Raw genomic sequence first — 227,612 nt, 5'->3', positions numbered from 1 at the left:
GCATGAAGCTGCGCTTCCAGCAGAACGGTATCGAGGTCGCATCCGCCACCCAGACCATCTTGATGCACATCGCGCCACCGGCGGATATTGCCGCCAGTCTGACGCCGCGGCGGGCGGCTGGATAAGCAGTCCCCAAGATTTCCGGCTTGCCTCTATTGATGCGGCGGCGTTCAGTCTGCATCCAGGCGCGCGAACATGGCCGCTTTTCATGAGGCCGAGACGGTGAAATGGTAGCCTCTCGTTGAGACGGCCGACATCAAGCCGGAGTAGCGCCGTTAACCCTTTTTTCGCGCGCAACTGCCAGGCGTTCGCCAAAAGCTCGCTGCGGTGCGAGATCACAGTCCATGGCCGAGTCTTCTCCGTCCTTGATCTGGATGGAGCGCTGGCCGACAATGTCCGCGGTTCAAATAGAAGCTCCTTGGGGGAATTCGTGAATAGACCTGCCCGGGTCGTTGCCCAATCGACGTCGTCCACTTCGCAGCACGGCATGACGCTGCTGCGCGATCCCTTGCTCAACAAGGGGACTGCCTTCACGGAAGCGGAGCGCGAGACGCTCGGCCTGCGCGGCCTCCTGCCGCCTTGCGTGCTGACGATGGAGACGCAGGCTCAGCGCGTGCTCACCAATCTGCGCACGCTGCCGACGGATCTGGAAAAATACGTCGCCCTGAACGCGCTGCATGACCGCAACGAGGCGCTGTTCTTCCGCGTCGTCGTCGACAATATCGACGAAATCCAGCCGATCATCTACACGCCGACGGTCGGGCTCGCCTGCCAGAAATACGGCCTGATCTTCCAGCGGCCGCGCGGCATGTTCATCTCCTCGCGCGATCGCGGCCAGATCGCGGAGATCCTGAAGAACTGGCCCTATCCGGCCAAGCTGATCGTCGTCACCGACGGCGAGCGCATCCTCGGTCTCGGCGATCTCGGTGCCAACGGCATGGGTATTCCGGTCGGCAAGCTCTCGCTCTACTCGGCCTGCGCCGGCGTGCATCCCGAGTTGTGCCTGCCCATCGTGCTCGATGTCGGCACGAACAACGAGGAGCTGTTGAACGATCCCTATTATCTCGGCCTGCGCGAGCGGCGGCTGACCGGCGAAGCCTATGACAGCTTCGTCGACGAGTTCATGCAGGCTGCGCGAAAGACTTTCCCGGGCGTGCTGATCCAGTTCGAGGATTTCGCCAATCACTCCGCCTTCAAGCTGCTGCACAAGTACCGGGATGAAGCCTGCGTCTTCAACGACGATATCCAGGGCACCGCGGCGGTGGCGCTCGCAGGCCTGTTCTCAGGCTTGCGTATCTCCGGCGGCAAGCTCAGGGATCAGCGGATCCTGTTCCTGGGCGCGGGCGAGGCGGCAACCGGCATCGCTGATCTCGTGGTGTCCGCCATGATGGCCGAGGGTGCCACCGAGGCCGAGGCGCTCCGCCGCAACTGGCTGGTGGATTCCCGCGGTCTCGTCGTCAGCGGCCGCGAAGGCCTCTCCGGCCACAAGCTCCGCTATGCGCATACCGACCAGGAGCCGATCGCCGACTTCCTCACCGCGATCAAGACGCTGAAGCCGACGGCGATCATCGGCGTTGCCGCGGTTGGCGGCGCCTTCACACCCGACGTGCTCAGGACAATGGCCGAGCTCAACGAGCGGCCGATCGTGTTCGCATTGTCCAACCCGACGTCGAAGGCCGAGTGCTCGGCGGAGGATGCCTATCGCTACACCGAGGGCCGCGCGCTGTTCGCCTGCGGCAGCCCGTACGACCCGGTGAAGCTCAACGGCCGCAGCTTCGTGCCGCGCCAGGGCAACAATTCATACATCTTCCCCGGCGTCGGCCTCGGCGTCATTGCCAGCGGCTCGCGCCTGGTCACCGACGAGATGTTCATGGCGGCGGCCCATACGCTTGCCGATTGTGTCGGCGAGGAGGATCTTGCGCAAGGCAGTCTCTATCCGGCGCTGCCGCGCATCCGCGAGGTCTCGGTTCGCATCGCTGCGGCCGTTGCCGACGTCGCCTATCAACGCGGACTCGCGGACGGACCTGCGCCGAATGACGTGAAGGCTTTGGTCCAATCGCAGATGTACGAGCCGAAATACTGAGGCCCTAAAGCGCGATGCGATCAGGATCGCTGGAACGCAATCCGGTCAGGCGCTTGCCATCCTCTGATGAAAGCGCCTGATTTCGCTGCCTCGCGCGCTTGCCCGGCGGCTGGCTGTTCCGATTCAGAGCACGCACTGTGGTCGAATCGTCACAGCCGGACGCGAAACGGCCGCGGCCCCAGAGCCGCTTTTGTTCCGACAAGGTTCTGCCCTCATTGCCGACCGAAAATCCGGCCGTTCGGAGGGCGTACCATGTCTCGCATTGCACGTGCCGAAACTGCCCGGATTTCCTTCGCAACCTCGTGCCGGCTGCTGCTCGCGGTCGTCGCCGCAGCATCGCTCGCGGCCTGCGCGCAAGCGCCGGTCGGCCGCCAGAAGGCCGATCTCGCCGCTACCGGCCGGCATGCCGCGGTGGAGCGGCCGCACAGGGTGGCGGCGCTGCATCCACGCCCGGTCAGGCGGGAGCGTGCCCCGGACCGTGACGCCAAGCAGACCCCCTCGCACGGCGTCGCCAGCTTCTATTCGGATACGGAAACCGCGAGCGGCGAGAAGTTCGACAAGAACGAGTTGACCGCGGCGCATCCGACCCTGCCGTTCGGCACCAAGCTGCGGGTCACCGATACCTCCTCCGGCCGCTTCGTCACCGTCAGGGTCAACGATCGCGGACCCTATGTTCGCGGGCGCGTGGTCGACATCACCCCTTCTGCGGCCGAGGCGCTCGGCATGGTCGACAAGGGCATCACCAATGTCAGGCTGGAGGTCGTGCAATAGGGCACGACTCGGCAAGACCAATGCAACGCGCTTAACCGGCTGTTAGCTGCTTCTCGAGCACCATGGCTGCCCGCACAATTCGGGGCATATGGGGAGGCAGCGCTTGAACACGATCCAGTATCTCGAAGATCAGGCTGCGCGCGCCGAGCGGCTCGCCAAACGGATCACGGATACGCTGACGATCGAAAAGCTCCTGACTTTCGCCGGCGAGCGCCGCCGCGAGATCGAGGTCATCGCCGGCAAGCATCGCGCCACTCGTTCCCCGCAAACCATGCTTTGAGCGCACTGCGCCACGTCGTTCGGCGCGGAACTTCTCTTTTTCCGGGCGTCATCCTGGCGATGCATCAAGAGGAGGCATCATGGGTTTTGGACGAGGTGCTTTGCTTTGGCTGCTTGGCGTGCCGCTACCGATCGTTCTGCTGCTGGCATTGTTCTGGCACCACTAAGGTGCGCGCCCTCGAAGAGCGCCGCGGAAGCGGCGCTTTTTTATCGCCCGCAATCGGCGCAACGGGCTTTAGCGATGGCTCTCGACGAAGTCACTTAGATAGTCGGGCAGCGTCACGCCATCGATGTCGCAGCGCGCCTTTATCTCGCCAGCGACATCGGCCGAGATGTCCTTCATCCAATGCTCGAGCGTGTTGAACGAAATCACCTTGACGGGATCGTTGAAGCAGCCGGCGACGAGCTCGTCGATCGTGGTTTCGAGATCGCTCCGCTCGATGCGAATTTCGGTCGCCCGGTCGAGGCGATCGATCACCACGAACACAGTCTGGTCTGCGCCATAGGGCACGACATGTGAGGGTAGGCCAGCTTCAAGCATCTGCGGCGCTCACGCCTTGGCTTCCGATCGCTGACAACGGGAAAGACCGGACGAAGGTTCCTGCGCGTGCTTGCAAACTGCCGTCAGAGAAATTCTCTCAACCGCGACAGCTCGGTGACGTGCTCGGGCGAGAGGATCTCCGTCACGAGTGGCGGCTGCGGCACCGTCCGGATCTCATAGAGATGCCGAGTCGTCGCCGGCTTCTCCATGAAGGCCGAGATGCACGCGTCGAGGGTGCCTTCGCTGATCTGGTATGACTCCCGGTCCGGCCGGCGCTGGTTTGCAAGCGACGGCCATTTATGCAGCACCGCATGCGCACCAAAATCGACCTTTGAACCCGCAATCGCACCCCCCATCGCACCCGCCTCACGCAAGAAGCACCCCGGCACGCGGACTTGCGTGCCGGGGCCCACACCTATCGCTGCATCTCAATGTCACAGCGCTGAACGCGGCAGCCGGGAAAAGGTTCCCGCCGTCGTAATCAGCTCGCGGCCGCCGCGATTCTGTGTCCCAGGCTGGCCTGACCGTTGACGTGCTCGTCGCCGCGCCCGAACTCCGGTGGGAGCCCGGCGAAGCGGCGCAAGGCTTGGGCCATCTGCACCCGGCCCGGCACCCCCGTGATCACCACGTCGACCATGGTGAAGGACGAGTGGAAATGGCCGCGGGCCTGAAGCTGATCGACCGGGACGCCGGCTGCGGCCATTGCCTCGGCATAGGCGACGCCCTCGTCGCGCAACGGATCGAACTCGCAGGTGACAACGAAGGCCGGCGGCAGGCCGGCGACCTTGCCGCGCAGCGGCGAGACGCGCGGATCGGTGCGGTCGGCCGGCGAGCAGTAGAGGTCCCAGAACCAGTACATCAGCGAAAGCGTCAGGAAATAGCCGGTCGCATTGTCGTTGTAGGACGGGCGATCGAAGGTGCAGTCCGTGACCGGGCATATCAGGAGCTGGCCCGCGATTTCGGGCCCGCCACGATCGCGCGCGAGCTGGCAGGTGACGGCCGCGATGTTGCCGCCGGCGCTCCAGCCCGCGACCAGCACCGGGCCCGGTTTGCCGCCGAGCTCGGCGGCGTGCTCGGCGATCCAGCGCGTCGCCGCATAGCCGTCTTCCGCCGCGGTCGGGAAGCGATGCTCCGGCGCGTGACGATAGCCGACGCTGACGAACATCATGCCGGTTCGCCGCACCATGTCGCGGCAGAACGGCTCGTCCGACTGCTCGTCGCCGAGCACCCAGCCGCCGCCGTGGAAATAGACCACGACCGGATGCGGCCCGGGCGTTGCCGGCTTGTAGACGCGATAGGGCAGCGGACCGTCGGCGCCGGGCAGGGTGCCGTCGACGATCTCGCCGATCGGCCGTCCTGCCGGGCGGCTCTTGTTGAACTCGTTGACGAAGGCGCGCGCCCCGATCGCGCCCATCGACTCGATCGGCGGCAGGTTGAGCGATGCGAGCAGGTTCAGCACCAGCCGCACGTCCGGCTGCAGGCGTACCACCTCGCCGTCATTGCACTGCGCAGCAACGTTGGGGCCGGTGAGCCTGAAGCCGAGCATGCCGCGGCTGACCACCTCGTCGCAGATGCTGCGATACGGGCCGACGCCGCCGGTATAGGGCATCAGTCCCTGGACCTTGCCGGGCACGTTGGCGCCCGTGTACCAGGTGTTGGCGAGCCGGTGCAGCGTCAGCGTCGAACAGTCTGCCATGTGCCGGCCCCAGCCGGCCTGCGCAGTTTCTGTCGGCTCGATCGTGGTGAAGCCGGCCTCGCGCAGCGCAGCAAGGCGATCCACGACCCAGTCGACATGCTGCTCGATCGACACCGCCATGTTCGACAGCACCGACGGGCTGCCGGGGCCGGTGATCATGAAGAAGTTCGGGAAGCCCGCGACTGTGAGGCCGAGATAAGTCTCCGGTCCCTTCGCCCAGACGTCGGAGAGCGACTTGCCGCCGCGCCCGGTGATCGGGTGCACGGCGCGGATCGCGCCGGTCATCGCGTCGAAACCGGTCGCGAACACGATGACGTCGAGGTCGATGCTGCGCCTGGCCGTCGTGATGCCGCCTGCGGTGATCGCCTTGATCGGCTCCTGGCGCAGATTGACCAGCGTGACGTTCGGCCGGTTGTAGGTGGCGTAGTAGTTGGTGTCGAGACAGGGGCGCTTCGCCCCGAAGGGATGATCGTCCGGCATCAGCGCCGCCGCGGTTTGCGGGTCCTTCACGGCGGCTGCGATCTTCTCGCGGATGAGATCGCAGATCAGCTTGTTGCCTTCGACGTCGACCGCCTGGTCCGCCCAGAGCTGCGTCAGGATATAGACGAGATCGCCCTTGCCCCAGGCTTCCTCGAACCGCGCGCGGCGCTCGGCGTCGGTGAGCTGCCAGCTCACGACCGTCTGCTGAGGATAGGGCACACCGGCCATCGACTGGCGCGCCTGCTCGCGATAGGCGGCGCGATCGCCCTGCAGCAGGCTCATGCGGTCCGACGGCGCCGGGCCGTTATGCGCGGGCAGCGCGAAATTCGGCGTGCGCTGGAACACGGTCAGATGTGCGGCCTGCTCGGCGATCAGCGGGATGGACTGGACCGCCGACGAGCCCGTGCCGATCACGGCGACGCGTTTTCCCGCAAGATTGACGCCGTCATGCGGCCAGCGGCCGGTGAAATAGACCTCGCCCTTGAAGTCCCTGACGCCGTCGATCTCCGGCGGCTTCGGCGCGGAGAGGCAGCCGGTGGCCATGATGTAATGGCGGCAGGAGACCGGTGCGCCATTGTCGGTCGTGAGCTGCCAGCGCTCGGACGCATCGTCCCATCTGGCTTCGGTGACCTTGGTCTTGAAACGGATGTCGCGCCTGAGACCGTAGCGGTCGGCGACGAAGCCGAGATAGCGCAGGATCTCGGGCTGGGTCGCGTATTTCTCCGACCAGGTCCAGGCCGACTCGAGCTCCGGATCGAAGGTGTAGCTGTAGTCGATGGTCTGGATGTCGCAGCGCGCCCCCGGATAACGGTTCCAGTACCAAGTGCCGCCGACATCGCCGGCCTCATCGAGGGCGACCGTGGAGAAGCCGGCCTTGCGCAGGCGATGCAAGAGATAGAGGCCGGCAAATCCGGCGCCGACCACGGCGACATCGACCTGCTGAGCGGTTCCGCGCTCATCGGAGGCACGTGTGGCAACCATTGCGTCAGTCATGGCATTCCTCCCGTATGTTTTGTTTTGCCGGCAGGCTATCGCCGCAGGTTCAGCTTGTCATTAGAGCAAGTTCAATCTCCGGTGGTCGTTTTCGGCGGCAGCGTGTCCGCGCGAATGTTGCCGGCATCACACGCACCGCGATGCACAATGGCCGTGATAGCCCGGGGTAATCAGAGCGCATCCTTCTGTGTATGCTTGCGCTTACAAGCCACGCGTACCGGCCGGGCGTCATGACAGAGTTGAGTGAGCGGACCAAAGCGAACATGGACGTCGTCCTCGAGGAGACATGTCGCCAATTGCCGCATGGCGGCGATCATGACAGCCGCAGGTTCATCGCCGAGCGCCTGATCGAGGCGGCGCAGGCCGGCCACTCCACGCTCGGCGAGCTCGGCATCGTCGCGCGCCGCGCGCTGGCGGAGTTGATGGGCAAAGGCAGCTAGGCGAGGGCGCGAGGCTTGCCTCGCTGACGGCCCTGGACATAACCTGCGCGGGATCCTTCATCGAGATATTCGAAGATGCGGTCTTTGCTTGCCCTCGTTGCGGCTTGCGCAGTCCTGTGGTGCGCACGATCGGCCGTGGCCCAGCCGGTCGGACAGTTTCCATTCGCGTTGACGCGTGAAGGACAGATGCTCGGCGCCGTGGAAGGCGAGGTGGCGTCGTTCAAGGGGCTGGCTTACGCGGCGCCGCCGGTCGGCGCGTTGCGCTGGCGCGCGCCGCAGCCGACGACCGAAAGCTCGGAGATGCGCACGGCCTACGACTATGGTGCGCCGTGCCTTCAACCGTCGCTGCAGAATGCGAGCGAGGATTGCCTGACGCTGAACGTGTTCCGTCCCTTCGGCGTCGACGGCCCATTGCCGGTGATGGTGTTCATCCATGGCGGCGGCTTCGTCTCGGGCACGGCGAACGATCTGCTGTTCGATGGCGCCAGGCTGGCGCAGGCGGGCCTCATCGTGGTCACCGTGAACTATCGCCTCGGCGCGCTCGGCTGGCTCGCTCATCCCGCGCTTTCGGACAGCGGCGGAAATTACGGCCTGATGGACCAGATCGCCGCGCTGCATTGGGTGCACGACAATATCGCGGCCTTCGGCGGCGATCCGAGCAACGTCACCTTGCTTGGCAGCGATGCAGGCGCGACGTCGATCGCGCTCCTGATGCTCTCTGCGCAATCGCGCGACCTCTTCCAGAAAGCCATTCTGCAATCGGTGCCCGCTCGTGCGCGCCTGCGCTCAGTGCAAGAGGCGGAGGCGGTGGGCCGGCAGTTCGCGGCCGCGCTTGGACGGGAGGCAGATTTGCGCGCAGCCGAGCCGCAGCGCGTGCTGGCCGCCGAGCAGCAATTGCTGGAGAAGTCGCCGCGCAGCTTCGCGCCGATGATGGATGGACGTCTGGTGACCGAGGATCTCGCCCCAGGCTTCGCGGCCGGACGTCAAGGCCGCATTCCCCTGATCATCGGCTCGAACGACGACGAGACGGGCTTGGACAATGAGGTCGACATCAAGAAGGAGCTTGCGTCGTCCGGCATTCCCAGCGGCGAGCTGCGCAAGCTCTATCCGGACCTCGCCAGACCCTCGGATCTCGCGGCAAGGTTTTACACCGACAAGGTCTTCTCGGAGCCGGCACGATTGCTGGCTCGCCTCCACGTTGCGAGCGGTGCGCCGGCGTTTCGCTATCGCTTCGCCTATGTGCCGGAGGCCCGGCGTGCGAATCCGGAAGCTGGCCACGGACGGGAGTTGCAGTTCATCTTCGGTGCGGAAGGCGTGCCCGGCGCGGGCATCTTGTCGCGACGTGATCGCGCGGTCGCGAGCCGCATGCGCGCCTACTGGATCAATTTCGCGAGAAGCGGCGATCCCAACGGTCCCGACCTGCCACGCTGGGACGCGGCGGGCGGCGATCGCCTGCTGCTGATCACGAACGACCGGATCGCGAGCGAAGACGATCCGCTGGCGGAGCGTCTCGATCGGCTGGCCGGTGAGGACAGCAAATGAGCTGGATTTACGCCGCGAGCTCGACGCGAGGTGCCGGCGTCAGCCGGTCTTCCTCCAGATAGTCCATCGCGCCGTCCTTCTCGACGGCGTAGAACTGCTGGCCTTCCCTCGACTTGAAGGCGGCGCGGACGACACCGCGGCGGCCCTTGTCACTGTTGACGACGTCCCCCAGCGCAAACTTCCTCATCTCACCACGTCTCACTTGTCTTCAGGCCGACTCCTTCGGCCACACCGGGGATTCTGAGCGGCAAATCGTTAACGACTTGCTAACCATGCTGCTTTGCCTATGCTCACCGCCGATCGTGCGGACAGTTCGCACGCGCCCGTTGTCAACGAGACGACTCCATGACGCGATTTCCGACCCTCTTCCTGTCGCATGGCGGCGGCCCCTGGCCCTTCATGGAGGACCGGCGCGTGCAGTATGCCAAGACCGCCGAGGCGTTCGGCCGTCTGCCGCAGCTTCTCCCCGCGAGACCGAAGGCCGTGCTCGTCATCACCGGACATTGGGAGGCCGATGCCTTCACCGTGTCGACCTCGCCGCATCCTCCGATGGTCTACGACTACTACGGTTTCCCCGAGCATACCTATCACCTGAAATATCCGGCGCCCGGCAAGCCCGAGCTCGCCGCGGAGGTGAAGGCGCTGCTCGCGCGCGCCGGTCTCGATTGCCGGGAGGATTCCAACCAGGGTTTCGATCACGGCACCTTCGTGCCGCTCGGGCTGATGTATCCGAACGCCGACATGCCGATCGTGCTGTTGTCGCTGAAGTCGAGCTACGATGCGGCCGAGCACATCAAGGTGGGACAGGCGATCGCTCCGCTGCGCGACGCCGGCATCCTGATCGTCGGCAGCGGGCTCACCTATCACAACATGCGCGGCTTCAACCGGTCGGAGTCCAAGCCGGTCTCGTACGACTTCGAGGCCTATCTGAACGAGGCGATCAGCAGCCCGGATGCGGCGCGCCGCAACGCGATGCTGGTCGACTGGGAGAATGCACCGAGTGCGCGCCTTGCGCATCCACGCGAGGATCATCTGCTGCCGCTGATGGTGGCGGCTGGTGCTGCCGGCAGCGACGTCGGACGCCGCGTCTTCGTCGACGAGGTCGCGAACGTGGCCATGGCGTCGTATGTGTTTGGGTGACTGCCATTTCCCCTCGCCCCGCTTGCGGGCAGAGGCGAAGATGGCCTCACCCGTATTTCAGCTTCATGAACAGGATGCCGCCGGCGAGCAGCATGGTCACGGCGTTGGCGGCGACCAGGGGGGCATCGCCGGAGAGCAGGCCGTAAACGAGCCAGAGCGCCAGGCCCAGCACCATGACCAGGAACATGCCGAGCGAGATGTCGCGCGCCGAGCGGGTCTTCCAGACCTTGATGAACTGCGGCGCGTAGGCGACGGTGGTGCAGGTGGCGGCGGCAAAGCCGAGCAGCTTGATCGCGAAGGGGTCCATGCCCGGCTCTATAGCATGGATTCGGCCGTGCCTCACGCGCGCGCCGCCAGAAGGCGGCGATAGAGCGCGGCATAGTCGCCGGCGCGATTGCGCCAGGAGACGTCGGTCGCAAGCCCGCTTCGTTGCAGCCGGCGCCAGGTCTGCTTGTCGTGGAAGACGGTGTTGGCCTTGCGCAACGTGCCGGCGAGGGCATCCGCCGTCACGGGGCCGAACTTGAATCCCGTGGCGTCGTGGCCGGACGCGTCGGCCTCGCCGATGTCGACGATGGTGTCCTCGAGGCCGCCGACGCGGGAGACGATCGGCACGGCGCCATAGCGCAGCGCGCAGAGCTGGGTCAGGCCGCACGGCTCGAACCGCGAAGGAACGATGAGGGCGTCCGAGCCTGCCTGGATCAGATGCGCCAGGATCTCGTCATAACCGATCGCGACGCCGATCCGGCCGGGGTTGGCGCGGGCCGCAGCCTGATAGCGATCCTGCAGATCGCGGTCGCCGCTGCCGAGCAGTGCGAGCTGCATGCCCTGGCGCAAAATGGTCGGAATGGCCTCGAGCAGGAGATCGAGCCCCTTCTGCCAGGACAGCCGGCTGATGACGCCGAGCAGCGGCGCCTCGTCGGAGGAATCGAGGTTGAACTGCTGCTGCAGCACCGCCTTGTTCGCGGCCCGTGACGAGAGATCCTCAGCGCCGAAGCGGCAGGCGATGTGCGGATCTTCCTGCGGATTCCACACCGATATGTCGATGCCGTTGAGAATGCCGCTCAGCACGCTGGACCGTTCACGAAGCAGGCCGCCGAGCCCCATGCCGCCTTCGTCGCTCTGGATTTCCTTCGCGTAGGTCGGCGACACCGTGGTGATGCGATCAGCGAACCGCAGGCCCGCCTTCAAGAAGCTGATGCCGCCGAAATATTCCACTTCGTTGGCGTTGAAGGAGTGCCAGGGCAGGCCGATTGATCCGATCAGCTCAGGAGCGAACTTGCCCTGATAGGCCATGTTGTGGATGGTCATCACGGTGCCGGGCCGCGGACGATCGTCGTAGTGCAGATAGGCCGGCGCCAGCCCGGCCTGCCAGTCATGGGCGTGCACGATGTCGGGTACGAACGCCGGAACGAGGCCGTGGCCGATATCGGCGGCGATGCGCGACAGCGCTGCGAAGCGCATACCATTGTCGGGCCAGTCGATGCCCTCAGCGGTGACATAGGGGTTGCCAGGCCGGGCATAGAGATGCGGCACGTCGAGCACGAACAGGTCGAGCCCGTCATGCGAGCCCGCCAGCAGCCGGCCGGGGCCGCCGAAATAATCCGGCCAGCTCCGGAGTTCCTCCGCGCCCGACACCAGGCGCATCACGTCGGGATAGCCCGGCATCAAGGTGCGCATCTCGACGCCATGCGCCTTCAGCGCAGCCGGCAGCGCGCCGGCGACATCCGCAAGGCCACCGGTCTTGACGAGGGGATAGACTTCAGAGGCGACCGCGAGGACGCGAACAGGCGTCATGTATTGAGCCTGTCGATCATCGGCTGGGTGATCAGCGAGATGCCCTGCTCGGTGGTGCGGAAGCGCTTTCCGTCGAGCTCGGGATCCTCGCCGACGACGAGGCCTTCCGGAATCTCGACGCCGCGGTCGATCACGACGTTCCTCAAATGGGCACCGCGACCGACATTCACATAGGGCATGATCACGGCGTTCTCGACATTGGCATAGGAGTTGATGCGCACGCCGGTGAACAGCAGCGAGCGCCGCAGCGAGGCGCCGGAGATGATGCAGCCGCCGGAGACCAGCGAACTCACCGCCTGACCGCGCCGGCTCTCCTCGTCGTGGACGAATTTCGCGGGCGGCGTGATCTCGGCATAAGACCAGATCGGCCAGGCGCGATCGAACAGGTCGAGCTCGGGCACGACGTCGGTGAGGTCGATATTGGCCGCCCAATAGGCATCCACCGTGCCGACGTCGCGCCAATAGGCGCGGGGGTCGTTGCCGGAGCGGACGCAGGAGGTCGAGTACTGGTGCGCCATCGCGCGGCCGTTCTTGACGATGTAGGGAATGATGTCCTTGCCGAAATCGTGGTTCGAGTTCGGATCCTCGGCGTCGCGCTTGAGCTGGTCGAACAGGAATTTCGCGTCGAATACGTAGATGCCCATGCTGGCGAGCGAGACGTCCGGCTTGCCCGGCATCGGCGGCGGATCTTTCGGCTTCTCCAGGAACGCCTGGATCCAGCCGTTCTCGTCGATATGCATGATGCCGAAGCCGGAGGATTCCGTCCGCGGCATTTCGAGACAGCCGACGGTGACGTCGGCACCACTCTCGACGTGCTGACGCAGCATCAGCTCGTAGTCCATCTTATAGATGTGGTCGCCGGCCAGCACCACGATGAAGCGGCAGGCGTGAGTTTCGATGATGTCGATGTTCTGGTACACCGCGTCCGCCGTGCCGACATACCACATGGTCTCGGAGACGCGCTGGCTGGCGGGAAGGATGTCAAAACTCTCGTTGCGTTCGGGGCGGAAGAAGTTCCAGCCCATCTGGAGATGCCGGATCAGGCTGTGCGCCTTGTATTGGGTCGCGACCGCGATGCGGCGGATGCCCGAGTTCACCGCGTTCGACAGCGCGAAATCGATGATGCGGGACTTGCCGCCGAAATAAACCGCGGGCTTGGCGCGCCGGTCGGTCAGCTCCTGGAGCCGGCTGCCGCGCCCGCCAGCCAGGACGAACGCCAGCGCCTGACGGGCAAGCGGCTCGGGTCTCGCGGCACTCATGTCATCCTCCCACAACTCTGGCGCTCGCGAGAAGCCTCCCGGCCGCGCACATTGGAACCGATAGTAATGGCACGAATAGTAAATCGTGAAGGTGGTTGTTGGTTGCGAAAGCACGGGAAGCTTAATGCTTTGCGGGTGTTCGGGCCTCAGGCGCCGTCGCGCCGGTGTCACACGAGGCGAGGTCGCCGAGCTTCGCCGGGCACCGGTTGATCAGAACGGAGGCATGCGTCTTGTGCGGTGCACGCAAATTCCAGGCTTTGACTTGGCGCAAGGATGCCCGATCATGACGCTGCGATCCTTTTCCGAGCGAAAGGTCAGACAGGGAGTAAGACGATGAGGATCTGGAAGACGGCAATTGCCTGCTCGCTGGCCGGCGTGGTCATGGCAGGCCAAATCGGGCAGGCCGCGGCGGGCCCGATGCCGACCAACGTCGCGACGATGAAGGCCGCGGCCGGCGACAACGTCGCGCAGGTGCATTGGCGCGGCGGCGGATGGGGATTTGCTCTTGGTGGTCTCGCAGCCGGCGCGATCATCGGCGGCGCCATCGCCAGCGGCGCGCCTTACGGCTACGGCTATTATGGCGGCCCCTATTACGGCGGCTATGGATATCCGGGCTATGGCTATGGTTATGCTCCCGCGTATTACGGCTATGGCTACAGACCAGTCTATGCCTATCCGCGATACTATCGGCCCTATCGTCCGTATTACGGCTATGGCTATTACCGGCCGTACCGGGTTTATCACCGCCACTATTACCGCAGATATTGGTGAGCACCGCGGCTAGAACGAGAGCCACACGATCAAGCTCATGCATGCTAGATGCATGAGCACGATCGCGGCGAGATGCAATGGGCCGGGCTTGAGGCGAAGCCCGCGCATCCCGCCGCCTCCACCTAGTTCGATCCCGCGGCCGCCGCCGTGAAGCTGCGGTCGACGGCTTGGCTAACGTCGAGCTTCTTCGGCAGGATGCCGTATCGCGTCGAGCGGTCGGAGGCCTCCTGGACCTCCTTCACCACGTTATCGTCGATCACGATCGGGCTGGTGCGCTGCGCGGTGTAGGCCGACAGCAGTACGTCCTCCGGCAGCCTGGTCAGCTCGGCCGTGTTCCTGGCGTATTCGCCGAGGTGATCGAGCGACCATAAACGAGCCTTGTTCAAACGCTGCACGAGATCCTGCACCGCCGCGCGCTTGGTGGCGATGGCGTGGTCGGAGGCGACGATGAAGGTGATGGTCGGCGTCAGGCCCTCGCCGTCGGCGATCACGCGGGCCTTGTCCTTCAGTGTCGCGAACGAGACGTAGGGCTCCCACACCGCCCAGGCGTCGATCGAGCCTGCGACCAGCGCGACCTTGGCGTCGACGGGGCCGAGCGGCGCGAAGGTCGCATCCTCGAGCTTGATCTGCGCCTTCTCCAGCGTCGCGTCGATCAGGAACTGACCCCAGCCGCCGCGTGTGCCGGCGAGGCGCTTGCCCTTGAGGTCGGCGGCCGACCGGATCGACGAATCCTGGCGCACCAGGATGGCCTGCGTCTTCGCGTCCGAGCGCGTGCCCCCGATCGCCTTGATCGGCGCGCCGGCGGCGTAGACCGAGAGGAAGGAGAGGTCGCCGGTGTATCCGACGTCGAGCGCGCCGGCGTTGAGCGCCTCGAGGATCGGCGCGGCTGCAGGGAACTCAGACCACTCGATCTTGTAGGGCAGGTCCTTCGCGTAGCCGGATATCTCGAGCAGCGAGCGGTTGCCGCCCTTCTGGTCGCCGACGCGCAGCACGACCGCGTCCGCGGCGATGGCCGTGGCAGCCGTCGACAATGTGATCGCAACGGCGAACAGCGATACTGCGAGCCGGCGGGTGATGGAATGGTCGTGGGAGTTGATGCTCATATGGCCTGTCTTGCTAGTTGGCTCACGACGCGTGAGCCAGCGATGCTGCGAGACCATCAAGTCTATGAGCGCGCGATGCGCCGTCAATGAAATGGCCAACCGTATTGCGGGTGCTCCAGGCAATGACGTTTCAGAGAAGCGTCGCTTTTGAGAACGTGTGGCGTAAATGGCCGACAATGCGCAAGAATGGAGCAGGAGCGTGATAGTCGCGCCGCACTCCGCTGACCGATGCGCGGGCGAAATCGTTTCATCGCTCCCGCATCCACCGATGGAGAGAATGACTTTCCTTCGCGCAACATTCGAAAATCCATTTCATTGACGATGCGGCAAACGCGCCGCATGATTTGAACATCGCATCAACGCGGCGCGCAAAACGCCGACGGGAAAATCTTCTCTCAACGCAGCTCCGCCCGGAACATGCGCAACGCGAGCCGTTGCGCAGACGGCGGAGTCGTGCCAGCGCAGGAGCCAGGGGCCGATGAAGAATGACGACAAGCGCAGCGGAGCAAGCCTCGACCGCCGTTATCTGCTGCAGGCGGGGCTTGCTGCGGCCTTCGCCGCGCCGCTGGGCGCACTGGGAGCGCAGGCCTTCGTGCCGCGCGGGATCGCGTCGGGCGTCGACTTCTCGGAATTTCCGCTGTGCCGGACGGCATCGGATGCGCCCGCGCTCACCGGCGCGCCGCGCAAGCTGAAGCTGTCGTGGAACGCCGGCGCCGTCTGTCTCGCGCCGGTGCCAGTCGCCATCGAGCACGGCTTCTTCCAGAAGCACAATCTCGACGTCGAACTCGTCAACTATTCCGGATCGACCGACCAGCTGCTCGAGGCGATCGCGACAGGAAAGAGCGATGCCGGCCTCGGCATGGCGCTGCGCTGGCTGAAGCCGCTGGAACAGGGCTTTGACGTCAAGATCGCCGCGGGCACCCATGGCGGCTGCATGCGCGTGCTGTCGCGCACCGATTCCGGCGTCGCCAAGCTCGCCGACCTCAAGGGCAAGATCGTTGCGGTCGGTGATCTCGCAGGCCCCGACAAGAATTTCTTCTCGATCCAACTGGCGAAGCTCGGCATCGATCCGGTGAAGGACGTGGACTGGCGTGCCTATCCCGGCAATCTGCTCAACGTCGCCGTGGAGAAGGGCGAGGTGCAGGCCTTCCTTTCGTCAGATCCGCTCGCCTATCTCTGGCTCAAGGACACTCAGTACAAGGAAGTCGCGTCCAATCTCGACGGCGAATACCGCGAGAAAAGCTGCTGCATCCTCGGCCTGCGCGGCAGCCTGGTGCGCGAGGAGCCGCAGGTCGCCCGCGCCATCACGCAGGCGCTGCTCGATGCGGCGATGTTCACTTCGCAAAATTCGTCCGTCGCGGCGAAGTCGTTCCAGCCTTACGCGCCGAAGGCGGCCACGCTCGCCGATATCGAGGGCATGGTGCGCTACCACACCCACCATCATCATCCCGTCGGCGAGATCTTGAAGCGCGAGCTCAAGGCCTATGCCGACGATCTCAAGAGCGTGCAGGTCTTCAAGCAGAGCACCGACACGGCCAAATTCGCGGAGCGCATCTATGTCGACGTATTCGCTGTCTGACGGGCTTGCCTCCGGCGCGCCGCGGCTTTCGCGCGCGCCGTTGCTCGCACATTGGGTGCGGCAGTCCGGCGTCGGCTTTCTCGCCAGCGTCGTCTGGATCGCCTTCGGCCTCTCCTGCCTGTGGTGGGCGGACGTCGGCGACTGGTCGCGCACGCATTCGCTCGGCATCGTGGCCTTCGTCATTGCTGCCATCGCGCTGTTCGGGACCGTCGGCGCCGACTATCTCGGCGCGGCGGGACGAGCGTTGCACAAGCGGGCGCCATGGCTCGTCGCGCTCGGCGCATTCCTGACGGTTTGGGAGGTCGCGACCGCAAAGTTCGCCTGGCTGCCGCTGCCGTTCTTTCCGCCGCCGCAGGCGATCATCGAGGTCTACACCGACGACTTGCCAAAGCTGCTCGACAGCGTCTTTGCGTCCGTGAAACTTCAACTCGGCGGCTATCTGATCGGCGCGACGGTCGGCTTCCTGACCGGCGTCTCGATCGGCTGGTCGCGGGCGGTCGGCTATTGGGTGCACCCGGTCCTGCGCTTCATCGGTCCGTTGCCGGCGACCGCCTGGCTGCCGATCGCCTTTTTCACCTTCCCCTCGAGCTGGAGCGCATCGACCTTCCTCATTGCGCTGGCGACGGGCTTTCCTGTCACCGTGCTGACCTGGTCGGGCGTCGCGAGCGTCAGTAACGCCTATTACGATGTCGCGCGCACGCTGGGCGCGAAGCCGTCCTTCCTGGTGCTGAAGGTCGCGATCCCCGCCGCATTGCCGCACGTCTTCGTCGGCTTGTTCATGGGGCTCGGCTCGTCCTTCGCCGTGCTCGTCGTCGCCGAGATGATCGGCGTCAAGGCCGGGCTCGGCTGGTACCTGCAGTGGGCGCAGGGCTGGGCGGCCTACGCCAACATGTATGCGGCGTTGATCGTGATGTCGCTGCTCTGCTCCGGCGCGATCACACTGCTGTTTTCGATCCGCGACCGCTTGCTGATCTGGCAGAAGGGGACCGTGAAATGGTAGCCGCAGCTCTGGCCGAAATTGCCACGCATCCGGCCGCCGGCGCCGCGCTCGACATCGAGCAGGTCAGCCATGCCTTCGACATCGACGGGACCGAGCTGCCGGTGTTGAGCGACGTCAGCATCTCGGTCGAGCCCGGCGAGTTCGTCGCCCTGCTCGGCCCCTCCGGCTGCGGCAAGTCGACCTTGCTGCGGCTGGTCGCTGGCCTCGACAAGCCCAAGGCGGGGAGGCTGCGGGAGGACGAAGACCGGATCAGAAGTCCGCATCCCTCGCGCGTGGTCGTGTTCCAGGACCCGACCCTGTTTCCCTGGCGGTCGGTCTGGGACAACGTCGCCCTGGGGCTCGAGGCGCAGGGCGTCCTCAAGAGTCAGCGTCACCGCGTCGATGCCGCGCTCGATCTCGTCGGGCTGTCCTCCTTCCGCAAGGCCTACCCGCACCAGCTCTCCGGCGGCATGGCGCAGCGCGTCGCGCTCGCGCGGGCGCTGGTCAATGATCCCAAGATCCTGATCCTCGACGAGCCGCTGGGAAAGCTCGACTCGCTCACCCGCATCACCATGCAGGCCGAGCTCGTCTCGCTCTGGCAACGCAAGGGCTTTACCACCCTGCTGGTGACGCACGACGCCGAGGAGGCGCTGGTGCTTGCCAACCGGGTCATCGTCTTCAGCGATCGTCCCGCGCGCGTGAAGGCCGACATCCGCGTCGACCGCCCATATCCGCGCCATCGCGGCGATCCGTATCTGGCCGATCTGCGTCGCCAGATCCTTGGTTTGCTGGGGTTGGATGCCACATGGTGACGTTCGCAGCCGAGGACCGCACGGTCCATAGCCAGCCCGACTACGTCGCCCGTGCCGAGACGCTTGCGGCAAGCTTTGCCGCGCGCGCCGCCGAGCACGACCGCACCGGGACCTTTCCGTTCCGGAATTTTGGCGAGCTCTCCGAGGCGGGCCTGTTGTCGCTGACGGTGCCAGCCGTTCATGGCGGGGCAGGTGCGGGCGCGCGTTACGCCGCGCGCGTCATCGGCATCATCGGTAGGGCCGATCCGTCGACCGCGCTGGTGCTGTCGATGCATTACATCAATCATCTCGTCATGGCACGCAGCCCGACCTGGCCGGCGCGGCTGTCGCGCAAGCTTGCGCGCGAGAGCGTGGAAGGCCTCGCGCTGATTAACGCGCTGCGCGTCGAGCCGGAGCTCGGTTCACCGGCGCGCGGCGGCCTGCCAGCGACGATTGTGCGTCGGACCGAGACCGGCTGGAGCCTGACCGGCCACAAGATCTATTCGACGGGATCGCCGATCCTGAAATGGTACCTGGTCTGGGCGCGGACCGACGAAGCCGAGCCGCGCGTCGGTCAGTTCCTGGTGCCGGCAGGCTTGCCGGGCACGCGCATCGTCGAGACCTGGGACCACCACGGCCTTCGCGCCAGCGGCAGCCACGACGTGATTTTCGAGGACGTCGTGATTCCGCGCGATGCCGAGATCGACGTTCGCAAGCCGGCGGATTGGCGCGCGCCCGACATTGCACAGGCGGCGGTCCACGCCGTCTTCGTCGCCGCGAATTATGACGGCGTCGCCCGCGCCGCACGCGACTGGCTGATCACATTCCTGAAACAGCGCGTGCCCGCCAGCCTCGGCGCACCGCTCGCAACACTGCCGCGCGCGCAGGAGATTCTCGGCGCAATCGAGGCGCGGCTCGCGGTCAATGCGCGGCTGATCGACACGTTCGCCCGCGATGTCGACGAGGGCGTCAAGCTTTCCGCCGGCGAGTCCAATGCCGTCAAGCTGACGGTGACCAACAATGCCGTCGCCGCGGTCGAGGACGCGTTATCGCTCACCGGCAATCACGGTCTCAGCCGTACCAATCCGCTGGAGCGGCACTATCGCGACGTCCTGTGCGGTCGCGTGCACACGCCACAGGACGATTCCACGCGCGTCGGCCTCGGCCGCGCCGCACTCGGCCTCTAGGACATCAACAGGGAGACGATCATGTCGATTGAGTTCATCGGCTTCATCAGCAACAACAATTCGTCCGAGTCCATCGTCCGCGAAGGACCGGTCCTCAACCCGACCCACATCGAGACGGTGGCGAAGGCGCACGAGAACGCCGGCTTCGATCGTGCGCTGCTGGCGTTTCATTCGACGACGCCCGACTCGCTCCAGGTAGCCCAGCACGTGCTCAGCACGACCAGCCGCCTCAACGTGCTGATCGCGCAGCGGCCCGGCTTCACCGCGCCGACGCTGCTGGCGCGGCAGTCCGCCGTGCTCGATCAGTTCTCCCGCGGCAGGGTCGCGCTCCACGTCATCACCGGCGGCAACGCTACCGAGCTTCGGCAGGACGGCCAACACGCTCGACGACAAGGACGAGCGCTATGCCCGCACCTCGGAGTTTCTCGATGTCCTCAAGCTGGAGTGGTCCAGCGACAAGTCGTTCAGCTACAAGGGCAAGTACTATCAGGTTGAGAACGCCTTCTCGCAGGTGAAGCCCTATCGTCCGGAGGGCATCCGGATCTATTTCGGCGGCGCTTCGGATGCGGCGATCGACGTCGCCGGCAAGCATGCCGATACCTTTGCGCTGTGGGGCGAATCCTATGCGCAGGTACGCGACATCACCTCCCGCGTCCACAACGCGGCGGTTCGGCATGGGCGGCCAACGCCGCGCTTCAGTCTCTCGGTGCGGCCGATCATCGCCCCGACTGAAAAGCTGGCCTGGGAGAAGGCCGAGGAGATTCTGGCGCGCGCCACCGCACTCCAGGACAAGACCGGCTATCGCAAGCCCGCGGACGGCCATGCCACCGCCGGTGCCCGGCGCCTGCTCGCGCTCGCCGACCAGGGCAGCCGCATCGACAAGCGGCTCTGGACGGAGGTCGCAAAACTCACCGGCGCCAACAGCAACACGACGGCCCTGGTCGGTACCCCCGAGCAGGTCGCCGAAGTCTTCGGCGACTATTACGATCTCGGCATCAGCCATTTCCTGATCCGCGGCTTCGACCCGCTGATCGACGCCATCGAGTATGGCCGTGAGCTGATCCCGCGGACGCGCGAGCTGATCGCGAAGCGTCAGGCCGTTCGCGGTGAGGCTGCGGAATGATCCGTCTCATGCTGGCAGGCGCGCTGCTGCTCGGCTCGTTCGGGCTGACGGCGGCACAAACCACGCTCCGCGTCGGAGATCAGAAGGGTAATGCACAGGCCGTGATGGAAGCGGCCGGCGTGCTCAAGGACGTCCCCTACAAGATCGAGTGGAAGGAGTTTCCAGCGGCAGCTCCACTGCTCGAAGCGCTCAGCGCCGGTGCGATCGAGACCGGGCTCGTCGGTGATGCGCCTTTCACCTTCGCCGCCGCCTCCGGCGCGCCGGTCAAGGCGATCGCCGCGATCCGCCAGACGCGCGAGGGCCTTGCGATCCTCGTACCGGAGAGTTCGCCGATCAAGAGCCTCGCCGATCTGCGCGGCAAGAAGATCGCCACCGGCCGCGGCTCGATTGGCCATCAGCTGATCCTCGCCGCGCTGGAGAAGAACGGCTGGAGTGCGAGCGACGTGCAGATCGCATTCCTGGCGCCCTCGGACGCCAAGATTGCCTACACGCAAGGCTCCGTTGATGCGTGGTCGACCTGGGAGCCCTATGTCAGCCAGGAGGAGGTGCTGTTCAAGTCGCGACGCATCATCACCTCGGAGGGCCTGACGCCGGGGCTGAGTTTCCAGGTGGCGCGGCCAGACGCGATCCGCGACAAGCGCGCGGAGTTGACCGACTTCGTCCGACGTCTCACCGCAGCGCGGGCGTGGTCCCTGAGCAACGTCGATAGCTATGCCGCGACCTGGGGCAGGCTGATGAACATCCCGGCCGCCGTGCCGCAGAACTGGCTGTCGCGCGCAAAGATCCGGATCGCTCCGATCGATGATGGCGTGGTTGCGGACGAGCAGAGCACGATCGACCTCTATTTCCGCTGGGGTCTGATCAAGCAGAAGCTCGATGCAACCGAGATCGTCGATCGCTCCTTCGCGGACGCGATCGCAAAGGCGGGGCTGTAGGAACCTCTCGTGTCCGGACCCGGCGCAGGGTCGAACGCTGCTCCGGTGTCGTTCCGGGGCGCGACCAAGTCGCGAACTCGGAATCCATTATCTACAAGCATCGCGGCTCGAGGGATTCCGGGCTCGCCCTTCGGGCGCCCCGGGATCACGGCGGCGGTCGCGAGAGCTCGTGAGTCTCTCAAGCATTCGTGAAGAGAGAAGAGCATCGTCAAAGCGACCGCCATCCTCGACTGATTCATTCTGCATTCCTCGCTCGCGACAACATCCTCATCGCTATTCGCGGCACCTCCCTTGCGCCGCCCGGCCCACCGCCAAGATCAATCAAACGACCACATCGGGAGACCGGCCATGGGCCTGCAAGAAACAAGAATCGAATCGCTTCCCTTCGTCACTGCCGAACTCAACTATCTCGCACCGACATCAGGCAAGCCGCGCACCTACGCCTTCGACCCGCCGCCGGGCGAGCCCAAGAGCACGTCGCTGCCGGAACCGCATCAGGTGCCGATTTTCGACGCACGGCTGATCGCGCAAGATTTCTCGCTCGATCGTGAGGGCTTTGCGCTGGTGCGTCACCCGACCCGGGTGAAGGATTTCTACAACGACGAAGAGGTGAGGGCGGTCTATTATCCCGCGGTCGAGGCATTCCTGCGAGCCACTTTGAAGGCGGATCGCGTCTTCATCTTCGATCACACCGTGCGCAAGCGTGTCGAAGGTGCGCCGGATATTCGCGACGGCGGCCCGCGCCAGCCGGCCACGCGCGTCCATGTCGACCAGACCGCAATCTCCGGCGCCAACCGTGTACGTGAGCATCTGCCTGACGAGGCCGAGGAGCTGCTGAAAGGACGCGTGCAGGTGATCAATCTCTGGCGTCCGATCCGCGGCCCCTTGCGCGATTCCCCGCTCGCAATGGCCGATGGCACGACGGTCGATCCCGGCGATCTCGTCGCCTCCGACCTGATCTATCCCAACCGACGCGGAGAGATCTATTCGGTGAGATACAATCCGAACCACCGCTGGTTCTATTTCCCGGAGATGACGCCGGACGAGGCGCTGCTGCTGAAGTGCTACGATTCCGCACCCGACGGCCGCACCCGTTTCGGACCGCACACTGCGTTCGTCGATCCGACCACGCCGGCCGATGCGGCGCCCCGCGAAAGCATCGAAGTCCGCACGCTGGTGTTCCACCGGGAGTAACGAAGTGCGATGGCATTGCCGGGCATCGCCACGGCAATGTTCCTGGAACTTTGCGGAACAAGGGACGTTTGCAGGCCGGGCAGGGCAACCCGGGAGGGTGCCGTGCAAGCGCAGACGACGCTACTGGTATCTCTGGCCAGCTTTTTGCTTTTTTCCTTTTCTGTTGCCTACGCTGAAAGCGGGCTTGCTTCGTACTACAGATACGCGAAAGCCGGCAAAGACGGCGAGTTGACCTGCGCCCATCGCACGCGCCCGTTCGGCAGCGTGCTCATGGTGTCCTATAGCGGACGCACGATCCAATGCCGCGTCAACGATCGCGGTCCCTTCATCCGCGGGCGTATCGTCGACCTCTCGGTGCCGGCCGCCCGCGCGCTCGGCATGATGAGCGCGGGCGTGGTGCGCGTCTTGGTGGAATAGGCTTCTGAGCGCGCTATAGTGCCGCCCCAAAGCAAGGGGGCACCATGGCCAGGATCAGGGTGGGAGTCGTCGGCTGCGGCTTCGTATCGGAGCTGCACATGCATGCGTTCCGGCGCGTCTATGGCGTGGACGTCGAGGTCGCGGCGGTTGCGGCGCGTGGCGGCCACGTCATTGAATTTGCCGATCGACACAACATCCCGCGCGTCTATCGCAGCTTCGCCGATCTGATCGCGGACGCCGATCTCGACGTCATCGACATCTGCACCCCGCCCAATCTCCATGCCGGGATGATCGTCGGCGCGATGCAGGCCGGAAAGCATGTGATCTGCGAAAAGCCCTTCGCCGGCTATTTCGGCCGCGAGGGCGACGAGCAGCCCATCGGCAAGCACGTGCCGAAGGCGCTGATGTATGAGCGCGTGCTGGAAGAGATGGATGCGACACGCGCCGCGATCGAGCGGACAGGGAAGCTCTTCATGTATGCCGAGGACTGGATCTACGCGCCGGCAGTGACCAAGACCGCGGAGATCGTCAGGGCGACGAAAGACAAGATCCTGTTCATGAAGGGCGAGGAAAGCCATTCCGGCTCGCACGCCGCCCATGCCGCACAATGGGCGATGACCGGCGGCGGCTCGCTGATCCGCATGGGCTGCCATCCGCTCTCGGCCGTGCTGTATCTCAAGCAGGTCGAAGCGAAGGCGCGCGGCGAGACCATCCGCGTCGCCAGCGTCACCGGCGACGTCGGCAACGTCACCGCCGGCCTCAAGCCCGAAGAGCGCAGCTTCATCAAGGCCAATCCCGTCGACGTCGAGGACTGGGGAACGCTGACGGCGACGTTCTCCGACGGCACCAAGGCCACCGTGTTCTCCGGCGACATGATCATGGGCGGCGTGCGCAATCTGATCGAGACCTATACGAGCGGCGGCTCGCTGTTCGCCAACATCACCCCGAACACCCATCTGATGAGCTACCAGACCAGCGAGGAGAAGCTCGCGGGCGTCTACATCACCGAGAAAGTCGATCGCAAGACCGGCTGGCAATATGTCTGCCTCGAGGAGGAATGGACGCGCGGGTACTTGCAGGAGATCCAGGACTTCATGGAATGCGTTGCGACCGGACGACAGCCGCTGTCGGACCTCGCGCTCGCGTATGAGACGATCAAGGTGAACTACGCCGGCTATTGGGCGGCGGAGGAGGGACGGCGAGTGATGCTGTAGGGGGGCTGCTTCTTACCCTCCCCTGGAGGGGGAGGGTCGATCGCGCGAAGCGCGAGCGGGGTGGGGTGACCTCTCCAATCGGGCAGTGCCCGTGAGGAGAGATCACCCCACCCCGCCTCACATTCGCTGCGCTCCATGTGAGCCGACCCTCCCCCTCCAGGGGAGGGTGGCACCGACCGTGCCGCGCACGCCGCCTCACGTCCCGTAGGTCGAGCCCTTCGGCAGCGGGAACACCGGGTCCTGTGTCCTGATGTTGGTCGGCCACACCACCGAGATGTGCTCGCCCGCGTTCTGCATCACCACCGGTGTCGAGCGTTCGTTCTGGCCGGACAGCGGCGTGCCTGGCGGGAAGAATTTCACGCCATAGCCCTGGATGGTGCCGCCTGCGGGGATGTCGACGTCGAGCGCCGCCTTGCGGATGGCCTCGGGCTCGAAGCTGCCGTACTTCTCCTTGGCGACCGGCAGCACGTTGTTGAGCAGCACCCAGGTCTGGTTGAAGCCCATCGAGCAGTGTGGCGGTACGTCGGTCGCACCGGTCTTGGCCTTGTAGCGCGTGACCATGGCGTTGATCAGATCGCCCATGCCCGGCGCGAGCTTGGCGGGGTCGAGCAGTTGCGCCGGCACCGGGTCGATGTTGCAGAAATTGTCGATGTCGGCCCCGAAGGTGGCGCGCAGCTTGTCGAGCTGGCTGTAGCCGGCGCCGGCCCCAAACAGCATCTTGAAGCGCAGGCCGCTCTCGCGTGCCTGGCGCAGGAACAGGGTGATATCAGGGTTGTAGCCGGCATGCGAGATGACGTCGGCCTTGGCGCGCTTGATCTTCGTGACCAGCACCGACAGGTCCGGCGCCGAGGCAGAATAGCCCTCGCGCAGCACCACCGGGATGCCGGCCTGCTTGGCATAGGCTTCGTCGGCCGCGGCGACGCCGACGCCATAGGGCCCGTCTTCGTGGATCAACGCGACCTTGACCTCCTTCGGGTCCATGCCGAGCTTGGCTTTCGCATGCTCGTTGATGAAGCTTGCAAAGGCCTGCCCGTATTGATCCGAATGGATCTGCGCGCGAAACACGTATTGCAGGTTCTTGTCCTTGAACACGGCGGTCGAGACCGCGGTCGTGATCCAGAGGATCTTCTTCTGCTGTTCGACCTTGGCCGCGAGCGGCACCGCATGCGAGCTCGCATAGACGCCGTTGAGGATGTCGATCTTCTCCTGGCTGATCAGCCGTTCGGCCTCGTTGATCGCAACGTCGGGCTTGCTCTGGGAATCCGCGGCGACCGGAGCAATCTTGGTCTTGCCGCCGATACCGCCTTTCTCGTTGACGAGATCGATCGCGATCTGCGCGCCGATCGACGAGGCGACCGAGCCGCCGGCGGCGAAGGGGCCGGTGAGGTCGTAGATCAGGCCGATGCGTAAATTCTCGGCCTGCGCCTGGGCCCTGGTCCAATCGAGGCTGAGTGCGGCGGCGGCAGCCGCCGTACCCTTCAGCAGCTGCCTGCGTGAAGTCGGCATCCTATCCTCCCTCAAAACCGTCTTATGATTGGTTGTTATTTTTTTGCGAAGTATGGTGAGGGGGACAGCGGAAAGTCAACATCGCGAAAGTCGGGTGCGCCGTAGAACGCAATTGCGAAATAACGGTCAGGCCCGGCGCGATCGTGCGCTACTGCGCCAAGCGCCGCGCCAGATAAGGCGCCGTTTTCCCGCCGGCTGTGGCGACCTGATCCGGTGTCCCCGAGGCGACGATCCGGCCGCCCTCGTCGCCGGCGCCGGGGCCGAGATCGATGATCCAGTCGCTGTGCGCCACGACGTCCATGTCGTGTTCGACAACGATCACGCTGTTGCCGGCATCGACGATCCGATCGAGCTGGGCGATCAGCCGCTCCACATCGCGCGGGTGAAGGCCGGTGGTTGGCTCGTCCAGCACATAGAGCGTGTGGCCGCGTTGCGGGCGCATCAGCTCGGTCGCGAGCTTGATGCGCTGCGCCTCGCCGCCGGACAGTTCAGTCGCGGACTGGCCAAGGCGGATATAGCCGAGGCCGACCTCGCGAACGACGGACAGCGAACGGCTGAGCGCAGCATCGCCCTCGAAGAACGCGAAGGCCTCGTCGACGCGCATCGCCAGCACGTCCGCGATGGATTTACCGTCGATCTTCACCTCGAGCGTCTTGTCGTTGTAGCGCGCGCCCTTGCAGGTCGGGCAGGGCGCGTAGACGCTGGGCAGGAACAACAGCTCGACGCAAACGAATCCTTCGCCCTCGCAGGTCGCGCAGCGGCCCTTGGCGACGTTGAACGAGAAGCGGCCGGCATCGTAGCGTCGGGACTTTGCCTGCGGGGTTGCGGCGAACAGTTTCCGGACATGGTCGAACAGACCGGTATAGGTCGCAAGATTGGATCGCGGCGTGCGGCCGATCGGCTTCTGATCCACCACGACGAGGCGGTTGATCCGGTCGAGGCCGGCAACGATTCTGCCGCCTGACGTCTCGACCGTCGGGGCGAGGCTGTCGTCATCGGCATCAGTGGCAAGCGTATGGCCGAGATGTTCGGCCACGGCCTCGACGAGAAATTGGCTGATCAGGCTCGACTTGCCGGAGCCGGACACGCCGGTGATGCTGGCGATGACACCGAGCGGAATGTCGACGTCGAGGCCGCGCAGATTGTTGCGGGTCACGCCCTTGAGCTTCAGATGTCCCTTCGGCTCGCGGCGGACCGCCGGCAGTTTCTTTCGCGGATGCGCGAGGTAATGCGCGGTTCGCGATTGCTCGATGTCACCGAGCCCTTCGGGCGGCCCGCTGTAGAGAATGAGCCCGCCGCCCTCGCCGGCATCGGGGCCGACATCCACCAGCCAGTCGGCATGCCTGATCACCTCGATCTCGTGCTCGACCACGAAGATCGAGTTACCCGCGTGCTTCAGCCGGTCCAGCGCGCGCAGCAGTGCCTCGGTGTCGGCGGGATGCAAACCTGCGGACGGCTCGTCGAGCACGTAGACGACGCCGAACAGGTTCGAGCGGACCTGCGTCGCAAGACGCAAGCGCTGCAACTCGCCCGGCGACAGTGTCGGGGTGCTGCGCTCGCAGGCGAGATAGCCGAGGCCGAGGTCGAGCAGCACGGCCAGACGTGCCGACAGATCCTCGCAGATGCGCCGGGCGACGACGGCTTTCTCCGACCTGTCCGTCGAGGCTTTTGCGAACGGCTTGATCAGCTCGTGCAACTGCTTGAGCGGCAGATGCGACATCTCGGCGATGTCGAGGCCGGCAAATTTGACCCTGAGCGCCTCGGGCTTGAGTCGCGTGCCGTGGCAGGTCGGGCAGTCCCGGATGATCATGAATTGCGCGACGCGGCGCTTCATCATCGCGCTCTCGGACTTGGCGTAGGTCTGCATCACGTAGCGCTTGGCGCCGGTGAACGTGCCCTGGTAGCTCGGCTCCTCCTTGCGGCGCAGGGCGCGCTTGACCTCGGCGGCGTCGTAGCCGGCATAAACCGGGACGGTCGGCTGCTCCTCGGTGAACAGGATCCAGTCGCGGTCCTTTTTCGGCAGCTCGCGCCAGGGCTTGTCGACGTCGTAGCCGAGCGTCGTCAGGATGTCCCGGAGGTTCTGTCCCTGCCAGGCGCTCGGCCAGGCCGCGACGGCGCGCTCGCGGATCGTCCTGGTGTCGTCGGGCACCATGGATTTCTCGGTGACGTCGAGCATCCGGCCGATGCCGTGGCAGGTCGGGCAGGCGCCCTCGGGCGTGTTGGGCGAGAACGACTCCGCATAGAGCATCGGCAGCCCCCGCGGGTAGTCGCCGGCGCGGGAATAGAGCATCCTGAGAAGGTTCGAGATGGTGGTGACGCTGCCGACCGACGACCGCGTCGTCGGCGCGCCACGCTGCTGCTGCAGTGCCACCGCGGGCGGCAGGCCCTCGATGTCATCGACCTCGGGGATCTGCATCTGGTGGAAGAGGCGCCGGGCGTAAGGCGACACCGATTCCAGATAGCGCCGCTGCGCCTCGGCGTAAATCGTTCCAAAGGCGAGCGAAGATTTCCCGGAGCCCGAGACGCCCGTGAACACGACGAGGGCGTTACGCGGGATCCTGACGTCGACGTTCCTGAGGTTGTGCTCCCGCGCGCCCCGGACCCGGACGAAGCCGTCGTCCTGCGTCAGGCTCCCGGTTAGCTTTGCTCGATCGTCCATCTTGCCTCCACTCCCCCGCACGGGTAACGACAAGATCGCAGGATGGGTCCTTCGATGCCAGCGGCCGCTTCCGTTCTGTACAAAGCGAAGGCCCGCCGCGGTGATCGCGACGGGCCTTGCAAGCGCCCTGGGCAACCAGCCAACCCGCAGAGCTATCGCATTGCCGCTTTGTGCGAGCTGAGTGCACGCCTCGTCCTTCGAGACGACCGCTTCGCGGTCTCCTCAGGATGAGGCTAAACAGCATCGGCGCCCGTTGAAAGTAGCGCAACCCGTTCGGTCCTCATCCTGAGGGCCCGCCAACGGCGGGTGTCTCGAAGGATGGCCACAGGCGAATCTCCCATATGCGATTGCCCTCCGGCGAGCCGCGCCTCAGACGATGAAGTCCCTGGCATTGAGATCGGCGGCATGGATGCCGTCCAGCGTGATCGTGTCGTTGGCCGTCAGCTGGATCACCGCATTGCCGGCGCCCGTCGTCGCTGATCAGGCTCTTCAGATCGGCCCAGCCCGCAAAGCCGTAGGCGTGGACGTCGATCACATCATGCTCCCGCACCATGCTGCCGACGGCCTTGTTGCCCTGATCGAAATCGTTGATCACGTCCTGGCCCGAGCCTGTCCCGAATACGAACAGATCGTTGTTTGGTCCGCCCCAGAGCTGATCATTGCCGCCACCGCCGCTGAGGAGATCGCGGCCGCCCGTGATAGAGCCGGGCGCGGTTGGGGCATAGATGCGTGCATCGCCATACAGCCAATCGCCGCGCTCGCCGCCGAGAAGGATATCGTTTCCGCCTTGCGTATTGCCCGACATGTTCGAGGCATCCCCGGTGAGTGCGATGGACGTCGAGTCGGGATTGCCATCGACGGCCGCGATCAGGATGTCGTCGCCTCCACGGGCGTTGTCGCTCATATAATACGTATCCCCCTCGAGAGAGGCCCCTCCCGAACGGGCTTCGGCGCCGACGGTGTAAATGAGGATGTCGTTGCCGCCACGTGTGTTGCCGCTCATGGCGTAGAGCGCATCCCTCGACATCGTCGCTCCGCCATAGATGCCGGCCTGGGTCACGTGGAGGATATCGTTGCCGCCATGGGCATTGTCGCTCATGATGTAACCGGTGTCGCCGCCGAAGGAGCCAAACGCTCTGTTCCCCATCACTGCGGTGATATCGTCATTGCCTCCCCTTGCATCGCCCGACATCGTGTTTCCGGCGTCTCCCAGCACAGAGACACTCGAATATGTCGTGTACGAGGCATCGACGTAGATCGTGTCATTGCCGCCACGGGAGTGACCGGACATCGTCTGCGCATCGCCGTCGATATACGCATAGGTGCCGTAGCCCTCGATGTCCGCGACGAGGAGGTCGTTTCCTCCGCGCGAACGCCCCTGGAGGTCTGCTTCGTCACCGAGCAAGGTCAAGACACCGTGGCCCGCACGGACCGTGGCTATCATTATATCGTTCCCGCCGTGGGCGTCGGTCGGCAGGCCCGGATCTCCAAAAGCGGTCACAACTTGCAGGTCTCCGACGCTGACGATGATCGTGTCGTTTGGCATGCAGCGCATCGCGCAACTCCCACCTGATGTTCGGTCGCGCTCGGAGAGAGCATCACGCTTCCCCCGCACGCCACGGTCTGCTGCGCGACCTATCTTCGTTGAATTAATGGCGGAGATTTGCCCGAGGTTTGGGGAACTGCGATCAGCGTGTCGTCGTGCTGTCACAGAACGTAAATTCACGCGCCGGCGCTTCACGCCGGCGCGCTCGCTCGTGCACGGTTCCGCTCAGCCCGGGCCAGCGCCTTGCGTCGCCGTGTACACTGCGTAGAGCGATTGGCTGGCGGCCATGAAAAGACGATTTCGTTTCGGGCCGCCGAAGCAGACGTTGCCGCAGACTTCAGGCAGGCGGATGCGGCCGAGCAGCTTGCCCTCCGGCGACCACACGGTCACGCCGCTGTAGCCGACGGCGCGGCCGGCATTGCTGGAGGCCCAGAGGTTGCCATTGACGTCGCAGCGCAGGCCATCCGGTCCGCACTTCACGCCGTCGATCATGCAATCGCTGAACTTCTTGAGATTGGAGAGTTTGTTGTCGCTGCCGACGTCGAACACGAAGATCTCGCCCTTGCCGCCGGGGCCGGTGTCTCCAGGTCCCTTGCCGGTCGAGGCGATGTAGAGCTTCTTGTAGTCGGGCGAGAAGCAGAGCCCGTTCGGGTCGGGCACCTGGTCCTCGGTGACGACGAGATCGATGCGGCCGGAAGGGTCGATGCGATAGCAATTGGTCGGCAGCTCGCGCTTGCCCGGCACGAAGCCGGCCGGCTGGCCGATCCGCGGATTGAGCTTGCCGCCCGCATTGCTCGGGCCGCCCGCGACGTCGGGCTCGCCCTCATAGAGCTGGCCGCCATAGGGCGGATCGGTGAACCAGTAGCTGCCATCGGGATGCGCCGCGATGTCGTTCGGCGAGTTCAGCTTCTTACCCTGATAGGAGTCCGCCAGCACCGTGGCGGTGCCGTCATGCTCGTAGCGCGTCACCCGGCGCGTCAGGTGCTCGCAGGAGAGCTGGCGTCCCTGGAAGTCGAAGGAGTTGCCGTTGGAATTGTTGGAGGGCGAGCGGAACACGCTGACGCGGCCGTCGTCCTCGCTCCAGCGCATCTGCCGGTTGTTGGGAATGTCGCTCCACAGAAGATACCGGCCCTGCGCGCTCCACGCCGGGCCTTCGGCCCATAGCAGTCCGGTGTACAGACGCTTGATCGCGGTGTTGGGCTGCGCGAGATCGTTGAAGGACGGATCGACCGCGATGATGTCGGGGTCCCAGAAATAGGTCGTCGGCGCACCGTGGGGCCCGAAATCGCGCGGCGGGGTCGTGATGGTGGTCGGCGGTGCGGCGGGCCCGGTCTGGGCCAGCGCGGAGCCGGCTCCCATCACGGTCGCAGCGGCGCCGAGCGTAAGTCCCCGGACAAGTGTTCGTCGTGAAAGCGCAGCGTCCTGGTCACGCTGCTCGTGGTCACGAGCCTCCTGGCGTGTCATCGCGTCCTCCCGATCATGTTCACTGGCCGGTTGATCCGGCCGAGCGGCCGAAGGTTAGTCCGGTCCGGTGTCGGTTGCGAGAGGTGGAATCGAAACCACGGCGCGATGGCGGGTCGCAATTTCGTCACCTTCGAGTGCGTTTTGGATGAGAGTTTGACGGGATAAAGCCGGAGCTCATTGTGCAAATTGTCGTCCTGGTCTTCATCCTCGCGATCGCATTTGCGGCCGGCTATTTCGCGCGCGACTACGTCTCCCGCAAAAGGCGTGCGGAGGCACGCCGCTGGCGCGAATACAGCGAACCGGATTGGCTCCATGCGAACGCGCCGGCCAATACCAACGAGCTTGCGAAGGCTGGCACCGCTGCACCCGTGCCGACCGGTGAGCTCGGCCAGATGCTGGACCGTTGGGAGAGCCGGGCCCGAGCCCGCCGCACCGGCGCGGGATAGCCGCCTCGGGCTATGTGGGCCTGCTAGGTCAAATATGCTGACCATCTTTTGGCGTTGCAGTTGCAGCCGTTTTTCGTCTAGAAACGGGCCGTACTGAGCCTTCCGGCAACGAACCGTCAACGGTTTTGGCCGAGGATTTGTGGCTCAAAAGGGTCCGGCAATGTCGATTCGCGGCCAAATCGAGGGGATTTCGGGGGAGGTGGCTCTGGCCGCCGCCACGACCTCGGCCGCGTTGCTGCCCACCCTCCTTATTGGCGGCCTCCTTCTTACTTGCCCCTGAGGGCCGGCTGGGCGCCACGCGCCTGGGCGCTCAGGGGTTGGTCGAGATCACCGGACACCTCAAGCGCCAAGGGACCAAAAAGGTCTGAACGGCGCAAACGCTCAAAAGGAAATTTCGTAATGGCCACCCAGAACAAGTCCGACAAGGACCGCGTCATCATTTTCGACACCACGCTGCGCGACGGCGAGCAGTGCCCTGGTGCCACCATGACCTTCGAGGAGAAGCTCGAGGTTGCCGAGCTGCTGGATGATATGGGCGTCGACGTCATCGAGGCCGGCTTCCCGATCACCTCCGAAGGCGACTTCCAGGCCGTCAGCGAGATCGCCCGCCGCTCCAAGAACGCAGTCATCGCCGGACTGTCCCGCGCGCATCCGGCCGACATCGACCGCTGCGCCGAGGCGGTGAAATTCGCCAAGCGCGGCCGCGTCCACACCGTGATCGCGACCTCGCCGCTGCATATGCGGGTGAAGCTGAACAAGACCCCCGAGCAGGTGATCGAGACCTCGGTCGCCATGGTCGCGCGCGCCCGCAACCAGATCGACGACGTCGAATGGTCGGCGGAAGACGGCACCCGCAGCGAGATGGACTTTTTGTGCCGCATCGTCGAGGCCGTCATCAAGGCCGGCGCCACCACGGTGAACATCCCCGACACCGTCGGCTACACGGTGCCGGAGGAATACACCCACTTCATGAGAACGCTGATCGAGCGCGTGCCGAACTCGGACAAGGCCGTGTTCTCGGTGCACTGCCACAACGACCTCGGCATGGCAGTCGCGAACTCGCTGGCCGGCATCGTCGGCGGCGCGCGCCAGGTCGAGTGCACCATCAACGGCATCGGCGAGCGGGCCGGTAACGCGGCGCTCGAAGAGATCGTGATGGCGATCAACGTCCGCAACGACAAATTCCCCTACTGGAACAGGATCGACACCACGCAGCTGACACGCGCCTCGAAGCTGGTGTCGGCGGCGACCTCATTCCCGGTGCAGTACAACAAGGCGATCGTCGGCCGGAATGCCTTCGCGCACGAGAGCGGCATCCACCAGGACGGCGTGCTGAAGGACGCTTCCACCTACGAGATCATGCGGCCGGAGATGGTCGGCCTGAAGCAGTCCTCGCTGGTGCTCGGCAAGCACTCCGGCCGTCATGCCTTCGTGCATAAGCTGGAGGAGATGGGCTACAAGCTCGGCCCCAACCAGCTGGAAGATGCGTTCACGCGGATGAAGGCGCTGGCCGACCGCAAGAAGGACATCTACGACGAGGACATCGAGGCGCTGGTCGACGAGGAGATGGCGGCGTCCCACGACCGCATCAAGCTGACCTCGCTGACGGTGATCGCCGGCACCCATGGCCCGCAGCGCGCGACCATGAAGCTGGACGTCGACGGCCAGATCAAGATCGAGGAGGCCGAGGGCAACGGTCCCGTCGACGCGGTGTTCAACTGCATCAAGCGCCTGGTGCCGCACGAGGCCAAGCTGGAGTTGTATCAGGTCCACGCCGTCACCGAAGGTACCGATGCGCAGGCCGAAGTCTCGGTGCGGCTGTCGCATGACGGCCGTTCAATGACGGCACGCGCGGCGGACCCGGATACGCTGGTGGCCTCGGCCAAGGCCTATCTCGGCGCGCTCAACAAGATCGTCATGAAGCGCCAGCGCGACACGGTGACGACCGCGGCGGCGAGCTGACGAGCGAAGCCTGTCGTTCCGGGATGGTCCGAAGGACCAGCCCCGGAATTTCGAAATTCCGGATTCGGTCTCGGACCGCTCCGGAATACCGCCGAGGAGATGGCTGCCCTGCTAACGGCCAATAGCCTCTGGCGATGCCGGTCTGTATGAATGCAGCCGGCATGAGGATAGGCCGCTCGGCATGTCGGGCGGCCCAATAACACCAGGGAGAGATTATGCGCACCTTCGCGATCGCCGCGTCCATGGCGGTACTGGCACTTGGCCTGACCGGGCCGGCACTGGCCCAATCGCCAATCATCATCAAGTTCAGCCACGTCGTCGCCACCGACACGCCGAAGGGCAAGGGGGCGGAGAAATTCAAGGAGCTCGCCGAGAAATACACCGGCGGCAAGGTCAAGGTCGAGGTCTACCCGAACTCGACGCTCTACAAGGACAAGGAAGAGCTCGAGGCGCTCCAGCTCGGCAGCGTGCAGATGCTGGCACCGTCCAACTCCAAGTTCGGGCCGCTGGGCATTCGCGAGTTCGAGGTATTCGATCTGCCCTATATCCTGCCTGACCTGAAGACGCTGCGGAAGGTGACGGAAGGCCCGCTCGGCGCAAAGCTGCTCAAGCTGCTGGATGCCAAGGGCATCACCGGCCTTGCCTATTGGGACAACGGCTTCAAGCAGATGAGCGCCAACAAGAAGCTGATCACGCCTGCCGACTATCAGGGCGTGAAGTTCCGCATCCAGTCCTCGCGCGTGCTGCAGGCCCAGTTCAAGGCGCTCAGCTCGCTGCCGCAGGTCATGGCGTTCTCGGAAGTCTACCAGGCACTGCAGACCGGCGTGGTCGACGGTCAGGAGAACACCTGGTCGAACATCTATACCCAGAAGATGCACGAGGTGCAGAAGTACATCACCGAGACCAACCACGGCTACATCGGCTACGTCGTGATCGTGAACAAGAAGTTCTGGGACGATCTGCCGGCCGACATCCGCGACCAGCTTTCCAAGGCGATGAAGGAGGCGACCGCCTTCAGCAACACGCAGTCGCAGAAGGAGAACGACGACGCGCTCGCCGAGATCAAGAAGAGCGGCAAGAGCGAGATCATCAAGCTCACGCCGGAGCAGGACGAGGCGATGCGCAAGGCGATGGAGCCGGTCTACAAGGACGCCGCAAGCCGCGTCGGCCAGTCGCTGATCGACGAGTTCCAGAAGGAAGCGAAGAGCACGACGAACTAATCCTAACGGACGATGAATGATGAACGAAGGCTTCCGTGCGGTCCGCACGGAAGCCTTCTTGTTGCGAATGATTTCCGATCGCGGCTGGAGGTAAAATCGGCCGTTACATCTTCGTAACAACGCGCTCCCTGTCCAAGTTGTAAGTTGCGCGTCAGCCGCGCCGCGCTCATCCTCGGAGCATCCTTCAAGAGGAGGTTCGTATGAGGAAATTCACCATCGCAGCCATCGCCGTGCTCAGCATCGCCGGCTCGGGCGCGGTCTATGCCCAATATCATCGCCCGTGGATGGAGCACGTCCGCCACATGCGCATGAACCCCGAGGACCGCGCCGCCTTCGTCGACGCGCGGATCGCCGCCGTCCATGCCGGGCTGAAGCTCAACGCCGATCAGGAGAAGCTGTGGCCGCCGGTCGAGGCCGCCGTGCGGGAGTTCGCCAAGCTGCGCATCGATCGCGCCAATGCGCGGATGAATGCCGGTCCCGGTGATGCCGACAAGGCCGAGGATCCGATCGCCCGCCTGCGCCAGCGCGCCGAGGACATGGGCGCCAGCTCCGCCGCCCTGAAGAAGATCGCCGATGCCGCCGATCCGCTCTACAAGACCCTGGACGAGGGCCAGAAACGGCGCCTCGCCGTGCTGACCCGCCACCGCGGCCCGTTCGGCGGCGGCGAGGATGGGCCGCGGCACCGCCATTTCATGGACCGCATGGACCGCATGATGGACCGGGGCATGGACCACTTCCACCATGACCGCTTCGACCGTGACGGCGGCCCGGACCGGGACCGCGAGGGCCGGCTCTGAGCGGCTCGGGTTTCCGGCCATTAACCGTGGCGAAGCCGCTGGAATCCAGCGGCTTTTCGCATTTCTGGGCCTGTGGACGAAGCCTTGGAAAACTTGCGCCCAATCGCTTGCCATCCCCGGATCGCTTTGCTAAACGACCGGCCTCGCAAGGCATTAGCCGCCTTTCGGGCGCATAGCTCAGTTGGTAGAGCAGCTGACTCTTAATCAGCGGGTCCCAGGTTCGAGCCCTGGTGCGCCCACCACCTTAAGACATTGGCCCGCAAGGGCTTTTTTAATTCGGCGGCAGAACAAAGCGGGTCTCGTGCGACGCTTTTGATGGTCGTATGTCGCACGCCGTGCGACGAGTCGGATAATTTGGGCGTCATCAGACGCGGGCGATCGTCGAGATTGGCGGCGCGCGCGACCTTAGGCTGGAGACCATGCTCGGCTGAAACACCACCCAACGAGACCGACCGTTCTGCGTTCAAGCCCTTCATGCCTTCCTTCCGCACCTGCAATTCAAGCCTGTCGATGCCGGAATCGGCGCGAGCCGCATTGCGGGCGCGGTAGTGCTTCACGATCGTCTGCGCGCTTCGGCATGAATGTCCAGTAATGTCGCAGATCGTCAGCAAGTCGCAGCCAGCTCGATCGAGAAGCATGACGCAGGTATCACGTAGATCTTGGTCGTGCTTTTGGTCGAGTTCGCCGGCGCCGTTTACAAGCATCAGCGCGGCACAAGGCATCAGGCGCCATGCTATCTCATCTCCATTGCTGTCGCGTGCGGTCTGCGCATCCAGCCATTCCCCTAATGCGCGCTTGCGCTGATCGACCGCTCGAGCGCGCTGCGCCTTGTTCTCCTCGTCGGGAGGAAAAGAGGCGAACAGCCTGTCGACGTATTTGCTCAGTTCGGCGTTCTCAGTCGCTCTGCCCGTACAATTGCCTAGCGCGCGTTATCGCGCGCGAGAAAGCCGAAGATCGCGACGGCCCGGGCGGTCGACACCCAATGGCGATAGGTACTCTCGTCATACGGCTCGCCATTGTCCTCGTTGACCACGAACTCGGGTGGCACCTTATCCAGTTGAAGCCGAAGCTTGAGCTCCTTTACGCGTGCACGCGAGGCATTCAGCCGTGCGCTGAGTTGTGGCGTCTCTTTGATGTCGACAAGTTCTCCGGTCTTGCTCTGTCGGAAAGCGTGCCGGCCCTCGACGTCGCGCTCGTTGCGCATAATTTGACGGTCACAGATGAAGGCTATCGCCGACCGAAGGGTGTTCGATCGCATCGGCTGCGGCCACCTATGCGGAAAATTCGGGCATCGTAACCTGCACGATGCGTCCCTCTGGATGATTGAACTCCATGCCTTCTCGCGGGGTAGGTCCGAGACGCAAGACGCTTTCCTGTCCTCAAGTGAATGCCGCTGAGAGCGTGGCTATCAGAGCGCTAATTTAGGAACGCGCGGTTCGACTGGAGCGCTTCTGATCATGGATGCCGTCCTGCTGTTGCTCGTCACCTTCGGAATAAACTGATAGACACTGAAGCGGATTTACCTGTTTCAATGGCCTCCTCGATGCAGCTCGATCAGTTGGTTACCGAACGAGCTGAAGCGTTTGCTCATGATCGCGCAGGGGCCAACCAACACTCCGTACCTGATCCCGCTCCACTTGCTGAACGCAGTACTGGATGTCGCTCGTGAACTGCCCCGGAATTGCTGAAAGCTCCAACTCCTTTCAGCCCGACCATCACTGTCAGACTCCGATCCTCGGCATGGCAAGCCACACGTGCTGCGGGGTCTCTCCCGCGCAGCTCGATAGAATTGTTTCACAATATTGCTGACGAGCGGTGCCTGTTCATCAGCATGTCAATCGGCTTGCCCGTACTATGCACTCGCACGCCAGACACGACGGCGCTTTTGTTCTAGCGCACGCCGATCATGGAAGCGGATTCGGCATTGAGCTGGATCAGCAAACATCACCGAATGTACAACTAAGGTCTTTCGTCTCGGAAAAGAGGTGCGCTGCCGTGCAGATGCCTAGCTTCAAGAAAGCTGCTCTATTGATATTCATTTTGCTTGTCCCAGCTGCCGCTGGCGGCGTCTGGTATTGGCGGCAGGGCCAGCAGGGCAAGCTGCCCGAGGGGCTTGTGTCGGGGAACGGGCGAATCGAATCCAATCAGGTCGACATCGCCGCGAAGTCGGCCGGACGCGTCCGAGAGGTGCTCGCCCAGGAAGGCGATCTCGTCATGGTGGGCCAAGTGCTCGCCCGCATCGATACCACGGAGTTGCAGGCGCAGCGCGCCAAATATGCCGCCGACGTGGCTTCTGAGGAAGCCTCGATGCTCGAGGCGAAGGCGACCGTTGCTCAGCGGCAGGCGGAGATGACCCTTAAGCAAACAAACCTTCGCAGGGCGCTTACGCTCGTTGGGACCGGGGCGGTCAGCCAGCAGGCCCGCGATGAGGCGCAGAGTGAACGCGATTCTGCGCGCGCTGTCCTTGAAGCTGCGCAGAAGACTGTGACGGCGCGCGAGATGTCGATTACGGCCGCAAAAGCCCTCGTTGATCAGATCGACGCCCAGATCGCTGATGCCATCCTCGTGGCGCCGGTGCGGGGCCGCGTTCTTTATCGCCTCGCCAATCCCGGCGAAGTTGTTTCGGCGGGCGGCAAGGTCCTGACGATCGTCAACCTGTCGGAGATCTACATGGAGATCTATCTCCCCTCGGAGCAGGTCATGCGTATACCGATCGGGTCGCAGGCACGAATTCAGTTCGACGGTGCCGATTTCGCCGTTCCGGCCAAAGTGAGCTTCGTATCTCCAGAGGCTCAGTTCACGCCCAAGCAGGTCGAAACGCGCAGCGAGCGCGACAAGCTGATGTTCCGGGTCAAGCTGCGCATGTCACCGAGCCTCGTCGAACGTCACCTCGACCAGGTGAAAACGGGCACCCGTGGCACCGGCTATGTGCGCCTCGATCCGAACCCGCCCAATTGGCCGGACTTCCTGCAAAAGCGCATCCAGAACGATCCTCTTGATGCGGGGGATTGATGATGGCGGCTTCCGCACCACTGATCGCCGAAGTTTCCGGCGTTACGCATGGCTATGGTAAGACTCGAGCGCTTGACAATGTGTCGCTCGAACTGCCGAGCCGCGGAATGGCGGGTGTCATCGGCCCCGATGGTGCCGGAAAGTCCACGCTTCTCGGCCTGATCGCAGGAGCCCGAAAGCTGCAGACAGGATCGGTCGCGGTCTTGGGCGGCAACATGGCGGAGGCACGGCATCGCCGCTCGGTTTGCACGCGCATAGCCTATATGCCGCAAGGACTCGGCAAGAACCTCTATCAGGAGATCAGCGTCCGCGAGAACATGACCTTCTTCGGAAGTCTCTTCGGTCTATCCGCGTCAGAGTGTGAGACGCGCACGCGGCGCCTGACGGCCGCGACAGGCCTGCTCCCTTTTCTCGATCGGCCTGCCGGAAAGCTGTCGGGCGGCATGAAGCAGAAGCTCGGCCTGTGCTGCGCGCTCATTCACGACCCTGATCTTCTCATTCTCGACGAGCCGACGACCGGGGTCGATCCGCTGTCGCGCCGACAGTTCTGGAATCTCATTCGTGATCTGCGGCGCGAGCGGGCGGCGATGAGTGTCGTGGTCTCCACCGCCTATATGGATGAGGCAAATTATTGCGATAGGCTCATCGTGATGGATCGCGCAAGGGTGCTCGCCTCAGGCACGGCGGATGAGCTGCGTGCGAAGACCGGCGAACAGGACCTCGAAGCTGTCTTCGTCGCCCTGCAGCCGGGACAAAAATCGGCGTCTCAACGCCTCGCCATTCCGCCACGCAAGCCGAGCGCGGAAGCCCCGGTCATCGTCGCGAAGAATTTGACATGCCGTTTCGGCGATTTCACCGCGGTCGATAGCGTCAGCTTCGCCATCGAACGCGGCGAAATCTTCGGCTTCCTCGGCTCGAACGGCAGCGGCAAGACCACGACCATGAAGATGCTGACCGGCTTGCTGGCGCCGAGCGAGGGTGAGGCCGAGGTGTGCGGAAGTCCGGTCGATGCCAACGACCTGTCGATCCGCCGGCGGGTCGGCTTCATGTCGCAATCGTTCTCGCTCTACGGCGAGCTCACCGTGCGGCAGAACCTGCTGCTTCATGCCCGCCTTTTCCATCTGGCCGCAGACCGGATGAACGACCGTATCGCCAAGCTCCTGGTCGATGTCGGTCTAGTCGACCATGCCGACACCGAGGCCAATTCGCTGCCGCTCGGCGTGCGGCAGCGCCTTTCTCTGGCCGTGGCGATCGTGCACGATCCCGAGTTGCTGATCCTGGACGAGCCCACGTCGGGCGTCGATCCGCAGGCCCGCGACGAATTCTGGCGCCTGCTCGGCAATTTGTCGCGAAGCCGCAATGTCACGATCTTCGTCTCCACACATTTCATGACCGAGGCGATGCGCTGCGACCGCATCTCATTGATGCATGCGGGCCGCGTCCTGATCTGCGACACGCCGCAGAACGTCATCGCCACCAAGGGCAGCGCCAATCTCGAAGCGGCGTTCATCGCCTATATCGAGGACGCGGAGGCCTCCTCGCCTGCGCCCACCGCGGCCGAGGCCCCGCCGATGATCCTGCACGATGCGGAGGCTGCGTCGCCCGGCCGCGCGATCTTGATGCCGGTGCGGCGCGCCTTCGCCTATGCCAAGTGCGAGACGCTGTCGCTGATGCGCGATCCGGTGCGGCTTGCCTTCGCATTCCTTGGCTCCTTCATCATGCTGTTGATCTTCGGCTTCGGCGTCTCCAGCGACGTGACCAATCTCACCTACGCCGCGTTTGACCACGACAACACGCCGGAGAGCCGGGCCTATCTCGCCAATTTCTCGAGCTCGCAATACTTCACTGAAAAAACGCCTATCCGCAGCCTCGATGAAATGGAACAGCGCCTGAAGTCAAACGACATTACGTTGGCCGTCGAGATTCCGCCGGGCTTCGGCCGCTTGGTCAAGCGCGGCTCGGATTGGCAGATATCGGCCTGGATCGACGGCGCTAACACCTCGCGCGCCGCCACCATCGAGGGCTATGTCCAGTCGGCGCATAATCTTTTTTCCGAACAGAGAAGTCGCGAATCCAGCGCCGTGGCGAGCACCGACCCGGCCACCAGCATCCTGGTCCGCTACCGTTACAACCCGACGGCTGAGAGCATCTATGCGATCGGCCCGGCCGTGCCGGCAATGCTGCTCATGATGTTCCTCGCCATTCTGATGGCTGTCAGCGTCGCCCGCGAAAAGGAGATCGGCACGATCACCAACTTCTACGCCACGCCCACGACGCGGCTGGAGTTCCTGATCGGCAAGCAACTGCCTTATATCGGCGTCGGCATGATCAACTTCCTCATCATGACCGCGACCGTGCTGTTCCTCTTCAAAGTCCCGCTCAAGGGCGATGGTCTCGCGCTGGCCGCCGGCGCGCTTCTCTATGTGGCGGCGGCCACCGGCTACGGGCTTTTCATCTCGACCTTCACATCGAGCCAGGTCGCGGCGGTGTTCGCCGGAGCGGTGCTGTCGATGCTGCCGACCATGCAGTTCTCTGGCATGATGCAGCCTGTCTCGACACTCGAGGGCAGCGCGCGCCTCATGGGAAATCTCTGGCCGACGAGCTACTACATGCATATGAGCGTCGGTGCGTTCACCAAGGGGCTTGGCTTCGGCGACATGGCGACCGATCTACTGGCGCTGACCCTGTTTTGTCCGGCCTTCCTGGCGCTGTCGGCGCTCCTCCTGCGCAAACAAGAGAAATAACGTGCGGAGCCTTTCCAACATATTCTGGCTCGGCACCAAGGAGCTGCGCACGCTCGCGAAGGACCTGATGATGATCCTCTTCATCATCTATTCGTTCGGCTTCAGCATCTATACGCAGTCGACCGGGGCCGGCGAGACCGTCAACAACGCCTCCGTGGCGATCGTCGACGAGGACAATTCCAGCCTCTCGCGATCGATTGGCGGACTTTTCTATCCTCCCTACTTCCAGAAGGTCAAAACGATCAGCGCTGCCGGTATCGATCGTGACATGGACGAAGGTCTCTATACCTTCGTCGTCGTCATTCCGCCGCGCTTTGAAGCCGATGTACGCAAGGGGCGCGATGTCGAAGTTCAGGTTAACGTCGATGCCACCGCGGTCCAGCAGGCGTCCTTGGGCGCGGCCTACATCCAGAACATGGTGACCAACCAGGTCAAGTACTACCGACAGCAGGCGGAGCAAACCACCGGGCTCTCCTCCGATCTCGTTGTCCGCCGCGCCTTCAATCCGAACGGCACGCAATCCTGGTTCCGAGCCATCGTCGGCCTTGCCGATCAACTCTCGATGTTGATCATCATACTGACCGGCGCGGCGCTGTTGCGCGAGCGGGAGCACGGCACGATCGAGCATCTGCTGGTGATGCCGCTTACGGCCTTCGAGATTGCGCTCGCCAAGGTGTGGTCGAACGGGCTGGTGGTCATCGTCGGCTTCATTTGCTCGCTTTTGTTCGTGATCGAGGGCCTCCTCGACGTTCCCATTGCCGGCTCGCGCGAGCTGCTGCTGCTCGGCACCGTCATCTACGTCTTCGCCACGGCGGCGATCGGCATCTTCCTCGGCACGCTCGCTCGCACCATGGCCCAATTCGCCCTTCTGATGATTATGGCCGTGATGCCGATGATGATGCTCTCGGGCGGCATGTCACCGATCGAGAGCCAGCCGCAATGGGTCCAGTTCGTGACGTGGTTCTTCCCGTCACGCCACTATGTAAATTTCATGCAGGCGATCGTCTATCGGGGCGCAGGTCTTGACATTGTTTGGAGAGAGTTCACGACAGTCTTGGTGATGGGGGTGACGTTTCTCGCTGCAAGCCTAAGCTTGTTCCGACGTTCGATTGCAGTAATGCGTTAGAGCCTAGTCGATTCTCCCGGATCAATTGATACCACTTAATGTGCATCTGACGGTTCCTAGAAGCATCATGAGGTAGCTAGAGGATCACCAGATGGGATGGTTGGTTCGAGTTCCATTGCTGTTAGCCGGTATCGTTGTCGGCTGGTTCGTGCGGCGTGACCAGCTCGGTCACTCGGGATACAATTCATGTCGTTCTGTCAATGACGCTCGCGATCCATATTTTCTCGCTCCACTTTCCAGATATCCTTCCTAGCATCGGCGATTGTCTCAGTGATCGCGATCAATCGGACTCCTGTACCTTTCGGTTCGAACGCGAACGAGATCGAGGGTGTATCCCGACATGAGTGTTCGCGAGAATGTCTGGATCGCGGCCTACCGTGCCCGAGGCGGAAATCCATTCGCATTCTGGCGGCAGGCAACAAGTTTCCCAGAGGCGGGACAATGGGCTGACGCCTGTCTGTCGCGCCTTGGCTTGTCCGAGATCGCGGATGTCTCGGTCAAGGAGCTGTCGTACGGCGATCAGCGTCTGCTCGAACTCTCCGTCACCTTGGCGTGCGCGCCGCAGATCATCCTTCTCGACGAGCCGACCGCCGGATTGTCGCGCAAGGAGACCGAGCGTGTGAAGAGGGTGATCATGTCCCTTAAGGGCGAGTTCAGCATCATCATGATCGAGCACAATGTCGGCATTGTCATGGATCTGTCCGACCGCATCACGGTGATGAATCGTGGTGTCGTGGTCGCCCAGGGAAGCCCGGACGACATTCGAGGAAATAGAGACGTGCAGGAGGCCTACTTTGGCAGCTGAGGGAAGCGCGTTGCTGAGCGTGGACGCCGTCGACGTCCATTACGGCCGGAGTCAGGCATTGTTCGGCGTCAGCTTCGAGGTCGGCCGTCGCGAGGTCGTTGCGATCGTTGGCCGGAACGGTGCAGGAAAAACGACGACGCTGAAATCCATCATGGGCATCAGTCCGGTCAGCAACGGCGCGATATCCTTCAAGGCGCGTCGTATCGATAGACTGAGGCCGCATCAGATCGCGCGAAGTGGGATTGCTTATGTGCCGGAAACGCGGGATCCGTTTTCTTTGCTGACCGTCGAAGAGAACATCATGCTCGGGCATCGTCCCGATTCTCCCTACGATCTTCGTCGTATCGTTGAATGGTTCCCGGATCTGGCAGCATTATTGAGGCGCAGAGGCTCCGAGCTCTCCGGCGGGCAGCAGCAAATGATGGTGATCGGCCGCGGTCTGGCGCTGGGACCCCAACTGCTGCTGCTCGACGAGCCGTCGCAGGGACTGGCGCCCGTCATTGTCAAGAAAGTCGGGGAGATGCTGACTGCCCTGCGTGGAGAGGACTTGTCCATCGTTCTCGTCGAACAGAATCTCGCCTTCGCACTTTCGCTCGCGGATCGCGTCATCGTCATGGAAAACGGCGCCGTCGTCGATCGACTCATCGCGGACGAAAGCCGACAAGATCCGGAGCGGATCGAGCGCTATCTCGGCATCCATTAGGCATCTGCATCACCGCTGTCCGCAGACGCAACCGCGTCAGCCACTTCAGCGCACTGATGCGGCTCCCGGCGCGTCGAACCCTCAATTCGAGCTCGAGGCGACCGCTCCCCCACAACAAGAGGATATCACATGACAGATCATGACGCCGATCTCGGGTACGCGACGGCGGTCGAGCTCCGGAGCGGCTACGCCAGGAGAGAGCTCTCCCCGACCGAGGTCGTGAAAGCCGTGCTCGACCGGATCGATGCGAGAGATCCCGCAATCAACGCGTTCTCCGTGGTGATGCGCGAAGAGGCGCTGGCGTCAGCGAGGCAATCGGAGGCGTTGCTTCGCAGCGGGACGGCGAGACTCCTCGAAGGAATTCCGGTCACGATCAAGGACGCCTTCGACGTCGCCGGTCGCGAGACGTCGACTGGTTCGTACGCCATGAGGGGACCGACTGCGGCAGCCGACAACATCATCGTGGATCGCCTGCGGAGGGCCGGCGCGATCGTGATCGGAAAGACGACCATGTCCGAGTTTGCCTGGTCGGGCATGAGCCGGAACCCCGTGACCGGAGTCACCCACAATCCGTGGCGGCACGGATTGAATGCGGGCGCCTCCTCGGCCGGAGCCGGCGCCGCTGCGGCGGCCGGCTTCGGTCCGCTGCACCTTGCCTCCGACGGAGCCGGGTCCATTCGGATGCCGTCGCACTTTTGCGGCGTTTTCGGATTGAAGCCCACTTTCGGGCGCATACCCTACGTTCCCGTCTCGAACAACGACTACGGCACCCATGCCGGACCGATGACACGAACCGTCGCCGATGCTGCGTTGATGCTCGAGGTCATGGCGGGGCCGCACCATTTGGATCATACCTCGTGCGAGGCTCGACCGGACGCCTATCTCGCCAAGTTGAAGGCGTCGATGAGGGGCAAGCGCATCGCCTTCAGCCTCGATCTCGGGCACGCCCGCGTTGACGAGGAGGTGGCCGCAATCGTCCGCCGTGCCGCGTCGACTTTCGTCGACGTGCTTCAGGCAGACGTGCAGGAGGTGACGCCCGACTGGGGTCCGCTTGGGCCGGATCTCGGGCGCTTTTTTTGGAGCGTCTATATTGGGCGTCACGCAAAGCTGCTGGCCGAATGGGAAGGTCGCATGAGCGCGGATCTCGTGGCATGTATCCGTTCCGGCGCCAATTTCTCCGCTGCTGATTACATCAACATGCGGGAGCGCAAGCTGGCCTATGTAGCCAAGATTTCATCATTCCTCGAAGACTGGGATTATCTCATAACGCCGGCCGCATCGGTCGCGGCATTCCCGGTCGAACGGGTGAGGCCGCCGCATTGGCCGGAGCATGCTTGGGACTGGCTCGCTTGGGCAGAGTTTCTCTACCCTTTCAATATGTCCAGTCACCCGGCGGCGAGCGTCCCCTGTGGGATGACCCCTGCCGGACTGCCAGTCGGCCTGCAGATCGTGAGCCGCCGGTTCAACGATCTGGAGGTCCTGCAGGCCGCCGCGGCGTTCGAGGAAGCCGTACCGATGTGGCGGCAGCGTCCGATTATCGGGCAGTGTTGATGGATGGATTCCATCAGGTCGCCGAAAATGCGCTGCCGTCCGTCTCTTCGCGGGATTGTTCGCTCGTCTCCGTTATAGAGAGCTCGTATTCCCTCAACAGTTGCATTGCCTCGAGTAAACCCGAACTCGCCCGGTTTCCGGCGTGCCGGGTTAAGAGGATGATTGAAGCAAGTAGCGCAGGCTGGGCTGGTGTGGGGAAAGGCGGTAATCCTCCAGTGACTCAAACCCCCGATAACTCCAAGAACTCATCCAAACACGAGCTGCTCTTCGCCGAGAGTTTGCTACCGGGCCATTCCGACAAGGGCAAACCTGTTGGGGGCTAATTGCAGGTTTGAAGACACGTTTGTCGGAATAGCCACTGATTTTACTGGGAAATCATACGCCTCTTAATCAGCGGGTCCGAGGTTCGAGCCCTGGTGCGCCCACCAATAAAATCAAAGAAACTTACAGCCTATTCAGGCGGATCAGAACCGGAACGCTCAGCGGGTCTTCGATCGGTCTTTGACGACGGCGAGCCCGTTTCGTTCGCCGCGATCTTACAAACACCTGACGAAAACATACCAGCGAGCTTCGCCATCGCGCTCTCGGCCAGGCGCACGTCGCGGCCGCGGTAGTGGCAATCAAGGATAGCCTCAACGTCTCTCGGGCTGTGGCCGGTGAACGTGGCCATCTCCGGCACCGTCGCGCCCGAGAGGGCCAGGCGCACCACGGCCGAGCCGCGCAGATCGTGGAAGGTCAGTCTTCGTTGATGCCTACGGCGACCAGGGCGTCGGGCTCTGACAAGCGGCTGGATTGGGACAGCGAAGGGCTGCTTTCCGTCCAAACCCGGCCGGAGCTCGACAAGCCCGAGACTCGTCCTCAATCCCAAAGACGGCTATCGGACGGCTTTGTTGAAGCAATACGTCTGCGCGGGGGGCTCCCCTCGCTCCGTCTGATCCCAACAGAGGATGATCGTACATCCCCAGGGCTTTACGACCACGTTGCGGAAGCCTGTGGGACTGCGCGCAATTGCCGGACTTGATAATGGCCGAGAACTCTATTGCAGCGGGGACCGCGTCTTGGTCGCGGCGTCGTAGACCAGAACTTGCAGCATTGGAAACCTGCCCAGCAGTTCGGCCCCGGCTTCTTGAGCAGCCGCCGCGCTCTCGTAGTGTGTCTTGAAGTGACCATCGACCACAAGCGAGAAGCCGTCGGTCGGCGCCACATCAGCCCTTTGGATGTTTCTCGGCTCAATCTCGCCGGTTTGTGTGATCGTCTTTTTCATGGGTGCCTTCATCGCAATTCTGGGTTAGCGGGTTGGTTGAATGCGCCGGCAGCGCCAGTGCGCATCTGAATTCGTTCAGGGGCTTAACCGGCAACGGGATGGCGCGCTTAATGTTCCGCGATGCGCAGCAGCCGGCCGTGGAATTGCAGTCTTTCGGTCCGACGACCTCAGTCGTCCCTGATGATCTCCGGGTTTGTCGGACAAGACCGCATCGAGACGGGAATTGTCAACCTCGATCTTGCCGTTACAGCGTTTGAAGCCGAGCTTCTGGTCTCGGACATCGAAGGCAGCGGTGAGGCCCTGAATCTCGGAGAACTGCTGCGCAAGGCTTGCCGCCAAAGTTCCAGGGGATGAATGAGCCGGCGAATGAAGGCGCGCTGTTCTATTTGAACGCGCAAAGGTTGTTATCGGATGCCGGAGTAGCCATCTGACGGAGGACACGATCGCATCGCTGTGACAGCGCCTGTCGCGAAGCGCGGCGCTTCTAACCACGCCAAATCCTACCGACGGCACCACCAATGGCAGTCGCTTCGAGATGCGCGTCAAGGGCAAGGACAATCCATGACCGTCGAACATGCCTCCGTGCAGGTTGCGCGCAAACCGTGGGGAGTTGCAGACATCCGCCCATGGAGCCGTATCGACATTTCCGGCGACGCGGTCGGAGAGTTGTGGTTTGATCGCGTCGATAAGGACGCACCAGGCTCCGCCCTTCTGCTCAAGCTCCTGTTTACGAGCCAGCCTCTATCGATCCAGGTCCATCCCGACGATGAATTCGCGCGCGCCATTGATTTGCCGAACGGGAAGACCGAGGCATGGTACATCCTGTCGGCCGCGCCGGGCGCGCGGGTAGCGCTCGGACTCAAGCGGCGCCTCACATCACAGGCCCTGCGTGCAGCGATCAGGGACGGCTCGATAGCCGGTCTCATGCAATGGCGCCCTGTTGCGAAGGGCGATTTCGTCTTCGTCCCCGGCGGCACAATCCATGCCATCGGCGCCGGTATCGTGCTCGCCGAGATTCAGCAACGCAGCGACACGACGTTCCGCCTGTTCGACTTTGGCCGGCACCGCGAGTTGCACGAAGACGATGCGGTGGCCGCTTCCGATGCCGGTCCACTTCGGCCTCAATCCGCCCCGCGGCGTCTCGCCGACGCACGAAGGGTTCTCGTCGCCAGTCCACAATTCGTGCTTGAGCGGATCGATCTCCAGCCAAATTCGCACTGGGCGCTCGAGACCGATCGGGAAACCTGGATCCTCGTGATCGAGGGGAGGGGGCGGATCGGGCGGACGAATGCGACCATGGGTGATGCCATCTTCATTGAGGCCGACAGCGCCGGCATCGAGGTTGGCCCGAACGGAATGGGCGGACTGGTCGCCTACCCGGGACCGAATCCCCTGGTTTCGCTGCTGCAAGACTGCACCGGACGAATGAACAGATCTCCCGCCGCATCCGGTGCCTCGGGCAAGATCATCGAGGCACAGATATGACGTCACTCCACCGTATCGCCCTTATCGGTAACTCGCTGCCTCGCCGCTGCGGAATCGCAACCTTCACGACGGATCTGCAGAGGGCGATATCGGCGTCACACCCCGAGCTGGAGACCTGCATCGTGGCGATGACCGATCGTGGACAGGTCTACGACTATCCTCCGGCGGTCGCTTTCCAGATCAAGGACGACAATATCGAAGACTACATGAGCGCAGCGGATTTCCTGAATGCCGGCCGGTTCGACAGCGTGTCCCTGCAGCACGAATTCGGTATTTTTGGCGGCGAAGCCGGTGCTCATATCCTCGCACTGCTGGAGCGCCTGACGATGCCGGTCGTGACGACGTTCCATACCGTACTGGCCGATCCCACGGTGCAACAACGCGCGGTCATGGAGCGCATTGTCGATGTGTCGTCGAAAGTGGTGGTTATGGCCAACAAGGGCCGCGACCTGCTGCGCAGCGTCTACCTCGTGTCGGACGACAAGATCGAAGTGATTCCCCACGGTATTCCCGATGTCGCCTTTGCCGAGCCCGACGCGGCGAAGGCCAGGCTCGGCTTTGACGGCAAGTCGGTCATTCTGACATTCGGCCTGCTATCCCCGAACAAAGGCATTGAAGTCATGATCGATGCGTTGCCATCGATTCTGAAGTCCCGTGCGGATGCGGTGTATGTCGTGCTCGGGGCGACGCACCCCAATCTGGTTCGAGATCAGGGTGAAGCCTATCGCGAAAGTCTGATGGCGCGGGTCCGCAAGCTTGGTGTCGGAGACCACGTGGTCTTCCTCGACCGGTTCGTGGATCAGGCCACGCTGCTTGAGTTCATCTCGATGTGCGACGTCTATGTCACGCCCTATCTCAACGAGGCGCAGATGACCTCCGGAACCCTGGCCTACAGTTTCGGGCTCGGGAAGCCTGTCGTCTCGACGCCCTACTGGCACGCACGCGAGCTGCTTGCCGATGGATGCGGAGTTCTGGTGCCTTTTGGCGACGCGGCGGCGATCGGCGGTGAGATCGCCGAACTGCTCACCGATGACGTGCGCCGGCAGGCGATGTGTCGACGAGCATATGCAATGAGCCGAATGATGACGTGGGAACGCACGGCCGAGCGTTACATGTCGACCTTCGAGACGGCGCGACTGGGGCACCGGCTCAGGGTGCTCGCGCGCCCCGGCGCCGGCTCGCAGGAGCTGCCCGGCCCCGCGGCTCCTGACATGCAGATCGGCTATTTCATGACGATGTGCGACGATATCGGCCTGTTCCAGCACGCGGTGCAATCGGTGCCGGACCGCTCGCACGGTTATTGCGTCGACGACAATGCCCGGGCGCTCCTCTTGGCCTGCGCCCTGAACAATCCCGGCGAGCAACCGTTGCCGGACATCCTGACGACCCGCTTTGCGGCTTTCGTGCAGCATGCGTGGAATCCCGAAACCAGGCACTTTCGCAACTTCATGGGCTTCAACAGAACCTGGCTTGAGGACAAAGGCTCCGAAGACAGTCACGGGCGGACGCTATGGGCATTGGGAGAGGCGGCCCGCGGAGACACTAGCCCGTCGCGTCGCAGGTGGGCCGCCGATCTGTTCGCCAAGGCTCTGTCCACGGCGGAGAGCTTTGGTTCACCCCGCGCGTGGGCGTTCATGCTGCTAGGGCTGGACGCTTATTGCACTGTCGCTCCGGATGATCTCCACGCGAGAGAGGTCCGGCACGCTCTTGCGGACAGGTTAATGTCCTGTCTGGCGTCGGTAGAGACGCCTGACTGGGTATGGTTCGAAGAAGGGCTCGCTTACGACAACGCGCGATTGCCGCAGGCTTTGATGCTGGCTGGGATGGCAACGCAAACGCCTCGATACCTCGATGCCGGATTGCGGTCACTGCGCTGGCTGATGACGCGGCAGACGGCGGTGGAAGGTCATTTCCGGCCGGTGGGCACGGCCGGATTCGGTGAGCAGCGGCGACATCCGCGCGCGTTCGATCAGCAACCCGTCGAAGCAACGGCGACAATCGCTGCCTGCCTGACGGCGTGGCGTGCGGACGGCGATGCGAAGTGGAAAGCCATGGCGCTGCGCGCCTTCGGCTGGTTTCTTGGCAGTAATGATCTGTCCGTGGCACTGGTCGATCCGCACTCCGGAAGCTGTCGCGATGGATTGCACCCGGATCGCGCCAACGAGAACCGCGGAGGCGAGTCGGTCGTCTGCTATCTCCTTGGACTTGCGGAGATACGTCAGCTTGCGCGCGTCAACACCAGCCTGACCAAGCCCCTGGCCCTACGCGCCGTGGGTGCCTGAATTTCATCTTTTATCCAGTGAACCGAGGATATCGTGTCACAAGCAACCTTCCTGAATCGGCAGGCGCTTCATCTGCGCCCCGACCCCGCGCGGGTCATCGTGCGGCCATTCAAGCCGTCGACGGAGCCGCGCGATCTCAACCCGACCGACAAGATGCGCGCCAATCATATCGTTGAGCGAGTTCTCGCACTCGACAAGGAAGCGGTTGCCGCCCAGCTCGCGGACGTCCTTGACAATTTCAAGGGTCGACATCGTAACCTGCTGGAAAGGTTCGAGGCCCGCGCAGACGAAATGGAGGACGCTTTCGCAACGCATGGCGTCTTCTCAAAAACGCAGCGCCAGCTGATCGGCGCATATTTCCTCAATGAGTATTCGTTCGAAGCCTCTGCCTTGTTCAACCCCAGCATCGTGGCGCACCCCGATCAATCGGGAGTGCCGAAGGGCAGCGTGCGGTTCGTGCTCAGTCTCCGCGCCATAGGCGAAGGGCATGTGTCGTCGCTGACGTTTCGAAGCGGGACCATCGCGGCTGACGGCAGTCTGGCCGTTGATCCGACGGCTCGGCTCGCGTCGATTCCCCGGATTTGCCATCGCGTATCCGGACCGGACGGCGAGCGCATCGAGTTGATCTTCAAGCCGGAAGAAGACCTGACCGAGCGCGTCATCTTTCCCGTCACGGAATCCCAATCGAACGGCATAGAAGACGCGCGCTTCGTCGAATTCAGCGACGGGGATCGAAAGACCTACTACGCGACCTATACAGCCTACAGCGGGCGGGCGATCCGATCCGAATTGATTGAGACCAGCGATTTCATATCGTTTCGACTGGCGCCTTTGCGGGGGACAGCAGCAAGGAACAAGGGTATGGCACTGTTCCCGCGCAAGATCGACAACAAGTATGCCATGATCGCGCGGCAAGACAATGAGAACTTGTATCTGATCTATTCGGACGACCTGCACACATGGGATGGCGGCCAAGCCATTCTGAAACCGCAATTTCCCTGGGAGTTCGTCCAGATCGGAAATTGCGGGTCGCCGATCGAGCTCGATGAAGGCTGGCTGCTGCTGACGCATGGTGTCGGCCCGGTCCGCAAATATTCGATCGGCGCGGTGCTGCTCGACAAGCGCGATCCCTCCAAGGTGCTGGCGCGTTCGCGCGAGCCACTGTTGCGGCCCGAACCGTCCGAGCGCGAAGGATACGTCCCCAACGTCGTTTATACCTGCGGCGCGATGCGGCACAACGACCGGATCATTCTGCCATACGCGGTGTCGGACACGTTCTCCAACTTCGCGACCATCGAGATTTCGGCGCTGCTGGCTGCAATGAGGCGCTGAGTGCCTCTATCATGATCGGTGGCGTCAACCGCGCTTCAGTTGACGTCTCTGATCTCGCTTTCCCTGTTCGAAAGGTTACTCGTCTGGCCTTTCCGAGAGCTGAATCCGCATCCCGCCGCGACGAAAAAGTCGATTTCAGGAGGCATGCATTCAAATTCAATAGCGACTTGTGGTCCCGACCTACTCGTGCGCCTTGACGCCGGGCCGGACGCTGATGCTTGCAAGTTCGCGACGCTCGTCCTCTGTCAGCTGCCAATCCTCGCACTGGCCGCGGAGCTGCCGGAAAACGTCGTGTAACTTGCTTCGAGCCACCTTGACGATCTCGGTATCGTCGAATTCGCAAGAGCTTAGAAAAATCGGCAAGGCAAAGCTGGTCTGACGGCTCTCGAATTGAAACGTCAGGCTAATGTCCTCGCTGCGTTCATTCGGCGGAATCATCTCGATGCGTGCGATCTTTATCTTGAATGCATTCATGCGCATCATCTAGTTCGGTCGGACCATGGAACGAGATTGTCCGAAGGAGACAGCACTTGCCAACGAATTTGAGTTGATGATCGTGACCTCCGCTTGTTCTTGACGGCGCTCGGCAGCGATGCTGACGCGATCACCACCAAATGATGGCGACGGCGAGCGAGATCTGCCTTACAACGTCATCCAAGCTGTTTAACAGCGCAATGTGGCTGGCAAGTGCCGGCCGTGACATACTTCCAAGAAACCGGGCTTACACGTTCTCAAAGTGCGGCCGTTCGACACGGCTTCTTGCCCGCGACGGAACCGCCACCGGAGCGTCAGAGCAGGTCTGCCCGCGTGATGGTATCGAAGCTCGGCGTATCGACGTCTGTTGGGCGCCGCGGCAGCAACCCCGATACCCCTGGTAGATGAGAAGGCAGAGGTGCGCCGGCGAGTTCGGCGAATGGGTTCCACATTACAGGGGCGGTGCAATGGCCCGCGGACGCTATCCCCGAGGTTCCGGTTGCAACGTTCTCCTCCGCCCGAGGCAGTCAGTTGTGACAGCGCGGAAGGCGGTAGCTATACTCGAAACTTGTTGTTCCAGAATGCCGGCCGGGCATGGCCGTTTCGCGAGCAGAGGCGCTCGCGGTGCCGGCTCGATTGGTTCTCGCAGTCATCTACTTGGGAGCTCGCTTTGAGTAATTCTACTGAGCGGCCAAAGTATGAACGCCTGGCTGACTTCATTCGACAGAACCACGCTCCTATCGTGAAAGAATGGACGGAGTTCGCTCGAACGCTGTCCCCGGCTAGCGATCGGATGTCGAAACTGGCTCTTGAAGATCATATCGTCGATCTTCTTGGGTTTGTGGCGGACGATCTCGAGACTGTACAAACCCCGCGGGAGCGGTTCGATAAATCGCGGGGCGACGGCCCGCAAGATAGCGCCTTTTCTCAAAGCGCGGCTGAGCTTCATGCCGCGCTACGTCTCGCCGACGGCTTTGATATTGATCAGATGGTCTCGGAGTACAGGGCGCTTCGGGCAAGCGTTGTCAAGCAGTGGGTTGCGCACCATAGGACCCTCGCCGGAACCGATATCGAGGATTTGACGCGGTTCAACGAAGCGATCGATCAGGCCGTCACGGAGTCGGTAGCGCACTACACAAAGACGATAAACGACTCGCGCAACCTGTTTCTGGGCGTCCTTGGCCACGACCTGCGCAATCCCCTCGGCGCCGTTTCAATGGGGGCTCTTTGGATGGAGCGATCTGCAATAACCGACGCAAAGCAGGCGAGGGTCGTTTCGGAGATCAGGATGGCGGCAGGGCGCGCAACACAGATTCTGAACGATCTGCTCGATCTCACGCGCTCGTCTTTCGGCACTCAAATCCCGGTTACAAAGACCAGGGTCGACGTTGCGGCTTTGTGTCAGGAAATCGCGGATGAGTTTCGTGCCGTCAACGCAGATCGGAAGTTTGAGGTCACGCATGACGGTGATCCGTTGGTTTCATGCGACTCCGCGCGCCTGGGACAGGTGTTGTCCAACCTTATGGGCAACGCTATCCAATATGGCGACGTAACGACCCCGATCACGGTGACCGTCGCGGGTCACGATCCCGATGCCGTTACAATCAGCGTGCACAATCTTGGGTCTTCAATCCTGCCTGATACGCAAAAGTCAATCTTTCAGTCCTGGACGCGCGGCCAGGATGTGGGAAATCTGTCCGAGCACAACACCCACCTTGGCCTTGGCCTCTACATCGCAAAATTGATCGTCGAAGCCCATGGCGGCGAGATTTCTGTGGTGTCGAACGAACAGACAGGGACGTGCTTTTCTATCCGGCTGCCGCGCAGATGACGCCTGTCATCTTCGTGTGGGGAGGTGTGCGGCATTCGACCTGCGGCGATATGCGAGGAAAGCCGGTCAAGGGGCACATTGCCGAGCGAGCTCAGCGAGATGTGTGCAGATTGCGGCGCTTAAAGGCGTGACTGCGGGAGTGTGTCCCGGCTGACGACATTTTTTGCGCGCCTGAGAGGGCCTAATATGAACGAGCGAAGCTCTCCTGGGCGTCCTGATCGTCGAGGATGAGCCGATGCTTCGCGCAATTCTTTCTGAGCGGTGAGGCGCTCGTCCCACTCACCCTTCGCGAGGTGATCAATATTGACCGGCACATCGGACCGGAAAGTGCCACACTTTGTCCACCACCGCGCGGCCCTCGGCATCTGTCGGTGATGAGAACGCTATCGCGCTCCCGCCTTCTCTGGACAAGGAGCACGACATGCAGCGACGCTATTTCAGGCAAACCAGCTCGCTTGAAGAACGCCTTGCCGAACAAGCGCGGCTCCTGCGTCAGAAGGCAAGATCGCTTCCGCCGGGTATTGAACGGGAGCAAGCAATCCGCAAAGCTCGACAGGCTGAGACTGGCGCTCAAATCAGCGAGTGGCTGTCCTCACCCGGAGTGCTGGCTCCGAAATGAAGGAGCGGCAGGTCATGCGGGGCGGTTCTCCCGCACGACCTGCTACTTCCAGCTCTCATAGAACGTTCTGGACCGCTCGGGTGGGATCGCAGATCCTCAGCAGGCGGCCGAGATCCTGCTGGAAAGTATCAAGACGCAGATTCTTAAGGGCGAGAGCCTCACGCTGATGCTTTCGAGCTATTGCCGCGCTCGAGTAGCAGCAGAAGGCAGCATGATGAGGCGCCCGGATCCTGATGGCAGCCCGCGCGATCAGCTCATGATACCGATCAGTCTCGGTCGTTTGCCTCTTCCCTAACCACAGGCGGTGTGTGGCCAAGCTCAATTTTCTGCGCCTGTTGGGCCCGCTCCTTGTCCGCAGGCTGGTCTTCTCCGCGCACGCGCGTGATGCCGTGGTCTGATGTCTTGGTCATGGTGACCTCCTGCTTGACCAAACCCGGCTCAGCCCCAACGTTCCAAATGCCGGACTTGTTTCGCGCTGGGTGGGACGTTCGCGTCGCTCCAGTTTGCCGCGTGGCCAACTGGCGTCATCCCTGTGTGTGACGGCGTCGTTCTGAAAGGTCGCCTTAGCTGCTCCCACTTGACCACAGTCCATCGCAACATGGCGAGAGGAGGCTTCTGAAGGACCGGCACGTCAAAATCCCGGTGCAAACGCCGCGGACGCCGGATGACACGCCAAGGATATCAAGAAACACGCCGTCAAACAAAAGCCGTCCGGGCGTTACACCGAACGGCTTTTCCTCGCGGCTCCCAGTCTCCTGGTTCTGCCGCCAGATACAAACCGCCTTCTCACCCTTTGTTCCTCGCAAGCTTCCTGTTCTCGGCAGGTCGGCGGCCCACGCTCGGAGACGAGATGAACGGCCATCTTGTCCGGGCCGCTGCACTCAAGTCCTGGAAGCGCCTCGCCAAAGACCATCCTCCGTGTCGTTCGGATTCGGGAGTTCGCTACCGGGCAGTGGCCAACCAATTTCGCCTGCAGTCCGTCGAGTTGCGGCAGAAGGTGTGCGGAGGCAGATGGCCGCTGTCCATCCCGTGCGGCCACCGAGCAATTTAGCCGGCGGGCTTTTTGTGGTCTTTGTGCTCACGTGGAGCGCCGCGATTTTCGTCAGTCTTTTCTGCATCCTCCGGCTTTTTCCCAGCCATGTTTCCGGGATTGAAGTGATACTTGCCTTCCGGATTCTCGCCGGGCTGCTTCTCATCGGGATCTTTGTTGTTGGCCATTGGACACTCGCTCCTGAGAAAGGGTAACGGAGTTGAACGAGATCAGTGTTGCTATGTTCCAACTCTGTCTCATTGACTTGTGTTCGTTCGGTATGCGCAACTCAGTGAGGCAATCGCGCCACGGCTTGAGCGAGAAATTCCAGCTCCTGCGAGAAGCAACAGCGACCGTGACGGGTGCGAACACGAACGCATGAAAACCTCGTAACGATCGCAGCGTACATGCTTGCGATGCCGCCCCAAAACTGTGTGGAACGAAAGCCCAACCGCCCCCGTTGACGATGAGCTGCAACATTTCTCAATTCGCCTGAGGCATCGTGCAGACCAACTGAGGTACTGCACATGGCTCTTCCGCGAACACGTTCCCCCTCCCTCCTGTCCGACTATGTGGCCGTCTTGCGGCGGCACCCTGCGCGTGCGGCCTTTGCAGCGGCAGCTACTCTTGTCGGTGCCATAGCGATCGTAAACCAGCAATTCGCCAGGAAAGCGGAACGCGATAACCCGCCGCGTGGGCAGTTCTTGGAGATCGATGGCGTCCGGCTGCACTACGTGGAACGCGGCAATGGGCGTCCGCTTGTGCTCTTTCACGGCAACGGCAGCATGATCCAGGATTTTGAATCAAGCGGCTTGATCGATCTGGCGGCCGATAGCTACAGGGTGATCGTGTTCGACCGCCCCGGATTTGGACACAGCTCGCGGCCGCGGAATGTGATCTGGACGCCCGAAGCACAGGCAGATCTGTTCAGAAAAGCGCTGGATCGGCTGAGCGTTCAACGGGCGATTGTGCTTGGACATTCATGGGGTGCTTCGGTCGCTCTTGCGCTGGCGATAAGACATCCGTCATTTGTCGAAGCCTTGGTGCTGGCATCGGGATACTATTTTCCCACTGTCCGTGCTGACGTGGCGGCATCTTCGGTATCGGCGATCCCCGGGATGGGCGATGCCATCACTCACACCATCTCGCCAATTCTCAGCCGCCTCCTGTGGCCTTCCATGTTGCGCAAGATGTTCGGTCCGCAGCCAATCCCGGAAAAGTTCGATGGTTTCCCCAGGGAAATGGCGGTGCGACCGTCACAGATGCGTGCCAGTGCTGCGGAAGCGACGTTGATGATGCCCGCGGCATACGAGGCCTCGCAGACCTACGAGCAACTCGAGATGCCCACCATCATAATTGCCGGCGATGACGACCGGATAATCGACATCAACGAGCAATCGGTCAGACTGCATGGTGAAGTCAAGCACAGCAGATTGCGCCGCATCGCCGGAGCAGGGCATATGATCCAACAGTCTGCCACTGCTCAGTTGATGGCGGCCATCGACGAAGCCGCTTCCGAGACCCGTATCGGCGGGAATGCCCCACAACGGTTTGCCAAGGCTTAGGAACGCTCCCACAGGGCACTTGTTGCTCCTCAATCAGGTCGCACGTTCACGGATATTACTTGCGAGAATATCCGCGCGATCGAGCAGTCCAGTCATTTTCTATATGACCAGAGGTTGCTGCGACGGAATCGCCTTCCGGCCGGTTTGGAACCTGACTAAGCGCGCGGTTTCGCTCTCAATGTGCGGCAAGAGTTCTGCGTGGCCTGGATCTGGAAGACTATCAGGCCAGCTGGCAGAGCCCTCCCGGCGATCTAAAGCTGACGCTCGCTGGGACGTCTAGACACTGGACCAGGTTGGCACCACGCGGCGCGAAGAAAGGTGCGATGGCACAGGCCGGCAAGAGCTGGCCAATGTTCCGCAGGAACGGAAGCCTATGTATGTTGGTTGGCACTCGTAGGTTGGCGCGCATTGCAAGGGTGGCCTTGACTGGTTTGCCGTGAGTCGTGTCCGCGTCGGCCTTGCAGCGAGCAAACACGGTGTGTCGTAGATGAAAATCGGAAAATGGTATGATCCAATCTCGGAGCGCTGGATTCTTCCGTACCCATCGACTTCTGCGGCAAATTTCCTACTATCGGACGACGCAGAGACTTCCGAATGCGCGAGGAAGGCCGAAGCGCAGCGACGCATCTGGGACGCTCTAGTTGACTGCTGTTCGCATTGACGACGCGCCGTCGCCATTGTCATGGCGCCCAGTGTCGCATGGCATTGATGCGAGAGCGGCTCCTTTGCCTCGGCCGGTCGAGGCTGGTCGAGGCCCCTGGCGAGATTCGGGCCTCTTGTCAGTCGACGCTTGCGCTCCGTGCGTTCCTCCTCCGAGGGAGGGCGCATCGTCGGATCACCGCTTGCTTCTAGAGAGGCTACGCAAGGAAGATGCGATTTGCCGGCGCTGATTCCGCTCGGGTCCGAGCGGGAGCGACCGAGCAAACCGGAGCATCTGGCAGCGCAATTGAACAAGTTGCGAGATGCTGTAGCCGATTTGGTTCTCTGTTCGCTTGCGCTGAAGTGACCGCATGACATCAACCATGGTTAAGCGGAGCGCCACTCATCGTTGCCGCTTCGGTCGCAGCGTTCAGATCTCAGGTCAGCCTGTGAAATGCCGGCGGCAACGCCTCTCGAACCAGTTCGCTTAGATCCAAAGCCTCGCCACTTTCGACAATGTCAGAGAATAGAATCTCGACGAAGGGATGTTGGCGGTTGAATACGGCGCCTCGCTCGTATTTCGCGCGCACAATCCGTTGGAGTGCGGGGAGGTTCAGTCTGCCGAGTGCGTTGTATTGATCTCGGAAGAGGCTTTGACGTCCTCCGAGATGCTCGACAGATTCCGCCCAAACGTCCACCACCTTCCGGCTCATGAAGGCCTCGACCCGTTCGTTGCCCTCCCGAGCGAAGAGCCGGAGCCCGTCCATGCTGTGCGGCCCGTCATCGATTCGAAAGTGCGCAAGTGACATGGGAATCCTCCTATTGTCGGCGCTTATTCATGTCGGCAGCCTGTCGAGGAAAGTTCGCCGCACTCAACTGCCCGACGGTACGATCAGACACACAGGATATGGGTATGGAAGGTTCGAATAGCGAGGGTGCAAAGCAGGCCCCGCAAAGGCGTGTCGCTGCTGCCTTCTGCAATGATCCCGTCAAGCGCTCCATGGTGAGCTATATTGACCAACGCATCGCGTCGCCGGGTCCGCATACTCTCTATGCTCCACCTCAAGGTCGTGTCGCGCGCAGGGCGAGCGCCGCCTTGTCTGTGAATGGCGAAGGCCTACTGATGGGCGCACAGTGAACCGCGCCGCTTGGAAGGTGACTCTTCCCGTAGAATTGCGAGCAATCAGGGAGTAAAGTCTGCCTAACGAGGTCGCCCCTGCAGGTTCTGGGCGGCAGAAGCAGCTGCTCGTCTCCGTTCGCTTGGCGACTGATCGAAAGCGAGTAAGTTTCGTCCAGTCAAAGGAGTCCATACGTGGCGAAATCGACCAAGGACGCGTTCGACCCCAAAAGATTTCTCGCCAAGATGGGCGCGGGCAAAGCAATTCTCACATTTCGCAAGAACCAGCATGTGTTTGAGCAAGGAGACGCTGCGGACTCGGTGTTTTACATTCAAAGCGGGAAGGTCAAGCTGACGGTCGTATCGGAGCAGGGAAAGGAGGCGGTCGTTGCGATTCTGGAGCCTGGCCAGTTCTTTGGCGAGGGATGCATGAATGGTCATACGTTACGTATCGCGACGACAACAGCGATGGAAGATTGCGTCATCACGTCGATAACCAAAGAAGCGATGATGGCGGCTATTCGCGACGAGCCGAAATTTTCACAGCTGTTCATGTCGTACCTTCTGACCAGGAACAGCCGGATTGAGGAGGACCTGATCGACCAGCTATTCAATTCGAGCGAACGGCGGCTTGCTCGTCTGCTGTTGCTCCTCGCGAACTTCGGCAAGGAAGGCAGCCCGCAGCCGATCAGCGCGAGTATCAGTCAGGAAACATTGGCTGAGATGATCGGAACCACGCGATCGCGGGTCAGCTATTTCATGAACAAGTTTCGAAGATTGGGACTCATCAGCTATAATGGCCATATCGAGGTCCACAACTCGCTCCTGAGTGCGGTGTTGCACGAGAAGCCTCTGCTCAGAGAGCGCGACTAGAAGGACCGCCCGAACAGACGGCCCCAGAGCGTGGGGGCGCTCCAAGGCCGTCATTTCCTCGGATGCTTTGGGGGGCGTTTGCATCCGGTCGCCCTTCACCAAGTTACGCCACCGACATTCGTTCCGGCACAGGCTCAAGTCGCTTCTGTGGGACTAAACCCGGGGCCCAGACTCACTGTATCCCGCTTAGGAAGGGATCTCGTCGGTCCACACTTTGAAGCTGACCAAGGTGTTGGGTCCAAATGTCTGGGAAATCGGGACGTCAGCGGCATCACGTCCTTGAGCAATCAGTATACGTCCAATCCGGGGGACGTTGTTGCGTGGATCGAACGTGTACCAGCGCCCGCCAATATAGGCTTCGAACCATCCCGCGAAATCTCCTGGGGCGTAGGGGGGAGGCATGCCAATGTCGCCCAGATAGCCGGTGCAGTATCTGGCCGGAATGTTCATGCAGCGACAGAACGTGATGGCCAGATGCGCGAAATCTCGGCACACGCCCTTACCCTCGTTGAAAACGTCCCGGGCGGTCTTGGTTGCGCGCGCGTGCTCATAGCCGAACTGAATGTGATTGTGAACGAAATCACAGATCGCCTGAACGCGTGCCCATCCGGGCGGCTCCTTCGCAAAGAGTTTCCACGCGACATCGGACAGCTGGTCGGTTTCGCAATAGCGGCTGCCAAGCAGATACACGATCGTCTCTGCCGGCAAGTCCTCGACCGCGTGTTGGGAAGCTGAGGGCACAACGACGTCCGGCAGGCCTGTGTCCCGAACGATCCCATCAGCCGCCAGACGCATTCGACCCGCTGGGGCAACGATACGGCTGCACCAGTTACCGAAGCCGTCGCGGTAGGGGACGATCGCAACCGAGGGGTCAGTGGTCAGATAATCGGGCACGATCACATCTGAAGCCCGGGTAAAATGAACACCCAGGACCATGATCATGGGTGTGGGCTGCGGAAAGTCGTAGATCATCTCATAGCCGACCCGGATCTTCACTGGCGTTCCTCAAATCTACGAGATGGACTCGACCGCTTTGATCTTGAGTATGCTCACTCTACACTCTGGTATGTTGCGCCGGCGCAAGCTCTAGCACTCTGGCGGTGCTTGAGGTTGATGCTATCTCATTTAGCAAATAACTACAAAAGAGCCGACGCTGTTTTGACGTTGACGTCCACGTTCATCCCGAGCTCATCCTCGCCAGTCCCCCAATACGTGCCGAACAAAGGAATGGCCTGACTCGGAATTCTGGCCACCGCCACGCGGACCAGATCTACGCGAAGGGACCATCCATTTGCGTATCATGAGGAAGAGGCCTCCGATCTGGATGGTTCTCCGATCCCGAAGATCGTGTCGGTCGATGGCTTTACTACGGGCTTTATCTGCGTACCGGATCGCGATGGACCTGCCTGGCTGGGCGGGGGAGCCACCCATGCCTGGTGCCAAATTTACGTCCCCGGTTCCGGCTGGGTCGAGTTCGATCCGACCAATGGAATTGTCGGAAACCGAATGAGATACCGCGCGCCAAACCCGATATTCCAACAAGCTGATCAAATTTGCACAGACGCAGGGCGGACCACCCTGCAATACTACCTCCAAACCGGGGCCTGAGGTGTCACGATGCATATGTCGAGCGAAGGGCTGCTGGTCATACTCTTTGTCGGTCTCGCTGCGGGCTGGTTGGCGGGTCAAATCGTCCAGGGAACCGGCTTTGGAATCATCGGTGACCTCATTGTCGGGATTTTGGGCGCCTTTGTCGGAAGCTGGTTGCTACCTAAGCTCGGCATCCATCTTGGTACCGGAATGATCAGTGCGATCGTCGATGCGACCATCGGAGCGATATTGCTGCTGCTCATCGTTCGGTTGCTTCGGGGTGGCAGCGGATGGGGAGGTCGATGGGGCGGCAATTGGGGTCGGCGATGGTGACGCATTCCCGCAGAACGGCTTGCGACGGGCCGCTGTGACCTCGCTTCCGGCGCCGCGACTGTGGGCTCGCTCGCCGGCTTCCAAGAGCCCGTGCGGGTCAGGCGAATGGAGACCTTTTCAACTCCGGCTTCTGGCCGAGGCCCGCCTCTCGGAATGAAATGAGCCGCCGCTCCTTCTCGTCCCACAAGGTCCTCGGCACGCATTGCAAGCTCTGGAAGAGGGTGATTCTTCCCACAATGGCGAGCTCCGGATGATCCCGGAGCACGTCCGGCAACCGATAGCAGGGGATTCGACTGCATAAATGATGGACGTGATGGACGCCGATGTTCGCGGTGAACCAGCGCAAGACAGCCGGCAAGTGGTAATGCGAACTGCCATAGAGCGCAGCATCGTGAAAGCTCCAGGCCTCATCACGTGACCACGACGTGTTCTCGAACTGGTGTTGAACGTAGAACAACCACACACCGATCGACGCCGCCAGAATCATGATCGGCAGATGCACCAGCAGGAATGGGCCAAGGCCGACCAGCCAAATCATGCCGGCGACCAGAGCCGCGATGGCGAGGTTCGTACCCATTGTACTCAGCCACGGCCGCCAGCCGCCATGCATCATCCCGATCGGAAGCCGAAACCGCAGGACGAACAAGTACGTGGGGCCTACGCCAAACATCACAGCCGGATGCCGGTACAGGCGATAGAGGATCTGGCGCCATCGAGGCCGCGCGGCAAACTCGCTCACGGTCAATGTGTCGATGTCGCCGGAGCCCCTATGATCGAGATTGCCCGAACTCGCGTGATGGCGGGCATGGTTGCGCCGCCAGTAATCGTAAGGCGTCAGGGTAACAACGCCAAGGGATCGCCCGACCCAGTCGTTCGCGAGGCGAGCCCGAAAGAACGACCCATGGCCACAGTCGTGCTGGATCATGAAAAGACGAACGAGCAGGCCCGCCGCAGGCACCGCCAGCAGCAGACCGATCCAGTGGCCGTAGGCAACACCAGCCAGCATCAGAGCCCAGATGACAAAGAACGGTACTGCTGTGATCACCAGCTCAAAAATGGCGCGAGAATTGTCGGCTTGGCGATAGCGCGCCAGCAACTGTGCCAACGAGCGGGCTTCTGGTGCACTTTGAATCATGTCCAATTGCTCTTGGATTGGCTGGCAAAGTCGGGACATCGTCGCCGACCGGAAAGATCACGACCTTCGGTGTTCGCACAACGCAACGCATGACACCCGGTACCGCGCCGACAGCGACGCAAGGTTTCGCAGGATCTGTCGCGCTGAGACGTTCGAGACATCTCGAAGGGCTCATTCTACAAATCAATCTTAGTCCGCGCCTGGACGACTTGCTGAGCAATATTGCTCAGCCGCCAGCCAGGCACTGTGCAATCAATGCTTCTTAGCCGTGCGATTCCTCGGCTGCGACCAGGGACCGCCCCCATAGGCTCTGGCAGACGATTGGGGCGACGCCGGTAAGCGTGCTCTTGATCTGGTGGTGCAGCTCTTAGAGGATCAGCTTCTGCAGCCTGTCGGACACTTCGCGCTCTCTGGCATCAAAAACAGCTGACGACGGTCATTTTGCCGGCACTCCGATCTTGCGACTGAAATGCTCCATCATGTCAGAAGCGTTCTGAAGGATTGTCGCCTTTTGCATTGCCTCGAGGCGCCCGCGGCCTGGAGGCATCTTGCCGGCTCGATCCAGCGCGTCGGCCGCCTGGATCCCCAGCCTGTGGGCCAATGATGTTTCGACTCGCGTCATTGGCCCGAATGAGCCGCCGGCCAGAGATGGCGGCTCGAGCCCGCGCAGGGGAGCAACTACCACTGAACAAGCACTGCAACAGCGATCACGATCGCGAAGAAGATCGGCAGCAGTACCGAAGGCCGCAGCCACTCGCGGAGTCCTAACTGGGAGATGTCTGACATATAGACCGCCTTTTGGTCGCGGCGGGAGCACAATGCTCTCAGTCACCGATAACAGCCGAGAAGCGCGCGGTGATGTTCAAGATATAATGCCCGTCCATGGAATAACGATGGTCCAGGCGAAACTATTTGCTGTGACAGGGGGAGTGGGGTTGTCGTCTGCCAGCAACCTAGCCGCTTAAGAATTGGCGCCGCCGGATCGCCTTGGCGGTATTTCCGCTCGAGGCGGACATTTCTCTTGGGAGAATCATGGATGTAAATCTTACGCTTACCTTCCTGTCGTGTGGAGGAATTGTTCTTCTCTCATTCGTCGCGATCGGGGCGTTTTGGTTTGCCGAACGGTTGCGCGGGACGAACGCTCCTTGCGTCGGCAGGTCGGGACAAATCCACGGTAGACACCCTGACGCACTCGATCCTTGCCATTCGGGATGGGTCCCAATGAAAAAGCCGCGGATTGCTCCGCGGCCATTTTTCTGGGGTATTTCGTCGTCTTTCAGTATCGGCCGTTCCCGATTCCAACGCTCACGCCGGGAGCGCTGAAGCCGATGCCGCCACGGTCCTCATAGCCGCGCCGTTCGATGTGACGCTGGCGGGGCGCATATCCGTAAGCATCGCGCCCGTCGCGGATGATGACGCGGCGTTCGCCACGCTGGCGCCAGCAGCGACCGTCTTCGTTGCAGACCATGCGAACGTTCTGAAGGTCGCTCTCCGGTCCAACTGTTGCGTTGGCGGAAAGCGGTGCGGCTGAAGCGGCGGCTGCAACAAGCGTGCTTGCCGTGGCAGCCAGAATGATTGTGAGAGCTTTCATAAGATTTCTCCAAAAGTAATTGTGTCAGTGAGCCAATGGGCTCGTGAGAGAATGGTTCCATGAGACCGGCTCCGAATACGTCAGTGCCGGATGCAGACGGGAGCAGGAGTGAGGATCGATCATGGCATCTATATCGCGCGGATCATGGTTCTGGAGGCAGGCCCGAGATGGTCTGCCACAGGAACGGTCGAACGGATGGGTGAATTTGAGTCACGAGCCTTTTGCCGAAAGGTATTTGTCTTCATCTCGCCAGCAGAGGCGAGGCGAGGGCGTCTAGCTGCGACAAATCGACTTGAGCCCCCTGCCACTGGATAACTATTGCAGCGACGATCAACAGCCGAAAAAGATCGAGAGCAATACCGGAGGTACGAGCCACCCATGAACACCGAATCTATCGCGCGGTGATATGGGGGATATCGCGGCGCTCCGCTGAATGACGACGACTCGCCGTGGCTTTATTTTCGTGGGCAGGTTGCAATCCGGTTCCAGAGTAGCCATCTACGGTTTAGCGCGGCCGGGACGCTTTCAGCATCTCTTTCCGTTGCTAGAACTTGGGAATCAACCGTGATCGAGTTTCCCAATTATAGTCGTTCATATGACCGAACGCGGCATGCCGTGCGTTTTTGGGGATACGATAGCGCGTTAGAGGCATCGTTCTTCATAGAGGAAGACGCGCTGAGGCGACTTCAACCGGACGCTCACCCCAATGAATCGGGTTTCCTGAACGCATTCGATTCCAATCGTGATGCAATATGTGCCGCCGCTGCCAGGGTGTACGTCCGCGGCAGCAGGGGGTCTTACGATCTGGTCGCCGCTAACTTTTGAAACGAAGACCGACGTCTTAATGGACGCCGTTTACGGCACGTAGTTCATTTACGACTCCAATCCAGAAATAATCACAAAAGCCAAGGGGAGACTCGCATGAAATTCCGTCCGCTCCATGACCGTGTCGTGGTCAAGCGCATAGAGGCCGAAGACAAGACCGCTGGTGGCATCATCATTCCGGACACTGCCAGGGAGAAGCCCTCCCAGGGTGAAGTCATCGCCGTCGGCCGCGGCCGCCGCGACGAAGCCGGCAAGCCGATCCCGATCGACCTGCAAGTCGGCGACCGCGTGCTGTTCGGCAAGTGGTCGGGAACCGAGGTCACGATCGACGGCCAGGAGCTGTTGATCATGAAGGAGAGCGACGTCATGGGCGTTCTCACTGACCTGCCGGTCGCCAAGAAGAAGGCGGCGTAAGCGCCAGACAGTTTTCCTTACCCTGAGGATTCGGCATAGCCGGGTTCTCGAAGGATGAGGCCGGCAATTCAAATCTCATCTCTCAAGAGCTCGCCAGTTGTGCGGCCTTTGGGATCTGGCCAGTTGAAAACGGAGATCGCTATGTCAGCCAAAGAAGTCAAATTCGGTGTCGATGCCCGCGATCGCATGTTGCGCGGCGTTGAAATTCTCAACAACGCGGTAAAGGTGACGCTCGGCCCGAAGGGCCGCAACGTCGTGCTCGAAAAGTCGTTTGGCGCTCCCCGCATCACCAAGGACGGCGTCACCGTCGCCAAGGAGATCGAGCTCGAGGACAAGTTCGAGAACATGGGCGCCCAGATGGTGCGCGAAGTTGCCTCCAAGTCGGCGGATGCGGCCGGCGACGGCACCACCACCGCGACCGTGCTCGCGGCTGCGATTGTCCGTGAAGGCGCCAAGGCGGTTGCCGCCGGCATGAACCCGATGGACCTGAAGCGCGGTATCGACCTCGCGGTGGACGCCGTGGTCGCCGATCTCGTCAAGAACTCCAAGAAGGTCACCTCGAACGAGGAGATTGCCCAGGTCGGCACCATCTCGGCCAATGGCGATGCGGAGATCGGCAAGTTCCTCTCCGACGCCATGAAGAAGGTCGGCAACGAGGGCGTCATCACCGTCGAAGAAGCCAAGTCGCTCGAGACCGAACTCGAGGTCGTCGAGGGCATGCAGTTTGATCGCGGCTACATCTCGCCCTACTTCGTCACCAACGCCGACAAGATGCGTGTTGAAATGGACGACGCCTATGTCCTGATCTACGAGAAGAAACTCTCCAGCCTGAACGAACTGCTTCCGCTGCTGGAAGCAATCGTACAGAGCGGCAAGCCGCTTGTTATCATCGCAGAAGACGTGGAAGGCGAGGCGCTCGCCACTCTCGTCGTCAACCGCCTGCGTGGCGGCCTCAAGGTCGCGGCCGTCAAGGCTCCGGGCTTCGGCGATCGCCGCAAGGCCATGCTGCAGGACATCGCGATCCTGACCGGCGGCCAGGCGATCTCGGAAGATCTCGGCATCAAGCTGGAGAACGTCACGCTCAACATGCTCGGTCGCGCCAAGAAGGTGATGATCGACAAGGAGAACACCACGATCGTCAACGGCGCCGGCAAGAAGGCCGACATCGAGGCGCGCGTGGCCCAGATCAAGGCGCAGATCGAGGAGACCACCTCGGACTACGACCGTGAGAAGTTGCAGGAGCGTCTCGCCAAGCTCGCGGGCGGCGTCGCGGTGATCCGCGTCGGCGGCGCGACCGAGGTCGAGGTGAAGGAGCGCAAGGATCGCGTTGATGACGCGATGCATGCGACCCGCGCGGCGGTCGAGGAAGGCATCTTGCCGGGCGGCGGCGTCGCCCTGCTCCGTGCCTCCGAGCATCTCAAGGGCCTGCGCACCAAGAACGACGACCAGAAGACCGGCGTCGAGATCGTGCGCAAGGCGCTGTCGGCTCCCGCCCGCCAGATCGCGATCAACGCCGGTGAAGACGGCTCCGTCATCGTCGGCAAGATCCTGGAGAAGGATCAGTATGGCTATGGCTTTGATTCCCAATCCGGCGAATACGTCAACCTGGTCGCAAGAGGCATCATTGACCCGACCAAGGTCGTTCGTGTGGCGATTCAGAATGCGGCTTCTGTTGCGGCACTGCTGATTACGACCGAAGCCATGGTGGCCGAATTGCCAAAGAAGAACGCCGTCGGTGGCGGCATGCCTCAAGGTGGCGGCATGGGTGGTATGGATTTTTAGATCCAGCTCGTTGGAGCTCAGTAATCACAGAAGGCCCGGTAGAGATACCGGGCCTTTCTTTTGCAGGATCAGCAAGAAGGCGACCGCCGGAATCGGGAGGATTCACATCGTACCATGTATCTCCGTGAGGACTGCGCCCTGTGAAACATCTTGGGCCCAGGCACTTCGTTGCTGCCGCGGGAGCTTGAGAATTGATACAAACCAATCAGGACGCACCCGGAAGGGCATCCTCCGGGTTGGCCACGATTGTGGTTCACCAGAGCCCGACGATCCATTTCGCGCCGAGGACGGTCTCCCAGACAACCACCAGCTCGACCGCCAGCACGACGCCGCCAATGAGCAGGGCTATCGAGAGCAGGAGCCCGTCCTCCTCGAGATAGGTCAGCGCGATCAGCGCGATGACGAGCGCGGGCACGACGTTGCTCAGTGGGACCGGCGTGAAGAGCAGGCTGATGTTCAGCAGCACGACGACGGCGCCGACGACACGGTTCGTCGCGTCGAGCGGAGTTGGCCAGCGCGGATGGATGAGTTTCTCCAGATACCGGAGCACGGGAACAGCTCGCTGCACCAGAGCGGCGAGGTGCCGGGTCGGCAACGGATGGACAGCGATGCGGCGTGGGAACACGGGCATGTTCTGACCGGCGATCATCTGGAACGCGGGAATCATAAGCAGCAGGCCGGCCACGATCGAGACACCCGGTGCGATAGCGACCACAGCAAGCAGCAGCATGATGAGGCCGAAGGAGCGTTTGTGGAGGCGGCCCATCAGCCAACCCAGAGTGAAATGATCGGTCGGTGCCTCGTCGTGCAGGCGCTGCAGCAGGACAGACGCGGGCGCAAACACCTCTTCATCGGCGGCTTGCGTCGGCTTCGACTGGCGCATCCGGATCTCCAGTGGCGGCTACCTCTTTCGAGCAGCCCTCATTTTGACCGGGCAGCAATACCAATGGCGGATGCCTTGCTCGCCTGATCATGGCCTGGCGACCGCTCAGAAAGATCGAATCAGATAAACGGCGCTCTTCCGCCGAGTTCCACCCGAGGTAACGGCGGACGGGAAAACCGTCGCCACGTGCCCTGGTTGGCGCTTGTTGGGACTCTGTACGCTCGTGACAGGATTTTCCTGGACAGCGCCGCGCGGTCGACGCAGCTGGCCCCTGACGGGATCAGAGCCGACCCAGCAGCAGCAATACGACGAGGATGACCAGGATGATCCCGATCACGCCCATGCCGCCGTGACCGAAGCCGTAGCCGTAGCCGCCAAAGCGGCCGCTGAAGCCTCCGAGCAGGAAGATGATGAGGATGATGACCAGGATCAGTCCGATCGACATTGTCCGACTCCTTTGACGGGACCTTGGGAAATTGTTGGTCTACTGGCAGTCCAAGTTGAGTGCGCGACTTTCAAGCTTCCGGCGATGATAGCCGGCGGCATCACCGAGAAAGAGTCCCGCTACTTCTTTTCGATTGAGATTCCACGGTCGCCGATGCTGATCTCGACGCCACTGGTCTTCTGTCGCTCCAGGTAGAATTGATAGCCTAGGATCATCGTGACGACAGCGAGCCCGCCGATGACGAGGTAGAGCATATTGCGCGACATTGTCCGAACTCTCGATTTGTGTGCTTCGCCTTGATGGCTGGTCTGGCCCATCCAGTTCAACGAACTCCACCGCACCACGAACAGCCTCGCCAGAAGCAATTTCAAGGCTAGACCTGTGGAGTAGTGGCGTTACAGCCCGGCTCATCACCTATTTGCGGGCCGCCGGTTGGTCAGAGTTTTCCAAGCAGAAGTAAGATCAGCAGGATAACGATCACGAGGCCGAGACCGCCACCGCCGTAGTAACCAGTACCGTAAAACGGACCGCCACCGATCCCGCTGAAGCCGCCCAGCAGCGCAATCACCAAGATGATCAGAATGATGGTCCAAATTGACATTGCCCAGTCTCCTTTTGCGGTTCGGATCGCGACGTCGCTGCCTCATGCATGACTCAGCGGCGGATTTCAAAGCGGGTTTCCAATCAGGAACTCATCTTGTAGCGGAGGTGGCGGAGACTTGTTGATGCAAATCAAAGATGTGGAGCAGGCCGAAACGGTCATCCATTATGATCCGATCCTCAGCAGCCAGTCGTCGAGCCGTTGCAGCCAGCGCCGCGGGGGAGGTGGCGCCGGGGGCGGCTTGAGCTTGAGGCGGTCACCGTCACGTCCATGAACAAGCTGAAGCGTTCGGGTGTGATAGACGGCCAGATCCGGGCGGTGACCGATGCTCAACACGGTGGTCTGCTTCAGCTCATCATCGAACAGAGCCATGACGCGACGCTGGCTGTCTTCGTCAAGCGCGGCTGTTGCTTCGTCAAGAAAGACCCATCCCGGCTTGTGAAGGAGCAGGCGCGCAAAGGCGAGGCGCTCCTGTTCGCCGAGCGAAAGCTCCTTGTCCCAGCGCTGGGTCGTATCGAGCTTGGAAATGAGATCGCCGAGATCGCACCGCTCCAGGGCCTGTCGCACATCCGAATCGAGGAAGGCTTCGGGCGGGCTCGGGTAACTCAGGGCGTTGCGTAGCGTGCCCAACGGCAGATAGGGGCGCTGCGGCAGGAATGCCATGGAATCGGGTGGAGGCGTGAGGATTGTTCCGGAACCCCATGGCCATAAACCCGCCACGGCGCGGAAGAGTGTCGATTTTCCTCGTCCTGTGTCGCCGACAATCAGGACCCGCTCGCCAGGGGTGATGCTGGCCGTCGCGTCATCGATAACGATATGCCCGTCCGGCAAAAGGATGCGCACGGCCTCGAAAGCGAGATGTCCCTCCGGGTGCACCGCGCGTTTGATTTCTTCTGCGCCTTGTTCGATCGCAGGAAGATTGTCGAGCGCTTCGCGAAACGCCGCGACCCGATGAACCGCGGCGCGCCAGTCGGCGAGCCGCGAAAAATTATCGACGAACCATCGCAACGCCAATTGCACCTGGGTGAACGCGCCCGCCACCATGATCAGGCCGCCCAGCGTCAGATTGCCGCCGAAATAGGCCGGTGCGGCTACCAGTATCGGAACGACCAGCGACAGCCAGCCAATGCCCGATGTGATCCAGGTCAGGTGAGCAAGCGAGGAGGATATCCGTCGCATAGTGTCTACGACCGCCGCGAGCGCGGCCTCGAGATGCCGTCGTTCGTCGATCTCACCGCCATGCAGTGCGATGCTCTCGCCGGATTCGTTGACGCGAACGAGTGCGAAGCGGAATTCCGCCTCACGCGCATATCGCTCACCGTTCAAGGCAATCAGCGGTCGCCCAACGATCCAGGTCAGAGCGGACCCCGTCAAGGCATAAGCGAGCGCACACCAGACCATGTAGCCGGGAATGGCGATGTCGTAGCCCGCGACCTGGAACGTGACTTGCGCCGAGAGCGTCCAGAGCATGCCGACGAAAGCTATGAGCTGAAGCAAGGAATATACGATGCCGCAGCCGAGGTCGGCGGTGTAGTCGCCCAAAAGACGCGTATCCTCCTGGATGCGCTGATCCGGGTTGCGACCATACTCGCCAGCAAAGCCGAGCTGATAGACGCGCAACGGCTTGAGCCACTCGGCCAGGAGGTGAAGGGTGATCCATTCCCGCAGTCGAAACTTCAGGCGCTCCTGGAGATAGGTGTTTGCGACCGTGAGCGCCAACAAAATGGCGATGATCACAACGAACGTCTGGAGATCATGAACGAAGCCCGACAGATCCTTGCGGCCGACGGCGTCGAAGAACCGGCCATTCCAATCATTGAGTTGGACTTGTCCCAACATATTGGCAATGGTGACGACAGTCGAAGCAATGAAGATCGCCATCACCCGTCGCCCGCCGTCAGCCTGCCGAAGCACGCGCGCGAACAAGCTCAAGTCCCGGGCAAGATTGAAGCCGTGTATCGGTGTAGCTTTGACGAATGCGTCCGCGAGAGCGGGTCTGGCTACCACGCCCGGCATGATCGGTAGCAGAGGATGGGCGGCCTGCGGCAGCTTCTCAACTGCCTCCGCCGGAGAAGGAACGGGCGCCTGGGGAGCCGCAGGTGATACAACGTCCGCCTTCATACGCCCGCTTCGCCCCCCATTTCGTCCGTCGGTTCGCCGCAAGCAGATCCAGGTGAACTGGATTTTGACCGCCGCAATGATTTGCTCCGGCAGCAGCATCATTATGCTATCATGAAAATGCTCGGCTGAGGAAGAAGCCCGCAGCACCGTCATCTCAGCGCTGGCCGCAAGGCGCATCGATCGGTTGGGGACATGTCGGACATAACGGAAAAATCTGACCGGCAGAAGGGCGCCGAAGCCGCAGTCGACAGCTTCCGGAAGGACCTCGGCCCGTTTGTCGTCGCCGCTGAAACAACCCGGATGCCCATGCTGTTTACGGACGCGGCAAAACCCGACAACCCCATCATTTTTGCGAACGACAGTCTTGTCGCCCTGACCGGCTACGACCGGGACGAAGTGCTAGGCAAAGGATTCAATTTCCTGATGGCTGACGGTTCGGATGCCGAGGCCCTGACACGAACCAAAGCCGAGTTCGAGGGTTCGTCCAGCGGCGGCACGGAGGTCCTCTGCCGCCGCAAGGACGGCAGCGAATTCTGGGCTGCGCTCTTCGTCAGTCCGGTACGCGATGGGGGCGGCGCCATCGTTCAGTATTTTGCATCCCTCATCGATCTCACCAAGCACAAGGAGGAGGAAGTCCGCTCCAGGATGCTGATCGACGAGCTGAACCATCGCGTCAAGAATACCCTTTCCACGGTGCAATCGATTGTCTGGCAGACATTGCGAGCAACGACCGATCCTAAGGAGATCCGACAATCCATCGAATCGCGGTTGTTTGCGCTCTCCCGGTCGCACGACCTGCTGACCCGCGAAAGATGGGAAGGCGCCGGTCTGCTCGATATCGCGCACGATGCCCTGGAGCCGTTCGGAGTTTCGGGCGGCCGGGCGGATCGCATCGTGATCACGGGTGAGAACATCCGCTTTTCGCCGAAATCAGCTTTGGCCCTCGGCATCGCGTTTAACGAGCTTGCGACCAATGCCGTGAAATACGGCGCCTTGTCCAACGCGGCCGGATCAATCCAGATCGCGTGGGCGGCAGAGAAGACACCGGCTGGAAAACGGCTCTTGTTGAGCTGGAAGGAGAGTGGCGGGCCCCCGGTCACGCCGCCGGCACACAAGGGATTTGGTTCGCGGGTGCTTGAGCGTGGCCTCGCCCATGAGCTGGAAGGCACGGTGCAGCTCGACTATCGGCCCGACGGTCTTATCTGCACGATAGACATTCCCTTGGCAGGAGACGCTCGTGGTGGATAAGTTCCTTTACGGCCGGCGAGCCCTCGTGGTCGAGGACGAGATGCTGATTCTCATCATGATTGAAGACATGCTTGCGGACCTCGGCTGCAAGTCGGTGACATCTGCCGCGACGGTCGATAAGGCGCTCGCGCTGATCGAGGCGCAAGCTTTCGACGTCGCCTTGCTTGACGTGAATCTGGATGGCAACGATAGTCATCCTGTGGCGGACGCACTCTCCGCGCACGGTGTGCCGTTTGTCTATGCGACCGGCAACACCGGTCATAACTTGAGAGACGGTTACGCGGGCCGGCCGGTGCTGAAGAAGCCCTTCAAATTCGAAGATCTGGTGGCGATACTTGCCCGCCTCAAGCTTGCGCCGACCGGTTGATAATATCGCCGATGATCGAGTTTCCGGAAATGATGGAGTCTTGAGGCACAGTTTCCTCAGATCTGTGAAGCTGATTTATGTTCGGTGATCTGTGATTAGGTCGATTATTCTTCCGCTGCCGAACGGGCCACGATCGGTGACCCGTACGATTGCCGACTGTCTGCTTTCCTGATTGTCGGCGCGGACGAGGGTCCCAAACGGGAGTGACCGATGCTCCGCGGTTCGATCGTCAACGCTTGTTTTTTGTCCGCTTGCGGTCTCTCCGCTCAGGGATGCGGTCCTCGTCCATAGGGGGTATCCTCGATGCTCAGCCACTGGAGAACAGCACGGTAAATTGCGCACCCTGACCGTCGGCGCCACGGCCGATCCGTAACTCACCGCCGATCTGGTCGGTAAAGGATCGAACAATTCTCATCCCCAGCCCTTTGCCGGCGCCGGGGTCGAAACCCTCGGGCAATGCCGGGCCCTCATTGGAAACCGACAGCGCGCAGCCATGTTTCGGATCCGTTGCCAACCTGACGGCTATCCTACCCTTGCCGTATTTGGCCGCGTTCGTGATCAACTCGTTGGCGATAAAGCCGAGCGGAATGGCGGTGACGGCAGGCAAATTGATCTCACAGCCTTCGACGCTAATTTTTCCTGCGGAGGCGTCCGACGACGACATCGCTGCAAACTCACGTCCAAAGTCCTCAAGGAATTTCTTGAATTCGATTGTTCTCACACCATCGTGGGAATTGAGGCGATGGTGGATTCGGGCGATCATGGAAACGCGACTAGCCGCCGCGGCCAATTGTGAGGCCGCTTCCGGACTCGTTGAATTGCGGCTCTGCAGCGTAAGAAGGCTGATCGTCATCTGGAGATCGTTCAGCAGGCGATGATCGGATTCCGCCTTCAGCAGTTCTTGTCGGTGGATCAGCTCGTCCCGTTGACGAAGCCGCGCCTCGGTTCTTGCAAGCGCCTTTCGCAATTGAACTGCAACAAGCCGGTAGTCCGTCAGCTCCGCACGGGGCAAATATCGACCCGAGCTCTGAGCAAGCACGCCCGGAGGAAGACCGGGATCGCCGGACGAACGTTCCTCATCCATGATACCAACTCCCAATGAGAGGGTTCTTCTCATTGCACTCAACTATTAGATGAGTTTAGAGCGGCGGGAAAACGCTAGATTGATGCAGGTCAATTTCCTCCGCATCTCGGCATTGTACTTAGCGTTCCATGTCAGCCGCGCTGTTGATAGCGGACCTGCAATTCACCATTGCCCGCAACGAATGCCTCTTCCGGCTGACGCTCGTTACGGCAAGCCGAAAATGGCCCCCGCCAGCGAACCAGGGCGGATTGGTCTTGCGTGCATCGTTCGCCCCGGGGGCCAGGAGCCCCCGGCCTCGGTTAACACCCTACTTGAGGGAAGAAAACCAACTATCGATGTCCTTGCGAACCTGATCCTTTGCAAAGCCATATCGCTGCTGAAGCCGACCCTCGAGCTGGTCGCGTTTGCCGTTGATCGCGGTGAGATCGTCGTCGGTAAGTTTGCCCCATTGCTCCTTCACCTTGCCTCGGAGCTCCTTCCAGTTTCCTTCAATTTGATTCCAGTCCATGGTGTATCTCCAAAGGTGTATCTCCAAACTTCACATTGAATACGCTGCCGCGTCATCGCGTTCGCTGAACCGCAGCGCTGATCGTTTCTTTCGACGGACCGCCGCTTGAGAGCGGATTCAGCGGCGCGGGCCTGCGCCAGAGCCTGCCGCGCCAAACGGCGTCAAAGTTGCCTTAGTACGGGGCGTAGTATTGGCGGCGATACGGGTAGGGATCGCCGTAGTAACCTGGTGCGTAGCCTGGCGCGTAACCCGGACCGTAGTAGCGGGGGCCGTAGGCCCCATAGGCGGCGGCTCCGGCCGCGGCACCAAGAATTCCAAGACCAATTGCCGCCCCGGGAGCCGGCCGATAGACGCGACCGCGGTAATGGCGTCGATAGCGGACCTCCGTCACTCCGGACGAAGACGTCCCTTCTGTCAGAAGAGGTGCGCTCGGCGAGATCGGAGCTGCCCCCGAGGGGAGTACCGAGCCGAGCATCGCGGCGCCGAAGAGCGCGGCGCCAATCGCGCATATCCTGGTCTGCCTGTTCATCGCTGTATCCTCTCGAACTTGGAGTATCTCAAGCGGCAAGCGGCTTGCGTGTCGCTGGCCTGCTTGATGGTTGGCCCTTGTTGCAGCTACTGACGCAGAGCCAGAGTGCTCTGAAGGTCACGTGGCAGGTCTAAAGTCTCGTGCTTCCAGCGAGGCAATAGACCCGCCGCTGTACTCGCGCCGCGACTTGATCGATCACTTGGCGCAAGTCTTGTCGGCTTTCAAAGCCGCTTCTGCGGAAGCCTTTGTCGTGTGGGCGGCGCCGACAACCTTCATGTTGCTGCCGGTCGCAGGCTGGCTCTCGACGATCTGGCATTTCATGGTCGCGCTATCCTGAGCCAGGTAAAAAGATGAAGGCGATTGCCCAACGGTCTTGCCCGTCTCAGCCGCGAATAACGGCGAAGCGAGCGCAAGGACTGCGGCCGTCGCCAATAGGGTGCTTTTCATGGAATCCACCAATTCTTGTTCGTCCGGAACTGGACAATGAACGAATAGAAACGGCGGGCAGGCGTTCCAGTTATGGCGGATTTGTTTTTTGCGCGTCAGTTGATGTGGATCAATGACAATTGCGAATGCCTCTCGGCAGCCTGAATGATCACTTATATCAAACTGCCGAGACTTTAGGTCGCCCTCCTCACGGGCAGGGATGCCTTAGGCCGTCGTAGCCGAGATAGGTGCCGGAATACGGGTCATAGGACCTGAAGCGTCGCGCGCAATAGCCGACCGCGTCGCCACCAACATAGGGGGGCGGAGCGACATAGGCCGGCCCGTAGTAGCCGGGAGCGTAGCCGTAATAGCCGTAAGGCTGCGTTGCGCCAATAATTGCCCCGCCGATCAGCGCGCCAGCGATGCCTGCACCAATTCCAATGCCCGCATCGCCACGATAACCACCGCGCCAGCCGCGGCGATATTGCACGGTCTCCACCGACGGCGCCACCGCGTCTCGCAGCATCAGCGCGGAGCTTACCGGCGCCGCTGTGACTGGCGCGACGAACCACGGTGTGGCGGCGACGATGAGCGCAAGAAGCACAGTCTTGGACGTCTTGTTCATGACAGCATCTCCAGTTGCATTTTTGGCAAAGCGGCTGCCTTCAGCGCAGCCGGCCATCTTCGGGAAGGGACGCGTCATAATGATCCAGGAAAGCTTACGTATATTGATCCAGCGCAACGTGAGCGCGCATCGATTGGACAGACTTAGTTTGATCGTCGGAGGCGTCCGCGACGCAGCGCCCTGCGCATGAACGAGCGCTGATTTCTTCCTTTCATCCGCAGTGGCGCATGCGTGTCGCTGCCACGACAGAACAAGGGGGCTTCCATGCTTTCACTCATAATCGGGATCTTGATCATTTGCGTCGTCGGGGCAATTTGCTTCTGGGTCATCGACAAGTTTGTCAATGAATCCCGTTTGGCGGGTCTTCTCAAATTGTTGGTGGGGCTGGTCTGCCTGGCCGCGATCCTTCAACGGCTGTTGCCGCTGGCGGGGATCAACTGGCTATAGCCGGCCCGCAACTCGTCACCGATCTGCTGCGTGGGGATGCGGCACTCACGCAGCAGATCGAACCGGCGCGCGAAGCGCGTCAAAAAAGCGAAGCTCAACGGCGATCGCCAAAGATCCCGTCGACCTATGACGTGACAAGAACTTCTACGGACATTCCGGCGAAGGCGCCGGTGCTTCCGACGAAGTTGCCGGACACTGGGGTCGTCTGCCGGATATCGCGCGCGACCGCGACCGGGATCAGATTGAAGCCGCCGAGGCTGCGATTGGTTGGGTCGAATGTGATCCAGCCGGCTCCCGGTACGAACACCTCCGCCCACGCATGGGTTGAACCCGCTCCGCTCGATCCGACGCTCTGTTGTTCTGGATTGTGAAGGTAGCCGGAGACGATTCTGGCTCCGAACCCGAGCATGCGTGCTGCTTCGGTGAAGAGCACCGCGAAATCCCGGCATGACCCCCAGCCGCGATTCAGGGTTTCTACCGGCGCTTGGGTGCCCTCGTCCTCACGGCTCTGATATCGGACAGCCTCGGAAACGCCGACGCTGAGGTCCTTTAGCAGTGACAGCGTGTCCGTCCGACTTCCTCGAACGAACATTCTTGCCCAATTTCGCAGCACCCCAGCCGTGTCCGAGAACTGGGGGAGAGCAAGGGCGCCGAGATCAGTCCAATCGTCATCGGAATAGCGGAATGGGTAAGACATGGCCGGGACCGCGATATCGAACACCGGCCATGCAACCGCGTCGAGCTGAAGCTCCGCGACGCTGGCGATCACCAGGTTGGAGGCTGTCATCTGAAACGTGGCAGTTGCGATTGCATTGCCAAACACATCGTGCGCCCAGGTCAGGGCCGCAGGGGGCGTCACCGTGACGTTGAACGAAATCAAACGAAGCTCGCGGCTTTCGCGCGGACGAAGCATCAAGCGGTGCGGCAACAGGCGCACGTGTTCGTTGAATCGATAGGTCGTCGTGTGAAGAACCTTCAGCGTCGTCAACGAGAGCTCCGATCGGGCGGCCTCTGGCCAGGCCCCTATCCCCTTCGGGAAGTGTGGCCGAGTTGACGAGCCCATGCAAATGTCGATCCAGATGGACCGTGGTCCGGGCCGGCGACAAGGAACATGCGCGACTCAATGCTATTCGCGACATGCTGTGGCGGCTGAATTGCCCGGGAAAGCACCGCCGCCTCCACAGGCCGGATCCAGCTGTCGTCTTTCCTTACGATAAATCCTGTTATGAGCGCGGCCTGATCGAGGCTTAGACGGACTGCTGCCATCGGGGAATTGCAGGTCTCAGCGGTTGCGCACGGCTCTCAGCGGCTTCTGCTGTTCGTGCGTTCGTCTGGAAGACCGGTTGTCAGAAAATATGCCGCACCAGGACGGGTGACCTCCGAGCGCCTGGCTCGCTCAGAACCGCCGTTATGCAGTCCCTTGTTGATCTAGATCATTACGGGAGGCTCGCAGTTCCGGAGATTAAGATCAAGGGATCGATCGTGATGCACCTGAGCGGTGATCGTGATCGAGAATCACGAAGTGTGTGAAAGAAGTATCACGTCGGCTGTTTACCGCTAGCAAGCTCTTCAACCGGCCTCTGCAGGGCAGGCAAGGGCGGTCGAGAGAGTACTGGACAGATGAGCCGCCTTCACAAAGAGACCCACCTCGTTGCGCGCATCGGCTGGTTGAGAGCGGCCGTGCTCGGCGCCAATGACGGCATCATATCAACCGCGAGTCTCGTCCTGGGAGTGGCGTCGGCCGCCGCCTCCCGAAGCGATGTTCTCTTGACCGGGATCGCCGGGTTGGTTGCCGGCGCCATGTCCATGGCGGCTGGCGAATATGTTTCAGTCAGTTCGCAGTCCGATACGGAGCATGCCGACCTCGCGCGCGAGAAGCGGGAACTGGCGGGCGACCCGGTATCTGAGAGGGAAGAACTCGCCCAGATCTATGTCGCGCGGGGCGTCGAGGCCGGTCTCGCCCGCGAGGTTTCGAAGCAATTGATGGCAAAGGACGCGTTGAGCGCGCACGCCCGGGACGAACTTGGCATTTCGGAGATCAGCACTGCGCGCCCGGTGCAGGCGGCGTTGGCATCGGCTGCGACCTTCTCCGTCGGAGCGGCAGCGCCGCTTGCTCTCGTGCTGGTCTCGCCATCCAATCTCTTGATTCCGGTCGTCTCCGCAGGTTCGCTGCTCTTCCTGTCGCTGCTCGGCGCGATCGGTGCCAAGGCGGGAGGCGCCGGCTTGTTGAAGCCAACCATGCGAGTGACATTCTGGGGAGCTTGCGCGATGGGATTGACGGCTGGAATTGGCGCAGTTGTTGGCAAGGTTGTGTGAGCGTCGATAGCACTTGCGAGGCCACCTCATGCCATGATGCGAGCATTTCGCGACTAAGCATCAAACTATGTTTGCGCTTTTGGTTAGTTGGTTTCCAGGGCTGCGCATCGTGAGCTCAGAGCTTCAAAAGTGCCAGCAAGGCCAATTCTTCTCGTAAGACAAAAACTTGGGTCTAGGAACCAGGCGCCTCGGAGCAGCGATTGCCTTCTGGCCCAAATGTTGCCCCTTGGTATGACAAGGTTGACGCAAAGATCATACGAGAGGAGCTCCGGTCTTGGCTAAAGTGCATCGCGCGAGGGAAGGCTCTCGACGCGCGCTAGCTGCCAATCCCATTTTGCTGTTCGGCGGGCTTGTGACAGCCAACATCGCCGCATGGACTTGGGCTTTCGCGCTGTTCGGCGACCGGCCGACGGTGATGGCGACCGCGTTGCTTGCCTGGGTGTTCGGGTTGCGCCATGCAGTTGATGCCGACCACATCGCAGCGATCGACAACGTCGTACGAAAGCTCATGCAGGCGGGACAGGCGCCCCGGTCCGCGGGCCTGTACTTCGCACTGGGCCATGCCAGCGTCGTCGTAGTTGCGACGATGTTGCTTGCGCTCGGCATGGTGAGCCTTGGCGGCGACAGTCTGCTCAAGGAAGTTGGCGGCCTGATCGGAACCTCGGTGTCGGCGCTGTTCTTGCTGGCGGTCGCAGTCATCAATCTGGCGCTCTTCGCCGGCCTGTGGCGAACCCTGCGCGAGGTGCGCGAGCAGGGTATCCATGACGCCGCACGTCTCGATGCGCAGCTCGCGGCCCGCGGATTTCTAGCGCGATGTCTCGGTCCGATGTTCCGCCTGGTGACGAGATCCTGGCACATGTACCCGCTCGGCCTGCTGTTCGGGCTCGGCTTCGACACGGCGACCGAGATCGGCTTGCTCGGCATCGCCGCCACAGAAGCTGCGCGCAGCGTGTCTCTCGTGCATGTGCTGGTCTTTCCTGTGCTGTTTGCCGCCGGCATGGCGCTGGTCGACACCGCCGACTCGGCGCTGATGGTCAGCGCCTATCGCTGGGCTTACGTCGATCCCCTGCGAAAGCTCTGGTACAACCTGACGATCACCGGCGCCTCCGTGGCGGTCGCGCTGTTCATCGGCGGCATCGAGGCGCTCGGGTTGGTCGGCGACCGCTTCGGCCTTTCCGGCGGCGCCTGGGCGCTGGTCGACGGCCTCAATGAGTCGCTTGCGAACGTCGGTTTCGCCGTTGTCGCCCTGTTCGCGATCACTTGGCTCGTCTCGGTCGTGACCTATCGCCGCATGTTTGCCGATGACGCGCGCGGTGCGGCGCCAGAAGTGCTGGAATGCGTCGATGCGACGGAGGCGGCCTGAGTTTGGCCGGCGCCAACGTCTCGCATACGCTGAACGGTCCATTGGCGAGCCTGCCGACGCAGACCACCCGGCAACTACATTCCGAATGCCCGCCGATGGTGGCCTCGGCCGGCATGCGCTCGGCGAGAAGACCGGCTGGTCCGGATCCTTGCGTTGGCGCTATCTGGCCTCGAGCCCGCTGACCGAAGACAATGCGTTCCGTTCATCCGCGACCAGAGCCTTCAACGGGTGCGTCGGCTACCGCGCCGACTTCCAGGAGAAATAAGCCGTGCAGCGAAAAGCAGATAGTTCGTCGATGAGCTCTGGTCTGGACCTCGCCTGCTTTCAGTTGCATCCGCAGCGGGGCACGGTGTTGGGTGAAGTCCATGCGCGCCCGTTCACCCGGCTAACCGGACCGCTCGCCGTGCTGCGCTTTGCATTTCTCAGCCAGGGCGATACGGCTACCGCTGATCGGCGGAGCTTTGCCTCCTTTTGCGCCGCACATGGACTGACAGCGCCGGATGCATCTGCAAAACACCATCACGTGACGGTCGGCGCCGTCACTTTGCGCTGGGAGCAACATTCCGAGTTCACGACCTTCACCTGGATCAGAAATCATGCGGGCGCCTCGCGTCCGTTTGGTGATGTGGATGACGAGCTTGCTGCGCTGATCGGGTCGCTTCCTCAGGCCGGACAATTGCTGGTCGCACTCAAACTCGAGGTCGAGGAGACATCTGCCGCGGTTGAACGCGCCGAACAGCTGTTCGAGAAAGGCAGCCTGGCCATGGTCAACGTTCGGAGCGGCCAGGCTGTGGTTGCTTCCGACTTCCGCGTGGACGAGCAGGGCTTCGTGCGCATCCTGGTCTGCAACAACGGTCTGTCTTCAGGCCGTCTGGGCGCCCTGGTGCAGCGCGTGCTTGAGATCGAGACCTATCGCACGCTGGCGCTGCTCGGTTTGCCGGCTGCGCTTGCGCTCGCACCATCTGCGGATCACATCGGGCGACGGCTGGTCGAGGTGCTCGAGGAGATGCAGGGCGCAGCAGACTTCAAGCTCAACAATCATCTGTTGACCGAGCTGACTGCGCTCGCCGCCTCGCTCGAGCGCGGCGCCGCCGGCAGTCTCTTCAGATTTGGGGCCAGCCGGGCCTATTACGATATCGTGCAGGCTCGGCTCGGGGTGGTCGAAGGCGGTGAGATCGCGGGCTATCCGACCTGGTCGTCATTTCTCGCCCGCCGGATGGCGCCGGCGATGCGGACCTGCGCCGCTCTGGAGGAGCGCCAGGCCAATTTGTCGATCAAGCTTGCGCGCGCCGCCGACCTGCTGCGCACCCGCGTCGACGTCGAACTGGAGGAGCAGAACCGCGACCTCTTGCGCGCGATGAACGAGCGTACCAAGCTGCAGCTGCGCCTGCAAAGCACGGTCGAGGGGCTGTCGGTGGCGGCGATCGGCTATTACGTTGTCAGCCTGTTCGGCTATCTTGCCAAGGGCGCGCATGACGGCGGCGTGCATGTCGAGCCGTCGCTCGCGACTGCGCTCTTCGTGCCGGTCGCCATCGGCGTCACCTGGATTGTCACGCACCGGATTCGCCGGCGGCACTTGAAGCATGACGGTGGGACGTCGGCTAGGCAAGATTGAGTTACTTCAAGCCAAGGCCGTGCTCGTGTGCTACGAGGGGCCGATGCCTGGAGGCTGAGGAGGAGCCATGAGCGGATCGGACGGAATGACCAACGTGCTCTGGCTGCAAGGCGCCAGTTGCGGCGGCTGCACGATGTCGATCCTCGAAAGCGGTGCGTCGGGCTGGTTCGACGAGCTCCGGCAGTTCGGCATCAACTTGCTATGGCATCCGTCGGTCAGTGAAGAGACCGGCGAGGAGGCGGTCGAGGTGCTGCAGTCCGTGCTCGACGGCAAGGTGCGGCTCGACCTGCTCCTGCTGGAAGGATCAGTGGCGCGGGGACCGAACGACACCGGCCGCTTCAACATGCTCGCGGGCACCAACCGTTCGGTCTATCGCTGGATGCTCGATCTTGCGCCGCGCGCCGACTATGTGATCGCGGTCGGAAGCTGTGCGGCCTATGGCGGCGTGCCGGCCGCCGGATCGAACCCGACCGATGCGGTCGGCCTGCAATTCGAAGGGTCCGACAGCGGCGGTGCGCTGGGCGCGGGCTTCCGCTCGCGGCTCGGTCTTCCCGTCATCAACGTCGCGGGCTGCGCGCCGCATCCGGGCTGGATGATGGAAACCATCCTGGCGCTGACCACCAAGGACCTCGCCGCCACCGACCTCGATTCCTACGGGCGGCCCAAATTCGTCGCCAATCACCTTGCCCATTCACGGCTGCTCGCGCAACGAGTTCTACGAGTTCAAGGCCAGCGCCGAGACCATGTCGGAGCGTGGCTGCCTCATGGAGCATCTCGGCTGCAAGGCGACGCAGGCGGTGGGCGACTGCAACCAGCGCTCCTGGAACGGCGGCGGATCCTGCACCAAGGGCGGCTATGCCTGCATCGCCTGCACGTCGCCGGGCTTCGAAGGAGCGCAGAACTTCCTGGAGACCGCCAAGCTCGCGGGCATTCCGGTCGGGCTTCCGACCGACATGCCGAAGGCGTGGTTCGTCGCGCTCGCCGCGTTGTCGAAGTCCGCGACGCCGCGCCGCGTGCGGCTGAACGCGACCGCCGACCATGTGGTTGTGCCGCCGGGGCGCGCGACGACGAAGGGCAAGCCATGACGCGGATCACGATCGGTCCGTTCAACCGCGTCGAGGGCGATCTCGAAGTCCGCCTCGATGTCGAGAGCGGCCGCGTCGTGCGCGCCGAGGTGACGGCGCCGCTCTACCGAGGTTTCGAGCAGATCCTGGAGGGACGGCCGCCGCTTGATGCGCTGGCGCTGGCACCGCGGATCTGCGGCATCTGTTCGGTCTCGCAATCGGTCGCGGCTGCCGCCGCGCTGCGCGCCGCCATGTCGATCGAGGCGGCGCCCAACGGGCTGCTCGCCACCAACATTGCCCATGCCGCGGAGAACGCGGCCGACCATCTGACCCATTTCTACATCTTCTTCATGCCGGACTTTGCCCGCGAGGCCTATGCCGCCCATGGCTGGCACGAGGAGGCGCGCGAGCGCTTTGCCGCCACCCGCGGCAGCGCGGCGCGCGATGCCTTGCCGGCGCGGGCGCGGCTGCTCGAGACCATGGGCATCATTGCCGGAAAATGGCCGCACAGCCTGGCGTTCCAGCCCGGCGGCACCACGCGCGCTATCGATCTCGGCGAGCGGATCCGGCTCTTGTCGATTACGACGGCGTTCCGAGCCTTCCTGGAGCGCATTGTCTTCGCGGATTCGCTGGAGAACGTGCTGGCGATCGCAACCGCCGACGAACTGGACGGCTGGCGCGACGGCCGTGGCGGCGACTTCGCGCATTTCCTGCGGCTGGCGGACAGTCTGGCATTGACCGGGCTCGGCCGGGGGGCGGGGCTGATGATGAGCTACGGCGCCTATCATGGCGTCGACGGCGAGTTGTTTCCGCGCGGCCTGTTCGGCCCGCGCGCAATCGTCGAACCCCTGCCGCTGACGCAAATCACCGAGGACGTCTCGCATGCCTGGATGCGGAATTCCTCCGCGGATCCGGCCCATAGCAGCACAGTCCCGGATCCCGACAAGCCGGCGGCCTACAGCTGGTGCAAGGCGCCACGGCTGTCGGGCCAGCCGATCGAGGTCGGCGCGATCGCGCGGCAGACGGTGGCGGGCCAGGCGCTGATCACGGATCTGGTCGCGCGGGACGGCACCAACGTGCGCAGCCGCGTGATCGCGCGGCTGATCGAGACCGCGCGCATCGCGCTTGCCATGGAGCAGTGGACGCGCGCGCTGCGGCTGTCGGAGCCGTTCTGCCACAATTCGCGCGAACTCCCCGACGGAAGCTGTGTCGGGTTGGTCGAGGCCGCCCGCGGCAGTCTCGGGCACTGGATGGCGGTGCGCGACGGCAAGATCGAGCGCTACCAGATCATCGCGCCGACCACCTGGAATTTCTCGCCGCGCGATTCCTTCGACGTCGGCGGCCCGCTGGAGCAGGCGCTGGTCGGCACCGATGTCGGCGAGGCCGGGCCGCGTGCGGTTGCGATCCAGCATATCGTGCGCTCGTTCGATCCCTGCATGGTGTGCACCGCGCATTGACCGGAAACTTCGTTGCCGGCTGCAAATCGAATTGTTTCCGCTTCTCGTGCTGGCAGCGTCCTCGCGTACCGTTCTTGAAGGTGGTTCAAATCCGCAACATTCTGGAATCTCTCCAGTTTTGAATCGCTCCAGGTTGTTGGCCTGCTTCTTGCTGTCCTTTGCGTCATCGAAAAGTCAAAGCCGAAGGCGGGAGGATTCATGGGCGCGGCGACGGAAACGTTCTACAGCGTGATCAGGCGGCAAGGCATCACGCGTCGGAGCTTTCATAAATTCTGCAGCCTGACGGCGACGAGCCTCGGCCTCGGACCGCTGGCGGCGAGCCGCATCGCGAACGCGCTCGAGACCAAGCCGCGCCTGCCCGTGATCTGGATGCACGGCCTCGAATGCACCTGCTGTTCGGAGAGCTTCATCCGCTCCGCGCATCCGCTGGTCAAGGATGCGGTGCTGTCGATGATCTCGCTCGACTACGACGACACCATCATGGCGGCTGCGGGCCACCAGGCCGAAGCCATCCTCGAGGAGACCCGCGTCAAGCACAAAGGCCAGTATATTCTCGCAGTGGAAGGCAATCCGCCGCTGAACGAAGGCGGGATGTTCTGCATCGACGGCGGCAAGCCGTTCGTCGAGAAGCTGAAGATGATGGCCGAGGACGCGATGGCGATCATCGCCTGGGGCGCCTGCGCCTCCTGGGGCTGCGTGCAGGCGGCAAAGCCCAATCCGACGCAGGCAACTCCGATCGACAAGGTGATCACCAACAAGCCCATCATCAAGGTGCCGGGATGCCCCCCGATCGCCGAGGTGATGACCGGCGTCGTCACCTTCATCACCACCTTCGGCAAGCTGCCCGAGCTCGATCGCCAGGGCCGGCCGAAGATGTTCTACTCGCAGCGCATTCATGACAAGTGCTACCGGCGCCCGCATTTCGACGCGGGGCAGTTCGTCGAGGAGTGGGACGACGAGTCCGCGCGCAAGGGCTATTGCCTCTACAAAATGGGCTGCAAGGGGCCGACCACCTACAACGCCTGCTCGACCGTGCGCTGGAACGGCGGCGTGTCCTTCCCGATCCAGTCGGGTCACGGCTGCATCGGCTGCTCGGAGGACGGCTTCTGGGACAAGGGCTCGTTCTACGATCGTCTCACCAACATCAAGCAGTTCGGCATCGAGAAGAACGCCGATCAGATCGGCATGGTGGCGGCCGGCGCCGTCGGCGCCGCGGTGGCTGCGCATGCGGCTGTGACCGCCGTCAAGCGGCTGGCGACCAAGCGCGAAGACGCCGACCACAATAGCTGATCGAAAAGACACGGCAGGGCAGGACAATCATGGGTATCCAGACTCCCAACGGCTTCAATCTCGACAATTCCGGCAAGCGCATCGTCGTGGACCCGGTGACCCGTATCGAAGGTCACATGCGGGTCGAGGTCAACGTCGACGCCGACAACGTCATCCGCAACGCGGTCTCTACTGGCACGATGTGGCGCGGCATCGAGGTGATCCTGAAGAACCGCGATCCGCGCGACGCCTGGGCGTTCACCGAACGGATCTGCGGCGTCTGCACCGGCACGCACGCGCTGACCTCGGTGCGCGCGGTCGAGAACGCGCTCGGGATCACCATCCCGGAGAACGCCAATTCGATCCGCAACCTGATGCAGCTTGCCCTTCAGGTGCACGACCACGTCGTCCATTTCTATCACCTTCACGCGCTGGACTGGGTCGACGTCGTTTCCGCGCTCTCGGCCGATCCGCGGGCGACCTCGACGCTGGCGCAGTCGATCTCGAGCTGGCCGCTGTCGTCGCCCGGCTACTTCAAGGATCTGCAGACCCGGCTGAAGAAGTTCGTCGAGTCCGGACAGCTCGGTCCGTTCAAGAATGGCTATTGGGGCAGCAAGGCCTACAGGCTGCCGCCCGAAGCCAATCTGATGGCGGTGGCGCATTATCTGGAGGCGCTCGATTTCCAGAAGGAGATCGTCAAGGTTCACACCATCTTCGGCGGCAAGAACCCGCATCCCAACTGGCTGGTCGGCGGCGTGCCCTGTCCGATCAACGTCGACGGCACCGGCGCTGTCGGCGCCATCAACATGGAACGGCTGAACCTGATCTCCTCGATCATCGACCGTCTGATCGAGTTCAACGAAATGGTCTATCTGCCCGACGTGGCGGCGATCGGCTCATTCTACAAGGATTGGCTCTATGGCGGCGGCCTCTCCGGCAAAAGCGTGCTCGCCTATGGCGACGTGCCCGAACACGCCAACGACTATTCCGCCAAGAGTCTGAAGCTGCCGCGCGGGGCCATCATCAACGGCAATCTCTCGGAAGTATTTCCGGTCGATCTCGCCAATCCCGACGAGATCCAGGAGTTCGTGGTGCACTCCTGGTACAAATATCCCGACGAGACCAAGGGACTTCATCCCTGGGACGGTGTCACCGAGCCGAATTACGTGCTGGGACCCAACGCGAAGGGCACCAAGACGGCGATCGAGCAGCTCGACGAAGGCGGCAAGTACTCCTGGATCAAGGCGCCGCGCTGGCGCGGTCACGCCATGGAGGTCGGCCCGCTGGCGCGCTGGGTCGTCGGCTACGCGCAGAACAAGGCGGAGTTCAAGGATCCCGTCGACAAGTTCCTTCGGGATCTGAACCTGCCGATGTCGGCGCTGTTCTCGACGCTCGGCCGCACGGCGGCGCGTGCGCTCGAATCCGTCTGGGCCGGACGCCAGATGCGCTACTTCCAGGACAAGCTCGTCGCCAACATCAAGGCCGGCGACAGCTCGACCGCCAATGTCGACAAGTGGAAGCCGGAGAGCTGGCCGAAGGAGGCCAAGGGAGTCGGCTTCACCGAGGCGCCGCGCGGCGCGCTCGCGCACTGGGTCAAGATCAAGGACACCAAGATCGACAACTACCAGTGCGTGGTGCCCACGACCTGGAACGGCTCGCCGCGCGACCCCAAGGGAAACATCGGCGCCTTCGAAGCGTCGCTGATGAACACGCCGATGGTCAATCCCGAGCAGCCGCTGGAGATCCTGCGCACCATCCATTCCTTCGATCCGTGCCTGGCCTGTTCGACGCATGTCATGAGCCCGGACGGCCAGGAACTCGCCAAGGTCAAGGTCAGGTAGGAGAGGATCATGATGGATGCAGTTGCTCCCGCCTCGGACGCCAGGCCCGACCTCGCGGCGATCGCAGCCGATGCTTCCGGAGAACGAGCGGTGGGTCGTCCCACCGTCTATGTCTATGAGGCTCCGGTGCGGATCTGTCACTGGGTGAACGCGTTCTCGATCATCGTGCTCATGGTGACCGGCTATCTGATCGGAACGCCGTTGCCGACGGTCGCGGGCGAGGCGTCCGATAATTTCGTGATGGGCTACATCCGCTTCGCCCATTTCGCTGCGGGACAGGTGCTCGCGGTATTCTTCCTCACGCGCATCCTGTGGGCCTTCGTCGGCAACCACCATTCCCGGCAGATCTTCTATATCCCGGTTCACCGCAAGCAGTTCTGGAAGGAAGTGCTGCACGAAATCCGCTGGTACGCGTTCCTGGAGCGCGAGCCCAAGATGTATGTCGGCCACAATCCGCTGGCGCAGACCGCGATGTTCACCGGTTTCACGCTGTTCGTGGCCTTCATGATCGTCACCGGCTTTGCACTATATTCGGAAGGGCAGGGCATCGACAGCTGGCAGCACAAGCTGTTCGGCTGGGTATTTGCGATCTGGCCGAATAGCCAGGATGTTCATACCTGGCATCACCTCGGCATGTGGGCGCTGGTCGTGTTCGTGATGGTGCACATCTACGCCGCGATCCGCGAGGACATCATGTCGCGCCAGAGCATCATCTCCTCGATGATCTCGGGCGAACGGCAATTCCGCGACTGAGACGAGAACGCCAAGTGATGCCGACATTCTCACATGACGATCGCATCCTGGTGCTCGGCATCGGCAATATCTTGTGGGCCGACGAAGGCTTTGGCGTGCGCGCGGTGGAGGAGTTTCACCGCCGCTACGCCGTGCCGGACAATGTCACCATCCTCGATGGCGGCACGCAGGGGCTCTATCTCGTCAACTATCTGGAAGAGGCGGACCGCCTGATCGTGTTCGACGCGATCGACTATGGCCTCGAGCCCGGCCAGTTGAAGCTTGTGCGTGACGACGAGGTGCCGCGTTTCACCGGCGCCAAGAAGATGAGCCTGCACCAGACCGGCTTCCAGGAAGTGATCAGCGCGGCCGACCTGCTCGGCCGGTGCCCGAAACATCTGGTGCTGATCGGCTGCCAGCCGCTCGATCTCGAGGACTGGGGCGGGCCGCTGACGCCGCCGGTGCGCGACCAGATCGCGCCGGCGATCAATCTCGCTTGCGCTATCCTGGCCGAATGGGGCGTCACGTTGAGCCAACGCGCCGAGCCATTGGCGGATACCGAGCGGCTGCTCGCCAATGACATCGATCATCTCCATTACGAGACGCGGCCGGCCTGATCGGCCACTGCCGGAGCTTTTGTCCATGTGCCTCGGCCTGCCCATGACGATTGTCGAGACCGACGGAATCTCGGCGCTGTGCGCCTATCGCGGCGAGCAACGCCGGGTCTCTGTGCTGCTGCTTTCGAATCCGCCGGTCGGCGCCAAGGTGCTGGTCTATATCGACACCGCGATCCGGCTGCTGGACGAGGACGAGGCGCGCCTCATCGCGAATGCGATCGAAGGCCTCAGCGCGGCGCTCGACGGCGAGGATTGCGACCGCTTCTTCGCCGACCTCATCGACCGCGAGCCGCAACTACCGGAGCACCTCCGGTCCAGCTAGCAGCGCCGCCGCATCTCCCGATGAATGCATTGACGACACAAGTGACCGGCCGGCCCCGGCGGCCGCTGTGCGCCTGGAAGGTCGATTTCTACCTGCAAAGCTGGCTATCACCAGGGATGAAAAGTATCTTTTCATAGAAGCTTGGCTGACAGTCGATGCCAGAAAATAGATGATATAGATCAATTGGATAAATCCGGACAGGTGATAACCGATCCTGGCACGTGCCTTGCTAACCTCTAGTTCGAGCAAAAACACAAGCTTGTCAGGGGAGGTTCGATGGAATTCCAGGTGGGAAAGCATGATCCGGCGCGGAGTGGCCTGCCCGAGGTCGATGCTGCGACGGTCGATCATTTCCTTGGCGGAGCGGACGAGGCCGGTGCGGTCGCGGTGCTGCTGTCGGCGGGCGATCCCAACCGCTTTCCGGAGGCAATCGATGTCGCCGTGGTGCTGCCCGAACTTATCGTAGCGTTCGGCAATCGGCTGCGCGGTGCGATCATCGCGCGCAGCGACGAGAGCGCGCTCGGCCAGCGTTTCGGCGTGCGCGTGCAGCCGACGCTGATCTTCGTCGCCAAGGGCGAGACGCTCGGACTGATCGCCAAGATCCAGGACTGGTCGGTCTATGTCGACCGCATCACCAAGCTGATCGATCGGCCGCGCGGGCAATGCGCCGCAGTCGCCGTCACCATCGTTCCCCAGCATCGCGCACAAGGGGTCGGGCTGTGAAGGCCGGCTTCTGGGATGCGCCCGAAGGCGCCGAGCAACCGGTCAACGTGTTTCCGATCGGCGAAGAGAGTCTCAATGCAGCGAAGGGCAGCCTGACGGCGGCCGGCGCGCTGGCAAAGCTTGCAACGCTCGACAGTGCAGAGCTTGCAAAGAACTGCCCGAATGCGGTCGCGTTGCTCTCGCAAATCGCGGGTGCCATTGAAGGCCAGAAGGCGGACGCGCCGACGCAATTGTTCCGGCTCGCCAATCTCAACGATCTCGAGAGCAAGCTGTTGGCCGACGTGCTCGGCGAAGGCGAGGTCGCCGGCGTCGTCGCGCTGCCGGACGGATCGCTGGCGCAGATCCAGGAATCGGTGCTGGCGGGAATCTGGCGTGTGCGGCTCGAGACCGACGCCGCTTCCGAATATCTCGAGATCGGGGCGATCCCGGAGATCGTCAGGCGCGCGGCGGCCGATCTGACATCCGCCGATTTCGAGATCGGGCAGGCGCCGGAGGGCGCGATGAACGTGCTGCCGGTGCTCGCCGAGATCCGCGAGCGGGCACAGGCCTGGCGGCCCGGTCTTCGCTCCCAGATCATCAATTTCACGCTGCTGCCGATGAGCCCGGTCGACATGAGCTTCCTGCAGGACACGATCCGGAACGGACCGATTCAGCTCGTGTCGCGCGGCTACGGCACCTGCCGGGTGCTCTCCACCGGCATCCGCAATGTCTGGTCGGTGCAGTTCTTCAACGCCATGGACACCATCATTCTCGATACGCTCGAAGTCGGCGGCGTGCCGACGGTTGCGCTGGCAGCAGACGAGGATTTCGAGGATTCCGCCGAGCGGCTGCAGGAAATCATCGAGGCCTACTTCAAATGAGCGCCTTCGAGAATTTTGGCGTGCGCCAGGACGTCACTGAGGCCACGCGGCTGGAATGCGGCATCTGCTGGACCGTCTACGATCCGGCGGATGGCGATGAGGTAGCGCAGATCGCGCCGGGCACGCCGTTCGCGGCGCTGCCGGAGGAGTGGCGCTGCCCGAACTGCGACGCGCCAAAATCCAAGTTCATGGCGATCGAAACATGACCGGCAGCGCGCCAGCGAGTACATCAGGTCCTGCCGGCGGCGCCGACGCGGCGGCATGGGGCGAGCTTCTGGCCGCAAGCTATCGGGAGATCGGCGAGCGCGCGATGCGCGATCTGCCCATCTACAACGATGCGCTCGGCGTTGATGCGGTCGGTTTCCGCCCCTACGACGGCACGATCGTCGGCATCATGGTCACGCCGTGGTTCATGAACGTGGTGATGGCGGCGGGCGCGGTGGCGCCGGCCACCTCGGGCGCGACCCTGCGAATGCGTTTTCCCGCTGGCGATATCGAATTCACCCTCAGCGAGGTCGCCCCGATCGGCCGGATCGCGAGCTGCTCGCTGTTCTCGCCGATGTTCCAGTTTGCCGACATGGACGCCGCGCGAGCGACGGCCGAAGCCGCGCTTGCCGAATTGATGCTGCCGGCGGACAGCGAGGAGGCGGTTCGCCGCCGCGAGCCCGCGACAAGCCCGATCGATCGGCGTAACTTTCTGCGGGGTGCCTTGACGGAGCGGCGCGGATGAGCCTCTCGTTCCGCAACGAGATCGATATCACGGTGCTGTTGTCCGGCGCCATGATCGCCGACGTCGCGATCAAGCCGCGCAGCCGGCCGCCGCTGACGCGGCTGTTTGCGGGAAAGCCCGCCGCTTCGCTGCTTCCCGTGCTGCCGCGTCTGTTCTCGCTGTGCTCGGTCGCCCATCACGTGGCGTTCCAGTCGGCGGTGGAAGCCGCACAAGGGCGGCAGGCGTCTCCCGCAACAGTGCGGCGCCGCGTCACCGCAGTCGTCGTCGAGCGGCTGACCGAACTGCTGCGCGGCCTCTTCGTCGGACGGCTCGCGCTCGACGGCACAAACGCGCCGGCGGTGCGCGCCGCAATGCAGGCAGGCGCGCTGCTCGGCCGCGCGGATGAGGCCGTCCCACCGGCCTTGCATCGCGACGCGGTGGTGCAGATCAAGGCCGCGCTCGGCGCGATGGGAATCGCCGGCGAAGAAGACGAGACGCTCGCGCCGGGCAGCGCGCTCGCCGCCTCCGTCGCGGGATGCAATGGTAAGCTGGTGTCACAGCCGGAGGCCGAACCGTCCTTCCTGACGGTGGCGGACGATCCAGACATCGTCACGCGTCTGCTGGCGGACGGTGCGGCTTATGCCGATGCGCCGGACCTCCGCGGCCGGATTCCGGAAACCGGCGTCTGGGCGCGCAGGGCGCGCCGTGAAGCGGTCTCGCCGGCGGAAGCTGGGCCCGCCGCGCGTCTGAAGGCGCGGGTTGCCGAGGTCAAGCGGCTCTGCGCTTGGCTCGATCGTGGCGATGCGGATCTCGATGAGGGCGTCGTTGCGAGCTATCGGCTCGGCGCGGGCAAGGGGGCGGCCGCTGTCGAATGCGCACGCGGGCGCCTCCATCATGCCGTCGTGCTGGACGACGAGGATCGCATCGTCAAGTTCGAGTTCCTGGCACCGACCGAGTGGAATTTTCACGCCCGCGGACCTCTGGTCAGGAGCCTCAAGGGCGCGACGCTCGCGGCCGGCCGGCAGGGACAGGACGCGGTTCGCGCGCTGGTCGGCTCCTTCGACCCCTGCGTCGGATTCAGCCTGAATTTTCGCGAGGCCGCCCATGCATGAGATGGCGCTGTGCGAAGGCATCGTCGGTATCGTCGAGGAGGAAGCGCGCAAGCGCGCCTTCACCAAGGTGAACGTCGTCTGTCTGGAGATCGGTGCGCTGAGCCATGTCGCGCCGGAGGCGCTGAAATTCTGCTTCGAGGCCGTCGCCGCGCGGACCATCGCGCAAGGCGCGCGGCTCGAGATCGTCGAGACGCCCGGCACGGCCTGGTGCATGGCCTGTTCCAAAACCGTCGAGATCGGGCAGCGTTACGAGCCGTGCCCGTCCTGCGGCGGCTACCAATTGCAGGTGACGGGCGGCGAAGAGATGCGCGTAAGGGAATTGGAGGTCGACTGATGTGTACGGTCTGCGGCTGCGGCGACGGCAAGGCATCGATCGAACATGCGCATGATCATCATCATGATCACGGTGATGGCCATGAGCACGGCGGGCACCACCATCATCATCACCACGGTCATGGCCACGGCCATGTTCACCACCATCACCACGGTGGTGACCACGACCCAGCCCCCGATGAGGCCGGGCTGCTCGACTGCGGCGCCAATCCCGCGGGCCAGAAGATCGCCGGTATGAGCAGCGACCGCATCATCCAGGTCGAGCGCGACATCCTCGGCAAGAACGACCGGCTTGCGGCCGACAACCGCGCCCGCTTCGCGGCCGACGGCGTGCTCGCCTTCAACCTGGTCTCAAGCCCCGGCGCCGGCAAGACCTCGCTGCTGGTCCGCGCCGTGTCCGAGCTGAAGGCAAGCTTTGCGATCGGCGTGATCGAAGGCGACCAGCAGACCTCCAACGATGCCGAGCGCATTCGCGCCACCGGCGTGCCGGCGATCCAGGTCAATACCGGCAAGGGCTGTCACCTCGATGCCGCCATGGTCGGCGAGGCCTATGACCGGCTGCCCTGGCTGAACGGCGGCCTGCTCTTCATCGAGAATGTCGGCAATCTGGTCTGCCCGGCGGCGTTCGATCTCGGCGAGGCCTGCAAGATCGTGGTGTTCTCGACCACCGAGGGCGAGGACAAGCCGCTGAAATACCCCGACATGTTCGCAGCCTCGTCGCTGATGCTGATCAACAAGATCGATCTCGCGCCCGTGCTCGATTTCGATCTGGCGAAGACCATCGAATATGCGCGCCGAGTCAACCCGAAGATCGAGGTGCTGACGGTGTCGGCACGCACCGGCGAGGGGTTTCCAACGTTCTATGCCTGGATCCGCAAGCGGATGGCGGCGACGACGCCTGCCGCGATGACGGCGGCGGAGTGACGATGGGCGGCGAGGCCACAGCACGGGACGGACGGCGGCTGCGCCTGCATGTGCGCGGCGCGGTGCAGGGCGTCGGCTTTCGCCCCTATGTCTACGGTCTCGCCACGCGCTACCGCCTCGGCGGCTTCGTCGCCAACGATTCCCATGGCGTCGTCATCGAGGTCGAGGGCGAGCGCGCGTCCGATTTCGTCGCGGCGTTGCCGCTGGAAAAACCGCCGCTCGCCCGCATCGACGAGATCTCGGTGCAGCCGGTCGGGGCGGTGGCGAGCGAGGGGTTTTATATCCGCGGGAGCGAACAGGGCAGGGTGTCGACACGCATCGTCGCCGATGCCGCGACCTGCGAGGAATGCCTGCGCGAGCTGTTCGATCCAGCCAGCCGGTTCTATCGCTACCCCTTCATCAACTGCACCCATTGCGGTCCGCGCTATACCATTGCCGAGCGGCTTCCCTATGATCGAGCGGCAACGGCCATGAAACGCTTTGCCATGTGCGCGGCCTGCGCCGCCGAATATGCCGATCCGGCTAGCCGCCGTTTCCATGCCGAGGCGATTGCTTGCCCGCAATGCGGCCCGCGGCTCGGCCACGGCATTGCGGATATCGCGGCTGCGATCGCCGCGGGCCAGATCGTGGCGATCAAGGGGCTCGGCGGCTATCAACTGCTCTGCGATGCCCGCGACGATGAAGCCGTCGCGCGGCTGCGGCAACGCAAGCATCGTGACCAGAAGCCGTTCGCGGTGATGGTCGCCTCGCGCGACGACGTCGGCGGGATCGCCGACGCCAGTGCTGCAGAGCTTGCCTTGCTCGAAACGACGGCGCGGCCGATCGTGCTAATGACGTCGCACAGGCGCCTCGCGGGCGCGATCGCGCCAAAACTGTCACGGATTGGCGTCATGCTGCCCGTCGCGCCGATCCACCACCTGATCTTCGAGGTACTGAACACGGCGCATCAGCGGCCCGGCGAGAGTTGGGCGATCGTCGCCACCAGCGCCAATCCCGGCGGCGAGCCGCTTCTGATCGACAATCACGAGGCGGAGCTGCGGCTTTCCGGCATCGCCGACCTCGTCGTCACGCATGATCGCGACATCGTCACGCGTGCCGACGATTCCGTGGCCATGGTCGTTGCCTGCCGCACGCAGTTCATCCGCCGTGCCCGCGGCTACGTGCCGGAGCCGGTGCGGCTGGCGCGGACTGTGCCGCCGATCCTTGCGGTCGGCGGTGCGCTGAAGTCGACCGTGACGGTCACGCGCGACAACGAGGCCTTCGTCTCGCAGCATATCGGCGACCTCGACACCGCCGAAGGCGTCCGCTTTTTCGAGGAAACCGTCAGCCATCTGCTCTCGACCCTTGATGTCGATCCGGTCGTCGTCGCCCATGATCTGCACCCGAACATGGCCTCGACCCGCTTTGCCGAAGCGAGCGGGCGACGGCTGATCGCAGTCCAGCACCATCATGCCCATGCCGCCTCCGTGATGGTGGAGCATGGCATCGCGGGTCCTGCGTTGGCGCTGGTGCTCGATGGCTTCGGCCAGGGCAGCGACGGCAGCAATTGGGGCGGCGAACTCCTGCTGTGCGAGGGGGCGACGTTCCGGCGGGTCGGCCATCTGGCGCCGATGAAGATCCCGGGTGGAGATCGTGCCGCCCGCGAACCGTGGCGCATGGCCGCAAGCGCAATGCATGGCCTGGCCCGCGGCAACGCGATCGCGGCCCGGTTTGCCGCGCAGCCGCAGGCTGCGCGTCTCCATGCCTTGCTCGACCAGCCGGATGTGCCGGTGACGACCAGCGCCGGCCGGCTGTTCGACGCGGTGGCGGGGCTGCTGGGTCTTTGCCAGGTGCAGAGCTATGAGGGCGAAGCCGCGATGAAGCTGGAGGCGCGGGTTCGCGCGCCGCATTCCATGAAAGACGGCTGGTCAATCGAGGATGGGGTGCTGTCCCTGTTTCCGTTGCTTGCGCGCCTTGCGGCCGAGGACATCGATCCGGTCGAGGGGGCCGGGCTGTTCCATGGCACGCTCGCTGCCGCCTGCGTCGACTGGATCGGCCGAGCGGCGCGCGAGACCGGCGTCACGGCCGTCGCCCTGAGCGGCGGCTGCTTTCTCAACGCGATCCTGAGTTCCGAGATCGAGCGCGGCTGTATCGCCGCCGGTCTCTTGCCGCTGCTGCCGCGGCAAATGCCGCCCAATGACGGCGGTCTCAGCCTGGGCCAGGCCTGGATCGCCGCGCTCCGGCTCGAACAATACGGCCTGGAAGGAACAGCCTGATGTGTCTCGCGATACCTGCTGAGGTCACGAAGCTCCTGCCCGACGAGATGGCGATCGTCTCGATCGACGGCGTCAGCAAGGAGATATCGGTCGCCTTGATCGAGGACCTCGCCGTCGGCGACTACGTGATCATCCATGTCGGCTATGCCCTGACGAAGATCGATCAGGAGGAGGCAATGCGAACGCTCGAGCTGCTGCGCGAGCTCAGCGCCGAGGGGCAGGGAGCCGCGTCATGAAATATGCCGATGAGTTTCGCGACAAGGAGATCGCGCTCGGGCTCGCGAAAGCGATCCGTGCGGAAGCCGATCCGCAAAAGCCCTATCGCTTCATGGAATTCTGCGGCGGCCATACCCACGCGATCTCGCGTTACGGCCTCGAGGACATGCTGCCGAAGAACGTGCGGATGATCCACGGCCCGGGCTGTCCGGTGTGCGTGCTGCCGGCCGGACGCATCGACATGGCGATCCGGCTCGCCGAGCGGCCGGACATCATCCTGTGCGTCTATGGCGACCTGATGCGCGTTCCCGGCTCGCAGGGCGCATCGCTGTTGAAGGCGAAGGCGCGCGGCGCCGACATCCGCATGGTCTATTCCACCATCGATGTTATCCGGATCGCCGAGGACAATCCCGGGCGTGAGGTGGTGTTCTTCGCCATCGGCTTCGAGACAACGACGCCGCCGACTGCAGTCATGATCCGGCTGGCGGAAAAGAAGCAGCTCGAAAACTTCTCCGTGTTCTGCAACCACGTGCTGACGCCGCCGGCGATGCAGAACATCCTGGAAAGTCCCGACATCCGCAACATCGGCCGGGTCGAGATCGACGGTTTCGTCGGGCCGGCCCATGTCTCGACGATCATCGGCACGGCCCCTTACGAGTTCTTTGCCGAGGAGTTCGGCAAGCCCGTGGTGATCGCGGGCTTCGAGCCGCTCGACATGATGCAGGCGATCCTGATGCTGGTGCGGCAGGTCAACGAGGCGCACAGGCACGAGGTCGAGAACCAGTACAGCCGCGCGGTGAACCGCGACGGCAATCTGCGCGCCAAGGAGGAGGTCTCCGACATCTTCGAACTGCGCGATCAGTTCGAATGGCGGGGGCTCGGACAGGTCCCCTATAGCGGGCTGAAGCTGAAGCGCGCTTACGCCACATACGACGCCGAGGTGCGCTTCGACATGCACGAGCTGCGCGTCGACGACAATCCCGCGTGCGAATGCGGCGCCATCCTGCGCGGCGTGAAGAAGCCGGTCGACTGCAAGCTGTTCGGCACCGTCTGCACGCCGGAGACGCCCATGGGCTCCTGCATGGTCTCCTCCGAGGGCGCCTGCGCCGCACACTGGACTTATGGCCGCTTCCGCGACCACCAGCAAAGGCGCGCATCATGAAGGCCCACCTGCGCAAGCTCGACATCAGGAACGGCTGCGTCGACTTGTCCCACGGCTCGGGCGGCCGGGCCATGGCGCAATTGATCTCGGGTTTGTTCCACGAGGCCTTCGGCAATGAATGGTTGGCGCGCGGCAACGACCAGTCGGCATTCGACGTCGGTGCCGGGCGCATGGTGATGACGACCGACGGCTATGTGGTCTCGCCGCTGTTCTTCCCCGGCGGCAATATCGGCTCGCTTGCGGTGCACGGCACCGTCAACGATATCGCCATGGCCGGTGCACGCCCGCTCTACCTCTCCGCGAGCTTTATCATCGAGGAAGGCTTCCGCTTCGCCGACCTCAAGATGATCGCTGAATCGATGGGCGAGGCGGCGCGCACGGCCGGCGTTCACATCATCACCGGCGACACCAAGGTGGTCGAGCGCGGCAAGGCCGACGGCCTGTTCATATCGACCGCCGGCGTCGGGGTCGTGCCCCCCGGGCTCGATCTCTCGGCGGAGAATGCCCGCGTCGGCGATCGCGTCCTGATCTCGGGCACGCTCGGCGATCACGGCGTGGCGATCATGTCGAAGCGGCAGAATCTCGCCTTCGAGACCGAGATCGTCTCGGATTCGGCGGCGCTGAACAATCTCGTCGCGAAGATGGTCGAAGCCGGCGGCCGCGGCATCCGCCTGATGCGCGATCCCACCCGCGGCGGCCTTGCCGCCACGCTGAACGAGATCGCCCAGCAGTCCGACCTCGGCTTCCATCTTCGCGAGGAAGCGATCCCGGTCAAACCGGGCGTGGCGGCAGCGTGCGAGCTGCTCGGCCTCGATCCGCTCCATGTCGCCAATGAGGGCAAGCTGGTCGCGATCGTCGCGCCCGAGCTTGCCGGTGCGGTGCTGGCCGCGATGCGGGCGCATCCGCTTGGCCGCGACGCCGCCGACATCGGCGAGGCCGTGGCCGACGATCATCATTTCGTGCAGATGGCCACGAGCTTCGGCGGCGGGAGGATCATCGACTGGCTGTCGGGCGAGCAATTGCCGAGAATCTGTTAGGGCCCATCATGCGCATTCTGCTCCTGTCGCATTCCTTCAACAGCCTGACGCAGCGGCTCCATGTCGAGCTCAGGGAGCGAGGCCACGACGTCGCGGTCGAGCTCGACATCCATGCCGAGGTCACGCGCGAGAGCGTGGCGCTGCATCGGCCGGACCTTGTGATCGCGCCGTTCCTGAAGCGGGCGATTCCCGACGACGTCTGGCGCGGCGTGCGTTGTCTGGTCGTTCATCCCGGTCCGCCCGGCGACCGCGGTCCGGCGGCGCTCGACTGGGCGATTCTGGACAGTACAGGCGAGTGGGGCGTCACGGTCTTGCAGGCGGATGGCGAGTTCGACGCCGGTCCGGTCTGGGCGTTCCGCAGCTTCCCGATGCGGCGCGCAGCCAAGTCCAGCATCTACCGCAACGAGGTGACGTGCTGCGCGGTTGCGGCGGTGCTCGAAGCGGTCGCGGCGATCGAATCCGGACGGCCTGCCCCGCAGCCGATGGATGCGGACGACCCGCGCATTCGCGTGCGCGGACCTTGTCGCCAGCCGGACCGGGCGATCGACTGGCAGCACGACACCACCGCGACCGTGCTGCGCAAGATCGACAGCGCCGACGGCATGCCGGGCCTGGTCGACAGCCTGTTCTTCCAGGAGGTGAGGCTGTTCGATGCGCATGAGGCGCACAGCATCTCCGGCGTGCCCGGCACCGTCGTCGCGCAATGCGACGGCGCGCTGGCGCGCGCCACGGTCGATGGTGCGGTCTGGATCGGGCATGTCAGGAAGCTCGCGCCGAAGAGCCTGAAGCTGCCGGCGGCAAAAGTCTTCGCCGCCGAGGCGGCGCAGCTGCCGCTCCGGCCCGGCTGCGGTTACGCCCCGATCCGGTATCGCGAGCATGGCGAGGTCGGCGAGCTCGCGTTCTCCTTCTACAACGGCGCCATGGCGACCGGCGACTGCGAGGCCCTGCTCGAGGCCTATCGCGCGGCGCTGGCGCGCCCGACCAGGGTGCTGCTCCTGACCGGTGGCCCGGATTATTGGTCGAACGGCATTCATCTTGCAGAAATTGAGGCGGCCGACGGCCCCGCGGATGAGTCCTGGCGCAACATCAATGCGATCGACGATCTTGCCCGTGCGATCATCGAGACCACCGACCGCCTGGTCGTCTCGGTCATTCGCGGCAACGCGGGTGCGGGCGGCGTCTTCCTGAGTCTTGCCGCCGACGAGGTCTGGGCTAGCGACCAGATCGTCCTCAATCCGCATTACAAGGACATGGGCAATCTTTACGGCTCGGAATACTGGACCTATCTGCTGCCGCGCCGTGCGGGCGCCGCGAACGCAACCCGGATCACACAATGCCGGCTCCCGATGGGCGTGGCGGAGGCACGGCGCCTCGACATCGTCGATCGCGTGCTGTCGGGCGAGGCGCTCGCTGATGCAAGCCTCGTGAAGTTCGGCGCTGCCATGGCGTCGGATTCCGGCTTTGCCACGCGCCTCGCCGCCAAGCGGCAGCGGCGCGCCGCCGACGAGGCCGAGAAGCCGCTGCAATCCTACCGCGACGAGGAGCTGCGGCGGATGAAGCTGAATTTCTACGGCTTCGATCCGAGCTACCACGTCGCGCGCTACAATTTCATCCACAAGGTGCCGAAGTCGCGCACGCCGCTGACCATCGCTGGTCACCGGTCCCGGCGTGCGCCAGATCGGCCTGTCGGCATGGCGGTGCCATCGTGAGCATTCAGGGAACCATTCTCGTCATCGACGACGAGGTCCGTTCGCAGGAAGCGCTGCGGCGCGTGCTCAGGGAGGATTTCGAGGTACTCTGCGTCGGCAATGCGACCGATGCGGAGAAGCTGCTGGAGGGCGAGATCGTCCACGCGATCCTCTGCGACCAGCGGATGCCGCACGAGTCCGGCGTGAGCTTCCTGAAGCGCGTCCGCGAGCTCTGGCCGGATCCGGTGCGGATGATCATCTCCGGCTATTCGGAGTCCGAGGACATCATCGCAGGACTGAACGAGGCCGGCATCTATCAATACATCACCAAGCCCTGGCAGCCGGACCAACTGGTCGAAACCGTCAAGGAGGCGGTTCAGCTCTATCGGCTGCAGAAGGAGACCGAGACCGCCGGCGTCGACGTCAAGGCGACCTCGGGGCACATCAAGAAGGTCGTCTCGGTCAAGCGCGGAGTGGCCAAGCAGCTCTATGATTTCGACCGCATCGTGCATTCGACGGAAAGCCCGATGCACGCCGTGATCGAGCTCGGCAGGCGAGCCGCCGACTACGATATCTCGGTTCTGATCACCGGGGAATCCGGCACCGGCAAGGAGCTTCTGGCGCGCGCGATCCATTACGGCTCGGCGCGGGCCAACAAGGCGTTCGTGGTCGAGAATTGCGGCGCGCTGCCGGACGAGCTCTTGGAAAGCGAGCTGTTCGGTTGCAAGAAGGGCGCCTTCACCGGCGCCTATCAGGACCGCATCGGCCTGTTCGAGGTCGCCGATGGCGGCACGATCTTCCTCGACGAGATCGGCGAGACCTCGCCGGCGTTCCAGGTCAAGCTGCTGCGTGTGCTGCAGGAGAGCGAGATCCGGCCGCTCGGCGCGCAGCGCGTGCGCAAGGTCGACGTTCGCGTGGTGGCGGCGACCAATCGCGACCTGGAGGCGGAGGTCGAGGCCGGTCGCTTCAGGCGCGACCTTTACTACCGCCTCGCCGCATTCCCGGTGCACATGCCGGCGCTGCGCGAGCGCCCGATGGACATCCCGCTGATTGCGGAGGGTGTGCTGTCGGCGGTCAAGAGTTCCTTCAACCGGCCGAATCTGCGCTTTGCGCGTTCGGCCCTGGATGAATTCGGCAAATATCACTGGCCGGGCAACGTACGCGAGCTCCAGAACGAGATCCAGCGCATGGTCGTGCTCGCCGACCGGGATGAGCTGCGCGCGCCGCCGCTGCTCGGCCGCCGCAACGGGAAGCGATTCGCGCCGCCGCCGACCCACGGCAAGCTGAACGGATCGGCCTCGCTGAAAGACAAGGTGGAGGATCTCGAGAAGTCGGTTATCATGAACTGCCTGGAGAGGAACGACGGAAACATCAGCCGCGTCGCCAGCGAGCTGGGTCTCTCGCGGGTAGGGCTCAGGAACAAGCTGACCAGGTATGATCTGAGAAAAAATGCCAAAGGCGACGCATTCTCCTGAAGCGAGTGAGGCGGATTCGCTGCTCAAGCTGGTCACCAGCGGCGGTGCGATCGAGTTCGACCGCGAGCGCGAAGGCGCCTGGATCGAAGTCATCCGCAAGATGGACGAGGTCTATTCCGACCTGTTGCGCTACGAGGTCGACCTCGAGCACAAGAACGCGGAGCTCGAGGAGGCGCAGGCCTTCGTCACCAACGTCATCGAATCCGTCTCGGACATCCTGATCGTCTGCGATGCCAAGGGGATGGTGCAGCAGGTCAATTCCGCGTTCCAGCATGCGCTCGGCCGCAGCGTCGGGGACGTGGTCGGCAGGAGCATCGCCGACGTCATCGATAGCGCCGACGGCGCCAAGCTGCTGCCGCTACTGAAGCCGCGCGGCACGCCAGACGTCGTCGACGGTGAATTGAGGTTCGCGACCGACGGCGGCAGCACCGATCTGTTCGCGATCAACAGCTCGCCGCGCCACGATCATCGCGGCCGCTTTATCGGCGTGGTGCTGACGGGGCGGCCGATCGGCGAGCTGCGCCGCGCCTATGAGGCGCTGCACAAGGCCCATCACGAGTTGCAGCGCGCCCAGCGGCAACTGGTCGAGCAGGAGAAGATGGCGAGCCTCGGCCGTCTCGTCGCCGGCGTCGCGCACGAGCTGAACAATCCGATCAGCTTCGTCTACGGCAACATTCACACCTTGATCCGCTACCGCGCGGCCATCGTCGCCTATCTCGACGCGATCCACGGCAAGGGACGGGCGAGCGACCTCGCCGCACTGAAGAAGAGCCTGCGCATCGACGAGGTCATGGAGGATTTCGGCCCGCTGATCGAGGGCACCATGGAGGGGGCGGTTCGGATCAGCGAGATCGTGAAGAATCTGCGCCGACTCTCCTTCAGCAAGCTCGGCGAGGTCGAGCGTGTCAATATCGAACGTTTGATCAACACCGCGGTGCTGTGGGCCGTCCGCACCAAGCAGGTGCGCATCGACCTGCAGATGGAGCTCGAGCCGGAGCTCTGGATCTCCGGCAACGAGGGACAGTTGCACCAGGTCATCGTCAATCTCGTCGAGAACGCGATCGACGCGATGCGCGGCACCGAATTGCCGCGGCTGGTCGTCTCGGCGGCGCGCAAGGGCAACGAGATCCTGTTCCGGATTTCGGACAACGGTCCGGGAATCGACAAGGATCACATCAGCCACATCTTCGAGCCGTTCTTCACGACCAAGCGAGTCGGCGAGGGGACGGGGCTCGGCCTCTGGATCAGCTACGGCATTGTGCGCGAGCACGGCGGCGAGCTTCTCGCCGCGAATGATCCGGACGGCGGCGCGACGTTCTCTTTTGCTTTGCCGGCAGCGTAAACCGGCGCCGCCTCTTCGACACCGGTGTCTATTGCGGGTCGATTCCGGCCGTCTTGACGGTCCGTCCCCACTTGCCCCCCTTGCTTCCGGAACGATGCGGACGGCAGCGTCAGTCGTGGCTACGGTCTGCATTGGAAAGCAGCAGGCGGACGCGAAGACCCCTCGGTTCATTGTCGAGCAGCAGCAACGTTCCGCCATGCGCGGTCACGATCGCCTGCGTGATCGCGAGGCCGAGGCCAAATCCCGCCGTTTCGTCCATGGTGCGGGCTTCTTCTCCTCGCACGAAGGGCTCCAGCATCGCCGTCTTCTTCTCATCGGGTATTCCAGGACCGTCGTCGACGACGTCGATGATGATCTGGTTCCCGGAGATCAGGAGCTCGACGCTGACTTCGGTTCCGAAGCGTGTGGCGTTTTCGACCAGGTTGGTGACCGCGCGGATGATTTCGTCCGGCCGGACCATGAATGCGGCTCTGTCCGGACCAAGATAGTGCACCGCGTGGCCGCTATCGGAAAACTGGTCGCAAACCATCTGGAGCAGCGCGGCAACGTCGACCAGTGTCGGTCTGGCAGCACTTTCACTGCGCAGCAGCGAGAGCACCGACTCGAGCATCGACTGCATCTGATCGAGGTCGCGTACGGTCTGGGTGCGCTGTGCTGGATCCTCGATGTATTCCGAGCGTAGCCGCAGGCGCGTAATCGGGGTGCGCAGGTCGTGGCTGATGGCGGCCAGCATTCGAGTTCTATCGTTCATCAGTGCGGTAACGCGTTCGCGCATCCGGTTGAGCGCTCTCGCCGCGGATCGGATTTCCTCCGGGCCGTTCTCAGGCAACGGTTCGGACGAGCGATTCAAGCTGAAGTCCTCCGCCGCGCGCGCGAAGGCCGACAGGGGCGAGCTGAGCGCGCGGCCGGCCCAGACGCCGAGCAGCGTCACGCTTGCCACCAGGAACAGGAGCGTGCTCGTCCAGAGGCCGCTCACGAAGGCAGGCATCTTGAATGTCCCGATCGTCGCCTCGAGCACGTCGCCATTTGCCAGATAGAACCAGAGGCGATTGTCTTCCGGTGTGGAACCGCGAATGAGATCGACCGGGCCTTCAATAGCCGAGGGGGTGTTCAGGCGCGTCCGTTCCGGCAAAGGAGCGATGGAGGCGGAAACATCCTTTTTCAATTGCAGCTTCAGCGCCGGAAAGGTTCGGCTGAGGTTTTCAAGAACGAGATCTCGCTCTCCCTGCGGCGTATTGGCGATGATCCTCGCAACCAGCTCGAACTGCTCCACCGGGCTGTCCGTCAGAACGTTCGGCCGGCTGAGCAGAAAGTATCCGGCAATCAGCACATGGATCAGGATCAGTGACCCCAGAACCAGGGCTGCGATCTGGCCGCTGATCCGCCTGAAGCTGAACAGCGCGACGATGTCGGCGGCGCGGCTCATGCTTCCTCCACCACCGGCGTGAAGATGTAGCCGCCGGTGCGGACGGTCTTGATCACGGACGTGTCCTGGGTGCGGTCGAGCTTGCGGCGTAGCCGGCTGACCAGCACGTCGATGCTGCGGCCAAAGTTGCCGCCGGGCCGGCCGCGCGTCATGCTCAGGAGATTGTCCCGGGTGAGGATGCGGCCGGCCCGTTCGCAGAAAACCTGCAGCAGATCGAACTCGGCGCTGGTCAGCGGCACCTGCGCGCCCTCGGGGTCGCGCAACTCCCGCAAACGGAGATCGATGATCCAGCCCAGGAATTTCAGGCGTGTCGCCGCGCCGCCGGCGGCACGGCCGCTCGCCTGGCGGCGCAGCACGGCGTTGATCCTGGCGAGAAGCTCGCGCGGGTTGAACGGCTTCGGCAGATAGTCGTCGGCCCCCATCTCGAGACCGAGGATCCGGTCGAGATCCTCGCCCTTCGCGGTGAGGATGATGATGGGTGTCATGGATTCCATGCGCACGCGGCGGCAGAGGCTCAGACCGTCCTCGCCCGGCAGCATCAGGTCGAGCACGATCAGGTCCACCCGGTTATGCGAGAGATGCCGGTCCATCTCCCTGCCGTTCGTGACCAGGTGGACCTCGAACGAATGCTCGCGCAGATAGCGCGCGATGAGGTCGCGGGTCTGCCGGTCATCCTCGACGATCAGGATGTTTTGCGTGCCGTTGGTCATGTTTGAGATCGCATCGGGGTTGCCGATCGTTGGTCGATTTGCGGACGATTGTCTCGTCCGAAGAACTACGGTCATGTCTGCAATCCTACGGTCAGTCACGGCTCAACGCCACCACGGGATCCAGGAAGGCGGCGCGGCGGGCGGGGAAGAAGCCGAAGGCCACCCCGATCCCGGTCGAGGTCAGGAATGCCGCGCCGATCGAGAACAGCGAATAGCTGACCTGGAATCCGGGCATTGCCATATTGACCACCGTCCCGAGCAGGATCGCGACGAGGATACCGGCGATGCCGCCGATGGACGAGATCAGGGTCGCCTCCACCAGGAACTGCTGGAGGATGTCGCTGCGTCTGGCGCCGACCGCCATGCGCACGCCGATCTCGCTGATTCGCTCGGAGACGGACACCAGCATGATGTTCATCACGCCGATGCCGCCGACGACCAGCGAGATCACCGCGATCGCCGCCACGAGGAACGCCAGGGTCTGCGTCGTGCTGGTGATGGTGCGGCGGATGTCGTCGGTATTGAGGATGACGAAATCCCTGGTATTGTGCCGCTTCGTCAAGAGCGTGGTGACCGCATCCTGAGCCAGCGTGGTCGAGATCTCGTCGCTGATCCGGAGCAGGATGCTGCGGAGCGAGCGGTCGCCCGTGAACTGTGCCTGCACGGTGGTGTAGGGAAGATAGACCGAGAGGTTCTGGTTGGAGCCGAAGCCGCCCTGCTGCTGGGCGATGACGCCGACGATGCGGCAGGGCACCTTGCCGAGCCAGATGACGCGGCCGATCCCAGAGTTCTGGTCGTCGGCGAAGAAGGTCTTGCGGGTGTTGTCGTCGATGACGACCTGCCGCTCGATGTTGCGCACCGCGTCGGAGTCGAACAAGCGGCCTTTCGCCAGCTTGGCGCCCTTGACCTGGAAATAGCTCTCGCCGACGCCGTTCACGAGCACGTTGGACTCGCTGCCGCGATAGCGCACTGTCGTGCTGGTCGAGACCGTCGGTGTGACTCCGGCAATGAAACCCTGCTGGCCGAGCGCGCGGGCATCGCCGAGGACGAGCGTCTTGATCTTGCCGGCGCGCGCGTCGCCAAAATCCTTACCCGGAAACACCTCGATCGTGTTGGTGCCGAGACTCGAAATGTCCGATAGCACCTTGCGCTGTGAGGCGTTGCCGAGCGCAACCACGGAGGACACTGCGGCGATGCCGATGATGATTCCGAGCATGGTCAGGAAGGCGCGCAGCCGGTGCGCGGCCATCGCCACCAGCGCCATTCGCGAGGCTTCCCGCAGGCGCCGCAGCGCGCCGGGCCAGCCGGCGCCGCTGTCCCATGAGGCCCGAGGCGCCGCAACAGCCGGCGCCGCTGCGCCTGCGGTCTCGGTGCGGCGATCGGAAACGATCCTGCCGTCACGCAGCTCGATGATGCGCTCGGCCCGCGCGGCGACATCGGCATCGTGGGTAACGATGATGATCGTCCGTCCCTCGCCGTGCAGCTCCTTCAGGATCTTCAGGACCTCCTCGCCGCTGCGCCGGTCGAGCGCGCCGGTCGGCTCGTCCGCCAGGATGACTTCGGCGCCGTTGATCAGCGCCCGTGCGATCGAGACGCGCTGCTGCTGGCCGCCCGACAGCTGGTTAGGGCGGTGGCCGCGCCGGTCGTCCACACCAAGCCTTGCGAGCAGCTGCTCTGCGCGCGTGCGGCGCTCCCGGGCCTTCATCCCGGCATAGATCGCCGGGATCTCGACGTTCTCGGCCGCGGAGAGATCGCCGAGCAAGTGATAGCGCTGGAAGATGAAGCCGAAATGCTCGCGCCGCAGCGCCGCCAGCTCGTCTGCATCGAGTTCGGAGGCGTTCTTGCCGGCGACACGATATGTGCCGGTGGTCGGGCGGTCGAGGCAGCCGAGGATGTTGAGCAGCGTCGATTTTCCGGATCCGGACGAGCCGATGATCGCCACCATCTCGCCGGGCTGGATGCTCAGCGACAAATCGTCGAGCGCCACCACGCGCGTGTCACCGGCCGAGAATTCCCGCCTGACGTTCTCGAGGGCGATGATCGGATCGGCCATCTCAGAGACCTCCCGGCGGGCCGCCGGACATGCTGCGCGATGCGGTCTGCTCGCTGGCTTCTCCGGTGACGACCCGGTCGCCCTCATCGAGGCCGGATCTGATCTCGACCGTAGTGCGGTCATTGAGTCCGGTCTTGACCTCGCGCTCCCGGACGTCACCCGACGCATCGAGGGTGCGGACGGTGCTGCGGCCGTCGGATTTCCGCATTAGCGCGAGCGCGGGGATGACCTTCACGCGCTTGGCCTCGCCGGTGATGATGTGCACCTCGGCGGTCATGTAGGTCCGCAGCGAAAGATCCTTGTTGGGGACGTTGAAGACGCCGATGTAGTAGATGGCGGTGCTGGTGGAGCTCGATGAGCTCGAACTCGTGCTCGAGCTCGACGTGGTGGTCGAGGAGAAGCTGGCGTCGCTCTTGATCGATTCGGGCGCCGGCTCGATCTGCTCCAGCTTGGCCTCGTAGCGATGGTCCTGGTCGCCGAGGATGGTGAAATACAGCGCCTGGCCCGGCTTGACCTTGACGATGTCGGCCTCGGAGATCTCCGCCCGCACCGTCATGGTCTCTAGCTGGCCGAGCACGACGATGGTCGGAGCGGACTGCACCGCGTTGACCGTCTGTCCCTCCTGCACCACGGTGGCGAGCACCGTGCCGTCGATGGGCGCGGTGATTCTTGTGTAGTCGAGGTTCACCCGTGCCGTCTCGACACTGGCTTCGGCTCCCACGATCAGAGCATCGAGCGCGGCAATCTGGGCGCGGGTCTGCCGCACCGTCGAATCCGCACTGTCGAAATCGCTGCGCGAGGTGGCGCGCTGTGCCAGTGTCGCCTGCTGTCGCGCGAGGTTGGCTTCCGCCAGCACCAACGCAGCTTCCTTCTCCAGTTTCTGCGCGCGGTAGTTCTTGAGCGAAGCTTCCGAACTGCGCAGATCGTTCTGCTTGGTGACGGGGTCGATCTGGGCGATAACGTCGCCGGCCTTGACCCTGTCGCCGACGCGGACATTGAGGGCGGTGATCCGGCCCGACACCTGCGCGCCGACGGCGGTCAGGCGCGCCGGCTTGAGCGTGCCGCTGGCGAGCACCTCCTCGCGCAGATCGCTGACGGTGACCGGAGCGGTGATAAAGGACTGTCCCTTGCTCGACGTCGCCGGAAAGCGCATGGCGGCCACCACCCCGGTTGCCACGAGGGCAACCACCGCGGCGGCAATCTTCACGCGCTTGGCGGTGATGATATCAGTCACTTCACCGTCTCCCGGAAGTGTGGCCCTGTATTGGTGTCCACGATGATCGGCGTCGATGTGTCGACCGGATCGGACCAGCCGCCCCCCAGCGCCTTCGCGAGGGAAATGTAATCCTTGGCCACGGACACCTTGCTCTGGATCAGAGAATCCTCAGCCGAATAGAGCGAGCGTTCGGCGTCCAGCACGTCGATGAAGCTCGCGCTGCCGGTCTCGAACAGCGATCGCGACAACCGGGCGGCCTCGCGATAGTTCTTCGCTGCCTCGGCCAGCTTGACCGTGCGAACGCGCTCTTGCGAAATCGACACCAGCGCGTTCTCGACGTCTTCAAAGGCGGTGAGCAGGGTCGAATGGAAGGTCGCGAACGCCTGGTCGCGTTGCGCCTCCGCGATCCTGACGGTCGCCAGGCGCTTGCCCGCGTCGAACACCGGCACCGTGACCGAGGGGCCCACCGACCAGCTTACGTTGGAATATCTTGCGAGGTCGCCGGCGCGCAGCGCAGAGGTGCCGACCGAGCCGGTCAGCGACACCGCAGGATAGCGGTCGGCCTCGGCCGCGCCGATCTTGGCAGTGGTCTGGGCGAGCTTGCGCTCGGCGCTGGCGACGTCGGGGCGGGTCATGAGGAGATCGGCGGGCAGGCCCGTGGGCAACGGCATGCGCGGTGCAGGCACGGGCGCGGACTGTGCCATCAGCGAAGCCACGCCGTCAGGCGCTCGTCCGAGCAGGATGCCGAGCCGGTGAATGTCGGCCGCGAGCGCCGCCTGATAGGTCGGAACGTTCGCCTCCGTGCTCGCCGCTTGTGCGGTCGCCTTGGCGAGATCGACGGCGTTGCCGCTGCCGGCCTCGTATTTGCTGCGGGTGAGCTTTTCGGTGTCGCGCTGCGAGACCGACGTTCGCCGCGCCAGCGCGATCCGCGCCTGATAGCCGCGCGCCTCCACGTAATAGGCGGCAACGTCGCCGATCAGCGTGACGAGGCTGTCGCGCAGATCCTCCTCGGCCGATTGCTGCCCACGCACCGCTGCTTCGATGCTCCGTTGCGTGCCGCCGAACAGGTCGAGCTCCCAGCTCGAATCGAAGCTCGCCTGGTGCAGCGTGTAGGGCGCTGTGTCGACGACGGCCGTGGCGGAGCCCGCGCTGGTCTTGTTGTTGGTCACCGAGGCTGAGCCGCTGATGGAGGGAAACAGGCCGGCGCCGGTCTGTTGCACCGTTGCGCGCGCCTCGCGCACGACTGCCTTGGCCTTGGCGACATCGGGGTTGGCTTCGACGGCCTGTTCGATCAGCCGGTTGAGCAGGGGGTCGCGCAGGCGCAGCCACCAGCGATCCAGCGTGCCGGCTTGCCGCCTGGACGTGGGTTGCGCCCTCCAGTGCGACGGTATGTCCAGCCGGGGCGGCCCGGCATAATCCGGCCCGACGGCGCAGCCAACCAGTGTGGCACCCAACATCAGCGCGACGCAGGCCGATCCGGCGCGCGACAGGGCGGCGCGCAGTGGGGACGGCGTCGGGCGATGGTTCTCCTCTGCGGATGGCGTGGGAACTGCGACGAACAAGTGTGACGGCATCAAATCGGCTGAGATCCATGGGTCTTGCCGCGGGACGTGCGGTGCCCATGGCCTTCGGAAGGGTACGACGAACAGGGCCCACTAGCCGCGCGATCGTGGCCTTTCGGCAGCCGGAATGTTGCTGAATGTAAACAGATGTTGCGGGGCATTCCGCGCCCGCCGCACGGCGCCTGCCAGGCAGGACATCGACCCTGTTTTGCTGCTGCGTCAAGCCCTCTTTGCGAAAATATTCCACTTTATCGAAATTCGGATTTGTCGTATGTGTCGCCCATCCCGGCTCATCCTTGAGGGGCGATCATGAGGTCGTCATTGTCGCGAGCCGGGCTTGCGGTGGACGCGGCAGCGTCGTGCACGAGAGGTGAAGGGCAGGGCGGATTGCTCTCCGTGAGCCCGAAACCGCGTGCGGACGAGCGGCGCTGCTAGGCTTCGTCTCGCCTGTAAGTTTCCGGCTCCGTCGACAGGGCTGGGAAAACTGCGGCGAAATGGCGGGCCGCGCGTACGGCAAAACCGTGTGGTCCTGGCCGTCGTTGCTACGGTCAAGCTCTTGCGGAGGCGGCAGTCGCGTCAACCGGCGCGGTGCCGGTGAATTTCGCAGGGTGAGGGAGGCCAGAACGAACTCGGCTCCCGGGAGAGCACGGCATAAGCCGTCCGACCATCGCGCAGGGAAGGCCGAGTGATTGGCTACACCTGTATGCTGCTGTGCGGTTCTTCCTGCGTGTGCATTTCGCGCAGCGGACCGCGGGTGCCGGCCGGCACCCGGTCTTCCCTGCGCCCTCTCGGCTCAAGAGGGTGAGCGACGAAGCAAAGCCTCGGGCGAATTCAGCCGCGAGAACGCGAAGGCATGTCTGCGATTTCAAATGCGCGCAGGGGCTGCGATGCCGCCTCATCCTCCGTCATTGCGAGCGCAGCGACGCAATCCAGAATCGTTCCACAGCGACAGTCTGGATTGCTTCGTCGCAAGAGCTCCTCGCAATGACGAGGCGGAGAGAACGTGCGCCATACTCCACTCTCGTGCCCCGGACGCAGCGCAGCATCCCTTCGACAGTGCGCTGCCCAGCCGGGGCCCATCTATCAGCACTATACCATGTCGCTTCCCGGGTCCCGGCTCTGCACCACAACGCTCAACGCGTTGTAGTTCGTCCGGGACACGGGAGAGTCGGATCACCACGAAATCGGAATCCTCTGCGCAAATCCACCCAGGTCCGAATCCGGGTTCAGGGGTTGACGATCGAGCGGCCGGTTGTTGTTGCCGCGTGCGAACGACGTGCCGGGCGGCAATGCGTAGTCGGTGAACTTACGCTCCCCGGGAAGCACTTCGGTCCCGCCATCCAGCCACGACCGCTTGCTCACATAGACGCGCGTATGCGGGCCGGACTGGTAGGACCGGTTGGGCCCGTGCGGACCATACTCATAGACGACATCATGCATCGCTTGTTGTCGATCGCGCTTGCGCATGGTTGCGGCGTGAACGGTGAGGGTCGAGGAGAGGAGGACGACCAGCACCGTTCTGGTCACGACAAGCGCGTTCATCGGCAAATGCCCCGTGCGAATTCCTGATGCCGTCGCCTCTCGCACCGACTTCAGAGGCTGTAAAGAATTCAGGCGTTGCGGGATGTTGCTGCGCGCTCGCCTGATGTGCTCGTGCGAGGCCGTCCGCATGTCGGTCTTTGGCCGCCGAAGGCTCGCGCGGTCGGCAGGGGCGGCCGTACTCGCGCGGCTGATCCGCCAATCAATTTCAACGACCGGAAACAGTACAGCAACATCAAAGCCACATCGCGGCCACAGCCGTTTCGTTTCAGAGCAAGAGGTGCTCTTGAGGTGTGGAATGTCGGTGTTGCGGGGCTTGCTGATCGCGGTGGCGATGAGTGGTGTATCGATTGCGAGTTCAATTCCCGTCGTGCTGTTGCCGCAGCCGGCGGCTGCGCAGAGCGTGGAGACGATCGTGGTCGAAGGCAATCGCCGCGTGGCGGTCGAGACGGTCCGCTCGTACTTCAAACCCGGCCCCGGCGGTCGCCTCGATCAATCCGCCCTCGATGACGGACTCAAGGCGTTGGTCGGGACAGGCCTGTTCCAGGACGTGAAGATCAGTCAGTCCGGCGGCCGCGTCGTGGTGTCGGTGGTGGAAAATGCCGTGATCGGCCGCGTTGCCTTCGAGGGCAACAAGAAGATCAAGGACGAGCAACTCTCGGCCGAGATCCAGTCCAAGCCGCGCGGGACCTTCTCGCGGGCGCTGGTACAATCCGACACGCTGCGAATCGCCGAAATTTATCGCCGGTCCGGCCGCTATGACGTGCGCGTCACGCCCGAGGTCATCGAGCAGCCGAGCAATCGCGTCGATCTCATCTTCACGATCGAGGAAGGCGCCAAGACCCCGGTCAAGTCCGTCGAGTTCATCGGCAACAGCGCCTTCTCGGCCTCGCGACTGCGCGACGTCATCAAGACGCATGAAAGCAATCTGCTCAGCTTTCTCGGTAGCAACGACATCTATGATCCAGATCGCGTCGAGGCCGATCGCGACCTGATTCGTCGCTTCTACCTCAAGAACGGCTTCGCCGACGTCCAGGTCGTCGCCGCGCTCACTGAATACGATCCCGAGAAAAAAGGCTTTCTCGTCACCTTCAAGATCGAGGAGGGCGCGCAGTACCGCGTCGGCGCGGTCGACTTCCGCTCGAGCATCCCGAACTTCGATCCATCCTCGCTGCGCGTCTATTCGCGCGTCCATGTCGGCTCGCTCTACAACGTCGAATCGGTCGAGAAGTCGACCGAAGACATGCAGATCGAGGCCTCGCGCCGCGGCTACGCCTTTGCCCTGGTCCGTCCCGCCGGCGACCGCAATTTCGAGGCGCACACCGTCTCCGTCGTATTCAATGTCGACGAAGGCCCGCGAACCTATATCGAGCGCATCAACCTGCGCGGCAACACGCGCACGCGCGATTACGTGATCCGTCGCGAATTCGATCTCTCGGAGGGGGACGCCTACAACCGCGCGTTGGTCGACCGTGCCGAGCGGCGCCTGAAGAACCTAGACTATTTCAAGAGCGTGAAGATCACGACCGAGCCGGGCTCGTCGAGCGACCGCGTCGTCCTGATCGTCGACATGGAAGAGAAATCGACCGGCGATTTCTCGATCTCGGGCGGCTACTCAACCACCGACGGCGCGCTGGCCGAGGTTTCGGTCTCCGAGCGCAACCTGTTGGGCAAGGGGCTCTACGCCAAGGCGACCGTCAGCTACGGCCAGTATTCGCGCGGTATATCGCTGTCCTTCGTCGAGCCTTATCTGCTCGACTACCGGCTGGCGCTCGGATTCGACACCTATTGGCGCCAGCAATTGGCGAACAGCTACACGAGCTACGGCGTGACGACGCTGGGCTTTTCTCCGCGCCTGGGCTTTGCGTTGCGCGAGGACCTCTCACTCCAGCTCCGCTATTCGCTCTATCAGCAGAGCATCACGCTCGCCAGCGCCTACAACAATTGCAACAACAACGCATCGAACACGTCGCTGGCCTTCAATCCGACACCGGCCTACATCAGGAGCGTTCTGGGCGGCGTGGACCCGACCAATTCCACGGATTCGGGCGTTTACGGATACGGCTGCTATGGCGACGGTGAGTCGAGTCTGCCGGTCCGGAGAGAGCTGGCGAACGGCGCGACCTGGACGTCGGCGCTCGGCTACACGCTGAACTACAACACGCTCGACAACACCAAGAATCCCACGGACGGTCTGCTCATCGACTTCAAGCAGGATTTCGCGGGTGTCGGCGGTGACGTCACCTATCTGAAAACGGCGGTCGACACCAAGTACTACACGTCGCTCGTGTCCGATATCGTCAGCGTGATCCATCTCCAGGGCGGTCTCCTCAGCAAGCTCGGCAACCAGGACCTGCGCATGCTGGATCACTTCCAGATGGGGCCGAACCTCGTGCGCGGCTTCGCGTCCAATGGTATCGGTCCGCGCGACACCACCTATTGGAGCCTGGGCGGGAGCGGCGATGCGCTTGGCGGCACGAAATACTGGGGCGCGTCGATGGAGTTGCAGATGCCGTTCTGGTTCCTTCCCAAGGAAGTCGGCCTGAAGGGCGCGGTCTACGCCGATGCCGGATCGCTCTGGGGCTACCAGGGGCCGACCTCATGGTCGGCCACGGGCGAAGTCAACACCAAAGCCTGCCCGACCTGCGGACTGCAATACGACGACGGCAATCTGGTGCGGTCGTCCGTCGGCGTCGGCCTGATCTGGGCCTCGCCGTTCGGGCCACTGCGCTTCGACTATGCCGTGCCGCTGACGAAAGGCAAATACGACACGGTTCAGGAGTTCAGGTTTGGGGGCGGCACTTCGTTCTAGCTGGTCGCCCGCCGCCGTGTGCGGCTGCGGCCTTGCCGTGCGGGGGCGCGCCGGACGATCGCGATCGCGGCGCCGGAGCACCGCAAGGCGCTCTCCGCGCCGCCTCGCACTGCGCCAGCGGCCTTTAGTTCATCATCGCGAGCGCTGGACGCCGGTTTTCGCCGGACTCGATGATGCCGGGGAGATCGACGGCCTGGCCGGCGATCATGCCCGACATCTGCCAGAACAGGTGCGCGAGGCGAGAGAACACCATCCGCTCACGCTCGGCATCAGAGGTGCCGTCGGGAATCGTCACGGTCTCCAGGCCGACAACCTTCTTGAAATCCGGCCAGATCGTCATCGATTGCGCGATCACGGAATAGCAGCGCGGATTCTCGTCGCTCTCGTCGGGCGCCGGCGGCAGGCCCGGAAATTGCGTCGGCGCGGCGTAGAATTTGTAGGCACCATAGCCGAGCCGGAGCAGGAACTTTTCCGGGGCGGCGACGTCGGCGGCAAACGACACCAGCCGAGCCTCGCTCAGCACGTCGGCTTCGATCGCGCTGAGGTCGGACGCGCGCAGCGCCGAGCAGAATGTGAGATCGCGATTGTGTTCGCGGAGCAGATTGGCCAGCGGCCGTTGCTGTTGCACGGTGTCGGTGAGCAGGATGATGGTCTTGAGCATCGTGAGGTGTCCGTCAGGGGAAGAGATGGCGGGCGGCCATGACCGCTTCGTCGGAAGCGTGGGTCGCAAAGAAGTCGTTGGCAATGCGCTGTCCCGGCGCGATCTCCAGGATGCGGTAACGCGCCTGGGCGGCGGCTTCGCGGGCGGCGCCGACGTCGTCCTGCCAGGCGCACAGGGACAGTTCGAGCCAGCCGTAGCCGCCGCAATTGGCGGCATAGGCGCCCGTCACGGCTTCCACAGTCGCAGCCACCGCGCCAGCGTCGCTGGCGGAGACGTCCCGCAGGATCACGGCGATGCCGGTGCCGGTCTCGGCTTTCGAGGTCATGACCATGAAGGCGTCGCGAGCGCCGGTACGTCCGGCGCGGCGGGCTGCGCGCGCGATGCCGGCAAAGGCGGGATCGGGACCGAGCTCCAGCGTCGTCGTTTGCTGGTCGTGCAGGATCGTGGCACGCATCGCGCCGAGGTCACCCCGGAGCGCGTGGTACGAGCGTGGCAGCCAGACGGTGTCGAGAGGCGTTTGGGAAGATGTCAGGCTCCAGGCCTGGTCGAGCAGATAGCCCTCCCAGATCGCAGGATAGGACGCGGCGAGTTGCTGCCACGTGCGCAGCATCATCTCCGCAGCCTTGGCGCGGCCGAGATAGAGCGTGCGCGCCGACATCTCCCAGCGATTCCACTTGTGCAAGGCCACGTCGCAGCCGAGGAAGGACGGCAGCAGCGGCGCCTCGCGCACCACCGCGCCGGCTTCGACGAACAGCAGCGGCTCGCGATATTTGTTCCACATCCGCATCATGAACTCGGCTTTCTCGAAGCAGAGGAAGCGGTCGCCGAGCTGGGTGTCGATCGGCTCGATGTGGCAGGCGAGGTCAAACCGTTCGAGCGAATGCCGGAGCGCGAAGGCCGCGGTTGCGTCGCCCCCGCGCGGGTAGCAGGAGACGATCCGCGGACGGACGGTGGATGAATCGGCGGCGGCGAGGAATTTCGACCAGCCGATGCCGCCCCACCACATTTCGTGCGGGCCGTCCGCGCCGCAGGGGCCGACAGTGCCGAACTCGGTCAGCTTGGACTTGAGGAAGTCGAAGCCGGGGTTTTCGCTTCTGGGAATGACGACGGCGCAGGCGGGCGTTAGCGAGCGGTAGAACAGCTCGGCGGCCGCACCGCTTGGCGGCTCCTTGAGGATGATAACGCCGCTCCGCCGGCACTCGCTGAAATCGTCGCGCGGCGCGCCGTACTGCTTGAACAGCCAGTCCAGGCGGTCGCGCTGGGCCCGGCCGAGCTTCACGCCGTCGGATTGCAACAGCCGATCAAGGTCTTCGTCCGTCAATTCCGTACCCCCCGCTCTCAGCCCTTGGACTTCAACGGTCGAGGCGTTGCGATCAGGCGGACTATTTGGGATGGGCGCCAAGCGGCGTGATTGCCACGGAGTAGATCGCGATATCCTCGGTCATGGGGGCGACCGGGATCAGCAGGCAGCCATCCTCGCTTTGGGCGCGATAGTGGTCGCCGTTCCGCTCAATCCCGGCGAAGACCAGGCTCTCAGCCGCGATGCCGACCACGCTCTGGCTTTCCGCGGCGTCGCGGACATCGGCGGCGCTCTGCATAGTCACGCCATGCAATAGACCTTCGGCGGCGAATTTGGGCAGCGGCAGGACGATCGTGGCGATGCCCATCGCACGCGAGACCGGAATACGGACGCGCAGCTCACCGAGGCCGTTGTGGTGAACCGTCACCGTCTCCAGCGTCGCTTCGCCGTTTCCGCGAAACAGTCCGACCTGGACCGGGCCGCGGGGCCTCTCCTCGAAGACGTCGGCCGGCAGGCGGTTGGCGCCGAACAACGTGTAGAGATAGGAGTGAGACGCCGACAGGCGCGCGAAGCAGCCCGCAAGCCACATCGGCGGCGCCGATGTCGTGCAGGCGGCTGAGAGGCCGCGGGCGGTGATCTGCCGACGGATGAAGTCGCCGTCGATCATTGGCGCCAGCGCATGGGTGCCGAGATTGACGTCGTGCTTCAGTTCGCCCAGCAGCGCCAGCTCGTCCTCGTCCGGCAGCAGCAGGAGCCGAGCCAAGGTCGCCACGCACCAGCGCGCGGCGACATCGGGCGCGGCATAGGGGCTCAGACGAAAATCCACCGCGACCTGTTCGGCGCATTCCGCAAAGGCCAGCGTGCCGGCCTGGATGTCTGCCGCCAGCATGATCTGGCTCGTGGGTCGCGGATTGATCTCCCGCAGCACCGTGCCGCCGTCGTAGTCCCGGACCGAACCGTCGGCCGAACAGCAGATCTGCTCCAGCAGCGCAATGTTGCGGATCAGCATGCGCTTCACATGGGGCGTGACGACGAGATCGGAGATGAAGCCCGTGGCGCTGTCTTCCTCGGCGACGTCGTCGAAGGCGTCATCGAGCGAGATCAGATAGGCGCCGTGGAGGCGAATATTGAGACCTTCCAGCTTGAAGATCCGACGCAGCGCCTTCTGCACGCTCCCGGAATAGCCGAGATCGGCGAGCACGAGATCGGTGCAGTCGTCGAAGCCAGGGATCACGTGGCGCAGATGGGAAAGCAACCCCGCGCGCAGGCCTGCCGCGAGCTCGCCGATCTCATCCGCCCCCATCAGCTCGGGCAGCGCCTCGGCAATCTCAAGGCCGGTCACGATGCCGTCGGGCGACTTCGCAAAGAACGCGGCGACCTTCGGCGGCAGGATCTTCATCATGTCGCGAAAGGTTGGAGCGTCGATCTTCAGGATCTTGCCCAGAAGATCGGTGATCGGCTGCATCGTGTCTGCGGAGGCGATCAGGCTGACGCGGCGGTTGATCTCGACATAGGCCGAGGTCGTGCCGTGCAGCTGCTGCCAGATCCGGTGCGGCAGAAAGCCGTCGCGGCCGAGGAAGCCGAGGGCGACCTTTCGGCCGGGACCTGTGACCTCTTCGCAGCGCCGTGCAACAAAGGCGTCGAATGCCCTCATCACCGGGCCGAGCACTGTCACTCCCAGATGGAAAGCCGGCGACCTCTCGGCGCTGCGCGCGACGACCATGCGCCGCAGGGTGCGTGCGCCGTGATCGAGCCGAGACGGCGCGCCCGTGCACAACAGCTCGAACAGCGCTGTCTCGCGCTGAAACTTCGCTGCAAGCTGGGCGGCGGCCTGCGGATAGTAGCGCGGGCGAATGCCGTGGCGCTTCGCGCCCCTGATGTCGGCCGTTTCATTGTCGCCGACGTGAAAGGAGGCACTGGCGTCGATGTTCTGCTCCGACACATACGTCGCGAACAGCGACCCGCTCTTGCTGCTGCCGTGGTCGCAGGATGCGTAGAGAAAGTCCCAGCTCAGACCGGGATGGCAAGCCCGCAGCAATCGCGCCATCCGGTCGGAATCCCAATAGGTGTCGGAGATGAAGCCGACGCGGTGGCCCGCGCGCTTCATTTCCTGATATTGCCGAAGCATGTCTGGATTGACGCGGCAGAGCTCGATCTCCGCCGCGAACTCCGATTCGACCAGCTCTGTCAGATCGCTGCGCGACAGACCGAAGAGCCTGAACGGAAAATAGGAATAGATCTCGTCGATGTACACCTCGCCCACGCCGCGTTTCTCCTTCGCGGTCCGGCGTGCACGCGATTCGGCCTGGATGCGATGCTGAACGAAACTCGTGGAAACACTTGGACAAGAGCGTGAAATGCACGAAAGCTCGTAAGCCCTTTCAAACACGCCATCTGGAGTCGTGCAGACGCGAAGCAGAAATGTATCGAAAACATCGAACGACCAAGCAGAAACAATTTGCGCGCGGCGCGCTGCGCCAGTCGTTGCGATCGTCATGCCAGTAATCCCCGCCAATCAGAGCGATTAACGTGCGTGCGCGTGAGGTCAGGCGCCACGGAAGCGAAAAAAGTTCACGCGCGATTCAAATTCGCGTTCGTCGCGACTGACAGATTCAAAAAAATCGTTAGGTTCGAAAAAGGTGATTCGGAAAAAATTGCCGGGTGCGGAAGTCGTCTCGCGTTCATTCACACTCGGAAACAATTGTCTCTTCATGCACCGGGCGCGTATCGCGTTGATCACCTAGTGCCGCGTAATGTCAGCGTTTTCTCTCGACGACATCTGCTCAGGATGAACGATCCGCCATGGCGCGAGACGATGTGATGATTGCAGGTACGACGCGCAAGATGATCGCGCGACCGGCAATTATTGCCCGACACTCGGCAAAAATGACCAGGTAACATCTTGAAAAACAACAGAAATTCATCGCCTGGATTGCCTTCGTCCCGCGTTCAACGCTTGGAAGCCGTGTGGCATGGGCGCCGCCGGCATTGCGGGTTGGAGGTTGCGGGATGAGTTACGCTGCTGATGTCTGGGCTCCCGCCGAGGCCGAGATCACGACGACGGTGCCGGCCGAAGAGACCGTGCCGATGATGCCGTCCGCGCCGCTCGCGCCGGGCGGCGCGCCTGATACCGCCGATGTCGTCTACGACGAGGACAGCGAACTCCTGGACAAGCTCGCTACCGGCGACGAAGTCGCATTCCGCATGCTGGTCGAGCGTCACATCGATCGCGCCTATGCCATTGCGCTGCGCATCGTCGGCAACGCCGCGGACGCCGAGGACGTGGTGCAGGATTCCATGCTCAAGATCTGGAGCCATCGCGGACGCTGGCAGCACGGCCGCGCCAAATTCTCGACCTGGCTCTACCGTGTCATCTCCAACCGCTGCATCGATCTGCGTCGCAAGCCGCGCACTGAGAACGTCGAGGCCGTGCCGGAAGTCGCCGACAGTCAGCCGGGCGCCGTCGAGCTCATCGAGCGCAATGAGCTGAACGACATGCTGGAGCTCGCGATGCAGCGCTTGCCCGAGCAACAGCGCATCGCGGTGATCCTGTCCTACCACGAAAACATGAGCAACGGTGAGATTGCCCAGGTGATGGATACAACCGTCGCCGCCGTCGAGTCGCTGCTCAAGCGCGGCCGCCAGCAGCTTCGCCAGCTCCTGCGCAAGCACGAGCGCGACATCCGCACCGCGTTTACCGACTGCTAACCATAAAAATCGCCTCGCGAAGATTTTCGCGCCTGATCTCCTCGCGCTCCGCCGTTTGAGCGAACGGACGGGGCTGCGGTCCGCGTCGTCGTAAGTCGATTCCCACGAAGCGGCACGCCGTGCCCATCAATATTAGGAGCTTCAGATGCCCGCAATCAACACCAACACTGCCGCCAATGCGGCGGTCCGCTACCTCAACATCAACTCCGCGCAGGAAACCAGCTCGCTCTCGAAGCTGTCGAGCGGCTCGCGTATCACCTCCGCATCCGACGACGCCGCCGGCCTTGCGATCTCCACCCGCATCTCCTCGGACGTCACCACCTTGCAGCAGGCTGCGACCAACGCCTCGCAGGCCACCGCGATCCTGCAGACTGCTGACGGCGGCGCCTCCAACATCTCCGACATTCTTGCACGCATGAAGTCGCTGGCGTCGGAATCGGCTTCGGGCACCGTGACGGACTCCAGCCGCGCCTACATCAACTCGGAGTTCTCGCAGCTGACGGCTCAAATCGACTCGATCGCGTCCGGCACCCGCTATTCCAGCCAAAGCCTGCTCGACGGCTCGAGCGTGTTCGCCTCCGGCGTCTCCGTTCTGGTCGGCTCCTCGGGCTCGGATACCATCACCATCACTCTCACGAGCCTCACGGCCTCTTCGCTCGGCGTGTCTTCGCTCGACGTGAGTACGCTGTCGGACGCGACCTCGGCGTTGACCGCGCTGGATACGGCGATCGACACGGTCTCCGCGGCCCGTGCCAGCATCGGCGCCCAGGAGTCCCGCTTCAATTTCAGCGCCGACTCGATCTCGACCCAGACCCAGAACCTGCAGTCGGCGAACTCGGCGATCGAGGACGTCGATATCGCGGCCGAACAGTCCAAGCTTTCCTCCGCGGAGGTGAAGACCCAGGCCGCGGTGTCGGCGCTGGCGGCGGCGAACCAGATGCCCCAGTACCTGCTCAAGCTGCTGGGCTGATGATGATCCGGGCGGGCCGGCATGATGCCGGCCCGCCCACTACCAGGGATATTCAGGCAAAGTGACCAGCGTCAGTTCGACCAGCAGCACAAGTTCGGGCGTCACCGTCACCACGAGCGGGACCACCAATTCGAGCAGCATTGATTGGTCTGCGCTGATCCAGTCCGCCGTCGATGCGAAGACCGCGCAGGCGGACACGATCTCGACGACGATCACGAACAACGAGGCCAAGATCTCGGCCTACCAGACGCTCCAGAGCGATCTGAAGACGCTGTACTCCGGCTTGGCGTCGCTTTCGACTGCGGTGGTCAACTCGCTGTCCACCAGCGCCTTTGCGACGCGCGCGGCGAGCATCGGCTCGACCGGCGACGTCAGCGCCTCCTCGGCGCTCTCGATGAGCATCAAGAACGGGGCCGCGATCGGCGACCACACGCTGACGATCAGCCAGATCGCCACCGCGCAGAAGGTGTCCGGTGCCTCGCAATCGAGCCAGACCGACGAGCTCGGCTATTCCGGCACGTTTTCCATCGGTCTGGAGGGCGGGGCTACGTCCGACATCACCGTCACCAGCACGATGTCGCTACAGGACGTCGTCGATACCATCAATGCGCAGACCTCGACCACCAACGTCCAGGCCTCCATCGTGCAGGTGTCCAGCACGTCATTCCAGATGGTGCTGACCGGCACCGCGGATGCGGCGGACATCACCTATTCCAGCACGTCCGGCGACGACATCATGAACAAGCTCGGCGTGACCGACAGCTCGGGCAGCTTCACCAACGTCATCCAGGAGGCGCAGTCGGCCGAATTCACGCTGGACGGCATTTCGATGACCCGCGACACCAACGACATCACCGACGTTCTGAGCGGGGTCACCTTCAGCCTGCTCCAGGCGACGCCGGACGGAACCTCGCTGAACATCAGTATCGAGACCGACACCAGCCAGATCCAATCGGCGCTGGAGACCTTCGTCACCAACTACAATGCCTTTCGTGACGAGGTCATCGCCCAGCAGACGACCGCGACCGACGGCACCGCAGATTCGAGCGCGGTCCTGTTCGGCGACGGAACCATGCGCAACATCATGGATGCGCTCCAGAACGCCCTGAACAGCACCGTGGGCGGCATGACGATGGCCGATCTCGGCCTGTCCTTCAACGAGAAGAACGAGCTCGAGCTCGACACCAGCACGCTGTCGGAGATCCTGAGCACCAACCTGAGCGGCGTGACCGAACTGCTGTCGGCGCAAACCACGACGTCGTCGAGCCAGCTCAGCGTCGTCAATACCGGTACGTCGCCGCAATCCTTCACCCTGGAACTGACCGTCGATTCCGACGGCAACCTGTCCTCGGCCTCGGTCGGCGGCGACTCCTCGCTGTTTACCGTCAGCGGCACCACGATCATCGGTGCATCCGGCTCGATCTATGCCGGCATGGCCTTCACCTATAGCGGCTCGACCTCGCAGTCGATCACGGTAACCTCGACCACCGGGATTGCATCGCAGATCTACGAGATTGCGAAGGACTATTCGTCTTCGACCGGCGCACTGCAGACGCAAATCACCAGTCTGACGACGCGCGACGACGAGCTCCAGCAGAAGGTCGATGATATCAACAGCGCCGCGGCGACGCTGCAGTCGCAGCTGCAGACGCAGTACGCGAAATACCAAGCCGCGATCGAGAGTGCGAACAGCACGCTCGATTATCTCAAGGCCCTGCTCAACAGCTCGAGTGATTGATGATGCATAATCCGATGGCGTACATGGCCAACCAGGCCTATCGGGGAACGGCAACGATTGTGCCGCCGCTCAAGGCGGTCTCGATGCTGCTTGGTGGCACGATCACGTCTCTCCAGAAATCGCTCGCCGCCCAGGAGGCAAGGCGTTTCGAGGAAGGGCACGAGCACCTGATGAAGGCGACCGCGATCCTGCGTGGGCTCAGCCACAACCTCGATTTCGCCAAAGGCGGCGACGTGGCGGAGCGGCTGTTCCAGACCTACAACGCGATGATCCTGGCGAGCCACAAAGCCTATGGCCGTCCGCACGCCCGCCAAAGTTTCGGCCGCATCATCGCCGGGTTGACCGAACTGCGGGAGGCCTGGGAGTTCGTCGACACGACCGTGCGGGGCGGCAAGCCTGGGCCAGCCGATTCGGCCCGCAAGGGCTGAAGACGTCTGCCCCAATGCGACGCGGGGGAGGGCAGGCGTCATCCAGCCCGCCGTTTCCGTCGCTTTCCGCAGTGCTGCGGCGCTTTTGGCGGCCGAGGCCGCCGAAATCCGGTTTCCGCCGCGCCTGCAATGCTTTATGACGGGCCTGACCGAGGCGGGATCGGCGGGCGATGGACGTCACCGAGTTTGAGGAACTGATCGATCGGCTGGGCGAGGATCTCTCCCTCTGGCCCGACGACCGGCGCTTGCCCGCCGAAGCGTTGCTGGCGCGATCGTCCGCTGCGCGGGCCCTGCTGGAAGAGGCACGTATGCTGCGCCGTGCGTTCGCGGCACCGCCAGTGCGCGCGCCAGCAGGGCTCGCCGACCGCATCGTCGCTGCGGCCGCGAAAATGCAAGATGACACTGCCGAGCCGCGCACCGAAGGCGAGACGGCGGAGAGCTGAGCGGCTCTTTCTCTCACATCGACTGCCAGAGCATGATCCGGAAAAGTGTGCAGCGGCTTTCCGAAACGATCATGCTCAAACAATAATTCATCCAAATCTCATCGCGCTTTAGACGTCCTCATGCCCGGGCTTGTCTCGGCATCCACGGTCTTCGTGCTGCGCGGCGAGGCGTGATGGCCGGGACAAGCCGGGCCACGACGCTGTGGAAGCATCGGCACCCCCAACGCTCACATCGTGAACGATGGCTTTGCCGCAGCCGAAGCAAGAGAGCAGCTCCGTCGCCGCAACGAATTACCTTGACCTCGTCGCTCCTCTAACTCCCGCCCACACACGGCAGATTTTGCCGTGTCGAATGCCGTTCTCGCGCACGTGAATCGCCGCCTGAATCCGCACGCCCACCCGTTTCATCAGCACACAGATTTCAAGCGCCGCGAGCCGACACTGGTCGCCGGCAGCAAAAGAAGGCTGGAGTCTCCCATGACCGTTTCCGCCGTGAGTTCTGCAACGACTGCGACCACCACGACATCGTCGTCGTCGAGCACGTCGTCCAATTCGACGCTGACATCCAGCGATTTCCTGACCCTGCTGGTCAGCGAGCTGCAGAACCAGAATCCGCTGGATGCGACCTCGACCACCGACCTCGTCAATCAGCTCACCTCCTACGCCAATTTCACCTCGCAGCAGTCGATCAACTCCAACTTGTCGTCGCTGGCGAGCTCGTTCTCGAGCCTCGTGACGCTGAACTCGGTGAACTATATCGGCCACACCGTCGAGGCGAAGTCAGATACGGCGACCTTGAGCAACGGCGAGGCGACCTATGGATACTCGCTGTCGTCGACCGCTTCGGACGTCTCGATCAGCATCTCGGATTCCTCCGGGAACGTCGTCTACACCGGCACCGGCACCGGCAATTCCGGCTCCAACACGTTCACCTGGGACGGCAAGGACTCAAGCGGCAACCAGCTCTCCGACGGTGGCAAGTACACCATCTCGGTGACGGCGACGGACACCGCCGGCAACTCGGTCCTCAACTACACGACCGTTACCGGCACGGTAACCGGCATCGACACCTCGACTTCCACGCCCTCGCTCACGGTGAACGGCGTCGCGGTCAGCGCCGCCAACATCCTCGGCGTCACATCCTGATCTCACGTCCTGATTTCCTCGGAGCTTCATCATGAGTCTCACCGGCGCATTGTCATCGGCGATCTCGGCGCTCAACGCCCAGAGCCAGTCCCTGTCGATGATCAGCGACAACATCGCCAACTCCGACACCACCGGCTACAAGACCACCTCGGCGATGTTCGACTCGCTCGTGACCGCCTCCAGCAATACGACCTCCTACGCTTCCGGCGGCGTCACCGTCTCGGGCCGCGCCAACATCACCCAGCAGGGCCTGCTCGCCGCGACCTCCAACGCCACGGACGTCGCAATCCAGGGCTCCGGCTTCTTCGTGGTGACCGACGCCAAGTCGGGCGGCACGGTCGCCTATACCCGCAACGGCGCCTTCACGACCGACAATGCCGGCTATCTCCAGAACAACGGCTATTATCTCGAGGGATGGCGCACCGATGCCGATGGCAATGTCGTCGGCAATGAATCGGCGGGCAATCTCGAAGCCATCAACACCCAGGTCGCCTCGACCAGCGGCAGCGCCACCACCAAGACCACGATCGCTGCGAACCTGCCGTCGGACGCCGCGACGGGCGACACCTACACCAGTTCGGTGACGGTCTACGATTCGCTCGGCGCGGCGAATTCGATGCAGGTTACCTGGACCAAGAGCGGTGCCAATACCTGGAGCGCGAGCTTCGCCAATCCGACCTCGGCATCGGATACCACGACTGCGACCGGCACGGCGTCAGGCACGATCGACATCACTTTCAACAGCGACGGTTCGCTCGCCAGCACCAATCCTGACCCGGCCACCGTCTCGATCACCGGCTGGACCGACGGTGCGGCGGACAGCACCATCACCATGAATCTCGGAACCGCCGGCAAGACCGACGGCCTCACGCAATATGCCTCGGGTGAAACCACGCCGTCAGTCAACGTCACCAGCATCGATTCGGATGGCCTGTCCTACGGCAAGCTGTCGAGCGTCTCGATCGGTGACGACGGAATCGTCAACGCGACCTATTCCAACGGCCAGACCATCGCGATCTACAAGATCGCGGTGGCGACCTTCGCCGATCCCAACGGGCTCGCCGCCTCCAGCAACGGCATCTATTCAGCGACGGTGACGTCGGGCAACGCCGCGCTGCAGGGCTCCGGGGAGAACGGCGCGGGCACGATCTACGGCAGCGAGCTGGAGTCCTCGACCACCGACACCTCCAGCCAGTTCTCGAGCATGATCTCGGCGCAACAGGCGTACTCCGCCGCGTCCCAGGTCGTCTCCACCGTCAACAAGATGTACGACACCCTGATCTCGGCGATGAGGTGAGCGATGCCAGGCGAAAAGGCAAACGCCGTCGGCGAGGCTCTGCTGCTCCGGCTGCGGCGGCTTCTGGCGCGGACCGCGACGGTCAAGGGTAGCGACCGCAGGCAATTGCTCGCGCTGCTCGACGATCTGGAGACGACGCGGCGCGGTCTCCTGCGGGAGGCCGCGGAGATCGAGAGCGAAATGAGGCAGGCAACCGTCAGGACGACCGCGATCGGCGCGTATTTGCGCAGCTCGCAGGCCGACCGCGGCAAACGGCAGAACTAGAAGAAGGCGATGACCATGAGTGTAGCCCAAGCCAACAGGCAAGCCACCAGAACGAACGTCGCGAGCGGCGATAACAGGATCAAGTCGCTGATCGCGCTGATCGACACGCTGACCGCGCTGGTTGCGGAGGAGAACGCCGAGCTCGCCAAAGGCCTGCCGGCCTCCCGCCTGAAGCAGGTCGACGAGAAGAACAAGCTCGCGGAGATTTTCGAGCGGACCGTCGCCGAGTGCGCGGCGGGAACGACCAGCCTGACCGTCAGGGATCGCATCCTGCGCGAGCAGCTTCTGGACAAGATCCTGAAGCTGCGTGCGGCGATGGACGAGAATCTGGTGCGCCTGCGCGCGGCAATCGAGGCCAGCAACCGCCGCATCGAGGCCGTCATGCAGGCGATCCGCGAGCAGATCGCGGCGGTGTCGCCCTATGGCGCGTCCGGTCGCGTTGCGGCCGCCCGCACCGTTTCCAGCGGCACCAGCCGCAGCGCCTGACGGAACGAGGGGAAACCGCCGTGTCGCTCGATATCGCACGATCGATCGCCTTCAGCGGATTGTCCGCGACGTCCGTGCAGATCAGCGTGACGTCGTCGAATATTTCGAACGCCGACACGACCGGCTACACCAAGAAGTCCGCGACCCAGTCGAGCAGCGTCACCAACGGCGTCGGTACCGGCGTCACGGTGACGGGTATCACCTCGACGGTGGACAAGCTGCTGTTGAAATCGCTGGTTGGCGCGGATTCCGATCTCGGCGCGGCCGACACCGCCAATACCTATCTGACGTCGCTCCAGAAGCTCTACGGTTCGATCAGCAGCAGCGGCGATTCGTCGTCGGGGACCTCACTCGCCAACAGCATCGCCTCGCTGGAGTCGGCGTTGTCGTCGTTGGCGAGCACGCCGAGCAGCGCCTCGCTGCAATCCAACGTCGTCAGTGCGCTGGATGACGTTGCCAGCCAACTGCGTGACACCTCGAGCGGGATCCAGAAGCTCCGGTCGGATGCCGACCAGGACATCTCCTCGTCGATCGACGACGTCAACGCGGATCTGAAGCAGATCGCGGACCTCAACGCCGAAATCAAGCAGACGGCGGCGACCGGCCAGTCGACCGCGGATCTCGAGGACCAGCGCAATACCGCGCTCCAGGACCTCGCGTCCAAGATGAATATCAGCTATTTCACGGCGTCGAACGGCGATCTCCAGATCTACACCGCGTCAGGCCAGGCGCTGGTGGACTCTTCCGCGCATACAATCAGCTATACTGCGGCTGCCAATGTGACGGCGTCGACGACCTACACCGCCGGCTCTTCGTCGAGCGGCTTCAGCGCGATCACCGTGAACGGGGTGGACATCACCTCCCAGATCACCGGTGGGGACATCGGCGCACTCATAACGCTCCGTGACGATACTCTGCCGGACGCGCAGTCCCAGCTCGACCAGCTGGCGCAGCAGCTTGCGTCCGTGATGAACAGCGTCTCGAACAGCGCCTCTTCGGTGCCGGCGCCGACCAGCCTGACGGGGACGACGGCCGTCACCAGCAGTTCTGCCCTGTCCGCCTCCGGCTCGGTGCGTATCGCGGCCACCGACCAGAGCGGCAATCTGGTCTCTTACGCCGACCTCGACCTGTCGTCCTACGCCACGGTCGGCGATCTCGTCACCGCCATCAACGGTATATCCGGATTGTCCGCCTCGGTCGACTCGGACGGCCATCTCTCGATCACGGCGACCGGCTCCGGCAACGGCGTCGCCATCAACGAGATGACGAGCTCGGTCGGAAGCTCCAGCGAGGGATTCTCCGAATATTTCGGCCTCAACGATCTCGTGACCGGAACGAGTGCCTCGGACATCGCGGTCAACAGCAAGATCCTGTCCGGGACGAACGAGCTGCAGCTCGCGACGCTGGATTCGTCTTCGAGCCTGACGGTCGGCAGCTCGGTGCTGTCGTCCGGCTCGGCCACCGTGGTCAATGCCTTGTACGATGGGCTGACGGACTCGCGGACGTTCGCGTCGACCGGCGGGCTTGCCGCCACCACGGGTTCGCTGGCCGACTACGCCTCGGCCATCGTGTCCGACGTCTCCAGCAAGGCCTCGCAGGCGTCCACCGACTACACGGCCAAGGAAACCGCTCAGTCGACCTACGCGAACTCGCTGGCGTCGCAGTCCGGCGTCAACCTCGACGAAGAATCAGCCAATCTGAGCACGCTTCAGAACAAATATTCGGCGGCGTCAGCGCTGATCCAGGCCATCAACTCCATGTACTCGGCGTTGCTCACCGCCGTGCAGTCGACATAACGGGGGCGCGCTGATGGTCGCGATGCGGGTTGCCACCTTCGCCCAGTCGAACCGGATGATCGCCGACGCGATGCGCGTGGAATCGGTCATGGCCAACATGCAGATCCAGGAATCCTCGGGGGTCGTCTCGACCGATTTCGGCGGCTATGGCTCGGATGCGCAGCACGTCGTCAACCTCCAGGTTTCGGTGACGCGCGCGCAATCCTATATCGATGCCGCCACGCTCGCCGACAGCAAGGTCCAGGTGATGTATTCGGCGGTCGGCTCGGTGACGGACATCCTCACCCAGCTCCGGTCCCAGCTCACCGCCGCCTCGACGGGAAGTTCAACCGAGGTGAATTCGGTGATCAGCTCCGCTCAGCAGATGCTGGAGCAGATGGGCTCGCTGATGAACACGCAATATGACGGCCAGTACGTCTTCGCCGGCGGCAAGACGGACACCGCACCGGTCGATCTCACGAGCTTTTCGTCCGGCACTGGTTCGACCACGACTGCGGACACCAGCTATTACAATGGCGACAACGAAATCGCTTCGGTGCGGGTCGCCGCCGACGAAACCGTGTCATACGGCGTCACCGCAGACAATTCGGCGTTCGAGGAAGTGATGCGCGTGCTGAAATTCGTCGCCAACAGCACCACGCTGTCGTCTTCGGACATCACCAGCGCGCTCGACCTCGCCAGCACGGCGCTCGACGACACCGCCGCCGTGCAGGCCAAGCTGTCGAGCTCGTCGTCCTCGATCGAGACCGCGAGCGCCCGCCAGACCGAGTACAAGAGCTATGCGGAGACCTTGTCGAATGACCTGACCAGTGTCGACGTCGCCGCCGTCACGGCGCAGCTTTCGACTTACCAGACGCAACTCACGGCGTCCTATTCGGCTCTCGGGAAGATCTTGAGCCTGAATCTTGCGAGCTATCTGAAGTGAAGCGAGGCTTTGTGGGGGCTTCGATCATTTGCCGGACTCCACCAGCACCTCTCGGAGCGTCAGGTCAATGCCGGACTCCGTTCGGTTCGGTCTGCGACGCGAGGACTAAACCAGAGCCTGTCGAGCGGCAGTACGATCCGCGCGATCGCATCAATAGCACGCAGCCATCGCGCCGAGCTTCGGATAAAGCCGATCGATCGCGGCGATCTCGCTCTTCATCTGCGCGGTGATCCAGTCGCGGATCTCGGCGGCGATCGGGCGCATCGGCCGGTTGCGCGGCGGCAGGAATTCGCAGATGCGGCGCGTGGTGGTGAGCGTGTCGGAGGCCGGCACCAGCGCGCCGGTGAGCAGCCAATGCGAGGTGACCGTCAGCCAGCCGAGCGCAATGCCCTGGCCGAGTAGCGCAGCCTGCACGACGACGGCATAGTCGGTGAAGCTCAGCGCTTTGGCTGCGCCGCGGCGCCCGGTGAGCAGCGAGGCGTAATCCGCGGCCCAGTCGCCCGGCGTCTCGGCGAGACGAATGATGGTGTTGCCTTCCGCTGGATCGGTCTCGCCGAGATAGCCGGGGCTGCACATGGGCAGCATGACTTCCCTCATCACCAAGGTGCCGCCGGATGACGGCTCGTCGCGATCGCGGAAGCGCATGCCGAGATCGACGTTCTCCACCGGTCCGCGTAGCGCACCAGAGATGAGCTGGAAGCGCAGATCAACTTGCGGAAACTGCTTTTGCAGCTTGTCGATGCGCGGCATCAGCCAGTGAGTGGTGAAGGCGGAAGAGACCGACAGCGTCACCGTCTCGGTGCCCTTGCGGCGCCGCTCGATCTCGACGAGCCCGCTCTCGATGCTGCGAAAGCCTTCGAGCACGCGGCGATAGAGCAGCTCGCCTTCCTCGGTCAGCACCGCGCGGCCCGCTGTGCGGTCGAACAGGCGCACGCCGAGATGCTCCTCGAGCTGACCGAGCATGCGGCTCACCGCCGGTTGCGTGACGTTCAATTCGGCGGCCGCCGCCGTGAAGCTGCCATTGCGCGCCGCTGCGTCGAAGACGAACAGGGCGTTACTGGACGGCAGCATCCGGCGCAACTCAGGCATAACGTCATGTTATGAGGCCCGTAATAATTTGGCAATTGCCGGGTTTTGCCAAGTCTGTTGTCATTGGCATCACAGCCTAAAGACAGGGCTCGCCAGAGAAGGTTAGGTGCACTGCACGCTCCAGACGTGAGTGCCCAGAATCCCTGTCTATAAAGCAGGCTTATGGCGCGCAGTGAGGCACGCCGTTGCAGGGATGGGTGAGGTCGGTCGTTGGACAAGCGAGCGGAAAGCGTCGAGATCAGGTCCGCGAGCAAGGCGTATGGCGCCGTTCGCGCCCTGGACGACGTGTCCCTCGATGTCGGCGCCGGCGAGTTCGTCTCGCTGCTCGGTCCCTCAGGTTCCGGCAAGACCACGCTGCTCGGCATTCTCGGCGGCTTCATCCTGCCATCGTCGGGCTCGATCCATTTCGGCGACCGCGACGTCACCTACATGCCGCCGCACAAGCGCGACATCGGGGTCGTGTTCCAGAACTACGCGCTATTCCCGCATATGAGCGTCGGCGAGAACGTCGCCTTTCCGTTGCGCGCGCGGCGGTTGCCCAAAGCGACCTGGCCGGAGAAGGTGCGTGCGTCGCTCGCGATGGTGGGGCTCGCCGGGTATGAGGAGCGCGGCATCGCGCAGCTCTCGGGCGGCCAGCGCCAGCGCGTGGCCCTGGCGCGCGCGATGATCTTCGAGCCGCGCCTGATCCTGATGGACGAGCCGCTCTCCGCGCTCGACAAGCAGCTGCGCGAATCCATGCAGATCGAGCTGCGGGCGCTGCACAAGCGCATCGGTGCCACCATCATCTATGTCACGCATGACCAGCGCGAGGCGCTGACCATGAGCGACCGCGTGGCCGTGATGAAGGACGGCCGGCTGATCCAGATCGACACGCCCGAGCGGCTGCACGACCATCCCGCCGATTCCTTCGTGGCCAGCTTCATCGGCGAGGCGACCATGCTCCCGGTCCGTCGCGTCGATACCTCCAGTATCGCACTCGGCAATGTGCTGCTGCGCAGTGCGCGCGCGCTTCCCGATGGCGACGTCCTGATGCTGGCGGTGCACAGCGAAAAGCTGCTGATCGACGACGGCGCACAGGATCCCGCCTGCAACCGGCTGACCGGGACGGTCACCGACATCGTCTATCAGGGCGAGAGCCTGCGCATCTTCCTGGCCCTGGAAGGCGGCATCGAGCTCAGCCTGCGCCAGCCGGCCTATCACCAGGCCTACAGCCGGATTCCGCCGCTCGGCGGCGGTCTCATCGTCACTCTCCACCCCGAAGACACCATCGTCGTGCCCCGGGTGGACTGAACCCACGCCCGTTCAACCGAGAGAAGAAACGACCATGTCCACCCCAGCCGCATTCAGCCATTTCAAGGTCCTCACCTTCGACGTCGTCGGCACCTTGATCGATTTCGAGAGTGGCGTCCTTGCCGCGGTGCGCCGGATTTCGGGCAAGACCCCGGCCGAGCTCAGCGACGACCGGATCTTCGAGCCGTACAAGCGCGGCCGCGACAAGCACTATGAGCGTTCGAGCGAGGCGATGTTCCACGTCTATCGCCATCTCGCCCAGGAGCTCGGTCTGCCGGCCGATGATGCCGCCTGCGATGCGTTCCAGCTCTCGGTGCTGCGATGGGGCCCCTTCGCCGATTCCGTCGAGGCCCTGAAGCGCCTGCGCACCAAATTCCGCCTGGTCGCGATGACCAACGCCGACCGCGTCGCGCTGTCCGCTTACGCCCATGCACTCGGCGATCCCTTCGACGACACCGTATGCGCCGACGATACCGGCGTCGCCAAGCCGAACGCCGAGTTCTTCGCCTACAACAAGGGGCGGCAGTCCGCCTTCGGCTACAAGCAGTCCGACATATTGCACGTCGCGCAGAGCCAGTATCACGACATCGGAATCGCCCGGAAGCTCGGCTACAAGGTGTGCTGGATCGAGCGCCGCCAGGGCATCGCCGGTTTCGGCGGCACGCCGGCCGTGGAGACGTTGACCAAGCCGGACTTCCATTTCCCGACCTTGAAGGCGCTGGCCGATGCGGCCATCGGGCCGGCGGCGTAAGTACGTGAGCGCGGGCATGACAGGGGAGTGGAGCGCGCTGCCATCGGCCAACTCGCTGTGGGCCGCCACCGCGGAGCCGGCGCGCGACTTTCCGGTGCTCGCGGGCGAGTATCAGGCGGACGTGGTGATCATCGGTGCGGGCTATACCGGCCTGTCCGCTGCGCACCACATCGCCCAAAGCGGCCTGTCACCGGTCGTGCTGGAAGCCAACCGTCCCGGCTGGGGCGCGAGCGGGCGCAATGGCGGGGTAATCACCGCGAAATTCCGGCTGTCGTTCCGGCAGATCGACGCCGTGCACGGCCGCGACATGGCTCGGCGCATGTACGAGATCGCGCATGAATCGACCGACATCGTCGAGGAGCTCGTCTCCGAATTCGGCATCACCAGCGCGAACCTGACGCGCACCGGCCAGGTCAAGGCCGCGCACAACGAGACGACGCTGCGGGCCGCGATCGACGAGGCCAATTGGATGACGCGCGAGATGGGCTCGGCCGAGGTCCGCATCCTCGACAGGGGCGGCGTGCGCGAGGAGACCGGCTCCGACGTCTTCGTCGGCGGCGTGCTCAACCCAGGCTCGGGCGGCATTCATCCGCTGAACTATCTGCGCGGCCTCGCCGACGGCCTGGCGCGTAGGGGCGTTCCGATCTTTCAGGAATCGCCCGTGATGAAGCTCCGGCGGGATACCGACGGCATCGTCGCCGAGACGCCGCGAGGCGCCCTGCGGGCCAGGCAGGCGATCATCGCCACCAACAGCTATTCCGACCTCACCGGTGCGACGGCGCATCTGCAGCGCACGCTGATCCCGTTCCGCAGCGCCATCATCGCAACCGACAAGCTGCCGCGTAATCTCGCCGGAAAGTTGATGCCGACGGGCCGCACCTACACCGAGACCAAGCGCATGATGCGCTGGTTCCGCATGGTCGACAACCGCGTGATCTTCGGCGGCCGCGGCGCCTTCGGCAAGCGGGACTCGCAAGCCGCATTCGACGCGCTGCGCAAGGCCATGGTCGGCATCTTCCCCGATCTCGCCGACGTTCCGCTTGCCTACACATGGTCCGGACTCGTCGGCATGACGCTGGATTCGGTGCCACATATCGGCCGGCTCGACGACCGCACGCTGTTCTCGGTCGGCTACAACGGCGCCGGCGTCGCGATGTCGAGCCTGATGGGCCGCTATCTCGCCGCCCTCGTGCGCGGCGAGACGCCCGAGCTGGCGCTGCTCGACGCGCGGCGCATGAAAGCGATCCCGTTCTATCCGTTGCGCGAGCCGGCCGTCCGCATGGTCGCCGGCTGGTATCAGTTTCTCGACGCGATCGGTCAGTGACATTGTTATGGCGATGGAGGAGGCGAGGATGATGACGACACGGACTTTTGGACTGAGCTGTGCCGTAGCGGGCGCAATTGCACTCGGCGGCTCGGCGGCGGATGCCGCCGAGCAGATCACCTTCGTCTCGCAGGGCGGCGCCTATCAGCAGGCGCAGACGGTGGCGATCCTCGATCCCTCCGCCAAGAAGCTCGGCATCACCATCAACCAGGATTCCATTCCCGACGCCTGGCCGGCGATCAAGACCCAGGTCGGCAGCGGCAAGCCGATCTGGGACGTGGTCGACACGCCAACCGGCTATTGCCTGCGCGGTGGCGAGCAGGGGCTGATCGAGAAGCTCGACTTCTCCAGGATACCGAACGCGGCGGCGATGCCGGAGGCCTATCGTAGCCCCTATTCGATCTCCTACGAATTCTATTCGAGCGTGCTGGCCTACAGCCAGAAGACCTTCCCGAAGGACGCGGCAAGGCCGAGCAGCTCCACGACCTCGCTGAATGCGATCTGCGCGCGCGCCGCCTTCGGAGCACCGAACAGCAGATTGCGTCGCACCGAAAGATGCGGAAACAGGCTGGCTTCCTGGAAGACGTAGCCGATCGGTCGCCGGTGCACGGGCCGAAACGACGAACCGTCCTGCCAGACTTCACCGTCCACCGCGCAAAAGCCGTCGGCCATGCGCTGCAGGCCGGCGATACAGCGCGCGACACTGGTCTTGCCGCAACCTGACGGACCGAAGATCGCAGTGACGCCGGTGGCGGGCAGGCTGAGCTCGGCGTCGAGTGTGAAACTGCCGAGCCTGCCGCGGAAGGCCGCGTTGATGCGAGCGGGTTCGGCCGTTCTCACGCCGCAGCCCTCGCGGCGCGCTTGTCGACGAGCGTCATGATGAGGATCACGGCGAAGGCGAAGGCCACCATGCCGCCGGCGAGCATGCTCGCCTCGCGCCAACGCGAGGTCTCGACATAGTCGAAGAGCGCGACCGACAACACCTTGGTGCGGCCGGGAATGTTGCCGCCGATCATCAGCACGAGGCCGAACTCGCCGACGGTGTGCGCGAAGCCGAGCACCGCACCAGTCAGGAAACCAGGCCGCGCCAGCGGCACCGCGACGGTCCAGAAGGTCCGGAGGGGCGAAGCGCGCAAGGTGGCGGCCACTTCGAGCGGACGCTCACCCATCGCGGCGAAGGCGTTCCGGATCGGCTGCACCACGAACGGCATCGAATACACCACCGAGCCGATGATCAGGCCTTCGAAAGTGAAGGCAAGTGTGCGCGCGCCCCAGAGGCGCGCGAGCCACCCGCCCGGCCCGTCGGGGCCGAGCAGCACCAGCAGATAGAAGCCGAGCACGGTCGGCGGCAGCACCAGCGGCAGCGCAACCACGCTCGCGATGATCTCGGTCCACCAGTCCCTGGCGCGCGCCAGCCACCAGGCGAGCGGCGTGGCCAGCACCAGCAGGATCGCGGTCGAGATCGCGGCCAGTTCGACCGTCAGCAGAACCGACTGGCGTATCTCCGCCGACCAGATCTCCATGCGCGTCAGCTCTGCCCGTCCAGCACGTAGCCGTATTTCTCGATGACGGCGCGCGCCTCGGATCCCCTGAGGAAGGTGATGAACGCGTCGGCAGCCTCGTTGCCGGCGCCCATCTTCAGCAGCACCGCGTCCTGCCGGATCGGATTATAAAGCGCCTGCGGTACCACCCAGCGCGAACCGGCCTCGCTGCCGGTCAGTTGCGACAGCGCCACGAACCCGACCTCGGCATTCCCCGTCTCGACGAACTGATAGGCCTGGGTGATGGTCGCGCCCTCCACCAGCTTCGGCTTCAGGGCGTCGTAAAGGTTCAGCGACTTCATGGTCTCCACGGCAGCAAGACCGTAGGGCGCGGCGGCCGGATTGCAGATCGAGAGCTTTGCAAAGGAGGCGGCCTTCAGCGTCTCCTCGCCCGTCACGACGCCCGGCGACTTGCTCCACAGCACGAGCTTGCCGATCGCGTAGGTGAAGCGGCTACCCGCGACCGCAAGACCGTCCTCGACGAGCCTCTTCGGCCGTGAATCGTCGGCTGACAGGAACACCTGGAACGGCGCACCCTGCGTGATCTGGGTATAGAATTGCCCGCTCGCACCGAAGCTCAGCACCGCCTCGTGCCCGGTCTTCTGTTTGAAGAGGGCGGCGATCTCCTTGGCGGCATCGGTGAAGTTGGCGGCCACGGCGACGTTGGTCTGCGCGGCCTGCGCCGATGCGCATGCGAGCAACAATCCTGCGACAATGGTGATCGAGCGAAGCAGCTTCATGATGAACTCCAGCGGCCGGCAATTGCTTCAGCGCAGCCCGATTGCTGCAGGGCGCCGGCCAGAAGCATCCCAGCAATCGGCGTGCCGGATATGCGGTCGCAGTCTGGTGTGCGCCTTGCAGGAACGGCGTCAAAAGAGGGGGCTCCCCGCCTCTTGCGGCGGCGGGACCGATGATCCGTGTCGGATTCCCGACTAGGCCGTCGGCAAGCAGACACCAATGAAGGGAAGCACGACATGGCAACCGCTGCATCGCGCGCCGAACTCGAACGCCTGCTGGAGGACGATGTCCCCTATGGCGATCTCACCACCGAGGCGCTCGGGATCGGCGGGGTCATCGGCGTGATGAAGTTCGCCGCGCGCGCGCCCATGGTGCTGGCGCTCGCCGAGGAGGCCGCCGCGATCATCACGCTCGCCGGCTGCGAGGTGGAATTGTTCGCCGCGTCCGGCGCGGCGCTGGAGCAGGGCGCCCCGATCCTTCAGGCGCGCGGTCCGGCCGCGGGCCTGCTGCGGAGCTGGAAGGTGGCGCAGACCTTGATCGAGATCTGGTCGGGTGTGGCCAGCGAGACCCGCGCCATCGTCGATGCGGCGAGGGCGGTCGCTCCTCATATCTCGGTCGCCTGCACGCGCAAGAACGTGCCGGGCACCAAGCGCTTTGCGGTGGCGGCCGTGAAGGCGGGCGGCGCCGTGATGCACCGGCTCGGCCTGTCCGAGACCGTGCTGGTGTTTCCCGAGCACCGCGTCTTTCTCGGCGAGCTGCCGCTGTTTCAAGCGGTCGAGCGGCTGCGCCGGGCGGCGCCCGAGAAGAAGCTCGTGGTCGAGGTGAAGACTGCCGATGCCGCACTTGCCGCGGCGGTGGCCGGTTTCGACGTGATTCAAGCCGAGAAGTTCTCGCCAGCCGAGATAGCTGCATTGGTCAAGCGCATGGCATCCATGGCCTATACGCGCGTTCGGCCGATCATCGCCGCCGCCGGTGGCGTCAATGCGGCAAATGCCGCGGCCTATGCAGAGGCCGGCGCCGATGTCCTGGTCACGTCCTCACCCTATCTGGCGAAGCCGAGGGACGTGCAGGTGCGAATTGCGACAGCCGACGACAGCACGCTCAACGCGCGGCTAAGTCCCAAAATGCGTGCAGCCGTTCCGGCGTCGACGTAGCAGGAGCTGCATGAGATCGAGACCTCGGTCGCAAACCGTCGACGATCTTCTCTGCCTCGGTTCTAACGCGATTCATGGCCCAAGGGAATCGGACGTCTCCCGCATCGCCGTCGCTATTTGGACAGGCTCCTGGTTTCGGGTTGGCTTCCGAGAAGCAGAACGAGCCCGGCAGTGACAATCGCGATGCCGATCCACTCGATGGCGGTTGGAATCTCCGCAAGCACCGGTATCGCCAACAGCGTTGCACTTGCCGGTACCGCCGCAGCCAGTCCGGCCGACGGCGTTGGCCCGAGAATCCTCGCGGAAATGGAGAACAGGATGACCGCCAGGAAACCGGGACCCAAGCCCTGGAAGGCGGCCTGAAGCAGTATCGTGGACCACGGCGCATCCTGGATGGTGGAGGGAAGAAAGAAAAACCAGACCGGCAGGAAAAGCAACGCGTTCGGCACGCTGACCAGAACCAGCGCCTGGCGCGCCTCGACCTGCCAGTGCTTCACGCCCATCACATAGATCGAGAGCACAGCTGACGCCGCGAGGAAGAACGCGACGGCCGATGCCACACTACTGCCGCCGGCGCGCATGCCCGGAATGCCAATGAGTACTGCGCCGACGAGCAGGATGAGAACTGCGATGAGTTGCCGCCAGGACGGCACGCGTCGTGCGAAAAACAAACCCAGCAAAATGGTGAAGATCGGTAACGAACCGTTGGCGAACGCTCCCCCGTATGCTGCCGACGAGCCCTTCAACCCGAAGTACATCAAAATGTTGTAGAGTGCGCCGGGGCCAAAAATTGACATCGACAGGATTGCGTGCAGCGGCAGGTGGCGCGGCCACCAGGCCTTGGCGAACGGAAGAACCAGGGCGCCGGCGACCAGGAACCGAAGTGCCGTCAAATCGAAGGGCGTCAGGCCGGATTGCATGCCGGCCCTTGAGAAGACAAGAAAGCCGGACCAGATGCAGAACACGCCGGCTGCGCTTAGGAGTCCGAGAATCCGCTCGTTCGATTTGGCTGCAGGAGTCAAGCCGGTGTCCGATTGCTTGAGATGTCTTTGCGCACTTAAAGCACCCGTGAGTTTCAAAATCCTCTCCGCAACATGGTCATCAAAGATGACGCCATGGTGATCGGTCCTCGGGGGATTCTCTAGCCGAGAGTTCGGCAATCCGCTCTGCACCTCCGCCGACCCAGTGAAGGGCAATTCGACCCGCGTTCCCTGCCATGACCAATGTATCCACCGCGAAGCACGGCGCCTGCCGCTTGCACGTCAGACCGGGCGAGCCGGCATGTGCGAGAATCCGAAGGGTGCATCGAACTCTGGTCGGGGCGGGTCGAGAAAGGAGAGGAGTTTGCGCCTCGACAAAGAGGTTGTGGCTGCAGCTGCCTACCTTTTTCGAGCGCTGGCACGGAATTGCGTGCAGGCGATGGGAAGCAAGCCGGTGATCGGAACCAGCCTCTGTAGATGGACCGTCAGCTACTTCGCGCTCGCAGTCGTGTGGCTGCTGTTCGCGGAAGTTATGATGGTTGCCGGGTTCGGCTTTCCGCACGACGACATCGGCGGACCGGACACGCTCGTCATCGTCCACATGGTTTGCGTCGGCTGGTTGAGCACGGTTTTGTGCGGCGCGCTGTTTCAGTTCGTGCCGGTGCTGGTCGCAAAGCCGCTCTATGCGGAGCGCTGGACGCTGCCGGCCCTCGCACTGTTGACGCTTGGGCTGATTGTCCTGCTCGCAGGCTTTCTGGCTCTCGGCGGCCACTTCAACGGGCCGCGCTGGCTGCTTCCGGTCGGCGCGGGCCTGCTGATGGCCGGTTTCGCATTGGTCGTTGCCAATCTCGGTATGACGCTCTGGTCGGCTCGCCCGCTGCCGGAGCCCGCGCGGTTCGTCGCAGTCGGGCTTGCCTCCATCTGTGTCACGGCGGCCTTCGGCGGCCTGTTCTCTCTGGTGCTGTCCGGGACGGCCGTCGGTGCACTGTGGCCGGACCTGCTGGTATCGGGCGTTCCGATCCACGCGATTGCGGGGCTTGGCGGATGGCTGACGTTCACTGCCATGGGAGTCAGCTATCGCCTGCTTGCGATGTTCATGCTCGCGCCCGATGGCGATGCGAAGCTGGGTCGGCTTGCCTGGCGTGGCGGGGCCGCCGCGCTGGGGGTCGGTGTTGTCGGTGGCGTGCTTGCACTGTGGCGCGCGACCGGACTGAATTTGGTGCTTCTGCTTGCTGGAGCTGCGGCCCTGCTATCGCTGGCCGCTTATGGCCGTGACGTGCTCGGCTTGTACAGGACCCGCAAACGCCGCGCGCTCGAGCTCAACACCCGCATGAGCCTGCTTTCGCTGGGGAGCCTCATCGCAGTCGCAATCCTTGGCGCCGCGTTTGTTGTGACCGGTTCTTTACAGTCGCATGCCGGAGCGCTGGCCTTTCTGGTCGCGTTCGGCTGGCTCACTGGTCTCGTGCTCGCCAATCTCTACAAGATCGTTCCGTTCCTGACCTGGCTCGAGACGTACGGCCCGGTGATGGGCAAAGCGCCGACGCCCCGCGTCCAAGATCTCGTCGCCGAACGCCGCGCGTCAAAATGGTTTGTCCTGTTCTTTGCCGGGACTTGGGCAGCCACGTTGATGCTGCTGCTGGATGCGGGACTCGGCTTCCGCATTGCTGTCGCGGTCGTGACGCTTGCGACGCTTGGCCTCGTTGAGGAACTCGTCAGGGCCAGGCGGCTTGCGGATGTGGCGGAGCCGTTGCGCCTGCCGGCCGGAGCAGTCGTGCCCCATATTCTAGTCTCGCGAAACTGAGAGGAGACTGCAATGACCGAATTCATCGACGTCGACGTCCGGCCGATCCTGCGTGCAGGCGGCGAGCCGTTCTCGATCATCATGGCTGCGCTGGAGCGGCTGGAGCCTGGCGAAGGCCTGCGGCTCTTTGCTCCCTTCAAGCCGGTTCCTTTGTTTGACGTCATGGCGAGCAAGGGCTTCGCGCATCGCGAAGCCGAACTCGAAGGCGGCGAATGGGAGATCCGGTTCATGCCGGACGACGGCTCGTTCGCAGCGGCCGAACCAGCGCCCGCTGCGACGAGCGACAGCGATTGGCCGGAGCCTGCCGTCCATCTCGACAACCGCGACCTCGATCCGCCGGAGCCGATGGTTCGGATTCTGGCCTCGGTGGAGCAACTTGCGCCTGGGCAGACGCTCTCCGCTTTGCTCAGTCGTGAACCGGTGTTCCTGTTTCGGGAGCTGACCAGGCGCGGCCATCAGTGGCGCGGCGGCTTCACACCGCAGAGGGACGCCTATCAACTGACGGTAAGGGTACGCGCATGACTGCCAGCGACGACGATCTCGTGGCCCAGATAAGGCAGGCGCTGAAGGTCGTGATCGATCCGGAACTCGGACACAACATCGTAGATCTGGGCTTTGTCTATGATGTATCGGTCGATGATGGCGTCGCGCACATTACGATGACGGCGACGACGCGAGGTTGTCCAGCCGCCTCCTTTCTCAAGGAGGGCGTTGCCAACAGCGCGTGTCTTGTTCCGGGCGTGGAATCGGTCGAGGTCACCATGACATTCGAGCCGCCCTGGCAGCCCTGGATGATCTCGCCTGGCGTAAAGGCGTCGCTCGGCTTTGCCGAGGTGAATTGATTGCTCGAGGCGGGTATGACGCGAAGGCGTTCCGTCGGCTACGCGCCATCGAAGCTCGAGCCGGACCAGACTCTTGCCGGCGTGCGAAGGTTTGTCAGGTCGAGCAAGTTGATCGCCCTTGCGGCGATCTGGTCGATCGCCTCATCCAGCGACTGTGGTCTCAGATAGAACGCGGGCATCGGCGGGGCAATGATCGCGCCGATCTCGGTCGCCTGCAGCATCGCGCGCAAATGGCCGAGATGCAGCGGGCTCTCGCGGACCAGCAACACCAGCCGGCGCCGCTCTTTGAGCTGCACGTCGGCGGCGCGCGTCAGAAGGTCGTCGAGCTGTCCCCAGGCGATGGCCGAGAGCGTACGGATCGAGCACGGCGCCACGATCATGCCCGCGATCGGATAGGAGCCGCTGGCGATCGAGGCGCCGACGTCGGAATGAGGATGGCAGCGGAAGGCGATGGCACGCAGCCGCGCCAGCGCACCGACGCCAACTTCTTCGTTCAGCGTACGCTCTGCCGCGGGCGAAACCACGAGGTGCACTGCGTAGTGCGGATTGTCCGCCAGCCGTTCGACGACGCGAACGCCGATCGCAGCGCCCGAGGCGCCGGTGATGCCGACGACGATGCCTTGCCGCCGGCTCATGTGAGGACCGGAGCGCGCGCGGGCGTGCCGGAAAGGCCAAGGCTCGGCCACATCGCATCGACACGCGCGGCTACGGCAGGATCCATGGCCAGGGGAACGCCCCAGTCCCGATCCGTCTCCGGGGGAATCTTCGTGGTGGCGTCGATGCCGAGCTTGCCGCCGAGGCCCGATTTCGGCGAGGCGAAGTCGAGATAGTCGATCGGCGTGTCGGTGAGTGTCACGAGATCGCGCGAGGAGTCGCTTCGTGTCGAAACGGCCCACATCACGGCCCGCCAATCGCGGATGTCGATGTCCTCGTCGACCACGATCAGGAGCTTTGTGTAGCTGAATTGCGGCAGCATCGACCACAGGCCCAGCATCAGGCGCCGCGCCTGGCCGGGATAGCGCTTCTTGATCGCCGCGACCGCGATGCGGTAGGAGCAGGCCTCCGGGGGCAGCCAGCAGTCCGTCACTTCGGGGAATTGCTGACGGATCAGCGGCACGAACAGGCGGTTGAGCGCCTCGCCGATCTGCGACGGCTCGTCCGGCGGCCGGCCCGTGAAGGTCGAGAGGTAGACGGGCTGGTTTCGGCTGGTGATCGCCGTCACGCGCATCACGGGAAATGCCTCGATGGAATTGTAGTACCCGGTGTGATCGCCATACGGTCCCTCGGGCGCGGTTTCGGTCGCGGAGACGAAGCCTTCGATGACAATCTCGGCCTCGGCGGGTACCGCGAGCGGGACGGTGAGGCATGGCGCCAGGTCGGGCCGTTCGCCGCGCAGGATTCCGGCGAAGCGCAGCTCGGACAGCGTCTCGGGCAGCGGCATCACCGCGGCGAGGATCGTGGCGGGATCGGCTCCAATGACGATCGCGACCGGCATGTCGCGTCCGATCGCCTTCCATTGCTGGTGATGGCGGGCGCCGCCGCGATGCGCGAGCCAGCGGATGATGGCGCGGTCGCGACCGAGCACCTGCATGCGGTAGACGCCGACATTTTCATCCTGGTCGCCCGTCGCGGAGTCAGGCGGCACGGTGATCACGAGCGGCCAGGTGATCAGCGGTGCCGGTTCGCCGGGCCAGCAGATCTGTATCGGCAATCTTGCGAGATCGATGTCCGGCCCCATCGTGACGCGGTCCTGGACCGGCGCCACGGCGCGTGTGCGTAGGCGCGTCGCCAGCGCGGCGCGCGCAAGCGGGAGCTTGCTGAAGGCATCCCTGATGCCGTTCGGGGGCCGCGGCGCGCGTAGTTCGGCCATCAGCGCGCCAAGCTCTTCGAGGCGATTTGGCACGATGCCCATTCCCCATGCGATCCGCTCCGTCGTTCCGAACAGATTGGTGAGGAGTGGCATGTCCGACGGACCACCGTCGGCCTTGACGGGCTGCTCGAACAATAGTGCCGGTCCGTGTGCCTCGAGCACGCGCCGGTGGATTTCTGTGATCTCGTGGACGACGGAGACCTTCTCGCGAATGCGTCGCAACTGGCCCCGGCTTTCGATGAAGTGCAGGAAGTCGGACAAGCCGCGAAAGCGGGGTACATCACGTTGCAACTGACCAGCTCCTCAAAAAAAGCAGAGCTAGCCGGGTTGATTTAGGGGTTCATTGTTCCGGCTCAAATACAGCGGCGCGCATTCCGTCCAGATGTGTGGCCATGAATGATCTGTCCGCCGCATCGCCGGGCCCGTTGCCGACGATTCCGCCGCTCCTCGCGTTTGCCATGCGTCCGCTGCCGCTGTTGCCGCTGCAGCTCGTTCTCACCGCCGTCCTAGAGCGGATTCATCGGCACAACCCGGCGATGTTCGACCGGCTCGGCGAGCACGCGCGGACGCGGTTCGGCATCAAGCCCATCGATCTACCGTTTGCCTTCGTGGTCGAGGCCAGGCCACCGCGCCTGTCCGTCGTGCGCGACCTGCCGCGAGGTCTGGATGCGCGGGTCTCGGCCTCGCTCGCCAATCTCCTGGCTCTGCTCGAAGGCCGGGTCGATGGCGATGCCTTGATGTTTTCGCGCGAGCTCGTCGTCCAGGGCGACGTCGAGGCTGTACTCGCGCTACGCAATGCGATCGACGACGCTCAGCTCGATCTTGCCGCCGAGCTGTCCTCGCTGTTTGGCCCGCTGGGCGCGCCGGTGCGGCGCGCCTTCGAGGCCGCCCGTGGCCGCGTAATCGGCTCATCGCAGCAAAGCGAGCAATGGAGATGATGGAGCTGATCTGTCCTGCCGGGACGCCGGCGGCGTTGAAGAGCGCCATCGATGCCGGCGCCGACGCGATCTATTGCGGCTTCAACGATGAGACCAATGCACGCAATTTTCCGGGGCTGAATTTCAGCCGCGACGAGCTGCGCAAGGGCATCGCGCTGGCGCATGGCCGCGGCGCGAAGATCCTGGTGGCCATCAACACCTTCCCGCGCGCCTCTGCCATCGACATCTGGAAGCGCGCGGTAGACGATGCGGTGAGTGCCGGCGCCGATGCGCTGATCCTCGCCGATATCGGATTGATGGACTACGCGGCGAGACGCCATCCGAACCAGCGCCTGCACGTCTCGGTTCAGGCCGCGGCCGCGAATCCGGATGCCATCGCCTTTTACGCCGAGGCGTTCGGGGCCCGGCGCGTCGTGCTGCCGCGTGTCCTGAGCGTGCCGGAGATCGCCGAGATCACGCGGGAGTCGGCTTGCGAGACCGAGGTCTTCGTGTTCGGCGGGCTCTGCGTGATGGCCGAAGGGCGCTGCTCGCTGTCGTCCTATGCGACCGGCAAGTCGCCGAACATGCAGGGCGTCTGCTCGCCTCCAAGCCATGTGGTCTACGAGCAGACCGCGGAGGGGACGACGTCCAGCCTGGGCGGCTTCACCATCAACCGGTTCGGGGCGAGTGAGCCGGCGGGCTATCCGACGCTGTGCAAGGGGCGCTTCTCGACCGCACAGGGCGCCGGCTACATCTTCGAGGATCCCGTCAGCCTCGATGCCACGACGCTGCTCAAGGGCCTGCGTGATGCCGGGGTGACCGCGCTCAAGATCGAGGGCCGCCAGCGCGGCCGCGCCTATGTCGAAAGCGTGGTGCGTCATTTCCGTCATGCGCTCGCGGCGCTCGAGAGCGGAAGCGAGGCGGATATTGCGAGCCTGAAGCCGTTCACCGAGGGGCAGGCCTCCACGCTCGGCGCCTATCGCAAGACGTGGCGCTAATCCATCGAATATGTGAGGTCCAGCGATGCAACTCAGCCTCGGCCCGGTTCTGTACAATTGGGCGCCGGATCGCTGGCGCGATTTCTATTTCCGTATTGCCGACGAAGCGCCGGTCGACGTCGTATCCGTCGGCGAGGTTGTCTGCTCGAAGCGTTCGCCGTTCTTCGCGACCTACCTGCCGGCCGTGGTCGAACGGCTGCAGAGCGCCGGCAAGCAGGTCCTGCTGGGCTCCCTGATCCTGGTCTCGCTGCGGCGCGAGCGCCGTCAGACCGAACAGCTCGCGGCGGCCGAGGGCGTCTTGGTCGAGGTGAATGATCTGACTTGTCTCAGGGCGCTCGCAGGCCGGCCGCACGCGATCGGGCCCTTCGTCAACATCTACAACGAGGCGAGCGCGGCCTTTCACGCCGCGCGCGGGGCGAGGCGCATCTGCCTGCCGCCGGAGCTGCCGCTGGCCTCGGTGGCGACGATCGCGAGAGCCGTTCCCGACGTCTCGATCGAAGTGTTTGCGTTCGGCAGGGTACCGCTCGCCATCTCCGCCCGCTGCTATCATGCGCGCCTTCACAAGCTCGCCAAGGACAATTGCCGCTTCGTCTGCGAGCAGGATCCGGATGGTCTGCTCCTGAACACGCTGGAGCAGCAGGACTTCCTGACCGTCAACGGCGTGCAGACCCTGTCTCATACCTGCACCAATTTGCTGGGCGATGCCGGCATGTTGCGCGACAGCAACGTCGGCTCGCTGCGCCTGTCGCCGCAGGACTGCGACATGGTCGCAGTCGCCCGGACCTTTCGCGACGTCCTGGACGGTCGCGACGACGTCGATGGCGGCAACCGCCGCCTCGCGGCGGCCTATCCGGGTGTGCCTTTCTCGAACGGGTTCCTATGGGCGGAGCCGGGGCACGTGTATCGCCGTGCCCAATCAGCGGACGCGCAAATCGGAACTCTGCCAACGCCGTAGAGGTGCGCGAGTCCTTGCAAGCGGCGGCGCAAGCCTCGCGGCGCGAGGCCGTAGCTCGCACACCACCAGGAACACTTTCGGCGGCGCCCCGTTAGCGCAGTAAACGCCGGGAGTTGTCCATGACCGACCATCCAAAGCCGCCTTATCCCTCGCAGCAGCAACCGATGCCCGGTTCGACGCGTGCGATGCGGCCGCGACCGGATCATGGCGAGGAGAGTTACAAGGGCGCCGGACGTCTGGCGGGAAAGAAGGCCATCATCACGGGCGGCGACAGCGGTATCGGCCGCGCGGTGGCGATCGCCTACGCTCGTGAAGGCGCGGATATCGTCGTCTCCTATTTGAACGAGGACGAGGATGCGGCCGAGGTCAAGGCGCTGGTGGAACGGGAGGGACGCAAGGTCGTCCTGATCCCAGGCGATATCAGCAGTCCCGAGCATTGCCGCGCCATCGTGCGTCGCACCGTCGAAGAGCTCGGCGGAATTGACATTCTGGTCAACAACGCGGCCCATCAGGCCACGTTCAAGGACATCGCGGATATCAGCGACGAGGAGTGGCAGCGGACGTTCGAGACCAACATCCACGCCATGTTCTATCTGACCAAGGCTGCCGCCCCCCACATGCGGCCGGGAGCCGCGATCATCAACACGGCTTCAGTGAACTCCGACATGCCGAATCCGAGCCTGCTGGCTTACGCCACGACCAAGGGAGCCATTCAGAATTTTACCGGTGGGCTCGCCCAGATGCTGGCCGGCAAGGGCATTCGGGTCAATGCAGTTGCCCCGGGGCCGATCTGGACGCCGCTGATTCCATCGACCATGCCGGAGGAAACCGTCAAGAACTTCGGCAAGCAGGTGCCGATGCAGCGCGCCGGCCAGCCGGCCGAGCTCGCGACGGCCTATGTCATGCTGGCCGATCCGCTTTCGAGCTACACCTCGGGGGCGACGCTGGCCGTCACCGGTGGGAAGCCGTTCATCTGATCGAATGTGCCCGCCGGCGCCGAGCGGGTCGCAAGGAGCGTGGCGGCGCCGCGAGCGGGGCCGCCACCAGGTCCCGGTCAGCCGGCCTCAATCACGCGGCGCTGGAGGCCTTGGCGTTGACGCCTTTGCGAAGAGCCACCGTGTTCAGCTTGGTGTTGGCGGCCTTCTCCTCGTTCAAATTGGTCGTGAGGAAGCGCACGATGTCGTCGTGGCCGAGCTCTTCGGCCCACGCGATCAGCGTGCCGTAGCGGCACATTTCGTAGTGCTCCACGGCCTGTGCGTTCGCGACGATCGCGGCGTCGAGCACGGCCTTGTCCTCGATCTCCCCGGCGGTCTCGTCGGCTTCCTTGATGAGGCCGTCGATGGCCGGACAATGAGTGCCGCTCGGCTCCTTGCCGAGTTTCGCGAACACCTTGTCGAGGCGTTCGACCTGCTTGTTGGTCTCTTCCAGGTGGGTTTTCAGCCCGGCGACGAGGTCCCTGTTGGTCGCCTTGTCGATCATCTTCGGCAGCGCCTTCAGGATCTGCTGTTCCGCGTAATAGATGTCCTGGAGCCCGTGCAGCAGCAGGTCTTCCATCGATTTGATGTCCTTGGTGAAGAATCCCATAAAAGACGTCTCCTTTTCACAATGATGGCAGTGGAACGCCGTGGGGCCGTGGCTGTTCCATTCCCGTGGGCAGATCGGGAGAGCCGAATGAACGACGGACAGGATCATCTTGCAGGCCTGCTCGGACGCGCGGCGATGGACGTGTGGGGCGACATGCCCCGCGACATCCAGGAGGCGCTGTTCGAGACCGCCATGAAGGGACGCCCGACGGAGCGTGAGGAGCTCGCGCGGTTACTGCACGAGCGGCATCCGCGCACGCTTCATCCGGCCCGGCCAGGCTGACGCAGCGGGGCGGGAACGATCGCGTGAGCTCCTGATTGGCACGCGGATGCTGCCAGGCCCCGCCAGCATGACGCATTCGCTCGGTGCGGGCTCCGGTGCCCGGCGAATGCCGACATAGACGATCGCCTCGCAACGAACTCTCCTCGCCGACGCAGCGACACGAAGGGCAGTTCGGGCAAGTCCCCCGGCTCTCGACCGGTGCAGGTCAGTCCTATCATGGTCGGGAGGTGCCTTAGCGACGCCACGGCTGGCATTGCGCGGGGCAGGCCAGCGTTTCCGTCAACGCTGATCTCGACGACGTCCGGAGCGGATCGGTATATTACCACCTCGATTGCGCCAGTACCGGAACAAGGATCAGACCATGGACGATACGATTGGCTTTCCCGACCCTGGTCTCGACCTGTCGGACGGCTTCAAGCCGCATACCTCGCATTGGGGCGTCTTCTCCGCGCGTCAGGGCGCGGCCGGGCTGGAGGTCAGGGCCTATGCGGGCGATCCCGATCCGAATGGCATCATCGACAATTTCCCCGGCGCGCTCCGCCACCAGGCGCGCATTGCCCAGCCGGCGGTCCGCCGCGGCTGGCTGGAGCGCGGGCCGGGCCCCGACGATCGCCGCGGCCGCGACGAGTTCGTCTCCGTCAGCTGGGAGAAGGCGCTCGATCTCCTGGGGGACGAACTGGCACGCATCCGCGACACGCGCGGGCCGGGCGCCGTGTTCGGCGGCTCCTATGGCTGGTCGAGCGCCGGCCGCTTCCATCACGCCCAGAGCCAGGTGCATCGCTTCCTCAACATCGCGATGGGCGGTTACGTTCGCTCGGTGAACTCCTATTCCTCCGGAGCGTCCTCGGTGCTGCTGCCGCAGGTCCTGGCGGGCTACGAGGACATCACCAAGCGCAACGTCACCTGGGAGCAGATCGCTGATAACACCGAGATCGTGCTGGCATTCGGCGGCATGGCGCTGAAGAACTCCATGGTGGCCGGCGGCTCGATCAGCAAGCATGTCGAGCGCGGCGCGATGGCGGCTGCGCGCCGGCGCGGCTGCGAGTTCATCCTGGTCAGTCCGCTCCGCGACGATCTGCCGGTCGAGGCCGGCGCCGAATGGGTCACCTGCGTGCCCGGTACCGACACTGCGCTGATGCTCGGCATCGTCCACACGCTCGTGAGCGAAAGCCTGCACGACCAGGCCTTCCTCGATCGCTACACCGAGGGCTGGCCGGTCTTCCTGCGCTATCTCACCGGCGAAAGCGATGGGCAAGCAAAGCATGCCGAATGGGCCGCCGCTATCTGCGGCGTCGAGGCGGATACGATCCGCAAGCTGGCGCGGCGTCTTGCCCGGAAGCGCGCGCTCATCACCGTCTCCCATTCGCTTCAGCGCGCCGAGCATGGCGAGCAGCCGGTGTGGATGGGCATGGTGCTGGCGGCAGCCCTCGGCCAGATCGGCCTTCCCGGCGGTGGCTACGCCTATTCGTTGGGTGCGATCGGCTATTACGGCCGCCGCGTCAACGACGTGCCGGGGCCGACGCTGGGGCAGGGCCGCAACGGTGTCGCGGATTTCATCCCGGTGGCGCGCATCGCCGACATGCTGCTCAATCCCGGCAGCACCTATCGCTACAACGGCGAGACGCGCACCTATCCGGACATTCGTCTGGTCTACTGGGCGGGCGGCAATCCCTTCCATCACCACCAGGACATCAACCGCTTGCGCAAGGCGTTCGCGCAAGTAGACACTTTCGTCGTGCACGAACTCGCATGGACGGCCACAGCCCGTCATGCCGACATCGTGCTGCCCTCGACGATGACGCTGGAGCGCGAGGACATCGGCTATTCCAGCAACGATCCGCTCATGGTCGCGATGCACCGGATCGCCGAGCCGTTTGGGCTCGCGCGCGACGACTACGAGATTTTTGCCGATCTCGCCGACCGTCTCGGAGCGCGCGAACCCTTCACCGAAGGACGCACGTCGCGGCAGTGGCTGAAACATCTCTACGAGCCGACTCGCGCATCGCTGGCCAAGCGCGGCCTCGAAGCCCCTGATTTCGACGAATTCTGGGCGCGCGGCAGCCTGGTCGTGCCCCAGCAGCCCGATGACGGTGGCCGGCTGCGCCGCTTCCGCGACGATCCGGTCAATCACGCCCTGCCGACGCCGAGCGGGCGGATCGAGATCTTCTCGGCCAAGATCGCAGGTCATGGCGATGCGGATTGTCCCGGCCATCCGGTCTGGCTCGACAAGACCGATACGCCCAAGCCCGGGGCGCCGTGCTTCCTCGTCGCCAACCAGCCGGCGACGCGCCTGCACAGCCAGCTCGATTTTGGCGGACATTCGCTTGCCGCAAAGCATCGCGGCCGCGAGGTCGCGCGCATGAACCCGGTTGATGCGGCCGCGCGTGGCATCAAGGACGGCGACATCATTCGCCTGTTCAACGAGCGTGGCGCATGCCTTGCTGCCGTCCACGTCACCGACGGCATCGCGCCCGGCGTGGTCCAGCTTCCGACCGGCGCCTGGTACGATCCGATGGATCCCGAAGACGAGGCGCCGCTCTGCGTCCACGGCAATCCAAACGTGCTCACCCGCGACATCGGCACCTCCTCCCTGGCGCAAGGTTGCACCGGTCAGTTGACGACCGTCGAGGTGGAGAAGTTCACCGGCAATCTGCCGCCGATCCGGGCGTTCGATCCGGTGTAGGGGCGTCAGTATTGCACTTTCGTGCCCCGGACGCAGCGCAGCGTCTCTTCGACGATGCGCTGCAGAGCCGGGGCCCATCTCACCGCAAGCTACCGTGGAGCGTTCTGGGTCCCGACTCTGCGCCGCAACGCTCGCGCGTTGCAGCTCGTCTGGGACACGAGGACTTGCAGCGGCGAGATCGGGAGCAGCAAACAAGTTGAGGCACACGCCTCGGGGTCCCTGTCGTCCGTCGCTCGCCGGATCAGCTATGCGGCGGCGCTGGCAATCCAATCCCGCTCCGGAGGCGCGTGCCGCCTCGGCCGCGCTTCGACCTCGAGCTGTCCGTCCACGTTGGCAAGGCGCCAGCGCGCCGGAGATTGACCGCTGATGCGCTTGAAGACGGTCGAAAAATGCGCCTGCGTGCTGAAGCCCACGGAAAGGGCGATCTCCGCCAATGGCCGCTCGGTGGTCGCGAGCAGCGTCTTGGCATGCTCAACCCGCTGCGTCAGCAGATATTCGCGGGGACGATAACCGGTCGCGGCGCGGAATTGCGCCGCAAAATGCATCCTGGACAGGCCGGCGACATTGGCGAGCTCGGACAGGCTGATACAGCGGTCGAAATGATCGGCGATGTGCTGCTCGACCCGCCGCAACCGCCATTTCGGCAAGGCATTGACCTTGACGCGCGGCAGCTCCATCCGGGTGAGATGCATCGCCAGGGTCTGGCCGATGCAGCTTGTAAACTCCCGATCCGCGGCATCACCATGCTCGATCAGAGCCTTGGCGAGCTCGGCGGCGAGCGGATCGCGCAACAGCACGAGATCGTTCAGCCCATCGGCCTGCGCTCGAAGATGGTCCGTGGAGATGTGGACGTGCAGGAATGCGCACGGCGACTGGAATTGTGCGCCGAGCGGCTTCGACGGGGCGGTGACATAGAGCGACCCCGCCGGCATGGCACCTTCGAAGACGATCCGGCCGCCGCGTGTCAGCTTCGCACGCGTGGCTTTCAGGGCAATGCCGACAAAATAGCGATCGTCCGGCGTCGTCGTTTCGTGCGACGAGTTGCTCCGCGGGTCATCCCATCGCGAGATCGTGATGTCTTCGATCATGCCCTCCGGAGTGCGATCGATCTGGCGCCATTGGCTCTCCCGGGCGATCGCCTGTGTGGGGCGAAGACCCTCGTGATCCTGCGGGGCGACCGGAAAATCAACCCAGGCATGCGCCACGTGCAAGTTGCTCGACATCGTTCGTCCTCTCCTGGTTTTGCCGTTGCTTGCAACGACCGGAAGGCGCGCAAACCAATGCTTTCCATGCTGAGAGGATAAACGTGAGCTGGCCAGGACGCCCGTTAGTGGTGATTAGGAACTGTTAGATTCTGTGGGTGTGGACCAGGTGTGACAGCTCGTCGCAGAGGGGCTGGTTAGGGTCAATTTGTCATGCATTTGCGCAGACCGGAGCAGCCTGAGGAGAGCGCATCGCGTAGACCGACGCGCCGGTGCGAGACCGCTGCAATGCCTTCACTGGACCTCGCAGCGGCGCCTTGTATAGTTGCGCCGCGTTTCGAAGAAGCAGGCAAGATGAGCGCGATGTGACCGAGCTTTCGGCAGGACATGGCCGCGGTAGCGGCGACACTGGTCCGATCCTTGATCTCGATGCCGTCTCGTTCGGACCGTTCTCGCTCCGCTCGCGGCTGCTGGAGAAGGACGGCGTGCCGGTCAAGCTCGGAAGCCGGGCGATGGACATTTTGCGCCTGCTCGTCAGCCGTGCCGGCGAGGTGGTGCCGAAGAACGAGATTCTCAGCTACGCGTGGTCCGGCCTCTCCGTCGAGGAGATCAGCTTGCGGGTCCATGTCGCGGAGCTGCGCAAGGCGCTCAGCGACGGCAAGGACGGCGCCCGCTACATCACCAACATCCCGAGCCGAGGCTATTGCTTCGTCGCGCCCGTGCGGCGTGGCGAACGTGCAGAGCCGCCTGTGACCGCGTCGCGGCCACCCGAAGCATCCGCCCCGCCACCGGCTCTGCCGCGTCGCCTGGATCGGATGGTCGGGCGGGACGACGTCGTGGCCGATCTGGCAACGCGCCTGCTCCGTAATCGCTTCGTCACGCTGCGGGGGCCGGGCGGCATCGGCAAGACCACCATTGCTGCCGCGCTCGCGCATGACATGTGCGACAGGTTCGAAGGCAGCGTCCATTTCCTCGAATTCGGTCCGCTGCAGGACGCCGCGCTGGTCGCGAGCACGGTTGCCGCCGCGCTGGGCCTCGTCGTGCATCACAACGATCCCGCAGGCAGCATCGTCAATTTTCTGCGCGGCCGACGGCTGCTGCTCGTTTTCGACAGCTGCGAGCACGTCATCGACGAGGTCGCGCGTCTCGCAGAAGCCATCTACCGTGAGGCGCCTGGCGTCGCTATCCTCGCGACCAGCCGCGAGTCGTTGCTGGTGGAAGGGGAGCAGATCTTCGAGTTGGCCCCCTTGCCGGGTCCGCCGCAGGACGCCCGCCTTAGCGCCGGCGAGGTGTTGAACTATCCCGCTGCGCGTCTGTTCGTGGACCGCGCCGTCGCGGCGGGCCATCGGGACGACATCACGGACGAGGATGCGGAGGTCCTGGTCCGGATCTGCGGCAAGCTCGACGGCATCGCGCTCGCGATCGAGCTGGCCGCCGCGCGCGTCGGTCTCTACGGATTGCGCGAGATGGCGGCGCTGCTCGACAGCCATCTCCAGCTCGAATGGCGCGGGCGGCGAACGGCGCCGCCGCGCCAGCAGACGCTCGGCGCCACGCTCGATTGGAGCTTTGGCCTGATCGGCGAGAGCGAGCGCATCGTGTTTCAGCGCCTCGCCGTCTTCGCGGGCCCCTTCACGTTACAGGGTGCGGTCGCGGTGGCGGCTGACGCGGCGACGGCGGAGGATCGCGTCGTCCATGCGCTGGAGCAACTCGTGGTCAAGTCGCTGGTATCGGCGCAGCCGGACGGCGCGTCGCGGCGCTATCGCCTGCTTGATGCAACGCGTGCCTATGCCATGCAGAAGCTGGCCGACGGCGGCGAGGCCGATACAATCGCGCGCCGTCATGCCGTATATGTTCAGCGAACGCTCGAAGCCGGCATGACGGAGCCGGGCAGCCGAGACCAGGCGTCCCGCGCGCAGGAGCGGGCGGGCCTGCTCGCCGACGCCCGCGCGGCACTGGCATGGAGCTACGCCAATGCTGACGGCGCCGGCCTGCGCGTGCCGCTCACGGGTAGCTGCACGAGGCTGTTCGTCGAGCTCAATTTGCTGAACGAAGCGCGCATATGGTCCGATCGCGCACTCGCGGCGCTCGATGAGGCCGAGCGGGGCGGCAGATGGGAGCTCGAGCTCCAGTCGACGCTCGGTCACGCCCTCATGTTCACCGAGCGCAACAGCGAGCAGGCGGAAGCGGCGCTCAGGCGTGGGCTGGAGATTTCGGAGGCGCTCGGCGACCACGCCAATACATTCCGGCTACTGTCGCGGCTCAATATGTTCTACCGCCGGACCGGCGGCTATCGGCATCTGGTGCCGACTGCGCGCCACGCCGAGCGGATTGCCCACCTGATCGGCGATACCGCAGGCGTTGCCGGCAGCAAGGCGCTCCTCGGCGTGTCCTATCACCTCGCCGGGGACCAGCTCGAGGCGCAGGCTCATCTCGACGAGGGCCTGCGCGACGACGCCGCGCTGCGTGGCACTCAACCCGGGCATTTCGCCTATTCGCGTACGCCGCAGATTCCGCTTGCGCGCGTGCTATGGCTGCGCGGCTTTCCCGATCGTGCGCTCGAATGCATCCGCCCGCTCGTCGGCGCGTCAGCGCCGCGCGACGCGGTCATGCATTGTATCGCATTGTGCTGGTCCGCCTCGGTGTTCGGCTGGGTTGGCGACTGGTCCTCCGTCGAGGCCATGACCGGTCGCCTGGCGAGGCATGCGAACCTGCACGGGCTCGTTCCTTACGAAGCCGTCGCGAGCGGCTTTCGGGCGCAGAACATGATCGCCCGCGGCGAGGTCCCCGGCGGCATCGACCTGTTGCGGACTGCGCTCCCGCGTCTGCACGCGGATCGCTACGAACTCTACGCATCGGCGTTCGCTGCCGATCTGTCCAAGGGATTGGCGGCACTCGGACGGCTGCCGGAAGCGCGAGAGGTGCTGCACGAGACCATTGCGCGGATCGAGCAGGAAGGCGGCGCCTTCGACATGCCGGAGCTGCTCCGTTTGCGGGGCGAGCTCGAGGCGCATGGCGGAGACCTCGCAGCTGCCGAGGCAAGTCTGGTCGCGTCGGCGACACTCGCCGAGCACCAGGGCGCATTGTCCTGGCAGTTGCGAACCGAGATGTCGCTGGCGCGGCTGCGAGACCGGCAGGGTGTGCCAGATTCGCTTGAGCGGCTCGCGAGCACCTACGCCCGATTCTCCGAGGGGTTCGAGACCGCCGATCTCAGGGCGGCACGGCTGATGCTGAATGAGCCGGCCTGATTGTGCGCGGTCGGAAATCCCGAGCTTAAAGCGCGATGCGATTAGGATGAATCGTCATCGCGCTTTAGGTTGTTGTTTAAGCATGATCTTTTCGGAAAACCGCTGCGCACTTTTCCGGATCATGCTTTAGCCCTTGTCCAGGCGCGCAAGGAAGTCGCGAACGAGCGCGGCGATCTCGTCGGTGGCTTCATCCAGCGCGAAGTGGCCTGCCTCCAGGATGTGAACCTCGGCATCCGGCACGTCGTCGCGATAGGCCGTGGCGCCGGCGACGGTGAAAGACGGATCGTATTTGCCCCAGACCACCAGCGTCGGCGGCCGCGTCTTGCGCAACCAGTCCTGCCATTTGGGATAGGAGGCGACGTTGGTCCGGTAATCCAGGAACAGCGTGGCCTGGATCTCGGCCTGGCCGGGACGCGTCAGGAACGCGTATTCGTCGTTCCAGGTGTCGGGGTCGTAGCGTTCGGGGTGCGGACTTGAGCCGAGATGCCGCTGACGCGTCGCCGCCAGCGAGGTGAAATTGGCCTTGAGCGCCTCGAGCTCGTGTGCCGGGTCGGCCCAGTACCTGCGACGCGCCTCCCAGAGCGGGCTCAAGCCCTGCTCGTGCGACACCGCATTCTGGATGATGATTCCGCGGACACGTTCGGAATGCGCCAGCGCCATGCGGAAGCCGACAGGACCTCCGTAGTCCTGCATGAACAGGACGTATTTGCCGAGACCGAGCTTCGCCGTGAGCTCTCCGATCACGCCGGCGATGTTGTCGAACGTATAGGTGAATGCGGACGGCGGCGGCGCGCTGCTGTTGCCGAAGCCGGGATAGTCAGGTGCAATCACGTGATATCTGTCGGCGAGCAGCGGCAGCAGGGGCTCCCACATCCGCGACGAGGAGGGGAAGCCGTGCAGCAGCAGCACGGTCGGTGCGTCGGCGGGGCCGGCCTCGCGGTAGAAGATCTCGAGGCCCTGGATATCGACGGTGTGATAGCTGATCGAACGCCGGCTCGATCGCAGGTCTTGTGCCGAGGCGTGCACAGTCGTGCAGGCCAGGGCCGCCGAGAGTGCAAGGGTAGCTGGAACCTTCATGTCATTGCTCCGATGTCACGCTGCGGCCCGACCGTCCGCGGCGGCGCTTCGGCGCGCAGCCGCCTCCGCGCGCCGGACGACGTCCGTGAGTTCGGGTGTGAAGCTTTCGTCGTCCTCGATGTGTCCGGTCAGCCGCGCGGTGATCTCCTGGAACACCCAGCCGTTGCCGTCGGGATCGCTGAACGAGGCGTAGGAGGCATAGCTCTTCCGCTGCGGATTGGGGCCGGCCGCGAGATCGCTCGCACTGGCATGGTGGAATATGCCGACGGGATCGTGGAATGGCTCGCTGACTGCGATGCCGCGGCGGCGCAGGTCGGCACATGCGGCTTCGATGTCGGACACGATCAGATGGAGCCCCTGCAGCGAGCCGGGCGCCGCCGTGGTCAGGTTGCTGCCAAAAATCACCGAACACCCGGAGCCCGGCGGAGTGAACTGGATGACGCGATAGTTGTTCGTGCCGGCGTAGTCGATGTCGAGCCGCCAGCCGAGATCGGCATAGAAGCGCTTGGCCCGCTCGACGTCCGAGACCGGAAGGACGACGACCTCGAACTTCATGTCGAGCGTATCAGTGGCTACGGGTTCGTGGAGCCCCGCTTCGAGTATGTCGACGTCCTGCTCGACGGTACCGCCGCTGATACCGATGCCGGCGACAAGCTGTCCGTCGATGTGCAGCGGCGCTCCACCGCCCATCGAGCAGAATCGTCCGCCCGCAACACCCATCAGTGGGAACAATGGCTGTCCGGGTTGCACCATCGGGGAAAGCTCGGTGGTTCGAAGCCCGACCAGCGCGGACGTGTAGGCCTTCCGCTCCGACAGCTCGAGCGAGAAGGCCGGCGCGCCGTTCATGCGGTGCTTGAGAACGGTGTTGCCGTGAATGTCGACGATGCAGATTGCAACCGGTATCTTGGCTTGTACCGAGTGCGCTTCGATGCGCTCTGCGATCGTCTTCGCGTAGGAAAGCAAGTCCATGATCGTGTCCTCTTGAGAGATGTTCCGCGGCGTCGTGAGGCGCCATCGCCGGCGCCTCACCAGATGTGACCGCGGCCGGGATTTACGAAGCCTTCGCCATCGGCTTGCCCCTGAGGGCAGCCAGCAGCGCCTGCGCGGCCGGACCCGACGAATGTGGGTTCTGGCCCGTGATCAGCAGGCCGTCGCTGACGACATGGGGCAACCAATTGGCCTTCTTCGAGAAGGTCGCTCCGAGGCGGAGCATCTCGTCCTCGACCAGGAAGGGTACCACCTTGGTGAGTCCGACTTCCTCCTCCTCGCCATTGGTGAAGCCGGTCACCTCCCTGCCCTGGACCAGCGGCTTGCCGTCCGGGGTCTTGACGTGGCGCAGCGCGGCCGGTGAATGGCAGACGATCGCGACGTGCTTGCCGGCGGCAAGGAAGGACTCGATCAGTTTGACCGAGTTCGGGTCTTCGGCGAGGTCCCACAAGGGGCCGTGGCCGCCGGGGTAGAACACCGTGTCGAAATCCTCCTGCCTGATGCTGTCGAGGCGAAGCGTCTTGTCGAGCTGTGCTTCCGCCGCCGCGTCCTTCTCGAAGCGCAGCGTCAGGTCGGTGCGGAACTCGGGCTCGTTGCTTTTGGGGTCAAGCGGCGGACGTCCGCCCTTGGGCGAAGCGAGCGTGATCTCCGCACCGGAATCCTTGAACACGTAGTAGGGCGCAGCAAGCTCTTCGAGCCAGAAGCCGGTCTTGCGTCCGGTGTTGCCGAGCTGATCGTGGGAGGTGAGGACCATCAATACTTTCATAACTGTTCTCCTTGGGTGCCGTTGCCGCGATGACGCGTTCCAGCGAGGTGGAGACGCATCAGCCTGGGTCTCGTTCGAGCACACGTCGTTCGTTGCTCGCGAGTGCAGTCTGCCTCCGAGGCCGTCTGTTGGCTCGTTATGTATTGTTAGGCGTTGAGAGGCAGAGTAGCCGCCGCTCCCGCGGGGGCTCGTCCCTACTCGAAGACGGCGTCGAAGATCTCGACGTCCATCAGCACGGGCTTGGCGATTACCGTTCCGTCAGGCTGCAGCGTCTGCACGCGTCGAAGTGTCGGCACTACGATGCCGCCGAAGCTGTCATGAGCCCAGGAGTAATGTGCGACTTTGTTTCCGAAGAGATCGTGGTCCGTCCGCCGTTGCAGGGCGCTCTCGTCGAAATAGAAGATCTGTTCAGGCGCGAGCGTGATAAGGCGCGGGGGGAATTGTGCCCGAAGCCGCCGCCACGTCTCGGCGCCCTCACGCCAGGGCGGCAGCTCCTGGACCGTGACATCGGGATCGGCGAGCAGGAACGGGCTGGTCAGATAGTTCCAGATCGCGACGCCGCAGAAGAAGACCAGATGCAGTTCGTCCGCAAGCGCCGGCAAGCCGGCCTCGGTAAACGCGAGGCTCGGGTTGCGCCAGGTCCGCAGGACTTCACCATCCAGGCTCTCGATCGTGATCGCGTCGGGTTGAAAGGAGCCGGCGTGTTCACCTCCGGTGATGCCGGTGAACCGGAGCGACTGCGCGCGGGTCGAGCCTTCCGCGGTCACGTCCTTGAATTCCCGGGCATGTCCCGCGCTGGAGAACAGCGATCCGCCGACGGAAAGGTGGAGCGTAAACCGGTTCAAGCTGTTCCAGTGGGCCAAGCCGCCGCTGGCATCGATTACGTCGTCAAGAAGCGCCATGTCCCGCCATATCCACCATGAAGTGTCGCCACCATGGCGGGGCGTAGGCGGCTTGGCGTGTTAGAAGTTGTTAGGACTTGCGAGCGCGCGCGTTGGCGGTATCTCGTTGAAGATGCTGTCAATTCAGGGCGGCGAGGAGGCCCTTTGCGGCGACCAGATCGCGGGTCTGCAGCCCCTCTTGGTAGCGCGCGACGAGCGGGGCGAGCAAGTCGCGTGCGTCGCCGGCCTTTCCGGCCTGGCGCCAGATGCGGCCGAGGCTGATCGCGCCGCGGAGCTCCCAGCCGACCGCGCATTGGCGCTGCGACAGATCCAGCGATTTACGCAAGCAGCTCTCGGCCTCTACCGGGTTGCCCGACCGGGCGAGGATGTCGCCCTTGATCCTGAGCATCTCCGGCATGTCAAAGGACTCGCCATGATCGGGGATCTGGGCGATCGCCTCGTTGATCGCCTGCAAGGCTTCGTCGGACTGGTTCTGGGAAGCGAGACCCTCCGCGAGCGCCGTCGCAAACACGGTCGTCATGATCCGGTGCCGTGTCGCGTACAACGTGGCCTGACTGCGGCGAAGGTGCTCGATGCCTGCGGCAACGTCGCCGCGGCGCAGCAGCAGCTCGCCCTTCTGGCCGATGCCGACCGCGTGATAGGGGCCGAGGAAGTGCCGCGCCGAATGGTCGATCAGCCGCTCGATCAGGATTTCGGCGTTGTCCCAGTCGCCGACCCAGAGGAACACGTAAATCGTCCAGATCAGGGAGATGCCGAGGGTCAGCGGCTGTTCGAGCAGCTCGGCCTCGCGAACGGTGTATCTGGCGGCCTCGACCGCACGCTCGGGCCGGCCGGTGAGCCAGAGTCCGCGCGCCAGCGCCACCAGCGCGACGATGCGGTCGTCATACCCGAGATGGCCGATGTTCAGCCGTTGCGAGCCGGGATTGTGCACCATCGCGCTCTCACAGAACCGAATCGCCTTGTCCTGGTTGCCGATCAGATGATGCGCCACGCCCAGCATCCATTCGACGTTCAGCGTGGCGGCGGGATCGTTCAGTTTTCGCGCAACGCTCTCGCCCTGCTCGCCGATTCCGAGCGCGCCGTGAAAGTCTCCGACCCTGGTGAGATAGATGTGCAATCCGCGGAGCAGCCAGAGCTGCCAGTGCAGGTCATCGAGCTCCCGGGCAAGCTCGAGACTGCGCGTGAATGACGACCGGACCGCTTCGGTATTGCCCTGCGTGAACATCACGGAGACGCCGAGCGCGGCCTGCAAGGTCATCTCCTGGCGGCCGTCCACGGCATTCGTATCGAGCGACGCCAGAGCCTGCCGGGTCCAGCGGTAGCATTCCGTCAGCAAGGTCAGTTCCAGGAAGAACTGCGCCGCCGAGGCCGCCAGATCCACGCCGATCGTTCGATCGCCGCTCTCCGAAAAGCCGAAGGTCAGTGCGGCCCTGACATTCGGCAAATGGTCAGCATAGGGAAGGAAGCCGCCCGCGCTTTGCATGCCCGTGGATTTGAGGGCGATGTCGTGCAGGAAGTCGCGGAAATACTCGGCGTGGGCGCGCGCGACGCGGTCCGCTTCCCCGTTCTCGACCAGCTTGTCCGCGGCGAAGGCGCGGGTGGTGTCGAGCAGGCGGTAGCGCAGCCGCCGCTCCGCAGGCGAGGTCGCGATCAGGGATTTGGACAGCAGGTTCGAAATCGCCTCGGCGGCTTCAGGCTCGCTGATCCCCTGGCAGGATGCGACGGCAAGCGCGGCCTCCAGCGTGAAAGGCCCGACTAACACCGACAATCCGCGCAGCGTCGCGCTTTCGTCCGGCGGCAGCAGGTCGTAGCTCCAGGCGAGCGCCGCGCTCAAGGTCTGATGCCGCGGAATTGCGGTGCGCCGTCCCCGCCACAGCAGCGAGAAGCGGCTGTCCAGCAGCGAGGCGGTCCCGGCAATGCCATAGGCGTTCACGCGTCCGGCCGCGAGCTCGATCGCGAGCGCAATGCCGTCCAATCGCCGGCAGATCTCGGCGACGAGCGGCGCATCCTCCTCCCGCAGTTCGAATTCGCTCAAACTCTCGGCAATGCGTTCCACGAAGAGCTGGCTTGCGGGATAGGCAAGGATGTCAGCGATGCCGAGCCCGTCGCGCTCCGGCGGGCAATCCAGCGGAAACAGCCGATGGACGCGTTCACCTTCTGCGCGAAAGGATTCGCGGCTGGTGGCCAGGATATGCAGCTGCGGTGCCTCGCGCACGAGGTGCTCGGCCAGAGGGGCGAGTTCGTCGAGGATGTGCTCGCAACTGTCGAACACCAGCAGGATGCGCCGGCTGCGCAGGACCGTCAGCAGGCCCGGTATCGGGTCCTCGGAACTGACGGTCAGGCCCAGCGCGGCCGCAATGGTTCCGGGGACGAGCCGGGCATCCGTCAGCGCGCCGAAATCGACGAAACACACCTGGCGGTCGAAGGCCGCGAGCTCGCCCTGCGCGACAGCGAGTGCGACCGACGTCTTGCCGATCCCGCCGGGGCCGACGATCGTGACGAAGCGATGCTGGGCAAGCTCGGCGGAAATCCTCTCGACGGCACCGTCCCGGCCGATCATCTTCGCGAGCGGTGAGGGCAGTGAGGGGGGCGAAGCGGCGGGCGGGCTCGTCCGGCTCTCCGATGCTGCAGGCCGGAGCAGCGGAGCCGTAAAACAATAGCCGCGTCCCGGGACGTTGACGACGTAGCGGGAGCCCTCGCCCGCATCGCCCAAAGCCTTGCGCAGCGTCGTGATGTGGAAACGCAGGCTGCCTTCGTCCACGTTCACGTCGGCCCAGATGCGCTTGATCAACTCCCGCTTGTCAATGACCTCTCCGGCGCGCTTGGCGAGAAAAATGAGGATGTCGAGCGCACGGCCGCCGAGGTGAAGCGGGGCGCCGTCCTTTTCGAGCAGCCGCGATTTCACGAACAGGCGGAACGGCCCGAAGGCTATGACCGAATCCTGCTCGTTAGTGTCCGGCACGGGCCAACAATTCCAATCAATGAGCTGAAGTCTGCAATTTGATTACCAGATCGAGGCGTCCAGTAAACCGGCCGAAAGTGGCGAAATCGCGTGGCGACCGCTGATCGCACCGGGACGTGTGTCGCAAATTTTGCTTAAACGCGAGCAGTTTACGACGTGAGTGCGACAATTCGTCAGCGCGCCTGACCCTCGACGCACGGGTGTCCACCGCGAGATCGCGGGCGCCGCCGATCATAACAGAATCTTGCAACGTCTAACGGGCAAAACGCGCGCGGCGCATCCACTATAGCCTTCGAGTGAGATCCTGTTTCAACGGGGAGGCCATGATGTCCGGTATCGGTGCTCGGCCGAACGACCACGTCGTTCGACCTCAATTCGTCGCCAGTCTCGATGATCAGTCGCGTGATTGGGAACTCGTGCTGCGGGAGTCCCACCATCGCATGAAGAACACACTGACGCTGCTCGGTGCGTCGGTCCGCCGCGACTTCACGCGCGCGAGCAAGAGGGATGTGTCGCTGGCGGTGGACCGGCTCGAGCGGCGCATCGTCGCCTTCGGCCGGCTCTATCAGCTCCTGTCCGACAACGACGATCTATCGGCCATCGCCGTGGAGCCGTTCTTCGAAAACCTGTGTGGAGCCCTCTCCGAAGCGGTGCTGGAGCCGGCAGGCATCCGCTGCGAAGCCGCGATCGACAGCGGCAGACTGCCGGCTGCTCAATGTCATCGGCTCGCGCTGATGCTCACCGAACTGGTCACGAACGCGGCAAAGCACGCTTTCCCGAACCGAAGCGGTGCGCTGATCCGCATCGAATTGGCGAGCCGCGACGGCGCCTGGCTCTGCACGGTGGCCGACAACGGCATCGGTGCGACCGGTCCGCTTCAGGGCACCGGCAGCCGGATCCTCGAAGGACTCGCACGCAGCATCCACGCGCGATTGCACGGCGAGGCGGGGCAGGGCGGCACGCGGGTGACGATCGTGATGCCGACTGTCGCATGAAGCCCTTCCGTGTCTGCAACCGCGTCTCACATCAGGGAGTTCGACATGACCACCATCGAAATCGATCGCGAAACCGGAACCGGGCCCTCGACATCGCAGAGCGTTGACTTGAAGCTCGAAGTCGTCGTGATTCCCGTGTCCGACGTCGACCGTGCCAAGGCGTTCTACGCCCGTCTCGGCTGGCGACTGGACGCCGATTTTTCGTCAGGCGAGGACTGGCGCGTGATCCAGTTCACGCCGCCGGGCTCGGCCTGCTCGGTGATCTTCGGCAAGAACGTGACGTCCGCAGCGCCCGGCTCGGCGCGAGGCCTGTACCTGATCGTCTCCGACCTGGAAGCCGCCCGGCAGGAGCTGCTCGGCCGCGGCGTCGAGGTCAGCGAGCCATTCCACGGTGCCGGCGACGTTCATGCCGGGCCCGACGAACCGTATCTGTTCGGCAGCGTTCGGCTCGGCGGTGCCGACCCGAAGCGCGGCAGCTACAGCTCGTTCGCATCGTTCAGCGACCCCGACGGCAATGGCTGGCTGTTCCAGGAGGTCACGACACGACTGCCCGGGCGCATCGCGAGCGGCGCCACGACATTCGCTTCGACGACCGATCTGGCGGCGGCGCTGCGCCGCGCGGCGATTGCGCATGGCGAGCACGAGACGCGGAGCGGCGGACACGACGAGAACTGGCCGGACTGGTACGCCGACTATATCGTCCGCGAGCAGGCCGGCCAGCCGCGGCCGTCGTGAATTGCAGGCCAACCCAGCTCCTGACTTTGGCCGATACGGCGCGCGACGACTGACCTCCTCGCGCGCCGTGCCGCATCGACATCGCGTGTTCTGGTTCATCGCGCGGACTCGCAAGGGCTAACGAGGCCTAACAAGCCATAACGAGCAAATCGGACTTGCCCGCGCCAATGTCTGCACAGAACGAACCGATGTGCCGCTCTCGAACCCGATCCCCGGCACCGGTCGAAGCAAGGGAGATCCAAATGACGACGCAAGTCCGCACCGACATCCTCAACCCCGATCGCCGCCAATTGCTGAGCCAGGCCGCGATGGGCGCGGTTGCCGCCAGCATGTCGAGCCTGCTGCCGCTGCAGCCGGCGAGGGCGGCTGCGAACGGCACGATCCGCCCGTTCCACGTGAAGGTGCCCGAGGCGGACCTGCTCGACCTTCGTCGTCGTCTCGCGGCCACCCGCTGGCCGGATCGCGAGATCGTCACCGATCAATCGCAGGGCGTGCAATTGAGGACGGTGCAGGAGCTCGTGCGCTACTGGCAGAGCGACTACGACTGGCGCAAGATCGAAGCACGGCTGAACGCTCTGCCGCAATTCGTCACCGACATCGACGGCGTCGACATCCATTTCATTCACGTCCGCTCGCGGCACGAGAATGCGCTGCCGATGATCGTCACGCATGGCTGGCCCGGCTCGATCATCGAGCAGATGAAGATCGTCGGCCCGCTCACCGATCCGACCGCGCACGGCGCCAGGGCCACGGACGCGTTCGATCTGGTGATCCCCTCGCTGCCCGGCCACGGCTTTTCGGGCAAGCCGACGGAGCTCGGCTGGGATCCCCAGCGCATCGCGCGCGCCTGGATCGTGCTGATGAAGCGGCTCGGCTATAGCCGCTATGTCGCGCAAGGCGGCGATTGGGGCAATGCCGTCACCGAGCAGATGGCGCTGATCGCACCGCCCGAGCTGCTCGGCATCCACACCAACATGCCCGCGACCGTGCCCGACGACATCGCCAAGGCGCTTCAGCCGGGCGGAGTGCGGCCGTCGGATCTCTCGACCGACGAGCGCATCGCCTACGACCAGCTCGACGATTTCTACAAGCATGGTCTCGGCTACGCGATCGAGATGTCGAACCGCCCGCAGACGCTCTATGGCCTCGTGGACTCGCCGGCAGGCCTCGCGTCCTGGATGCTCGATCACGATGCGCGCAGCGCCGCGATGATCGCGCGCGTCTTCGACGGCAAGACCGAAGGCCTGTCGCGGGACGATGTGATCGACAACATCACGCTCTACTGGCTCACCAACACAGCGGTGTCGTCGGCGCGGCTGTACTGGGAGAACAAGCTGGTGTTCTTCGCGCCGAAGCACGTGAAGATCCCGGTTGCCGTCAGCGTCTTCCCGGACGAGATCTACGCCGCGCCGCGAAGCTGGACCGAGAAGGCCTATCCGAAGCTGATGCACTACAACCGCCTCGACAAGGGCGGCCACTTCGCGGCCTGGGAGCAGCCCGCGCTGTTCTGTGCGGAGATGCGCACCGCGTTCCGTCCGCTGCGGCAGTCGATCTGAAATGCGAACATATGCATCAGGAGTGCAAGAGATGAATCGTCCCGAACACACTTTCACGACGGCAGACATCCGCCTTGAGCGCCGCCTGCCGTCCTACTGGCGTGTCACCTTCGACATGCCGCCGGTGAATATTTTCGGCCCGAAGCAGCTGCCGCTGCTGGGCGACATCATCACGCAGATCGAGACCGATCCGGACGTGAAGGTCGTGGTGTTCGACAGCGCCGTCGAGGATTTCTTCATCACCCATTACGATTTCCTCGCGCCGTTGGAAGACTCCCTCGAGATCGCGCCCGGGCCGACCGGCCTTCAGGCGCTGCCCGACATGCTGGTGCGCCTCAGCCGTGCGCCGGTCGTCTCCATTGCCGAGATCCGGGGCCGCGCGACCGGCGTTGGCAGCGAGCTCGCGCTCGCCAGCGACATGCGCTTTGCCAGCCGCGAGAAGGCGATCCTGTCGCAATGGGAGGTCGGCGCGGGCCTCGTGCCAGGCGGCGGGCCGATGGCCCGGTTGCCGCGCCTAATCGGCCGCGGCCGCGCGCTCGAAGTGCTGCTCGGCGCAGACGACATCCACGGCGATCTCGCCGAGCGCTACGGCTATGTCAACCGGTCGCTGCCGGATGCCGAGCTCGACGGTTTCGTCGAGGCGCTCGCGATGCGCATCGCGTCCTTCGACAAGGAGGCAATCGCCGAGACCAAGCGCCTCGTCGACGTCGCGAGCCTGCCGCCCGATGCCGAGATCAAGCCGGAGTGGGATGCGTTCCTCGCCGCGCTCGGCCGCCCCGCCAGCCAGACCCGCATCAGGGCGCTGATGGCGCGCGGCTTCCACCGCGCCGGCGATGTCGAGAACCGGCTCGGTTTCCACGTCGGGCAGATCGGCAGCTAGCCGACGGAACCGCTGCGACGTTCGGCCGGTTGGAACGATGATAGGCGGTCACGCCGATGTCGCCTTTCACCGGTACCGAGCGCCGGTGCTGAAACCAAACAAGGAGAATTGAGATGATCCGCAAGGCAACGGCAGTCTGGAAGGGCACCGGTCGCGATGGGACCGGTCATTTGACGAGCGAATCCGGCGTGCTCGCGCAGACGCCCTATTCGTTCAAGACCCGCTTCGAGAACGAGAAGGGGACCAATCCCGAGGAGTTGATCGCGGCGGCCCATGCAGGGTGTTTTACGATGGCGCTGGCCTTCGGCCTTCAGATGGCAGGTTTCACGCCGGACGAGCTGTCGACGGAAGCCGCGGTGACACTCGAGCCCGAGGGCAAGGGCTTCAAGATCAGCAAGTCCGCGCTGACCTTGCGTGCAAAAGTGCCGAACCTCGACGAGGCTGGCTTTGCGAAGATCGCCGGCGAGGCCGAGAAGAACTGCCCGGTGTCCAAGGTGCTCAACGCCGCGATCACGCTCGACGCCAAGCTGGGCTGATCGAAACAATGGAGACGCTGCCATGCCGCGCCAGGATCTGCCTCGCCAACATCAGCCGGACGAAGACAGGTTTCGGGCAATCCTGCCCGAGGACGTCGCATGGCAGCCGTTCCCCGCTTTCCCGCCGGGCGCGCGGCTGGCGGTGATGGTCGGCCATCCCTCCGAGCCAGGACCCTACCTGGTCCGGGTGAAGGTGCCCGGCGGCACGAAGCTGATGCCGCACAAGCATCCGGAGGACCGCATCTACACGGTCATGTCGGGCGTCTTCTACATCGGGCTCGGCGAGCGCTTCGATGGCGACATGGTGAAAGCCTATCCGCCCGGCAGCGTCATCGTGCTGCCCGGCGACACCTGGCATTTTCACTGGGCGAAATCAGGCGAATATGTCACGCAGGTCTCGGCCATCGGGCCGCTGGGCCTCGAATATCACGATGACGTTGATGATCCGCGCTTGCATAGCGCGGCGGACAAGCGCTGAATATCTCAATCAAACCAATGGAGCGTCAGATGACGACAGAGCGCGCAGTTTTGGCCGGAGGCTGCTTCTGGGGCATGCAGGATCTGATCCGCAAGCAGCCGGGCGTGATCTCCACCCGCGTCGGCTACACCGGCGGGCATGTGAAGAATGCCACCTATCGCAATCACGAAGGGCACGCCGAAGCCATCGAGATCACCTTCAATCCCGCGAAGACGAGCTTCCGGACCATGCTGGAGTTCTTCTTCCAGATCCACGATCCGACCACGCTCAACCGTCAGGGCAATGATCTCGGCACGAGCTACCGGTCGGCGATCTTCTACACGAGTGACCAGCAGAAGCGGATCGCCGAAGACACCATCGCCGACGTCGAGGCGTCGGGCTTGTGGCCCGGCAAGGTGGTGACCGAGGTCGCGCCGGCAGCCGAGTTCTGGGAAGCCGAGCCCGAGCATCAGGATTATCTCGAACGCTATCCTGACGGCTACACCTGCCACTTCATCCGGCCCGACTGGAAGCTGCCGCGCCGCGCGGCTGCTGCCGGAGGTTAGGCTGCCGTCAGGCGCGCAATTGCGCGATCAGGTCGCGCGCAATGCGCATGTCGCGGGTGTCAGCACCCTCGGCGAACGCTCCGCAGACATCGTCGAGAAGCGACAGAGCGTCCGCGCTCCGGCCGGCTCCGGTCATCAATCGCGCGAGGCTGGTAGCGCAACGCAGCTGCCAGAAGTGGGCGCCCTGCTGAACCGCCATGTCCATGGCCTCGTGCAAGCGTGCCTCGGCATCGCCTGAGTGTCGCACGCTCCTGAGCATCAGCTCTGCCTTGATGCGAGTCAGCTCCGGCAGATACCAGAGCTCCTGCCGGTCGTTGCAGCGGGTCAGGACGTCGTCGATCACGTCGAGGCCGCGGTCGATCTGGTCGGCTTCCAGGAAACCTGCAGCAAGCTCGCCGAGCAATGGAAGAAATCGCGGCAGGAAGCGCGCATCGCCGGCGCGATTGAGCTCTTCGCGCAGCAGCGGCAGGCCCGTCGCGACGTCGCCGCGCTTGCCGATGACCGCCGCGTTGAAAGCCCGCGCCCACAAACCCCAGAGACGGATGGCGTGGCGCTCGGTGTGCTCGAGCAGCTCGGTGCCATGGCGCTCCGCAGCGTCGACATCGCCGGCCCAGAACGCGATCGGGCAGGCGGCCTGGCCCAGCACGCTGCAGAAGGTCAGGGCGTGACCATTGGCGCGGCCTTCCTCGATATTCCTGGCGGCGAGGGCCTGGGCCTGATCGGCCAGGCCTTGCAGCCACAGGATGCGGGCGCGGAAATATTGCGTCGATATTCTGAGGTCGAGCGGGAAGATCTTCGGCTTCTCCGCCAGCACATGCAGCGAGCCGTGGACGCGGTCGATGCGGACCCGGGCCTCGTTCTGGTCGCCGAGATAATGCAGCGCGACGGCCATCAGCCGGTCGCCCAGCATGAGATCGGTTCTGTCGGGCGAGTTCGCCGCCGCATTCGCAAAGCGCTCGGCGAGCACGCGGGCCCTGCCGAACTGCCCGTTGTTGAACTGGTCGATGCACAGGCCCCAGAGCGCGCGCAGCCGGAAATCCTTGTCATCGAGCCTGTCCGCCAGCTCGAGAGTCGTCTCCAGGATCGGGCGCGCCTCGCGCGCGCGACCCTCGCCATACATCAGCGACCAGCCGAGTGCCGACAGCAGCTGCATGTGGATGCGGTCGTTGTCCCTGCCGTCTCCGAGCGCCGCCAATGCCGTTCTGCTGCGTTCTCGGCATTCGGCGAACAGCGAAAGGCGCACCCAAAGAGTGATCGCGGCTGCCGTCAGCGCGATGCCGAGCCTGGCGTCGCCGTCGGGCGCGAAAGCCCAATCGAGCGCGGCGCGCACATTGTCCAGCTCCCCTGCATAGATGCTCAACCATTCGGGCAGCGGTGTCGATGTATCGGCTTCCGCGTGTTCGAAGAAATCTTGAAAATGCTCGGCATGGCGCCGCGCAAACGTCCTGTATTCACCGAGCTCGTTCAGCTTGCCGAGGGCGTAGGTGCGCGTGGTGTCGAGCAGGCGATAGCGTAGCGTCCGCGAACCGGATGGGGAGATCAGCGATTTGGTGACCAGGCTGTCGATCGCCTCCAGGGTCTCCGAGGTGCTGAGGCCCTCACCGGATGCGACCGCGGCGGCGGCCTCCGGCGCGAATGGCCCGGCGAACACCGACAGTCGCCGCAATGTGGCGCTTTCCGCCGGAGGCAGAAGGTCGTAGCTCCAGTCGAGGGCCGCGGCGAGGGTCTGGTGCCGCGGCACGGCCGTGCGCCGCCCCCGCCATTGCAGCGAAAAGCGGCTGTCGAGCAGGGATGCCGTTCCGGCGATGCCGTACGCATTGACACGGCTCGCCGCGAGCTCGATCGCCAGCGCAATGCCGTCGAGGCGCCGGCAGATGTTCGCCACCAGCGGCGCTTCTTCCGCGCTGAGCTGGAACGAGCCCGAGCTCTGCGCGATGCGCTCGACGAAGAGCTGAGCCGCGGGGTAGGCGAGAACCTCGGCGACATCGAGGCCCTCGCGCTCCGGCGGACAATCCAGCGGGAACAGACGAAAGATCCGCTCGCCGTCGCTCCGGAACGACTCGCGGCTGGTTGCGAGAACGCGAAGCTGCGGCGCTTCGCGAACGATGCGCTCCACGAGTGGAGCCAGCGTATCCAGCACATGCTCGCAACTGTCGAAGATCAGCAGGGTCGGTCCGGTCCTCAGGAATGTCAGGATGGCCGGCGTCGGGTCCTCCGAGTTCACGGTCAGCCCGAGGACCGAGGCGATGGTGGTTGTGACATGACTGGCGTCCCGCAGCGGACCGAAGTCGACGAAGAAGACGCGTCCGCCGAAATCCGCCGAGCGGCGATGCCCGACCGTGACGGCGACGGAAGTCTTGCCGATGCCGCCCGGGCCGACCACTGTCATGAAGCGATGCAGGGTCAATCCGTTCGAAATCTTCTCGATGACCTCCTCTCGCCCGATCATCTTTGCGAGCTGAGCAGGCAGGGAGCGAGGAGCGGTGATTTCGGCTGCAACTGAGGTTGAGGTGACCGGCGGAGCTGCTTGAACGAACGGCGCGACAAAGCAATAGCCGCGGCCGGGCACGTTGAGGACATAACGAGTCGACTTGCCGGTATCGCCGAGCGCCTTGCGCAGCGCTGCGACATGGAAGCGCAGACTGCCCTCGTCGACATTCACGTCGGCCCAGATGCGCTTGACCAGCTCCCTCTTGTCGATGACTTCACCGGGGCGCTCGGCAAGCAGGATCAGAATATCGAGCGCGCGGCCGCCGATGTGAAGCGGCTCCCCCTCCTTCTCCAGGAGCCGGGACTTTGGAAACAGCCGAAATGGCCCGAATGAAATATGCGAGTCGTGATTGCTATGAGCCTGCACGTGCCATTGCCCCCTCCACGGGAGTCAAAAGGTATTTTGTTGTGGTCTAGCAGAACGACGCGTCCAGTAAACTGGCCGAAAGCAGCATGGCAGACAGCCCGGCGCAGATGGCTTGGGTTTGCGTCGGCCCGCCAAATAGTGCCTTTGAAAGAAGGGTTTAGGTTGGCATGCCAAGATGAGCGCCTGGACCCGCGCTTGCATGGGACCATTGCGGCCGGTGGCGATCCCGGCTCTTCCATCCCGAAAATTCGGCGCAGCGGCGCTCACGCATCGACGCGCGACATCTGGCGCTGCTCCGCCGTGACGATCCGCGACGACAGCGTGACGAGGCCCATCAATGCGGCCAGCAGCCAGAACGCCATTGGCAATCCGCCAAGACCTGCGACGAAGCCCACGCCGGCAGGGCCGATCAGAACCCCCGCGTACCCCGCGGTCGTGATCGCCGCGACCGCAAGCCCGGTAGGCATCACCGTTTGCCGCGCCGCCCGGCGGAACAGCACCGGCACGAGGTTTGACGCGCCGAGCCCGATCAGCAGGAATCCGCCGATGGCGACCGCTGCGATAGGCGCCGTGAGCAGGACCACAAAACCCGCGATCGCCATGAGGCTGCCCCAGAGCAACGTCGCGCGGTCCCCGATGCGCGCAACGACCGCGTCGCCGCCGAGCCGGCCTATTGTCATCGCGATGGAGAACACGATGTAGCCGGCTCCGCCTTGCGCCTCGGTGACGAGCCCCGCGCCGATGACGAGGAGCGCGCTCCAATCGAGCATTGCGCCTTCGACGAGGAAGGTGATGGCGCCGAGCAGCGCAAGCAGCAGCACCGATCCGTGCGGCAGCACGAACAACGGGCCCTCCTGCATCTGCACCGAGCGAAGCAGGCGTGGCCAGGTGAAAAACATCGCGATCAGCATCAGGACGGAGCAGATCAGCGTGCAGGCGAGCGCGCCGATTTGCAGCGAGAGCAGCACCGTCACCAGAGCGGATCCGGCGAAGCCGCCGATGCTGAACAGGGCGTGGAAGCCGGACATCAGCGGGCGTCCCGCGGCGCGCTCCACCTCCACGGCGTGAATGTTCATGGCGACGTCGATCGAGCCGAGCGCGGCGCCGAACGCAAAGAGGGCCAGCGCCAGAGACATGGGCGAGCTTGCGATCGCGAGCAGCGGCAGGACCAGCGCGAGCATGAACCCGCTTGCGACGATGATCGGTCTGCTGCCGTAGCGCGCGCTGAGAACGCCGGTCAGCAGCATCGCGACGACCGAGCCGATGCCGAGGCTGAGCAGGAGCAGCCCGAGGACCCCGTCATCGACGCCGAGCCGCGCCTTCGCGAACGGCACCAGCGGCGCCCAGCACGCGATGCCGAAGCCCGCGACGAAGAAGGCAAGTCTGGTCGCAAGGCGGGTCGCCGGCCGGTCGGCTGAAGACATGAGAACTCCCGGGGAAGCAGGCAGGGGGTGGGGTGCCCCAGGAGCACCAGAATTGCCGCGCCTTTGTGTCAGAGGCCTGCCCGAATAGTCACGGCTGGCCCGCGAAAACATGCGAGCAACCCCAGAGCTCCGTTGGGAGCGCTCAAGGTTCTCCGACGATGCAGGGCGAGGCCGAGACCAAGCATCCGCCCGGCGTTCGACAAACGTTGCTTGATGTAGACAGATGTTGGCCGATGCCGGCCCCCGGCCTGTCGGGCAAAACACCCGATCATTTCCATACGTGTCGGCGTCAAGCCCTTTTTGCGAAAATATTCCGCTTTACCGAAATTCGGAAATGGCGTATGTGTCGCCCATCCCGGCTCATCCTTGAGGGGCGATCGTGTGGTCGTCATTGTCGCGAGCCGGGCTTGCGGTGGACGCGGCAGCGTCGTGCACGAGAGGTGAAGGGCAGGGCGGATTGCTCTCCGTGAGCCCGAAACTGCGTGCGGACGAGCGGCGCTGTCAGGTTCGTCGTGCCAGCATTTCGGCGGCAAAGTGCACAACGCCGTCGAACCCTGTGGCGCCAACGAACCGCGCGTACGGCAAAACCGTGTGGTCCTGGCCGTCGTTGCTACGGTCAAGCTCTTGCGGAGGCGGCAGTCGCGTCAACCGGCGCGGCGCCGGTGGATTTCGCAGGGGTGAGGGAGGCCAGAACGAACTCGGCTCCCGGGAGAGCACGGCATAAGCCGTCCGACCATCGCGCAGGGAAGGCCGTGTGTTGGGCTTCACCTGTATGCTGCTGTGCGGTTTTCTGCGTGTGCTCTATGCGCAGCAGACCGCGGGTGCGAGCCGGCACCCGGCCTTCCCTGCGCCCTCTTGGCTCAAGACGGTGGAACGACGAAGCAAAGCTCGGGCGAGTTCAACCGCGAGAACGCGAAGGCATGTCCGCAACCCCACACTCGGTGTCATCGCCCGCGTAGGCGGGCGATCCAGTACTCCGAGACGGTCGTGACTGAATCGAGAGGCCGCGGCGTACTGGACTCCCCGCCCGCCTACGCTGAAGCTTCGGCGCCCCTAGGCCTCAACCGCGGCGAAGCCCTGGCGTAGCCGGGTCGCGGGGAATGACAACGTCACTTGGAGAACGCGCCATCGCGTCATACTCCGTCATTGCGAGCGCAGCGAAGCAATCCAGAATCCCACCGCGGAGAGACTCTGGATTGCTTCGCTGCGCCGCGCGATCGACTGCCGCAGGTCGGCAGCCGCATCTCGCTCTAGCCGCCGAGGATCCGCCGGCAGGCGTCGACGAAGACCTGTGCGCCGGTGACGATATCGGCGTCGGCGGTGTTCTCGGTCCAGTGATGGCTGATGCCGCCGATCGAAGGCACGAACAGCATGCCCGCGGGCATGACGGTCGCGAGCATCTGCGCGTCGTGCCCGGCGCCGCTGGGCATACGGAGGGACCGGCCGCCGGCCAGGGCCCTGCTCGCGGCTTCGATTGCGTCCTGGAAGCCGGAATTCATCATGGCGGGCGCACCAGTGCGCAATTTCTCGACGGTGACGGTGCAGGGACCGTTCGCACTGGCCTCCTCCGCCATGATCCGCAGCAATTGCTCCAGCCGCGCGATTACGGCCGGATCATCGTCGCGGATCTGGAACAGCATCTCTGCGCCACCCGGAATGATGCTTGGCGCCCCCGGATCGAGCGTGATGCGCCCGGTGGTCCAGACCGTGCGCGGGCCGCAGGCAGACGGAAAGCGTTCGTCGATCGCAACGCAGAATTTTGCCAGCGCGAGGCCAGCATCCTTCCGCGCCGCCATGCGCGTGGTGCCGGCGTGGTTCTGCTCGCCGGTAAAATTGATCTGGTACTGCCAGATGCCGACGATGGAGGTCACGACGCCGATCGCGAGGCCGCCGCTTTCGAGCGTATCGCCCTGCTCGATATGCGCCTCCAGATAGCCAACGTGCCGCCCCGGCTCGACGGTGATGCGCGGGCGTCCGGCGAGACCCATGTCGGCAAGCGCATCACGCATGGTGCGGCCGCTGGTGCGGTCGCGCGCAGCGTCGATGTCGGCCTCTGTCACCTGTCCGACATAGGAGCGCGAGCCGAGGAAATGGCCGAAATGTCCCTCCTCGTCGCACCAGGCGGCGACTTCGACCGCGCCGCTGAGCGAGGGATCGGTATTGAGCACGCGCGCGGCCTCGAGCGCGTAGACGACGCCGAGCGGGCCATCGAGCCAGCCGGCGTAGTTCTGGCTTTCCAGGTGCGAGCCCGCCAGCAGCTTCGCCCCGGGCTTCGTACTGGTGCCGAACACATTGCCGATGCCGTCGATCGTCGCGGAGAGGTTGGCCTCGGGCAGCTTCTGAACGAGCCACTCCAGCGAAAGCTTGTGCGGCTCGGAGAAGGTCGGCTTGTGCACGCCGGTCTTGTAGGCACCCATGGCGCGTAGCGCATGGAGGTCGGCGAGGACGCGAATTCCGTCGGCGCGCTGCGGGGTGTCAGGCATGTTCGGCAACCTTCAGCGCCTCGGTGCGGATCTCCTCGACCAGTCGCTCCTTGAGCTGGACGAATTCCGGCGTGGTCTTGACCTTGTAGGAGCGGGGATGCGGCAGGTCCACATGGATCTCGGCCTTGATGCGGCCGGGACGCGCGCTCATCACGATGACGCGGCTGCCGAGGAAGATCGCTTCCTCGATGTCGTGGGTCACGAACAGCACCGTTTTCTGGTCGCGCTCCCAGATCCCGAGCAGCATTTCCTGCATCAAGGCGCGGGTCTGGTTGTCCAGCGCGCCGAAGGGCTCGTCGAGCAGCAGGATCTTCGGATCATTGGCGAGCGCACGCGCGATCGCCGTACGTTGCTGCATGCCGCCGGAGAGCTGCTTTGGCCAATGGTTCTCGAAGCCGGACAATCCGACCTGGCGGATGAAGGCGTCCGCGATCTTGTTCCGCTCGTCCTGCGCCACGCCGCGCTCGCGCAGGCCGAATGCGATGTTCTCGCGCACCGTCAGCCATGGGAACAGCGTATAGGACTGGAACACCATGCCGCGATCGGCGCCCGGGCCGGTCACCTCGCGCCCGTCGAGCGTGACGCGCCCGCTGGTCGGACGGTCGAGGCCGGCGACGATGCGGAGCAGCGTGGACTTGCCGCAGCCGGAGGGACCGAGGATGGTGACGAAGTCGTTGTTGCCGATGACGAGGTCGGTCGGCTCCAGCGCCCGGGTCGACGCGTTGCCGTGGCGCGCGGGGAAGGTGCGCGAAACTTGTTCGATCTTGAGCGTCGTCATGCGAGCTTCCAGGGAAACAGCCAGGCGTTGAACGCCTTGAACAGGAAGTCCGAGATCAGGCCGATCAATCCGATCACGATGATGCCGAAGATGATCTGGCCGGTGTTGAGCAGCGCCTGGCTGTCGGTGATCATGTGGCCGATGCCGGAGGACGATCCGATCAGCTCGGCGACGATGACGTAGGTCCAGGCCCAGCCAAGCACCAGCCGCAGGATCTCGGCGATCTCGGGCGCCGAGGAAGGCAGCAGCACCCGGCGGATGATGCCGCGGTCGCCGGCGCCCAGCGTATAGGCGGCCTCGACCAGATCGCGCCGCGTGGCGCCGACGGTCACCGCAACCATCAGGATGACCTGGAATACCGAGCCGATGAAGATGACGAGCAGCTTTTGCAGCTCGCCGATGCCGGCCCACAGGATCAGAAGCGGGATGAAGGCGGAAGCGGGCAGATAGCGTGCGAAGGAGACGAACGGTTCGAGGAACGCCTCGACCGGCTTGTAGGCTCCCATCAGCACGCCGAGCGGCACCGCGATGATTGCGGCGAGCGCAAAGCCGCCGACGACGCGCCAGATCGTCATGCCGATGTCGAACGCGAATCCCTGCTTGGTCAGCAGGTCGAAGCCTTCCTGCACCATGGTCAGCGGGTTGGCGAGAAAGGTCTTCGACACATGACCGCCGAGCGTCGCCCAGGACCAGAGGGCGACGAACAGCACGAAGAACGCGAGGCCGTAGGCCACGCGCTGCCTTGATGTAACAGGGTCCAGGGGACGCATCAAACTGTCTATCCGAATAGTCGATCACGAGCCGGCTCCGCCTCGTGGCGGAACCGGCGGTTTGCAGAAGCTTACTTGATGAAGCTCGCGTCGTAGAGGTCCTCGACCTTCGGCGCGGCCTTGATGATGCCGATCTCGAGCAGGAGGTCGGCGGCCTCCTTGTTGAAGGTCAGGAAGTCGCCGGCGAAGAATTTTTGGTTCGCGGCCTTGTCCTGCCAGCGCAGATATTTCGCCGAGTTGCCGAACTGCTCGCCGGTCTGCTTCACGTCGGCGCCCATGACCTCGTAGGCCTTGGCCTGATCCTTGGCGATCATCTCGAGCGCCTCGAAATAGCTGTCGGCGAGCGCCTTGGCGGCCTTGGGATTCTCCGTCAGGAACTTCGGCGTGCAGCCGAAGGTGTCCATGACCATCGGGTAGTCGAGCGTGGTGGCGATGATCTTGCCCTTGTCGGGCGCTGCACGTACGGTCGACAGGTATGGCTCATAGGTCATCGCGGCGTCGTTCTGGCCGGAGACGAAAGCCTGCGCGGCCGCGGCCGGCTCGAGGTTCACGACGGTGACGTCCTTCACCGAAAGCCCGTTCTTCTTGAGCATCCAGGCCAGCGCGAAATAGGGCGAGGTGCCGGGCGCGGAGGCGGCGACGGTCTTGCCCTTCAGGTCCTTGATCGCGGCGACGTCGTTGCGTACGGCCATGCCGTCGGCACCATAGCTCTTGTCGAGCTGGAAGATCTGCTTGGCGGCAACACCGTTGGCATTCCAGGAGATCCAGGTCTCGACCGTGGTCGCGGCGCACTGGATGTCGCCGGAAGCGATCGCGAGATGGCGGTCCTTTTGCGGGATCTTCTTGATCGTGACGTCGAGGCCGTTCTTCTTGAAGATGCCCGCCTCCTTCGCCAATGTCAGCGGTGCGAAGCCGGTCCATCCGGAGATGCCGACGCCGACCTTGACGTCGTCGGCGAGCGCGGGAGTGGCGGCCGCGAGAGCAATGATTGTCGCAAATAGCTTTGAATTACGCATGATTGTCGTCCTCTTACCGATCGATGGATTGACGTCCTGTTGATCACTGTCGGTCCATCTGGACCGTTGCCCGAAGCGTTGCACGATTTGTGCCGACATATCCTCTCAGCCTCCCTTGAATCGGGCGACAAGGCGGTGAGAGTCACCGGGATAGAGCAGGCGCACCGCGGTGATGGTGCGCGCGCTGCGCCAGGTGTAGCGGTCGATCACGAGGCAGGGCGCGCCGACGGCGATGTCGAGCGCCTCCGCGGTGCGATCGTCCGCAACGATAGCGCTGATCGTGTGCTCGGCTTCGGTCCATGGGACATGGTGAAGCAGCCACGAGCCAGGTGGCTCGCGCGAGAAGTCCGCGGTCGCGGCATCCGGCACGGACGACAGGTCGATCAGCCTGTCCTCGGCGGCAAAGGGCACGTTGTCGGCGCTGTGGCGGCAGGTGATCGCGACCACCTTGCCCGCCTTTTTGACGCCGAGGCGATCGCGGTCGGCAGCGGTCGCCGCGCGCAGCTTGCGGCCGATCAGCTCGTAGCCGTAAGCGCGGCCGAGGGCGGTGATCTCGGCGCGAATGTCGGCAATCTTGAGCACCGCCGATTGATGCTGCGGCCGGCGCACGAACGAGCCGGCACGGCGGCGCCGCTCGATTAGGTCGGCCTGTGCCAGCTCCGACAGCGCCTTGTTCACGGTCATGCGCGAGCAGCCGTAGCGAGCGACCAGCTCATGCTCGAACGGAATGCGATGGCCCGGCGGCCACTCGCCGGTCAGGATGCGCTTCTCGATGTCGGCACGGATGCGCTTGTAGAGGGTCGGCTTGTCGGCTGCGTCAGTGGCAAGGCTCATGCGACGAGCCTCCGCACCGATGCATTGAAGCGCTCGCGCGCTAACTGACGCAGCCTGTGCCGACCGCCTTCGACGACCTTGGCGCCGCCGGCCCAGACGCAATCGATCGCACCGCTGCCGGCCGCAAAGATCCAGCCATCGATAGCCGCATCCCCCTGACGTCCGGCCAGCGATGGATGCGCAGTGTCGAGGGTGACGATATCGGCGCGCGCACCGGGCGTGAGGCCGACTGTCGATTGCGCCAGGGCCTGTGCTCCGCCCGCGAGCGCATGATCGAACAGCGTGCGTCCCGTCGAATAGCACCCGCCACTGGAGAGCACGTTGCGCTGGCGATGCTTGAGGCGCTGGCCATATTCGAGCTGACGGAGCTCGTCCGCGACGCCGATCAGCACGTTGGAATCAGTGCCCACACCGAACGCACCGCCGGCGGCAAGAAATTCGCGCGCCGGGAAGATGCCATCGCCGAGGCTCGCCTCGGTGACAGGACAGAGGCCGGCGACTGCACCCGTCCTGGCAAAGGCGCTGACCTCTCCGTCAGTCGTATGCGTTGCGTGAATGAGGCACCAGCGTTGATCGATCGGCGCGTGCTCCAGCAGCCATTGCACCGGGCGCTGTCCCGACCAGGCGAGGCAATCCTCGACCTCCTTGACCTGCTCGGCAGCATGGATGTGCACCGGTCCGCCTTCGGCCAGCGGAATGATCGCCGTGAGCTCGTTCGGCGTCACCGCGCGCAGGCTGTGCGGCGCGATGCCGATGTTGGCGCCAGGCAATGCGCTGATCGCCTTGCGCGAAGCAGCCATCAATGCGGCGAACTGATTAACTGAGCAGATGAAGCGACGTTGGCCGGCATGCGGTGCTGCTCCTCCAAACGAGCCATGCGCATAGAAACTCGGCAGCAGCGTGAGGGCGATGCCTGATGCTTCAGCAGCCAGCGCAATGCGCGAGGCCATTTCGGCAGGATCCGCATAGGGCGAGCCGTCGCGATCATGATGCAAGTAATGAAATTCGCCAACGCGGGTGAAGCCCTGCTCGAGCATCTCGACATAGAGCAGCGTCGCAACAGCCGCGACGTCGTCCGGCGTCATGGCCAGCGCAAAGCGATACATCGTGTCGCGCCACGTCCAGAACGTGTCGGTGCTGTCTCCGCGCAGCTCCGCAAGTCCCGCCATGCCGCGTTGGAAGGCGTGGCTGTGCAGGCTCGCCAATCCCGGCAGCGCGATTGCGTGGCGTTCATCGCCGGCAACGGGCGCGACATTCGGCGTCACCTCGGCGATCGCGCCGGCGGTGATCACCACCTGCACGTCATTGGCCCAGCCCGAGGGCAGGAGCGCGGAGGCGAAATGCAGTCGTGTCATGTTTCCATGCCGGCTGGACAGAACTCCCGCACGATTATATGTCTAGACATATAAGTCAAGCATCCCACGAAGGGGGCCGTTGCATGGCAGAGCGCTTCGACCGGATCTGGCACAATGCCCGGCTCGCTACGCTACGGGCCGACCGCCCCGATCTCGGCGAGATCGCACAGGGCGTGATCGCCGCGCGTGGCGGCCGCATCGTCTACGCGGGTGCCCTGACCGATTTTCCGGCGGATGCCGATGCCGTCGAACGGATCGACTGCGGGGGACGCTGGATCACGCCCGGCCTTGTCGACTGTCACACCCACCTCGTCTATGGCGGTGACCGCGCGCACGAATTCGAGTTGCGCCTGAAGGGCGCGAGCTATGAGGAGATCGCGCGTGCCGGTGGCGGCATCGTGTCGACGGTGGCCGCGACGCGCAGGGCGAGCGAGGCCGATCTCGTCGCAAGTGCGCTGCCGCGCCTCGATGCGTTGATCGGCGAGGGCGCAACCACGATCGAGATCAAGTCGGGCTACGGCCTCGACACTGCGACCGAGATGCGGCAGCTCGCAGCCGCACGCAGCCTCGGACGCCGGCGACCGGTTGCGATCCGCACATCCTTTCTCGGCGCACATGCGCTGCCGGTGGAAGCTGATGGCGACAAGGACCGCTACATCGATCTCGTCTGTAAGGAGATGTTGCCGGAGGTTGCAAAGGCAGGCCTCGCCGATGCCGTCGACGCCTTCATGGAAGGCATTGCGTTCTCGGCTGCGCAAACCTCACGGGTGTTCGAGACGGCAAGGGAGCTCGGGCTGCCGGTCAAGCTGCATGCCGATCAGCTCTCGAACCTCGGCGGTGCTGCGCTTGCAGCGAAATTCTCGGCGCTCTCGGCCGATCATCTGGAGCACACCGACGAGGCCGGCGCCGCCGCAATGGCGAAGGCCGGTACGGCTGCGGTGCTGCTGCCCGGTGCGTTCTACTTCATTCGCGAGACGCAGAAGCCGCCGGTCGAGGCGTTCCGCACGCATGGGGTGTCCATGGCACTCGCGACCGACTGCAATCCCGGCAGCTCGCCCCTGACCTCGCTTCTGCTCACGATGAATATGGGCGCGACACTGTTCCGGATGAATGTGGCCGAATGCATCGCAGGCGTCACCCGTGAGGGTGCTCGTGCGCTCGGCATCCTCAGCGAAGCCGGAACGCTGGAGGTTGGCAAATGGTGCGATCTCGCGATCTGGGACATCGAGCGGCCCGCCGAGCTGGTCTACCGCATCGGCTTCAATCCGCTGCACCGCCGGGTGTGGAGGGGACAATGACGCACGAGGGCGCAGCGATCGTCGTCAAGCCGGGAATGGCCAGCCTCGATGATCTCGCGTGCGTGCTCGACGGTGCGCCCGTCGTACTCGATCCCTCGTTCTGGCCGCGCATCGAAGCAGCGGCGGACATCGTCGCAAGAGCTGCGCGCGCAGATGTCCCCGTCTACGGCATCAACACCGGCTTCGGGAAGCTGGCATCGAAGCGCATTCCGCCCGATCAGACCGCGCTGCTCCAGCGCAACCTGATCGTTTCACATTGCTGCGGCGTCGGCGCGGCGACACCCGAGCCGATCGTCCGCCTGATGATGGCGCTGAAGATCATCTCGCTCGGCCGTGGCGCCTCCGGCGTGCGCCGCGAGTTGATCGAGCAGCTGCAGGACATGCTGGCGCGGGGTGTCTATCCGCTGGTGCCACAGCAGGGCTCCGTGGGCGCCTCCGGCGATCTCGCGCCGCTCGCGCATATGACCGCGGTGATGATCGGCGAAGGGCAGGCGATCGTTGACGGGAAAACCGTGTCCGGCGCTGAAGCGCTGGCAGCTGCCGGCCTTGCGCCGCTGACGCTCGGCCCCAAGGAGGGGTTGGCGCTGATCAACGGCACGCAATTTTCGACCGCCTACGCCGTATCAGGCGTTCTGCGTGCGTTCCGCCTGGCGCGGGCCGCGCTCGTGACCGGCGCGCTGTCGGTCGATGCGGCGATGGCCTCGACGGCGCCGTTCCGGCCCGAGATCCAGGCGCTGCGCGGCCATGCCGGGCAGATCGCCTCGGCGGCGACGCTGACCGCGCTGCTGGATGGCAGCGACATCCGCCTCTCGCATCTCGAAGGCGACGAGCGTGTGCAGGATCCCTATTGCCTGCGCTGCCAGCCACAGGTCGCGGGCGCCGCGCTCGACCTGATCACGCAGGCCGCGCGCACGCTGATCGTCGAGGCCAATGCCGTCACCGACAATCCGCTGGTGCTGGTCGAAACCGGGGAGATCGTCTCCGGCGGTAATTTCCATGCCGAGCCGGTGGCCTTCGCCGCGGACGCTATCGCGCTGGCGCTGTCGGAGATCGGCGCGATCAGCGAGCGGCGCATTGCGACATTGGTCGATCCCGCGCTGAATTTCGGCCTGCCGCCGTTCCTCACGCCCGATCCTGGCATCAATTCCGGCTTCATGATCGCCGAGGTGACGGCCGCCGCGCTCTATGCCGAGAACAAGCAGCGCGCGCTCGCGTGCTCGATCGACTCGACACCGACCAGTGCCAATCAGGAAGATCACGTCTCGATGGCAGCGCACGCCGCGCGGCGGCTGTCCGACATGGCCGACAACCTCGCCGCCATTCTCGGCATCGAGCTCCTGGTCGCCGCGCAAGGCATCACGCTGCGCGCGCCGCATGCGACCAGCAGGCCACTTGCTGCCGTCATCGCCGCATTGCGCGAGCAGGTGCCGGCACTCGGTGCCGATCGCTATATGGCCGGCGATCTCGCCAAGGCGGCTGCGTTGATCGAGGCCGACATGCTGACGGGCGTCGCGACGGCCGCGCTTTCATCCGATCCATTTCCGAGACTTATCTGAAGAGGTCCGCATGAACCGCCGACTGGACAACGACCGCACCATCCGCGCGCCCCGCGGCAGCGACATCAGCGCCAAGAGCTGGCTGACGGAAGCGCCCTTGCGCATGCTGATGAACAATCTCGATCCTGATGTCGCGGAACGCCCGAGCGAGCTCGTGGTCTATGGCGGCATCGGCCGCGCCGCGCGTGACTGGGAGAGCTTTGACCGGATCGTTGCGGCCTTGCGCAAGCTCGAAGCCGACCAGACGCTGCTGGTTCAGTCCGGCAAGCCGGTCGGCGTGTTCCGCACCCATGCGGACGCGCCGCGCGTGCTGATCGCGAACTCCAACATCGTGCCGCACTGGGCGACGCTCGATCATTTCAACGAGCTCGATCGGAAGGGCCTGATGATGTACGGCCAGATGACGGCCGGCTCCTGGATCTATATCGGCAGCCAGGGCATCGTGCAGGGCACCTACGAGACCTTTGTCGAGGTCGGTCGGCGCCACTATGGCGGCAGCCTGGCCGGCAAATGGATCCTCACCGCCGGCCTTGGCGGCATGGGCGGCGCGCAGCCGCTGGCCGCGACCATGGCCGGCGCTTCGATGCTTGCGATCGAATGCCAGCCCAGCCGCATCGAGATGCGCCTGCGCACCGGCTATCTCGATCGGCAGGCCGCAACGCTCGACGAGGCGCTCGCGATCATGGCGGAGGCCGCGAAGTCGAAGAAGGCGGTCTCGGTCGGCCTGCTCGGCAATGCCGCCGAGATCTTCCCGGAACTGGTTCGCCGTGGTGTCAAGCCCGACATCGTCACCGACCAGACCAGCGCGCATGATCCGATCAACGGATACTTGCCGAAGGGCTGGACGCTGGCCGATTGGGAGGCGAAACGCGCTTCCGATCCGAAGGCAGTCGAGCGCGCGTCGAAAACCTCGATGGTCGACCATGTCCAGGCCATGCTGGATTTCCACGCGCAGGGCATTCCGACGCTCGACTACGGCAACAACATCCGCCAGATGGCGCAGGACATGGGCCTGAAGAATGCCTTCGATTTCCCTGGCTTCGTCCCTGCCTATATCCGCCCCTTGTTCTGCCGCGGCATCGGGCCGTTCCGCTGGGCTGCGCTCTCGGGCGATCCCGAGGACATCTTCAAGACCGATGCCAAGGTGAAAGAGCTGATGCCCGACGACAGGCATCTGCACAATTGGCTCGACATGGCCAAGGAACGCATCAAGTTTCAGGGCCTGCCGGCGCGGATCTGCTGGGTCGGCCTCGGTGATCGCCATCGCCTGGGCCTCGCCTTCAACGAGATGGTGGCGCGGGGCGAACTGAAAGCCCCCATCGTGATCGGCCGCGATCATCTCGACAGCGGTTCGGTCGCCAGCCCCAACCGCGAGACCGAGGCGATGAAGGACGGCTCGGACGCTGTGTCCGACTGGCCCTTGCTCAATGCGCTGCTCAATTGCGCCAGCGGCGCGACCTGGGTGTCGCTGCATCATGGCGGCGGCGTCGGCATCGGCTATTCCCAGCACGCGGGCATGGTGATCGTCGCCGACGGTACGCCGGAAGCTGCCAGGCGCATCGAGCGCGTGCTGTGGAACGACCCGGCCAGCGGCGTCATGCGCCACGCCGACGCGGGCTACGAGATCGCGATCGACTGCGCCCGTGACAAGGGACTCGATCTGCCGAGCTTGGCAAAATAGCTGCAGCTCTGCCTCTCCCCTCTGGGCAGGGGTGAAGTCAAACGCCGAGCCGGGGCGTACTGCTTACCAGTTTTGGCATCGTCGTCTTCGCGCCGTCCATGAAAGTCTGGACGGCGTCGCGGACGATGGCGCCGAGATCGGGCGGGATCGGCGTCGCGTAAATGAACTTGCGGATCGCGAGATAGAAGATGCGGCCGTGCAGGCCCCAAAACAGCTCGGTCTCGCGTTCACTCAATGCGTGAGCTTTTGCATCGGGCAACTTCAGCTCATGACGCAGCTCGGCGGCCGCGGGCTCGATGATCTCGCGCCTGACGATGTCGAGATAGCGGCTGGTGATGCCGAACGACTTCATGCCGGAGAACACGAAGATCCTCACCCAATTGTACTCGAACACGCGTTCGACATAGTCGAGATAGAAGCGGGTGAGCCGCGCCTCCAGTGGCAAGGCCCGGTCGCGGATCATCGGTCCCCAATCGGGTGACCAGCGGCTGAGATAGACTTCCTGGTAGACCCGCTCGATCAGCGCCTCCTTGCTGGGGAAGTGGCGGTAGATCGCCGAATGCGTGATGCCCATGCGCTTGGCGAGCTCGCGGGTCTGGCCCTCGAAGCCGCGCTCCGCAAAGAACCGGATCGCCTCGTCCACGATCGCGCGCTCCCGATCCGCCGCGCGCATATTGCGGCGCTTTGGCGCGGACTTGCCTGTCTCGGTCCGCTTTCGGACCAGTCGTTTCGGCGTTTTCTGCGCTTTTCGGGCCATTTCGTCGCTGAATCATACGTCTTGGTGCCTTCATAGCCCAAGGCGCATTTGTGACCAAATGGTCATTTCCTGTTGACCGCCTCCCGGCGGCGTGTCAGGATTTTGAGACCAGATGGTTACAAATCTGGCATCCCGGCTGATGAGCCGATGGATTTCGAGGAAACGGCAGTGAAGGCGAGGGCTTTCAGCTATTTTCGTGCTGCGACGATCGACCAGGCGCTGGACGCTCATGCGCGCGCCGGGGACGACGCGCGTTTCATCGCCGGCGGCCAGAGCCTAGTGCCGGCGCTGTCACTGCGGCTCCAGGCGCCGCGGCTGCTGATCGACATCACGCACATTGCCGCGCTGCGCGGCATCAGGCGCGAGGGCGCCTATTTGCGCATCGGCGCACTGACGCGCCACTGCGAGATGCTGAGCGAGCCGCTGATCGCGGAGTTCGCGCCGCTGCTGCATGCCGCGGCACCCTTTGTCGCCCATCCCGCGATCCGCAACCGCGGCACGTTCGGCGGCAGCGTGGCGCTGGCCGATCCGGCTTCCGAATTTCCCGCGATGACCTTGGCGCTGGACGCCGAGATTGAGATCGCCAGTCCCTCGGGCAGCCGGCGCGTGAAGGCCGATGAGTTCTTCATCGACCTGTTCGAGACGGCATTGCAGCCCGGCGAGCTGATCACGGCCATCTACGTTCCGCTGTTCAAGGCCGATCAGCGCTTTGCGTTCGACGAACTGGCGCGGCGGCGCGGGGATTATGCGCTGGTCGGTTGCGGCATGCTCGCGACTTTCACGAGTGATCGGATCGACGACATCCGCATCTCCTTCTTTTCCGTCGGCAATAGGCCGACGCGGGTGAAAGGCGCTGAGGCGGCCCTGATCGGCTTCGACCTCGATGCGAAACGTATCGCTGCTGCGCAGGCGGCGCTCGAGGGTGATCTCGCGCCGCCCGAGAACGATGAGGTGCCGCCGGCGATGCGCCTGCACCTCGCCCGCGTGTTGCTCGGTCGCCTGCTCGGCCGTCTCGGAGAGACAGCATGAGCGGCTTTGACGAAACCCTGCTGGACGAGGCCGAGGAGACTGTGCGGGTCCGCTTCGTCGTCAACGGCCGCAAGGTCGCCTGCGAGGTTGCTCCCCGCGAGACGCTGGTTGATTGCCTGCGCGACAAGCTCGAGCTGACGGGCACGCATGCCGGTTGCGAGATGGGTGCCTGCGGCGCCTGCCTGGTACAGGTCGATGGCCGCGCCGTGCACTCCTGCCTGGTGTTCGCGGTGCAGGCCGACGGCGCCAGGATCGATACGATCGAGGGGCTCACCGAGAGCGGGGCGATCGCCGACCTCCAGGCCGAATTCCATCGCCGCAACGCGCTGCAATGCGGCTTCTGCACGTCGGGCATGCTGATCAACGCCTGCGAGCTGCTCTCGCAGATTGCCCAACCGAGCCGCGAGCAGATCCGCGACGCGCTGTCGGGCAATTATTGCCGCTGCACCGGCTATGAAGCGATCGTCGACGCCATCGACGCTGTCGCCAAGGCACGCAGCGCCGGAGGCGCGAGATGACTGCGCCGCTGACCTCGCTCGACCGCCCGAACTCCTACATCGGCCGTTCCCTGCCGCGGCCGAATGCCAAGCGCCTGCTCGCCGGGCGCGGGCGCTATGTCAGCGACCTCCGTCTGCCGCGCATGCTTTATGCTGCGTTCCTGCGCAGTCCGCATGCCCACGCCAAGATCGTCTCGATCAAGACCGACGAGGCGCGCACGCTGGAAGGAGTGCATCTCGTCGCTACGGGTGCGGATCTCGCAAAGATCTGCACGCCCTGGACCGGCACGCTCGATCATTTCAAGGGCATGACCTCCGCGCCGCAATTGCCGCTGCCGCTGGATCGCGTGGTCTGGGCCGGACAGGCAGTGGTCGCCGTCGTCGCTGAGAACCGTGCGACCGCCGAGGATGCGCTGGAGCTGATCGAGGTCGACTATGAGGACCTTCCCATTGTCGTCGACATCGACGGCGCGCGTGAGGCCGACAGCCCGCTGGTGAATCCCGGCAGCGCGAACAATGTGTGCTTCCGCAGCCAGCTCGACAGCGGTGCCGTTGATGACGCCTTCGCGCATGCAGCCCATGTGGTGGAGGAGGAATTTTCCTTCGGCCGCCACACCGCGGTAACGCTGGAGCCTCGTGCCATCGTTGCCGACTACGATCCCGCCGCCGGGATGCTCACCGTGCATCATGGCACCCAGACGCCCTACCAGTTCCAGGATCTCTATTCGCGCCACTATGGCATCCCAGAAGCCCGTGTTCGCGTGATCGCGACCGACATCGGCGGCTCCTTCGGAATGAAGCTGCATGTCTATCACGAGGACATGGCGGTGGTGGGCCTCTCGATCCTGCTCGGCCGTCCCGTGAAGTACGTCGTCGACCGCATTGAATCGTTCGTCTCCGACATCCACGCCCGCGACCACCGCGTGCGGGCCCGCATGGCGCTGGACGCCAAGGGCGAGATTCTCGCAATGGACGTGCTGGATCTGACCGCGATCGGCGCATTCTCGACCTATCCGCGCACCAGCGTGGTCGAGGGCAACCAGGTGATCCGCCTGATCGGCGCGCCCTACCGCTTCAGGAACTACCGCGCCACGCTGGAGGTGATCTTCCAGAACAAGGTGCAGACCAGCCAATATCGCGCCGTCGGCCATCCCATCGCCTGCGCCGTCACCGAGCGAATGGTCGACATGGCGGCGGCGAAGCTCGGCCTCGATCCTTTCGCCATCCGCGCGCAGAACGTGATCGCCGATGACGCCTATCCGCAGACCTCGCCGACCGGCTACCGCTTCGAGGCGCTGTCGCATCAGGCGTGCCTCAGGCGCCTGCACGAGATGATGGGCTACGACGGCTTGCGTGCCGACCAGGTGGAGTTGCGCAAGCGCGGCATCTACCGCGGCATCGGCATTGCCGCCTTTGTCGAGATCACCAACCCGAGCCCGGCATTCTATGGCGTCGGCGGCGCACGCATCTCCTCGCAGGACGGGGCGATCGTCAGCCTGACGCCGTCGGGCGAGGTGCGCTGCCTGATCTCGGTCACTGAGCAGGGGCAGGGCACCGAGGCGATCATCAGCCAGATCGTGGCCGATCAGCTCGGCCTTGCGCAGGAGCACGTCAAGGTCATCACCGGAGATACCGAGGTGACGCCGCATGGCGGCGCCACCTGGGCCTGCCGCGGCGCCGGCATCGGCGGCGAGACCGCGCTCCAGGCGGCGCGCGCGCTCAAGCGCAACATTCTGGAGATCGCCGCGCTCATCCTTCAGGAGCAGCCGTCGGCCCTCGACATCGTCAATGGCGATGTCGTGGACGCAGGCACGCGGAACCAGCGTATGCCGATCTCGGAGATCGCGCGCATCGCCTATTTCCGCTCCGATACGCTGCCGCCGGGTACGCAGGCGCAGCTCACCGTCAGCCATCATTTCGCCCCGCAAGGCTATCCCTTCGCCTTCACCAACGGCATTCAGGGCTGCTCGCTGGAGGTCGATGTCGAAACTGGCTTCATCAAGCTCCTGAAGCATTTCATCGTCGAGGATTGCGGCCGGGTCATCAATCCGATGCTGGTGGACGAGCAGCTTCGCGGGGGCATCGTGCAGGGGCTGGGCGCGGCGCTGTTCGAGGAGTGCCGCTACAGCGACACCGGACAGCTCGTGAACGGCTCGCTCGCCGACTACCTCGTCCCGATGCCGATGGAGATGCCTGACATCGTCATCGCCCATGTCGAGACGCCGACCGCCGACACCGAGCTCGGTGCCAAGGGGGTTGGGGAGGCCGGCACCGCAGCGGCGTCCGCCTGCGTGCTCAACGCGGTCAACGATGCACTCGCGCCGTTCGGTGCCACGATCAACTCGATTCCGATCACGCCCGCAAAAGTCCTGAAAGCCCTGAAGCGTTTCTAGAAAAAAGACAGTTGGAGGAAATCATGCCCAAATCCGGTTCGACCCCGAAGATAACCCGCCGCACCGCGCTCGCCGGCCTCTCGGCCAGCGCGGCCCTGCTCGCCATGCCGCGGCTCGGCCGCGCCGCCGACGAGACGATCCGAATCGGCTTCCCGACGCCGCTGACCGGACCGTTCGCCGCCGAAGCGCGCGATCAGGTCAAATGTGCCGAGCTCGCGGTGAAGCTCGTCAATGACAAGGGCGGCATTGCCGGCCGCAAGGTCGAGCTGTTGGTCCGCGACGACAAGCTCAACGCCGGCGAGGCGGCGACCCGCACGCTCGAGCTGATCGAGAAGGACAAAGTCCATGCCGTGGTCGGCGCGCTCTCCAGCGCGGTACAACTGGCGGTCAACGAGGTCACCCGCGCTCGCGGCGTGATCTATGTCTCGATCAGTCAGTCCGACACCATCAACGAGGCCAAGGATTTCAGCAAATATACCTTCCATGAGGCGCTGAACCCCCACATGACGACGGCCGCCGTGGCACGGCAGACCCTGAAGAAGGGCATGAAGGTCGCCCATCTCGTGGCCGACTATGCCTATGGTCACGAGATGCTGCGCGGCTTCAAGCGCGCTCAGACCGCGATCGGTGCGGACAATGTCGGCGAAATCCTGCATCCGTTCGGCGCCGCCGACTATTCCACCTTCATGCCGCGCCTGATGTCGATGCGACCGGATGTGCTCTGCATCTCGAATTTCGGCCGTGACCAGGCCAACGCCATCAAGCAGGCCGTGGATTTCGGCGTCAAGCAGCAGATGAAGATCGTCGTGCCCGTCATCCTACACAATCAGCGCCTCGCCGTCGGCCCCGACGTGTTCGAGGGCGTGGTCGGCGGTGCCAATTACTATTGGGGGCTGGAGACGCAGAGCAAGTCGGCGTCCGCGTTCAACGCAGCGTTCAAGGCCGCCAACGGCGGCGCGATTCCGACCGATTATGGCGCCTACGGGTATTCCGGCGTTGGATCGTTGCTGGCTGCCATGCAGGCCGCCGGCGGCACTGATACGGACAAGGTTGTCGATGCCCTGGAGAAGCTGCAGTACGATCTGACCAAGGGCCCGCAGCACTACCGCAAATGCGACCATCAGTCGGTTCAGTCGGTGCTGGTGCTGGAGTCCAAGAAGAAGTCGGCCATGGCAAATGAGAACGATCTGTTCGCGATCCTGGCCAACGACGCGGGGGCCGACGACATGCTGCGCAGCTGCAGCGAGCTCGGCCACGCGACCTGAAGCCTGTCACGATGGACCTGTCGCTGATCATCATGCAGCTTCTCTCCGGGATCGCCCTTGGGGCGGTCCTGGTCATCACTGCGCTTGGGCTGACGATCGTGTTCGGCATGCTCGGGGTGGTGAATTTCGCCCACGGCGCGCTGTTCATGATCGGAGCCTATGCGGGGCTGTATCTGGCATCACTCACCGGAAGTTTCTGGTGGGGGCTGCTGCTCGCACCCATCCTGATCGGCGTCTTCGGCATGCTGATCGAGTTCGTTCTGATCCGCAGGCTTTATGGACGCTCGATCGACGATCCGCTGCTGCTGACCTTCGGCCTCAGCTACATCCTGGTCGAGGGGGTGCGCATCGTATTCGGCAGCGACGGCATTCCCTTTCCGACACCGCCGCAGCTGGTCGGCGTGCTCGATCTCGGCATCGGCTTCTTCCCGCGCTACCGCCTGTTCGTCATCGCGCTGGTGGCGGTGGTGCTGCTGGTGCTCTGGCTGACGCTGGAGAAGACCCGCGTCGGCCTGATCGTGCGCGCCGGCGCGCGCGATCCGACCATCATGCAGGTGCTCGGTGTCGATATTGGGCGGGTCTGGCTCGCGATCTTCGGGCTCGGGGTGGGGCTTGCCGCGCTCGGCGGCGTGCTCGCCGGGCCCATGCGCAGCGTCAATCCGGAGATGGGCTCGCTGGTTCTGGCGGAGGCCTTCGTGGTGACCGTGATCGGCGGGCTCGGCTCGATCGTTGGCGCGGTCGTAGCTGGTCTCATGGTCGGCGTATCCATCAGCATGGTGGCGCTGTTCGCGCCGGAGATGGCGACCATCGTCATGTTCGCACTGATGGCGGTGGTGCTGCTGATCCGCCCGCAAGGCCTGTTCGGTGTGAGAGGGAGGACGGCGTGACGCTACCTTCGAGCGGCGAAGCGGTCGCCAAACCTGCCTCCAGTGGGCTCGGCTGGCTCCTCGACCAGCGCGTGCTCCTCTCGATTGCCGTGCTTGCCTTGCTGCCCTGGTTGCTGCCGTCGAAGGCGCTGGCCGTCAACGTCCTGATCTACGGCGTCGTGGTGATGGGCTACAATCTGCTGTTCGGCTACACCGGGCTGCTGTCGTTCGGCCAGGCTGCGTTCTTTGGTGCAGGCGCCTATTTCACCGGCATCGCGATCGGACGCTACGGCATACCCTGGTTCGCCGCCGTACCGATCGCCGTACTCCTCAGCACCTGCCTCGCCGCCGCAATCGGCATCGTCTCGACGCGCACCCGCGGCATCTACTTCTCCATGGTGACGCTCGCCTTGGCGCAACTCGTCTACTACGTCGCGCTCCAGGCGGCCTCCTTCACCGGCGGCGAGAACGGGCTACGCGGCTTCACGGTCGACCGCATCAGCCTGTTCGGCCTTCAGGTCAATTTCCTCGACCCCGTCAACAAGTATTACGTGCTGATGGCCTTCGCAGCGTTGGCGATGTGGTTCCAATCGCGCATCCTGAACTCACCTTTCGGGGCCGTCATCGAGGCGATCCGCGAGAATGAGCAGCGGGCACGGGCCTGCGGCTATGACGTCGAACGCAGCAAGCTGGTCGTGTTCATGCTGTCAGGCGCAATTTCATCGCTCGGCGGCTGCATGCTGGCACTGCATCTGTCCATCGTGCCACTGGACATTCTGCACTACCAGACCTCGGGCATGATCGTGATGATGGTGCTGCTCGGCGGCGCCCGCAGCTTCTTCGGGCCCTTCGTTGGTGCTGCCAGCTTCCTGATCCTGGAGGACGTGATCTCGCTCTGGACGCCGCATTGGCAAATCTTCGTCGGCGCGATCTTCGTGCTGTTCGTGCTGTTCCTGCCCAAGGGCATCTGGGGTACGCTGCTCGATGCCCTCGGCATCGGAAAGGCGCGGCAATGAGCACTGAACTGCTTCGCGCCGAAGGCATCGGCAAACGCTTTGGCGGCTTCGTCGCGCTCGAGGGCATCACCGTTTCGTTCGCGGCCGGCCAGCTCACCTCGATCATTGGGCCGAACGGCGCCGGCAAGAGCACCTTCTTCAACATCCTCTCGGGCGCGCTGACGCCGAGCTCGGGCAAGCTGCACTTCAGGGGACGTGAGCTGAACGGGCTGCCGCAGCACCGCTTCGTGCATCAGGGCATCTCGCGCTCCTACCAGATTACGAACATCTTTCCCGATCTGTCCGTGCACGAGAACGTGCGCGTGGCGGCCCAAGCGCTGATCGTGAGCTACGACATCTGGCGCAACCGCGCCCGGCTCGCTGAACTGGATGCGCGCGCGGACGCCGCGCTCGACGCAGTCGGGCTGCTGGCCAGGCGGAACGAATTGGCGAAATTCCTGTCGCATGGCCAGCAGCGCGCACTGGAGATCGCGATCGCACTGGTTTCCGAGCCGGAATTGCTGCTGCTGGACGAACCGACCGCCGGCATGGGGCCGGAAGAAACCAAGGACATGGTCGCTCTGCTCGAGCGCCTGGCCGAGAAGCGCACCGTGCTCCTGGTGGAGCACAAGATGAAGATGGTGCTGGGGCTGAGTAAGCGCGTCGTGGTGCTGCATCACGGCCGCCTGCTGGCGGACGGCGCGCCCGACGAGATCAGGAGCAATCCGGAGGTCCGCCGGGTCTATCTCGGACAGAGTGAAGGCTATGGCTGAGACCGCGCTGCTCGAAATCAACGATCTTCATGCCTGGTATGGCGCAAGCCATATCCTGCACGGCATCTCCCTGCACGTGGACCGGGGCGAGGTGGTCGCCCTGGTCGGCCGCAATGGCGCCGGTAAGACCACGACCTTGCGGGCGATGATGGGCCTGATGCCGAAGGCGGCGGGCCGCGTGCGCTTCGCAGGCAGGGAGCTGTTGCCGCTCCGCGCGTATCAGCGCTTCCATCTCGGCCTCGCTTACGTGCCCGAGGAACGCCGCATCGTCCCCGGCCTGTCCGTGCGCGAGAATTTGCGGCTCGGTCTCGTCGCGGCCGGCGGCGATATCGAGGAGCGCACGGCGATCGACGAGATCGCCGAGACCTTCCCGCGCCTGAAGGAGCGTCTCGATCAGGAGGGCGTGACGCTCTCGGGCGGAGAACAGCAGATGCTGGCGATTGCGCGCGCGCTGATCGCAAAGCCAAGAATGATCCTGCTCGACGAGCCATCGGAGGGCATCATGCCCGTCCTCGTCGAGGAGATGGGCGTGCTGTTCCGTCGCCTGCGCGACGAGGGCAAGACGCTGCTGCTGGTGGAGCAGAACGTCGAATGGGCGCTGCGGCTGGCTGACCGCGCCGTCATCATCGATCAAGGCGAGGTCGTGCATCAAAGCAGCGCGGCGGCGCTGCTCGCGGACAAGGATATCCAGGAGCGCTATTGCGCGGTGTGACGTTAGGCCACGACCTTGGCCCTGGTGCCTTCGAGGCGCTGGCCTTCCTTTGCCAGATAGTCGCCAACCGCATCGGCCGCCATGGGCTTTGCGAAATAGTAGCCCTGGATGAAGTCACAGCCGAGCCGGCGCAGGCTGTCGAGCTGGGCGCGGGTCTCGACTCCCTCGACGACGCAGGCGATCTCCATGTCGTCGCACAGGCCCGTGAGCGACTTGATGATCTTGTGGCTGACGGGATTTTCGTTGATGTCGGCGACGAAGCTGCGGTCGACCTTGATCTTGTCGAGCGGCAGCCGGTGGACGTGGCTCAGCGACGAATAGCCGGTGCCGAAATCGTCAAGCGAAATGCCGCAGCCCATCGCCTTCAACGTCGCGATCGACTGCTGCGCACGCACGAAGTCGAAGGTCACGGCGGTCTCGGTGATCTCGAAGTCGATCCGATGCGGCGGCAACCCACTCTTCTCGATGATGGAGATCAGCGGCAAAATGCCCTCCGCCGCGCAGACGTCGTGGGCCGAGAGGTTGAACGACAGGCGGACGTGATCGGGCCATGTCTTGGCGATGGCGAGCGCGCGCACCAGCAGCGCTTGCGTCAGCGGGCGGATCAGACCGATACGCTCGGCGGCCGGAATGAAATCGGCCGGGGAGACCATGCCGAGGCGAGTGCTATGCCAGCGCGCGAGGACCTCGAACCCGGCGGTGTACTCGCTCATGGCGTCGACGATCGGCTGGAACACCAGGTCCATCTCGGTGCTGAAATCGGCCGTGCGCAGCAGGTTCTCGATGACTCCGCGACTGCGGATCTCGGCCTCGAGCTCGCTCGAGAAGATCACGGTGCGGCCGCGCAGATTGCGCTTGGCGTGATAGAGCGAGTAGTCGGCGCACTCGTATAGCGCTTCCGACGTGGTCGCTGAGTCCGGAAACGATGCGAATCCGATCGAGCACGACAGCCCGGTGTGGGCGGTATCGAGCTGGTAAGGCAGCTTGACATGGCCGCCGATGCGTTCGCCCAGTCGCATCAGATCCACGTCGTCGGGGTCGCCGCACACGATGAGACCGAACTCGTCGCCGCCGAGCCGGGCGAACTCCACGCGCTGCGGGCCAAGGCCCTCGCAGACCTCGCGGATGCGCCGGCCCGCCTCGATCAGGACGCGGTCGCCGACGGAGTGGCCGTAATTGTCGTTGATCGGCTTGAAGCCGTCGAGATCGATGATGCCGACCGCGACGCGAACGTTCCTGCGCTCGGCATCCGTGAAGGCACTCGACAATTCGGCGAAGAAGCGGCGGCGGTTCGGCAGCTCTGTGAGGGTATCGAGATTGGCAAGTCGAAAGTTCTCGTCCGAGAGCGCCTGCGTCGCCGCCTGTTGCGCCAGCAGCGATTTGCGGCTGGCAACGAGATCGGCGAAGTCGCGATAGTAAATGAACAGCACCGTCACCATCGCGCCGGAAACCAGGAGGTTGTTGACGGCGATCGCCTTCAGCGTCGGTTCGCCTGTGGCGAAGAAGAACAGCACATAAGGCACGTCGACGATCAACGTCACGATTAGTGCCGCCGAGCGCAGATGCATCAGCGAGAAGATGCAGCCGATCACGGTGACCGCCATGTAGAAGGCGACTTGGCTCTTGGCGAAGGGATCGCCGTAGGGGTAGAGCGCGAAGGACCAGGCGGCGAAGCCGGCGCCGATCGGCAAGGTCAGCCAGTTGGTGGCGCGCAGATTGCGCAGGATGTCGGCATCACTGCGCACGATGTGACGCTGGCGCAGCCACCAGAAGGTCCGTAAGCCCGCGAGCACGGTCAGCACGCTCGGCACGATCATCGTCAGCCAGTCCGGCGCCACGTTCACATAGGTGTAGGCGACCGCGATCGTGTTGCTGATCAGGATGAAGTAGAGCAGCGGGATCTGCTTGGAGAACGCGTCGAACTGTGCGCGCGTCAGGTCCGGGTTGTCGGCCGGTACGCGAAACAGCCGCGTTGCGGCGGCAAGATGAGACTTCAAATCGACAACAGGCATTGAAATACGAGCCCCGCATCCCCTGAAAACGCGGGCGATCTTGCACGGCGCGGGTAAAGGGCGCGTTAGATCGGGCCAAGCGCGGAAGGCCAGCACAGGTTGCGCGCTACCTCAAGGTTTCTCCGGCCGCGTGCATTGGTGAGCTCCCGTTAAGGATACCCGCCGTTCGAAGCGTGCGTCTCAGGCACGTAATCACTGCAGCTACGACCTGCTAACCATGGTGTCATCCGGTGTGCTCGCTCCGCCTATCTCCGTCGAGCAGCGGCTTGTTACGTTCCCCGGGCCACGAGTTGCGCGTCGTCTCCTTTTTGGTCTAGGCAAAACCGCCGGTGTGCGAACAGGGCCAGTGCGCACAGCGCGGCCGTTACTCTTCTCATGGTTTGCCTCCCACAGTCTTCTTGTCGTTCCGATCGGGCGGTTGCCGTCGCTCGAACGTGTATGCGTCAGCGCCCGATCGTCACCCCGGCGGTCGAGCGCATGGCGCCTCTCAGGCTGGTCGCGTTCATGTCGTCGAGGACCTGCCGCGTCAGCACGGTAGTCTGGCCGGGCGTGTCGAGGATTGTCTCTCCGCGCGAGGAAGAGAGCCGATCGGCCTTGTAGGGCGCGGCGGGAATGGCCGTGGCTGCAGGACGCGGCCGTTTACCCGCGGCGAGCGCTGGCTGTGAGATGGAGAAGGCGATCACGACCAGAAGCAGCGACCTTGTGCGCATACACGATCTCCCATGTCGGGACATCAGCCTAGCGCATCGGGATCGTTCACAGAAGAAAGGATCAGGCGAGAGCGGCCTGGCGCTCCCGCGTCGGTTCGCGGACCCGCTCGATGTTCCGCGGCTCGGCGAGCCGGGTGAAGCTGCGATGGTTCGCCTGCGCGGGCGCCTCGACAATGACGCCCTCACAGATGATCTGTCCGCCGAGCATCTTGAATTCCAGCTTGTCGTAGCGCGGCATTGTCTCGCCGGGTGCCGGCGGCAGCAGCCCGACGCTTCCCTGGATGTTCAGCGCGGCCTCGCCGGTGCCGTGAAGCCGCGGATTCCACATCCGGATTCCGGTCTCCGCCCAGCGCTGCCGGATCAGCGCGGCGCGATCGGCGGGTTCCGCGGCTCTCGCGGGAGCTTTCGGTGCGCTGCGGATCTCCGGAGCAGGCGACTCGAGCGGCGGAGCCGATCCGATCTCGATGGCGACGCTGGCTGACTCGTTGGCCGCCGTCGCAACGGCTGTGACGAGCAGGACATCGTTTGCAGGGGCCGGCGCGACCTCGACGGCGAGCTCTGGGTCGCTATCGGCTCCGGCTTCGGAAACGTCGGGCGCGACGCTATTGGCATCGCCGAGGAGGACCGGGATTGCATCGACGGCGACCGTTTCGACCTCGGCGGAAACGTTGGACGAGGGGGCAGCCTCGATGACGGCATCAGGGACGTCAGTCGAAGCGGTCGCGACGGCTGGTGATGAAACCACAACCTCCTCTGCGACGACGGAATCGATTTCGGCGGGAGATGCATCGCCAATGATGGCGAGATCAGCCTCCGCAACTGGCTCGTTCTCCGCGTCGGTCGGCGAAACCAACACCTCCTCGGCGACTGGCGGCGTCGCGGGCGCCTCGATTTCCGTCACTCTCTCCGGAGATGAGTCGTCGCTGGGACAGATATCGTCGGACGGATTCTCCGCAACGACAGACACAGCCGCATCGTTCTCTGCGACCGGAGCCTGGGTGGCGGGGTCAGCGTCGTCGCGCACCGGGGCGGTGCTGATCTCGGCGATTGGAGCTTGAGCAGTGGCCGCGACGTCTTCGATGATGGCGGGCGAAGCGTCTGTGGCGATCGGCGCGACGTCAATGCTGCCGCCGTGCGGCAAGGGCCGAAGTCGGGTAAACGCCCAGTTCACCGCGGGGATGCGGCGCAGCAACGATATCAGTCTCGAAAGCACTGGGAGTTGTCCAAGAGGTACTCGGCGTGAGGCAATCGCTGATTCGCCAGCAATGAGAAAACCTGCCCCGGCCGTCACACTCGTGTCAATGTAGGGAGGACTAATTGCAGAACATCCACGCATCCACTCTGCGGGGGGAATTTCCCCCCGCGCGATTCCTCCAATCGACGCGCTGCTTGGAGTGGAAGGGGACAGCTGTCCCCTCTCGGGATATTCGATCCTCAGTTCATTTGCCGGCGCCAGAGCCAGAGCCCGCACCGCCGCCGGCCTGGCTGCTCATATTGTTGCTGTTGCTACCGCCGGCAGATGGCGATTTCGCGCCCTTGCTGTCGCTGGCCTCGTTCTGCATGTTCGATGTACGTCCCGTCGTCATTCCTTTGGTCGCCGGGCCTCGCGACGAGGGGCCGACGTCGCCCTGACCGGACGCACCGGGGGCGGGTTGTGTCTGTGCGAAGGCGCCACCTGTCGCGAGCGCCATGATGCATGCGGATGCCAGGATGATCTTCTTCATCGGATTCTCCTTGACTTTACATCTCCGGACAACCCGCCTGCGCCGACGACGTTCCTGCCAACGCGTGTAGCCCTCGCGTCAATTTCCGTTACTGCCTGTCCAAGGGGTTCCCGTCGTCGTCGCCAGCGGCTATTCAGAACCGTCAGTGTCTGGTCGGAGACGACGCATGAGGAAGCTTGCCACGATCGGAGCGGCTCTGCTCTGGTCCACCATCGCATTCGCACAGGATCGCACCATCACCGTGGCCTCGACCACTTCGACGGAGCAGTCTGGGCTGTTCGGTCATCTGCTGCCGCTGTTCTCGAAGGCGGAAGGCATCAGCGTGAAGGTCGTTGCCGTCGGCACCGGTCAGGCGCTGGATATCGGCCGGCGCGGGGATGCCGACGTGGTGTTCGTCCATGACAGGCCCGCCGAGGACAAGTTCATGTCCGAAGGGCAGGGCGTAAAACGGTTCGACGTCATGTACAACGACTTCGTCATCATCGGGCCCAGAAGCGATCCGGCGCGGATATCAGGCAGCAAGGATGTGGTCGAGGCGCTACGCAAGATCGCGACGGCCAAGGCGACTTTCATCTCGCGCGGCGACAAGTCCGGCACGCATGCGGCCGAGTTGCGGCTATGGAAAGAGGCGGGCGTTGACCTCGGCGCCGGGAAGGACACCTGGTACCGGGAAATCGGTCAGGGCATGGGCCCGGCGCTGAACATGGCCTCGTCGTCGACCGCCTATCTCCTGTCGGATCGCGGCACCTGGCTATCGTTCAAGAACCGTGGCGAACTCGCCATCCTGACCGAGGGTGACAAGCGGCTGTTCAACCAGTACGGCGTCATGCTGGTGAATCCTGAAAAGCATCCGAGCGTGAAGGCGAAGGACGGGCAGGCCTTCATCGACTGGCTGGTTTCGCCGAAGGGGCAGGAAGCGATCGCCGGGTACAAGGTCGGCGGCGAGCAGCTATTTTTCCCCAACGCGTCCCACTAGCACGAAGGCGACGGTTGACACCGCCACGCTGAGTGCCAGCAGGATCAGCCCCAGTCCGAGTGCCAGCGGCAGGTCGCCTTTGCTGGTTTCCAGTGCGATCGCCGTCGTCATCGTGCGGGTGAAGCCGCGGATGTTGCCGCCGACGATGATGATGGCGCCGACTTCCGCAATGGCGCGCCCGAACGCCGCGAGAAAGGCCGTCAGCAGCGAGGTCCGCCCGAGCGCGAACAGCAGGCCGATGCTGCGCAGTGTCGATAGCCCGTCGATCCGCGCCAGATCGCCATACTCCGCCCACAGCAGGCTTGCCGGCCGGTGCACCAGCGCCACCACGATCGGCGTGGCGAGCAACGTCTGCGCAATCACCATGGCGGCCGGCGTGAACAGCAAGCCCGCCGCCCCGAGCGGACCGGACCGCGACAGCAGGAGATAGAGGGCGAGCCCGACCACGACCGGTGGAAGGCCGAGCAGCGCATTAGTCAGGATGATGATAAGTTGACGCCCCCGGAAACGGGTGATCGCAAGCAGGGCTCCGAACGGTGCGCCGATCAGGAGCGCGACGATGCTGGCAGTCAGGCTAACCCGCACCGACAATGCGACGATGCCCAGCAACTCGGCGTCGGCTTCGCCGATCAGCGTGAAGGCGGCACCGATGGATCGTACGAAATCGTTCATCCGGCCTGACGCCGTTGCGCCGGCTCGATGCCGGTGGTCCTAGTCACGTCCATCGTGAAATCCTTCGTCCTCGGCAGCCTGCCCCTGACAGCTTCGGCCCGCCTTGGCGGCAGGCCGGGTCCTCCACGAGCATCCTCGGATGGCAACTGCGCCGGTTGTGGCCGCTGCGGTCGGCACAATCAAGAGGTTGCAGTTCAGGGGGCTCAGGGTGCGGGTTTGTCCCCTCTGAATCGGGCGCCCGATGCCCGGCTTTCATTGGGTTGCTGGGGGCAGGGCACAAGATCCGGCAGATTCCGGTAGGAAGAGCCCAGATCCTGGCGCGGCACGGCCGTGGACGGCTTTATTCCGCCCGTGGATGCACTAAGGAAAGGACAGGATCAGGTCGCACCCGTCGGGTGGTGGTGCTAGACCCTGATGCAGCAACAATAGGGCCGGGCCGCTCCTGGCTCGCCCGCAAAGATGAAGGATGTGACGCAATGATCCAAACCGTTGGCATCATCGGGGCTGGGACCATGGGGAACGGCATCGCGCAGGTCTGCGCCGCGGCCGGACTCTCGGTCGTGATGGTCGATATTTCCGATGCGGCGGTGAACCGCGGGCTTTCGACCGTCGGCGGCAGCCTCGAGCGCCTGGTCAAGAAGGAGAAGATGTCGGCGGCCGACCGCGAGGCGACGCTCAAGCGTATCACCGGCACGACCGACCGGGCGAAGCTCTCGGATTGCGATCTGGTCATCGAGGCCGCGACCGAGAACGAGGAGCTCAAGGTCAAGATCCTGAAGGATCTCTGCGCCACGCTGTCGCCGCGCACGCTGGTCGCGACCAACACCTCGTCGATCTCGATCACCAAGCTCGCAGCCGCAACCGATCGTCCCGACCGGTTCATCGGCATGCACTTCTTCAACCCGGTGCCGGTGATGGCGTTGCTCGAGCTCATCCGGGGCTTGCAGACTTCGGACGATACCCATGCCAAGGCGCTCGATTTCGCCAAGCGCGTCGGCAAGGTGGCGATCACGGCAAAGAACAGCCCGGGCTTCGCCGTCAACCGCATCCTGTGCCCGATGATCAACGAGGCGATCTTCGCGCTCCAGGAGGGGATCGCAACCGCGGAAGAGATCGACGCCGGCATGAAGCTCGGTTGCAACCATCCGATCGGGCCGCTGGCGCTGGCCGATCTCGTCGGGCTCGACACCATGCTTTCGGTGATGGAGGTCTTTTACAAAGGCTTCAACGATCCTAAATATCGGCCAGCCCCGCTGCTGAAAGAGATGGTCGATGCCGGCCATCTCGGCCGCAAGAGCGGGCAGGGCTTCTACACCTATAGCGCCTGATGAAGGCATCGGCGGCGGGCCTTTCGCGTTCGCCGCCGGATCCCGCACTTTGCGCTGCGACAAAGACGCCGCGCGCAACTGGCCCGACAATGTTGAGCGGGCGGCCCGCGGGAACAATGGAACGGACACAGAGGATATGTCGGATCGACTGAAGGCCGAGCGCGAGGCGGCGGCCGCACGGCGGAGCCTGTTGACGCAGGATGCGATCGAGCGCACCGGGATCACCGAGGAAATGATCGGGGAGCTCGTCACCCGCTTCTACGGACGCGTGCGCGAGGACGCGCTGCTTGGTCCGGTCTTCGCCATCGTGCAGAACTGGGACGAGCACCTCGCCAAGCTCAGGGACTTCTGGTCCTCGGTGGTGTTGATGAGCGGCCGCTATCATGGCTCGCCGATGCGGGCGCATCTGCCGCTGAATCTGGTGGGAGATCATTTCGACCGCTGGCTCGATCTGTTCGAGCAGACCGCGCGCGAGGTCTGCCCGCCGGCGGCGGCTGCGCTGTTCATCGACAAGGCGCGTCGTATCGCCGACAGTTTCGAGATGGCTTCGGCGACTGTCGCAGGTCGCATCGCATCGCCGCGTCACGTGCTCAGGCCCTGAATACAAAATGCCTGCCTCAGAAACGCTGAGGACGCGCGCCGCGCATCTTGCGATGGCGCGCTGCACCAATTCCAACATCATCGGTCTGATCTGCAAAATCATCATGCGGTTCGCGTGATGCGATGTAGAATTTGCGAAAACGCGCTTGAACGCGTTTAGTATCATTCAATCATCGCGAGCAAAGACATATTGATGCACTGCGGCGCCAATTCTTTGCCTTGTTTTCGGCAGAGTTCCAGCGCCTGCTAGCGGGCATGTCGAGCGCACCGTTCAACGTCAATTCATCACCGTCCGAGAGCATAGCGGAAGCTGAAGCCGACGCGGGCACCGAGCAAACGCGACGGACGCTGCTGCTCGGCGCGCTTGCGACCACCGCGTGCCTCGGCTGTTCCCCGCCGGCGCGTGCAGGCGAGGATCCGCCCGGCGCCGACGAGCGGCCGCAGAAGGGCGATCTGCTCGTCTTCTCCGAAGGCGAGCAGGAGGGGAAGATCATCACCACGGCCGATCTGAAGGCCGGCGGTCCACCGCTCCATGCCTGGCCGAGGGATCCCAACACATCGGTGGTGCGCAGCGCCTCGCGGCTCAACGAGATCCTGATCATCAGGCTCGATCCCGCCGAGCTCGACGAAAAGACCCGCGCGCGTGCGGTCGACGGCATCATCGCCTATTCGGCGATCTGCTCGCATGCGGGCTGTCCTGTCACCGCCTGGGTGAAGAGTGATGTCGGCGACAAGGAGGTGTTCAAGTGCATGTGCCACAATTCCGAATACGACCCTCGCGCGGGCGCGCAGGTCGTGTTCGGACCGGCGCCGCGACGGCTCGCAGCATTGCCTCTGGCGCTGGCTGGCGGATCGCTCAGCGTCGCCGGCAATTTCGTCGGAAAGGTAGGTGGCGCACAGCCAGGATGATGGACGGTTGCGGGGCCGTGCCCGCGTCACGAGAGGCCGCGTCCGCCGATGGGCGGACGATGGGACGAACGACAAGAATTCACAACAAGAATTCAAACGGATGAAAAAGGGGAACGTCCATGAAAACTTCCATGGCAAGGAAGCAATGGTTACTGTCCGGCTTCGTCGCCTTCAGCTGCCTCGCCTCGACCGCCGCCGTATCGGGCCCGATCGAGAACTACACACCGGTCACGGCGCAGCGGCTGGAGAATCCGGAGCCGAGCAATTGGATGCTCTATCGGCGCACCTATGACGGGCAGGGCTATAGTCCGCTCGACCAGATCAACACCTCGAACGTGAGGAGCCTCACGCCGGTCTGGACCTTTGCCACCGGTGTGGTCGAAGGCCACCAAGCGCCGCCGATCGTCAACAATGGCGCGATGTTCGTGACGACTCCAATGGGGCAGGTGATCGCGCTGAACGCGAAGACCGGCGACGAATACTGGCGCTACAAGCGGCAGCTCCCTGACGATCTGTTTCAGCTGCATCCGACCAACCGGGGCGTGGGCCTGTGGGAGGACAAACTCTACCTCGCCACCACGGACGACCATGTGGTCGCGCTCGATGCCAAGACCGGCAAGGTGGTGTGGGACACCAAGGTGCAGGACTACAGGAAGGGCCAGTACCTGACGCTGATGCCGTTGATCGTGGACGGCAAGGTCATCGTCGGCGGGTCCGGCGGCGAGTTCGGCGTACGCGGCTATATCGTGGCCTATGATGCCAAGGACGGCAAGGAGCTGTGGCGGACCTACACCATCCCCGGCGAAGGCGAGCCCGGTCACGACACCTGGCAGGGCGACGACTGGAAGAACGGCGGTGGGTCGGCCTGGATGACCGGAAATTACGACAGGGAGACCAAGACGATCTATTGGGGCGTCGGCAACGCGGCGCCATGGCCCGGCGAGACCCATCCCGGCGACAATCTCTACACTGCATCGGTGCTCGCGCTCGATCCCGACACCGGCAAGATCAAGGCCTATCACCAGTACCACCAGAACGATTCCTGGGACTGGGACGAGGTCGAGGCCCCGATGCTGATCGATCTGCAACGCAACGGTCGCACCATCAAGAGCCTGGTCCATCCGGGACGCGACGCGATCTTCTGGGTGCTCGAGCGGACGCCGACCAAGATCAACTATGTCGCCGGTTGGCCGTTCGTCTATACCGACGTCTGGAAGGGTATCGACGAGACCGGCAAGCCGATCGTGGATCCCGCGCACAAGCCGGTGATCGGCAAGCGCGTCGAGTTCTGTCCGTCGCTGTGGGGCGGTAAGGATTGGCCGTCGGCCGCCTACAGCCAGAGGACCGGCCTCGTCTACGTGCCTGCCAATGAGAATTTCTGCGGCGGATTCACCGGCGAGAAGGTCCCGCTCAAGCCGGGCGAGCTCTGGCTCGGCACCAAGCCGGAGGACATCGGCCTGAAGACGAGGCCGGGCGCGGATCATTTCGGCGAGCTTCAGGCCTGGGATCCCGCCACGGGCAAGAAGGTCTGGCAGCACAACTTTCCGAAGTCGCAGCTGTTCGGCTCCGTCACGGCGACGGCGGGCGATCTCGTCTTCGTCGGCGGGACAAACGACCGCAACTTCCGAGCCTTCCACGCCAAGACCGGCGAACTTCTGTGGGAACAGAAGACCAACTCCGGCATCGTTGGCATGCCGGTGTCCTATGAGATCGACGGCACGCAATACATCGCGATCCAGTCGGGATGGGGCGTGGACGCACAGCGTATCCAGGATGCACTCGTGACCAACAATATCGGCATCGAAGCCAATGTGCCCCAAGGCGGGGTCATCTGGGTCTTCGCGCTGAAGAAATAGCTCCGCGGGCGGATCGAACGTAGCGGAGCAGCAAGGGGGGTGGTGAATGCGGCGGACGGCAACGTCCGCCGCATTCTCGCGTGTGGTGAAATTGCGTGCGGGCCGAAACTGCCCCCTTCTCCGCTTGTGGGAGTAGGTGGCGATGCAGTCGTCAAACCGCTACTTGCCGACGCGCTCGACCTTGTCCTTTTCCTTCTGGTTCATCTCACGGATCTTCGGATCCGGGTTGTGCTTTCCCGTCGTCTGCGTGGTCGAAGCGGGCGGGGCATTGGCGTTGGGGAGCGAAGTCTGGTTCGGCGTAGCGGGGCGCGTGGCCGTTGTCGGCGGAGTCGTGCTCCCCTGCGCGAACGCACCGGTGGTGGTCAAAAGAAAGGCGCCCGACAGTGAGACTGCGAGCGCCCTTGAGATTTTGTTCATCGATCTGCTCCTGTCAGATCGATGCAAACGGCGCGAGGCCGTTTGTGTTCCGTTTCACGCCTCCAATTGCTTGCCGATCGGAAGCGAGCGGATGCGTTTTCCCGTCGCCGCGAAGATCGCGTTGATCAGGGCCGGCGCGAACGGGGGAACACCGGGCTCGCCAACCCCGCTCGGCGGCGTTTCGGGCCCCGGAGGCACTATGTAGACATTGGTCACCACAGGAGATTCGTCGATCCTGACGACCTGGAAGTCGTCAAAATTCTTCTGCTGCACCTTGCCGTCCTTGAAGGTGATCTCGCCGTATTTGGCGAGACTGAGCCCCATGATCGCCGCGCCCTCGATCTGCGAGGCGATGCGCTCGGGGTTGACGTAGGTGCCGCAATCGATCGCGGTGTCGACCCGCGGCACCGTCAGCTTGCCCTTGTCGTCGACGGCGACCTCGACGATGGTCGCGATGTAGCTGACGAAGCTGCGGTGCACGGCGATGCCGAGACCGTGGCCCTTCGGCACCTTGCGCCCCCACTCGCCCTTCTCGGCGACCAGCTCGACCACCTTGCGCAGGCGCGCGGTGTCGATCGGGTAGCTGTCCTGGGGCTCGCCATAGTTCCAAAGGTCCTTCACGTTCGGCTTGACGATGCGAGGCGAGCCGATCAGCTCGAGCAGCATGTCTTTCTGGTCGCGGCCGGTCGCCTGCGCAATCTCGCCGACCATCGATTGCACCGCGAAGGCCCGCGGGATGTTCGAGACCGAGCGGAACCAGCCGATGCGGGTGTGCGCGGCTGCTTCCGGATTCTCGCAGGAGATGTTGGCGATCTCGAACGGCATATCGACAAGGCCCATGCCGATCTCGAACGGGGCCTGATGCAACGTGCCGGCGGCAAAGGTCGAGGCGATGCTGGGAGCCACGCTGCGGTGGCGCCAGGCGACCACCTTGCCGCTCTTGTCGAGACCGGCCTCGATCCGCTCGACCGAGACGGTGTGCACGAAGCCGTTGTGGAGGTCGTCTTCGCGTGTCCACTGCACCTTCACTGGCGCGCCGAGCTCTTTGGACAGCAGGGCGGCCTCGAGCGCAAAGTCGCATTTCGACTTGCGACCGAAACCACCGCCGAGCAGCGTCACGTTGACGGTGACGTTGCCTTCGGGGATCTCCAGCGTCTTGGCGACGTCCTCGCGGGTGCCGCCGGGACTCTGCACCGGCGCCCAGATCTCCGCCTTGTCGCCCTTGACGTTGGCGACCGCGACCGGGGGCTCCATGGCGACATGGGCGAGATGCGGGATGTAGTACTCGCCGACGATCACCTTGTCGGCGCTCTTTAGGGCGGCGTCCGCATCGCCCTCTTTGCGCAGGACGAGGCCGGGCTTGCGCGAGGCTTCCTCGAGCTCCTTGCGATAGGCGACGGAGTCGTATTTGCCGTTCGGACCGTCGTCCCACACCAGCTTCAACGCGTCGCGGCCCTTGATCGCCGCGCCGGTGTTGCGCGCGATCACGGCGACGCCGCCGAGCGGCTGGAACTTCGAGGGCCACGGCCAGCCGCGCACCTGCATGACCTTCTCGACGCCGGGAATCTTGAGAGCCGCGTCCGGATCGAACGAGACCAGCTTGCCGCCCGTGACGGGCGGGCGCGCGATCACGGCATATTTCATGCCGGGCAAGCGGACGTCCGCGCCGTAACGCGCCTTGCCGGTGGTGATGTCGTGGAGATCGACGATGCCGACCTGACCCTTGCCGAGATAGCGGAAGTCCTTGGGATCCTTCAGCTTGAGACCTTCGATGCTCGGCACCGATTCCTTGGCTGCATCCGCGGCGAGCTCGCCGAAACCCAGCTTGCGGCCGCTGGCGCTGTGGACGACCTCGTGGTTGATCGCCTTGACCTCGGTCGCGGGCACGCCCCAGCGCTTCGCCGCAGCCTGCTCCAGCATGGTGCGGGCGGAGGCGCCGATCTGGCGCATCGGCATCAAATAGTGCCGCGTGCTGCGCGAGCCGTCGGTGTCCTGGTTGCCGAACTTGACCTCGTCGCCATGGGCCTGCTGCACCTTGACCCTCGACCAGTCGGCTTCCATCTCCTCGGCCACGATCAGCGGCAGGCTCGTACGCACGCCGGTGCCCATCTCCGAACGGTGCCCGATGATGGTGACGATGCCATCCGGGGCGACCGAAACGAACACGCGCGGATCGACCACGACACCGTGCGGCATCTTGCCGGCGCCGGTCTCATAGGCCAACGCCTGGCGCGACATCACGGGGGCGGCGAGGACGAAGCTGCCGGTGACGCCGAGCCCCTTCAGGATGCTGCGGCGGGAGACCTTCTCGACCCTGATATGCTTCTCGAAGCCGCGAAGCTTGCGGGGATTGTCGATGAAGTTCATGTCACACTCCCGTCGATGCGAGATGGACGGCGTTCTCGATGCGCTGGTAGCAGCCGCAGCGGCAGATGTTGCCCGACATCGCCTCGCGGATCTGGTCATGCGAAGGTTTCGGGTTGTCCATCAGGAGGGCTGCGGCCTGCATGATCTGGCCGGCCTGGCAGAAGCCGCATTGGGGCACGTTGACCTGGCGCCAGGCCTTCTGCACCGGGTGATCGCCGTTGGGATGCAATCCCTCGATCGTGGTGACCTCGCGTCCGGCGACGTCGTTCACCGACGTGATGCAGGCCCGCACGGCCTCCTTGTCGACGATGACGGTGCAGGAGCCGCACAGGGCCTGGCCGCAACCGTATTTGGTGCCGGTCAGCCCGGCCTCGTCACGCAGGAACCAGAGTAGCGGGAGGTCCGGGTCGCCGTCCCAGCTCTGTTCCTGGCCGTTGATCTTCACCTTGATCATGATCGTCCCTCGCTCTTCATAAGCATGCCAAATGCAAAGTTTGCCGACGCCGTTGGCGACGGTTCACGCGTCGTCTCGCCGCATTCCGCCGTCGTCCCGCGCGGGCAAATCCCGGAGGGGCAGGAACGCCAATGGCGATGTCTGGAGATGTGCTCGATACCTCCCGTATTGTTCTTGATTGATTGTATTCGCGCGGCATCGTGACGGCGCGATCGTAACAGGGATCGCTCCGGCTCGGCGTTCACAGCCGAGTGTTCTCACCGGGAAAAGATTGCATCGATGGTTTGTCAAAAGCAGGGCGTGGTCATCGCGCTGCGCGACTCTGCAACGGGCCCAAGCAAAAAAAGCTTCGTCCGCCAGGAACTGCGCGGACGAAGCAGGATGCCTCAGTCGAGGGAGGGAGAAACGCAGGCTCCGCGAGCTTCAAGCGGGAGGCGGGCGGCCCTGCGCAGTCATTCAGAGACCAGGACTGAGGAACTGATGGCCCTCATGCATGTCTGGTGCAGAAGCGGCGGCATCACCGCGCTGGTCCCAGGACGGCGACCGGTCCGGCTCGCTGGCAACGGCAGGCGCCAGCGAGCGGATGGGGGACCCGGCGAAGGCTCGGCGGCCCCGCTCAGGCGGCCTTGGCTTTCGCGACATGGGTCGCGATCGCGTCCATCAGTGCCGGCGACAGGCAGTCATAGGGCTCGAGCCCGATCTCCTTCAGCCGCGAACGGATGCCTGCCATCTGCTCGGGCTTCACGCCCGATTCGATCACCGAGGAGACGAAGGCGGCGAATTGCGGCGCCTGCGAGCCCTGTTCCTGGAACAATTCGGGATGGATGAAGTCGAGGCCGTAGAACGGGTGGTTCTTGTTCTCGATGCGGCCGTACATGTGCGTGCCGCAGGCCTTGCAGGCGTGGCGCTGGATCACCGCCGAGGGATCGACGATCTGGAGCTTGTCGCCGTTCTCGAGCACGGTGACGTTCTGGCGCGGCACCACGGCGACGACGGAGAAGGTCGCGCCCTGCGGTTTCCAGCACTTGGTGCAGCCGCAGGCGTGGTTGTGAGCGACGTCGCCCTTGATACCGACCTTGACCGGATGGTCCGTGCATTTGCAGACCAGCGTGCCGCCGGCGAAGTTGCCGCTGCCTTGCTTGATGCCGTTGTCGATTGAGGGATGGAGTGCAACAGTCATGGGTCGATCCTCCTTGGTGTGATGTCTGCGAGCTAGAACACGACGACTGAACGGATGGATTTGCCCTCGTGCATGAGATCGAAGCCTTTGTTGATCTCTTCGAGCTTGAGCACGTGGGTGATCATCGGATCGATCTGGATCTTTCCGTTCATGTACCAGTCGACGATCTTCGGCACGTCGGTGCGGCCGCGCGCGCCGCCGAAGGCGGTGCCGCGCCAGTTGCGTCCGGTGACGAGCTGGAACGGGCGGGTGGCGATCTCCTTGCCGGCTTCGGCGACCCCGATGATGATCGAGGTGCCCCAGCCGCGATGGCAGGCTTCCAGCGCCTGCCGCATCACCGTGGTGTTGCCGGTGCAGTCGAAGGTGTAGTCGGCGCCGCCATCGGTGAGGCCGACGAGGTGCTGGACGATGTCGCCAGTGACCTTCTTTGGGTTGACGAAATGGGTCATGCCGAACCGCTTGCCCCACTCCTCCTTGGAATCGTTGATGTCGACGCCGATGATCTTGTCGGCGCCGGCCATCTTGGCGCCCTGGATCACGTTGAGGCCGATGCCACCGAGGCCGAACACGATCACGTTGTCGCCGGGCTCGACCTTGGCGGTGTTGACCACGGCGCCAACGCCGGTGGTGACGCCGCAGCCGATGTAGCAGCTCTTGTCGAACGGCGCGTCCTCGCGGATCTTGGCAACCGCGATCTCGGGTAGCACGGTGAAGTTCGAGAAGGTGGAGCAGCCCATGTAGTGGTAGATCGGCTTGCCCTTGTAGGAGAAGCGGCTGGTGCCGTCAGGCATCACGCCCTTGCCCTGCGTCGCACGGATCGCGGTGCAGAGATTGGTCTTGCGGCTGAGGCAGCTTTTGCACTGCCGGCATTCCGGCGTGTAAAGCGGGATGACGTGATCGCCCGGCTTCACCGAGGTCACCCCCGGGCCGATCTCGCGGACGATGCCCGCGCCCTCATGCCCCAGGATCGACGGGAAGATTCCCTCGCTGTCGAAGCCGTCGAGCGTGTAGGCGTCGGTATGGCAGATGCCCGTGGCCTTGATCTCGACCAGGACCTCGCCGGCCTTTGGGCCTTCCAGATCGACTTCGACGATTTCGAGCGGCTTCTTGGCCTCGAAGGCGACGGCGGCGCGTGTTTTCATAGTAAGACTCCTCAGATTCTCATAGGACGCCAAGAGGTGGTCTCGGCAGTCCTCGTAACGTTCATTTGTTGCCCATGCAGGCGTCTTCCGCCTTTTTGTACGCCTCTGTCTTCTCCTCCTTCTTGGCGGGACGCTGCCGGCCCCATGCTTCGGTGGAGCGGGCGCGCAGATAGACGTACAGGTCGTCCATGTAGCAGGCGACGTTCGGGTTGTCGCCGAAAGCAGGCATGACGTTCTCCTGCGCGGTCGAGATGTTCTTGCGGCCGGAGGCGACCACGCCCAGGAAGTCGCCATAGCTCATGCTCTTGACGGAATCCTTCAGCGCCGGCGCGTAGGTGGAGCCCATGCCGTCGGGGCCATGACAGACGTGGCAGTCGGAATGATAGCGGCGGTATCCGGAATAGGTGAACCAGTCCACGGTGCCGTCGGCCGAAATCTTGTAGGTCGGAACCCCTTCCTTATCGAGCCACTTTCCGTCGTCTTCCTTCTTCACTGCGGTGGGGTCGCCCGGACCGTCCGCGACCGCAATTCCTCCGGACGCAACCAAGATCATCGCAGCAATGACAGAGCAGATTTTACGCAAGAGATTTTTCCTCGAGGAGCCCGGGGGAGACGAGCCGGCGCGTGGAGTTGATCCACGCGCCGGAGCGATGCAGAGCGAGGCCTAGTTCGGCAGCGAGAACACGGTCAGCGTACCGCCGAGTGCCGTGTAGTTGCTGAGGGCCGCATAACCACCGACTGCGCCGAGACCGGCGGTCGGATCGGTCAGACCTGCCGCCAGACCGATGCCGGCCCAGCCACCGACGCCGGAGAGCACGGCAACGTACTGCTTGCCATTGTTCTCATAGGTGGTGACGTTGCCGATGATGCCGGAGGGAGTCTTGAACTTGTAGAGCTCCTTGCCGGACTTGGCGTCGACTGCCTTCAGGTAGCCTTCGAGCGTGCCGTAGAACACCACGCCGCCTGCCGTTGCGAGCGCACCCGACCAGACCGAGAACTGCTCCTTGTTCGACCAGACGATCTTGCCGGTCTTGTTGTCCCAGGCGATGAAGTTGCCCATGTGGCTTTCACCCGGAGGCGGGTACATCGAGAGCGTCGCGCCCACATAGGGCTGGCCCGCGGTGTAGCTCACCTTGAACGGCTCGTAGTCCATGCAGACGTGGTTGGTCGGGACGTAGAACAGCTGCGTGTCCGGCGAGTAGGCTGCCGGCTGCTCGTCCTTGGTGCCGAGCGCGGCCGGGCAGATGCCCTTCGTGTTCTTGTCCTCTCCGCCGTGCTCCGTCGAATATTGAGCGACGACCTTTGGACGGCCGTAGGTCGGCGAGTTCTTGTCCATGTCGACGCCGCTGGTCCAGTTCACCTTCGGGTCGTACTTCTCGGCGACCAGCAATTCGCCGGTCTCGCGGTCCATGGTGTAGGCGAGGCCGTTGCGGTCGAAGTGCGTCAGCAGCTTGCGGGGCTGACCGTTGATTTGCTGATCGGTGAGGATCATTTCGTTCACGCCGTCATAGTCCCACTCGTCATGGGGCGTCATCTGGTAGACCCACTTCGCCATGCCGGTGTCGGCATCGCGCGCGAAGATCGTCATCGACCACTTGTTGTCGCCGGGACGCTGCTTCGGGTTCCAGGTCGAGGGATTGCCCGACCCGTAATAGACGAGGTTCAGAGCGGGATCGTATGAGATCCAGCCCCAGGTGCAGCCGCCGCCGATCTTCCACTGGTCGCCCTGCCAGGTCTTCAGCGAGGAATCCGCACCGACCGGCTTGCCGAGTGACATTGTCTTGGCGGGATCGAGCTTGATCTGATCGTCCGGACCTTCGGAATAGGCGCGCCAGGCCTGCTTGCCCGTCTTGAGGTCGTATGCGGTGAGGTGGCACTGCACGCCGAACTCGCCGCCGGAGATGCCGACCATGACCTTGTCCTTGACGACCAGGGCCGCCGAAGTGCCGGTCTCGCCCTTCGCCGGATTGCCGTTGGTTGCCGACCACGCGACCTGACCGGTCTTGGCGTCGAGCGCGACGAGATTGGTGTCGGCCTGATGCAGAATGATCTTGCCGTCCCCGTAGGACAGGCCGCGATTGACCGTGTCGCAGCACATCACCGGGATGACGTTCGGATCCTGCTTCGGTTCGTACCTCCAGACGATCTTGTTCTCGTTGGAAAGGTCAATGGCGTAGACCTTGTTCGGGAACGGCGTGTGGACGTACATCATGTTGCCGATGATCAGCGGGCCGCCTTCATGGCCGCGCAGCACGCCGGTCGAGAAAGTCCAGGCGACCTGGAGCTTGCCGACGTTCTGAGCGTTGATCTGGTTCAGTTTGGAATAGCGGGTGTTGGCATAGTCACCCGCCGGCATCACCCAGTCCTTCGGGTTCTGCGACATCTTGATCAGCTCGTCGTTGGCTGAAGCGCTGCCGACGGCGAGAGCCGCCGCGGAGCCGAGATAGGTCGCCAGTAGCACCTTGCGCATAGTCATTCCTCCGTTGGTCTCGTTTATTGTTTCCGAAGCATTGCTCAATCACCGGGCTTCTCGTCCGGCGTCAGCTCGTGCAGGGCGGTCGCGATTGGGACCAGAAACGATGCTGTGCTGTTTCCTCCTCCTGATGAGAGCCACGGGTCCACGTGCAGGAGCGGCCCGTTCTTATTGTTCCTGCGGCAATCCCTAACCACTTCGCCATTGGGAAACTTGCCCAAGAGAGAAGCCGGTTTGCTCGACAGCGCACGGGGGCAAAGATTTTGATTTTGCAGTAGCGAATTCAGTCGTTTCCGCGCCGCGGCGGGCCGCGCTCAACGCTCAGGTTCCCCTTGACGGCGCTGCAACTAAGGCGGAGGATTAAACCTCAAGGGTGGCAATGGAACGGTGGCGCTGTTCCACAAGATCGCTCGAATTCGAGGTAAACGTCACGCAATCACGGCTGAGGGCTCCGGCAGCGCTGGTCGCGATTCGCGTCGAATCTCCGGATCAAACCAGTGGCTGGATTAATGTCCGACACAATTCACACGCTCTCGACGACCGGAATGACGCCGAAGCGGCAGATCCAGAGCTGGATCGACGGGCTGACGAGCTTGTGTGGGCATTTCGACGTCGATCCGCTGGAGGCGTCCTCGCTGGAAGGTCGCATCGACTACACCAGCGTGTCGCGCCTGAAGCTCTGCCAGATCGAGGTGAGCCAGCATCGCATCGCGCACACGCTCGCGCGCGCCAAGGCCAATGAACACCCGTACATCAAGATCCACTTCCAGACCTACGGGGTGTCCTATTTCGAACAGGAAGGCCGTCACATCGAAATCAATCCCGGCGACATCATCGCCTATGATGTCTCCTGCCCGCATTCGATCATCAGCCCGGCCTTCACGCGTCACGACGTGGTGATCGTGCCGAAGGCACTGCTGCGCGACCGCGGATTCCCGTCGCAGCGGATGCCCGCCTGCAAGCTGTCCTCAAAAACCGGCACGGGGAGGATCGCCCATGATTTCGTCCATGCGACCTTCGACGAGGCGGCAAAGCTGTCGGCGAACAGCGCGGTCGGCGTCGCTGATTCCCTGATCGACCTGCTGTTGCTGCCGCTGCGCGAGGCCGACACGATGTTCGATCGTGTCGGGCCCGAAGCGATGTATGTGCGCGCGCAATTCTTCATCCGCGAGCACTTGCGCGATCCGGATCTGTGCATCGACCAGATCTCGGCCGAGCTCGGCTGCTCCAAGCGCTACCTGCACATGCTGTTCTCGGAGCGCGGCACCACGGTCAGCGACTACATCTGGCAGGCCCGGCTGCAGAACTGCCGCCAGGAGCTCGAGGCCCACGCCGGCAAGACCATCACCGACGTCGCGTTCTCGTGGGGCTTCTCCAGCTCATCGCATTTCAGCCGGGTATTCCGGAAATATTTCGGCGTGGTACCGTCCTCGATCCACAAGGCGCAGCAGGGCACCGCGAACTCGGGCGGGCACTAAACGCGATGCGATTAGGATGAATCGTCATCGCGCTTTAGGTTGTTGTTTAAGCATGATCTTTTTGGAAAACCGCTGCGCACTTTTCCGGATCATGCTTTAGACGTCTTGAGCCAACTCGCGCGGCGTCGGCGAAAGCTCATGCCGACGTTGCGATGTAGGGAATGCCGGCCACCAAAGCGACCAGCAGCACCGCGTTCCCCAGCATCGCGCTCCAGTGCAGCCGGCGCAACCGTCGTGCGGCATCGGCATCCCCGGCGTCCCTCGCGCTGAGCTGGTCGTCTACCCGTCGCATGAAGCGGCGTCGTCCCCAGATCGCCAGGGCTGCGATCATGCCGACGCCAACGGCAGCAAGCGGGCGACCGTCGAGGAGGAGAGCCACCATCCCGATGATGCCGACGACGCGCATTACCAGAAAATGAGCGTTGAACATTCCGCGCAGCAATTGGGCAACGGGCTGGATATCGAGCCTCACCAGCAGGAAGGCCGGCGATGCCAGCGTGAAATAGCTCATCGGAAAGAGCAGGATGATCATAACGGCGACGGCAACGGCATCCGGTGTCATGGGATCGGCCCTCCTTGTCCGCAGAAGGGTACAATCATAGCGGGAAAACGCGCCTCCGACACTGGGCTTTGGTCGGACTCCGGGCCGGAAGGGGAGCAACCGGCGTGCCGGCGATGGCGTGAAGGTCAGGCCGGCTCGAGGCCGAGCGACTTTGCGCTCTCGATCCAGATCGGCAGTTCGCGCTGATACAGCGCATTGGTTTCCTTGAAGCCGATTGCGGGTTCGAGCACGAAGGTCGCGAGAACCTCCTTCACCTTCGGATCGCCGTTGGCGGCGACGCAGAGCTCGGCAAGGCGATCAACCACCGGCTGCGGCGTCGCCTTCGGCACGGCCCAGCCGGTGAACCCGCTCACGGTGAAGAATTTTGACGTCGCGCCCTGTTCGGGCAACGTCTTCACGTTCGGGATCGCGTCGACCTTCTTCGAATGCACGGCGAAGACAGTGCCGCGGTCGCTTTGCAGCACCGATTGTGCGGCCGTGTAGCTGCCCATGGCGGCATCGAGGGTGCCTTCGAGCATGCCCGTCCACATCGGCGCTTCGCCGCGATAATGGACCGGCTCGATATTGAGGCCGTACTGCTTGTTGAGCTCGTTGATCGTCATGTGGGGGGCCGAGCCCGCGCTGTAGGTGCCGAAGTTCACCTTGCCGCTCTTGCGCGCGAAGGCGACGAAATCCTCCAGCGTCTTGACCCCGGTTTTCGGGTTCGCCACCAGCAGCAGGCCGGCGCCGGGAATGACGCTGACGAGCGTCAGGTCCTTGTCCATGTCGTAGCCGGGATTTTTCATCACCACCCGGTTCATGATGTAGGTCGTCGAGATCGAGCACAGGATGGTGTGGCCGTCGGGCTCGGCGCGGGCGACCTCCGCCGTGCCGATCGCGCCGGAGGCGCCGGGCTTGTTCTCGACGACGACGGTCTTGCCGACCTGCTTGGAGATGAATTCGCCATAGGCGCGCGCGAGCAGGTCGGTCTGTCCGCCGGCGGGATAGCTGCAAATCATGCGAATCTGCCGCGCCGGCCACGTGCCTTGCGCCGAGGCGCCGCGGACGACGAATGGCATCGCCAGTGCAGCGGTACCGGCGGCGATGAAGTGGCGGCGATCGAGTTTGGCGGACATGATTCTCTCCCGGATTTCTGCGGAACCTACTGCATCAGGCTGGCGCCGGGCATGGCCGGCAGGCGAGACAGATTGGCGCATGATGCGTGCGCAGCGCGCAGGGAGTTCGTCTCCGGACGCAGCGCAACGCGACTACAGCGGTGCGCTGCTGCGCCGCGCGGCGTACCGGGCGCAGGTTCTGCGGAGCGTCACTGCGTGCCGTCCGGGGCATCAGCGCCCTTGCAATCACCGCTGAATGATTTGCGTCCAGACGTCGCCCAGAATCGCTGGCTCCCGCGGTGGCAGATAGGTGAGGCCGGCCTGCTTGCCGAATTCGGCGATCTTGCCTTCGGCAGCAAGCTGGCCGAGCGCCTTGTTGACGGCCTCGATCAGCGCGCCATCGCTGGCGAGCCCGACATAGCCGCGATTGGCCCCGATCGGGTAGTAGTAGCCGGACGCCGTGATCGCCGTGTCGGGGTGCGCGGCGCGATGGGCGTCGAAGCGGGCAAGATCGATCAGCGTCGCGTCATGGTCGCCGCGCTGGAGCGCGCCGATGAGGTCGTCGCGACCGGGGACGAGATGGGTGATGCTGTCGATCAGTCGGCCCTTGTCGAAGCTCATCAGGATGGCGTCGCCGAGCGACCCGCTTTCGATGACGAGACGAAGGCCGGCGAGATCGCCGATGTCGCCGATCTTCCGGCCGCGGGCCTTCGGCCCGAGCACCACCGTCATCGGCGAATAGACGTAAGGCCGGCTCGGCGCGAGCACGCCCAGCGGGACGCGGCGGCGCCGATCGTCGCGTGTGGCCCCGGCGAAATCCGGCAAGCGCGCCGTCTTCATCCCGGGGGCGACGAGCGAGTCCTGCGTCAGCGCGTAGCCGCCGACGAGCGAGCAGCGCCCATCCGAGAGCAGCGCGTTGGCTTCGAGCGGCGGGCTCGAATCCTCATCCAGCCTGCTCTCGAACCACTGGATTGCCAGCGGCCGTCCGAGCCGCTCCGCGATCGCCTTGGCCAGCAGCACGTCGAAGCCGGCCTCCGGTTGACCGCGGTGGTGCACCGAGAGCGGCGGCCGGTCCTCGTCGAGGCAGATCTTCAGGGGATCGTCGGCCGCAAAAGCAGACCGTCGCCATCGTGGAAAGAAAGGCCGCAACGCTCCATGCAACGCGACGGTCCGTCATGGCTTCCTCCGGCTGGAGATGAAGGCCCAGAGATCTCCGATCTGGTCGTCGCTGAGGATGTCGCCCCAGGGCGGCATCTTGTTGTTCTTGCCGTTCTTGACCGTTGTGACGAACCGCGCCTTGTCGTCGGGGAAGACGCGCAGGTCCGGCGTGATGGTGCCGGAGTTCATCAGGTTGGGGCCATGGCAGTGTGAGCATTTCTCGGCATAGGTCGACTTGCCATGGTCGATCTGCGCCTGCAGTGGATTGCCGGTTGCGTCATCCGCGGCGCGAACGGTCGCCGCAAGCGCGACCGTCAGCACCGCGACGGTGGCGATCGTCGCCACCGTCCTGTGTGATACTTCTCTCAGCATCGTGCCGTGGTTATTGCTTGACCGCAAAGACCCAGAGCGAGCCGCCGGGAGGCACCTTGGCAAGCCGTTCGTCGCCGGAGAACAACGAGTAGACGCCGCCGTAGCCGCTCGTCACAGCAACATACTGCACGCCATCCTGCTGCCATGTCACCGGCTGTCCCTCGATGCCGGACCCGGTCTGGAATTGCCAGAGCTTCTTGCCGGTATCGGCGTCGAAGGCCTCGAACTCACCGGTCAGTGCGCCCGAGAACACGACGCCCCCGGCCGTCGACAGCACGCCCGAGAAGCGCGGAATGTCGCTCGGCGCTTCCCATTTCGACTTGCCGGTCATGGGGTCGATGGCCTTGAGGTGGCCGCGCGGTCCGTCCCCGAACTCCCAGGGATCGGTCAGGTCCATGCCGAGATACCATTCACCCTGCTTGAAGGTGACGGGCTCCGCCTTGTACTTGCCGCCGAAGTTGAGCGTGTTGGCATAGGCGAGGCCGGTCTGCGGATTGAACGACATCGGCTCCCAATTCTTGCCGCCGAGGATGGACGGATAGACCGTCACTTTCTTGCCCTCGCGCGCGTCCTTGGAAACGTCGGTCTCGATCGGACGCCCGGTCTTCATGTCGATCCCGGTCGCCCAGTTGACCTTCACGTACGGATTGGCCGCGAGCAGCTTCCCGTTGGTGCGGTCGAGCACGTAGAAGAAGCCGTTGCGGTTGGCATTCATCAGCGTCTTGGTCGGCTTGCCCTCGACGTTCACATCGGCGAGCACCATCTCGGCCACGGCGTCGTAGTCGAACGGATTGTTCGGCGAGAACTGGTAGTGCCACTTGATCTTGCCGGTCTTGGGATCCATCGCCAGCACGGAGCAGGTGTAGAGATTGTCGCCGGGGCGCACCGCCGAATTGAACGGGCCGGGATTGCCGATGCCCCAATAGACCGTGTTCAGCTCGGGGTCGTAAGAGCCCGTGATCCAGGTCGAGCCGCCGCCGAGCTTCCAGGTGTCGCCCTTCCAGGTGTCGCCGCCGGGCTCGTCCGGCGAGGGGATCGAGTGGGTGCGCCAGAGGTGCTTGCCCGTCGCCGGATCCCAGCCGTCGATGAAGCCGCGGGTGCCGAACTCGGCGCCGGAGACGCCGGTGATGACGACGCCGTCGGCAACCAGCGGGGCCACCGTCATCGAATAGCCTTCCTTGATGTCGGCCGCCTTCTGTCGCCACAGCTCCTTGCCGTTCTTCGCGTCGATTGCAATCACGTTCGCATCGAGCGTCGTACGGAACAGCTTACCTTCATGGATCGCGACGCCACGGTTGATGATGCCGCAGCAGACGATTCTCGGCGTCTCGGCGGGATACTCGATCTTGCTCTTCCAGATCTGCTTGCCGGTCTTGGCATCGACGGCCATGGTGGCATTGTGCGAGGTCACGTAGATGACGCCCTGATAGACAATGGGCTGGGATTCCTCGCTACGATCGTCATTGAAGCTGTAATTCCAGATCGGGACGAGGTTCTTGACCGTATCCTTGTTGATCTGGTTCAGCGTCGAGAACCGCTGGAGATTGTAGCCCATTCCATAATTGAGAACGTTCGACGTGTCGGTCGCACCCTTGACCAGCTGCTCGGTGGTTTGTGCATTTGCACAGGTTGACGCAAGCATGACGAGGCCTGCGGCCATCGCAAAGCGTTTCATCCGTTCCTCCCAATATGCGCGCCTTTTGACGCTGCGATTGCAACACTCCGCCTGAAAGCAAAACACGTCAATACGAAAGTCGTAAGTGCCGTGTCGATATCGTTGGACGCGGGGTGTCGGTCGCCTTACGGAAACCTTACGAAACCACTTCCACTTGTGCGGAGACGCTGAGAAAATTCCGCGGTACGAAGCAGTCCCGGGGTGCAGGCGCGCCGGGCGCACGGCCGGGTTCTCCCGGGTTGTGGCGCGCGCAAGTTGCAAGTCCGGACTTGAACCAAGGCCCGCTTGCGGATTTATGTCGTTTCTGTCCCCGTCGATTCGGGGCTCATCGTCAGGGAGGTCTAGATGATTTCGCGTCGTTCAATTGCCCTTGCCCTTTCGCTTACGATTGCATTGTCAGCCGGTCCGGCGTGGTCGGCCTCTGGCAACGCGGTCAAGTTGTTCGACACCGACAATGACGGCACGCTCGATCTTGCGGAGGTGAAGAAGGCGGCCGCCGCAATGTTCGCAAAGCTCGATCCCGATCGTGACGGCACGCTTGATGCGCGCGAATTGCGCGGACGGTTGTCGGCGAAAGAGCTCGCCGCCGCCGATCCTGACCGCGACGGGACGCTTACGCTCGACGAATATCTGTCTGTGGTCGAGCAACGCTTCAACGCGGCAAATCCCGACAAGGACGGAACGCTGGATGCGAAGGAGCTGAACTCGCGCGCGGGCCGCACCCTGCTGCGATTGTTACGGTGAGAGGGGCAATCGGAACTGACCTGACGAGGGCAGTGTTTGCGATCATTCCGGCCTGACGCTTGGGAACATCGGGCTGCTCGGCCTGTTTTCTCTGCAATGTCCTGCCTGGCGCCGGGGCTGCGTGGCGGGCGAAGAGGAGATGCAGATGAACACAAAACGTTCCGTTCTTGCCGCCTGCGCCATCCTGACATTGAGCGCCGGCGTTGCCGTCGCCGGCCCGTGCAACACCGGTAGCGCCAGCACCGACAAGGATGCTGGCTCTGGTCCGGTCACCGTGGGCTCCGCTCAATCGCACTCGTCCAGTTCAACGGGTGATACCAGCCAGCATCCGCCGACCAGCACGATGAATCGTGCAAGCGGTGACACGCCGGCTTCCTCCGAGGATGCGCAGCGGCAAATGCAGAGTGAGCCGACCGCGGCCCAGCGCGCCGAAGGCGCCAAGCCGAATACCGAAATGGCCGACAAGGGCTGCTGACGGCACCGGTGTCGATTAGGCGCGCGGTGCGTTGCACAAGTTGTTGTCTCGCTGGTCGTGTTTGACCAAGAGGGAACTGGCGTTGTCCGAGAGAGAAATGCAGCCGCGAAGAATCGACACAGACGAGTTCGGCAGTCGAATCCAGGCTTGAACTGCACCTGACGCAGCCCTACGTTTTGCGCTGCGCGATGTCGCGCTCAATACCTTGGGAGACCCGAATGGCTTGGAAAGCTCCGAAGATCGTGGAAGTGCCGGTCGGCATGGAAATCAACATGTACGCCTGCGCTTCGCGCAAGTAGGCCTGACGACCTGCCGCGGCTTCGATGGCGAGTGCCGTCGAAGCCGCGGCAGTGTCGGATTTCCGCATAGCCTCATCGTGGTTCGCGATGGACGCGAGGCGGCACGTGCACAGGCTTCGACCTCTCGACCAAAAGCTCGACCGTGCAAAATCTCGACCGTGCTCTGCCGCAGTGTGCTACGCTGATGCTCGGTGAGCGTTGCTGCCGCATCACAGCGGCGCGCCTTCGGGGCACGGGATGGGCGGCAGAACCTGTAAGTTCTGGATGGTGATCGGGTGCGCGATCGTGCTGGCGCCGGCGCGCGGCAGCGCCGAAGAAGGCTTTGATACCGAGCATATTTTCGGCTTCTTGATCGGCACCGATGTCGGCAATGTCGGCGAGCGCGAATTCCAGACCCAAACGACAGGGCGCTTCGGCAAAGGCGGGGCGGCGTATCGCGCGCTCGAGCACGAGGTCGAGATCGAGTTGGTGCCACTGCCGAATTTTCGTATCGAGGTCGGCGGCACCGCCAGCTTGCACGACATCACGGGCGTCCCTGATATCGACGACCGCCGCCAGTTCAACTTCCAGGGCGCCTCGCTCGACCTGCGCTACCGCCTGCTGGATCGCGACCGGGCGCCATTCGGCCTTACTATCGCTGCCGAGCTGCACGGCGACCGCATTGACGAGACCAGCGGCGCCAAAGGGCGAATGTACGGCACCGAGTTCACGCTGGCCTTCGACCGCGAACTGATCCCGAACTTCGCCATCGGCGCCCTCAACCTGATCTATCAACCGGAATGGGCGCGCCTCGAGGTTGGAGGAAAATCCGAGAAGAGCTCAACGATCGGCGCCGCGTTTGCTGGCTTGGCGCGCGTGCGGCCGAATGTGCTGCTCGGTGGCGAGTTGCGCTATTTCCGGCAATATGAGGGGATCGGCCTCGGAGAATTTTCAGGCCAGGCCCTGTTCGTCGGCCCCACCGCATATTTTCAGCTATCCGAGCGCTCGCGGCTGACCTTGAGCTGGAGCATGCAGGCTTGGGGACGCCCGGCCGGATCGGGCGGCAATCTCGACCTCGTCAATTTCGAGCGGCACCAGGCCCGGATGGTATTCGGGATCAACTTCTAGCTGCGAGATCGTCATGGCCGGGGACAAGCACGGGCATGACCTCTGGAGAATTCGGCGTTTTGCGTCGCCAGTGCACCGGGGTGTAGGCAGTTCCCATCGCCATTCCTCACGTCCGCCTGAAACTTCCCCCTCCTTGCAACGTAATCTTTCGTGCTAATCTCCAGCGCCCCTTGCGAGAGGATACTGGCATGAACCCGATCGACCTGGTGGTGACTGTGTGTGCGGTGCTCTCGCCAGCGACCTGCGAGGAGCAGCATCTGGTGTTCAACTATTCCGGGTCGCCCCGCCAATGCGTGATGGCCGCGCCGCCCTATATCGCGCAATGGATCGGCGAGCATCCGAAGTGGCAGGCGGTGCGGTGGCGCTGCGAATATCCACACCCGAACGACCGGGCATAGGGCGCCCGCGCTACTTCGTGCAGTCCTTCAGATCCTTGTCGGCGATCGAGAACACGGCGTCCGCCTTGATCTCGATGTCGCGGACGATGCACTGCCGCGCATCGGGATAGCTGACCTTGGCGTCATAGCGGCCGGGCTCGACACCGGTGATGCGCAGCCGCTCGTCGTGGTCGACCTCCTTGTCCTTGTCGTTCAGGCACTGGTTCGGACCCCAGTCGGTCTTGCCGGCCGGCGCGAGCTGGAAACCGGAGATCGTCTCCGCCGTCAGGTTCCAGAGCCTTATGCCCTTGCCCTTGGCCTGCGCGGCGGCGTCGCCGGCAAGCGTCAACGCGATCAATGCCAGAACCCAACGCATCAAGCAGTCCTCCCACAGGCGCGCCGTCATTCCCTGATCAGGCGTTCGCGGTTCTTTGCCTTGTCGAAATTCTTGGCGCGGTCAAGGCCGTTCGGCGCGATCAGCTTCGCCGAAGCGAGATCGGCGCCGTCGAAATCGGCGTCGATGACGATGGCGCCGGTCAGATCGGCTCCGCCGAGTTGGGCGTTTTTCAGCGATGCACCGCTCAGGTCGGCGCGCCTGAGGACCGCGAATTCAAGGTCGACGCGTGACAAATCGGCGTTGCGCGCGTTCAGCCGTTCCATATTGGCGGATCTCAGCACCGCGCGCATCAGCCCCATCGACTGGTTGCGCATGTCGGCACCGAGATGCGCATCCGCGATCGACGTGCCGACCATGCTCGCGCCGGTGAGATCTGCCGTGATGCGCGCACCGGTCAGATCGGCGCCGTCGAGGCGAGCACGTGCCATCTGTGACGCGAACAAATTGGCGCCCTTCAGGCTCGCGTCCGTGAGATCTGCATCCAGCAGCCACGCCTGATCGAGGATCGCCCCATCAAGCCGAGCACCGACGAGTTTCGTCTTGTTGAGCCGTGCCGCACGGAGAATTGCGTTGGTCAGGTCGAGACCACTGAGATCGAGCCCCGATAACCGCTTGCCGGTCAAATCGGCGGGTGCGCCGGCGCTCGCTTTGGCCAGCGCGGCCTCGACATCCTGCCGGCTCATCTCGGCGGAGACCATGGCGGGTGATGTCAGATCGAGATCGCGCATCATGTCCTGCGCGCGCGTCGTTGTCGCAAGCAGAGCAAGGCCAAGTGCCGTCAGGGCGATCCTTCGCTTCATCAGCAGACTCCGCTGCGCCCCAATTTAGCACGGGCCTCGCGCGGTTGCCTATGAGACATCCCGCCCGGCGTGAACGTCGCCCTGTTCCGCTTGGATGCGCCGCCCAAGCTCGGTCCTGATCGCCGCAATCTCGGCTTCGCTGCGCGCGGCGCGGGGGATGGCGATCGGCACCTCCTGCATGATCCGCGCGGGGCGCGGCGACAACAGGAACAGCCGGTCGCCGAGCCGGATCGCATCGTCGAGACTGTGGGTGACGAGCAGCGTCATCATCGGACGGCTCGCGACCAGCGTTGCGATCTCGTCGCGCAGACGGCCGGCGAGCGCGTCGTCGAGCGAGGCGAGGGGCTCGTCGAGCACCAGGAGGTCGGGCTCGACCGCGAAGGCACGGGCCAGTGCGACGCGGCGGGCAAGGCCGAGCGACAATTCGCCGGGGAAGTGGCTGCGATGCGCTTCCAGCTCCAGGATCCGGAACAGCTCCGACAGCTTCGCGTCGGAAACCTCCGGTGCCGCAAGCCGTACATTCTGCTCGACCGAGCGCCACGGCAGCAGGCGCGGCTCCTGGAACACCATGCCGATCCGCGCCTCCGGCGGTCGCGCAATGCGGCCTGCAAAGTCGCGATCCAATCCGAGGATGATGCGCAGCATCGTGCTCTTGCCGCAGCCGGACGGCCCGATCAGCACACCGACCTCGCCGGATTGAAGCGCGAACTGGACCGGCGCCAGCACCTCGTGCGTTCCGCCCGCGGCACTCCTGAAGGTCTTTCCTGTGATCTCGACCTCAAGCCGCACGGGGCCGCCACCGGTTTGCGCGGGCTTCGAACGGCTGCACCAGCAAGGTTTCGATGACGAGTACAACGGCGGCGAAGGTCAGGGAATAGGCCAGCAGCCGCGGCGTGTCGAACAGCTGGAAGGCGACGCCGATCTCGAAGCCGACGCCGTTCGGACGACCCAGGAGCTCGGCGACCAGCACAATCTTCCACACCAGCGACAGCCCGGAGCGCGCGGAGGCCGCGATATAGGGCGCAAGCTGCGGCAGCACGACGTGGCGGAAGGCGCGCCAGCGCGGCATCGCGAACACGCTCGCCATCTCGTCGAGCGAGCGGTCGAGCGCGCGCGCGCCCTCGCGCAAGGTGACGATGGCGGTCGGCAGCTTGTTGATGGCGATCGCCGCGATCGCGGCGGCCTCGGTGAGCCCGGCCCAGATATAGGCCAGCACGATCACGACCAGCGCCGGCAGATTGAGCAGCAGGATCAGCCAGGGATCGCCGAGCCGGTCGGCCAGCTTCACCCGGCCCATCAGGTAACCGATCGCGCTGCCGAGCGACATCGCCAGCACGAAGGCGAGCGTGACGCGTGCCAGCGTGGCTCCGAGATGCAGGAACAGCGCGCCGGATGAGGCTTCCGCGATCATGACCTGGAGCACGGCCGACGGTGAGGGCAACTTCACGCCACCGACGAACAGCGCGGCGGTCCACCAGATTGCGAGGAACAGGGCGAACGAGAGAAGACGCAGCACCTCAGTCTCCGGGGACTGCGTGATAGAACGTGCCGGGGTCGAGCTCGGCCGCAGGGCCAACGAGATCGCGGCCGCCGATCTCGGCCAGCACGCGGTAGAGCACGCGTGCGTCCTTCTCCTCGTCGTCGATGCTCCGGCGCGGAATGCCGTCGCGGTAGCGGTCGCGGTAGGTCTTGAGCACGGCCGGATCGCTGGTGCCGGTGAGCGGAGCGACCTTGTCCCAGGCCGCGTCCGAGGTCGCCAGCAGCTCTTTGGCCTTGCGGGTCATCGCGATGAAGCGCGCCACGGCGTCCCGATGGCTGGCGGCCCAGCTCTCGTCGAAGACATAGCCGACGGCGGAGACAGCACCCTTGGCGCCGAGCTTCGGCAGGATGTCCTCGATGCCGGCGAGGCGGCGAAAGCCCTTGGCTTCGAGCTGGGCACAGAAATTCCAGAAATTGAGGCTCGCATCCATCTCGCCGTCGAGCGCCTTCGCGGCGATCAAGGGCGGGGCGCCATAGGCGATGGTTGCCTCCGACTTCAGGTCGATCCCGTCCTGCTTCATGCGCGCCTGGAGCAGCAGCCAGCTCTTGTCGATCGCCCCGCCGGCGACGGCGAGCTTGCGGCCCTTGAGGTCGGCGAGCGTCTTGATTGGAGAAGCCGCCGGCACCATCACTGCGCCCAACGCGCTCGAATAGGGATAGAAAGTGAGCTTGGCGCCCAGCGCACGCTCGCGCGACACCCACAGCCAGTCCGACAGGATGATGTCGGCGCTGCCGGCGCGCATCGCGATCTTGCCGGCCTCGGTGCTCGCGAGCTCGGTGACCTCCAGCGACAGGCCAGCCTCCTTGTCGAGACCGCTCGCTCGGATTGCGGCCAGCTCCCAGGAGAATGTTCCGGTTTTCTGCACCGCAAGGCGGATCGCATCCGCGGCGCGGCCGGGCGCGGCGAGCGTCAGCGCCAGCGTCATTGCGAGCGCCAATGTTCGACCAAATGCCCTCGTCACACCCAGTGCTCTCATCACCTTGTGAGCCGTTTCCTCTGACGGAATGCTTTTCAGGACAATACGCATAGCATAGCCTTGGTCGCAACCAGCGGGAGGATGCGCATGAATCTGGCGGGACAGCTACGACCGATTGTCGCCGCATTGGTGATGCTGGCTGCGAGCGCGTGCGTGGCACGGGCCGAGGAGGCCAATGATTATCCCACCTCGGCGCGCGCGGAGTATGTCTATGGCTGCATGAAGGCCACCGGCGAGACGCGGGCTGCGATCGAGCAATGTTCCTGTTCGATCGACGTGGTGGCTTCGATCATACCCTACGAGCGCTATGTTACCGCCGAGACCGCGCTCAGCATGTCGCAAGTGCGCGGCAATCTCGGCGTCCAGTTCCGTACTTCGGAGCAAGCGAACTCGGCGGTGAACGATTTGAGGCGCGCCCAGGCGGAAGCCGAGGTGAGGTGTTTCTAGTTTGCTGCCGTCATTCCGGGGCGCGCGAAGCGCGAGCCCGGAATCTCGAGATTCTCAGGTGCGCAATTGCGCACCAGAGTTCGGTCCTGCGGACCGCCCCGGAATGACGGCTCGCTATCACGTTCCCGGCTTCTCCACATCCCACTCGTTGCGGAACACGTGCCCGTCGGTGTCCTTTGCTTCCGCGCGGAAACGCTTGGCGCCGTTGGATACGTACGTGAAGCGCAGATTGGGATCCTCCGAGATCGAGATGCCGCCCTCCATCGACAGCACGAGGCTGTCGTCCTGCGTCAGCTTCAGCTGGTTGATGAAGAAAGCGGGAATATAGAGCTGCGTGACCTGGTCCATCTGCAGCCCGGAATTGTTGGGATGGCCGATCATGACCTGCGCCTCGCGCACGCGGCTTGACGGCGCCTCCTCGCGTGCGAACTGGCGATAGCGCATCTGGCCGAGCCGGTTCCTGGCTTCCTCGACGTTCTTGCCCGCCGGTGCCGAGCAGCCGCCGGAGGCTTTCACGTAAGTCTTGGACACATAGAGCTGACCGTCGCTGAGCTCGGCGACCGCGTGGACATCGGTGTAGTTGTTGACGCGCACGCGCGTCGATATCTCCGTGACATTGGCATCCGGCCCGAGTTCGAACTTCGCCGCCATCGGCGCGGGATTGCGGTCGATCACCAGCGTGATCGAACGGATGCGCCGCGCATCGCCGGGCGACAGCTTGCTGCGCAGGGTCACCGGCACGATGGCCGCGTCCTCGGCGCGATACGGCATCTCGATGCCGATGACGGCGCTGCCGTCATTCATCGGACGGCTCTTGAAGATGTCCTGCACCAGGCCGGGCCAGGGATCGTAGGCCTCTTCCGCCTGCGCCGGCATCGCGAAAGCGAGGCCGAGAAGCAGGGCGGTGAGGGTCTGGCGGCGTGTGCATCCCGTCATGGTCATGATCCCGCGCGGACGAAACAATCGTTAGGCACAGCCTAGCGCGCCCGCTACTCCCATTCAATTTCAGAGAATGCTGCAGTTGCGTTGCGGGCGTTGTAATCGTCGAACAGCTGCCAATGCGGCCGTTCCGACGCGGCCGCCTTGTCCGCGGCGGCTCGGATCGGCTCGCCGTTTTTGTTCAACGTGCGGACGTCGGACAGCAGCGTTGACAGGTAGCGCCGTTCATCGATCAGCGCCGCAGGCCAGTCGCTCACGGGGCCGTGACCGGGAACGACGCGGAGCGCCGGGATGGCCTCAAGCCGCTTCAATGTCTCGAGCCAGCCGCGGATGCTGCCGTCCATGACTGGAATGTGGCGGAGAAAGACGAGGTCGCCCGCGAACAGGGTGCTGGTCGTCTCGTCGTACACGATCAAGTCACTGTCGCTGTGTCCGGCCGGCCAGGCACGCAAGCTCAGGCGGCGCGACCCGAGATCGAGGGTCATCGTGTCGGTCACGAGCAGGGTAGGGGCAATGATCTTGACGGGATCGATCAGCTCGCCGCCCATGATGCGACGGAAATTGTCGAGGTAGAACGGCCCACGCGTCGCGAGCGCCTGCGGCAGCCTGCTATGGCCGACGAAGCTCGGCCCCTCCGCAACAAAGGCGGCATTGCCGAAGACATGATCGGGATGGCCGTGGGTGTTGATAACATAACGGATCGGCTTGGGGGTGCGGGCCCGCACGGCGGCCAGCAGCGCCTCGCCCTCACGAAAGCTGCCGCCGGTGTCGATCACGGCCACGGCCTCATCGCCGACGATGAAGCCGACATTGGCGATGTCACCTTCGTTCTCGCGGGTCATCAGGGCGATAGTCCCGGAGTGTATGAAGATTCCCGGTGCGACTTCGCTCACAGGCAATTCGGCGGCCCAGGCGCATGCTAGCGTTGCCCGGAGCAGGGACAAGGCTGCGATCATCAGAGCGATGCGAGACACTTTTCTGCCTCAGTTCAAAGGGTTTTTATGCACTGCACAAAGCAAGCCAGCACAAAGTTGGCATACGTGGCGCATCATGCGTTGCATGGATAACATCCAACCAAAACGAGGAGGAAGCGCGATGACGGAGGCCGGACGACATCGT

At 63.9% G+C, this 227,612-nt stretch carries 209 protein-coding genes, 1 tRNA gene and 8 pseudogenes (2 of these 218 running past the window's edge); 126 read left to right on the top strand and 92 right to left on the bottom strand.

Going from position 1 to position 227,612, the window contains the following annotated elements:
- The 4 genes from ABIA42_RS22960 to ABIA42_RS22945 form a co-directional block, all read left to right on the top strand.
- A protein-coding gene (locus ABIA42_RS22960; RefSeq protein WP_370120920.1) for a mechanosensitive ion channel domain-containing protein crosses the window boundary here: on the top strand, positions 1 to 125 show its final stretch. 2,206 nt of this gene lie to the left of the window's left edge; only the last 125 of its 2,331 coding nucleotides appear in the window; its start codon lies off the left edge, out of view; its stop codon occupies positions 123 to 125.
- Between the two features lie 305 nt (positions 126 to 430).
- Entirely contained in the window at positions 431 to 2,083 is a 1,653-nt protein-coding gene (locus ABIA42_RS22955; protein ID WP_370120922.1) for an NAD-dependent malic enzyme, read from the top strand.
- A gap of 252 nt (positions 2,084 to 2,335) precedes the next feature.
- Positions 2,336 to 2,854, top strand: a complete 519-nt coding sequence (locus ABIA42_RS22950) for a septal ring lytic transglycosylase RlpA family protein (RefSeq protein ID WP_271530788.1) — start codon at positions 2,336 to 2,338, stop codon at positions 2,852 to 2,854.
- 103 nt (positions 2,855 to 2,957) lie between these two features.
- Entirely contained in the window at positions 2,958 to 3,134 is a 177-nt protein-coding gene (locus ABIA42_RS22945) for a hypothetical protein (RefSeq protein WP_319328443.1), read from the top strand.
- 234 nt (positions 3,135 to 3,368) lie between these two features.
- Here the strand turns inward: ABIA42_RS22945 and ABIA42_RS22940 are convergent, their stop codons facing one another.
- The 3 genes from ABIA42_RS22940 to ABIA42_RS22930 form a co-directional block, all read right to left on the bottom strand.
- A complete protein-coding gene (locus tag ABIA42_RS22940; RefSeq protein ID WP_271530786.1) occupies positions 3,369 to 3,674 on the bottom strand; it encodes a hypothetical protein in 306 nt (101 codons plus the stop codon).
- Between the two features lie 83 nt (positions 3,675 to 3,757).
- Positions 3,758 to 4,030, bottom strand: coding sequence for a hypothetical protein (locus ABIA42_RS22935; RefSeq protein ID WP_271530785.1), 273 nt, complete (start codon positions 4,028 to 4,030; stop codon positions 3,758 to 3,760).
- Positions 4,031 to 4,155: 125 nt separating this feature from the next.
- Entirely contained in the window at positions 4,156 to 6,843 is a 2,688-nt protein-coding gene (locus tag ABIA42_RS22930; protein WP_370120926.1) for an alpha/beta hydrolase fold domain-containing protein, read from the bottom strand.
- A 191-nt stretch (positions 6,844 to 7,034) separates the two neighbouring features.
- Here ABIA42_RS22930 and ABIA42_RS22925 point away from each other — a divergent pair, with 191 nt between their 5' ends.
- Both ABIA42_RS22925 and ABIA42_RS22920 read left to right on the top strand, forming a co-directional pair.
- On the top strand, positions 7,035 to 7,283 hold the full coding sequence (locus ABIA42_RS22925; RefSeq protein WP_271530783.1) for a hypothetical protein: 249 nt from the start codon (positions 7,035 to 7,037) through the stop codon (positions 7,281 to 7,283).
- A gap of 75 nt (positions 7,284 to 7,358) precedes the next feature.
- On the top strand, positions 7,359 to 8,825 hold the full coding sequence (locus ABIA42_RS22920; protein WP_370120929.1) for a carboxylesterase/lipase family protein: 1,467 nt from the start codon (positions 7,359 to 7,361) through the stop codon (positions 8,823 to 8,825).
- A gap of 7 nt (positions 8,826 to 8,832) precedes the next feature.
- On the opposite strand, the gene ABIA42_RS22915 is transcribed toward ABIA42_RS22920, so the two are convergent.
- Complete coding sequence (locus ABIA42_RS22915) at positions 8,833 to 9,012, bottom strand: hypothetical protein (RefSeq protein WP_035669098.1); 180 nt, start codon at positions 9,010 to 9,012, stop codon at positions 8,833 to 8,835.
- 158 nt (positions 9,013 to 9,170) lie between these two features.
- On the opposite strand from ABIA42_RS22915, the gene ABIA42_RS22910 reads away from it, so the two are divergent.
- A complete protein-coding gene (locus ABIA42_RS22910) occupies positions 9,171 to 9,965 on the top strand; it encodes a class III extradiol ring-cleavage dioxygenase (RefSeq protein ID WP_370120932.1) in 795 nt (264 codons plus the stop codon).
- A 46-nt stretch (positions 9,966 to 10,011) separates the two neighbouring features.
- Here ABIA42_RS22910 and ABIA42_RS22905 read toward each other — a convergent pair whose 3' ends face one another.
- Genes ABIA42_RS22905 through glgC form a run of 3 tightly spaced genes read right to left on the bottom strand, consistent with a single transcriptional unit; the run spans position 10,012 to position 13,018 of the window.
- Positions 10,012 to 10,272, bottom strand: a complete 261-nt coding sequence (locus ABIA42_RS22905) for a SemiSWEET transporter (RefSeq protein ID WP_024339661.1) — start codon at positions 10,270 to 10,272, stop codon at positions 10,012 to 10,014.
- A gap of 32 nt (positions 10,273 to 10,304) precedes the next feature.
- On the bottom strand, positions 10,305 to 11,759 hold the full coding sequence (gene glgA, locus ABIA42_RS22900) for a glycogen synthase GlgA (RefSeq protein WP_370120935.1): 1,455 nt from the start codon (positions 11,757 to 11,759) through the stop codon (positions 10,305 to 10,307).
- Entirely contained in the window at positions 11,756 to 13,018 is a 1,263-nt protein-coding gene (glgC, locus tag ABIA42_RS22895) for a glucose-1-phosphate adenylyltransferase (protein WP_271530779.1), read from the bottom strand. The genes glgA and glgC overlap by 4 nt, the downstream gene beginning before the upstream one ends.
- A gap of 333 nt (positions 13,019 to 13,351) precedes the next feature.
- Between glgC and ABIA42_RS22890 the strand changes: the two genes are divergently transcribed.
- Complete coding sequence (locus ABIA42_RS22890; RefSeq protein WP_271530778.1) at positions 13,352 to 13,789, top strand: hypothetical protein; 438 nt, start codon at positions 13,352 to 13,354, stop codon at positions 13,787 to 13,789.
- Between the two features lie 122 nt (positions 13,790 to 13,911).
- Here the strand turns inward: ABIA42_RS22890 and ABIA42_RS22885 are convergent, their stop codons facing one another.
- The gene (locus ABIA42_RS22885) at positions 13,912 to 14,892 is read right to left on the bottom strand and encodes an ABC transporter substrate-binding protein (RefSeq protein WP_271530777.1); all 981 of its coding nucleotides are present in this window, start codon (positions 14,890 to 14,892) and stop codon (positions 13,912 to 13,914) included.
- A gap of 478 nt (positions 14,893 to 15,370) precedes the next feature.
- On the opposite strand from ABIA42_RS22885, the gene ABIA42_RS22880 reads away from it, so the two are divergent.
- The 9 genes and pseudogenes from ABIA42_RS22880 to ABIA42_RS22840 all read left to right on the top strand — a co-directional run bounded on the left by ABIA42_RS22880 (position 15,371) and on the right by ABIA42_RS22840 (position 24,311).
- Positions 15,371 to 16,471 (top strand): ABC transporter substrate-binding protein, encoded by a 1,101-nt coding sequence (locus tag ABIA42_RS22880; protein ID WP_271530776.1) that lies wholly within the window; start codon positions 15,371 to 15,373, stop codon positions 16,469 to 16,471.
- On the top strand, positions 16,449 to 17,471 hold the full coding sequence (locus ABIA42_RS22875) for an ABC transporter permease (RefSeq protein ID WP_370120939.1): 1,023 nt from the start codon (positions 16,449 to 16,451) through the stop codon (positions 17,469 to 17,471). The genes ABIA42_RS22880 and ABIA42_RS22875 overlap by 23 nt, the downstream gene beginning before the upstream one ends.
- On the top strand, positions 17,465 to 18,262 hold the full coding sequence (locus tag ABIA42_RS22870) for an ABC transporter ATP-binding protein (RefSeq protein ID WP_271530774.1): 798 nt from the start codon (positions 17,465 to 17,467) through the stop codon (positions 18,260 to 18,262). Before ABIA42_RS22875 ends, ABIA42_RS22870 begins: the two co-directional genes overlap by 7 nt.
- The gene (locus ABIA42_RS22865; RefSeq protein ID WP_370120942.1) at positions 18,256 to 19,428 is read left to right on the top strand and encodes an acyl-CoA dehydrogenase family protein; all 1,173 of its coding nucleotides are present in this window, start codon (positions 18,256 to 18,258) and stop codon (positions 19,426 to 19,428) included. Before ABIA42_RS22870 ends, ABIA42_RS22865 begins: the two co-directional genes overlap by 7 nt.
- Before the next feature lie 21 nt (positions 19,429 to 19,449).
- Positions 19,450 to 20,551: pseudogene (locus ABIA42_RS22860) on the top strand (LLM class flavin-dependent oxidoreductase).
- Positions 20,548 to 21,486 (top strand): ABC transporter substrate-binding protein, encoded by a 939-nt coding sequence (locus ABIA42_RS22855; protein ID WP_370120948.1) that lies wholly within the window; start codon positions 20,548 to 20,550, stop codon positions 21,484 to 21,486. The pseudogene ABIA42_RS22860 and the gene ABIA42_RS22855 overlap by 4 nt, the downstream one beginning before the upstream one ends.
- Positions 21,487 to 21,834: 348 nt before the next feature.
- A complete protein-coding gene (locus ABIA42_RS22850; RefSeq protein WP_271530770.1) occupies positions 21,835 to 22,680 on the top strand; it encodes a CmcJ/NvfI family oxidoreductase in 846 nt (281 codons plus the stop codon).
- A gap of 102 nt (positions 22,681 to 22,782) precedes the next feature.
- Positions 22,783 to 23,097, top strand: a complete 315-nt coding sequence (locus ABIA42_RS22845) for a septal ring lytic transglycosylase RlpA family protein (RefSeq protein ID WP_370120952.1) — start codon at positions 22,783 to 22,785, stop codon at positions 23,095 to 23,097.
- A 44-nt stretch (positions 23,098 to 23,141) separates the two neighbouring features.
- Positions 23,142 to 24,311: a Gfo/Idh/MocA family protein gene (locus ABIA42_RS22840; protein WP_370120955.1), complete on the top strand. Its 1,170-nt coding sequence runs from the start codon at positions 23,142 to 23,144 to the stop codon at positions 24,309 to 24,311.
- A gap of 195 nt (positions 24,312 to 24,506) precedes the next feature.
- Here the strand turns inward: ABIA42_RS22840 and ABIA42_RS22835 are convergent, their stop codons facing one another.
- The 4 genes from ABIA42_RS22835 to ABIA42_RS22820 all read right to left on the bottom strand — a co-directional run bounded on the left by ABIA42_RS22835 (position 24,507) and on the right by ABIA42_RS22820 (position 31,486).
- Positions 24,507 to 25,817 carry an ABC transporter substrate-binding protein gene (locus ABIA42_RS22835; protein ID WP_370120958.1) on the bottom strand — a complete coding sequence of 437 codons (1,311 nt, stop codon included), beginning with the start codon at positions 25,815 to 25,817 and terminating at the stop codon, positions 24,507 to 24,509.
- Positions 25,818 to 25,965: 148 nt separating this feature from the next.
- Complete coding sequence (gene uvrA, locus ABIA42_RS22830) at positions 25,966 to 28,476, bottom strand: excinuclease ABC subunit UvrA (protein ID WP_271530766.1); 2,511 nt, start codon at positions 28,474 to 28,476, stop codon at positions 25,966 to 25,968.
- Between the two features lie 280 nt (positions 28,477 to 28,756).
- Positions 28,757 to 30,022: a calcium-binding protein gene (locus ABIA42_RS22825; protein ID WP_370143647.1), complete on the bottom strand. Its 1,266-nt coding sequence runs from the start codon at positions 30,020 to 30,022 to the stop codon at positions 28,757 to 28,759.
- 225 nt (positions 30,023 to 30,247) lie between these two features.
- Positions 30,248 to 31,486, bottom strand: coding sequence for an SMP-30/gluconolactonase/LRE family protein (locus tag ABIA42_RS22820; protein ID WP_271530765.1), 1,239 nt, complete (start codon positions 31,484 to 31,486; stop codon positions 30,248 to 30,250).
- A gap of 176 nt (positions 31,487 to 31,662) precedes the next feature.
- Between ABIA42_RS22820 and ABIA42_RS22815 the strand changes: the two genes are divergently transcribed.
- The 5 genes from ABIA42_RS22815 to ABIA42_RS22795 all read left to right on the top strand — a co-directional run bounded on the left by ABIA42_RS22815 (position 31,663) and on the right by ABIA42_RS22795 (position 36,153).
- The gene (locus tag ABIA42_RS22815) at positions 31,663 to 31,932 is read left to right on the top strand and encodes a hypothetical protein (protein WP_370123975.1); all 270 of its coding nucleotides are present in this window, start codon (positions 31,663 to 31,665) and stop codon (positions 31,930 to 31,932) included.
- 399 nt (positions 31,933 to 32,331) lie between these two features.
- Entirely contained in the window at positions 32,332 to 33,894 is a 1,563-nt protein-coding gene (locus ABIA42_RS22810) for a 2-isopropylmalate synthase (RefSeq protein WP_370120964.1), read from the top strand.
- Positions 33,895 to 34,109: 215 nt separating this feature from the next.
- Positions 34,110 to 35,114, top strand: a complete 1,005-nt coding sequence (locus ABIA42_RS22805; RefSeq protein WP_028180623.1) for a TRAP transporter substrate-binding protein — start codon at positions 34,110 to 34,112, stop codon at positions 35,112 to 35,114.
- 200 nt (positions 35,115 to 35,314) lie between these two features.
- On the top strand, positions 35,315 to 35,911 hold the full coding sequence (locus ABIA42_RS22800) for a Spy/CpxP family protein refolding chaperone (RefSeq protein ID WP_271530763.1): 597 nt from the start codon (positions 35,315 to 35,317) through the stop codon (positions 35,909 to 35,911).
- A gap of 166 nt (positions 35,912 to 36,077) precedes the next feature.
- Positions 36,078 to 36,153: transfer RNA gene (locus tag ABIA42_RS22795), tRNA-Lys, on the top strand.
- Between the two features lie 677 nt (positions 36,154 to 36,830).
- Here ABIA42_RS22795 and ABIA42_RS22790 read toward each other — a convergent pair.
- A complete protein-coding gene (locus tag ABIA42_RS22790; protein WP_370120969.1) occupies positions 36,831 to 37,169 on the bottom strand; it encodes a hypothetical protein in 339 nt (112 codons plus the stop codon).
- Positions 37,170 to 37,912: 743 nt separating this feature from the next.
- Here ABIA42_RS22790 and ABIA42_RS22785 point away from each other — a divergent pair.
- From ABIA42_RS22785 to ABIA42_RS22760, 6 genes are all read left to right on the top strand, one after another.
- The gene (locus tag ABIA42_RS22785) at positions 37,913 to 38,923 is read left to right on the top strand and encodes an HlyD family secretion protein (RefSeq protein WP_370123978.1); all 1,011 of its coding nucleotides are present in this window, start codon (positions 37,913 to 37,915) and stop codon (positions 38,921 to 38,923) included.
- A 2-nt stretch (positions 38,924 to 38,925) separates the two neighbouring features.
- The gene (gene rbbA, locus ABIA42_RS22780; RefSeq protein ID WP_370143646.1) at positions 38,926 to 41,667 is read left to right on the top strand and encodes a ribosome-associated ATPase/putative transporter RbbA; all 2,742 of its coding nucleotides are present in this window, start codon (positions 38,926 to 38,928) and stop codon (positions 41,665 to 41,667) included.
- Between the two features lies 1 nt (position 41,668).
- Complete coding sequence (locus ABIA42_RS22775; protein WP_370120975.1) at positions 41,669 to 42,793, top strand: ABC transporter permease; 1,125 nt, start codon at positions 41,669 to 41,671, stop codon at positions 42,791 to 42,793.
- 328 nt (positions 42,794 to 43,121) lie between these two features.
- Entirely contained in the window at positions 43,122 to 43,598 is a 477-nt protein-coding gene (locus tag ABIA42_RS22770; RefSeq protein WP_370120978.1) for an ATP-binding cassette domain-containing protein, read from the top strand.
- A gap of 19 nt (positions 43,599 to 43,617) precedes the next feature.
- On the top strand, positions 43,618 to 44,301 hold the full coding sequence (locus ABIA42_RS22765; protein WP_370123981.1) for an ABC transporter ATP-binding protein: 684 nt from the start codon (positions 43,618 to 43,620) through the stop codon (positions 44,299 to 44,301).
- Between the two features lie 219 nt (positions 44,302 to 44,520).
- Entirely contained in the window at positions 44,521 to 45,852 is a 1,332-nt protein-coding gene (locus ABIA42_RS22760; protein ID WP_370120981.1) for an amidase, read from the top strand.
- A 451-nt stretch (positions 45,853 to 46,303) separates the two neighbouring features.
- Here ABIA42_RS22760 and ABIA42_RS22755 read toward each other — a convergent pair whose 3' ends face one another.
- Together ABIA42_RS22755 and ABIA42_RS22750 are read right to left on the bottom strand one after the other, a co-directional pair.
- Positions 46,304 to 46,522, bottom strand: a complete 219-nt coding sequence (locus ABIA42_RS22755; RefSeq protein WP_370120984.1) for a hypothetical protein — start codon at positions 46,520 to 46,522, stop codon at positions 46,304 to 46,306.
- A gap of 366 nt (positions 46,523 to 46,888) precedes the next feature.
- Positions 46,889 to 47,116: a hypothetical protein gene (locus tag ABIA42_RS22750; protein WP_271533688.1), complete on the bottom strand. Its 228-nt coding sequence runs from the start codon at positions 47,114 to 47,116 to the stop codon at positions 46,889 to 46,891.
- A 180-nt stretch (positions 47,117 to 47,296) separates the two neighbouring features.
- Between ABIA42_RS22750 and ABIA42_RS22745 the strand changes: the two genes are divergently transcribed.
- The 3 genes from ABIA42_RS22745 to ABIA42_RS22735 all read left to right on the top strand — a co-directional run bounded on the left by ABIA42_RS22745 (position 47,297) and on the right by ABIA42_RS22735 (position 50,883).
- Entirely contained in the window at positions 47,297 to 47,470 is a 174-nt protein-coding gene (locus tag ABIA42_RS22745; protein ID WP_370120987.1) for a hypothetical protein, read from the top strand.
- A 207-nt stretch (positions 47,471 to 47,677) separates the two neighbouring features.
- The gene (locus ABIA42_RS22740; RefSeq protein ID WP_370120990.1) at positions 47,678 to 48,601 is read left to right on the top strand and encodes a mannose-6-phosphate isomerase; all 924 of its coding nucleotides are present in this window, start codon (positions 47,678 to 47,680) and stop codon (positions 48,599 to 48,601) included.
- Positions 48,598 to 50,883 (top strand): glycosyltransferase family 4 protein, encoded by a 2,286-nt coding sequence (locus ABIA42_RS22735; RefSeq protein WP_370120993.1) that lies wholly within the window; start codon positions 48,598 to 48,600, stop codon positions 50,881 to 50,883. Before ABIA42_RS22740 ends, ABIA42_RS22735 begins: the two co-directional genes overlap by 4 nt.
- A 36-nt stretch (positions 50,884 to 50,919) precedes the next feature.
- Here ABIA42_RS22735 and ABIA42_RS22730 read toward each other — a convergent pair whose 3' ends face one another.
- On the bottom strand, positions 50,920 to 51,135 hold the full coding sequence (locus ABIA42_RS22730; RefSeq protein ID WP_370124110.1) for a hypothetical protein: 216 nt from the start codon (positions 51,133 to 51,135) through the stop codon (positions 50,920 to 50,922).
- On the opposite strand from ABIA42_RS22730, the gene ABIA42_RS22725 reads away from it, so the two are divergent.
- On the top strand, positions 51,037 to 52,215 hold the full coding sequence (locus ABIA42_RS22725; RefSeq protein WP_370123984.1) for a glycoside hydrolase family 130 protein: 1,179 nt from the start codon (positions 51,037 to 51,039) through the stop codon (positions 52,213 to 52,215). The genes ABIA42_RS22730 and ABIA42_RS22725 overlap by 99 nt on opposite strands.
- Positions 52,216 to 52,395: 180 nt before the next feature.
- Here the strand turns inward: ABIA42_RS22725 and ABIA42_RS22720 are convergent, their stop codons facing one another.
- A complete protein-coding gene (locus tag ABIA42_RS22720; protein ID WP_271533679.1) occupies positions 52,396 to 52,689 on the bottom strand; it encodes a hypothetical protein in 294 nt (97 codons plus the stop codon).
- Between the two features lie 670 nt (positions 52,690 to 53,359).
- Here ABIA42_RS22720 and ABIA42_RS22715 point away from each other — a divergent pair.
- Positions 53,360 to 54,520, top strand: a complete 1,161-nt coding sequence (locus ABIA42_RS22715) for an ATP-binding protein (RefSeq protein ID WP_370120996.1) — start codon at positions 53,360 to 53,362, stop codon at positions 54,518 to 54,520.
- Between the two features lie 421 nt (positions 54,521 to 54,941).
- Complete coding sequence (locus tag ABIA42_RS22710) at positions 54,942 to 55,139, top strand: hypothetical protein (protein WP_370120999.1); 198 nt, start codon at positions 54,942 to 54,944, stop codon at positions 55,137 to 55,139.
- Positions 55,140 to 55,405: 266 nt separating this feature from the next.
- On the opposite strand, the gene ABIA42_RS22705 is transcribed toward ABIA42_RS22710, so the two are convergent.
- Complete coding sequence (locus ABIA42_RS22705) at positions 55,406 to 55,549, bottom strand: hypothetical protein (RefSeq protein WP_271533673.1); 144 nt, start codon at positions 55,547 to 55,549, stop codon at positions 55,406 to 55,408.
- Between the two features lie 637 nt (positions 55,550 to 56,186).
- Positions 56,187 to 56,357, bottom strand: coding sequence for a hypothetical protein (locus ABIA42_RS22700; RefSeq protein ID WP_271533671.1), 171 nt, complete (start codon positions 56,355 to 56,357; stop codon positions 56,187 to 56,189).
- Positions 56,358 to 56,696: 339 nt separating this feature from the next.
- Here ABIA42_RS22700 and ABIA42_RS22695 point away from each other — a divergent pair, with 339 nt between their 5' ends.
- The gene (locus ABIA42_RS22695; protein WP_370121002.1) at positions 56,697 to 57,734 is read left to right on the top strand and encodes an alpha/beta fold hydrolase; all 1,038 of its coding nucleotides are present in this window, start codon (positions 56,697 to 56,699) and stop codon (positions 57,732 to 57,734) included.
- Positions 57,735 to 58,810: 1,076 nt separating this feature from the next.
- On the opposite strand, the gene ABIA42_RS22690 is transcribed toward ABIA42_RS22695, so the two are convergent.
- Positions 58,811 to 59,182, bottom strand: coding sequence for a signal transduction histidine kinase (locus ABIA42_RS22690; protein WP_370121005.1), 372 nt, complete (start codon positions 59,180 to 59,182; stop codon positions 58,811 to 58,813).
- 503 nt (positions 59,183 to 59,685) lie between these two features.
- Here ABIA42_RS22690 and ABIA42_RS22685 point away from each other — a divergent pair.
- Complete coding sequence (locus ABIA42_RS22685) at positions 59,686 to 60,363, top strand: Crp/Fnr family transcriptional regulator (RefSeq protein ID WP_271533665.1); 678 nt, start codon at positions 59,686 to 59,688, stop codon at positions 60,361 to 60,363.
- Positions 60,364 to 60,549: 186 nt separating this feature from the next.
- On the opposite strand, the gene ABIA42_RS22680 is transcribed toward ABIA42_RS22685, so the two are convergent.
- Entirely contained in the window at positions 60,550 to 61,359 is an 810-nt protein-coding gene (locus ABIA42_RS22680; protein WP_271533663.1) for a transglutaminase family protein, read from the bottom strand.
- Positions 61,360 to 61,499: 140 nt separating this feature from the next.
- A pseudogene (locus ABIA42_RS22675) lies at positions 61,500 to 61,634 on the bottom strand (transglutaminase family protein); the annotation flags it as partial.
- A gap of 91 nt (positions 61,635 to 61,725) precedes the next feature.
- Between ABIA42_RS22675 and ABIA42_RS22670 the strand changes: the two are divergent.
- A pseudogene (locus ABIA42_RS22670) lies at positions 61,726 to 61,869 on the top strand (transglutaminase domain-containing protein); the annotation flags it as partial.
- Positions 61,870 to 61,980: 111 nt separating this feature from the next.
- Complete coding sequence (locus ABIA42_RS22665) at positions 61,981 to 62,286, top strand: GlsB/YeaQ/YmgE family stress response membrane protein (RefSeq protein ID WP_370121009.1); 306 nt, start codon at positions 61,981 to 61,983, stop codon at positions 62,284 to 62,286.
- 97 nt (positions 62,287 to 62,383) lie between these two features.
- Here ABIA42_RS22665 and ABIA42_RS22660 read toward each other — a convergent pair whose 3' ends face one another.
- Positions 62,384 to 63,421 carry a fatty acid desaturase gene (locus ABIA42_RS22660; RefSeq protein WP_370121012.1) on the bottom strand — a complete coding sequence of 346 codons (1,038 nt, stop codon included), beginning with the start codon at positions 63,419 to 63,421 and terminating at the stop codon, positions 62,384 to 62,386.
- Between the two features lie 1,276 nt (positions 63,422 to 64,697).
- Complete coding sequence (locus ABIA42_RS22655) at positions 64,698 to 65,012, bottom strand: hypothetical protein (protein ID WP_370121015.1); 315 nt, start codon at positions 65,010 to 65,012, stop codon at positions 64,698 to 64,700.
- Positions 65,013 to 65,576: 564 nt separating this feature from the next.
- On the opposite strand from ABIA42_RS22655, the gene ABIA42_RS22650 reads away from it, so the two are divergent.
- The 3 genes from ABIA42_RS22650 (at position 65,577) to groL (ending at position 68,033) form a co-directional block, all read left to right on the top strand.
- Complete coding sequence (locus tag ABIA42_RS22650; protein ID WP_271533655.1) at positions 65,577 to 65,837, top strand: DUF1488 domain-containing protein; 261 nt, start codon at positions 65,577 to 65,579, stop codon at positions 65,835 to 65,837.
- Positions 65,838 to 65,933: 96 nt separating this feature from the next.
- On the top strand, positions 65,934 to 66,251 hold the full coding sequence (locus tag ABIA42_RS22645; RefSeq protein WP_370121018.1) for a co-chaperone GroES: 318 nt from the start codon (positions 65,934 to 65,936) through the stop codon (positions 66,249 to 66,251).
- Positions 66,252 to 66,392: 141 nt separating this feature from the next.
- Positions 66,393 to 68,033, top strand: coding sequence for a chaperonin GroEL (groL, locus tag ABIA42_RS22640; protein WP_370121021.1), 1,641 nt, complete (start codon positions 66,393 to 66,395; stop codon positions 68,031 to 68,033).
- Between the two features lie 253 nt (positions 68,034 to 68,286).
- Here groL and ABIA42_RS22635 read toward each other — a convergent pair whose 3' ends face one another.
- The 5 genes from ABIA42_RS22635 to ABIA42_RS22615 form a co-directional block, all read right to left on the bottom strand.
- Positions 68,287 to 68,916, bottom strand: coding sequence for an exopolysaccharide biosynthesis protein (locus tag ABIA42_RS22635; protein WP_271533649.1), 630 nt, complete (start codon positions 68,914 to 68,916; stop codon positions 68,287 to 68,289).
- 280 nt (positions 68,917 to 69,196) lie between these two features.
- Entirely contained in the window at positions 69,197 to 69,361 is a 165-nt protein-coding gene (locus ABIA42_RS22630; RefSeq protein ID WP_080660040.1) for a DUF3309 family protein, read from the bottom strand.
- 119 nt (positions 69,362 to 69,480) lie between these two features.
- Positions 69,481 to 69,627: a hypothetical protein gene (locus ABIA42_RS22625; RefSeq protein WP_028181502.1), complete on the bottom strand. Its 147-nt coding sequence runs from the start codon at positions 69,625 to 69,627 to the stop codon at positions 69,481 to 69,483.
- A gap of 170 nt (positions 69,628 to 69,797) precedes the next feature.
- Positions 69,798 to 69,962: a DUF3309 family protein gene (locus ABIA42_RS22620; protein WP_080584230.1), complete on the bottom strand. Its 165-nt coding sequence runs from the start codon at positions 69,960 to 69,962 to the stop codon at positions 69,798 to 69,800.
- Between the two features lie 165 nt (positions 69,963 to 70,127).
- The gene (locus ABIA42_RS22615) at positions 70,128 to 72,236 is read right to left on the bottom strand and encodes an ABC transporter ATP-binding protein/permease (protein WP_370121026.1); all 2,109 of its coding nucleotides are present in this window, start codon (positions 72,234 to 72,236) and stop codon (positions 70,128 to 70,130) included.
- 39 nt (positions 72,237 to 72,275) lie between these two features.
- Between ABIA42_RS22615 and ABIA42_RS22610 the strand changes: the two genes are divergently transcribed.
- On the top strand, positions 72,276 to 73,331 hold the full coding sequence (locus ABIA42_RS22610; protein WP_370121028.1) for an HWE histidine kinase domain-containing protein: 1,056 nt from the start codon (positions 72,276 to 72,278) through the stop codon (positions 73,329 to 73,331).
- Entirely contained in the window at positions 73,321 to 73,698 is a 378-nt protein-coding gene (locus tag ABIA42_RS22605) for a response regulator (RefSeq protein ID WP_370121030.1), read from the top strand. The genes ABIA42_RS22610 and ABIA42_RS22605 overlap by 11 nt, the downstream gene beginning before the upstream one ends.
- A 75-nt stretch (positions 73,699 to 73,773) precedes the next feature.
- On the opposite strand, the gene ABIA42_RS22600 is transcribed toward ABIA42_RS22605, so the two are convergent.
- The 7 genes from ABIA42_RS22600 to ABIA42_RS22570 all read right to left on the bottom strand — a co-directional run bounded on the left by ABIA42_RS22600 (position 73,774) and on the right by ABIA42_RS22570 (position 78,305).
- On the bottom strand, positions 73,774 to 74,013 hold the full coding sequence (locus ABIA42_RS22600; RefSeq protein ID WP_370143645.1) for an RlpA-like double-psi beta-barrel domain-containing protein: 240 nt from the start codon (positions 74,011 to 74,013) through the stop codon (positions 73,774 to 73,776).
- On the bottom strand, positions 74,006 to 74,782 hold the full coding sequence (locus tag ABIA42_RS22595) for a sensor histidine kinase (protein WP_271533638.1): 777 nt from the start codon (positions 74,780 to 74,782) through the stop codon (positions 74,006 to 74,008). The genes ABIA42_RS22600 and ABIA42_RS22595 overlap by 8 nt, the downstream gene beginning before the upstream one ends.
- Before the next feature lie 307 nt (positions 74,783 to 75,089).
- Positions 75,090 to 75,290: a CsbD family protein gene (locus ABIA42_RS22590; protein ID WP_028181499.1), complete on the bottom strand. Its 201-nt coding sequence runs from the start codon at positions 75,288 to 75,290 to the stop codon at positions 75,090 to 75,092.
- A gap of 724 nt (positions 75,291 to 76,014) precedes the next feature.
- The gene (locus tag ABIA42_RS22585; protein ID WP_028181498.1) at positions 76,015 to 76,266 is read right to left on the bottom strand and encodes a hypothetical protein; all 252 of its coding nucleotides are present in this window, start codon (positions 76,264 to 76,266) and stop codon (positions 76,015 to 76,017) included.
- Between the two features lie 187 nt (positions 76,267 to 76,453).
- Positions 76,454 to 76,870 carry a BA14K family protein gene (locus ABIA42_RS22580; protein ID WP_271533633.1) on the bottom strand — a complete coding sequence of 139 codons (417 nt, stop codon included), beginning with the start codon at positions 76,868 to 76,870 and terminating at the stop codon, positions 76,454 to 76,456.
- Between the two features lie 407 nt (positions 76,871 to 77,277).
- Positions 77,278 to 77,415, bottom strand: coding sequence for a hypothetical protein (locus tag ABIA42_RS22575; RefSeq protein ID WP_370121037.1), 138 nt, complete (start codon positions 77,413 to 77,415; stop codon positions 77,278 to 77,280).
- A gap of 26 nt (positions 77,416 to 77,441) precedes the next feature.
- Complete coding sequence (locus tag ABIA42_RS22570) at positions 77,442 to 78,305, bottom strand: transglutaminase domain-containing protein (RefSeq protein WP_370121040.1); 864 nt, start codon at positions 78,303 to 78,305, stop codon at positions 77,442 to 77,444.
- A gap of 632 nt (positions 78,306 to 78,937) precedes the next feature.
- Between ABIA42_RS22570 and ABIA42_RS22565 the strand changes: the two genes are divergently transcribed.
- From ABIA42_RS22565 to ABIA42_RS22445, 25 genes and pseudogenes are all read left to right on the top strand, one after another.
- Complete coding sequence (locus ABIA42_RS22565; protein ID WP_370121043.1) at positions 78,938 to 79,633, top strand: VIT family protein; 696 nt, start codon at positions 78,938 to 78,940, stop codon at positions 79,631 to 79,633.
- Positions 79,634 to 79,907: 274 nt separating this feature from the next.
- Complete coding sequence (locus ABIA42_RS22560; protein ID WP_370121046.1) at positions 79,908 to 80,996, top strand: HoxN/HupN/NixA family nickel/cobalt transporter; 1,089 nt, start codon at positions 79,908 to 79,910, stop codon at positions 80,994 to 80,996.
- A 66-nt stretch (positions 80,997 to 81,062) separates the two neighbouring features.
- Positions 81,063 to 81,246, top strand: a pseudogene (locus ABIA42_RS22555) (hypothetical protein); the annotation flags it as partial.
- 45 nt (positions 81,247 to 81,291) lie between these two features.
- Positions 81,292 to 82,611 carry a DUF3422 domain-containing protein gene (locus ABIA42_RS22550; RefSeq protein ID WP_370121049.1) on the top strand — a complete coding sequence of 440 codons (1,320 nt, stop codon included), beginning with the start codon at positions 81,292 to 81,294 and terminating at the stop codon, positions 82,609 to 82,611.
- Positions 82,612 to 82,678: 67 nt separating this feature from the next.
- Positions 82,679 to 83,696 (top strand): annotated as a pseudogene (locus tag ABIA42_RS22545) (HupU protein).
- Entirely contained in the window at positions 83,693 to 85,132 is a 1,440-nt protein-coding gene (locus tag ABIA42_RS22540) for a nickel-dependent hydrogenase large subunit (RefSeq protein WP_370121052.1), read from the top strand. The pseudogene ABIA42_RS22545 and the gene ABIA42_RS22540 overlap by 4 nt, the downstream one beginning before the upstream one ends.
- Positions 85,133 to 85,330: 198 nt before the next feature.
- Positions 85,331 to 86,422 (top strand): hydrogenase small subunit, encoded by a 1,092-nt coding sequence (locus tag ABIA42_RS22535; protein WP_370121055.1) that lies wholly within the window; start codon positions 85,331 to 85,333, stop codon positions 86,420 to 86,422.
- Between the two features lie 29 nt (positions 86,423 to 86,451).
- Positions 86,452 to 88,242, top strand: coding sequence for a nickel-dependent hydrogenase large subunit (locus tag ABIA42_RS22530; protein ID WP_370121058.1), 1,791 nt, complete (start codon positions 86,452 to 86,454; stop codon positions 88,240 to 88,242).
- Positions 88,243 to 88,251: 9 nt separating this feature from the next.
- Positions 88,252 to 88,995, top strand: a complete 744-nt coding sequence (gene cybH / locus ABIA42_RS22525) for a Ni/Fe-hydrogenase, b-type cytochrome subunit (RefSeq protein WP_271533616.1) — start codon at positions 88,252 to 88,254, stop codon at positions 88,993 to 88,995.
- 17 nt (positions 88,996 to 89,012) lie between these two features.
- A complete protein-coding gene (locus ABIA42_RS22520) occupies positions 89,013 to 89,591 on the top strand; it encodes a HyaD/HybD family hydrogenase maturation endopeptidase (RefSeq protein ID WP_370121064.1) in 579 nt (192 codons plus the stop codon).
- A 25-nt stretch (positions 89,592 to 89,616) separates the two neighbouring features.
- On the top strand, positions 89,617 to 89,913 hold the full coding sequence (locus tag ABIA42_RS22515; protein ID WP_370121067.1) for a HypC/HybG/HupF family hydrogenase formation chaperone: 297 nt from the start codon (positions 89,617 to 89,619) through the stop codon (positions 89,911 to 89,913).
- A gap of 276 nt (positions 89,914 to 90,189) precedes the next feature.
- Positions 90,190 to 90,636 (top strand): hydrogenase accessory protein, encoded by a 447-nt coding sequence (locus ABIA42_RS22510; protein ID WP_370121070.1) that lies wholly within the window; start codon positions 90,190 to 90,192, stop codon positions 90,634 to 90,636.
- Entirely contained in the window at positions 90,633 to 91,496 is an 864-nt protein-coding gene (locus tag ABIA42_RS22505; RefSeq protein WP_370121073.1) for a hydrogenase expression/formation C-terminal domain-containing protein, read from the top strand. The genes ABIA42_RS22510 and ABIA42_RS22505 overlap by 4 nt, the downstream gene beginning before the upstream one ends.
- The gene (locus ABIA42_RS22500) at positions 91,493 to 91,702 is read left to right on the top strand and encodes a rubredoxin (protein ID WP_271533607.1); all 210 of its coding nucleotides are present in this window, start codon (positions 91,493 to 91,495) and stop codon (positions 91,700 to 91,702) included. Before ABIA42_RS22505 ends, ABIA42_RS22500 begins: the two co-directional genes overlap by 4 nt.
- Positions 91,699 to 92,226: a [NiFe]-hydrogenase assembly chaperone HybE gene (gene hybE, locus ABIA42_RS22495; protein WP_370121076.1), complete on the top strand. Its 528-nt coding sequence runs from the start codon at positions 91,699 to 91,701 to the stop codon at positions 92,224 to 92,226. Before ABIA42_RS22500 ends, hybE begins: the two co-directional genes overlap by 4 nt.
- Positions 92,223 to 93,317 carry a nickel-dependent hydrogenase large subunit gene (locus ABIA42_RS22490; protein ID WP_370121079.1) on the top strand — a complete coding sequence of 365 codons (1,095 nt, stop codon included), beginning with the start codon at positions 92,223 to 92,225 and terminating at the stop codon, positions 93,315 to 93,317. The genes hybE and ABIA42_RS22490 overlap by 4 nt, the downstream gene beginning before the upstream one ends.
- Complete coding sequence (gene hypA / locus ABIA42_RS22485) at positions 93,310 to 93,651, top strand: hydrogenase maturation nickel metallochaperone HypA (RefSeq protein WP_275199142.1); 342 nt, start codon at positions 93,310 to 93,312, stop codon at positions 93,649 to 93,651. The genes ABIA42_RS22490 and hypA overlap by 8 nt, the downstream gene beginning before the upstream one ends.
- Complete coding sequence (gene hypB / locus ABIA42_RS22480) at positions 93,651 to 94,574, top strand: hydrogenase nickel incorporation protein HypB (protein WP_271533603.1); 924 nt, start codon at positions 93,651 to 93,653, stop codon at positions 94,572 to 94,574. The genes hypA and hypB overlap by 1 nt, the downstream gene beginning before the upstream one ends.
- Positions 94,575 to 94,576: 2 nt before the next feature.
- Complete coding sequence (hypF, locus tag ABIA42_RS22475) at positions 94,577 to 96,829, top strand: carbamoyltransferase HypF (protein ID WP_370121083.1); 2,253 nt, start codon at positions 94,577 to 94,579, stop codon at positions 96,827 to 96,829.
- Positions 96,829 to 97,065, top strand: coding sequence for a HypC/HybG/HupF family hydrogenase formation chaperone (locus ABIA42_RS22470; RefSeq protein ID WP_370121086.1), 237 nt, complete (start codon positions 96,829 to 96,831; stop codon positions 97,063 to 97,065). Before hypF ends, ABIA42_RS22470 begins: the two co-directional genes overlap by 1 nt.
- A complete protein-coding gene (gene hypD / locus ABIA42_RS22465) occupies positions 97,062 to 98,207 on the top strand; it encodes a hydrogenase formation protein HypD (RefSeq protein WP_370157168.1) in 1,146 nt (381 codons plus the stop codon). The genes ABIA42_RS22470 and hypD overlap by 4 nt, the downstream gene beginning before the upstream one ends.
- Positions 98,204 to 99,244 (top strand): hydrogenase expression/formation protein HypE, encoded by a 1,041-nt coding sequence (hypE, locus tag ABIA42_RS22460; RefSeq protein ID WP_370121092.1) that lies wholly within the window; start codon positions 98,204 to 98,206, stop codon positions 99,242 to 99,244. The genes hypD and hypE overlap by 4 nt, the downstream gene beginning before the upstream one ends.
- 8 nt (positions 99,245 to 99,252) lie before the next feature.
- Positions 99,253 to 100,953 carry a hydrogenase maturation protein gene (locus tag ABIA42_RS22455; protein WP_370121093.1) on the top strand — a complete coding sequence of 567 codons (1,701 nt, stop codon included), beginning with the start codon at positions 99,253 to 99,255 and terminating at the stop codon, positions 100,951 to 100,953.
- Positions 100,950 to 102,407, top strand: coding sequence for a sigma-54-dependent transcriptional regulator (locus ABIA42_RS22450; protein WP_370121095.1), 1,458 nt, complete (start codon positions 100,950 to 100,952; stop codon positions 102,405 to 102,407). The genes ABIA42_RS22455 and ABIA42_RS22450 overlap by 4 nt, the downstream gene beginning before the upstream one ends.
- Positions 102,382 to 103,749 (top strand): sensor histidine kinase, encoded by a 1,368-nt coding sequence (locus ABIA42_RS22445; RefSeq protein WP_370121097.1) that lies wholly within the window; start codon positions 102,382 to 102,384, stop codon positions 103,747 to 103,749. The genes ABIA42_RS22450 and ABIA42_RS22445 overlap by 26 nt, the downstream gene beginning before the upstream one ends.
- A 109-nt stretch (positions 103,750 to 103,858) precedes the next feature.
- On the opposite strand, the gene ABIA42_RS22440 is transcribed toward ABIA42_RS22445, so the two are convergent.
- The 6 genes from ABIA42_RS22440 to ABIA42_RS22415 all read right to left on the bottom strand — a co-directional run bounded on the left by ABIA42_RS22440 (position 103,859) and on the right by ABIA42_RS22415 (position 112,258).
- Positions 103,859 to 105,175 (bottom strand): ATP-binding protein, encoded by a 1,317-nt coding sequence (locus ABIA42_RS22440; RefSeq protein WP_271533594.1) that lies wholly within the window; start codon positions 105,173 to 105,175, stop codon positions 103,859 to 103,861.
- On the bottom strand, positions 105,172 to 105,885 hold the full coding sequence (locus ABIA42_RS22435; RefSeq protein ID WP_271533764.1) for a response regulator: 714 nt from the start codon (positions 105,883 to 105,885) through the stop codon (positions 105,172 to 105,174). Before ABIA42_RS22435 ends, ABIA42_RS22440 begins: the two co-directional genes overlap by 4 nt.
- Positions 105,886 to 105,976: 91 nt before the next feature.
- Positions 105,977 to 107,938, bottom strand: a complete 1,962-nt coding sequence (locus tag ABIA42_RS22430; protein WP_271533592.1) for a MacB family efflux pump subunit — start codon at positions 107,936 to 107,938, stop codon at positions 105,977 to 105,979.
- A gap of 1 nt (position 107,939) precedes the next feature.
- Positions 107,940 to 109,172: an efflux RND transporter periplasmic adaptor subunit gene (locus ABIA42_RS22425; RefSeq protein WP_370121100.1), complete on the bottom strand. Its 1,233-nt coding sequence runs from the start codon at positions 109,170 to 109,172 to the stop codon at positions 107,940 to 107,942.
- Positions 109,169 to 110,728, bottom strand: a complete 1,560-nt coding sequence (locus tag ABIA42_RS22420) for an efflux transporter outer membrane subunit (protein WP_370121103.1) — start codon at positions 110,726 to 110,728, stop codon at positions 109,169 to 109,171. The genes ABIA42_RS22425 and ABIA42_RS22420 overlap by 4 nt, the downstream gene beginning before the upstream one ends.
- 1,161 nt (positions 110,729 to 111,889) lie before the next feature.
- Positions 111,890 to 112,258: a hypothetical protein gene (locus ABIA42_RS22415; protein WP_370121106.1), complete on the bottom strand. Its 369-nt coding sequence runs from the start codon at positions 112,256 to 112,258 to the stop codon at positions 111,890 to 111,892.
- A gap of 331 nt (positions 112,259 to 112,589) precedes the next feature.
- Here ABIA42_RS22415 and bamA point away from each other — a divergent pair, with 331 nt between their 5' ends.
- Positions 112,590 to 115,067, top strand: coding sequence for an outer membrane protein assembly factor BamA (gene bamA, locus ABIA42_RS22410; protein WP_370123988.1), 2,478 nt, complete (start codon positions 112,590 to 112,592; stop codon positions 115,065 to 115,067).
- Positions 115,068 to 115,191: 124 nt separating this feature from the next.
- Here bamA and ABIA42_RS22405 read toward each other — a convergent pair whose 3' ends face one another.
- The 3 genes from ABIA42_RS22405 to ABIA42_RS22395 all read right to left on the bottom strand — a co-directional run bounded on the left by ABIA42_RS22405 (position 115,192) and on the right by ABIA42_RS22395 (position 119,291).
- Positions 115,192 to 115,728, bottom strand: a complete 537-nt coding sequence (locus ABIA42_RS22405) for a hypothetical protein (protein WP_271533585.1) — start codon at positions 115,726 to 115,728, stop codon at positions 115,192 to 115,194.
- 13 nt (positions 115,729 to 115,741) lie between these two features.
- On the bottom strand, positions 115,742 to 117,049 hold the full coding sequence (locus ABIA42_RS22400) for a hypothetical protein (RefSeq protein ID WP_370121109.1): 1,308 nt from the start codon (positions 117,047 to 117,049) through the stop codon (positions 115,742 to 115,744).
- Positions 117,050 to 117,110: 61 nt separating this feature from the next.
- Positions 117,111 to 119,291: a hypothetical protein gene (locus ABIA42_RS22395; protein WP_370121111.1), complete on the bottom strand. Its 2,181-nt coding sequence runs from the start codon at positions 119,289 to 119,291 to the stop codon at positions 117,111 to 117,113.
- Positions 119,292 to 120,037: 746 nt separating this feature from the next.
- Between ABIA42_RS22395 and ABIA42_RS22390 the strand changes: the two genes are divergently transcribed.
- The 11 genes from ABIA42_RS22390 to ABIA42_RS22340 all read left to right on the top strand — a co-directional run bounded on the left by ABIA42_RS22390 (position 120,038) and on the right by ABIA42_RS22340 (position 130,229).
- The gene (locus tag ABIA42_RS22390) at positions 120,038 to 120,736 is read left to right on the top strand and encodes an RNA polymerase sigma factor (protein WP_370121114.1); all 699 of its coding nucleotides are present in this window, start codon (positions 120,038 to 120,040) and stop codon (positions 120,734 to 120,736) included.
- A gap of 145 nt (positions 120,737 to 120,881) precedes the next feature.
- On the top strand, positions 120,882 to 121,706 hold the full coding sequence (locus tag ABIA42_RS22385; RefSeq protein ID WP_271533577.1) for a flagellin: 825 nt from the start codon (positions 120,882 to 120,884) through the stop codon (positions 121,704 to 121,706).
- A 61-nt stretch (positions 121,707 to 121,767) separates the two neighbouring features.
- The gene (fliD, locus tag ABIA42_RS22380) at positions 121,768 to 123,444 is read left to right on the top strand and encodes a flagellar filament capping protein FliD (protein WP_271533575.1); all 1,677 of its coding nucleotides are present in this window, start codon (positions 121,768 to 121,770) and stop codon (positions 123,442 to 123,444) included.
- On the top strand, positions 123,444 to 123,872 hold the full coding sequence (fliS, locus tag ABIA42_RS22375; RefSeq protein WP_271533573.1) for a flagellar export chaperone FliS: 429 nt from the start codon (positions 123,444 to 123,446) through the stop codon (positions 123,870 to 123,872). The genes fliD and fliS overlap by 1 nt, the downstream gene beginning before the upstream one ends.
- A gap of 170 nt (positions 123,873 to 124,042) precedes the next feature.
- The gene (locus ABIA42_RS22370) at positions 124,043 to 124,315 is read left to right on the top strand and encodes a hypothetical protein (protein ID WP_370121120.1); all 273 of its coding nucleotides are present in this window, start codon (positions 124,043 to 124,045) and stop codon (positions 124,313 to 124,315) included.
- A gap of 477 nt (positions 124,316 to 124,792) precedes the next feature.
- On the top strand, positions 124,793 to 125,461 hold the full coding sequence (locus ABIA42_RS22365) for a flagellar hook assembly protein FlgD (RefSeq protein WP_370143643.1): 669 nt from the start codon (positions 124,793 to 124,795) through the stop codon (positions 125,459 to 125,461).
- A 31-nt stretch (positions 125,462 to 125,492) separates the two neighbouring features.
- Positions 125,493 to 126,758, top strand: coding sequence for a flagellar hook protein FlgE (gene flgE / locus ABIA42_RS22360; protein WP_271533567.1), 1,266 nt, complete (start codon positions 125,493 to 125,495; stop codon positions 126,756 to 126,758).
- Between the two features lie 3 nt (positions 126,759 to 126,761).
- On the top strand, positions 126,762 to 127,022 hold the full coding sequence (locus tag ABIA42_RS22355) for a hypothetical protein (RefSeq protein WP_271533565.1): 261 nt from the start codon (positions 126,762 to 126,764) through the stop codon (positions 127,020 to 127,022).
- 9 nt (positions 127,023 to 127,031) lie between these two features.
- Positions 127,032 to 127,508 (top strand): flagellar protein FlgN, encoded by a 477-nt coding sequence (locus tag ABIA42_RS22350; RefSeq protein WP_271533563.1) that lies wholly within the window; start codon positions 127,032 to 127,034, stop codon positions 127,506 to 127,508.
- Positions 127,509 to 127,528: 20 nt separating this feature from the next.
- The gene (gene flgK / locus ABIA42_RS22345; RefSeq protein WP_370121127.1) at positions 127,529 to 129,304 is read left to right on the top strand and encodes a flagellar hook-associated protein FlgK; all 1,776 of its coding nucleotides are present in this window, start codon (positions 127,529 to 127,531) and stop codon (positions 129,302 to 129,304) included.
- Positions 129,305 to 129,317: 13 nt separating this feature from the next.
- Positions 129,318 to 130,229, top strand: coding sequence for a flagellin (locus tag ABIA42_RS22340; RefSeq protein ID WP_370121130.1), 912 nt, complete (start codon positions 129,318 to 129,320; stop codon positions 130,227 to 130,229).
- Positions 130,230 to 130,379: 150 nt separating this feature from the next.
- Here ABIA42_RS22340 and ABIA42_RS22335 read toward each other — a convergent pair whose 3' ends face one another.
- Positions 130,380 to 131,318 (bottom strand): LysR family transcriptional regulator, encoded by a 939-nt coding sequence (locus ABIA42_RS22335; protein WP_370121133.1) that lies wholly within the window; start codon positions 131,316 to 131,318, stop codon positions 130,380 to 130,382.
- 210 nt (positions 131,319 to 131,528) lie between these two features.
- Between ABIA42_RS22335 and ABIA42_RS22330 the strand changes: the two genes are divergently transcribed.
- The 4 genes and pseudogenes from ABIA42_RS22330 to ABIA42_RS22315 all read left to right on the top strand — a co-directional run.
- Positions 131,529 to 132,608 (top strand): ABC transporter ATP-binding protein, encoded by a 1,080-nt coding sequence (locus ABIA42_RS22330; RefSeq protein ID WP_370121136.1) that lies wholly within the window; start codon positions 131,529 to 131,531, stop codon positions 132,606 to 132,608.
- A gap of 34 nt (positions 132,609 to 132,642) precedes the next feature.
- Complete coding sequence (locus ABIA42_RS22325; RefSeq protein ID WP_271533554.1) at positions 132,643 to 133,359, top strand: HAD family hydrolase; 717 nt, start codon at positions 132,643 to 132,645, stop codon at positions 133,357 to 133,359.
- Positions 133,360 to 133,375: 16 nt separating this feature from the next.
- Positions 133,376 to 134,683: an NAD(P)/FAD-dependent oxidoreductase gene (locus tag ABIA42_RS22320; protein ID WP_370121139.1), complete on the top strand. Its 1,308-nt coding sequence runs from the start codon at positions 133,376 to 133,378 to the stop codon at positions 134,681 to 134,683.
- Between the two features lie 28 nt (positions 134,684 to 134,711).
- Positions 134,712 to 135,146 (top strand): annotated as a pseudogene (locus ABIA42_RS22315) (ABC transporter substrate-binding protein); the annotation flags it as partial.
- Here the strand turns inward: ABIA42_RS22315 and ABIA42_RS22310 are convergent.
- The 3 genes and pseudogenes from ABIA42_RS22310 to modA form a co-directional block, all read right to left on the bottom strand.
- Positions 135,146 to 135,523, bottom strand: a pseudogene (locus ABIA42_RS22310) (ATP-binding cassette domain-containing protein); the annotation flags it as partial. The pseudogenes ABIA42_RS22315 and ABIA42_RS22310 overlap by 1 nt on opposite strands.
- The gene (gene modB, locus ABIA42_RS22305; RefSeq protein ID WP_370121142.1) at positions 135,520 to 136,206 is read right to left on the bottom strand and encodes a molybdate ABC transporter permease subunit; all 687 of its coding nucleotides are present in this window, start codon (positions 136,204 to 136,206) and stop codon (positions 135,520 to 135,522) included. The gene modB and the pseudogene ABIA42_RS22310, both read right to left, overlap by 4 nt.
- 5 nt (positions 136,207 to 136,211) lie before the next feature.
- The gene (modA, locus tag ABIA42_RS22300) at positions 136,212 to 136,964 is read right to left on the bottom strand and encodes a molybdate ABC transporter substrate-binding protein (RefSeq protein WP_370121145.1); all 753 of its coding nucleotides are present in this window, start codon (positions 136,962 to 136,964) and stop codon (positions 136,212 to 136,214) included.
- A 234-nt stretch (positions 136,965 to 137,198) separates the two neighbouring features.
- Between modA and modD the strand changes: the two genes are divergently transcribed.
- Entirely contained in the window at positions 137,199 to 138,116 is a 918-nt protein-coding gene (gene modD / locus ABIA42_RS22295; protein ID WP_370121148.1) for a ModD protein, read from the top strand.
- A gap of 113 nt (positions 138,117 to 138,229) precedes the next feature.
- On the opposite strand, the gene ABIA42_RS22290 is transcribed toward modD, so the two are convergent.
- Positions 138,230 to 139,195 carry a DMT family transporter gene (locus tag ABIA42_RS22290; protein ID WP_271533540.1) on the bottom strand — a complete coding sequence of 322 codons (966 nt, stop codon included), beginning with the start codon at positions 139,193 to 139,195 and terminating at the stop codon, positions 138,230 to 138,232.
- Between the two features lie 355 nt (positions 139,196 to 139,550).
- Here ABIA42_RS22290 and ABIA42_RS22285 point away from each other — a divergent pair, with 355 nt between their 5' ends.
- Genes ABIA42_RS22285 through ABIA42_RS22275 form a run of 3 tightly spaced genes read left to right on the top strand, consistent with a single transcriptional unit; the run spans position 139,551 to position 141,739 of the window.
- The gene (locus tag ABIA42_RS22285; RefSeq protein ID WP_370123990.1) at positions 139,551 to 140,897 is read left to right on the top strand and encodes a hypothetical protein; all 1,347 of its coding nucleotides are present in this window, start codon (positions 139,551 to 139,553) and stop codon (positions 140,895 to 140,897) included.
- A gap of 12 nt (positions 140,898 to 140,909) precedes the next feature.
- The gene (locus tag ABIA42_RS22280) at positions 140,910 to 141,419 is read left to right on the top strand and encodes a DUF2249 domain-containing protein (RefSeq protein ID WP_271533539.1); all 510 of its coding nucleotides are present in this window, start codon (positions 140,910 to 140,912) and stop codon (positions 141,417 to 141,419) included.
- On the top strand, positions 141,416 to 141,739 hold the full coding sequence (locus tag ABIA42_RS22275; RefSeq protein WP_370121152.1) for a metal-sulfur cluster assembly factor: 324 nt from the start codon (positions 141,416 to 141,418) through the stop codon (positions 141,737 to 141,739). Before ABIA42_RS22280 ends, ABIA42_RS22275 begins: the two co-directional genes overlap by 4 nt.
- 38 nt (positions 141,740 to 141,777) lie before the next feature.
- On the opposite strand, the gene ABIA42_RS22270 is transcribed toward ABIA42_RS22275, so the two are convergent.
- A complete protein-coding gene (locus ABIA42_RS22270) occupies positions 141,778 to 142,374 on the bottom strand; it encodes a UbiX family flavin prenyltransferase (RefSeq protein WP_370121155.1) in 597 nt (198 codons plus the stop codon).
- Positions 142,371 to 143,900: a UbiD family decarboxylase gene (locus ABIA42_RS22265; protein ID WP_370121158.1), complete on the bottom strand. Its 1,530-nt coding sequence runs from the start codon at positions 143,898 to 143,900 to the stop codon at positions 142,371 to 142,373. Before ABIA42_RS22265 ends, ABIA42_RS22270 begins: the two co-directional genes overlap by 4 nt.
- A gap of 101 nt (positions 143,901 to 144,001) precedes the next feature.
- On the opposite strand from ABIA42_RS22265, the gene ABIA42_RS22260 reads away from it, so the two are divergent.
- The 4 genes from ABIA42_RS22260 (at position 144,002) to ABIA42_RS22245 (ending at position 147,456) form a co-directional block, all read left to right on the top strand.
- Positions 144,002 to 144,547, top strand: coding sequence for an SCP2 domain-containing protein (locus ABIA42_RS22260; protein WP_370121161.1), 546 nt, complete (start codon positions 144,002 to 144,004; stop codon positions 144,545 to 144,547).
- Entirely contained in the window at positions 144,547 to 145,524 is a 978-nt protein-coding gene (locus tag ABIA42_RS22255; RefSeq protein WP_370123993.1) for a peptidase U32 family protein, read from the top strand. The genes ABIA42_RS22260 and ABIA42_RS22255 overlap by 1 nt, the downstream gene beginning before the upstream one ends.
- A 25-nt stretch (positions 145,525 to 145,549) precedes the next feature.
- Positions 145,550 to 146,479: a U32 family peptidase gene (locus ABIA42_RS22250; protein WP_370121164.1), complete on the top strand. Its 930-nt coding sequence runs from the start codon at positions 145,550 to 145,552 to the stop codon at positions 146,477 to 146,479.
- A 119-nt stretch (positions 146,480 to 146,598) separates the two neighbouring features.
- Complete coding sequence (locus tag ABIA42_RS22245; protein ID WP_370121167.1) at positions 146,599 to 147,456, top strand: SDR family oxidoreductase; 858 nt, start codon at positions 146,599 to 146,601, stop codon at positions 147,454 to 147,456.
- A gap of 91 nt (positions 147,457 to 147,547) precedes the next feature.
- Here the strand turns inward: ABIA42_RS22245 and ABIA42_RS22240 are convergent, their stop codons facing one another.
- Complete coding sequence (locus ABIA42_RS22240) at positions 147,548 to 148,063, bottom strand: ferritin-like domain-containing protein (protein ID WP_271533532.1); 516 nt, start codon at positions 148,061 to 148,063, stop codon at positions 147,548 to 147,550.
- Positions 148,064 to 148,150: 87 nt separating this feature from the next.
- Here ABIA42_RS22240 and ABIA42_RS22235 point away from each other — a divergent pair, with 87 nt between their 5' ends.
- A complete protein-coding gene (locus ABIA42_RS22235) occupies positions 148,151 to 148,345 on the top strand; it encodes a hypothetical protein (protein WP_061883519.1) in 195 nt (64 codons plus the stop codon).
- Between the two features lie 361 nt (positions 148,346 to 148,706).
- The gene (locus ABIA42_RS22230) at positions 148,707 to 151,028 is read left to right on the top strand and encodes a molybdopterin guanine dinucleotide-containing S/N-oxide reductase (RefSeq protein WP_271533531.1); all 2,322 of its coding nucleotides are present in this window, start codon (positions 148,707 to 148,709) and stop codon (positions 151,026 to 151,028) included.
- A 245-nt stretch (positions 151,029 to 151,273) separates the two neighbouring features.
- Here ABIA42_RS22230 and ABIA42_RS22225 read toward each other — a convergent pair whose 3' ends face one another.
- On the bottom strand, positions 151,274 to 152,251 hold the full coding sequence (locus ABIA42_RS22225; RefSeq protein ID WP_271533530.1) for a helix-turn-helix domain-containing protein: 978 nt from the start codon (positions 152,249 to 152,251) through the stop codon (positions 151,274 to 151,276).
- Between the two features lie 344 nt (positions 152,252 to 152,595).
- Here ABIA42_RS22225 and ABIA42_RS22220 point away from each other — a divergent pair, with 344 nt between their 5' ends.
- Complete coding sequence (locus tag ABIA42_RS22220) at positions 152,596 to 155,475, top strand: winged helix-turn-helix domain-containing protein (RefSeq protein ID WP_370121172.1); 2,880 nt, start codon at positions 152,596 to 152,598, stop codon at positions 155,473 to 155,475.
- Between the two features lie 126 nt (positions 155,476 to 155,601).
- Here ABIA42_RS22220 and ABIA42_RS22215 read toward each other — a convergent pair whose 3' ends face one another.
- The 5 genes from ABIA42_RS22215 to ABIA42_RS22195 all read right to left on the bottom strand — a co-directional run bounded on the left by ABIA42_RS22215 (position 155,602) and on the right by ABIA42_RS22195 (position 162,169).
- The gene (locus ABIA42_RS22215; protein WP_370121175.1) at positions 155,602 to 156,552 is read right to left on the bottom strand and encodes an alpha/beta fold hydrolase; all 951 of its coding nucleotides are present in this window, start codon (positions 156,550 to 156,552) and stop codon (positions 155,602 to 155,604) included.
- 15 nt (positions 156,553 to 156,567) lie between these two features.
- Positions 156,568 to 157,521: a heme-binding protein gene (locus ABIA42_RS22210; RefSeq protein ID WP_370121178.1), complete on the bottom strand. Its 954-nt coding sequence runs from the start codon at positions 157,519 to 157,521 to the stop codon at positions 156,568 to 156,570.
- 82 nt (positions 157,522 to 157,603) lie between these two features.
- Positions 157,604 to 158,305 carry a type 1 glutamine amidotransferase domain-containing protein gene (locus ABIA42_RS22205; protein ID WP_271533527.1) on the bottom strand — a complete coding sequence of 234 codons (702 nt, stop codon included), beginning with the start codon at positions 158,303 to 158,305 and terminating at the stop codon, positions 157,604 to 157,606.
- 194 nt (positions 158,306 to 158,499) lie between these two features.
- Positions 158,500 to 159,207, bottom strand: coding sequence for a hypothetical protein (locus tag ABIA42_RS22200; protein ID WP_370121181.1), 708 nt, complete (start codon positions 159,205 to 159,207; stop codon positions 158,500 to 158,502).
- A gap of 118 nt (positions 159,208 to 159,325) precedes the next feature.
- Positions 159,326 to 162,169: a winged helix-turn-helix domain-containing protein gene (locus ABIA42_RS22195; protein WP_370121184.1), complete on the bottom strand. Its 2,844-nt coding sequence runs from the start codon at positions 162,167 to 162,169 to the stop codon at positions 159,326 to 159,328.
- Between the two features lie 326 nt (positions 162,170 to 162,495).
- On the opposite strand from ABIA42_RS22195, the gene ABIA42_RS22190 reads away from it, so the two are divergent.
- The 7 genes from ABIA42_RS22190 (at position 162,496) to msrA (ending at position 167,894) form a co-directional block, all read left to right on the top strand.
- Entirely contained in the window at positions 162,496 to 163,164 is a 669-nt protein-coding gene (locus tag ABIA42_RS22190) for a sensor histidine kinase (RefSeq protein ID WP_271533524.1), read from the top strand.
- A gap of 45 nt (positions 163,165 to 163,209) precedes the next feature.
- A complete protein-coding gene (locus ABIA42_RS22185; protein ID WP_370121188.1) occupies positions 163,210 to 163,899 on the top strand; it encodes a VOC family protein in 690 nt (229 codons plus the stop codon).
- A 242-nt stretch (positions 163,900 to 164,141) separates the two neighbouring features.
- Positions 164,142 to 165,455, top strand: coding sequence for an epoxide hydrolase family protein (locus ABIA42_RS22180; protein ID WP_370121191.1), 1,314 nt, complete (start codon positions 164,142 to 164,144; stop codon positions 165,453 to 165,455).
- Positions 165,456 to 165,486: 31 nt separating this feature from the next.
- Positions 165,487 to 166,335 carry an enoyl-CoA hydratase/isomerase family protein gene (locus tag ABIA42_RS22175; protein ID WP_271533521.1) on the top strand — a complete coding sequence of 283 codons (849 nt, stop codon included), beginning with the start codon at positions 165,487 to 165,489 and terminating at the stop codon, positions 166,333 to 166,335.
- Between the two features lie 113 nt (positions 166,336 to 166,448).
- Positions 166,449 to 166,871, top strand: a complete 423-nt coding sequence (locus tag ABIA42_RS22170) for an OsmC family protein (protein WP_194392753.1) — start codon at positions 166,449 to 166,451, stop codon at positions 166,869 to 166,871.
- A gap of 22 nt (positions 166,872 to 166,893) precedes the next feature.
- Positions 166,894 to 167,349, top strand: coding sequence for a cupin domain-containing protein (locus ABIA42_RS22165; protein WP_370121196.1), 456 nt, complete (start codon positions 166,894 to 166,896; stop codon positions 167,347 to 167,349).
- A gap of 29 nt (positions 167,350 to 167,378) precedes the next feature.
- Positions 167,379 to 167,894 (top strand): peptide-methionine (S)-S-oxide reductase MsrA, encoded by a 516-nt coding sequence (gene msrA / locus ABIA42_RS22160; protein WP_271533519.1) that lies wholly within the window; start codon positions 167,379 to 167,381, stop codon positions 167,892 to 167,894.
- Positions 167,895 to 167,901: 7 nt separating this feature from the next.
- Here msrA and ABIA42_RS22155 read toward each other — a convergent pair whose 3' ends face one another.
- The 8 genes from ABIA42_RS22155 to ABIA42_RS22120 form a co-directional block, all read right to left on the bottom strand.
- Positions 167,902 to 170,751, bottom strand: coding sequence for a winged helix-turn-helix domain-containing protein (locus ABIA42_RS22155; protein ID WP_370121199.1), 2,850 nt, complete (start codon positions 170,749 to 170,751; stop codon positions 167,902 to 167,904).
- 263 nt (positions 170,752 to 171,014) lie between these two features.
- Positions 171,015 to 172,175, bottom strand: a complete 1,161-nt coding sequence (locus ABIA42_RS22150) for an MFS transporter (RefSeq protein WP_271533517.1) — start codon at positions 172,173 to 172,175, stop codon at positions 171,015 to 171,017.
- Between the two features lie 1,250 nt (positions 172,176 to 173,425).
- Complete coding sequence (locus tag ABIA42_RS22145; RefSeq protein WP_370143642.1) at positions 173,426 to 174,658, bottom strand: Zn-dependent hydrolase; 1,233 nt, start codon at positions 174,656 to 174,658, stop codon at positions 173,426 to 173,428.
- Positions 174,651 to 175,436, bottom strand: a complete 786-nt coding sequence (locus ABIA42_RS22140; protein ID WP_370121202.1) for an ABC transporter ATP-binding protein — start codon at positions 175,434 to 175,436, stop codon at positions 174,651 to 174,653. The genes ABIA42_RS22145 and ABIA42_RS22140 overlap by 8 nt, the downstream gene beginning before the upstream one ends.
- Positions 175,433 to 176,206, bottom strand: a complete 774-nt coding sequence (locus tag ABIA42_RS22135; protein WP_271533514.1) for an ABC transporter permease — start codon at positions 176,204 to 176,206, stop codon at positions 175,433 to 175,435. Before ABIA42_RS22135 ends, ABIA42_RS22140 begins: the two co-directional genes overlap by 4 nt.
- Positions 176,207 to 176,277: 71 nt before the next feature.
- On the bottom strand, positions 176,278 to 177,222 hold the full coding sequence (locus tag ABIA42_RS22130) for an ABC transporter substrate-binding protein (RefSeq protein WP_370121206.1): 945 nt from the start codon (positions 177,220 to 177,222) through the stop codon (positions 176,278 to 176,280).
- A gap of 105 nt (positions 177,223 to 177,327) precedes the next feature.
- Complete coding sequence (gene hutC, locus ABIA42_RS22125; protein ID WP_028178008.1) at positions 177,328 to 178,056, bottom strand: histidine utilization repressor; 729 nt, start codon at positions 178,054 to 178,056, stop codon at positions 177,328 to 177,330.
- Complete coding sequence (locus ABIA42_RS22120) at positions 178,053 to 179,411, bottom strand: formimidoylglutamate deiminase (protein ID WP_370121210.1); 1,359 nt, start codon at positions 179,409 to 179,411, stop codon at positions 178,053 to 178,055. Before ABIA42_RS22120 ends, hutC begins: the two co-directional genes overlap by 4 nt.
- Before the next feature lie 83 nt (positions 179,412 to 179,494).
- Between ABIA42_RS22120 and hutI the strand changes: the two genes are divergently transcribed.
- From hutI to hutU, 3 genes are read left to right on the top strand one after another with little or no spacing between them, the layout of a single operon-like run.
- Positions 179,495 to 180,709 (top strand): imidazolonepropionase, encoded by a 1,215-nt coding sequence (gene hutI / locus ABIA42_RS22115; RefSeq protein WP_370121213.1) that lies wholly within the window; start codon positions 179,495 to 179,497, stop codon positions 180,707 to 180,709.
- Entirely contained in the window at positions 180,706 to 182,265 is a 1,560-nt protein-coding gene (gene hutH / locus ABIA42_RS22110) for a histidine ammonia-lyase (protein ID WP_370121216.1), read from the top strand. Before hutI ends, hutH begins: the two co-directional genes overlap by 4 nt.
- 10 nt (positions 182,266 to 182,275) lie before the next feature.
- On the top strand, positions 182,276 to 183,946 hold the full coding sequence (hutU, locus tag ABIA42_RS22105) for a urocanate hydratase (protein WP_370121219.1): 1,671 nt from the start codon (positions 182,276 to 182,278) through the stop codon (positions 183,944 to 183,946).
- Between the two features lie 37 nt (positions 183,947 to 183,983).
- Here the strand turns inward: hutU and ABIA42_RS22100 are convergent, their stop codons facing one another.
- Positions 183,984 to 184,619: a TetR/AcrR family transcriptional regulator gene (locus ABIA42_RS22100; protein WP_271533508.1), complete on the bottom strand. Its 636-nt coding sequence runs from the start codon at positions 184,617 to 184,619 to the stop codon at positions 183,984 to 183,986.
- 252 nt (positions 184,620 to 184,871) lie between these two features.
- Between ABIA42_RS22100 and ABIA42_RS22095 the strand changes: the two genes are divergently transcribed.
- Genes ABIA42_RS22095 through ABIA42_RS22060 form a run of 8 tightly spaced genes read left to right on the top strand, consistent with a single transcriptional unit; the run spans position 184,872 to position 193,233 of the window.
- Complete coding sequence (locus ABIA42_RS22095) at positions 184,872 to 185,732, top strand: xanthine dehydrogenase family protein subunit M (protein WP_370123996.1); 861 nt, start codon at positions 184,872 to 184,874, stop codon at positions 185,730 to 185,732.
- On the top strand, positions 185,729 to 186,250 hold the full coding sequence (locus tag ABIA42_RS22090) for a (2Fe-2S)-binding protein (protein WP_370121222.1): 522 nt from the start codon (positions 185,729 to 185,731) through the stop codon (positions 186,248 to 186,250). The genes ABIA42_RS22095 and ABIA42_RS22090 overlap by 4 nt, the downstream gene beginning before the upstream one ends.
- Positions 186,247 to 188,622 carry a xanthine dehydrogenase family protein molybdopterin-binding subunit gene (locus ABIA42_RS22085; protein ID WP_370121225.1) on the top strand — a complete coding sequence of 792 codons (2,376 nt, stop codon included), beginning with the start codon at positions 186,247 to 186,249 and terminating at the stop codon, positions 188,620 to 188,622. The genes ABIA42_RS22090 and ABIA42_RS22085 overlap by 4 nt, the downstream gene beginning before the upstream one ends.
- 23 nt (positions 188,623 to 188,645) lie before the next feature.
- Positions 188,646 to 189,887: an ABC transporter substrate-binding protein gene (locus ABIA42_RS22080; protein WP_271533505.1), complete on the top strand. Its 1,242-nt coding sequence runs from the start codon at positions 188,646 to 188,648 to the stop codon at positions 189,885 to 189,887.
- Between the two features lie 11 nt (positions 189,888 to 189,898).
- Positions 189,899 to 190,774, top strand: coding sequence for a branched-chain amino acid ABC transporter permease (locus ABIA42_RS22075; protein WP_271533504.1), 876 nt, complete (start codon positions 189,899 to 189,901; stop codon positions 190,772 to 190,774).
- Positions 190,771 to 191,769, top strand: coding sequence for a branched-chain amino acid ABC transporter permease (locus tag ABIA42_RS22070; RefSeq protein WP_271533503.1), 999 nt, complete (start codon positions 190,771 to 190,773; stop codon positions 191,767 to 191,769). The genes ABIA42_RS22075 and ABIA42_RS22070 overlap by 4 nt, the downstream gene beginning before the upstream one ends.
- Positions 191,766 to 192,521, top strand: a complete 756-nt coding sequence (locus tag ABIA42_RS22065; protein WP_271533502.1) for an ABC transporter ATP-binding protein — start codon at positions 191,766 to 191,768, stop codon at positions 192,519 to 192,521. Before ABIA42_RS22070 ends, ABIA42_RS22065 begins: the two co-directional genes overlap by 4 nt.
- Entirely contained in the window at positions 192,514 to 193,233 is a 720-nt protein-coding gene (locus ABIA42_RS22060) for an ABC transporter ATP-binding protein (RefSeq protein WP_370121230.1), read from the top strand. The genes ABIA42_RS22065 and ABIA42_RS22060 overlap by 8 nt, the downstream gene beginning before the upstream one ends.
- A 2-nt stretch (positions 193,234 to 193,235) precedes the next feature.
- Here ABIA42_RS22060 and ABIA42_RS22055 read toward each other — a convergent pair whose 3' ends face one another.
- The 4 genes from ABIA42_RS22055 to ABIA42_RS22040 form a co-directional block, all read right to left on the bottom strand.
- Positions 193,236 to 195,245 (bottom strand): putative bifunctional diguanylate cyclase/phosphodiesterase, encoded by a 2,010-nt coding sequence (locus ABIA42_RS22055; RefSeq protein WP_370121233.1) that lies wholly within the window; start codon positions 195,243 to 195,245, stop codon positions 193,236 to 193,238.
- Between the two features lie 443 nt (positions 195,246 to 195,688).
- A complete protein-coding gene (locus tag ABIA42_RS22050) occupies positions 195,689 to 195,955 on the bottom strand; it encodes a Plug domain-containing protein (protein WP_370121236.1) in 267 nt (88 codons plus the stop codon).
- A 61-nt stretch (positions 195,956 to 196,016) separates the two neighbouring features.
- Entirely contained in the window at positions 196,017 to 197,246 is a 1,230-nt protein-coding gene (locus ABIA42_RS22045) for a hypothetical protein (RefSeq protein WP_370157167.1), read from the bottom strand.
- A 148-nt stretch (positions 197,247 to 197,394) separates the two neighbouring features.
- A complete protein-coding gene (locus ABIA42_RS22040; protein WP_370121241.1) occupies positions 197,395 to 197,679 on the bottom strand; it encodes a hypothetical protein in 285 nt (94 codons plus the stop codon).
- Between the two features lie 166 nt (positions 197,680 to 197,845).
- On the opposite strand from ABIA42_RS22040, the gene ABIA42_RS22035 reads away from it, so the two are divergent.
- Complete coding sequence (locus ABIA42_RS22035; RefSeq protein WP_370121244.1) at positions 197,846 to 198,655, top strand: substrate-binding domain-containing protein; 810 nt, start codon at positions 197,846 to 197,848, stop codon at positions 198,653 to 198,655.
- Here ABIA42_RS22035 and ABIA42_RS22030 read toward each other — a convergent pair.
- Positions 198,629 to 199,327 (bottom strand): ABC transporter permease, encoded by a 699-nt coding sequence (locus ABIA42_RS22030; protein WP_271533495.1) that lies wholly within the window; start codon positions 199,325 to 199,327, stop codon positions 198,629 to 198,631. The genes ABIA42_RS22035 and ABIA42_RS22030 overlap by 27 nt on opposite strands.
- 476 nt (positions 199,328 to 199,803) lie before the next feature.
- On the opposite strand from ABIA42_RS22030, the gene ABIA42_RS22025 reads away from it, so the two are divergent.
- From ABIA42_RS22025 to ABIA42_RS22010, 4 genes are all read left to right on the top strand, one after another.
- Positions 199,804 to 200,655, top strand: coding sequence for a 3-hydroxybutyryl-CoA dehydrogenase (locus tag ABIA42_RS22025; RefSeq protein ID WP_271533494.1), 852 nt, complete (start codon positions 199,804 to 199,806; stop codon positions 200,653 to 200,655).
- A 136-nt stretch (positions 200,656 to 200,791) separates the two neighbouring features.
- Positions 200,792 to 201,256, top strand: a complete 465-nt coding sequence (locus tag ABIA42_RS22020; protein WP_370121248.1) for a group III truncated hemoglobin — start codon at positions 200,792 to 200,794, stop codon at positions 201,254 to 201,256.
- Between the two features lie 254 nt (positions 201,257 to 201,510).
- On the top strand, positions 201,511 to 202,164 hold the full coding sequence (locus tag ABIA42_RS22015; protein WP_271533492.1) for a ubiquinol-cytochrome c reductase iron-sulfur subunit: 654 nt from the start codon (positions 201,511 to 201,513) through the stop codon (positions 202,162 to 202,164).
- Between the two features lie 131 nt (positions 202,165 to 202,295).
- Positions 202,296 to 204,020, top strand: coding sequence for a methanol/ethanol family PQQ-dependent dehydrogenase (locus tag ABIA42_RS22010; RefSeq protein ID WP_370121251.1), 1,725 nt, complete (start codon positions 202,296 to 202,298; stop codon positions 204,018 to 204,020).
- A 159-nt stretch (positions 204,021 to 204,179) separates the two neighbouring features.
- Here ABIA42_RS22010 and ABIA42_RS22005 read toward each other — a convergent pair whose 3' ends face one another.
- The 7 genes from ABIA42_RS22005 to xoxF5 all read right to left on the bottom strand — a co-directional run bounded on the left by ABIA42_RS22005 (position 204,180) and on the right by xoxF5 (position 212,050).
- A complete protein-coding gene (locus ABIA42_RS22005) occupies positions 204,180 to 204,437 on the bottom strand; it encodes a hypothetical protein (RefSeq protein WP_271533491.1) in 258 nt (85 codons plus the stop codon).
- A 54-nt stretch (positions 204,438 to 204,491) separates the two neighbouring features.
- The gene (locus tag ABIA42_RS22000) at positions 204,492 to 206,804 is read right to left on the bottom strand and encodes a molybdopterin cofactor-binding domain-containing protein (protein ID WP_370121255.1); all 2,313 of its coding nucleotides are present in this window, start codon (positions 206,802 to 206,804) and stop codon (positions 204,492 to 204,494) included.
- Position 206,805: 1 nt separating this feature from the next.
- Positions 206,806 to 207,258, bottom strand: a complete 453-nt coding sequence (locus ABIA42_RS21995) for a (2Fe-2S)-binding protein (RefSeq protein WP_271533489.1) — start codon at positions 207,256 to 207,258, stop codon at positions 206,806 to 206,808.
- 616 nt (positions 207,259 to 207,874) lie between these two features.
- Positions 207,875 to 208,438, bottom strand: coding sequence for an S-(hydroxymethyl)glutathione synthase (gfa, locus tag ABIA42_RS21990; RefSeq protein ID WP_028177984.1), 564 nt, complete (start codon positions 208,436 to 208,438; stop codon positions 207,875 to 207,877).
- 32 nt (positions 208,439 to 208,470) lie between these two features.
- Positions 208,471 to 209,580: an S-(hydroxymethyl)glutathione dehydrogenase/class III alcohol dehydrogenase gene (locus tag ABIA42_RS21985; protein WP_061883481.1), complete on the bottom strand. Its 1,110-nt coding sequence runs from the start codon at positions 209,578 to 209,580 to the stop codon at positions 208,471 to 208,473.
- A 61-nt stretch (positions 209,581 to 209,641) separates the two neighbouring features.
- Positions 209,642 to 210,133 carry a c-type cytochrome, methanol metabolism-related gene (locus ABIA42_RS21980; protein ID WP_028177982.1) on the bottom strand — a complete coding sequence of 164 codons (492 nt, stop codon included), beginning with the start codon at positions 210,131 to 210,133 and terminating at the stop codon, positions 209,642 to 209,644.
- Between the two features lie 111 nt (positions 210,134 to 210,244).
- Entirely contained in the window at positions 210,245 to 212,050 is a 1,806-nt protein-coding gene (gene xoxF5 / locus ABIA42_RS21975) for a lanthanide-dependent methanol dehydrogenase XoxF5 (RefSeq protein WP_271533748.1), read from the bottom strand.
- A 512-nt stretch (positions 212,051 to 212,562) separates the two neighbouring features.
- Here xoxF5 and ABIA42_RS21970 point away from each other — a divergent pair.
- Positions 212,563 to 213,531: a helix-turn-helix domain-containing protein gene (locus ABIA42_RS21970; protein WP_028177980.1), complete on the top strand. Its 969-nt coding sequence runs from the start codon at positions 212,563 to 212,565 to the stop codon at positions 213,529 to 213,531.
- Positions 213,532 to 213,667: 136 nt separating this feature from the next.
- Here ABIA42_RS21970 and ABIA42_RS21965 read toward each other — a convergent pair whose 3' ends face one another.
- The 5 genes and pseudogenes from ABIA42_RS21965 to ABIA42_RS21945 all read right to left on the bottom strand — a co-directional run bounded on the left by ABIA42_RS21965 (position 213,668) and on the right by ABIA42_RS21945 (position 218,392).
- Positions 213,668 to 214,093 carry a hypothetical protein gene (locus tag ABIA42_RS21965; RefSeq protein WP_370121261.1) on the bottom strand — a complete coding sequence of 142 codons (426 nt, stop codon included), beginning with the start codon at positions 214,091 to 214,093 and terminating at the stop codon, positions 213,668 to 213,670.
- Between the two features lie 125 nt (positions 214,094 to 214,218).
- Positions 214,219 to 215,208, bottom strand: coding sequence for a Bug family tripartite tricarboxylate transporter substrate binding protein (locus ABIA42_RS21960; protein WP_370121263.1), 990 nt, complete (start codon positions 215,206 to 215,208; stop codon positions 214,219 to 214,221).
- Positions 215,209 to 215,433: 225 nt separating this feature from the next.
- A pseudogene (locus ABIA42_RS21955) lies at positions 215,434 to 216,364 on the bottom strand (substrate-binding periplasmic protein).
- Positions 216,361 to 216,717, bottom strand: coding sequence for a cytochrome c (locus tag ABIA42_RS21950; RefSeq protein ID WP_271533485.1), 357 nt, complete (start codon positions 216,715 to 216,717; stop codon positions 216,361 to 216,363). Before ABIA42_RS21950 ends, ABIA42_RS21955 begins: the two are co-directional and overlap by 4 nt.
- A 10-nt stretch (positions 216,718 to 216,727) precedes the next feature.
- A complete protein-coding gene (locus tag ABIA42_RS21945; RefSeq protein WP_271533484.1) occupies positions 216,728 to 218,392 on the bottom strand; it encodes a methanol/ethanol family PQQ-dependent dehydrogenase in 1,665 nt (554 codons plus the stop codon).
- 345 nt (positions 218,393 to 218,737) lie between these two features.
- Between ABIA42_RS21945 and ABIA42_RS21940 the strand changes: the two genes are divergently transcribed.
- The 5 genes from ABIA42_RS21940 (at position 218,738) to ABIA42_RS21920 (ending at position 221,415) form a co-directional block, all read left to right on the top strand.
- Complete coding sequence (locus ABIA42_RS21940) at positions 218,738 to 219,136, top strand: EF-hand domain-containing protein (protein WP_271533483.1); 399 nt, start codon at positions 218,738 to 218,740, stop codon at positions 219,134 to 219,136.
- 139 nt (positions 219,137 to 219,275) lie between these two features.
- Positions 219,276 to 219,611: a hypothetical protein gene (locus ABIA42_RS21935; RefSeq protein ID WP_370157166.1), complete on the top strand. Its 336-nt coding sequence runs from the start codon at positions 219,276 to 219,278 to the stop codon at positions 219,609 to 219,611.
- A 218-nt stretch (positions 219,612 to 219,829) separates the two neighbouring features.
- Positions 219,830 to 219,910, top strand: a complete 81-nt coding sequence (gene pqqA, locus ABIA42_RS21930; protein WP_008562446.1) for a pyrroloquinoline quinone precursor peptide PqqA — start codon at positions 219,830 to 219,832, stop codon at positions 219,908 to 219,910.
- 237 nt (positions 219,911 to 220,147) lie between these two features.
- Positions 220,148 to 221,017: a hypothetical protein gene (locus ABIA42_RS21925; RefSeq protein ID WP_370121270.1), complete on the top strand. Its 870-nt coding sequence runs from the start codon at positions 220,148 to 220,150 to the stop codon at positions 221,015 to 221,017.
- 188 nt (positions 221,018 to 221,205) lie between these two features.
- Positions 221,206 to 221,415 carry a hypothetical protein gene (locus ABIA42_RS21920; protein WP_271533481.1) on the top strand — a complete coding sequence of 70 codons (210 nt, stop codon included), beginning with the start codon at positions 221,206 to 221,208 and terminating at the stop codon, positions 221,413 to 221,415.
- 10 nt (positions 221,416 to 221,425) lie between these two features.
- Here the strand turns inward: ABIA42_RS21920 and ABIA42_RS21915 are convergent, their stop codons facing one another.
- Genes ABIA42_RS21915 through ABIA42_RS21895 form a run of 5 tightly spaced genes read right to left on the bottom strand, consistent with a single transcriptional unit; the run spans position 221,426 to position 225,107 of the window.
- Complete coding sequence (locus ABIA42_RS21915; protein WP_370121273.1) at positions 221,426 to 221,770, bottom strand: hypothetical protein; 345 nt, start codon at positions 221,768 to 221,770, stop codon at positions 221,426 to 221,428.
- A gap of 26 nt (positions 221,771 to 221,796) precedes the next feature.
- Positions 221,797 to 222,591 carry a pentapeptide repeat-containing protein gene (locus ABIA42_RS21910; protein WP_370121275.1) on the bottom strand — a complete coding sequence of 265 codons (795 nt, stop codon included), beginning with the start codon at positions 222,589 to 222,591 and terminating at the stop codon, positions 221,797 to 221,799.
- A gap of 48 nt (positions 222,592 to 222,639) precedes the next feature.
- A complete protein-coding gene (locus ABIA42_RS21905) occupies positions 222,640 to 223,380 on the bottom strand; it encodes an ABC transporter ATP-binding protein (protein ID WP_271533478.1) in 741 nt (246 codons plus the stop codon).
- Positions 223,370 to 224,107, bottom strand: coding sequence for an ABC transporter permease (locus tag ABIA42_RS21900; protein ID WP_370121278.1), 738 nt, complete (start codon positions 224,105 to 224,107; stop codon positions 223,370 to 223,372). Before ABIA42_RS21900 ends, ABIA42_RS21905 begins: the two co-directional genes overlap by 11 nt.
- A gap of 1 nt (position 224,108) precedes the next feature.
- The gene (locus ABIA42_RS21895) at positions 224,109 to 225,107 is read right to left on the bottom strand and encodes an ABC transporter substrate-binding protein (RefSeq protein WP_370121281.1); all 999 of its coding nucleotides are present in this window, start codon (positions 225,105 to 225,107) and stop codon (positions 224,109 to 224,111) included.
- 87 nt (positions 225,108 to 225,194) lie between these two features.
- Between ABIA42_RS21895 and ABIA42_RS21890 the strand changes: the two genes are divergently transcribed.
- Positions 225,195 to 225,554 carry a hypothetical protein gene (locus tag ABIA42_RS21890; protein WP_370121284.1) on the top strand — a complete coding sequence of 120 codons (360 nt, stop codon included), beginning with the start codon at positions 225,195 to 225,197 and terminating at the stop codon, positions 225,552 to 225,554.
- A gap of 117 nt (positions 225,555 to 225,671) precedes the next feature.
- Here ABIA42_RS21890 and ABIA42_RS21885 read toward each other — a convergent pair whose 3' ends face one another.
- Together ABIA42_RS21885 and ABIA42_RS21880 are read right to left on the bottom strand one after the other, a co-directional pair.
- On the bottom strand, positions 225,672 to 226,490 hold the full coding sequence (locus ABIA42_RS21885; RefSeq protein ID WP_370121287.1) for a quinoprotein dehydrogenase-associated SoxYZ-like carrier: 819 nt from the start codon (positions 226,488 to 226,490) through the stop codon (positions 225,672 to 225,674).
- Between the two features lie 53 nt (positions 226,491 to 226,543).
- Positions 226,544 to 227,467 carry a quinoprotein relay system zinc metallohydrolase 2 gene (locus ABIA42_RS21880; protein ID WP_370121290.1) on the bottom strand — a complete coding sequence of 308 codons (924 nt, stop codon included), beginning with the start codon at positions 227,465 to 227,467 and terminating at the stop codon, positions 226,544 to 226,546.
- Between the two features lie 121 nt (positions 227,468 to 227,588).
- Here ABIA42_RS21880 and ABIA42_RS21875 point away from each other — a divergent pair, with 121 nt between their 5' ends.
- Positions 227,589 to 227,612, top strand: partial view of a substrate-binding domain-containing protein gene (locus tag ABIA42_RS21875; protein ID WP_370121293.1) — the beginning only. The gene runs 861 nt beyond the window's last position; only the first 24 of its 885 coding nucleotides appear in the window; it begins with the start codon at positions 227,589 to 227,591; its stop codon lies beyond the right edge, outside the window.

The sequence above is a fragment of the Bradyrhizobium sp. USDA 327 genome (genome assembly GCF_041262065.1).
GTDB classification, from domain to species: Bacteria; Pseudomonadota; Alphaproteobacteria; order Rhizobiales; family Xanthobacteraceae; genus Bradyrhizobium; species Bradyrhizobium liaoningense.
Note: the sequence above shows the minus strand (reverse complement) of the source record. Positions and strands in the feature narration are given on the sequence as shown.

Bases quoted from the DNA above. Each gene is read 5' to 3' on its own strand.
- ABIA42_RS22695 (WP_370121002.1), top strand. From the start codon at position 56,697: ATGGCTCTTCCGCGAACACGTTCCCCCTCCCTCCTGTCCGACTATGTG.
- ABIA42_RS22565 (WP_370121043.1), top strand. From the start codon at position 78,938: ATGAGCCGCCTTCACAAAGAGACCCACCTCGTTGCGCGCATCGGCTGG.
- ABIA42_RS22250 (WP_370121164.1), top strand. From the start codon at position 145,550: ATGCAACTCAGCCTCGGCCCGGTTCTGTACAATTGGGCGCCGGATCGC.
- ABIA42_RS22800 (WP_271530763.1), top strand. From the start codon at position 35,315: ATGAGGAAATTCACCATCGCAGCCATCGCCGTGCTCAGCATCGCCGGC.
- hutI (WP_370121213.1), top strand. From the start codon at position 179,495: ATGGCAGAGCGCTTCGACCGGATCTGGCACAATGCCCGGCTCGCTACG.
- modD (WP_370121148.1), top strand. From the start codon at position 137,199: ATGGCAACCGCTGCATCGCGCGCCGAACTCGAACGCCTGCTGGAGGAC.
- hypA (WP_275199142.1), top strand. From the start codon at position 93,310: ATGCATGAGATGGCGCTGTGCGAAGGCATCGTCGGTATCGTCGAGGAG.
- ABIA42_RS22340 (WP_370121130.1), top strand. From the start codon at position 129,318: ATGGTCGCGATGCGGGTTGCCACCTTCGCCCAGTCGAACCGGATGATC.
- xoxF5 (WP_271533748.1), bottom strand. From the start codon at position 212,050: ATGCGCAAGGTGCTACTGGCGACCTATCTCGGCTCCGCGGCGGCTCTC.
- ABIA42_RS22850 (WP_271530770.1), top strand. From the start codon at position 21,835: ATGGGCCTGCAAGAAACAAGAATCGAATCGCTTCCCTTCGTCACTGCC.
- ABIA42_RS21970 (WP_028177980.1), top strand. From the start codon at position 212,563: ATGTCCGACACAATTCACACGCTCTCGACGACCGGAATGACGCCGAAG.
- ABIA42_RS22440 (WP_271533594.1), bottom strand. From the start codon at position 105,175: ATGAGCCGCGCCGCCGACATCGTCGCGCTGTTCAGCTTCAGGCGGATC.
- ABIA42_RS22365 (WP_370143643.1), top strand. From the start codon at position 124,793: ATGACCGTTTCCGCCGTGAGTTCTGCAACGACTGCGACCACCACGACA.
- glgC (WP_271530779.1), bottom strand. From the start codon at position 13,018: ATGAGTGCCGCGAGACCCGAGCCGCTTGCCCGTCAGGCGCTGGCGTTC.
- modB (WP_370121142.1), bottom strand. From the start codon at position 136,206: ATGGAGATCTGGTCGGCGGAGATACGCCAGTCGGTTCTGCTGACGGTC.
- flgE (WP_271533567.1), top strand. From the start codon at position 125,493: ATGAGTCTCACCGGCGCATTGTCATCGGCGATCTCGGCGCTCAACGCC.
- ABIA42_RS22510 (WP_370121070.1), top strand. From the start codon at position 90,190: ATGGAATTCCAGGTGGGAAAGCATGATCCGGCGCGGAGTGGCCTGCCC.
- ABIA42_RS21890 (WP_370121284.1), top strand. From the start codon at position 225,195: ATGAATCTGGCGGGACAGCTACGACCGATTGTCGCCGCATTGGTGATG.
- ABIA42_RS22230 (WP_271533531.1), top strand. From the start codon at position 148,707: ATGGACGATACGATTGGCTTTCCCGACCCTGGTCTCGACCTGTCGGAC.
- ABIA42_RS22165 (WP_370121196.1), top strand. From the start codon at position 166,894: ATGCCGCGCCAGGATCTGCCTCGCCAACATCAGCCGGACGAAGACAGG.
- ABIA42_RS22720 (WP_271533679.1), bottom strand. From the start codon at position 52,689: ATGAATGCATTCAAGATAAAGATCGCACGCATCGAGATGATTCCGCCG.
- ABIA42_RS21995 (WP_271533489.1), bottom strand. From the start codon at position 207,258: ATGATCAAGGTGAAGATCAACGGCCAGGAACAGAGCTGGGACGGCGAC.
- fliS (WP_271533573.1), top strand. From the start codon at position 123,444: ATGATGCATAATCCGATGGCGTACATGGCCAACCAGGCCTATCGGGGA.
- ABIA42_RS22075 (WP_271533504.1), top strand. From the start codon at position 189,899: ATGGACCTGTCGCTGATCATCATGCAGCTTCTCTCCGGGATCGCCCTT.
- ABIA42_RS22020 (WP_370121248.1), top strand. From the start codon at position 200,792: ATGTCGGATCGACTGAAGGCCGAGCGCGAGGCGGCGGCCGCACGGCGG.
- ABIA42_RS22745 (WP_370120987.1), top strand. From the start codon at position 47,297: ATGATCTCCGGGTTTGTCGGACAAGACCGCATCGAGACGGGAATTGTC.
- ABIA42_RS22415 (WP_370121106.1), bottom strand. From the start codon at position 112,258: ATGAACGCGCTTGTCGTGACCAGAACGGTGCTGGTCGTCCTCCTCTCC.
- hypE (WP_370121092.1), top strand. From the start codon at position 98,204: ATGAAGGCCCACCTGCGCAAGCTCGACATCAGGAACGGCTGCGTCGAC.
- ABIA42_RS22025 (WP_271533494.1), top strand. From the start codon at position 199,804: ATGATCCAAACCGTTGGCATCATCGGGGCTGGGACCATGGGGAACGGC.
- ABIA42_RS22590 (WP_028181499.1), bottom strand. From the start codon at position 75,290: ATGGACTGGAATCAAATTGAAGGAAACTGGAAGGAGCTCCGAGGCAAG.
- ABIA42_RS22005 (WP_271533491.1), bottom strand. From the start codon at position 204,437: ATGAACAAAATCTCAAGGGCGCTCGCAGTCTCACTGTCGGGCGCCTTT.
- ABIA42_RS22420 (WP_370121103.1), bottom strand. From the start codon at position 110,728: ATGCCGTCACACTTGTTCGTCGCAGTTCCCACGCCATCCGCAGAGGAG.
- gfa (WP_028177984.1), bottom strand. From the start codon at position 208,438: ATGACTGTTGCACTCCATCCCTCAATCGACAACGGCATCAAGCAAGGC.
- ABIA42_RS22705 (WP_271533673.1), bottom strand. From the start codon at position 55,549: ATGACCAAGACATCAGACCACGGCATCACGCGCGTGCGCGGAGAAGAC.
- ABIA42_RS22710 (WP_370120999.1), top strand. From the start codon at position 54,942: ATGCAGCGACGCTATTTCAGGCAAACCAGCTCGCTTGAAGAACGCCTT.
- ABIA42_RS22385 (WP_271533577.1), top strand. From the start codon at position 120,882: ATGCCCGCAATCAACACCAACACTGCCGCCAATGCGGCGGTCCGCTAC.
- ABIA42_RS22500 (WP_271533607.1), top strand. From the start codon at position 91,493: ATGAGCGCCTTCGAGAATTTTGGCGTGCGCCAGGACGTCACTGAGGCC.
- ABIA42_RS22580 (WP_271533633.1), bottom strand. From the start codon at position 76,870: ATGAACAAGACGTCCAAGACTGTGCTTCTTGCGCTCATCGTCGCCGCC.
- ABIA42_RS22325 (WP_271533554.1), top strand. From the start codon at position 132,643: ATGTCCACCCCAGCCGCATTCAGCCATTTCAAGGTCCTCACCTTCGAC.
- ABIA42_RS22730 (WP_370124110.1), bottom strand. From the start codon at position 51,135: ATGTCGACCCTTGAAATTGTCAAGGACGTCCGCGAGCTGGGCGGCAAC.
- ABIA42_RS22170 (WP_194392753.1), top strand. From the start codon at position 166,449: ATGATCCGCAAGGCAACGGCAGTCTGGAAGGGCACCGGTCGCGATGGG.
- ABIA42_RS22665 (WP_370121009.1), top strand. From the start codon at position 61,981: ATGCATATGTCGAGCGAAGGGCTGCTGGTCATACTCTTTGTCGGTCTC.
- hypD (WP_370157168.1), top strand. From the start codon at position 97,062: ATGAAATATGCCGATGAGTTTCGCGACAAGGAGATCGCGCTCGGGCTC.
- ABIA42_RS22150 (WP_271533517.1), bottom strand. From the start codon at position 172,175: ATGTCTTCAGCCGACCGGCCGGCGACCCGCCTTGCGACCAGACTTGCC.
- modA (WP_370121145.1), bottom strand. From the start codon at position 136,964: ATGAAGCTGCTTCGCTCGATCACCATTGTCGCAGGATTGTTGCTCGCA.
- ABIA42_RS21925 (WP_370121270.1), top strand. From the start codon at position 220,148: ATGGGCGGCAGAACCTGTAAGTTCTGGATGGTGATCGGGTGCGCGATC.
- ABIA42_RS22225 (WP_271533530.1), bottom strand. From the start codon at position 152,251: ATGTCGAGCAACTTGCACGTGGCGCATGCCTGGGTTGATTTTCCGGTC.
- ABIA42_RS22435 (WP_271533764.1), bottom strand. From the start codon at position 105,885: ATGACCAACGGCACGCAAAACATCCTGATCGTCGAGGATGACCGGCAG.
- ABIA42_RS22100 (WP_271533508.1), bottom strand. From the start codon at position 184,619: ATGCGCGCGGCGGATCGGGAGCGCGCGATCGTGGACGAGGCGATCCGG.
- ABIA42_RS22660 (WP_370121012.1), bottom strand. From the start codon at position 63,421: ATGATTCAAAGTGCACCAGAAGCCCGCTCGTTGGCACAGTTGCTGGCG.
- ABIA42_RS22930 (WP_370120926.1), bottom strand. From the start codon at position 6,843: ATGACTGACGCAATGGTTGCCACACGTGCCTCCGATGAGCGCGGAACC.
- ABIA42_RS22180 (WP_370121191.1), top strand. From the start codon at position 164,142: ATGACGACGCAAGTCCGCACCGACATCCTCAACCCCGATCGCCGCCAA.
- ABIA42_RS22065 (WP_271533502.1), top strand. From the start codon at position 191,766: ATGAGCACTGAACTGCTTCGCGCCGAAGGCATCGGCAAACGCTTTGGC.
- ABIA42_RS22610 (WP_370121028.1), top strand. From the start codon at position 72,276: ATGTCGGACATAACGGAAAAATCTGACCGGCAGAAGGGCGCCGAAGCC.
- ABIA42_RS22040 (WP_370121241.1), bottom strand. From the start codon at position 197,679: ATGAAGAAGATCATCCTGGCATCCGCATGCATCATGGCGCTCGCGACA.
- ABIA42_RS22810 (WP_370120964.1), top strand. From the start codon at position 32,332: ATGGCCACCCAGAACAAGTCCGACAAGGACCGCGTCATCATTTTCGAC.
- ABIA42_RS22185 (WP_370121188.1), top strand. From the start codon at position 163,210: ATGACCACCATCGAAATCGATCGCGAAACCGGAACCGGGCCCTCGACA.
- ABIA42_RS21895 (WP_370121281.1), bottom strand. From the start codon at position 225,107: ATGAGAGCACTGGGTGTGACGAGGGCATTTGGTCGAACATTGGCGCTC.
- ABIA42_RS22700 (WP_271533671.1), bottom strand. From the start codon at position 56,357: ATGGCCAACAACAAAGATCCCGATGAGAAGCAGCCCGGCGAGAATCCG.
- ABIA42_RS22615 (WP_370121026.1), bottom strand. From the start codon at position 72,236: ATGACGGTGCTGCGGGCTTCTTCCTCAGCCGAGCATTTTCATGATAGC.
- ABIA42_RS22585 (WP_028181498.1), bottom strand. From the start codon at position 76,266: ATGAAAAGCACCCTATTGGCGACGGCCGCAGTCCTTGCGCTCGCTTCG.
- ABIA42_RS22245 (WP_370121167.1), top strand. From the start codon at position 146,599: ATGACCGACCATCCAAAGCCGCCTTATCCCTCGCAGCAGCAACCGATG.
- ABIA42_RS22205 (WP_271533527.1), bottom strand. From the start codon at position 158,305: ATGAAAGTATTGATGGTCCTCACCTCCCACGATCAGCTCGGCAACACC.
- ABIA42_RS22320 (WP_370121139.1), top strand. From the start codon at position 133,376: ATGACAGGGGAGTGGAGCGCGCTGCCATCGGCCAACTCGCTGTGGGCC.
- ABIA42_RS22910 (WP_370120932.1), top strand. From the start codon at position 9,171: ATGACGCGATTTCCGACCCTCTTCCTGTCGCATGGCGGCGGCCCCTGG.
- ABIA42_RS22835 (WP_370120958.1), bottom strand. From the start codon at position 25,817: ATGCCGACTTCACGCAGGCAGCTGCTGAAGGGTACGGCGGCTGCCGCC.
- ABIA42_RS22725 (WP_370123984.1), top strand. From the start codon at position 51,037: ATGCGCGCCAATCATATCGTTGAGCGAGTTCTCGCACTCGACAAGGAA.
- glgA (WP_370120935.1), bottom strand. From the start codon at position 11,759: ATGACGCCTGTTCGCGTCCTCGCGGTCGCCTCTGAAGTCTATCCCCTC.
- ABIA42_RS21910 (WP_370121275.1), bottom strand. From the start codon at position 222,591: ATGAAGCGAAGGATCGCCCTGACGGCACTTGGCCTTGCTCTGCTTGCG.
- ABIA42_RS21960 (WP_370121263.1), bottom strand. From the start codon at position 215,208: ATGTCCGCCAAACTCGATCGCCGCCACTTCATCGCCGCCGGTACCGCT.
- ABIA42_RS22035 (WP_370121244.1), top strand. From the start codon at position 197,846: ATGAGGAAGCTTGCCACGATCGGAGCGGCTCTGCTCTGGTCCACCATC.
- ABIA42_RS21935 (WP_370157166.1), top strand. From the start codon at position 219,276: ATGCAGATGAACACAAAACGTTCCGTTCTTGCCGCCTGCGCCATCCTG.
- ABIA42_RS21915 (WP_370121273.1), bottom strand. From the start codon at position 221,770: ATGCGTTGGGTTCTGGCATTGATCGCGTTGACGCTTGCCGGCGACGCC.
- ABIA42_RS22405 (WP_271533585.1), bottom strand. From the start codon at position 115,728: ATGCTCAAGACCATCATCCTGCTCACCGACACCGTGCAACAGCAACGG.
- ABIA42_RS22755 (WP_370120984.1), bottom strand. From the start codon at position 46,522: ATGGCCACGTTCACCGGCCACAGCCCGAGAGACGTTGAGGCTATCCTT.
- ABIA42_RS22595 (WP_271533638.1), bottom strand. From the start codon at position 74,782: ATGGATGAGGAACGTTCGTCCGGCGATCCCGGTCTTCCTCCGGGCGTG.
- uvrA (WP_271530766.1), bottom strand. From the start codon at position 28,476: ATGGACGATCGAGCAAAGCTAACCGGGAGCCTGACGCAGGACGACGGC.
- hutC (WP_028178008.1), bottom strand. From the start codon at position 178,056: ATGAGCCTTGCCACTGACGCAGCCGACAAGCCGACCCTCTACAAGCGC.
- ABIA42_RS22135 (WP_271533514.1), bottom strand. From the start codon at position 176,206: ATGCGTCCCCTGGACCCTGTTACATCAAGGCAGCGCGTGGCCTACGGC.
- ABIA42_RS22535 (WP_370121055.1), top strand. From the start codon at position 85,331: ATGGGCGCGGCGACGGAAACGTTCTACAGCGTGATCAGGCGGCAAGGC.
- ABIA42_RS22625 (WP_028181502.1), bottom strand. From the start codon at position 69,627: ATGTCGCGCAATATGCTCTACCTCGTCATCGGCGGGCTCGCTGTCGTC.
- cybH (WP_271533616.1), top strand. From the start codon at position 88,252: ATGATGGATGCAGTTGCTCCCGCCTCGGACGCCAGGCCCGACCTCGCG.
- ABIA42_RS22740 (WP_370120990.1), top strand. From the start codon at position 47,678: ATGACCGTCGAACATGCCTCCGTGCAGGTTGCGCGCAAACCGTGGGGA.
- ABIA42_RS22550 (WP_370121049.1), top strand. From the start codon at position 81,292: ATGAGCTCTGGTCTGGACCTCGCCTGCTTTCAGTTGCATCCGCAGCGG.
- ABIA42_RS22280 (WP_271533539.1), top strand. From the start codon at position 140,910: ATGACCGAATTCATCGACGTCGACGTCCGGCCGATCCTGCGTGCAGGC.
- ABIA42_RS22130 (WP_370121206.1), bottom strand. From the start codon at position 177,222: ATGCGTAATTCAAAGCTATTTGCGACAATCATTGCTCTCGCGGCCGCC.
- ABIA42_RS22790 (WP_370120969.1), bottom strand. From the start codon at position 37,169: ATGCGATCGAACACCCTTCGGTCGGCGATAGCCTTCATCTGTGACCGT.
- ABIA42_RS21920 (WP_271533481.1), top strand. From the start codon at position 221,206: ATGAACCCGATCGACCTGGTGGTGACTGTGTGTGCGGTGCTCTCGCCA.
- ABIA42_RS21965 (WP_370121261.1), bottom strand. From the start codon at position 214,093: ATGACACCGGATGCCGTTGCCGTCGCCGTTATGATCATCCTGCTCTTT.
- ABIA42_RS22140 (WP_370121202.1), bottom strand. From the start codon at position 175,436: ATGACGACGCTCAAGATCGAACAAGTTTCGCGCACCTTCCCCGCGCGC.
- ABIA42_RS22010 (WP_370121251.1), top strand. From the start codon at position 202,296: ATGGCAAGGAAGCAATGGTTACTGTCCGGCTTCGTCGCCTTCAGCTGC.
- ABIA42_RS22805 (WP_028180623.1), top strand. From the start codon at position 34,110: ATGCGCACCTTCGCGATCGCCGCGTCCATGGCGGTACTGGCACTTGGC.
- hypB (WP_271533603.1), top strand. From the start codon at position 93,651: ATGTGTACGGTCTGCGGCTGCGGCGACGGCAAGGCATCGATCGAACAT.
- ABIA42_RS22335 (WP_370121133.1), bottom strand. From the start codon at position 131,318: ATGCCTGAGTTGCGCCGGATGCTGCCGTCCAGTAACGCCCTGTTCGTC.
- ABIA42_RS22015 (WP_271533492.1), top strand. From the start codon at position 201,511: ATGTCGAGCGCACCGTTCAACGTCAATTCATCACCGTCCGAGAGCATA.
- ABIA42_RS22520 (WP_370121064.1), top strand. From the start codon at position 89,013: ATGCCGACATTCTCACATGACGATCGCATCCTGGTGCTCGGCATCGGC.
- hypF (WP_370121083.1), top strand. From the start codon at position 94,577: ATGGGCGGCGAGGCCACAGCACGGGACGGACGGCGGCTGCGCCTGCAT.
- ABIA42_RS22350 (WP_271533563.1), top strand. From the start codon at position 127,032: ATGACCATGAGTGTAGCCCAAGCCAACAGGCAAGCCACCAGAACGAAC.
- ABIA42_RS22645 (WP_370121018.1), top strand. From the start codon at position 65,934: ATGAAATTCCGTCCGCTCCATGACCGTGTCGTGGTCAAGCGCATAGAG.
- bamA (WP_370123988.1), top strand. From the start codon at position 112,590: ATGAGTGGTGTATCGATTGCGAGTTCAATTCCCGTCGTGCTGTTGCCG.
- ABIA42_RS22000 (WP_370121255.1), bottom strand. From the start codon at position 206,804: ATGAACTTCATCGACAATCCCCGCAAGCTTCGCGGCTTCGAGAAGCAT.
- ABIA42_RS22490 (WP_370121079.1), top strand. From the start codon at position 92,223: ATGAGCCTCTCGTTCCGCAACGAGATCGATATCACGGTGCTGTTGTCC.
- ABIA42_RS22190 (WP_271533524.1), top strand. From the start codon at position 162,496: ATGTCCGGTATCGGTGCTCGGCCGAACGACCACGTCGTTCGACCTCAA.
- ABIA42_RS22885 (WP_271530777.1), bottom strand. From the start codon at position 14,892: ATGAGCATCAACTCCCACGACCATTCCATCACCCGCCGGCTCGCAGTA.
- ABIA42_RS22455 (WP_370121093.1), top strand. From the start codon at position 99,253: ATGCGCATTCTGCTCCTGTCGCATTCCTTCAACAGCCTGACGCAGCGG.
- groL (WP_370121021.1), top strand. From the start codon at position 66,393: ATGTCAGCCAAAGAAGTCAAATTCGGTGTCGATGCCCGCGATCGCATG.
- ABIA42_RS22470 (WP_370121086.1), top strand. From the start codon at position 96,829: ATGTGTCTCGCGATACCTGCTGAGGTCACGAAGCTCCTGCCCGACGAG.
- ABIA42_RS22275 (WP_370121152.1), top strand. From the start codon at position 141,416: ATGACTGCCAGCGACGACGATCTCGTGGCCCAGATAAGGCAGGCGCTG.
- ABIA42_RS22090 (WP_370121222.1), top strand. From the start codon at position 185,729: ATGAGCGGCTTTGACGAAACCCTGCTGGACGAGGCCGAGGAGACTGTG.
- ABIA42_RS22080 (WP_271533505.1), top strand. From the start codon at position 188,646: ATGCCCAAATCCGGTTCGACCCCGAAGATAACCCGCCGCACCGCGCTC.
- ABIA42_RS22920 (WP_370120929.1), top strand. From the start codon at position 7,359: ATGCGGTCTTTGCTTGCCCTCGTTGCGGCTTGCGCAGTCCTGTGGTGC.
- ABIA42_RS22635 (WP_271533649.1), bottom strand. From the start codon at position 68,916: ATGCGCCAGTCGAAGCCGACGCAAGCCGCCGATGAAGAGGTGTTTGCG.
- ABIA42_RS22875 (WP_370120939.1), top strand. From the start codon at position 16,449: ATGTCGACGTATTCGCTGTCTGACGGGCTTGCCTCCGGCGCGCCGCGG.
- ABIA42_RS22260 (WP_370121161.1), top strand. From the start codon at position 144,002: ATGAATGATCTGTCCGCCGCATCGCCGGGCCCGTTGCCGACGATTCCG.
- msrA (WP_271533519.1), top strand. From the start codon at position 167,379: ATGACGACAGAGCGCGCAGTTTTGGCCGGAGGCTGCTTCTGGGGCATG.
- ABIA42_RS22200 (WP_370121181.1), bottom strand. From the start codon at position 159,207: ATGGCGCTTCTTGACGACGTAATCGATGCCAGCGGCGGCTTGGCCCAC.
- ABIA42_RS22055 (WP_370121233.1), bottom strand. From the start codon at position 195,245: ATGCCTGTTGTCGATTTGAAGTCTCATCTTGCCGCCGCAACGCGGCTG.
- ABIA42_RS22620 (WP_080584230.1), bottom strand. From the start codon at position 69,962: ATGTCAATTTGGACCATCATTCTGATCATCTTGGTGATTGCGCTGCTG.
- ABIA42_RS22370 (WP_370121120.1), top strand. From the start codon at position 124,043: ATGGACGTCACCGAGTTTGAGGAACTGATCGATCGGCTGGGCGAGGAT.
- pqqA (WP_008562446.1), top strand. From the start codon at position 219,830: ATGGCTTGGAAAGCTCCGAAGATCGTGGAAGTGCCGGTCGGCATGGAA.
- ABIA42_RS22915 (WP_035669098.1), bottom strand. From the start codon at position 9,012: ATGAGGAAGTTTGCGCTGGGGGACGTCGTCAACAGTGACAAGGGCCGC.
- ABIA42_RS22630 (WP_080660040.1), bottom strand. From the start codon at position 69,361: ATGTCGATCGGACTGATCCTGGTCATCATCCTCATCATCTTCCTGCTC.
- ABIA42_RS21950 (WP_271533485.1), bottom strand. From the start codon at position 216,717: ATGCTGAGAGAAGTATCACACAGGACGGTGGCGACGATCGCCACCGTC.
- ABIA42_RS22270 (WP_370121155.1), bottom strand. From the start codon at position 142,374: ATGAGCCGGCGGCAAGGCATCGTCGTCGGCATCACCGGCGCCTCGGGC.
- ABIA42_RS22690 (WP_370121005.1), bottom strand. From the start codon at position 59,182: ATGTCACTTGCGCACTTTCGAATCGATGACGGGCCGCACAGCATGGAC.
- ABIA42_RS22935 (WP_271530785.1), bottom strand. From the start codon at position 4,030: ATGGGGGGTGCGATTGCGGGTTCAAAGGTCGATTTTGGTGCGCATGCG.
- ABIA42_RS22050 (WP_370121236.1), bottom strand. From the start codon at position 195,955: ATGCGCACAAGGTCGCTGCTTCTGGTCGTGATCGCCTTCTCCATCTCA.
- ABIA42_RS22390 (WP_370121114.1), top strand. From the start codon at position 120,038: ATGAGTTACGCTGCTGATGTCTGGGCTCCCGCCGAGGCCGAGATCACG.
- ABIA42_RS22530 (WP_370121058.1), top strand. From the start codon at position 86,452: ATGGGTATCCAGACTCCCAACGGCTTCAATCTCGACAATTCCGGCAAG.
- ABIA42_RS22175 (WP_271533521.1), top strand. From the start codon at position 165,487: ATGAATCGTCCCGAACACACTTTCACGACGGCAGACATCCGCCTTGAG.
- hutU (WP_370121219.1), top strand. From the start codon at position 182,276: ATGAACCGCCGACTGGACAACGACCGCACCATCCGCGCGCCCCGCGGC.
- ABIA42_RS22030 (WP_271533495.1), bottom strand. From the start codon at position 199,327: ATGAACGATTTCGTACGATCCATCGGTGCCGCCTTCACGCTGATCGGC.
- ABIA42_RS22940 (WP_271530786.1), bottom strand. From the start codon at position 3,674: ATGCTTGAAGCTGGCCTACCCTCACATGTCGTGCCCTATGGCGCAGAC.
- ABIA42_RS22120 (WP_370121210.1), bottom strand. From the start codon at position 179,411: ATGACACGACTGCATTTCGCCTCCGCGCTCCTGCCCTCGGGCTGGGCC.
- ABIA42_RS22515 (WP_370121067.1), top strand. From the start codon at position 89,617: ATGTGCCTCGGCCTGCCCATGACGATTGTCGAGACCGACGGAATCTCG.
- ABIA42_RS22735 (WP_370120993.1), top strand. From the start codon at position 48,598: ATGACGTCACTCCACCGTATCGCCCTTATCGGTAACTCGCTGCCTCGC.
- ABIA42_RS22430 (WP_271533592.1), bottom strand. From the start codon at position 107,938: ATGGCCGATCCGATCATCGCCCTCGAGAACGTCAGGCGGGAATTCTCG.
- ABIA42_RS22060 (WP_370121230.1), top strand. From the start codon at position 192,514: ATGGCTGAGACCGCGCTGCTCGAAATCAACGATCTTCATGCCTGGTAT.
- ABIA42_RS22950 (WP_271530788.1), top strand. From the start codon at position 2,336: ATGTCTCGCATTGCACGTGCCGAAACTGCCCGGATTTCCTTCGCAACC.
- ABIA42_RS22840 (WP_370120955.1), top strand. From the start codon at position 23,142: ATGGCCAGGATCAGGGTGGGAGTCGTCGGCTGCGGCTTCGTATCGGAG.
- ABIA42_RS22865 (WP_370120942.1), top strand. From the start codon at position 18,256: ATGGTGACGTTCGCAGCCGAGGACCGCACGGTCCATAGCCAGCCCGAC.
- ABIA42_RS21985 (WP_061883481.1), bottom strand. From the start codon at position 209,580: ATGAAAACACGCGCCGCCGTCGCCTTCGAGGCCAAGAAGCCGCTCGAA.
- ABIA42_RS22540 (WP_370121052.1), top strand. From the start codon at position 83,693: ATGACGCGGATCACGATCGGTCCGTTCAACCGCGTCGAGGGCGATCTC.
- ABIA42_RS22890 (WP_271530778.1), top strand. From the start codon at position 13,352: ATGAGGATCTGGAAGACGGCAATTGCCTGCTCGCTGGCCGGCGTGGTC.
- ABIA42_RS22210 (WP_370121178.1), bottom strand. From the start codon at position 157,521: ATGGACTTGCTTTCCTACGCGAAGACGATCGCAGAGCGCATCGAAGCG.
- ABIA42_RS22355 (WP_271533565.1), top strand. From the start codon at position 126,762: ATGCCAGGCGAAAAGGCAAACGCCGTCGGCGAGGCTCTGCTGCTCCGG.
- ABIA42_RS22445 (WP_370121097.1), top strand. From the start codon at position 102,382: ATGCCAAAGGCGACGCATTCTCCTGAAGCGAGTGAGGCGGATTCGCTG.
- ABIA42_RS21980 (WP_028177982.1), bottom strand. From the start codon at position 210,133: ATGATCTTGGTTGCGTCCGGAGGAATTGCGGTCGCGGACGGTCCGGGC.
- rbbA (WP_370143646.1), top strand. From the start codon at position 38,926: ATGGCGGCTTCCGCACCACTGATCGCCGAAGTTTCCGGCGTTACGCAT.
- ABIA42_RS22655 (WP_370121015.1), bottom strand. From the start codon at position 65,012: ATGAAAGCTCTCACAATCATTCTGGCTGCCACGGCAAGCACGCTTGTT.
- ABIA42_RS21945 (WP_271533484.1), bottom strand. From the start codon at position 218,392: ATGAAACGCTTTGCGATGGCCGCAGGCCTCGTCATGCTTGCGTCAACC.
- ABIA42_RS21885 (WP_370121287.1), bottom strand. From the start codon at position 226,490: ATGACGGGATGCACACGCCGCCAGACCCTCACCGCCCTGCTTCTCGGC.
- hybE (WP_370121076.1), top strand. From the start codon at position 91,699: ATGACCGGCAGCGCGCCAGCGAGTACATCAGGTCCTGCCGGCGGCGCC.
- ABIA42_RS22870 (WP_271530774.1), top strand. From the start codon at position 17,465: ATGGTAGCCGCAGCTCTGGCCGAAATTGCCACGCATCCGGCCGCCGGC.
- ABIA42_RS22235 (WP_061883519.1), top strand. From the start codon at position 148,151: ATGAACGACGGACAGGATCATCTTGCAGGCCTGCTCGGACGCGCGGCG.
- ABIA42_RS22240 (WP_271533532.1), bottom strand. From the start codon at position 148,063: ATGGGATTCTTCACCAAGGACATCAAATCGATGGAAGACCTGCTGCTG.
- ABIA42_RS22785 (WP_370123978.1), top strand. From the start codon at position 37,913: ATGCCTAGCTTCAAGAAAGCTGCTCTATTGATATTCATTTTGCTTGTC.
- ABIA42_RS22215 (WP_370121175.1), bottom strand. From the start codon at position 156,552: ATGAAGGTTCCAGCTACCCTTGCACTCTCGGCGGCCCTGGCCTGCACG.
- ABIA42_RS22880 (WP_271530776.1), top strand. From the start codon at position 15,371: ATGAAGAATGACGACAAGCGCAGCGGAGCAAGCCTCGACCGCCGTTAT.
- ABIA42_RS22820 (WP_271530765.1), bottom strand. From the start codon at position 31,486: ATGACACGCCAGGAGGCTCGTGACCACGAGCAGCGTGACCAGGACGCT.
- ABIA42_RS22825 (WP_370143647.1), bottom strand. From the start codon at position 30,022: ATGCCAAACGACACGATCATCGTCAGCGTCGGAGACCTGCAAGTTGTG.
- ABIA42_RS21940 (WP_271533483.1), top strand. From the start codon at position 218,738: ATGATTTCGCGTCGTTCAATTGCCCTTGCCCTTTCGCTTACGATTGCA.
- ABIA42_RS22855 (WP_370120948.1), top strand. From the start codon at position 20,548: ATGATCCGTCTCATGCTGGCAGGCGCGCTGCTGCTCGGCTCGTTCGGG.
- ABIA42_RS22085 (WP_370121225.1), top strand. From the start codon at position 186,247: ATGACTGCGCCGCTGACCTCGCTCGACCGCCCGAACTCCTACATCGGC.
- ABIA42_RS22750 (WP_271533688.1), bottom strand. From the start codon at position 47,116: ATGAAAAAGACGATCACACAAACCGGCGAGATTGAGCCGAGAAACATC.
- ABIA42_RS22145 (WP_370143642.1), bottom strand. From the start codon at position 174,658: ATGCCTGACACCCCGCAGCGCGCCGACGGAATTCGCGTCCTCGCCGAC.
- hutH (WP_370121216.1), top strand. From the start codon at position 180,706: ATGACGCACGAGGGCGCAGCGATCGTCGTCAAGCCGGGAATGGCCAGC.
- ABIA42_RS22255 (WP_370123993.1), top strand. From the start codon at position 144,547: ATGGAGCTGATCTGTCCTGCCGGGACGCCGGCGGCGTTGAAGAGCGCC.
- ABIA42_RS22905 (WP_024339661.1), bottom strand. From the start codon at position 10,272: ATGGACCCCTTCGCGATCAAGCTGCTCGGCTTTGCCGCCGCCACCTGC.
- ABIA42_RS22925 (WP_271530783.1), top strand. From the start codon at position 7,035: ATGCTTGCGCTTACAAGCCACGCGTACCGGCCGGGCGTCATGACAGAG.